Origin of the sequence: Rhizobium fabae, assembly GCF_003985135.1 — a bacterium.
GTDB lineage: Bacteria > Pseudomonadota > Alphaproteobacteria > Rhizobiales > Rhizobiaceae > Rhizobium > Rhizobium pisi.
The window spans coordinates 115,344-343,481 of sequence record NZ_ML133647.1 but is presented as its reverse complement, the minus strand read 5'-3'; the positions used below and the strand labels follow the sequence as shown (position 1 = coordinate 343,481).

Here is a 228,138-nt window from a genome sequence, read left to right as displayed (position 1 = left end):
TCCCCTTAATCTCGTTTTCGGGGTCGCCGCCGCCTGGGCGATCGCCAAGTTCGAGTTCAAGGGCAAGGCGTTCCTGACGACGCTGATCGACCTGCCCTTCTCGGTTTCGCCCGTCATATCGGGCCTGGTCTTCGTGCTGCTGTTCGGCGCCAATGCATCGCTCGGCCAGTGGTTCAACGCTCACGACATCAAGATCCTGTTCGCCGTGCCGGGATTGGTGCTCGCCACGATGTTCGTCACCTTTCCCTTCGTCGCCCGCGAACTGATCCCGCTGATGCAGGAGCAGGGAACGGCAGACGAAGAGGCAGCCCTTTCGCTCGGCGCTTCCGGCTGGCAGACCTTCTGGTACGTGACGCTGCCGAACATCAAGTGGGGGCTGCTCTACGGCGTGCTGCTCTGCAACGCCCGCGCCATGGGCGAATTCGGCGCGGTCTCGGTGGTGTCAGGCCATATTCGCGGCCAGACGAACACGATGCCGCTGCAGGTGGAGATTCTCTACAACGAGTATAATTTCACCGGCGCATTTGCCGTCGCCACGCTTTTGGCCTTGCTCGCGCTCGTGACTCTTGTTTTGAAGACGCTGCTGGAAATGCGCTATAGCGCGGAGATCGCCGCCAGCCGGCGGCACTGAAGGATTTGGAATGGAAGTACGCGTTCAAAACATCCGCAAGGAATTCGATCGTTTTCCGGCGCTGCACGATGTCTCGCTCGACATCCGCTCCGGCGAATTGATCGCACTGCTCGGCCCGTCGGGTTCCGGCAAGACGACATTGCTGCGCCTGATCGCCGGCCTCGAAAGTCCGACCGAGGGGAAGATCTTCTTCGGTGAGGAGGATGCCTCGAAGAAATCAGTGCAGCAGCGCAATATCGGCTTCGTCTTCCAGCATTATGCCCTCTTCCGTTACATGACGGTGCTCGAAAACGTCTCGTTCGGCCTGAAGGTCAGAAACGGCGCGCGGCGCCCCCCGAAGGCCGACATCCGCAGGCGGGCCTTGGAATTGCTCGACCTCGTTCAGCTTTCCGGTCTCGAAAAACGCTACCCGGCACAGCTTTCCGGCGGCCAGCGCCAGCGCGTGGCGCTCGCCCGCGCCATGGCCGTCGAACCGAACGTGCTGCTGCTCGACGAGCCCTTCGGCGCGCTCGATGCCCAGGTGCGCAAGGACCTGCGCAAATGGCTGCGCGAAATTCACGACCGTACCGGCCACACCACCGTCTTCGTGACCCACGACCAGGATGAGGCTCTTGAGCTTGCCGACCGCGTCGTCGTCATGAGCCAGGGCGCGATCGAACAGATCGGAACGCCCGACGAGGTCTACGACAATCCGAATTCTCCCTTCGTCTTTGGCTTCATCGGCCAGTCGAACTGCCTGCAGGTCGAGATATCAGATGGCGACATCCGTTTCGACGGCCGCTCGCTCGGCCTCAATGCCAGTGGCGAATCGGACGGCACGGCCCAGCTCTACTTCCGCCCCCATGACGTGCGGCTCTGCGAATCAGCTGAAAACTGCATCGCCGGCCAATCGGTTTCCAGCCGCCGTGTGGCCGGCACCCGCCATATCGAACTCGATATCGGCAACGACCGCCCGCATATCGAAATCGAACTGCCGCCGAGCGAGGCCGACAGGCTGGACCGCAACCGGGTCGCTTTCAAGCCGACACGCTGGAAGCTATTCCGCGGCTGACGGAAATGGAGCCACAATCGGGATGATCGCCGGAATCGTATTTGGCGAGAGTCCCTCAGGCTTTTTGTGATCCCAGGTTGTTTGTATTTTTGTCACATGCCGGGTAAAACGTTTTCGCGTTAATCATGAGGGGCTGGACTTATCCAAACGGAGGCACCTGGCGTTGAGGGCGGAGATTTCCTTTGGAAAATCCCTGATCGGGATTTTGCTCGTGGGGCTGGCAGCGGCAAGCTGCACAACGACATCGACACCGGCGGCAACGGCGGCGAAGACCAAGACGAAGCAGGTTCAACCGGCGAAAGTCACCTTCAATTATACGGCCAAGGATCGCGACTGTCTGAAGCGCGCGATGTATTTCGAATCACAGCATTCGGATGAGGACGGCTATCTGGCCGTCGGCACCGTCGTTATGAACAGGCTCACATCAGGCGCCTATCCTCCTTCCATCTGCGGCGTCGTCGCTCAGGAGAGACAGTTTGCACCGGGCGTGATGACGCGCGAGGTGAAGCCGCAGGCCGAAACGGAGCTTGCGACCGCCGCCGATGCGATCCTCGTGAAGGGCGCACGTCATCCGGCGGTGAAGGATGCGATGTTCTTCCACACCGAAGGGCTGAAATTCCCTTACGACAACATGCATTATGTGACGGTCGCCGGCGGTAACGCCTTCTATGAGAAGCGCGATTCCAACGGCACGCTCGAAACGCCGCCTCCGCTGCCCTCCTATGAGGTGGCGATGAATTATGTGCCCGGCGAAAGCATGCTGCCGCCGCAATTCGAGGCCCTGATTCCCTCGGCCGTTCCCGTGCCTCTACCGGCTCCCGATTCCCTGGCCACGGCGAGCACGGCGTCGATGCAGATAACTGCACCGGTGACCGCACCAGCACCTTCGCCGGTTCCGGTGACCACGCCTGCACCCTTGCCGACAACCTCAATCGAGCCCGAACCGGGAATGCCGATCGCAATCCCTACTCCCCGCCCCGCCTATGACAGCGTGATGCTGCGCGGAAGCATGCCCGCGAATGGCGGCTGACGCGGCCAACCCCGCACCCCGGACAAGGAAAAGCGTCTAAGCACGCTCTTCCCAAACCTTGGCAAGTTCCACGATCGTCTGGACGGCCTTTTCCATATCCTGGCGGCTGACCCATTCGAGCGGCGAGTGGAAAGCATGACCGCCGGCGAAGATGTTCGGGCATGGCAGCCCCATGAAGGAGAGGCGCGAGCCGTCCGTGCCGCCACGGATGCTGCCGCGCACCGGCGTCATGCCGGCACGACGCACCGCCTCGATGGCGTTCTCGACGATCTCAGGGTGGCGGTCGAGTACGACCTTCATGTTGCGATACTGCTCCTTCACCTCAAAACGATATGTCGAGCCGGGATAGGCTGATATCACGTCCTTGACGATGGCTTCGAGCATGGTCTCCTTTTCCACGAGACCTTCGTCGGTGAAGTCGCGAATGATCAAGCTCAGCGAAGCCTTTTCCATCGAGCCGGTCAGATCGACCGGATGGATGAAGCCTTGCCTGCCCTCTGTGGTCTCGGGCGCAATATTCCTCGGCAGCCGATCGATGATCGCGCCGGCGATCTTGATGGCGTTTTCCATGCGGTCCTTGGCAAAGCCCGGATGGATCGCCACGCCCGATATGGCGATCTCCACACCATCGGCCGAAAAGGTCTCGTCCTCGACATGGCCTGCCGTCTCTCCGTCCATCGTATAGGCGAAATCCGCTCCGAGTTTCTTGAGGTCGACCTTGTTGACCCCGCGCCCGACCTCCTCGTCTGGCGTGAACAGGATCTTGATCGTCCCATGCTTGATATCGGGATTATCGACGAGGATCTGGGCTGCGGTCATGATCTCCGCCAAACCAGCTTTGTCGTCGGCGCCAAGCAATGTCGTGCCATCGGTCGTGACGATGTCGTTGCCGATCTGGTTCTTCAGCTCGGGATGCTCGCTGACGCGGATCACCCGGCTCTGATCGCCGACAAGCGCGATATCCCCGCCCGCATAGTTCCTGACGAGCTGCGGCTTGACATCGGTGCCGCTGAAATCGGGCGCCGTATCCATATGCGAGCAGAAACAAATGACCGGAACTGTCTTGTGGCTATTGGCCGGAATGGTCGCGTAGACATAGCCGTGCTCATCGAGATGCGCGTCCGCAAGGCCGATCTTCAGCAGTTCATCGACCAGAACCCGTCCAAGATCCTTCTGCTTTTCGGTGGTCGGCTGCGCCGACGAGGAGGGATCGGATTGCGTGTCTATCACAACATAACGGAGAAAGCGGTCGAGGACAGTATCGGTCATAGTTTCATCCCAGCGAGATCACGCGGAGGATATAGGCCTTGCGGATCGTACGGCAAAAGCTTTTTCCATTCGCGACGTATCAGTATTCACCGTTCAATCGGTCGTGCGCTCGCGGGGTGCCGGGATCGATACCACATGCGAAAGCAGCCCGGCGTCGGTAACGTCATGAACGAGAAAGGAGGGAGCGTCGGCCACCGGAAGATCGGCCCGGCCATCAAGCAGCAGCGGATTGGGCGGACACAGAGAACCGCAGGTCTGTACCGGAATCGATCCCAGCCTGCCGGATAGGGGTCGGTGAACATGGCCGCAGGCAATCGCCAGCGGCTGTCTGTCCATTGCCTCCAGGGCGCCGAGAAGCGCACCGTCATTCCTGCATCTGACCTGATCCAACGACTCTATGCCGACCTTGAATGGTGGCTGATGCATGAACAGAAGGACGGGGGTCTTCACATCCGCAAGCGCGCTCGTCAGCCAGTGCAGATGGGGAAGGACGTCGCCGTAGCTCTGACCGGCTACCGTAACATCGAGACCACAGAGGATCAGCCCATTGACGGCTCCGCGGAAATGCATCGGTCCCGCCGCAGCGGCCCATGTGCCGACAGCGGCAAGTTCGGATCGCATCAAGAACGCATCATCGCCGTTGCCCGGCAATAGATGAACTGGACAGTCCAACGACCGCAGGCACTCGGCGATCAAGCGATAACCTTGCCGCCACCCGTCATCCACCAGATCTCCTGTCACCACGAGCGCATCCGGCCGAAACGTCTTCAGCCAGTCTATCGCCCGCTCCAGCGTCTGAAGCGAAGAAAGATCCGGCGTTACATGAATATCGGATATCTGCGCAATAAGCATATCGTGCCTTTCAGCTCCTGCCGGAGGCAGTATGCCGAAATCGGCAGCGACGGGCTACAGGCCCTCACGGTTCAATCGACGCGTTTTCCCTCGCCGTCGAACACATGCAGATACTGGGCCGGGAAGGCCACATTGACTTTGGGACCTGCCTTCAGCGCGCCGCGATCCAGCGTGAAGATCTTGAACGGCAGGCCGTGCAGGGCAAGGTGCACAATGATGCCGAAGCCTGTGGGTTCGACGAGTTCTACATCCGTGGCAAGCCCCGCCCCGTTGTCGCTCATCACCACATGCTCCGGCCGGATGCCGAGCGTCACCTTCGCGCCATCGGCAAGCGGCAGCGGCTTGGCGAGCGGCACGATCGTTCCATCCTTCAGCCGCACGCCGCCAGCGTCATATGTGGCGTCGAGGAAATTCATGCCCGGCGAGCCGATAAAACCGGCAACAAAGAGGTTGGCGGGGTGGTCATAGAGTTCCAGGGGGCTGCCGACCTGCTGGACCACCCCGCCATGCATGGCGACGATCCGGTCCGCCAGCGTCATTGCCTCGATCTGGTCGTGAGTCACGTAGATCGAGGTCGCCTTCAGGTCGCCATGCAGTTTCTTGATTTCGGCGCGCATCTGCTCGCGCAGCCGCGCATCGAGGTTGGAAAGCGGTTCGTCGAACAGAAAAGCCTTCGGCTGGCGCACGATGGCGCGGCCCATGGCGACGCGCTGGCGCTGGCCGCCGGAAAGCGCCTTCGGCCGTCGTTCGAGCAGCGGATCGAGGCCGAGCTTACCAGCGGCGGCGGCCACCGCGCTTGCGATCTTCTCCTTCGCCGTCTTCCGAAGTCTCAGGCTGTAGCTCATATTGCCCGCGACATTCATATGCGGGTAGAGCGCATAGGACTGGAACACCATGGCGATGTCGCGATCCTTGGGATGCAGCTCGTTCACCCTGGCGCCGGCGATGCGGATCTCGCCCGATGTGACATCCTCCAGCCCGGCGATCATACGCAGCAGCGTAGATTTTCCGCAGCCGGACGGGCCGACGAGCACGACGAATTCACCGTCCTGGATTTCAAGGTCGACACCGTGCAGCACCTGCACGTGACCATACGCTTTGCGGATATTCCGGATATCGATCGATGCCATTTGTTTAACCCTTGACCGCGCCGGCCGTCAGGCCCTGGACGAGATAACGCTGGATGAGCAGGAAGAAGAGGCCGGCCGGAATGAGCGCCATGACGCCAGCCGCCATCATCTGCCCGAAATCCACGGAGAATTTCGAAACGAAGGTGAGAAGCCCGACAGGGAAAGTCGCCGCATCGTTGCCGTTGATCAGCATCAGCGCGAAAAGCAGCTCGCTCCAGGCGGCGGTGAAGACGAAGCCGAGCGTGGCGGCGATGCCCGGCAATGTCAGCGGCAGGATGATCTGGCGGAAGGCGGTAAACTGCGTCGCTCCGTCGATCATCGCCGCCTCTTCGAGATCTCTGGGGATGCCGTCGAAGAAGGACTGCATCAGGAAGGTGGCGAAGGGAACGTTGAAGGCGGTGTAGACGATGACGAGCCCGGTCAGGCTGTTCGTCAGATGTAAGGGCGACAGGATCTTGAAGATCGGAGCGACCAGCATGACGAGCGGGAACATCTGGGTCAGCAGCATCAGCGCGACGATCCAATATTTCGCCCGGAAATTGAAGCGCGACAGCGCATAGCCGGAGAGCGAGGCGCAGATCGTCACCGTCACGGCCGTCGAGGTCGAGACGATCAGGCTGTTCTTGAAGAAGGTCGGAAAGGCGCTGTGCTGCAGCACGAAGGCATAGTGATCCCATGTCGTGCGCGAGGGCCACATGCGCACGCCCTCGGTATAGAGCAGATCGTTCGGCGTCACCGAGACCTTGAGCAGCCAAAACAGCGGGAAGAGCGCGAAGGTGATGTAGCAGAGGATCGCCAGACGGTGCGCGATCGTGGGGATGACGGATCGTCTCATGGTCTCAATCCTTGTTCAGCAGCGTTTGCCGCAGCAGGATGATCAGCATCGAATAGGCAAGTAGCAGCGCGAGCAGCACCAGAGCGATCGCCGAGGCGTAACCGAAATCGAGCCGCTTGAAGGCCGTCGTGAAAATATAGCTCGCGACGATCTGCGTGCGGTCGGCCGGCCCGCCATTGGTCATGACGACGATGAGATCGGCGAAATTGGAAATCCAGACGGTGCGCAGCAGCACGGTGATGGCGATCGTCGGCGCCAGAAACGGCAGGGTGATCGAGCGGAAACGCTGGAACCAGCCGGCACCGTCGATCGACGCGGCTTCGTAAAGATCGCGCGGGATCGCCTGCAGGGCCGCCAGCAGCGTGATGGCGAAAAAGGGAATGCCCCACCAGACATTGGCGATGATCGGCCCCCACATGGCATAATTGGGATCGGAAAGGATATTGCCCGGCTCATGCATCAGCCCGAGCGCGAAGAGCCAGTGGGGGATCGGCCCGATCACCGGATTGAACAGCCAGGCCCAGTTGAGGCCGGCGAGGAAGGACGGCACCGCCCAGGGCAGAAAGACCAGCGCCTGCGCAATCGCCCGGCCTGGGAATGGCTTGTCGAGCAGCAGCGCCAGTGTCAGCCCGAAAACGAACTGCAGGACGACGGAGGTCCCGGTCCACCAGAGGGTATTCCGAAGCGCGCCGTAGAAGGCCGCATCCCCGGAAAGCTCGCGGAAATGATCGAGCCCGATGAAGCCGCCGGAAAAGGGATTGAGCAGTTGGATATCACGGAAGGCGTAGGAAACGCCGAGCGTCAGCGGCACCAGCATCACCGCGATGATCAGGATCAGGGACGGTGCGCTATAGAGATAGGGCTCCGAAGCGTCAGCAAGGCGATGCAGCCATGGCCTGCGGTCGCGACGCATGTCGAGCGTATCGGCGGAAATGGTCATCGGGTTGCAGTTTCCATCATAGGTGTATCACTGGAGTTCCTGGCCGACCCGCGAATTCGAGCGGGTGTGCCCCCTCATCCGCCTGCCGGCACCTTCTCCCCGCAGGGGAGAAGGGGATATGCCGCAACCTCTCCGTTCCCTGTCCCTCGGGGGTCCGAAGGACGGGTCGAGACCGGTGGCTCGACCCCGGTTGGTGGCCCGAAGGGTCGGATGAGGGGCTCCGCACTCGGAGCCCACCCCTTACTTCTTGGTGAGGAACTTCTGCTGCGCCTTGGTCAGATATTCCGCCCACTGGTCGGCCAGATCCTTCGCCGAGATATCGCCGAGCAAGGCCTGCTGCGAGGTCTTGATCGCCAGCGAATCCTTGAAGAAGGCGAATTCCTCGAGATAGGTCGGCATGACGGTTGGCACCGTATTCGGGTCAGCCAGTTCCTCGAACCAGCCCTTGAACTGGTCACCGGCATAGAAGGGATCCTTCTCGGCCGCCGTATAGGCCGGCAGGGCGCCGATGCGCTTGTTCCACTCGATATTGCCTTCCGGCCCTTCGAGGGTGGCGATCAGCTTCCAGGAGAGATCCTTGTTGCCGCTGGTCGTGAACATCGACCAGCCGCCATAACCGATCGTCGGGAAGGACTTGCCGTCGGGACCCTTCGGCAGCGGCATGACGCCGAAGTCATCCTTTTTCATGCGCTCGGCGATGGCGATCAGCGCATCCGGGTCCTGGTCGAGGAAGGCGCAGGTACCGGAATAGAAGCCGGCGACGACCTCGTTGAAGCCCCAGTTGACGCTATCCTTCGGCGCATAACCCTTCTTGTAGAGATCGACCATCCATTCGATGCCCTTGGCCCAGCCGGGGCTGTTCATCGTCGAAGTGCCGTCGTCATTGAAGTACTTGTTCGAGCCGGCCATGGAGGCTGCAAAGATCATCCAGCCATTGAGACCGCCCGGTCCACCGCGCATGCAGTAGCCGTATTTGCCGGAGAGCTTGGAGACCTTTTCCGAAGCGGCGGTGAATTCATCAAGGGTCTTCGGCGGCGCGGCGACGCCGGCTTCCGAGAGCAGCTTTTTATTGTAGAACATCGCCCGGAGATAGAAGCCGTAGGGCAGCATGTAGGCGGTGTTCTTGACATCGCGGCCGAGTTCGAGCGCACGCGGCGTCAGCTCCTTGGTGTGCTCCCACTTTTCGAGATAGGGCTCCAGGCTCTCGAGCATGCCGTTATTCGCATAGAGCGACAGCCAGGTGTCGGGCATCTCCATCACATCAGGCACGTCGCCGGCGGACACCATGGTCGCAAACTTCTGGAAGGCCTCGTTCCAGGGCAGCGAGATGATATCGACCTTGGTGCCGGGATTGGCGGCTTCGAACTTGCCGACGATCGACTTCAGCGTTTCGGTACGCTCCGGGCTGGTGATGACTTCGACTAGCTTGAGCGTCGTATCAGCAAAGGCCGTACCCGCCATCATCGAAGCAAAGAGCGTTGAGATTATTAGTTTTTTCATGCTCAGTTCCCCCTTGTTAGGTTTCTCTCTGGTTTCAGGATTGTGAGGCGGCGGCGAGCGCCTCCTCGATGTCCCTCCACAGCGCCTCGGTTCCTTCGAGGCCGACATGGAGGCGTACGGATCGCGCATGGATACCGAAGGCATGCGCGGAATTCGGCTGTGCCTTCTGCTGAAGCACCACCTCGCCCGGTACGATCAGGCTTTCATGTCCACCCCAGCTTACACCCAGTTTGAAGAGCTTGAGGTGATCGGCGAAAGCGCGGATATCGACGCCCTCGCGGAAGATGAAGGAAAACAGGCCAGAGGTGCCGTTGAGGCCGGCGGGCAGACGGTTGGCGAGGCCGGGATGGCAGACAGTCTCCACCACCTCGAGCTTCTGCAGGCGTCTGGCGATTTCGAGGGCGGAGGCCTCGTGAGCTTTCATACGCAGCGGCAGCGTGCGCAGGCCGCGGATCAGAAGCCAGGCATCAAAGGGCGAAAGCTTGCCGCCGAGATAGGGATAGGCCTCGGCCTTGATGCGCGCGATCATCTCCTTCGCGCCGGCAACGACGCCGGCCACCACATCGCTGTGGCCGCCCAGATATTTCGAGGCCGAATGGATGACGAGATCGACGCCGAGCGTCAGCGGCCGCTGGAAGAACGGGCTCGCCCAGCTGTTGTCGATCATGGAGACGACGCCGTGCCGCCTGGCGAGCGCTGCGAGCGCGCCGACGTCGTGCGCCTCCATCACCCAGCTCGTCGGGCTTTCCATGTAGAAGACCTTGGCGCCAGGCAGCACTCTCGCGACCGCTTCCTCGTCGCGCCCGTCGACATAGGTCACCTCGATCTTCATTCGTTTCAGAATGGTGCCGAACAGGCGGAAGGCATCGGGATAGACATGCTTGACCGCGACGATGCGGTCGCCCGGCTCGACGAAACTCAGAACGGCCGACGAAATCGCCGCCATGCCACTCGCAAAACCCAGCGCATCCTCCGCGCCTTCGAGCTTTGTCAGCATTTCCTCAAAGGCGCGCACCGTCGGGTTCAGCCCGCGTGTATAGATCGGCCGCAGCTTCTCGCCGCGATAGCAGGCGATCATCTCGTCATAATCGGAAAAAGTGAAAAGCGAGGTCTGGAAAATCGGCGGAACGACGGCCTCGGCGAAGTTGCCTTCATCGTGAGCCGTGATCAGGGAAGCGAGATCGAACGGTTCTGCGCCGCTGCTCATTTGGACATTTCCTTGATGTCTTCCTCGACGATGTCGAGAATTTTCAATGTTTCGGCGCGCGCGGCCTCCGGATCGCCTGCGGCGATCGCGTCGAAAAGGGTGCGATGAAAGGGAAATGACCGGCGGGCGAAATCCTGCCGGTCGAAAGGGTGTTCCCAGAAACGTTCGAAGGTCCCGCGCATCTGCTCGAGAAGCTGGCGAAACAGCGGATTGTGGGTGGCGTCGTAAACGGCGAGATGGAAGGCAAGATCCTCTGGCCCGGAGGTGCCTTTCTCCAAGTGCACCCGCTCCATCTCCTCCAGTTTTTCCTCGATGACGACAAGATCCTTTGCGGTGCGCCGGCGCGCCGCGACCATGCCCGCCTCGCATTCGATGCCGCGGCGAACCTCCAGCGTCTGCAAGAGCGCGTCACGCAGGTGCGCCGTGTCGAACGACAGCGGCATATGGATCGTTGCCCTGGAAACCGGCTTCAAGAGATAGGTGCCGCTGCCCTTGCGCGTCTCGATGACGCCGAGCGCCTGGAAATGGCGGATCGCTTCGCGGATGGTCGAGCGCCCGACGGCAAGTGCCGCCATCAGCTCACGCTCGGCCGGCAGGCGGTCCCCCGCCTTCAACCTGGCTTCCTCGACATAATCCGCCAACGCATCAGTCACCTGACGCGCCCGGTCCATGACGGGAAGCGGCCGGATCACCGGCCTGTCGCCGCTATTTGCCTTCATGGTTCCCCATTTTCTGTTCAGGCAACCGACCTTAAAATTGGTCTGACATCTTAGCATTTAGCAAAGATGGGAAGGCGTCAAGCGGTGTTTGTGTATAAGGAACTCTCACGTGGCCCAGACCGCGGGGTTGGTGTCCCAAAAGGAGGTCTGGCGTGGCCAAGAGGGTTTTCGGCAACTTGAAAGGGTGATTGGACGCGCTTGAATTCGGCGGGAGCGTTGTGAGGATTTTGCCGTTTCGTCTCTTGCAAGCTCGTGGAGCATTGTCTGTGAAACGAGGAAACCACGCGATGAAACATGGCAGGCCAGACTATCACTCAGAACGATTCCGCGAACTTTCGATCAAGATGAGGCTGCGGATGCACAAAGCATCTCACGAGATAATGCGAGCGAAGTCACAAGCTGAGGCGGATCAGATCGGTTATGGTGAGTATGGAACACTCGATCTGTCGCTTCTGTCTGAGCGAATGGAGCGTGCGGAAGAAGTCGCCAAGACTGTGGCCAGATGGCAGCAGAGCGGCAGCAAACTCCACGATGTCTCCCGGCTGCTGTCCGCGGTGGCGGAAGGTTTGACCCCCGCCATCCCAGAAATGCCGTCAGCCCGCGTAGACGACAACTTTTACCTGCATTTCGGCCGGGGCGCGAACCTGCTGATTCCTGGTCTTTCCGACGCATGGGTGGACGGCGCGTACGTCGAGTTCTTGTGTCAGTCTGAGGGCGGCGGCGGCCCTGGGTATCGGTTTATGATCGTGGGGACTATTGACGATTGTCAAAGCTCGATAGGTGACCTGCTTCTTAACCAATCTGTTGTCGCTTCCTTTTTCGTCGCTGCGACCTCGACCCTGAGCGATGCCGTCCCAAGACAGCCGGGTGATCAACACATTGATCGTCCGGTATTCGAGGCGGTCATTGATCGGCTGGCGATCGCCCTTAGATGCGTCGCCAAAGCCGACTTGCCCTATGACATCGAACGCGAGATCAACCTCGTTTCCCCTGCCCTAGCTTGTGTAGTCCTCAGGCACTGACCGGCGTCAGCGAGAGAAAAGGCCTTCTTGCCTGAGGTTCCGGGCGAGAAGCATGAATTCCTCAAACTCGGCTCTGAAATTAGCCTGGACGCCCATGCGGGCGACGAGAAGATGCTTGCGGATTTTCGAGAGAAATTCCTCTGAGGGCGTTTCCTGAGCTACGCGCTCGCGTTCATAAGCCAGCGCCTTCATCAATGATCGCTTGATAGCGGGGTGATGTGGTCCAACGAAAAAGAGCCGATGAAGAGTCTCGCAGGTAGCTCGGTCAAAACGCCCTTCGGTAATCTCCGCGATATTGATGGCCACTGTCACCGCCGGCACAAACTCCATGTGCGAGAAATCCTTATCGTCCCACTCGATCTGATCAGCATTGCAGCCAAAGTGTAGCTCGGCCAGAGAAGCGCCGTTGTCGTTCCACAAGCCGTCCGCGAATTGGCCGATGATTTCCTCCCGGTCCATCTCGTCCGCAGTGCGATCTAGTACATTCAAGTCTGTGATCATCGTAAATCGTATCATGATAACCCCTTAAAATTGCGGGCCCACCGCATTAAAATTCGCTCGTCGTAATTGTCACTACGCGACACCCGGTTAACGGGAGTTGTGGACGACTGCGGCGGATGAACCTTCTTCGAATCGAGGTAAACGAAAATGGAAATGGGCCCATCGCCGCAGGGGAACTGCCTCGCGCGAGTTGATCGCTGTTGTCAATCGATGCGAGAGCGGTGGCTCACGCTTGATCTTTTCGCGACTCGACATTTTCGATTGCGATCGCACTCGCCGGCTTCCCGCCAGGTTGCAACATCTGTTAGCCTACGCTGTGGAGTCGGGGGGAGAGATTTTGACGGAAAGACACGGAGTAGCGCAGTCCTCCACGGAAATAGGTGACGCGCTTCGCGATCAGGTGATCGATCTTCTTGAGGCGGAAGGCCACAAGGTCTCGCGTGAAATTCGCATCGGCACTAAGAAGGTCGATATCCTTCTGGAGACGGATGATGAGTTCCGTCCGCAAAAGATTGCTGTCGAGTGTAAGAACCTCGCCAAAAACATGTCGCAGGGAGAGCTGAACGCGATCTGGGCCGACTACATGGCATTGTACGAAAAAGGCGAAGTTACTGGTGTCTTCGTCATTTCACGACTTGATTTCTCACCGGAGGCAAAAGCCTACGCTCAAGACAGGCGCGGTCGCCTTGATATTTTCTCCATCAAAGAATTCGAAGACAATCTCCTTGGCTTCCGCAAGTACTGCCGGGACGTTCGCGATCTATTCAACGAAGGCGGCCTTGAAAAGTATTACATCAAGTCCTCGATGGAAGGTGGCGGCGAACTCCATGAACGCATTCTTGCATGGGTGGCGGATCCGTCGAAGATCCCAGTTGCAATCCTTGGCGGTTATGGGATGGGAAAGACTTCATACTGCAAGTTCCTTACGAAGGAACTGGCGGACCGATATCTCGAAGACCCCTCCTTCAGGGTGCCGATTTACGTTCGGCTGTCTGATATCGCCACCCAGACGGATGTGGACGGCCTTATCGCCAAGACATTGGCCGGCCGTTACAATACGAAAAACTACTCGTTCGCCAAATTTAAGAAGCTGAACCGAGCGGGGAAGTTCGTGGTCATCTTCGATGGCTTCGACGAAATGAAGCACGCGCTTTCCTGGGCGGACTTCAAGTACAACTTTTCCCAGATACACTCGCTTCTGGAAGGCAGAGCCAAGATTATCGTAGCAGGAAGACCCAACGCGTTTCTCTCCGACAGCGAACACGCGTGGATACTGCGGGGGCAGAGGATCGCCGGCGAAAACGTTATTCGGATACCGGGCGCACCCGAGTATTCCGAACTCTCCCTAGCCCAGTTTTCGGGCGAGGAAGTCACCAATTTCCTCGAGAGGTATCTTCGTCAACATCACCCCGTCGATCTGACCGAGCTACCCGACATCGAGAAGTGGGTATCAGATCGCGTGATGGACTTCGACAAAATCCGGTCGAATGGCGATCTTCACCGACCCGTGCACCTCAAAATCTATGCAGACATCGCGGCTGATCCGCACGTGAAGCTCGAGAGCTTCACCACATACGGTCTCTATTCGATCGCGGCGACCAGAATTAGCGAGCGCGAAGGGGAGAAGATAGTTCGAAAGCAGATCGACGCCGAAAAAAGGGAACGCATCATCGAGAGAATCGCATGGTGGCTGTGGGACACGTACGACGGGCGGCGTCTCTATTTCACGGCCGATTCAGTGCCGGAATCGATCATCGGGCGCAACCTTCTCGACGACCCTGCTTACGAGCGAGAGACGCTTTACCGTGAGATTTTCACTGGGTCGTTTCTCGAACGGAAGTTCGGGCAAAACTATTACTTTTCCCATCGATCCTTCTTGGAGTTTTTTGTCGCGCGCAGGCTCGAGAGCGCCGAAAAGCACGACATTCCCGTCCAGTCGATCTTCAAGAACCTAAACCCGGAGATATTGGCATTCCTTCGACAAAGCCCAGGATATCAAGAGTTCCTAGAGTATGTTGACAGGGGGATGCAGCGGTTCAGCGGGGAGATTCCCCAACTCCTGCTGGAGGAGATATTCAAATATCGCGAGGAAAAAGGGTTGGCCGACGCTCAAGTTCCGATCCAAGTACTACTTCGCTACTACGGGCTTTTCCGATCCGACGAAATGGACGTCCCCGCACTCGTGCGCATGATCACGATGGACTTGAGCGCGAAAAATCAGGAGCATCGGGAGACCGCGATCTATTTCGCGCTTTTCCTCCTCCGAGTGCGATTCGACAGAGAGGTGTTAGTTGGCCTCCTCCAAGCACTGGTGAAAACCGTGCAATGGCCGAGCCGCGCAAGCTCCGCGTCGGGGATGAGCATGACGAAGTACTCATACTCCCGCCAGAACATCGGAGAATACGTCTTTGTGCGGTTTGCGAGGATTGCTGCAGAGATGGCGAGAGACGGCCATCCAGTCGTCAGTTTTGACTATTCGCGGGCCTTCGATGAGGTTCGGGACAAGAGGTCGCCCAAGATTGTGATTGCCGCCTCAAGCTTTGAAAAGCTCACCGAGCCCGCTCTCCCGGCGCGGTTAGAGTTCAACGAAATCTTCGAAGGCATTAGCGTAAAGGACCAGAAGGCCGCGCGCGACGTCTTAACTGTAGGTGTGACGTGACGGTCTAAGACGGGATACTCTGGCGTCTAAAATGGCTAACATTTACGCAGGATGGACCGGGCGACGCGAATCCTACTGTATCCGAGTGAAAGTCGATAAGCCGTTCCTGTCATCGGACTTTCAGGTGAGCCCCGCCTTCCTCCCCTCATTCCTCGACTATAGCGGCATTAGGTAGCAAAAACCCGGAGTTTGCTACCTGATGCCCGAAGTACCTGCGTGGTGCGAATCGCAGCTAGCTGATATCTGGCGGGCATCGATTATGGTGGGAACAAATGCAGCACGATATTCTGGACTTCGTAGCGAAGATTGCTTGGCCGACGGTGGCCCTTATCGCCATCATATTCCTCGGCCCTTTGGGTGTACTCCGTGAGACGATCGGCGAACTGGCGGACAAGCTCTTCAAGATGACCCAGGCAGTCAACGACTTCAAGCAGACCGCCACGGAATTCAACAAGACGCAGGAGCTGCTAAGAAACTCGAGCGGCTGGGTCGGGGAAATGCAGTCGCAGCTCGCTTCGATCGCAGACCAGCTCGACAAGGTCCGCCAGACCACCCAGGAAATCGATCTCACAATCCAGGAGACTGCGATCATCGAAGGTAGCCGCTCACTTGGTCAACCTATTGAAGTAGCCGAGGATGTGCAGGGTGCTTCGGAGGCGGCTCCCTCGCTCAGCGCGGACGAAATGTACTACGACATCCGTGATCGATGGCACGCCTTCTCGGAAAAGCTCAAGCAACGGGTCGGCGCAGAGAATTTTGACGCCCGCATGATCGGCGCTATCGCACGAAGCCACGTCGATCGCAGACGTGCCCGCCCTCTGACTTCGACCGAAGCGGACCGGATCGAACGGCTCCACTCGCAGATGAAGCGCTTCAACCGGCTGCAAAGTTCCCGCGAAGACTGGCTCTCTCACGAGGTATACAGCGCTTTCGTCAAAAGCCTCGACCAGGCAATCGCCTCGCTGCAGGCGGCCGGGTCATCGGCCTCAACTTAGGTCCCCTCGTCACGACGGCCGATCACGCGCGCCTGCCCACGTTCGATGGCCTGGCGCTTGGGCCAGCTTAATCGCGCGGATGGAGAAGGGTGGCCCTCCGCGGAAACTCTGAAATGACTGCATTGACGAGCCCGAGAGGAGGTGCAGGAGCTTGGAAATCGAGCCGTATGACATCGATTTTTTGTGATCTGCCGATGTCGGTTTCTATGTTTGTCGTCGCTCCCGCTATCAAACCGAATATCCCCAATCCCAGAATGGATTTCACGGAGACAGTGTAAACAGGAAAGTCGCGGCTCTCATTACGTACCACATAGGCCGTCCTTGCAGCGCCTTCATTGACGCAGAACGTCACGCGACTTCCAATCGTCACGGCATCATCGGGCATATTTCTGGGGGCGCAGACTGAAGCCTCCAGCGCCGATTCAGGCGTGGTTTCTGCCTTGCACCGCATAACGAAAAAGCGCCCACCTAATCTTGGCAGGCGCTTCCCCGAGATCGACCCCCGCGAGCCTTGACAGCCTTCGCGATGGGACCGCCACTCCCGAGCAAATACGCGACGACAACAGTAGGATAGACGTTTTCGTCGTATTGTAGGGTACCGACCTTGGCGTCTCCAGTCAGTCCGGGATGGGGTTACCGGACCCTCACCATTAGGCGTTGTTCTTCTTCCACTCTTCGTAGCGCGCCTTGTTTTCGGCATTCGCGGGGTATAGCCCCGGCAACGCCGCACCCTTGTTGACTTCCTGCATAATCCAGCCTTCGAGACGCTCTTGCTCTGTAGCGGCGTCGAGAATGTCGTCGATCATGGCAGCCGGGATGACAACGGCACCGTCGTTGTCGATGACGATGACGTCGTTAGGGAACACAGCTACACCGCCGCAGCCAACGGGCTGGTCCCAGTCGACGAACGTCAGACCAGCCACGGACGGAGGAGCGGCCGCGCCAGAGCACCAAACAGGAAGGTTCGTGCCGAGTACACCGTCGAGATCTCGTACCACGCCGTCCGTAACGAGCGCCGCTACGTTCCGCTTAGCCATACGCGCGCAGAGGATGTCGCCGAAAATGCCGGCGTCCTTGATGCCCATGGCGTCGACTACCGCGATGCATCCTTCCGGCATCGCTTCGATGGCGGCGCGGGTGGACTTCGGGGAAGACCAGGATTCCGGGGTGGCGAGGTCTTCGCGGGCCGGGACAAAGCGAAGAGTGAACGCACGACCGACGATGCGGCCCTGACCCGGCTTGATGGGTATGGCTCCACGCATCCAGACATTGCGCAAGCCTTTCTTCAAAAGGATGGTCGTTAGGGTAGCGGTGGTGACTGTTGCGAGCGTGGACTTGATCTCTGCGTCGGTGGCCATAGGCTTTATCTCTCGTTCTTTCTGTTCTCAGATACTGGCAATCATGCCGCCGTCGATGCGGACGATGCTTCCGGTGATGAAAGAGGCGCGGTCGCTTGCCAGGAAGGCTACCGTGTCTCCGTATTCTTTCGGCTTGCCGTAGCGTCCCACCGGGATGGTCGCGGTGCTTTCGGCAGCAACGTCCTCGACTGAACGTCCTTCCCGCTTCGCCTTCTGCTCATCGAGGAAGGTGATCCGTGGAGTTGCTATGCGGCCCGGCAATACGATATTGGCCGTAATGCCTGCGCCGCCGACTTCCTTAGCCAGCGTCTTTGACCAGCCGACGAGCGTGCTGCGCAACGCATTGGAAAGCCCAAGGTTCGGGATCGGCGACACGACCCCCGAAGATGTCGACGTGATGACGCGCCCCCAGCCCGATGACTTCATTCCGGGGAGAACGCGGTCCGTCAGCGCGATTACCGAGAGGACCATGGACTGGAAGAATTTCGACCACTGCTCAGCTGCCTGACCCGAAACCGGGGTCGGCGGCGGGCCACCCGTGTTGTTGATCAAGATTGACACGTTGCCGAAGCGACTCTCGATGAGAGAGACGTTCTGGTCGATCACGGAGAGATCGCTGATGTCCCACTTGATCGAAAAGGCTTCGCCACCCTTGGAGGTGATCGACTTAGCCGTCTGTTCGGCGGCATCCAGATCGATGTCCGCGACAACGACCTTCGCGCCCTCACCAGCCAACGCTTCGGCGATCGCGCCGCCCAGGCCTCCGCCAGCGCCCAGGACCAGTGCGCACTTACCTGCAATTCCCAAATCCATTGCTCATTCCTCGCTATTTACTTGAGCGACGCGCATGCGTCTGCGATCCTCTCGCAGGCATCACGAAGTCGATCCGTCGATGTCGCAAAGGAAATTCGAAAATACGGCCCGAGGCCAAAAGCCGAACCCGGCACGACGGCTACGCCGACGGACTCCAGGAGGTACGTCGCGAAATCGACGTCGGTCACAAGCACCTTTCCATTCGGCACCTGCTTGCCGATAACGCCAGCGCACGATGGAAAAAGGTAAAAGGCACCATCGGGCGTCTTGCAGCTTAAACCATCGATGCCGTTGAAAGCGGCGAGGCAGAGATCGCGACGTTCTTGAAAGACGGCGTTGCGTTCGGCCAGGAAGTCGAGCGGACCTGTGAGTGCCGCCACAGCCGCCGCTTGTGACACCGAACTCGGGTTTGTCGTGCTTTGGGACTGGATGGTCCCCATGGCCCTGATCAAGTCAACTGGACCGCCTGCGTAGCCGATGCGCCATCCGGTCATCGCGTAAGCCTTGGACACGCCGTTACAGGTTAGCACCCGTTCGCGCAGCCGGGGCTCGACGGCCGCAATCGTATGGAATTCCCAGCCATCGTAACGGATATGCTCGTACATATCATCGGTCATCACCAAAACCCGAGGATGACGAAGCAGAACCTCGGCGATAGCCTTCAGCTCCGCGGCGGAGTAACCCGCTCCCGTCGGGTTGCTGGGCGAATTGAGAACCAGCCATTTTGTGCGCGGCGTGATCGCGCCCTCTAGCACCTCCGCCGTAAGTTTGAATCCGGATTTTTCGCCGCACGAGACCGTCACCGGAACACCGCCCGTGAGCAACACCATATCGGGATACGATACCCAATACGGGGCCGGAATGATAACCTCGTCACCCTGGTCGAGAGTTGCCGAGAAAGCGTTGAAAATGACCTGCTTGCCTCCCGTGCCGACCGAAATGTTGGCCACCTCGTAATCAAGCTCGTTTTCGTTCTTGAACTTGTCGACGATCGCGCGCTTGAGAGCGGGTGTACCATCGACGTCGGTGTATTTCGTTTCGCCGTTGTCGATGGCGTTTTTGGCAGCGGCCTTGATATGATCAGGAGTATCGAAGTCGGGCTCACCCTGTGAAAGCGCAACGATGTTCTTTCCGTTTCGACGCAGCTCTGCGGCAAGTCTGGTGATCGCGATCGTTGGCGAGGGCTTTACCGTCTTCAGCCTTGCGGAAAGGCTTTCACGGTTGAATTGGAGAGTCATCGTATTCCTCTAGGTCGAAAGATCGAGGAGAGATTGACATTAACTCCGACATTAGAAAATATGTGTTTTCGTGATTTTGAAACACAGGAATACTTAATTTGGAGACCCGGTTCCTAAAGACGTTCCTCAATGTCGTCGAGCTGACGTCGGTTGCTGCCGCCGCTCGATTGGAGTCGTTAACCCCGTCGGCAGTAGTTCAGCGGATCAGGGCTTTGGAGGCTGATGTCGGGGCGGTGCTCCTTCGACGATCCGGACACTCGACGCGGCCGACCGAGGCGGGGGTAGCGATACTCGAAATGGCCCGCACGCTGATCGAAGGAACGGAGAGCCTAAAGGCGATCGCCACCCGCAACGAGGAGGTGGGAACGATACGGGTGGGCGTCATTCATTCGATGATCACGGGGCTTCTGCCGGAAATACTGACCGCAATGAAGGAGACGCGCCCCGGAATCCTGGTCGACGTCCAACCTGGTCAGTCTGTTGATCTCTATCAGAAAGTGCTGGACGGTACGCTCGACGCGGCAATCCTGGTGGAACCCCCTTTCGCGATTTCCAAAGAGCACGTCTGGCGGGAACTTCGGCGCGACCGGTTGATCGTTCTCACGAGTTCGACGGAACAGGAGACGGATGTCCAAACCATCTTGCGGCAGGCTCCGTTCATTCGCTACGATCGCAAGCATTGGGGCGGACGCACCGCCGAAAGCTATCTCCGGAAGGAGAAACTTTCTCCCCTGGATCGCTACGAGCTCGATTCCCTGGAGGCGATTGTGGTCCTTGTGGGCCGCGGGCTCGGGGTATCGCTGATCCCGGATTGGCTGCCACCCTGGCCTGAGGGACTTCGGTTACGGAAGATCGCCGTCGACGGGGCCCCGACTCGAAATGTCGGGGTTATCTACAGGCAGCTTTCATCGAAGGACAGGCTGGTCGAGGCCTTTTCGCAGGAAGCCTGCAAGGCCGCAAAGGCGAAAGAGCTCACGTTGCGGCTTTGAGACGACGGAGTGGGTTCAGACGACGAGTTTCGTTGCAGAGACAAGGTTGTCGTAGAGGCGTTCGCTTGTCGTGTTGATTTCGCTCATGGCGGAGTATGCCTGCCGGAGGAATTTCTTGTAGGAGCCCTTTCCTTTGTGGGCCTCGAAGAGGTCGATGTAGCCGGGGGTTTGCGTCCACGCCATTAGCGATTGCGCGCCGCACTCCGAATGAAACTGCGTCGACAATGCGTGTTCGCCGACGGCGAGGACCTGTATGGGCGAAACTTCCGAACTGCCGAGAACTTGTGCGCCGGGCGGCGCGTCGGAGACTTCGGCCGTATGCCATTGGACGACCTTGTGACATTCGGAGAGCCCCGCCACCAACGGGTTGGGATTGTGCGGGATATTGATGTTGAAGACCCCGTGCTCGCCGACATCCGAAAGGCCGACCTTCCCACCTAGCGAGTCTGCCAGGAGTTGGTGACCGAGGCAAACGCCGAAGTATGGTTTCGCCCGTTCTGCGACCCATTCCTTGATCGCCTGTTTTTCCATGCGCAGCCACGGATATTTATCCTCTTCCCACACATCCTGCGGCCCCCCAAGCACGAACATGAGATCATGGGACGCAAGGTGGGGAACCTCTTCGCCCGCCCACAGCCGAACGGTGGTTGGCACGAAGCCGTCCCTCGCGAAGGACTCGAGATACTTGCCGGGAGAGTCCCGGTCCACATGCTGAAGGATGAGAACGCTTTTCATGGAAACTGGCCTACAGTATCTGCTTCAAAAAGAGCCGGGTGCGTTCGTGCTGCGGATTGTCGAAGAACTCGGCCGGCGAATTCTGCTCGACGATCTGGCCCTGGTCCATGAAGATGACGCGGTGCGCTACCTGGCGGGCAAATCCCATTTCGTGGGTGACGCAGAGCATGGTCATGCCTTCCTCGGCAAGGCCTACCATGGTGTCGAGCACTTCCTTGATCATTTCGGGATCGAGCGCCGAGGTCGGCTCGTCGAACAGCATGATCTTGGGGTTCATGCACAGCGACCGGGCGATCGCCACACGCTGCTGCTGGCCGCCGGAAAGCTGGCCCGGATATTTGTTGGCCTGCTCGGGGATCTTGACCCGCTTCAGAAAGTGCATGGCGACCTCTTCCGCCTGCTTCTTCGGCATTTTGCGCACCCAGACCGGTGCTAATGTGCAGTTTTCGAGGATCGTCAGGTGCGGGAAGAGGTTGAAGTGCTGGAACACCATGCCGACTTCGCGCCTGACCTCGTCGATCTTCTCCAGATCGTTGGTCAGCTCGGTGCCGTCGACGATGATCTGGCCCTTCTGATGTTCTTCCAGGCGGTTGATGCAGCGGATCATCGTCGATTTGCCCGAGCCCGAGGGGCCGGCGATAACGATGCGCTCGCCGCGCATGACCTTCAGGTTGATGTCGCGCAGCACGTGGAAATCGCCGTACCACTTGTTCATGTTGACGATATCCACTGCGACATCGGATGCGCCGTGGAGCGCCGCTTGTTTTGGTTCCGCCATAGTCACCGCTTGTGCCCCCTGTGTAGTCTTCTTTCGGTATATTTCGCATAGCGGGACATGCCGAAGCAGAATACCCAATACATTAACGCCACCGCGAGATAGCCTGTCGCAGCGGATGTCGGCGTGGCCCATTTCGGATCCCGCAACGTGGTCTGTACGATCCCAAGCAGGTCGAAGACCCCGATAATCAGCACCAGCGTCGTGTCTTTGAAGAGACTGATGAAGTTGCTGACGATGTTTGGGATGGAGATTTTGAGGGCCTGAGGCAGAACTATTTTTATCATCATGGGCCAGTACCGAAGACCAAGGGCGGTTGCGCCCTCGTACTGTCCTCGATCGATCGCCTGGATGCCACCGCGAACGACCTCCGCCATGTAGGCCGACGAGAAAAGCGCTACTCCGATCAGCGCGCGGAGGAGCTTGTCAAACGACATGCCCGGCGGGAGGAAAAGCGGCAGCATCACGCTCGACATGAACAGCACGGTTATCAGTGGAACTCCGCGCACGATTTCGATGAAGCCGACCGAAAGCGTCCTCACCAAAGGCATGCTTGACTGCCTGCCGAGCGCCAACACAATCCCCAACGGCAGCGACGTTATGATCCCAACCACGGCGACGATGAGCGTAACGAGAAGTCCGCCCCACTGGGCAGTGTCTACGGTCGAAAGCCCGAAATCGTAATCCAATGCCGCCATGCCCGCGAACACCGACGCCGACACCGCAAGCAGGACGAACCCCTGCCCCGAACTCATCTGGCGTCGCATCGCCAACGCCCCGACGGCAACCGTCACGCACACCGCAATCAGGCCCGAAACGGAACCGAGTACAGCCATCGTCGAACCTGTTGCCGCCAATACGGCGAAACACAGGCCAGCAGCCAGCGCGATCCCGGTGGCAAGTACACAGAGCCGATTTGTTCTCAGGACTTCTTCTATCCCGGTTGACGCGAATGGCACAGCCACGGTCATCAACAAAAGGCAAACCGCGACGGTGATATATGACCCCGGTCCGAACGCGAGGTTGCCTCCGGAAAGTAGGATCACCACACTCAGCGGGAGGGCCGTCACCAAAAGCAAAGCGTTTACGCGCTTGAATGGCAACGCCGGGACGAGCATGGGTATGCCCACCGCGACGAGGAGCGCGAAACAGACGTTTGCCCGCCAGCGCTGATCGATCGGGTAAAATCCGTATATCCACTGGCCGATTTTTTCCCTCACCAAAGGCCAGCAAGCACCCGTCGGGCTGGCAAGACAAGCGTTACGATCAGCGCCGTCCCAGATGCCCGCGAGGACCGCGAACTTCAGCACGGTCCAGGCGAACCACAGCACAGTCGCTCCGAACAACAGCGTCAGGACGGTCTGGCCAGGTCCTGCGAAGAGATTGAGCCGAAGCCAGCCCCAGATACCGGAAGCGCTGGGCGGAGGCGGCAAACGTGGACTATCTTCGGTTCTGACAAAGGCGGCCATCAGCGTTCCACCAGTTTGGAGTTTGCGTTAAACCAGTTCATCAGCAGCGAGGTTGCGAGGCTCAACGACAGATAGACAACCATCCAGATTGTAACGATTTCAATGGCTTTTCCCGTCTGGTTGAGGATCGTGCCCCCGGTGGCAACGAGGTCCGGATAACCTATGGCGACCGCGAGCGAGGAATTCTTGATAAGACCGAGGTAGGTGGTGCTCAACGGTGGAATGATGATGCGCATTGCCTGTGGGACGACGATAAGCCTCGTCGTCCTGAGGGGGCCAAGCCCGAGTGCGGCCGCCGCCTCTACCTGTCCCCGGTTGACGGCCATTACGCCTGCGCGCACCGCTTCGGCGATGTAGGTCGCCATGTATACCGAGAGAGCGAGCAGCAAAGCGATTAGCTCGGGAATGATCGTAATGCCGCCGGAGAAGCTGAATGCCGTTTTCGTCGGCGCTTCCAGTTCGAATGGTCGACCCATGACCAAGACCAGCAGCGCTCCGATTGCGAGAAAGAGTAGGGACAGGCGCAATCCCGTTTTCGTTTTCGCCCCCTCCTCCGGGTGAACCAGTCCCGAGATGATCAGGATCGCGACCCACGCCAGGGCGATTGCCCCCAGGAGCCAAATGACAGCGCCTTTGTCGGGTGCTCCCGAAAGCGACGGGATCATCAGCCCGCGGTTGGAGATGTAGGCATAGCCGAAGACCGTCCAAGCCTCGCGCGGGGACGGAAGCGTCTGGACAATGACGACCGAGTACCAAACGAAAACCTGAAGGAGCAACGGAATATTTCGAAAGAACTCGATGTAGGCAGCCGCCATACGTGACACGATCCAGTTCTTCGAGAGCCCCATGATCCCGACTGTAAAGCCAAGGACGGTCGCCGCGACGATACCAAGGACGGAGACCAACACCGTATTCGCCAGACCCACCACCAATGCACGCCCGTAGGTGGAAACGCTTTTGTACGGAATCAGGGTCTGGGAAATCTCGAACCCCGCGGATCTGCCGAGAAACCCGAAGGAGAGCTGTTGGTTCAGCTTTCCCAGGTTCGCGGCGGTATTGGCCGAGATGCCACAGAGGAAAAGAAACAAGGCCAACCCGAGCGTGATCTGGAAGGCCTGGGCACGGCGCTTGGGATTGCGCCAAAACCCGCCGTCGCTGCCGCGGCTAATTGTTTTTACGGACGTCACTGGATTCACCTGTGCGTAGTGGAACCTGGCAGGCCCGATGCGGCGGCCCCAGAGGGCCGCCGCACTGGCAGTTACCGGATCGGCGGCGCGTACTGCAGCCCGCCGTCCTTCCAGAGCGCGTTCTTGCCACGTGCGATTTTGAGTTCCGACTTGTCGCCCAGGTTCCGGTCAAACATCTCTCCGTAGTTCCCCACGCCCTTTACGATGTGCACAACCCAGTCTTCGTCGAGGCCGATACCGCTACCGAAGCCCGCGGCGGTGCCGTCGGCGTTTTTGACGCCGAGCAAGCGCTGAATTTCCGGGTTCGTGGACTTCAGCATCTCGTCCACGTTCGAACTTGTGATGCCGTCTTCTTCAGCGGTCAGGAGGGCGAAGTAGGTCCACTTGACGATGTTGAACCACTGGTCATCACCCTGACGGGTCGCCGGACCAAGCGGCTCCTTCGAAATGATTTCGGGAAGGACAACGTGATCGTCCGGCGCTTTGAGCTGTAGGCGCTCGCTGTACAGCACGGACTGGTCGCTCGTCAGCACGTCGCAACGGCCCTCCTCGTACGCTTGGCGCAGTTGGTTGGAGTCGTCGATCGCAACGCTCGTGAACTTCAGGCCTTTGGCATTAAAATAGTCGGAGACGTTCAATTCGGTGGTCGTGCCCGTACCAGCGCAAACCGCCGCGCCGTCAAGCTTCAACGCCGAGTCGATTCCAAGGGACTTCTTCACCATGAAGCCTTGCCCGTCGTAGTAAAGCACACCCGCAAACAACAGGCCCATCGAGGTATCGCGGCTCATCGTCCACGTAGAGGTGCGCGAAAGTATGTCGACCTCTCCCGACTGAAGGGCGGTAAAGCGCTCTTTCGCGGAGAGAGGTGTGAACTTGACCTTTTTCGGATCGTTGAATACCGCGGCGGCCACGGCGCGGCAAAAATCGACGTCCATTCCGGTCCAGTTGTTCTGCGCATCCGGCAGCGAGAAACCGGGGCTGCCTTGGCTTACGCCGCACTGGACAAAGCCCTTCTGCTTGACGCTCTCCAGCGTTGTGGCGTTGGCTGGCATCGCGCCCAGCATTGCCGAAAGCGCACCGACCAATAGTCCGGTATTTCCGATGATCTTCATCTTCTGTTCCCTCTGGTTTTTCTGTTCGATGTCCAATCCATACGATTGTGCGAGAACCGCGGGTACGCGTTCGGTCGCCAAAAAACGTACGACTTCTCACTGTCAAGGAGAGGGCACCGCCTGCTTGAACACCCACTGTCAAAGACCCAGTGCCTCTCGAAGACGAAATGTGACACAGGAGTGAAAAACGATAAACATATCCTTCCTCGGCTTCGAAGAGCGAGAAAACTTAACTTCGAGAGAATTTTGCGGGTTCTGACACGCTCGTCGCTTCATGTTCTCGCCGATAACCCCCGGGTGGCCTATGACCGGTCCCGCAGGCGAACACGCGCAGACCTGACCAGTATGGCCAAGTACCTCGGCAACACCACGAAGGGTGTCGGAGTCCTCCTTTCCAAGGATGGCGAGCCCTTTCACCTGGACTGGTGCCGGATTGGATACGCGAGGGAGCAGGAAGCCGATATCGACGCTCACCTGGAGAAGGGCAACCTTTTCGGTGCCGTTAAGAAGAAGGAGGCCGACGGGCATTACTTCGTGAACGAGTAGTTACTCCTGGCAGTTTCTGCGAACGATCAGGGACCATAGGGTTTTTCGGTATTAGACGAGCGTAACAGCCTTCCCCGCCTCAGGGTTAGTCTGGAGCGAAATGTGGCCACCACCCTGCCCAAACGGTGGACTTCGATCGAGATGTCGTAACCCAGCGCTCAACGTAATCATCAAACGCCAGACGGAATATTCCTTCACATTGTGATTGATGTACGAGTCGAACAGTCCAGGATTTATGGGGCTAGTCCACGCGTATGTGGCGCTGCATACCTCCCGGGCGCGATCCCGCACTACGCCGCGAGGCTAAGTGCGGGACCTGTTTAATCGCGCCTTAGGCCACTTGGCGCATTGGCGCATTTTCCGGAATAATCCCGGCGACCTTCAGATCCGTCCACAGTTCAACCGGGATAGCGGTACCCGACGACGCGAGGTTTTGCTTCACCTCAGAAACGTTCTGCGCGCCGAGCACGACCGTCGCAACGGCGGGGTGCATCAAGACGAACTCGATTGCTACCGAGCTCAAGGGCACCCGATGTTTCTCGCAGATTTCCTCGATGGTTCTGACTTTGCGCACGACCTCTTCAGGCACGGAACCATAGTCGTAGGTCGCCCCCGCGCCCTTGACGCCGGTTGCGAGAATGCCGGAATTGAAAACGCCACCCGCGATAACCGAAACGTTGCGCTGCTGAAGCTCGGCGAAATCGCCAGCAAGTGGACCCTGGTTCAACAGTGTGTAGCGACCCGCAATGAGCGCGCAGTCGATGTTGAACTCCCGTGCCACAGTTACCACGGCCTCCGTTTCGTTAACGCCTAGGCCGAGCGCGGATACCGCACCGCCGCTCCGAAGTTCGTCGAGCGCCTTGTACCCGCTTTCCCTTATCTGTTTCCAATAAACATCAGCCTCGTCGCCATGCCACGCCCGGCCGAGATCGTGAACGAGGAGCACGTCGATATAGTCCAGGGCCAACCGGACCTGGCTGTCCTCGAACGACCGCATGATACCGTCGTAGGTGTAGTCGTAAGTGTCCAGGAAAGGCAGGGGATCGACCCACTCGATTCCGTAAACGGTATCGAGTTTCTTGACCCTGCTGGCGGCCTTCATGACGCGTCCGACCTTCGTGCTGACGACTACGTCGTTGCGAATGCCGAGTTCCCGCAATGCATGGCCGAGGTAATATTCGGCTTTACCGAATCCATACATTGGCGCGCAGTCAAAATATCGCACGCCACCGTCATAGGCGGCTTTGATAACGGCCTCGAAATCCGCATAGGATGCCTTGGCCTTGAACCCAGCCAACGGCACGGTGCCGAAGCCTACCGACGTAACTGCGACTTTTGACTTCCCCAGTTGCCGGGTCGGATATTTGCCTTCTGAATTACCGGTCACTCTCAAAACCTCCCTGTTGGTCATGCTTGATTGATATGGGCGAACGCCAGCCAAGCGTGCTTAGGCGAACGCCGCCATCCAGCCGCCTGCAGATTGTCAGATTCACTGCTAATCTACTGTAGCGATCGATACACTTATTGGAAATGTTCGGTTCGGGCAAGGTCACACGACCGATAAAATCCGACCAACCGCGAGCTCTTTAAAGATCGATACAGATGGATTATGTACGTTACCTAGAGCACGGTTCGTGAGAGTATTCGGAGAATTCGATGATCCCTCAGCATCAGAGCAAAGGGAAGCCAAGGACGTTTGACCGCGAGGCGGTCCTGAAGAAGGCCCTCGGGGTGTTCTGGAAGCGTGGCTATGAGCCTGCATCGATTGCCGAACTGTGCGAGGCAATGGAAATCAACCCACCCAGCGTTTACGCAGCCTTTGGCAACAAGGCCCAGCTTTTCATGGAAGCTGTCAATCACTATGAAAACGTCTACTGGAACGACGCGTGGGAACGGCTGGAAGATGAACCGGATGTCCGAAAGGCGATGGCGGGCTTCTTTCGGGACGCCGCCGTCATTCTAACGTCCCAAGACGCCCCTTGCGGCTGCATGGTCGTCCTCGGAGCCGCCAACGTTTCCAAGGACTCGCAAGACGTCAACGACGCCCTCAAAGCATTGCGCGAAGAAGGGAAGGAATGCTTCCTCGTTCGCCTCAAAAGGGGCGTGGCCGATGGCGAGTTTTCCGAGGGAATCGATGTCGACACGCTGGCGTCGACCCTCAACACGATGTTCCACGGTATGTCGATCCAAGCCCGGGACGGTGTCTCGCATGAAGAGCTGGAGCGCGTGGCCGCAGTCGCGATGACGTTGATTCCGCCGGCTCCCGCCCGTGCAAAGCGACACAGCGCGTAAACAGCTAGAACCCCCCCAACATTTTCCCCCTGCCTGCGCTCGATGTTCCGCTGCGTCGACCCGGGAAGGAGCGGTCGTGCGAAATGCCCGCAACGCGCGTGTTTCCCTGTCGACCGTGGATTCTTATCGTTGAAATTGCATCATTGTCAGATTGTCTGTTAAAAATGCGACGGACATCAAAAAATGGTTGACGGTCTGTATCACTCGCTATTAACGTCTATAGCAACCACTACAGAAAAATAGAACTCGCCGAAAAAGGTAGAGGGGAATTTAGCATGCAACAAGTGAAGGCAGGCGGGCTTCCCGCCGTGTCAACGAACCTTGACGCCCCCAAGACCCGCTTGTGGGGTGAACGCCGGTTCCGCAAAGCCGCCGGATCTGCACTTCTTCTGTGCGCCCTCCTGCTTTTGGTCTCCTTGCCATTCGCCCTAATCGGTCCGTCGGTCGAGCGCCTCGTAGTCCTCGTGCTGATCAATGTCGCGGCTGTTGTCGGGTTGAACATCTATACAGGAAACTCGGGCATTCTGACGGTCGGCCACGTCGGTTTCTTCGCGGTCGGTGCATATACAACGGCACTTCTCACCACACCGCCGGAAATCAAGGCTGATTCACTACGGCACCTTCCCGCGTTCCTCGCCAACTCAAATATGGGGCTTGGTGAATCTCTTCTGATCGTAGCCGTTATTTCCTTGGTTTTCGGTGTTCTGACGGGGTTACCCCTCTCGCGACTGCGGGAAACATCGGCGATCGTTTCGACATTCGGGCTGCTGGTGATCGTCAATTTCGTGCTCAAGGGCGCAACGAACATCACCAACGGGACGAAAGGCATCTATGGAGTGCCCGAACTCGTCAATCTGCCTACGGCTTACATTTTCGTGTTTGCCACAATCGCTGTTGCCTTCGCCTACAAGGTTTCCCGGTTGGGTTTGCAGCTCCGCGCCTTTCAAGACAACGAGGTGGCGGCGACGTCGAGCGCCATCAATCCGAACCGCAGACTGCTGGAAGCGTGGGCACTCAGTGCTGTGGTGCTGGGTCTCTGCGGCGCGCTGTTCGCCCATGTAATCGGCGCGTTCCAACCCCATGACTTTTACCTCACGCTTACATTCGAGCTAATCGCCATGCTGGTCGTCGGCGGCAAGCGGTCAATATCCGGCGCGGTTATCGGCACCCTTCTCATCACCGCCCTGGTCGAGATTGTTAAACCCATCGAAAGCGGCGGTGGCATTGCCGGAATCAGCTTTCCGCCGATTTGGGGCCTTACCCAAATCCTGCTCAGCTTGATGATCCTCGTTGTGATGTATAAAGCCCCGGCCGGAATCATGGGGAGTCGTGAGCTGTCGCTCTCCATGTTCAAACGTCCCAGGCTGTCCGAGTCGACCATCGACGTTGCGTCCCTTCGTGCGGTGGAAAGCCGTTCGGAAAGACCCGCTGCCACGCTCGCAACGAATGCCATCGGAATCGATTTCGGCGGGGTCCGCGCACTGAACGATGTGTCGATCAAGGTCGAAACGGGGAAGATCGTTGGCCTCATCGGGCCGAATGGCGCGGGCAAGACGACGCTCATCAACAATCTGACCGGTGTCCACCAGCCGACCCGCGGACAGGTCATTCTGGACGGGCAGGAAATAGTCGGATGGCCCTCGAGCCGGATCGCCCGTGCAGGCCTCGGCAGAACCTTTCAGAACATCCGCCTCTTCAGCGAAATGACCGTTCTGGAAAACGTGGTATCTTCCGCGCTCGCGCGTGGCCACCTAGCGACGGGAGTGGAAAGCTACGCCTTGTCCCTCCTCGAGCATTTCGATCTGGCAAAGCTCGCCGACACGAAATCCTCCGCCCTGCCCTACGGCGCACAACGCAGACTCGAGATCACGCGAGCGCTGGCTCTGGAGCCGCGTTTCCTCCTCCTCGACGAGCCCGCTGCGGGAATGAACCCGAAAGAGACCGCCAGCCTGATCGAGGCAATTCTGTCCATCCGCGAGAAATTCGCGCTCGGCATCCTTATCGTGGAGCATGATTTGCATCTGATCATGCGCCTCTGCGACGAGGTCTACGTCCTCAACAAGGGCGAGATGATCGCTTCGGGTTCGGCCGAGAAGGTCCAAAACGACCCGAAGGTGATCGAAGCATATCTTGGCAGCCAGGAGGTCCGCGCCGCCAGGAGAAAGAAAACGACCTGAGGGAGTTCCCGCAGGCCGAATGGATCACGAACAACCAAAAAGAGGGTTTCAAATGACTGGGTCAGATCACAGGATTGCTTCGCACGTCAGCCGCAGAACCGTCCTCGCCACAATGCTCGGCGGTGTCGCCGCAGTCGGTATTGCCGGCGTTTCGCCCGCGTTCGCCGAGGACAAGATAGTGCGCGTCGGCTTCTCGCTGGCACACACGGGCTGGGCTGCCGCTTATGACGTCGGCTATGCCCTCGGCCTTCGCATGGCCTTCGACGAAGCAAACGCGAAAGGCGGCGCTGGCGGCAAGTACAAGATCGAAGTCACCGAGGGAACGGATACCGCGTCGAGCTCCGTGGAGGCGATCAAGTCGGTCGACGCTCTGCTTGAAAAGGGTGTCGACGTGCTCTTCACGAGCTGTGATGCAACCAGTTCCGTCGCGGCGGGTCGGTCCGGCCAGAAGAAGGGCGTGTTGATGTTCGCAGGAACATCCACCCAGGTCGACGTCCCTGCGAAAGTCGGCGACTGGATGTACCTCGCCAACTTCAGCGACAACGTCAGTGGCGGCTCCACGGGCGTCTTCGCAGCAAAGGACCTCGGCATCAAGACCGCCTACCTTCTCAAGTCGTCGGATAATACATATACGGAATATGTCCCGGAATACTTCGCCAAGACGTTCGAACAGTACGGCGGCAAGGTCGTCGGCAAAGGAAACTTCACTTTCGAACAAGCCGATTTCGGGGGTATCATTGCCGAGATCAAGGCGCTCCCTGCGGAACCCGACGCAATCATGACCGCAGCGTTCGAACCGGACCTGCCGGCTTTCCTGCGCCAGGCGAGAGCAGCCGGGATCAAGTCGCGCATCGTAGGTGCCGACGGTATCGACTCCCCGTCGTTCTACGCTCTCGGCGATCTGGTCGAGAATACGATCGTCCTCTCCAACCGCATGCCGGTCGAAGGCAGCAAATACCAGGAAATCGCCAAAGTCTTCGGCAAGTCGCATCCTGACCAGGTGGACAACTCGGCCTGGATCGTGGGCTATGACGCCGGACTGGTCCTTATCGAAGCGATCAAGAACGCTGACGCCACGGATTCCGCATCGATCCGCGCCGCCCTGGACAAGATCAAGGACTTCGATGTTCCCAACGGCAAGGTCTCCTACACGGGCTTCGAACGCCGTCCCATGGTGCCGATCTCGTTCCTCGAGATCAAAAGTGGCAAGGGCGTCTTCATGAAAGCCGCCACGATCGACACTGCCGATATCCCTGCTCCGATTATGTAAGGTCACGTCATGCTCCGCGTTGAAAATCTGGTCGTTCGATATGGACCGATCGAAGCCGTCAAGGGGATCAGCTTCGAAGTGGGCCAAGGCGAGATCGTATCTCTCCTGGGTCCCAACGGTGCCGGCAAGACCTCCACTCTTGCTGCGCTGATGAAGCTGATCGTACCGCAAGCGGGTACGATCACCTTGGCGGGTGAAGACATATCGGCAGTGGGAGCGGCTCAGATCGTTCGGCGGGGCATGACTCTTTCTCCAGAAGGGAGGCGCGTTTTTCCGAGATTGAGCGTTGAGAAAAACCTCCTTCTAGGCGGCATGGTCCTCAAGGACTGGCGCAACCCAGAGGTCCTGAACCGGATGTACGCCCGGTTTCCGATCCTTCATGAGCGTCGCAACCAACTCGCTGGAACCCTTTCGGGTGGAGAGCAGCAGATGCTCGCTATCGCGAGAGCGTTGATGTCTTCTCCCAAGGTCCTTCTTCTCGATGAACCTTCTCTTGGAATCGCGCCGAAGATCGTGGCCGAAAACTTCGATCTGATCTGCGAATTGCGCGATGAGGGATTCACGATCTTGCTCGTGGAGCAGAACGTCTTCCAATCCCTCTCGATCTCCGACCGGGCATACGTGCTCGAGAACGGCCGTATCGTGGCAAGTGGGGATTCGGACGACATCCTTAAAAGCGATCTTGTCCGGCATTCATATCTCGGGGTCGCCGACCCGATCGAAGCGGCATAGGTGCGACCATGGAAATCTTCATTCAATATCTCATCAATGCCCTGAGCCTCGGCGGTGTCTACGCGCTGATCGCCCTTGGGCTGGCAATCGTATTCAGTATTTTCGGCTTCATCAACTTCGCCCACGGGGAGCTTCTCACGCTCTTTGGCTATGCGTTGTTCTATTCACTGGGTGCGGGCATACCGTTTCCGCTGGCCGTAATCCTCTCCCTGATCGCGTGCATGATCGCAGCGGTCGCAATGGAGCGTATCGCGTTTCGACCATTGCGCGGGGCTAACCCCATGACCCTTCTGGTCACGAGCTTCGCTATATCCGGAGCTCTCCAGGTGATCTTCCAGGTGGCGTTTGGCGCGCTGCCCAAGCCCCTTAACATGCCGGGCTTCCTGACGGGCGCTTTCAATGTGGGGGGCGTTTACATCGGCGCTGCGCAGTTGATCTCAATCGTCACCGTTGCGCTTCTGGCCATCGCACTCAACCTTTTCCTGAACCGCACGCGGTTCGGTCTATCGCTCGTCGCATCGGCCCAGGACTTCGACGTAGCGAGATTGATGGGCATCAAGGTGAACACGGTCTACGCCATAGCGTTCGCGCTGTCCGGCTTGCTGGCTGGCGTCGCCGCCCTGCTGTGGGTTTCAATGCGCGGGTCGGTAACCCCGGACATGGGCTTCACACCGCTGGTAAAGGCATTCGTCGCGACGATCGTCGGCGGTATGGGCAGTTTGACGGGCGCGGTGGCCGGAGGGTTTTTCCTCGGAGTAATGGAGGTTGCCCTCCAGATCGTGCTTCCGTCCGATTACCTGGTTTTCCGCGATCCGCTGATCCTATCGATCCTGATTGGGTTTTTGTTGTTTCGGCCCCGCGGCCTGCTTCCTGCCGCGGCGATGCCGGTCAAGTAATGAAGTATCCGCGCCTTCTTCCGGCGCGGAACTGGTAATGACCAGACCGAGGTCGCTCGATCGCAGCGAGGGGCCTCCTCCTCACAGCTATCACGTGCATCACGTCGAGCCATGACGGACACATGTCCACCTCACGTTGGCGATTGGGAAACAAGGTTCAACGGAGATGTTCTCGCAACGTCCCGACCACCGCATCCAAATCGTACGCCTCCAGCCCGGCCAGAATCTTCCGGTGCTGCGCGTGGTTCGTGGCGAGCCAGCTTTCGGACCGAAGCATCTGGCCTCGATTGATGGCTGCACCCGAATTGTTTCTCCACAAAGATTCGAAGAACTCAAAAATCGGGCGATTGTTAAGGGTCTGCACCATCGCCGCATGGAATTCGCGGTCCGCGTTTATGTAGACCAGCATGGCGTCGGTGGTGGAAAAATCGCAGACCCCGTTCATTACTTCGAGGTTGGTACGCATCGCGTCGGGGATTGCCTTCCGTTCGACGCAGAATTCCGTCGCGGCGAACTGCTCGATCATCAAGCGAGCATGAAACGCGTCAAGGAGATCGGTGGAACTAATCGATCGGACCTGCGCGCCTTTCCGCGGCACCAGCGTAATGAAGCGCTCCCCTTCCAAGCGATTGAAGGCCTCCCGCGCGGGCGTTCGGGACACGCCAGTTGCCTGGCAGACGGTAGCCTCGTCGATGTAGCTCCCGCCGGGAAGGGTGCCATCAAGAATCCGCTCCCTTACCCAGGTATAGGCTCGATCCAAGGCCGACGATTTCTTCACCTTATAGTCTCCTTTCGCCGCGTCCTGCCGCGGCTCCGGCCGTTCAACCGGATCAACGCACAAATAGCAAGATACTTGTTGCATGCCTCGGGGATGCGTGCAATATTTCTAACACATGCACGATGCATGCGTGATGTATACATTAATTGAGAATTTCGCTAGGCAAGGAGCTTTGGTGATGAAAGTCAGCATCGGACAACTCGCAGCGACCGTCGATAAGGCGTCGAACATCGAGGCGATCGAGAAGGCCGTCGCCGAGGCGGCGAAAGCGGGGGCATCCCTCATCGTTTTCCCGGAGATGGCGATGTGGTTCAAACATGGCCTCGACGAGAACTTCATCGCCAACGCCGAGCCCCTGCCCGGCCCGTTCTCCAGCACGCTGGACTCATTGGCTTCCCAGCATTCCATCGCGATCGCAGCGGGCATGATGGAAAAAGTGGACGGCGAAGTCCGGGTTTTCAACACGATCTACGTGACGTCGGCAACGGGCGCGACTATCGGCAAATACCGCAAGATGCACCTTTACGACGCCTTCGGTCTCCGTGAATCGAATATCATCGCCCCGTCGAACACGTCCGCACCGATGATTTTCAATATCGAAGGCACGGTATTCGGCCTCATGACCTGCTATGACGTCCGGTTTCCGGAAAGCGCGAGGCTGCTTGTCGACGCGGGAGCGGAAATCCTTCTTCTGCCATCAGCCTGGACGCCCGGGGTACGAAAAGAGGACCACTGGGAGACGCTGGTGCGTGCTCGGGCTATCGAAAACACGAGTTATGTCATCGCGTCGAACCAGGCCGCGCCCCTCTCGACGGGATCGAGCATGATCGTCGATCCTATGGGTATTGTCGTCGCGCAATTAATGGAAGGTGCCGAAACCCGGACAGCTGAAATCTCTCCCTCCCGTGTTGCTTCGGTTCGCGCCGCAAACCCGTGCGTTGCAAACAGGCGCTTCAAGGTCAATCCGACCGCCCGAGTCATAGCCTGAGAGAGAGCAAATATGTTTCGCATTGCACCGACGCCGAAAGTCCTGCCATCCGAACTACTCGACCGAGCGGCGAAAATAGAGCCGGCGACCGTGGGTCACCTGCAGAACCATGGCTTCCCGCTTGGCCTCCGGCCGGTAACCAAAGCCAATCGTTTTGTCGGCACCGCGTTGACGGTACGCCTGTCGGCGATGGACGGAAGCGCATTACATTATGCGGCCGACCTGGTTGAACCCGGCCACGTTGTCGTCGTCGAGATGGGCCACGATCGCGAGCGCGCCTGCGTGGGGGCAATGGTATGTTTCGCGCTTTCCCTTCGTGGCGCAGCGGGAGTGGTAATCGACGGAATGGCGACCGATATCGCCGAGCTCGAAGATACGGGGGTACCGATCTTCGCCCGCGGCCTTAGCCCAGTGACGACGCGGCTTCTGGGCAATGACGGCGACGTCAACCTTCCGGTCAACGTCGCCGGCGCAATCGTGCGCCCGGGCGACCTCGTCATAGCCGATCCGAACGGCGTCGTGTTCGTCCATCCCTCCGCTTTCGATGAAATGTACGATCACCTCTTCGAATTTCAGGACGCCGAGCCCCAGGCGCGGATCGACCTTCGTTCGGGAGTAAAGCTCACCGACAAGTTCGGCGCGGGCGAACTCGTTCGACGCTCGGCAATCTACCTCGACCAGTAACCCGAATTTCCAAATCATCATTCAAAAAAGGGAACGAAGATGAACAGGGCAATTAGGAAAGTAATCGCAACGGCCGTCGCGACTGTATTCGCTTGCTGCGCCCCGGGCGCATATGCTGCCGAGCAAAACGAAATGCAGCGCATCATGGCAGCTGTGAAATACAAGTGCGACGCGCCAAACCAAGACCAAATCACCGACCTCAGCGTTGCGGCTCTTCCGATCGTCAGCAACGGAGCGATGTTTGCCGCCTTCAATCAGGGAATATTCAAGAAGCACGGCCTCAACGTCACTTTCCAGACGGTCGCCGGGCTTCCCGCGACGATTTCGGCTGTACAGGGCGGCGCGGTCGATATCGCCTTTACAGGCACGCTGGCAACTTTCCAGGCGATGGACAGGGGCATTTCCCTGACCTTTGTCGCGCCGTTTGCCGGCATCGCTCCCGGTTACTGGAAAAAGATGCAAGCTGGCGAGAAGGGCTTCACACGCGAAATCAACGCCCTGATGGTCGCTCCGGATTCGCCGATCAAAACGCCCGGGGACCTCTCCGGCAAGACCGTTGTCGTCGGCGACGTGAAAGGCCAGTCGGAACTCACAACCCGTTTCGTCATCAAAAAGCATGGTGGCGACCCCGACAGCGTGAAGTTCGTGGTCATGGGTTTCGCCGATGCCGTAAACGCGTTGATGGCAGGTCAGGTCGATGCGGCTTATTCGGCAGAGCCAGCAATCGTCAAAGCCGAGCAGGCAGGGTACCGCATCATCTCTTGGCCGGGCGTAGAGACGTTTGAAGAAGGTCCGACTTCGGGCTTCGTTGCTTCCACGACCTGGGTTCTCGAGAATCCGGAAGTCGCAGCGCGGTTCAATTGCGCTATCCGCGAGGCGACCGCGCTCGGGAGGGCAGACCCCGATCTCGTACGCAAGACGACCGCCGAGAAGCAGGGGGTCGATCCCAAATCCCTCGCGAACGCCGTTGTGCCCTACTACTTCACCTCGATGGACATGAAGGGTCTCGAACGCTTCTATTCGATCGAGAAGCAGGCGAAATTCATCACTGCCGACATCGACCTGAACGCAGTCGTCATCCCCCAGGCGATCGCAAACTGAGCTCGCGACCGGATCGGAGGTAAAGACCATGAACAACATCGTGTCTGTGCCGTTCATCCGTCCTTTGATGGCCGTCGCGGGCTTCGCGATATGGCTCGCGGTCTGGCAGTGGTTCACCACTGCCGGTCCGTTGGCCGGGATTTCCGGCATTCCGACAATGAGCGCCGCCGTCGGCGAAGCCTATCATCTCATCGGCAACGGCTCGTTCTGGCAGTCAGTCGGCGAGACATTCGTCATGGCATTGTCTGGATTGGGTATCGCCCTTGTCGTTGGCATCGCTCTCGGGTTGCTGACCGCAGTGTGGGAGCCCGCCAACGAGGCGCTGGATCCGGTCATTCAGTTCCTGCGCCCCATTCCGGCCGTCGTCATTCTGCCGCTTCTGCTTCTCATCCTCGGCCCTACACGTCAGCTCGGAATATTCCTCGCCGCCTATGGAGCGATCTGGCCGATCCTTGTTCAGGTGCAGGTCGGCATCCGGGACGTTGACCCGGTCGCGATCGATACGGCGCGGGCGATGACACTGCCCTGGCGGCGGGTCCAAACCGCCGTCGTCCTTCCAAGCGCAGCTCCGTACATCCTGACTGGCGTGCGGATTGGAGCAACGGCTGCGCTTCTCCTTTCGATAGGAGCGGGACTGTTGGGCGGATCGCCTGGCCTCGGGAGACGCATTCTCATAGCCCAGGAAGCCGCCCAATCCGATCTCGCTTTTGGCCTGATCCTCTGGAGCGGCCTGATCGGCATAACGTTCGCTTTCACGGTGAACGTCATCGAGCGAGCCATCCTGCATGGTCGCCGCCCGCTGGAGGAAGCCGCATGAAAAGCGCACGCAAAGTTGTCCTCGGGATCACCCTGCCCCTGCTGTTGCTCGCAGCGTACGGGTTATGGACTGCAAACTACCGCAACCCCTACTTTCCGACCCTCCTGGCGATTGCCGAACGGTTCCAGGAACTCTGGCTGTTCGACAGGTTCGTTTCCGACGTTCTACCCAGCCTCCGGAATCTGCTGACCGGATACGCAATAGCCGTGGCTCTCGGCATTTCGATAGGGCTGGGCCTGGGACGCATTAGGGTATTGAGGCTTCTTTTCACACCGCTCCTCGATTTCGCTCGATCAATCCCCGTGATCATGCTGATACCGCCGTTTGTACTCACGCTCGGTATTGGCGATGCTTCCAAGCTTGCGATCATTGCGCTTGGTGCGTTCTTTCCGATCGTGCTTGCCACGATCGACGGACTAAGGAGGACGGATCCGGCTTTGATCGACGTGACCCGCGCCCTGCGTCTACCGATCTGGAAGGAAATCACCGTGGCGTGGCTCCCGTCGGCTGCCCCGTCGATCGCCGGTGGAATGCAGACGGCCCTCCAGTTCGCCTTCATCCTGATGGTAGCCAGCGAAATGCTCGCCGCCATCCGAGGCCTCGGATACGTCACGATGCAAGCGCAGCTGACGTTCGACTCAACGAGTGTCTGGGCGGGTATCGTGTTGCTGGCCATTCTCGGCTTCCTGTTGAATCTGCTTTTCGTATCGATCCGCGACCACGTCCTTCGATGGTACGTCCAATCGCGCGCCTCTGCCCGTTCACGGTAAGAAACCCGGAGAGAGTTTTCATGAACACGAGTTCCAATCCCCGAATGGATATCCAAGGCCTGTCCAAGAGTTATGGTCACGGAAACGCGGCCATTCAGGTGCTCAAGGACATCACCTTTAGCGTCTATCCCGGCGAGTTCGTTTGCGTCGTTGGCCCATCCGGTGCGGGAAAGACCACGCTCCTAAGATGTCTTACCAGCCTCATGCCCGCTTCGTCCGGGCAGGTCATGCTTGACGGCGCTGCGCAAACGGGGCCTAACCCGAAAATCTCGATCGTCTTCCAGGAATATACACGCTCGTTGATGCCCTGGATGACGGCGGAAAAGAACGTCGGATTGGCGCTCTACAATCGCCACCTCCCGCGCTCGGAGGTGAAACGACTTGCCCGAGAGGCCTTGGTGAATGTCGGCCTTCAGGGGAGCGAGGATCGCTATCCCTGGCAATTGTCGGGGGGCATGCAGCAGCGCGTCGCCATCGCCCGGGCGCTCGTCACCGAGCCCGAAGTACTGGTGATGGATGAGCCGTTCGCGTCGATCGACGCACAGACGAAATTGGAGCTCGAGGACTTGACGCTTTCGTTGCAACGTTCCCGCGACATGACGGTCATGCTTGTCACCCACGATATCGATGAAGCGGTCTATCTTTCCGATCGTATCGTCGTTCTATCGAAAAATCCGGCCAGCGTGCAGGAGATCGTTACGGTCGATCTCGGAAAGGACCGCGACCAGTTTACGACGCGCGAGAGTCACATGTTCGGCGAACTGCGTTCGCACGTGCTCAACCTCATACGCCACTCGCAGGCTGTCGCGAAAGCACGCGCAGCCTAACCGCCCCAACGTAACTCGCGTCAGACAGTGTGGTGATCGCTTTTCACCGCAGCCGGGCAACCGTCTTCAAGAACCAAGTGAAAGTAGCAGGGATCGATGACCAAGTTTAAAATGGCAGAATTGACCGGAGGCGAAGCGCGCGCTCTTTACGCCGAAAACCCGGTGATCTTGCTCCCTTTGGGGAGCTACGAAGATCAGGGCGTGCACGCTCCAATGGGCGACTTCCTACACGCCGAGCGGATTTCGGAACTGATCGCTCAACAGGCGACGGAAAACGGCGTCCGGACGGTTGTCGCACCCGTTCTTCCTTTTGGGGGAAACGATTTTTTCGGCTCGATGCCAGGCGGCATAGCGCTATCGCCCGCGACATTCGCCACCGTTACCAGGGACATGCTCAACTGCCTCCTCCGGCATAATCTGACACGATTGGTCATCATGAATGGCCACAGCGGAAATGTTCAGTCGATCCAGGCGGTCACGCAGGAGATATACAGGGACAAAGGCATCCTTGTTCCGAGCCTCTACCTGTGGCACGCCGCCCATCGCCTGCTTCCACAGGTTCTCGGCCCCGACCGCGCCCGTTTGTCGGCGGGTCACGGAGCAGACCCGCTGACAAGCATTGCTCTTAATCTATTTCCCCACCTTGTCCGCACGGACATGATCCCCTCGCCTTCCGCCGCGCCGGAGGTGATTGGGCTTCCCGTGTCGGGGTTCGCTTCGGTGAGCTTCGAAGGAATAGACATCGCCATCCCCGTGGAAAGCGACGAGATCGCGCCTGAAGGTATTTTCGGAGGGGATGCACGCCTCTCGTCGGCGGAAACCGGAGCTGCCCTCGTTGGACAACTTGTCGACATCGGGGCGTCTTTCGTCCAGCACTTCGCATCGCAGAGACAAAGCCGCGCCAAGTCCTGAGCGTTAGCGGTCAACCCAACGAAAGGAGGTCGTCAGCATTTCGCTGACGACCTCCAGACAAGGGCTGTCTCGGGAGGGATTAGCCCTCGTACATGTGGTAGACCTTGGCGATGATCTGCCACTTGCCGTCCATTTTGATGAGGGTGTGGAGGTCGGTGTAGTCAGCGCCAATAGCGTCCTTCTCCATGTCGACGCGAACTACGGCGGTCGTCGGCGTGATGCCGAGGACATCGAGACGCACCTTGATTTCCGGAGCCGTGCCGTTTTCGTCGACGAAGTCGTACAGATTCTTAATCGGACCGCCCAGCAGCTTTCCATTGGTGAAGCCGTACATCACGGCGTCCTTGTTGAAGGCCTTTGCGACGTCGCCGGATTTGCCGACTCTCAGACCGTCAACGTAATGCTGAACAGTCGCGATGATCTCCTCGTAGTCCGACGTCGGGATGGTCTTGATATTCTTGGTCATAGAATTTCTCCGGTGGATTGAACGGGTGTTCCCGCGAACGAAATCGCTCGCATGAAGCGAACCTCGCGCGCCCGGTCGTCCGTCTGTAGTGGTCGTTACAGACCGTAATCTGAACAATTTAGCGGTAGTAGTCAAGCCGAATTTGAGCTTGAGCGGCATGGGTCTGAGGGGGTCGGAAGCCGCGGCGAAGTTTCTGAAAATGTACTCTTGACCATCTGTAGCAAAGATTACACAAAGTGTCTGTAGGGATCACTACTAATCAGTGGCGGCTTGCTTGCCATCACGCGCGCAGTGTTATCGGGAGGTTCAAAAATGCCATCGGTCGAATTCAACGACGTAATCGACAGCGACGCCGATCATGCATGGAACGTGCTTAAAAAATTCGGTGAGATTTCCAAGTGGCATTCCGACATCGCGGAAAGCCGTATCGACAACGAGCTGCCGGACGGCATGGTTGGGTGCGTTCGCAAACTCATCCTCGGCGACGGCGGCATAATCGTAGAACGCCTGCTCGCCACGGACGATGTGAGACGCAGTCTGACGTATCGTTTCGAGGAGGCTCCCTTGCCGCTCGACAACTACACCCTCACGGTCGCGGTCACGCCGCTGACCCGGGAGCGCGGTTCCTTCATACGTTGGTCTGCAACGTTCGACCTCAGGGAGCCCGATCCGGAGGGCAAGTACGAGAAGCTGATGCAGGGACTTATCATCGGCGGCAGCGATAGCCTGCAGGCCTACCTGCGCCAGTCACGCTGACATCATGGCGCTTGCTGGTCATACTTCCGGAGCGGTACCGAGAGACGGCTGGCTATCAGCAGGCTCGCACATCGCTCCGGTCGAGCTTGAAAAGGCTGTCCGGTTGATAAATCACGGCCCTACCGTCCTCATATCCGCACGCAGCGGAGGCGTTGACGATGTCATGGCCGCCGCCTGGGCGTGCCCCCTGGACTTTTCACCGCCGAAATTGACGGTGGTTCTGGATGCTAAGACGGCGACAAGGGAATTGATCGACAAGAGCGGTCAATTCGTCGTTCAGGTGCCGACGGCTCGCCAAGCAGCACTTACATTCACGCTTGGAAGCAATTCCCTGAAGACGGCCCCAGACAAACTCGTCCGGTCGGGCGTGGAACTGCTCCAGATGGACGGTTTTGACTTGCCATTCGTATCAGGCTGTTCCGCCTGGCTTGCTTGTAAGGTGATACCCGCCAAGGGTATTCAAGATTGGTTCGATCTCTTCATTGCGGAAATCGTCGGCGCTTGGGCCGATCGCCGGATATTTCGGGATGGGCACTGGCAGTTCGAAAACGCCGACTCGGAATGGCGAAGCCTCCACTATGTTGCAGGCGGCCACTTTTATGCGGTCGGCGAAGCCGTGGACGTTTCGGTCTAGGGCTGTACCTCGCGCGGTGACGCGAGCATTAGTTTCCCCGCGGAGTTCCATCACAGCTCCGCACCTCCTGGCCCGGCTTTACGCCGGGCCTTTTTCCTCGAATTACCAGCCGTGGAAGGCTCTGGAGTTGTGGGATATAACGTGCTGCACCAGCGCCGCTGCACTCCGAGGAGTTACTTCCTGAACATCGACTATTCCGAGCTCAACCGCGTCGACCTCAATCTCCTTATTGCCTTCGACGTCCTTCACGCCGAATGCAACGTCACGCGCGCGGCCGAGCGCCTGGGCATCGGTCAATCTTCCATGAGCCATTCACTAAATCGGCTTCGTAGACTGTTCGGCGACGAGCTTTTTACACGCTGCCCCGATGGCGTCCGGCCGACGCCCAGAGCGATGGCGCTCGCGCCCGCCATCAGAAGCGCACTGGGGATCATCCAGCAGAACCTGCTGCACGATGGCGTATTCGATGCCTCGCGGGCTGACAGGACATTCATCCTGGGAATGCCGGACAGCATAGAGGTGCCGCTCCTGCCCCGCCTTCTAGCGTTGTTGGCTCGGGATGCGCCGGAGATCAAAATACGCATCCGGGCGATCGACCGTTTCGACGTCCTCGAACAACTCAACCAGGATCGCCTGCATTTGGGCATCGCGGGGTTGTTGACGGAGGGTGGAACGCAACACAAGCGTCGAAAACTCTACGCGACCGGGTATCTTTGCCTGTTCGACCCGTTCCACCTTAATATCGACACGCCGGTTATGCTCGAGGATTACGTTGCTGTTCCCCATGTCCTCGGATCGCCCCGGGGTGATGCCCACGGGGTCGTCGATGACGCGTTGGCCATAAAGGGCCTAAAGCGAAACATCGCGGTCGTGACCCCGCATTTTGCAGCGGTTCCTTTCGTCCTGAAGAGTGCGCGGTTGATCTCCACCGTGCCCGAGCGTCCCGCCCGGATATTTGCACGCCAGTTCGATCTGGCGACAAGCCCCGTGCCCCTGCCCCTGCCGGAATCGGATGTTTCGATGATCTGGCACTCGTCGTATGACAAGGACCCTGCGCATCACTGGCTGCGCGAGGTTATCGTCAAGCTGACTGCGACGTTATGACGGTCCGCGCCTAGCCGAGCGAGCCAGGTGCCTCGACGAGAGCGATAAAAAGACCGACCCCCGTACCAGGGCGCTTCCGATAACGATCGGATCGATCGACAGCTGAGGTCGGGCCTCCCCTATCAGTCCACAAGCTCAAAAATCGCTTCGATCTCGACGCTAATGCCGAAAGGCAGGCTGCCCATGCCGACGGCCGACCGGGCATGCTTCACGCCGAAGACCGACTCGAACAGGTCGGAGCAACCGTTGATGACTTTCGAATGCTCGTCGAAATCCGGCGTGGCGTTGACCATGCCCAGAATCTTGACCACTCGTTTGACCCGATCGAGATTTCCAACCTCTTCCTTGAGAATCGAAAGGAGGTGCAGGCCCACGTATCGAGCATGCTCGGCACCCTGTTCGGTCGTGAGATCGCGCCCAACCTTGCCCTTGGGGATCTCGCCTTCGGGGGTGACCGGGACCGTTCCCGAGCAGTAGACATAGCTTCCCGAGCGAACGGCGTTGGCATAGTTGGCGGCGGGTGCCTTGACGATGGGCAACTCAAGTTTGAGTTCGGCGATGCGGTTTGAGATCGACATCAGCTAGCCTTCCATTTGGTGTTTTCGGGACGTCTCCAAGGACCGTCAAAGCTTGAGCCTGCTTCCCCCATCTGTCCAATCGATGGACAGCATAGCGGATATCGATTTGATCGATAGTGACGGCGTGAGGAGGCAGGCGGCATTCACTGTCGGGCTCCTGCGTTCCGAACTTATCGCTAAATGTCCCTGCCAAGCGACGGGGCGTCAAACCAGTTTGTCAGCGAAGCGCCTCCATCCACCACCAACGACGCCCCAGTCACGTAGCCCGATAGCCTATCGGACAGCACGACCAAAGCAGTTGGCACGAGGTCGTCGCTGCTACCGATCCGGCCAACCGGAATGAAGCGGACCATAGAGGGGTCGGCGACGAAACCGCCCGCATCGATGATACCGGGCACTAGGGCGTTCACCCTTATCTGAAACTGACCGAGGGTCTTTGCAAGTTCCTTGACCAACATGGCGAGTGCAGCTTTAGAGGTGCTGTAGTGCGGCAGGTTGCGAGGGGTGCCGGCATGGAGCGACGTGAGAAACAGAAACGACCCGGGACGCCCGGCACGTATCAAAGGTTTGGCCAGTTCCCGAGAAAGGTGGAAACCGGCGTCGACATTGACCGAGCGCATGGTTTCCCAGGTTTCGTCTGTCACGGCCAGCGAATGATCGCTCTCTTTCCTCGGCGGGGCGGCGCTGTGAACGAAGTGGGTTGTCACTCCGATTTCGTTTGCAGCGAAAGACAGGAGAGCGTCGCATTGCTCCCGCTTGGCTAGATCGCCGACCCATGGCACGGCGAGTTCAGGGCGGGGAGCTCCCGCAACAGCTGCCTCAACGCGCTCGGCACTTACATCCGCGAAAAGAGTTCTGACACCTTCTCCTGTCAGTGCCTGGGCGATCGATCGACCGATGCCGTTGCCGGCTCCCGTCACAAGGGCCCGGTGGTTTGCGTCATCGAATGGTTTGTCGAAAATGCTCATGCTTTTTGATTCCCGTATCTCGTCACCCAACGGGCGGATGGTTGGATTTTGGGCTGGGATGGCTCACGCCGTCATAGCCTCCGCCACTTTGGTATGATTGTCTGATAATACGCAACGGACATTGGATGCCACCATTTCATCCCCAGAATGCCATTTTCATGAGTTTCTCGCGTTATTAGAAGCATTCTTGATCCGACTTTGCTAGGTGCACAACCAGAAAAAGTATTTCCCCGCGTATTGACTCAAACTGATTTTCAGACAATCTGACAGAAGCGGCGGGTTTGAGTGGAGGACTTGGAGCCCGACGCCGCTGTTGGAGGATTATAATAATGCCTGTGAACGTTTCGGGAGTTTCCGGCCAAGGGCGGCCAACGGCTCTACCACTGATGAGCGCGGCCGGAATAGCGAAGTCCTTCAACGGCGTCCCTGCGCTCAAACACGGGAAACTTGAGGTACGCCCCGGTAGCGTCCACGCCCTGTGCGGCGGGAACGGCGCGGGAAAGTCAACCTTCCTGAACATTCTCATGGGTTCTCTTGCGCGCGATGGCGGGGAAATATTCGTCAAGGGCCACCGCGTCGAGTTCCACACGCCTTCGGAGGCCATGGCAAAGGGCGTCGTGATGATCTCGCAGGAATTGAACCCAGTTCCTGCCATGACCGTAGCCGAAAACCTCTTCCTGGGGCATGAGCCGAGGAAACTCGGAATTTTCGTGGACCACAAGACGATGCAACGGGATGCACGACGGCTCCTATCGGACCTGGAGTTCGACGTCCCAGCGAACGCGCGAATGGACGAACTTACGCTGGCCCAGACCCAACTGGTCGAGATCGCGAAGGCCCTCAGCCGCGACGCAGATATCATCATCATGGACGAACCGACATCCGCGATCGGCGAGCACGAAGCCCACATTCTCTTCAAGGCGATCCGCCGCCTTCAGGCGAAGGGTAGCGGCATAATCTATGTCTCCCACAAACTTACCGAGATTTTCGAGATCGCAGACGAATACACGATCTTCCGGGATGGCGAGTTTATCGAAGCTGGCCGAATAGCCGATATCGATCGCAGACATCTGGTGACGCAGATCGTTGGCCGTGAAGTCGAGACGCAGCGCAATTTCGACACCCGGATTACCGAGAAAAAGGTGCTTGAAGTTCGAAACCTGAGCGAGCCGGGAACATTCGACAACATTTCGATTGATGTTCGCGCTGGCGAAATTGTGGGGATCTACGGTCTTCTGGGATCGGGCCGCACCGAGTTTCTCGAAGCGGTCTACGGCGTTCGCAAGCCGAGCAGCGGTGAGGTCAAGTTAGACGGTAAAGCCGTCCGTCCCGGCAACCCCAGAGCATCCATCAAAGCTGGGATGACAATGATCCCGGAGGATCGGAAAATGACCGGCCTCGTGCTCCAAGCTTCGATCGCACACAACATCACCCTTTCGGTCATCCGGAAACTCACCCGGTTTTTCTGGATTAGGCGACGTAGCGAAATCAATATCGTCGACGCCATGATCGCGTCCCAACGCGTCAAATGCGCTTCTTCCAACCTCGCGGTCGAGAGCCTTAGTGGGGGTAACCAGCAGAAAGTCATCGTCGCCCGGTGCCTTACCAGCGATCCGAAGCTTCTCATATGCGATGAGCCGACCAGAGGCATCGACGAAGGCGCTAAGCAGGAAATATATTGTTTTCTGCGCGAGTTTGCCTCACGAGGCAACGCGGTACTGATGGTATCCTCGGAAGCACCCGAAGTGCTCCACGTGAGTGATCGGATAGCGATCTTCCGTCGGGGCAAGCTCTCGCACACCCTCGATGCATCCGTTGCTACGCAAAAGCACATAATGGACCTCGCAGCCTAAGCGACGGTCTCCAAACCATAACCTTCGTCAACCACCACACAGCAGCTCAGCGATCGCTTTGAGCAGCGATCCAATGTGCCCGTCGAAAGGAAATGCAATGTCCAACGAAGCGATTTTGGATGCGCGCGGAAAGAGCCACAATCCGACAGTTCATCTGAAGACTGCCCTTCAGACGTTCGGAATAGGCATCGTCTTTCTGCTGCTGTGCATGTTCTTCTCCGTGTCCAACGAGTTCTTCCTGACCTGGAACAACCTGTCCAACGTTCTCAGGCAGTCCTCCATTAACGGGATACTCGCGGTCGGAGTGACCTTTGTCGTCCTGACGGGTGGCATAGATCTATCGGTCGGCTCGGTGATGGCCCTGGCTGGGGCGGTCGCGGGTAGCCTTCTGACCCTCGCCTCTCCCTATCCCTTGCCGATCGGATTGGTGACCGGATTTCTGGTGGGAGGAGCTTGCGGCCTGCTGAGCGGGTCACTGGTCGCGTACCTACGCCTCCCGTCATTCGTTGCGACCCTCGGCATGCTCAGCATGGCCCGCGGTCTCACCCTCATCTATACGGACGGACGTCCCATTCCCAATCTGATGCCGTCCTTCAAATGGATCGGGGGCGGAAGTGTCGCGGGCGTTCCCGTTCCAGCACTTATCCTTTTCGCAGTCTTCGCTATCGCCTGGATATGCCTGAAGCACACGCCATTCGGCCGGTATGTCCATGCAGTCGGCGGGAACGAGCGCGCGGCGCGCGCGAGTGGCGTTTCCACCAATGTCATTAAATCCGCAGCGTACGTCGTCTCCGGCGTTCTGGCCGGGCTGGGCGGATTGCTCCTGACTGCCAGGACGACGGCCGCCCTGCCCCAGGCGGGCGTAGGCTACGAGCTTGACGCCATAGCCGCCGTCGTAATCGGCGGAACCAGCCTTGCGGGCGGCCGCGGCACGCTCGTGGGGTCGCTGTTCGGGGCATTGATCATAGGCACACTGAATAACGGAATGGACCTGCTGGGAATTTCTTCGAACTACCAGCAGTTTCTCAAGGGAGCGATCATCATTTTGGCGGTTGTCGTCGATCGGTCCCGTAAGGCGTAATCCAGCTCAACAACGGAGGAGTATTTTGAGCATGTTGCAGAAACTGACATTTGCCGCGGTCGTCGCCGCCCTGGCTGCATCGCCGGCGATCGGGAAAGACAAGCAGTTCGTCATCGGTGTCAATTCTTTCGGCGAGTCGGCCGAATACGCGCACACACTCACGGAAGAAATCCAGCAGCACCCCTGGGTGCTCAACGGGAAAGTCAAGATCGTCGTATTCGACGGAAAATTCGATCCACTTGTGCAATCGAATGCGATCGACACCATGATCACCCAGAAGTTCGATGCAATCATCATGGAATCGTTTGACCGCGAAGCGTCGTCCGCGCCGATCGAGAAGGCCATTGACGCAGGCATTCCGGTCATCGGTTCGGCGCTCGAATCGAGTTCCGACAAGATCACCTCCCAGATCATCGTAGATGATCCGCTGGGCGGCAAAATGATCGGAGACTTTCTTGCCGAGCGGCTCAAAGGCAAGGGCAACATCGTGGTGCTTGAAGGGCCGATTGGCCAGTCGGCGCAGATATCACGTAGGAAGGGGATCGACGCATCCCTGGCCGCGCATCCGGGGTTAAAGCTTATTGCTTCCAAGTCCGGAAATTGGAGCCGCGCCGAGGGCCAGGCCGTCATGGAGAACTGGCTGTCCGCATATTCGGGTCAGATTAACGGCGTGCTTTCCGAGAACGACGAAATGGCACTCGGCGCGATCGAGGCGATCAAGAGTGCTGGTCTTAATCCGGCGGATGTCCCTGTCATCGGTATCGACGGTATTCCCGATGGAAAGCGGGCGATCGCCGACGGAGAGATGTACATGTCCCTCTACAAGTATGCGAAAGCCGAGGGACAGGGTGCATTGGATCTTGCTCTGCGACAGCTCGTCGGCGAGAGCTATGAGCCTCAATCTGAGATCTGGAAGAGCCTCAACATCGATTGGGCGGGCGGGACGAGCAAGCACTACACCGTACCCTGGCTTACGCTCAACAAGGAAAATATCGCGAAATACATGAACTAAATGGTAAAGGGGCGGCTCGTCGGCCGCCCTAATCGCCTTCCGAGTGTCTTGCACCGACGAAAGCCTGCTTCGAGAATTCCTGTCGTGCTTTTGCAGGTAAGCGTGATCGGGATCAGTCCAAGACTAGATGATATACCCCATCCAGAAATACGGTGCGGACGCTCGCGTGCCAAAACCAGCCGTCACTCGCCTTGATTCAGGTGATCCATCAAATGGAACAAGGTCAGCGCACTCCAGGTGACAGCAACTCGATTGAAGTGATGTACGCCTAGCCCCAAGAGCTTGCCGAGACTGTGAGCGTTCCGATCCTCACCGCCAACCAAGCTAACGAAGCGAGAATATCGGTGCTGCCGAAGCGCAACCGCCTCTCATCCGAGGGGACCCGCTGAGATCTTGGCGCTCCACACCGAGACAACGTTTTCTGTCTCCTGGCCCGGAAGCTGGTCGTTCTGTAACAGGTGCCCGAACCGATCACGCTTTGTGCGAAGATAGGATATGTTGGTTGCGTTAGTAGCCGCGATAAGGCTTTGGCGGGATGTCACCGTCACGCCAGCGGCGCGCAACGCTTCCAATTTACCCGGATTATTCGTCAACAACCTCACGCTTTGGACGCCCAGATCAGCAAGGATATCCGCCGCTGCGCCGAACTGCCGAGCATCCGACGGGAAGCCCAACGCGTGATTTGCGTCCAAAGTATCCAATCCAGCATCCTGCAGTCCATACGCGGCGATTTTGTTACCTAAACCGATGCCACGACCTTCCTGACCACGAAGATAGACAATGCATCCTACTCCCGCCTGCCGAATGGCTCGCATCGACATCTCGAGTTGCTCGCCGCAGTCGCACCGCAGAGACCGGAAGACCTCCCCGGTGAGGCATTCAGAATGGACACGAGTCGGAACGTCGTGCCCGCCGGAAACATCTCCGTAAGTGAGTGCAATGTGTTCGAAGCCAGAGGCCTGGTCGCGGTACGTGATGGCGGAAAACTCGGCAAACCGCGTGGGCATCTTGGAGCTGGAGTAACGCTTGACCGCCGGCTCGACCGCCCTGCAGTGTTCGATGAGGGCTTCGATCGTCACGATATGCAGGCCGTGCAAAGCGGCGAATTCCATCAACTCAGGAAGGCGCGACATGCTGCCGTCATCGTTGGCAATCTCGCAGATAACGCCAGCTGGCGACAACCCAGCAAGCCGCGAAAAATCGATCGCGGCCTCCGTGTGACCCGGTCTGCCCAGCACTCCGCGCGGATTTGCGCGAAGGGGAAAGATGTGGCCAGGGCGTGAAAGTTCGGAAGGTTTGGTTTTGCTGTCAACGAGCGCGCGAATCGTGGCCGCACGGTCCTCGGCGGAAATCCCGGTGGTAGTTCCGATATTATAGTCCACCGATACGGTAAAGGCCGTCTGCAGGGAGTCGGAATTTCGGATGACCATTAGCGGTACATCGAGCTCGTCCAGCCTTTCGCCAGGCAGCGGTACGCAAATCAGGCCGCGCGCATGCCTCATCATGAAGGCAACGTGCTCGGGCGTGATTTTGTCTGCGGCAACGAGAATATCGCCCTCGTTCTCCCGATTTTCATCGTCCACGACGACGATCATCTCACCCTTCGCTATCGCTTCGATGGCTTGGCTTACGGTTGAAAAGGGCATGTTCTTCTCCCTGACGAGCCTATGCAACCAAGTCCGTCCGGACTTGTTGAACTACTTGGTGAACGACCGCTTTCAAACTGGAGCCCGGCAATCCGGCTTCGAAGTCATGATCACGAGCGTAGATGAAACGAGCTGGCATCCGGGCTTCAAAGAACCCGAAGAGCGAACGCATGTGAGCCTCGACGTGTTCGCCGTGGGCGGGAGCTTTCCCGGTAGCAAATGCGACCACCGGCTTGGAAGCAAGAGCCTTGGCATCCACCAAGTCGAACAGGTGTTTAAGCATTCCCGTGTACGAGGCCTTATAGACCGGGGAACCGACCACAAGGATATCCGCTTGTTCGATTGCCGCTAACACGGCCTCGACTTCACCCGGTGCCTCACTACGCCATACCGTGCCGCCCAACCCGGGCAGCGCGTCGATCAGGTCGAAGCAGTGCCCGCTTGAGCCCTCCGACAATTGATCCACCAAGTACTCGCAAAGCGAGCGGGTCTTGGAAGGCCGCGTGAGATTTCCGGTAACACCTACGATTTTCACCGAACTCCAACTCCTCCGTGTCTACCGCACACATTAGCAGACAATCCGACAATCTGCAAACGTTGATGCGGTGAGAGCGTTTTGGACCGGCGGGCCTTCGACCTGTTTCAGGCCAGTCCACCCATGCAGACGTATTTGATCGACAGGAAATCATCCATTCCGTATTTGGATCCTTCACGACCGAAGCCCGATTGCTTGACGCCGCCGAACGGCGCAACCTCGGTGGAAATTAGTCCGGTGTTGACGCCCACCATCCCGTATTCCAGGGCTTCTGTGATCTTCCAGACGTTCCTCAGATCGTTGGCATAGAAGTACGCGGCGAGACCGAATTCCGTGTCGTTGGCCAACTCGATGACTTCATCGGCGGTCTTGAACCGGAAAACGGGCGCAAGTGGAGCGAAGGTTTCTTCACGCGCGACTATCATGTCTGCGTTTACATCGGCGAGAACCGTGGGCTGAACAAAAGTGCCTCCGTTCGCGTGGCCGTGCCCACCGGTCACCAATCGAGCACCCTTTATGAGGGCATCCTCAATGTGAGCATTCAGTTTTGCCACGGCTGCCTGGTTGATCAGGGGACCGATGGCGGTGCCTTCTTCGAAGCCGTCGGCGATTTTCAGGCCTTCAACACGAGCGGCAAGCTTCGCAATGAACGCGTCGTAGACCCCGTCCTGCACATAAAGGCGATTAGCGCATACACAAGTCTGGCCCGCGTTCCTGAATTTGGAAATCATCGCGCCCTCGACGGCGGCGTCGAGGTCGGCATCATCGAATACTATGAACGGCGCGTTGCCGCCGAGCTCCAGGCTAAGCTTCATGATTTTCTGAGCGCCTTGGGCCATCAGCACCCGTCCGACCTCCGTCGATCCCGTGAAAGTCAACTTCTTGACGGCGGGGTTCGCACAGACTTCCTCGCCGAAAACGCGCGACTGGGTTGTTGGGAGCACGCTGAAAAGTCCTGCAGGAACTCCCGCGCGTTCTGCGAGCACCGCCAGAGCGATAGTGGAAAGCGGCGTTTCCGCGGCGGGCTTGAACACAATCGCGCAGCCCGCTGCGAGGGCTGGAGCGACCTTGCGAGTCACCATCGCATTCGGAAAATTCCACGGAGAAATGCCTGCCACGACACCGACGGGCTGTTTCAGGACGAGGATCCGTTTGTCTTCCTGGTGCGCGGGTATCGTGTCGCCATACACCCGCTTCGCCTCTTCCGCGAACCATTCGATATAGCTTGCCCCATATGCGATTTCACCGCGGGCTTCGGCGAGCGGTTTTCCCATCTCCGAGGTCAGGATAACCGCAAGGTCTTCCGCATTCGCGACGACCAGTTCGTGAAGCTTCTTGAGAATGCCCGCCCGATCTTTGCCCGTGCGCTTTGCCCAGCGCTTCTGCGCGACGCTTGCCACTTTGATGGCATGCCTGATGTCGCCGAGGTCCGTGTTGGGGATCTTCGCAAGCAGGTCTCCGTTGGAAGGGTTATAGACGTCTACTGTCGCACCCGTGCCGTCATAGTCGTGCCACTCACCACCGACATAGCTTGCCTCGCGCACGAGAGTTGCGTCCGTGAGCTTCGACCTCAGGGTTGACGAAATCGACATCAAGCATTCCTTTCAATGTATTGAAGCAGCGAACTTCCGTTCAGATCTGATTTCTGATGTGCGGTGACCGCGCATAGATCGCTACCATTGGGATGATAAGGAGGCCGACGATCGCTTGCTGAGCGGCAAAGCTAAGGCCAAGGCCAACGAGAAGAGAGGTGAGGACTGTCAAAACGAGGACGCCGAGCACGGACGCGCCATATCCTCCTGCCCCGCCCAGCAATGACGTGCCTCCGATGACGACAGCGGCCACCGTGGTGAAAAGGTAGGGATCGCCGACGCCGACATATCCGCCGCCGGAAAAACCGAGGAGAAGCACCCCCGTGAGAGCCGACATGCCCCCGCTTAACGCGTGGATCACCGTCCAGACCCGGAACTCCGAGATACCGAGGCGTGCCGCGGCGACCCGGCTTCCGCCAATTGCGTAAATGGAGCGCCCGAACCAGGTATTGTACAGTGCCCAGATCGTACTGCCCGTAATCACAAGCCAGAGTATAACCACCGGCGGCATCGCGAACCCGAACGTCTTTCCATTGAATGCCGCGAAATTTCGGAGCCAGTTGGGAACGGGCGCGAAGACCGTTCCGCTGAATGCAGAGCCGAGGGACGTATAGAGCTGAACCGCTCCCACAACCGCGAAGCCTACTCCCAGAGACATGATCAGGGCTTGCCCTTGCAGCTTGAAACTTAGGAGCCCGTTGCCAAAACCCACGGCCGCGCCCAGTGCCACGACGACGATCACTGCAAGCCACGCAGGCACGCCGGCGACCAGCAGCGTTGGATAGAGAATGTTCGCCGCGCCGATCAAATACGGTATCGAAAGGTCGAGAGCGCCCACCAACGCACACAGCGTCTGGCCCAGCGAGGCAAGGCCGAGGAACGCGGCCAGCAACAGGATCGAGCGCATGTTACGGGGTGATACGAAGCCCGGCACGAGCACCGCGCCAAGCACAATCAACACCGCCAGCAGTGCGAAGCCTATGGCTATGCCGCGCTGGACACGGATGCCGCGGGCACGGGACGTGGAGGGTGTGTCGATGTGTGTGAGTGTTGTCATGACTTTGGATTTCCTATCAAGCGACGCGGCGGCTGGTCATAACGACGTTGATGAGCAGCGATGTCATCAGAACCAAGCCAAAGGCCATCTGCGTTACATAACCCGTCACGCTCCCAAAGCTGAAAACGGAGAGCAGGTAGGAGATTAGAAACATGTTGAGCGCGCCCAACGTTGATCCGAGAGCGCCACCACGGCCACCAGCGAGATTGGCACCGCCCAAAACCAGAGCGGTCACCGCCTGGAGGGTATAATTGCTTCCCTGCGTGGGATCGCCGGAAGAAACCAGCGCGGTGTAACTCAGCGCGGCCAGTCCGACGAAAACCCCGCCGAGCATGTGGGCGGCGATCCGCACAAGATTAACCCTCACTCCACTCGTGTAAGCCATACGTTCGTCAGCGCCGGTCATCCGGAGATGGGTGAAAAACGAGGTCCTGCGAATGATGGCCCAGATGGCGAAAGCCGCGATCAATAGACCGAGCACGGGCGAGAAAATGCTTGTCCCTGCCCCCCAGCTCATCATCCAATCCGGTGCGACGCCCCCCGAGCTTGACATAACCATGAGGTTCACGCCCGAAAGAACGAGAAATCCCGAGAGAGTGACGATGATCGGGGCCACTCGGACATAAATGATGATCAAAGCTTGGATGAGCTGATAGGCAGCACCTACCCCAACCACCCACGATATCACGGCGACCGGGTTGGTGATTCCGTTTCCAACGAGCCACGCGATCAGCGTGACGTTGATAAAGCTCAGGAGCGGTCCCACCGCGAGGTCCACAGACGCCCGCCCCGCTATAACGATCGGGGTTATCGCCAACGTGGTAAGAACGAGCGGTGTCACCACCAATATCGCACCGCCTATGCCGTCAACTGTGAACAACCGCGGGGACAGGATAGCGGCCAGCAAAATCTGGACCACAAACAGAAGGCATGGAACGACGAGCGAGCGGTCCTGGAACAAGGCGGGCATTTTCAGTTGCGCAGACATCAGTGCACCTTCCTTTCAGATGTAAACTCGACGACGTCGGCTTCCGACCGCCCGAACATTGCTGCGAGGATTGTCTCTTCATTGATCTGGTCCCCCTCGAGCGAACGGTAAATTCTGCCGTGGTGGAAGACATCTACCCGGTCCGCGAAACCGAGAAATTCCTCGATTTCGCTCGAGAGGTAGATCACGGCTCCGCCCTGTTCCGCGAATATCTCGAGCTCGCGATACAGATCGCGCTTCGTGCCCAGATCGACGCCGCGCGCCGGGTCGTTGAGAATGATGACCTTAGGATTATTGGCGAAAGCCCGGCCGATGAGTATCTTCTGCTGATTTCCACCCGATAGGGACGTGATCCTATTGTCTGGGCGGCCGATTTTAACCCGAAGGCGATCGACTTCCCTGGAGAACATCTGTTTGAGCTTGCCTCGTCTGATGATTCCGAGCGAGCCCAGATTCTTCTTGTAGATGCCGATAGCGAGATTCTCGAAGATGCTCTGCTGGGGGAAAATACCTTCACGCTTCCGGTCGCCGGAAACATACACAACGCCAAGGCGCGCGGCGTCCTCGAGTCCGCCCATCAAAACAAGTTCGTTTCTCCCGGAATCCAGCGCTTTCGCATCCCCGCCGAACGGCGCGACGATTCTCGCTAGTGCACGAACGAACGCGTCTTGGCCCTGGCCGTCCAGACCTGCCACGCCCACGATGGAGCCTTCTTTGATTGCGAAGTCAAAGGGGGCGGAGCCGCGTTGCGCAATGGTTTTGGTGACCTCCAGAACGACCCGGCGGTTTTCGGCGGTTTTCCGTTTGCCATCTTTCGCGGCACCGCTGAGTTTGCGATCGGCAGGCGTCATCATGGCCAGCAGATTGTTCTCGTTGATGTCCGCCTTTTCCAGAACACCGACCGTAACACCGTCGCGTAAAATCGTAGCGCGGTCCGCGATCCGAACCAGTTCGGCAATCCTGTGAGTGACGATGATAACCGTAGCCCCTGCCTTGCGCAGCCTGTCGATCTCATCGTGCAACCTAACGGTCGCATCGAGATCGAGCGCTGCCGAGGATTCGTCGAGAATGAGTACTTTCGGGGATTTCAAGATTGCACGCGCAATGACAACCCATTGCTTAACGCTGAGCGGAAAGTCGCCGACGTTCCTCGACAGGTCTACATGCTGGCCCACAAGCCGATCGAGCAAAGCTTGCGCTTCGGCTCTGCGTTTGCCGGAAGATTTGCGCCATTCAAAGAAACCATCGCGGCCGACGTAAAGATTGTCGAGAACGCTTGCTTCCTCGGCGACAAGAACCTCCTGAAATATCGTGGCGAGTCCGACGGTCTTGGCGTCGATCGGCGTTTTGATTGTCGTGCCGAGGATCGTCGCTTCCCCCGTGTCGGGACGCAGCACGCCAGACATGATCTTCGCCATCGTGCTCTTGCCGCTTCCGTTCTCGCCGACGATGGCGTGAACTTCACCCGCGCAGGCTTCGAAATCGCACTTCTTCAAGGCCTTCGTCTCTCCGAATGCCTTGGCAATACCTACTAGGCGTACTGTCACTTCGCTCGCCATGTCTCTCCTCCCATCGAGCGGCAAAACCCGCCCGCCGGCGCACCAAGCGCGCCGAACGTAGAATTCGCGAATTTTCTCAATTTTCGTGTCCGGCGACCCGCTTATGCGAAATCGCCCTCCTCACTCCGCGGGCAGAATGACAGATTGTCTGATAATCTGTCAATAGGGAGGATGCTATTTCGCGCCGTCCTGACGGTGGCCGGCCAGATATTTAACGATTTCGGTGTGGTCGACTCCGCTTCCGAGGTCGTTCGCCGCCCGTTCCCAGACACCCGCGATATGTATCAGATTCTCGAAGTTCAATCCCAGTTCAGACGCGAGGCCGTTTGCAATGCCGATGTCCTTTGCCATCAGCCCGAGTGCGAACCCGCTGTTGAAGGTCCCCGACAGGATGAACTGCTTCATTTTGATTTCGGACGTGTTGCTTTTGCCGGACGAGGCATTGAGGATGTCCACGACGACCGTCGGCTCCAGACCGAACTCCTTACCCAGCAGCACGCCTTCGATTGTCGCAACGACCCCTGCTCCGGAAACATAGTTGTTGATGGCCTTCATAGCGTGGCCGGAACCGACTGCACCGGTCCGGAAGATGTTGGCTCCAAGCATACGGAGCAGAGGTTCTGCCTCGTCGACGTCTCGAGCCTCTCCGCCAACCATGACAGCCAGGGTTCCCGAAATCGCCCGCCGAGTACCGCCGGACACGGGAGCGTCGACCAGCCGGATCCCTTTCGACTGAAGCTGCTCCGACAGCCTCCTGGTGTCGCCGGGAGCAGAAGAGCTCATGTCGATTACAAGCGCTCCTTGCTTCAGGCTGCGCCAGTTTTCTCCCCCGAGAAGTGCCTCGCGCACGATTTTGCCGTTCGGCAGCATCGTTATGATGACGTCGGCGTTCCAGACCGCTGCAGCAATGTCTGCGCAGGACGTCCCTCCAGCTTCGGAGAAACGTCTCTTTGCCTCGTCCGACAAATCGAATCCCGCCACTTCGCGGCCTGGCCCGATGAGATGGCCCGCCATGGGCAATCCCATCGCGCCGAGTCCGATGAACGCAATCTTCAAACGAGGAGTTTCTTCATTCATAGCCTGATCCTGAAATGCTAGGTGCGTGGTGATCCAACGTTCTGGATGAGATACTCGAGCGCAACTTTCGCAGCCTTCTCGATGTGGAGCTTGCATGCGGCCTGCGCTCGCAGGGCATCCCGAGCTTCGATAGCGGCGGCGATTTCCTTTATTTCCGAAAGACTGTGAAGCAGCCTTCCAGGCTGGTTCATCGACGTCATCCGCAAGAGGTTTATGCGGTTGTGAAGGCTCGTCAGCATCTGCCGAGCGAAGATATTTCCGCTGCCGGACATCAGGCAGTCGTAAAAAGCGTTTTTCGCCGTTGCGAGGATCGCGCTGTTGCCTGCGTTCACGGCCCTCTCGAATTCCTCCACCGCTTTCGCGAGCGCGCGTATTTCGACCTCGCTGCCACGCTCGGCAAATTGCTGTCCGGCGAAGCCCTCCAGAATGGCCCTGACCTTATAAAGCTGGTCGGCTTCCTCGTAGGTTATCAGCGTCACCACTGGCCCACGATGCGGATAGCTCGTGACAAGCCCTTCGGCTTCGAGCTGGCGCAGGGCCTCCCTGATCGAAGTACGCCCTACCCCGATCAAGGCACAGAGTTCGCGCTCGATGAGACGGTCGCCCGGCCGAAACCGACCTTCGGCGATCGCCTGCCGAAGCTTTTCCTCGACCTGTATTCTCAACGAAGCGTTTTGCCTCTCTACCTGGAGAGTACCGTCGTTCATCGCTTCTCACCCCGCAGTAGGACGAACACCAAAAGCGCGCAACGCTGGACGCAGCGCGGATACGGTCGCAACCTTCTCAGGGAAACTCTTCGAAGCTCGGCTTCGAGGCATCGTGATTCAGCCACGGGCGGGCGTGCGACATCCATACGTTCGACTCGGCCACCGAACCCGGATCCGTGTCGAAGGTACCAGCCCGGAGGACCTTTAGGTCCGGGTTGGACGGGCGTTCGGCGTAAACGTGAGAGCCACACGTCGAGCAGAACCAGCGTAGCTTTCCTGGGGTGGATTCGAAGCTTTTCAGCACGTCTACGCCGGCGAGCAGTGTGAAGTGCTCGCTCTTCACCTTTGCCGCGGTATTGTGGTCGGCCGCGTGTGACTTTCGGCAGGTCTGGCAGAAGCAGTTCCACATCGGGCCATCGATCTCAGAGACCTCGTACCGAACTGCCTTACACTGGCATGATCCCAAAATTGGCATCGTCTGTCCTTTCATCCAAAGTTTCGTCCTTGAAGCGGGTTTCGTCCTGCTGGCCCAGCCAACGCTTGATATTCTTGGCCGCCTGACGGATGCGGTGCTCGTTCTCGACGAGCGCCAGACGCACATGGTCATCCCCCATCTCGCCAAACCCAATGCCCGGGGAAACGGCCACGTCGGCCTTTTCGACCAGCAGCTTGGCAAACTCCAGCGAACCCAAATGACGGTATTTCTCCGGTATCTTTGCCCAAGCAAACATCGTCGCGGCAGGCTGCGGGACTTCGAAGCCAGCCTTGCCAAAACTCTCGACCATGACGTCACGGCGGCGCTTGTAAACGCTCCGGATTTCCGCGATGTCGGAACCATCGCCGTTCAGGGCGTGTAGGGCCGCCACCTGGATCGGCGTGAAGGCACCGTAGTCCAGATAGGATTTGACCCGGGTGAGCGCCGCTATAAGCCGCTCGTTGCCGACAGCAAAACCGATGCGCCACCCCGGCATCGAGAACGACTTCGACATGGAAGTGAATTCGACGCAGACGTCCATAGCACCCGGCACCTCCAGCACGGAGGGCGGCGGGGCATTGTCGTCAAAGTAGATTTCCGAATAGGCAAGGTCGGACAGCACGATGAGCTCGTGCTTTTTCGCGAACGCGATGACATCCTTGTAGAAGTCCAAGGTTGCCACGTACGCCGTCGGGTTCGACGGATAGTTCAGAATGAGTGCCAGCGGTTTCGGTATCGAGTGGCGAACAGCCCGTTCGAGCGGCGCGAAGAAATTAACGTCCGGTTCGACCGGTATCGACCGGATAACGCCGCCCGCGATCAGAAAGCCGAAAGCATGTATAGGATAGGTGGGATTAGGACACAGGATGACATCGCCCGGTGCGGTGATGGCCTGCGCCATATTGGCAAATCCTTCCTTGGAACCCAAGGTGGCTACGATCTGACTGTCGGGATTGAGCTTCACGCCAAAACGCCGTGCGTAATAGGTGGCCTGGGCTCGGCGAAGGGCGGGAATGCCCCTGGACGAGGAGTAACGGTGCGTCCGCGTGTCCTGCACCACTTCACAGAGTTTGTCGACGATGGCCTTCGGAGTCGGGAGATCGGGATTTCCCATGCCGAGGTCGATTATGTCGGCTCCACCCGCTCGCGCGCCCGCTTTCAAACGGTTGACCTGTTCGAAAACATAGGGCGGCAGGCGCTGAATTCTGTGAAACTCCGACAAAATGTTTCCTTCCTTGAATTGCCATTCGCGCCGATCGGGAAGAGTCGGCGCGAAGTTGGGCGGTCAATCGGCGGTGTTATTTTTTCGGACGCCAAGCGAGCGGGTCTTCAGCCCGTTCGAAGTAGCTTACCGCGACGGAGGCCGGCCACCACGCGTCACCCTTCGGCTCGAGCCAAGCGGTGGAATTCGGATCGCAGTCCTCGTTGAGAACCTCCTTCACGTCGTCGATCGTATAGGGGAGCGCGGGGCGAAGAATGGACTGGATCTTCGGACCCTGACCTTCGAGCGTACGCATCATGACGTCCCAAACCAGCCGGGCGTCGGATTTCGGCGGCCAGAAATGGAAGCTCTTGCTGATGAAGTCCGGATTCTTGCGCCAGTAGCAAGCGGCCGATGCTTCTCCACCGAGAACGATCGGCATCATATCGCGTCCCGACTGTTCGACGGCATTGAGAACGCCGTTTTCAGAAGCCGATTGAACCAGAATGCCGTTGACGTCGGCAGGATTGGTGGCGAGGAACTTCTGGACTTCGACCTGGGCGACCTGATCGGTCCACTTGCCCGCGACGTCACCGACGACCTTGATGTCCGGAAATTCGGAGAAAGCCTTCTTAGCGCCGACGTTGAAGCTATCCGACGAGGCGAAACCGGGAATGCCGGACACCATCAGAACATTGCCCTTGCCGCCGATTTCCTGGGCCAGCCACTTCGCCGACGAGTATCCGCCATGCGTGTTGTTCTCCGTGGCATTTATGGCATAGGGCGAAGTCACGTAGCCGGAGACCGAGAAGACAGGAACGCCCTTGGAGTGTGCGTACTCGATCGTCTGGTTGAGCGCGGTGATGTTCGAGGCGCAGATGATAATTGCGTCGACACCGTCGTCGATCATCTGCCGCATCTGCTGGATCTGCACAGAGTCCTTCAGATCGGACTGCGTCACCACAAGTTCCGAGACCAGGCCCGCTTCCTTGTATTTCGGCAGCAACACGTCGGTCATTTCGCTGAGGATCGACGCGCGCCAGGTATTTCCGGCATAGGTCGATGCATAACCGATTTTCCACGGCGGCGGTCGCTTTGCGACGAAATCCTTGAACACGGTCGGTCCCAACGGGATCGCCGGATCGACGAGTTCGTAGAGTTTCAGCTGATCGGCGGGAAGCGAATCCAGCCCATCTGCCATTACGGCACTCGTTGTCGAATATAAGCCTGCCAACAGGGTGACTGTGGTAACCACCTTCTTCAGCATATAGGGTCTCCTCCCCTCCAATTATCCGCTCAAGCCAGTACCTGATCGATATCGAGCCGCGGATATACCAGCCGATTTTCATCGGCGTTGAGAACCGGGCGGCAGCCGTGGCCGCCCAGGTAGCTTAGTTGCGCAGGCCAGCCTGCTTGAGCAGCGGCATGACGCGTTCGTTGAAGAATGGTAGTTCCTCGTTGTAGTCCACCATCGTCAGCAGAGCGCCATCGACACCCGTGCTGCTGAGCGTGACGAGCTTGTCGGCGACCTGTTCTGGCGTACCGACGATCGGGAAGCCGCCCCAACCTGCAATGAAACGTTCCTTGAACTTCTGGTACATCTCGGGCGAGTGGTTCTGCGACTGAACCTGGAGAACCTCGCAGATGTTTTCGCAAGCTTCCCAATCGCCCTTTTCGTTGACGTAGTAGTTGTAGTAGTCCTTGGCTTCCTTTTCGGTCTCCCGGACGACGACGGGGCACGCCGTAAAGGTGCCAAGCTCGCGGTTGTATTCCGTCCGCGCCAGGTCCTTGACCTTCTTTACCCAAGCGGTGCCGGCTTCCATGTCCTGCATGAAGCCGAAGTTGAAATCGCAGAACTTGGCGGTGAAGTGCATACCCTTGCCGGAAGCGCCTGCGCAGATCATAACGGGTCGATTGGTTTGCTTATTGTAAGGCTTCGGCTCGCTGAACGCGTCCTTTACGCGGAGGAATTCGCCTTCGAAGGTGACGCCGTTCTCTTTCCAGAGGCGCTCGACGATTTCCATCCACTCAGTCGCGTATTCGTAGCGGGTATCGTGTTCCATCATCGGAACGCCGAACATTTCCATCTCGGGCGTGAACCAACCCGTGACGAGGTTCAGGCCGTAACGACCCTTGGAGATGTGGTCGATCGTCGTAGCCATCTTGGTGGCGACAATCGGATTGAGGGTGGGGATATGGGTCGTCGAGAAGAACTGGAGCTTCTTGGTGACGGCCGCGAGCGCAGCCGCCCAGGTGAAGGTATCCATGTTGACGCCGTTGAAGTTCGACGGTCCGCCAAAACCGCGCCAACGCGCGATCGGCACCATGCACTCCCAACCAGCGTCTTCGAGCTGACGGGCGATTTTGACATTGTGATCGAAGGTCGGTTCGAACGTGCTCTCTGCCAGGGTAATGGCACAGGCGTTCGAGCAATTGGTCCCGAAAACGCCGAGCTTGAGCTTGTTGTCGTTGAACATCGGGTTTCCGGCTGCGCGGAAATCATCCTTGGTAGTCACGTTGGATCTCCTCCATCTGGGATTCTAAAGGGCGAGCCGTAGTCGCGGCCCGCGCCATGTCTAGGGCTCAGATGCCCATGTCTTCGAATACTTCCTGCGCGATGCGGAAACTGTCGATTGCAGCCGGAACGCCGCAGTAAATTGCGACCTGCATGAAAATCTCGCGAAGCTCTTCCTTGGTCAGGCCGTTGTTGATAGCGCCGCGAACGTGCAGCCTGAGCTCGTGAGGCCGGTTGAGAGCCGAAATCATGCCGAGGTTCAGAATGCTTCGCGAACGGCGATCGAGGCCCGGACGGTTCCAGATTTCGTCCCAGCAGTACTCGGTGACGAGTTCCTGCATCGGCCAGTTATACTCGGTTGCCTTGTTGACCGCTGCGTCAACGTAGGGCCCGCCCAGAACTTCACGCCGCGTCTTGAGACCACGTTCGAAACGCGCGCTAACTTCGCGTCCGTTGACTTCACTCTTTGCGTTTGCAGCACCGCTCACTTTTTTCTCCTTCGTTGCTCTCAGGCTCAGGTTAATGGAAACCAGGCTCGAAAAACGAACCGGATTGATTAGGCGGCCGTCTCGATAATCGCAGACGACCGGACAAGTTTGCCGTCCTCGTATAGGAGCGGCGCAATGGATTCGATAAAACGCGCCTCCAGCACATGGCCGAGGACAACATCGTGAGTGGCTACGTTCACCGCATCCTGCAGCTCGCACACGAACGCGGCTTGCGCATCGGCAAGTACGGGCATTCCGTCGAGGGAAATCCACTCTCCGTGGTGAAACCGTTCCTCGCCTTTCAGCTTGCCGCTAAACAGCGGCACCAACGGCGCGTGAGAGAGGTGGAGCATGTTGACCGCAAACCGCCCGGCGTCCTTGAGAGGCTTGCTGATTGACGCCGACTGATTGATACACACGAGGATCGTCGGCGGATCGGCCGTTACGGACTGTACCGCGGTCGCTGCCATGCCGTGGCGAACGCCATTGTGCTCGGTAGTTATCAAGCAGATGGTAGACGTGAACCGGCGCATAGCGGACCGGAACGCCGCTTGCGCAGCGCTGTTGGCATCGCCCATTTCTTCCTCCCTCGCATTTCCGTCTGATGGAGGCAATATTCAGATTATCAGACAATCTGTCAACTCAATTTTGTGATATTGACAGATTGTCTGCCAAATGTTTGGTGTGGCGATCAACGAGAGGAGTTTCGAAAATGGATCTGGAGAACAAGGTCTGCATCGTAACTGGCGCGGGCAGCGGCATCGGGCGGGCAACCGCGGAGCTGTTTGCCCGACATGGCGCGAGCGTCGTTGTGGTGGACGTGAACGCCGATGCAGCAGAGGCTGTGGCCGAGGCGATCGGCGCATCCGCGATCGGGTTACGCGCCGATGTCTCTTCGGCATCGGAAGTTGAGTCGATGGTTTCGGCAACGGTCGAGCGCTTCGGAAAGATCGACGTCCTGGTAAACAACGCGGGATTCGGCATGACCGGCAACGTCGTAACGATCCAGGAGGCGGACTGGGATCGGATAATGGCGGTAAACGTCAAAGGGATATTCCTGTGCTCGAAATACGCAATCCCCGTGATGGCCAAGAACGGGGGCGGCTCGATCGTCAATACGACGTCTTACACCGCGGTTTCGGCGATCGCTGACCGCACCGCCTATGTTGCCTCGAAGGGCGCTATCTCTTCGCTGACACGGGCCATGGCCCTCGACCACGCGAAGGATGGCGTCAGAGTTAACGCCGTTGCGCCCGGCACCATCGACTCCCCTTACTTCACGAAGATATTCGCTCAGTCCGACGATCCCGAAAAACTGCGCAGCGACTTCAACGCGCGCGCAGCCATGAATCGTATGGGGCTGCCCGAGGAGATCGCAGAAGCGATGCTGTTCCTTGCTTCGGACCGCTCCCGCTTCGCGACGGGAAGCGTGCTGACAGTCGACGGCGGCTCGTCGATCGGCAATCACCTCGTGAAGTGAAACGGCGGCGGCTTGAGCCGCCGCCACGACTACCTCGCCGCGCGGATGAACTCGAGCGCCCGCATCAGGTACGGACGGAAATAATCCGGATGCTCGCACATTGGGAAGTGGCCCAGGCCGGGCATGGTCAGGTGCAGGCTACCAGGTATCAGGTCGGCGAGTTTGGCCCCGTCCGCGGGCGTTGCCGAATAATCGTAATCCCCCGAGAGCAGGACGGTCGGGGTACGGCTGGCGTCGATCTTCGGCGCGGTTACCGCGCCGTCGAATTCATCGCTGTAGAAGGCGAGGTCGCCGGGATAAATGCCCGGTGCCCCCTGAGAATAAATCCAGCTTGCGCGTCTGCGCTCCGAACCCGGGCTCATCGGACTCATTATCCCACGCACATACGCCGAGTTGTGCAGCGAGCCGTGTACGTTTACGTTATGCTGGTAAGGGTTACGACGACCCTTCGATCTGAACGGCGGCTCGATACCGATTATACCGAGCAGGTGCTCCGGGCTTTCCGCAGCGAGGACCAGCGCCATGGCAGCTCCCATAGAGCCCCCTGCGACGATGGCCTTCTCTCCGACAACCCGTTCCAGGATCGCACGGCACCAGGCTTGATAAAGGTCGGCCGTCAGCTTGTACGGTGCTCCGTCCCAAGATGCCGGCGGCATGGAGCGCCCGTGAAACGGAAGATCTACGGCCATCAGCCGGTAGCTTTCCGCAAGACCCGTATCGGCAAGTTGAGCAAGGAACTGACGGCTGTCGGCACCTGCCGTATGAAGAAAGAGAACCGGCACGCCCGTTCCCGTTTCCTCGAAGTAGATATCGTAAACGGTTCCCTCGATGCTGACGGGTTGGTATCGGCCCAATACGGTCGTGATGTCACGACGGACGATAGCCGCCTCTTTCGTCGGAGCGCGGACGACGAGTTCGAAGAGCCGTTCCAGTGCTGGCCTTGCCCTGGCGATTTCGAGAGGAAGACCCGAAATCTCGAATTCCTCGTTCGCCATTTGAAGGGCAGTGAAGGAGTGATATGTGGCGGGCGGCGGCGTCTGCAGGACCCTGGACCAAGCCTCCGGCGAGGCGCTGACAGTCACATCGGCCTGGGCGGCGTCACCGTCCAGCGCTACTTCGCCGTTCCTGATTGAAAGCGTCGCTTTCTGATCTCCAACCGTCAATCGAACCCTGCAGTCGAGGCTGGGAATGAGCCTCGGCAACTCCCCGTCCTTGATAGCCTCGACGACGCGAGCCATTAATTCGTTGTAGTGGTCCAAAATTTCCTCCCGTCGCGACCCTTTTAAAAATGCGGCCGACGCATGCCATGAACGACCGATGAGACGCGGCGAGCAAGCTTGGCCCCCTCATCGGAAGCCAAATAAACAGATTATCAGACAATCTGTCAATGACGGTAATTTGCTACGGGAGCTATTTGCGGACGTGCCCGCGTCTATTCCGAAGGGCTGACATCATTCTTGCGAAGGTAGTCCAGCGCGACCTTAGCGGCCATATCGATATGATATTTGCAGGCCGCCGCCGCCTTCGGCCCGTTGCGGTCCCTGATTGCCGCCGCGATATCCCGGATTTCAGCGACGCTGTGCTTCAACCGTCCTGGCTGGGTCATGGAAGTCATTCGCAGGAGGGTCACACGGTTGTGAAGCGACGTCAGCATTTGCTTGACAAAAACGTTGCCGCTTCCCTCCATCAAGCACTCATAAAAAGCAGTCTTTGATGCGATGAGTCTGCTGCCCGCTCCGGATTCGGCGGCATCCGCAAACTCCTCGACGAGGCGTTCAAGGTTGGCGATGTTCTCCGGGCTGCCATTTTCTGCAAACTCCTGCCCCGCGAAGCTCTCCAGCAATGCCCGCACACTGTAAAGCTGCGCGGCTTCCTCGTAGCTGATTGTGCTCACCACGGGTCCACGATGCGGATAGCTTGTAATCAGACCTTCGGCCTCAAGTTGCCGAAGAGCCTCGCGGATTGACGTCCGGCCCACGCCGATAAGTTCACAGAGTTCTCGCTCGACGAGGCGCTGGCCGGGCTTGAAACGGCCGCTGGCGATTGCCTGCCGCAGCTTCTCTTCCACCTGAATTCTGAGAGTCGCGCTTTGCCGCGAAATTTGAAGACCTATTTCACCCATCGAGACTCGTTGCCCACCGTTCTGCGAGATACTTCGAGCCCATTATATTGTCGGTTTGCCGCGTAAGACAACCCGATTGTCTGATAGGAGGGAGAAATTTCAAACGTTTTAAGCTGCGCTCTTCAAAGTGGTCCGTTAGAACAATACCCGGCTAAATGGCTGCTCAGGGTTAAGTGGTTGAAAATCGCTGAGAACTTTGGGATCGTGGCCCGCAATCAACAATCCGTTCGGACCTGCCAATTCGAGCAGTCTTCGGTATCCTTCGACAACCTCCAGATAGTCCGCGTAGAGCGGGAAGGCATTCTGGTCGTCGAGATAGTGTTCGAAATGCAATGCATCTGACGCGACAACCACCGTTTTGCCATCTGCGACGAGTCTGACCACCTGAAGCCCTTTGGAGTGGCCACCGATCAAATGCAGGCTCAGACCGGGCGAGAGTTCGGCATCCCCCTCATGAAAACACATGCGGTCTTTGAAGACGAGGCGAACGGCATCGACAACTGCCTCGGCTGCGAAAGGCTTCCGCATATGCCGATGGCACATGCATCGTCCGGTTCCGTAAGCCATTTCCCTGTCCTGAATGTGAAATTTAGCGTTCGGAAAATCGCCGAGATTTCCGGCATGATCGTAATGAAGGTGGGTGATCACGACGTCTGTTATGTCAGAGGTTCCGATTCCCAGCCGAGCAAGGGCATCGACGGGATGAATCAACATGGTGCGTCCCCGCGCACGCCCCTCTTCAGCGCTGAAGCCGGTATCGACCAAGATCAGGCGACCCTGATGCCTCAGTAGCCACACGAAGTATTCGATGCGCCCGAACTGATCGTGGATATCGGGGACCTCGAGCTGGAGGTCGGACAGCGGTCTTTCGGCCGTCCCGTAATGCAGCGCCAGTGCTTTCCAATCACTCAATTTCCCGTGCTCCGGTTCGAGGACCATTCGCGATACTCATGGAAGGATCAGATGACGGATGACCTCTGCACGGTCGAGCCGGTCGAACGCTTCGTTGATCTCATCGAGTGAGCCCGTACTAGACAACAGCTTGTCGACGGGTAGCTTACCTTGCAGGAAGAGATCGATGTACCGAGGGATATCGCGGGACGGCACGCAGGAGCCCATGTAGCTTCCCTTGATCGTCCTCTCTTCCCCGACCAGCGGAAGAGGCGAAATCTCGAACTTCGAATTCACGTTTGCAAGGCCAGCTGTCGCCGTGGTCCCGCCGCGTTTTGTGATGTTGTAAGCAAGATCGAAGGCCTTTGCCGATCCCGCCATTTCAATGGCGTAGTCGACACCCCCGCCGGTTGCCGCTTTGATTGCGGCGGCGACGTCCGGATCGCTTGCAAGGAAGGTTCGTGTCGCTCCGAGTTCCTTGGCGAGCTCCAGCTTTGCGGGGACTAGATCGACAGCGACGATTTGGCCAGCTCCGCTTGCCACCGCTCCGAGAATCGCCGCCAGGCCGACCCCACCGAGACCAATAACCGCCACGGAATCGCCTGGCTTGACCCCGCAAGTGTTCATCACGGCCCCTACCCCCGTAACGACGGCGCACCCGAAAAGGGCAGCCTTGGCGAGGTCGATTTCCTTGGTGATTTTGACCACGGAATTCGCGGAAACCACCGCATACTCGGAGAATGCAGATACCCCGCTGTGATGGTTGACCTCGTAACCCTTGAGCCTGACATGACGGCTTCCGGACAGCAGGGTTCCAGCGGCGTTCGCCTTGTAGCCGGGTTCGCAGAGGCTTGCCCGTCCCTCTGCGCAATAGCTGCAATGACCGCAGATAGGCAAGAAGGACATGACGACATGATCGCCTTCCTTGACGTTGTCGACCCCTGGACCGACCTCGACGACGACACCGGACGCCTCGTGCCCCAGGGCCACAGGAAGCGGACGCGGACGATCCCCGTTGATAGCGGACAGGTCCGAATGACACACGCCGGCGGCTTTGATTTTGACCAGAACTTCCAACGAGCCGGGGGGAGTCAATTCGACTGTCTCGATAATGAGCGGTTTCGACTGGGCGTACGGCTTCGACAAGCCCGATTCCCGAAGAATAACGGAACGCATTTGCATTGGAGTATCCTCGATTATCAGTGAGCCAATAGCCGCATCGGCGACTGGAAGTAGCGGAAACCGTCGCCTTCGCGCGCCACATGTCCGGTTCCTGGCCAGGCAAAATGATATGACATCACCTGAATGCGGTCGGTCGCGAGCATGTCCAGTACCCTGGTGCGCGATCTGGCGGACAAAGTCGGGTCTGTATCGTACTTGAACTCCATCCATGGCCGCTCCATCAGAAGGACGTGATGGTGGGTGAGGTCGCCAAGGAAGCACAGCCTGTCGTTGCCGGACTCAATCATGAAGCAATGATGGCCGAGCGTGTGGCCCGGCGCGTGCAACGCCTGGACGCCGGGAAGAATCTCCTGTCCATCGCGGAAGAAAAAGGTCCGATCTTTGTGAGGGAGGAGATTCTGTCTGGCGTTCTCAACCTGGAATTTGAACACTGAATCGAGCGTGGAACCGTCGGTCCAATCGTTGAAATCGCTTTCGCTTATGTAAATTTCCGCGTTCGGAAAGTTCAATTCTCCCGCTTCGTTGCATAGGCCGCCCGTATGGTCGATGTGAGCGTGGGAAAGCACGACCGCGTCTACCTCGTCCGGGCTGCGACCAGCCTCGTGCATGCTGGTCAGCAAGCGGCCCGTGGTCGGGCCGAAAGCCTTCGACGTGCCCATTCCGGTATCAAAGAGGATGGTCTTGCCGTTGATTTCGACGAGAGGCACGTTCTGCTCAAGCACCACGTTATCCAGTGGCAAAAAGCTGCGCTCAAGCATTTCCCCGACCGTCTTAGGCGTGACACCGAGGAAATTTTCGCTCGGATCACCCAGTTCCAGCGGTCCGTCTGATAGGACCGTTATCTGGCCGTCCCCGAACTTGAATGGATAGAAATACGGCAGTTTCGTGCGGTGTGCTTCGTCGAATGACATCGTCGGCTCCTCCCAAAGCGTTGCGCGCTTTGTTTGACAGATTGTATGTTAATCTGTCAATGAGCATTGTCGTCGCAGCGCGGGGATGCACATCTTGGGGGTTGAAGTTTCAGGTCTGAGACAACACATTTCGGCCTGTAACGCTCGCTACAGACAATTTGCATCTCAAAAGGATTCTCGGTTCAGATGTCATCCCTCTTCCAACCTCTCGCCATTCGACAAGTCTCGCTGAAGAACAGGCTGGCTCTCTCCCCCATGTGCCAGTACGAGGCCATTGACGGGTTCGTGACGCCGTATCATCTCGTTCACTACGGCAAATTTGCACTTGGCGGCTTCGGCCTCATCATGATCGAAGCGACCGCCGTTTCACCGGAAGGACGGATTACCCATGGGGACGTCGGACTTTGGGACGATCGGCAGGTTTCCGGTTTGGCTGAAATCGCCGCATTCGTGAAGAAGCAGGGCGCAACCCCGGGCATTCAGATTGCGCATGCCGGGCCGAAAGCCGCCATGCAGCGACCTTATTACGGGGACGGACCCCTTACGCCGGCCGACCATGCCAGGGGCGATCATCCATGGCCCATTGTATCGGCTAGCGCCGTTCCAGTTGACACCGGCTGGCTGGTGCCCGCCGAGCTGGATCTAAAGGGCATTCAGAAAGTGAAGGACGATTTCGATGCCGCGGCGCGGCGTGCCCTTAAATCTGGCTTCGAAGTTCTCGAACTTCATGCCGCGCACGGATACCTGCTCAACTCGTTCCTTTCTCCGCTGACAAACGAACGTACTGATGAATACGGTGGCACCCTCGAAGGACGCATGCGCCTCCCGCTCGAGATAGCGAAAAGCTTCCGGGGAATCTGGCCGCAGGACAAACCCCTTTTTGTAAGGATATCGGCCGTTGATGGTAGCCGGAACGGTGTCACCCTCGAAGACAGCGCGGCCTTCGCGAAAGAACTCGCGGCAATCGGGGTGGATGCGATTGACTGCTCTTCGGGTGGCATCGGGCGTCCTTATGAGCATCCGAGCGGCTACGGACATCAGGTACCTTACGCTGCACGGATCAAGGCCGAAAGCGAACTTTCGACAATGGCTGTCGGACTCATTGTGGACCCTTTCCAAGCTGAAGAGATCGTTGCCTCTGGCCAGGCGGACCTCGTCGCGATCGGCCGGGAGGCACTTCGTGAGCCAAACTTCGCTTTGCATGCAGAGCAAGCTCTCGACGCGGTCGACCCGGCCTCGCCCTTTGCAAATTGGCCACGCCAGATCGGCTGGTGGTTGAACCACCGCGAGCGGAAACTGCATCAGCTTGGAGCGTATACTCCGCGGTCCAGCGTGGCCGCCTAACGTTAAGGGGCCTTCGGGCCCCACAGCTTTTGAGAGACCACGAAGGGGACTATCATGACGAACGTTTTCGTTATCGGCGCTGCAGGGAAAGTCGGAATCCGCCTTGTCCGTAAACTGGCGGTGCGCGGTCACCGGGTCGGTGCATTGCACCGAAAGCGCGAGCAGGAAAGCACGCTTGCTGCAGCAGGCGCGACCCCGATTTTCGGCAGCATCCAGATCATCGATGCACGGAGTCTCGCAAACATTATTGACGGATGTGACGTCGTCGTGTTCACGGCTGGCGCAGGCGGGGCGGGCATCGAACAAACTAATGCAATCGATGGCCGAGGTCTTGAAACAGCCGTCGATGCGGCGAAACTGGCGGGCGTGCGTCGTTTCATTTTGGTTTCCGCCTTTCCCGAGGCGTGGCGGGAAAAGGAAAACAGCGAAGGCTTCGAGAACTACATCGCGGTCAAGAAACTTGCGGACGCCTACCTTGCTGACACCGAGATCGATTGGGTCATCCTTAGGCCGGGAACCTTGTCGGACGAACCTGGCACCGGGATGATCAAGGCCAACGCCGCCCTTCCCTATGGTACCGTGACGCGCGATGATGTCGCCGAAACGATCGTTGCACTCATCGAAGAACCTACCGTCCGGCGATCCATTGTCGAGTTGACGAACGGGGACGATGCTGTCGCCGACGCGGTGGCTAAACTGGGACGCTGAATGCACTTATAAGATTGGCCGCGCTCCGTGCGGCCAATAGCTACGCTATTCCACGAAACCTTCAGACAGCAAGATAGCCGCCGCCGTCCACCGGAAGCGCGACGCCCGTCACAAAGCTTGCCTCGTCACTTGCCAGGAAAACAGCGTTGTCGAGCATCGCATCCGCCAGAAGCCGCTTCAGTTTCGTGTTCTAGTCCTCCAGCGTCTTCAGCCGCTTGGCTTCGGACACGTCCATGCCGCCGAATTGGCTTTCCGTTTATAGATGCTGGCATCGCTGACGCCGTGCTTGCGGCAAAGCTCTGAGACCGGCGCGCCCGCCTCTAGCTCGGACCATTAAATCCGGCCGCCCGTCGGCCTTCCGGCTTGGATAGTGGCCCGCGGAAGACAGCAGAGAATGGATGATTAGGGGTGAGTGCCGGCGCGGCTAGGGGCAGACCTAAACGGGTTTCAGTAGGCTCAAAAGCCACTCAACGCGATCCCGCCCCCTCACATCTCAGCAAGTGCCAAATCCAATCGGTAATAAGCCTCGCCTAAAGCTTCGTATACTCGTGCCTCTTCGCCTTCGTCGGAAAGCTCCAATGCGTCTGTCAACTCGAAAACCCGCTGTTGTGCGAGCTGTAATGCCGATCGGCTTTCGGGATAGTCCTCCCCTGCCCGATTAGGAATTGCGGTGAATAATGCCGCCAGGTCAGCAAGATGTTGCACGTCTTCCTGTAGTAGCGACATTGAGCTGTCCATTTTGCTCGAGACACGCTCAAGAAGGCCAACAACGGCAGCATTTATACGTGAACTGAAATCTCGGTCGGAGGTACTAAACTCAACCGTTGCGCTTAGAGCTTCGAACGCCTCCTGCCCCTTCTTGGCATCCAGCTCCTGTGGCGTGCTTCGCTTATAAAGATAATTGGCTTCAAGCTCACTCGCGATGTCGTGCCGCCCGTAGAAAGTCAATTCTGGACAGACGCCGGCTCCGGCCTCCATAAGGACGTAAGTGAACCCGCTATTTCTGGCATATTCCAGAACATCAAAGAGGTCCCTCGGAACGAAGTCGGGGCCAACGCCATTCTCGTCAACGACATGAAAAAAGAACCCCATGTCGCTGTATTGCCCTCCGGGTACGGGCCAATCGACGGCTTTGGTGCGCGACAGAAAGCGCGATGTTCGTACCGATAGATGGCTTGCACTGAGGACGAGAGTTTTTCTGGCTTTCATTCCGCTTTTACTTCTTCGTGAATGGAAATTCCGCGCGTTTTGCGCTGTCGATTTAACAATGATTGTCCGGAAACAATGGCCCGACAACCAAAAAATGGCGCAGGAAAGCATCAGCCGTCGTTGTTGCGCGGCTTCCGACCGCGTGTCCAGACCCTAGGCGGACCGAATCCCAAGCAGGTACTTTGGGGTTTCTCCGAGTACAATTTACTTTGGAGACGGCGAAGACGCGGCTGGATGAATGTTCAGTGGCTGCAGGTCAGGAAGAAAACGGAATTGATCGTAAGCGCACTCAGGCGACGCATACCGGCACCGAGTTCTTTAATTTTGTAACAGCTGGATGTTATTCGGACGTTCGACGAACGTCATTCGTCGATGGGTCCGCCTCTGGCAAGGTAATCCTGGGCTCTGATCTTTCGTCTGGACGACACAAACCGGACCTCGAAGGTGCCGTCACCATCGCTGACCCGTTGCACTCCGAGTTCCTTAGCCGCGTCGAGAACCTGGCTGATGCCTTTCTCGGCTTCAACCCGCGTCCACTCATTCTGGTGTTCGCCCACGCCACAATCCTTTGCGCACGCTTAATTCGGCACTCGGCAAAGAGCTTCCCGAGACCGCTGCCTTAACTTAGCACGTTCGTAGGTATCATTTAAACCGGCCTAGGTCGCAAGATTTCATAGCGGTTCGGACTCATCCCGTAGTTAGCCATCTCGTTAAATACGCTTTAACTAAAACAGAAGAATCTGCTTCGAGCTGCGCGGTGCAGCGGAAGGATCGTGCGACATGTCATGCCATACCTTCTTGGTAGATACGAACATCCTCAGCGACTCCCAGAAAAGACGACCAAATCCTCGGCTCGCCCACTGGCTTTCTCAGCAAGATCAGATCGCGATTCCCTATCCTGTCATCGTTGAGATCGAGCAAGGCATACATAGTTTGCGCCAGAGAAACCCGGTCCGGGCGCAGCTCCTCAGATCGTGGGTGGATGGTCTCCTCGAGACTGAATTCCTTTACCCCGCCATGAACAGCCAGGTAGCGAGGCTACAAGCCGCGATGTACAGCTGCCGTGCACTCAAACAACTTTGGTTTGTTGGCCCTGAAAGCGATAAACGACCTGGCAACGACCTAACGATCGCCGCGATTGCGATCGCACACCATCTCCCCATCGCTACTATCGACATATGGGATTTTGAGAAGATCTCTACATTCTTTCCCCTCCCGGGCGTTTACAATCCTGTCTCCAACGCCTGGATTATAAGGCCGGCTGCCCAGCATCAGCAATCACTCGACAGCGCAAGCAGCTCGCCCATGAGCAATGGTCGGGTTCAGGCATCGTGACGATTGTTTCGGTGCCCCAGCTGCAGAGACCCCCGAGCTGGGAACGGGTCAAGGAAATCGCGGCCAAAGCGGCAAAGGGAGCGTTAATCTTTATTAGCTATACATAATATAGCAACCCCTTGACTTTCACGTTTTGTTCTGAGATCTTCCCGTCATGCAAAGCTCGCTTGTCCATCTCTCGATACGAATAGGTTGATCGCCGCCGCGCCCTTCGGCGCATGCGCAACCTGTTTGCAATGAGAGTTCGTGATGAGTGTCTCGCAGTCTGCACCCGAAACGGGGCTGCCAAACCAGCCGATCATCGATAAAGTCTACTTTCCCAAACTAGCCGTTAAATGCGTTGGTCGCTTGGTCTTCCGATCGCAGGTCGCTCGCGATGTGGCCTGCCTTCTCGACGTTGATCCCGACATCGCCTCCTGGTCGTGCATGGCTACGACCCTTTCCGTGGGCATTGAGGCCCACGTGCCCGATTTTACCGTCACCACGGCCAGCGGGTCCACTGTGCTGATCGACGCCCCCGATCGCAGACCTGGAGTATCCCCGGCTGCGATTGCGGAAGCTGCTCTTTTCGATAACCGCACATTTCGCATTTTCGACGTGGCCGAGCTAGAGCACGGACACCGGTTGGCGAACGCCAAAGACCTGCTTCGCTACGGCAATCACCGCGCGCCCCTCGGTGATCGCGTCAGGCTACTGGCAGCGCTCGAGGAATATGGGTCGTTAACTGTTTCAGAATGTCTGACGGTGTTCAAGGAGACCGCTCCGATGGCTGGTCTCGCCGCGTTGGCGCTCCATGGATACATAGAAATCGAGCTGGATGAAGGCCCCATCGGCCCCGAGACCACCGTGCGCCGTGTGCGCCGCTAACAGCTCTTTCTATTCAGGACCAGCTCCATGAGAAACAAAATTCCCGCGGCCGTCGCACGACGGTCTTTGCCCAACGTTATTGCTTTCTGCGCCATCCGGAACGCCCTTAGGCATATCCTGGACGTCGAAGGGGTCTCCTTTGTTGCCGCACTCATCGTCCCTCGGTCAGAAGATTTCCGTGTCTATGCTGTCACCACCAACGCGCTATGCCGCGGAGATGGAGAACCCTGGGCTTCCCCCGGCCACGGGACCGATATCATCCTCGTCGAGAACGAAGACGATTGCTCTAAGCTCGATGATCGCCTGGACGCGCTCTATCGGCATCGGAGAGCGGTCTTCCTGTTCGCATCGGACAAATTCGTCAACGAACGTGTCCGTACTGCTTCAGACGTGGTGGCCCATCTCCCCACGCCGACCGTTGGGCACGTCAAGGGAGCAGTCCGAAAGCTCACCGGCGAGACCCCCAGCGATCGGGAAGCGGAATTCCTTCTCACTCAACCCTGGGAGCGGCTCCGGGATGCATTTCGTCCACAGCGCGGACTTGGCCGTAGCCTGAGCATCCTGCGGCGCTTGCCGGTCGTGCCAGAGACAACTCCAGACTCCTCGGCGCAAGCCCCTCCCTCCTCATCCCCGGCAACAACTCGTGACGGCCCCAGCCTTTCCGACCTTTACGGATACGGTGCGGCCAAGGAATGGGGCTTTGAGCTGGCAAGAGACTTTGCCGATTTCCGCGCAGGCAAGATCGATTGGCGGGACTTGGACTGCGGAGCCTTGCTCTCCGGGCCACCCGGGACCGGGAAGACTATTTTCGCGACGGCGCTGGCGAAAACCTGCGGCGTGCCCCTCATCCTAGGTTCGGGAGCCCGTTGGCAGGCGGGAACACACCTGGGCGACATGCTCAAGCAAATGCGGAAGTGCTTTGCCGAGGCAGCGTTAGCCGCTCCCTCAATCTTGTTCATCGATGAGATGGATAGCTTTGGGGATCGCGACAAGGATGATAGCGGGGGCAAATACTGGATCCAAGTTGTCAATGCGCTTCTCGAGTGCATGGACGGAACCGACCGAGGCCAGGGCGTGGTTGTAGTCGGCGCTTGCAACAATCCCAACCGCGTCGACCCGGCAATCTTGAGACCTGGCCGTCTCGACCGGCACTTCCAGATCGGCCTACCAAACGCCGACGCCCGCCTGCAGATCCTGCAATGGCACCTTGAAGCGGCTATGGACTTCGATGTTCGGAACTTCGTCCGGATGTCCGTTGGGATGACCGGTGCCCAGATCGAAAAAATCGCGAAGGATGCCCGCCGCCGATCCCGCCGTGCAGACCGAGCAATTGCGGGCGAGGACGTCGAAGCGAGCCTGCCAAGGAGATTGCCGGTCTCGAAGGCGTATCAATGGGCTATCGCAGTTCACGAAGTCGGCCATGCGGTCGTGGGCTCAATCTTGGGGAGCGATGCCCTCACTTCACTGGTTATCGAAGACAGTATCTCGCTTGAGACCAATGTCCAGGCGCTTGGAGGAGCTTTATTCGAAATCGCCCCGGCACGTAGGCAAACCAGATCATACCACCTTGGGCGCATTGCTACGCTATTAGGAGGCATTGCAGCGGAGCTTGTTGTGTTCGGCGACTTTGCCGACGGGGCGGGCTCGTCAATCCACTCGGACCTCCAGCTGGCAACGCATCATGCAACCATGGTTGAAGGTCCGTTGGCAATGGGAGCGTCGTGGCTATCGGACGGTGATACGACTCCAAGAGGTCTCGTCGAAGCCAGGTACCGCAATCCCCTTCTTGAACACCGCGTCGAGGCGTTGCTTGCGCAACAGGTGGAGGTTGCCGTCGAGGTGATTAGACAGAGGGAACGGGAGGTAAGAGCTTTGGCCGCGGCGCTTGTGGAGCGGAAGCAGTTGTCGGGCGATGAGGTGCGAGCGGTGATTGGACTGGGTGGTGTCAGATCTGGTTGAGGAAGAGCACAGTCTGTGGGCCGAATACCATCTCGGCGGTGATCGGTGCCCCATCGCTTTCGCTCCTGAAGTCATACAACTGGCTTATGCGTGCACCGTCCCATCGGAATTTGAAGTGCTGCGTCTGCATGGCGGAGCCTAGTGCATCTTGATCAAACACGGATGCTATAGTTCCGGTGGATCGCACCGGACATACATAAATCGCGGCGTGCCCACCTTTATCAAGGAGTTTATCACCGAGTGACCATCTGGCGTCTTTCGGCAGATCCAAAGCCATGTTTCGAAGATCGAAAGCGTGCCCATTCACCTCATGTTTTAGAACGCGCATTTCCAAATCCAAAGGCGGCGCATCGGTCGCGGCTAGGAATTGTTCTCGCTTGCGGATGGCCACTGCAAGCGCAGTTTGCACGGTGTCGGCCAACTCCAACGCGTTGACGTGGCTGCCAAACAACCAGGTGCCGTCTGGGTTGGGGTAGGCGAACGGAGCATGGTTCCAGTTCTGGAACTTATTCGGGTTGGTCTTTTCAAGCCCTCGCCCAAATTTATCCCTTAGGCGCACCCGCGGGTTTGTCATCGTTTCGATCTCGGCCGCCAATGGCCACTTTTCAGGAACGGCGACACGTCGGTAGATGTCAATCGTGGGGAAACGCGATGGTATGAGTCGGTACCAACTGCCGGTTAGCGGTGTGGTTGCAAAATCGAGCTTATCAGCCACGCTGGGCATCCAAATACCGCCTGACCTCGTAGACGCCCGAAAGGCCCGTCAACGCCCTCTCCAGGGCCGACTCGCCTGCAAACGCCCGATTGCTTCTCTTCATCCAGCCGTCAGCGACGGACGTGTCGGGAAGGAGAATCTCGAGAGCCTTATAAATACTGTAGATATGGGAAAGTCGTTCCTGCGTGTCGGCCGGAAGCGTCCCACCTTCCTTTTTCCATTTGAAAAAGGTCGATCGCGCGGGCGAACCGAGAAGGTTTATCTGCTGGTCGGTTGACAGACCCCAGTGTTCAGCGATTTCGGAAAAGATTTCGAGGGCATCGCGCGTCTGCGCAGTGTCAATGCTACCGGATACCGCTGCCGCGACGGATTTTGCAGCTGACATATGAAAACATCTCCGTAGTCTCGATTTGGACTTGATTTAGAAAATAGTCCGTATATAGATCAGTCCAGATACGGACTATTCTGATGTTTTGATCTGATTTGGTCCGGCCGTCAAGTTTGTTGAACGCCGGCACGGCCTGAGATCACCGGCTTTTTAGGAGATGGAAAATGGTTGATATTGCTGTCGCCTCCGTCGCAGATCAAGGTAAGGGCAAGGGCCCAAAACCCGTTACGATCCACGTCAAGCATCTCGCCGAGCATGAGAAGGCGAACTTTAAGGTGGATCTGACTGATACGCTTCAGCAGATCTGGGATCAGTCTTATCTGAAACTCGAAATTGAGCGCCAGGAACGCGATGTGTTTCAAGCTCCGCGCAAGAACGACAATCCGGTAGATCTGACGCCTTACCTGGCCCTCACGCTCGATCAGGCGCAGAGCCAAGGCATTTGCGAAGACGACTTCGAGATAGCCGCCCGTACAGGGGGTGCGTAATGGCAAACCACAGCGAGCGTCCTACTCTCGACCTCGCTGCAGGTCGCGCGGTGCTCTCGGAAGATCTTCCGAAAGCACTGGAATATCTCGGGGTATCGTCCGAAGCTGAACTTGGATGGCGCAAGACCAATAACCGCACACTGATCGTACCCATTCGCGGACAGATCAACGGACATGTCGAGGAATATACTCTGCGATTACAGTTTCTCACAGGCAGGGACTGGCCCCCAAGTGCTCAATTCGTGAACCCGATCACATTGCAGTATAGCTTTCCGGACGACGTACCTCATCTTCCGATCCTCCAATCTCCGGAAGTGCACGTCCATCCGCAATACCAGAGCGCATCCGAAACGCTTCAGCTTATCTGCTGCTCAGCCACTTTCGAGTACTATTCCGTTCTCCATGGAGGAGACAACAATATCCTCTGGCAGTCGAAGGACACTTTCCTGACGACAATCGCCGCAATTGAACGCGCGATGAACTCTTTTCATACGGGAAGGCAGCCGCGACATGGAGGATGATTTGCTTCGGCGCGAACGGCCGCCCCATCCTTACTCTGAAACGAGCGAGCTTTTGTCCGTTTCCGTCAACGCGCTGGCCGCGACACTACAGTCGTTACAACGAACCGGGCCTCGGGAATCTGCCGTATTCTGGTATGGCGATCGTCATGAGGGGCATGCGCTTGTTCGAGCCGTAATTACCCCGGCTCAGACATCCGCGCGCGGGAATTACCAGGTATCCGCCGCAGCGATGAGTGCCATGGTTGGAGTATTGGACGACGATATGAAGCCGCTCGCGCAAATCCATAGCCATCCCGGCAGATGGGTAGAACACTCTCGGTACGATGACTTAATGGCGAGTTCAAAGAAGGCGCTCTCGATCGTATTTCCATTCTATGGTCATTGGTCGCAGCGCTGGCCCGTCGGAGTCGGCGTGCACGAGTGGCAGCGCGGCTATTGGCACCTGCTTGGCGATGCCACTGCCGGACGCCGCATCCGTCTCGATCAGCCGTCGACTATTCTCGAAATGGATTTCCGCTAATGGGTACAGAAGCGATTGGCGATCGTCACCGGAGATCGGTTTCAGGACTACATGATTCAACAGGGGCCAGATCGCTCAGCGTCCGTATCGTAGGACGGGGTTTTTTGATGACCCCATCGGGACAACACCTTATCTGTTGTCTGGTAAACCTTCTCTGCCGTATGGTGGATACTGTCGACCGGATTGAATTGGATATACCTGATGTTCAGCTCACGGTGCCGATACCTGTTCCACAGCACCCCGGCGATTTGCACGGCTCATTGATCGCTCTGTCGGAATGGGCTGTGGGGGACGCCGTTTCAATTACAGAAGCCGAAACGGCCCCAGACCTGGTCATCTCGCTGGGGGGCGGAGACGAAGCTTATGGCGAAGCGGAACATATCTATGCAGTCTCCGACGGTTGGTATGCGTGGGTGGGGACAAAGGGGAACTACCCGGGCGCTTTTGCGCTTTCGGTCGATAGAAACCCATTGGGCGCGTTCCTTGCGGCGTCCCTCGTGGCCGGTGAGGTCTTCAAGCGATCGCGCGGTTTGATCCGCGGTAAGTGGATCACCGACCTCGGTTATTGCCTTTGGGAAAACAAGCCGCTGCCCTACAGCGCGCGTCTGCAGGGCCCCACTTTGGATAATGCGAGTTTGCCACCATTCTACATCATCGGGGCCGGCGCTGTGGGCCAAGGCCTCCATTATCTGCTTGGCGCGGCCCTAATCCGAGACTCCTACGTCGTAACGATTGACGATGACCGACATGACGAGACGAACCTCAACCGGTGTTTCCTTGCCGGACGTTCGGATATTGATCATCCCAAAGTCGAGGCGATCACACGCTTTCGTAAAGCCTACGATCTGGACGGCCTTGAGTTTGACGGGTCGCTCGCAGACTACATCACCAGCAATATTCCCGATCTCCGTTCCGACCTGAAACGTCTCGAAGCGGACGATCGCATGGACTACGTCGTATCCTGCGTGGACAAGGGGACATCGCGCCAAGACGTTCAAGGGTTGTGGCCCAGGCTGATCTTTGGAGGAAGTACGCTCGGTCTAACTGCGATGGCCAGCATTTACGACCTTGGCGAGGGTACCCCTTGCCTCGGCTGTCACAATCCGCCCGAAAAGGACGGCGATACGCTTCGTAAGGTCGAACAGCTTGTCAGAGCGATGCAGCCTGATGAACTTCGCCGTTATTTAGCGCATTCGAAAGACGCCACCGAAATTGAGAACTACATTCTTGCTGGCGAAAAATGCGGTTCTCTTGGTGCGGCCCAGTTTCGTGCTTTTGCAACCGAGGTATCGAAGGAGTTTTCCGTCAGCTTTGTCTCGATGGCCGCCGCCGTTCTGTTGGCGAGCCGGTTGCTTTCGCGGCTGATTGACCGGTCTCAAGAAAGCCTGCCTTTACCCCCGATGACATCAGTCGCCTTCCTCAACGGAACTCTCGAGAACCAAAAGCTGTCGATCGATCCCCAATGCTCGAAATGCCATGGCGACCCAATATCCGCGTTTAGAAAAAACGTGGCCGCATTGAGAGATGTCGTGGAATCAACGGCTCCAAATAATCTCCGCTGATTTACACCTCGATCGTTAAGCGCGGATTGAAGGCCACGACTTGCTTTTCGTCCGGATATCCCATTGGATTGCAGGCGACCCTCGTTCCATTGATCATGTAGTCGCATAGATGGTGCACATGGCCGTGAACCCAGAGTGCCGGCTCATATTCGAGGATGAGGGCCTCCATGTCCGACGCGTAGGCCGCGGACAGCAGGTCCTGCTTGCTCTCCGCCGATATCGACCGAGCGGAAGGCGCGTGGTGGCTTACAACAACGGTTTTGCCGTTATAGTTTTCGGATAGCGCCCTCGAAAGAAATAGCCTTGCTTCCTGATGCTTCCGGTAAGCATGAAGCGGCTTGAAAGCCTGGTAGGGCGTCTTGGAGAACTTGATCTTCTTGTAGTCTTTCATGCCGGCCTTTGCCGCGTACATTGCCGGAGCGGTATCGTCGCCCATAAGCCGAAAGTCCGTCCAGAGCGTAGTCCCTAGAAAGCGGAGGCCGTCGATGACGACAGCATCGTTCTCCAGAAAGTGGACGTTAGGGTATCTGAGAGCAGCTTCCTTGGCGGCTCGGATGCTCTCCACCATGGAGGCCCTATAAAACTCGTGATTACCGGCGACGCACACGACCTGCATCGTCGGGGCGATGGTTTCGGCCAGCCATTCGAGGCTTGGAACGATGCCTTTATCCAGCACGTCGCCGGCGCAGACGAACACGTCGGCATCAGGGAGTTCGAAGGTGGCCTTTGCGCCATAGAATTCCAGATGCAGGTCTGACGCGATCCATAAGCGCATTGTGCCGTCCTTGCAGCGATCGATGATGCTATCGAAGCCTGCGAACTGTGTGACGTCAATGGCGATGGTCTGGAACGCACTGACAAGTCGCCGATGCTCGGCCTGGGCTACCAGCTGAGCCGCGGCACGTCGCCAAACGCCATGTAGCGCATCGCCAATCCGTCTCGGCCGACCGGTAGCCACCCTGTTGAATAGCGGCAATTGTGCACGGCATCGGAGGCGGCCTCTATCGGGTAGAGGAGCGCGTCCGGATTGCGGTGTTGCCCGAGCCGGTGCATATCGGCGAAGCGCGAGTACAGTGGGTCCAAAGCAACGCCATCACTCCCGCGCACCTGCATCCAGAAACCATCGACGTCTGTGCTGTTTGCCATGCCCGACAGCGTAATCGGCATGGTTGGTGGGCCTCGTTCGATGATCTTGTGCTGGTGCACACCCAAGGAAGTCGATGCGAGTTGCGCAAGCGCCCAACGGCCATCAGCATCCCCAGTATCTATAAATCCCTGCTTCGACAGATATCGAAGATGATCATATGAGAATTGCAGTTCTTCGGTCACAGCCCCCCGTGCCGATGCGTCCGCAAGTGCCGCCTGGAAGCAAGCTTTGGCAGCCCGAACGAATGCCTCCGGCGATCCGGGCGGATCGCTTGGCCGATTCGACAGCTCGGCAAGATAGGCTTTCGACCCCGTGGCCCGTACAACGACGATCGGGGCGCATTGAGGCTCATCTCCAGCCGGATACCAGATAACACCTTGAAGTGCTTTGAAGCCACTCGATTGGGGTGAACGATCATCCAGCTTCGTCAACGCCTCCGCGTGGTAGCGGAGTTCGCCAAGCGTTTCCTCGACTGTGAGCGTCTTGAAAAGAGGATACTCATAAAAACCCTCGCCTGGGCTGTCTGAGTCAAACATCTTGAGAGCGTAACGCGACGACGAGGTGACATCGCCAGCCGCTGAGACAACGTGAATGACGTAGGGCTCAAAGCGGGGCCGCTCGTTGAAATCCACATGGTACCAGACGCCAGTGAACACCACTGTGTCGGACCGAGATGTCCGCAGCTCTGCAGCGTGCTTCAAAATCGACCGCTTATACTTGTCGATCAACGCGGCAAAATGGGAATTCTCAGTCAGCACCCCATTCATGAACGCACGAATGCTTCTGCCGTTGACCTCGATAGAGGCGTCGGGTCCAAAAAACATCAGCTGTCCGTGGTACGCAACGCCCCCGTCCTTCTTGGCGTTTTCCTCGAAGTCCGTGGGAAAGCGGCCACTCTTGAGCGTGTAGACCTCTGATGCTTCGAACATAGATACTCCAATTTCTGAGCAAGCGAGCCCGATCGTTAAACTGGCGCTCAACGAGTGACCGGATTGCCGGTGGCGAGAAAGATTTCGCTAATATCTGCAGACGCTAGATCCTAGCGGATGAATAATGGTTGTCCGGATTTTTGGACTGCGCAAGCCCCTGTTCGCGCAATTTTTGGCAGGCTGCGGCCTCAATGCATCGGGGATGCGGCGGCACCACCTGAACGCCTCAAGCGCTCCATCTTGCCGATTGCATTCTCGACGAGACAAGGATAGCCGGAACCATGTGGCGGATACCAGACAATACCACACGGCATGAAGCCCACGACGCTTTTGGGCAGTTCATCAAAGTGAATGCGCAACTCGGTGATATTTTCTAACACCGCCTTCACCCGCGACCCCGGATCGTCGGAAGCAAAGTCGATCCGGCACCGGGATGCAGAATTCAAGCTATCGAGCGGGAGGATTTTGAAGCGATATGGCTCCGTCGTAACCACTCCATCGGCGTTCCGAGAGCGAACGAAGTAAGGTTCGAAGGCGCAATCCTCATCACCGTCTGGATGCCAACGCCCGACTATCGCGGCTTCCAGAATATTACGTCGCAGTTTTCGCGAGAGAGCCTTTCGAATATTGCCCATACTGTCCTCGAGAACTTTCGTAACTGGGTGCTCCTCAGCAAGCAGCGTACCATCCAGGCGAAGTTCGATCCTCCGCTGTTTGAGACATATGGCAACATCGTGGCCAGGAAGAAGAAGGCTGCCACGATATCGAACTCGTCGCCCGGGGATATCCTGAATGCGCGCCTTATCATAGGCTGCAACGAAGTCGGGGAAGTCCATCTTATACACGTGGGCACCGTGGCTCGATCCATAGATTGAGAATGGTCTGGAAAACCACCGGCGGGAAGGCGCTCAAACCTTCTCAAGCATTATTTAAGCAGGGGTGCTCATCAGGCATTCTATTGTTAGCGCACCCGTAGCCACGACAAAGACGTCGGCAAGATCGCTCAAATTGTCGCTAAATTCTTAATGAAAATTAACCACGTTAATTTGTTTCTGGCATGCAACTGCACTTAGCGATTGATCGCCCCCGGCTGGAATAGTAATTGATCCGTCGTGGGACACGGTGTCCCAAAAGAGGATCGCGTAGATGAACTACGGCTTTATACGAACACGGGACTTCTCCGAGTCCACAGTATAAGCGCCGGCAGTCCGGGGCTTAGGTGACCTCGGGAAAGACCCTTGAGACTAGAAACCAGTTTTCAGATCTGAAAGGGCAAGTTCATGCGTCGCAATCCTGCAACCCCTCCCACTAAAGTACCGACCTCGGTGGTTCGCCACCAAAACCCGAGCCTTGTGCTCGGTCCCAAGGCCATGTCTGGCCCGCTGCCGCGGCTTATCACCGTGCGCGAGGACATGGAGAGCATTTTCGTACCCCGTCCCTTCCCCGCTAACGCAGGGATACGTCACTACCGCGCGTGACGTTTCGAGCCCCTCAAGGCCCGAAAAATGCGGCGTCGACGGCCATCCTGGCCTGAGGCGGAATGCTGTGTAAGGAGAAGGTACGAAATGAACCAACTTATCCCTAAGGGCGACTCCGCCTTCACTCCACTCCTCCATGTGCACGTCCGTGCCTTGGACAACGCCCGCGCATGCGCTGTACGGACGGTGTCCATGGTGGCGGGACTTTCGGCTGCCTAGCAGCCGATCGTCTTCGACAGCCAAGCGCGCAGATCGGTCTGACCGGTCAGCGATAACGCGTTTTGCCTTGGAGGGCACAGTGATCTTCGTACGCCGTTATCTCTCGTCGACCAATGTCAGCGGAACCGTGTCTTTGCCTTTCTCGGTGACGCTCGTGACTTCGCTGGTCGACGACAACCCTGTCGCGTCGACATCGCGCACACACACAACCTTCCCGCCCCGAATACGCCGCTGGGCGTAGCGGTTTCGCCTGCCTCGCAGGTGATCCGTTTGGGTAAACGTCGTCGGGCTCCGGTCCGCGTTGGATCGCGCATGCGCGCGGGAAAGGGGTAAGTGCATGAACCAGAAGGCCGTATTGCGCTACATGAAAGAGCAGCACTTCGGGCTCTTTCGAGATCGCGATTGGGGAGCCGTCCAGGTTCTCGATCCCGATGAAAACTGCCGTGGAACCTACGAAACGATCACGGTCGTCTCGGATGACGGTGAGGTCGTCGAGGACAAGCTCTACGTACCGATTGCCCACTCGACCGGAACCCGGCAGCCAACGCCGCGAACCAAGGCGCACAGCCGAGGCTATCTTCCCGATCCCGGCACGCGCCGGTCGGTTGGCTTCTCGAGCACGCTCGAACTGCATTGTGCCCTCATGTTGATGGCAAACCGGTTCGTGGAGGACGTCGAGGACCAGCCTCCTGCCGTCACCTACTACGATGACGACGGGAAATCTCACGAGCACACCTTCGACTATCGCGCGCGCTTTCGCTCGGGAACCCACCTAGCATTCGCTGTGAAGCCGTGGGAGCAACTCGAGAAGACGGGCCTGCGCGATCAGATCAAGCGCATTCGCCCGGTACTCGGCGAGTTTGCAAGCGATGCCATCATCATCACCGATCTCGAGCTGACCCCTGCTCGTGCTTGGAATGCCAAAAGCGTTCTTCGCGCGCGCCGGTTTCATAACGCCGCGAAATGCGAGGAAATGCGCGCGTTCGTGAAGACGCTGACCGGAGCTGTGAGCGCATTCGACGTCGCGATGCGCTTCAATGACTTCGGCGAGGCAATGAATGCCATCTGGTACCTCCTCTACGAGGGCGTCCTGGAGCAGCTCAACCCGGCGAAAAAGCTGTTCGACGAACCCTACGTAAAGCTGGCAGCTGGAGGAGAGGCCCGCAAATGGCTTGTCTAAATTCACGGCCGCCGACGACCGACACGTCCTAACGGTGCTGGGCCCGTAGCGCCGCCTTCCGGCACTCCCACACATCACTGTCGAATTTCAAATCTCATGGAGAGATAACGATGGACTATATCCACGGATACGAGCCTTCCAAATACCACTTCAACCGGAACGACGGCTTCGAGCGCCTGAGCATCCAGTATCGCTGGCACTCGACGGACTCGGCGGGCCATCGTCTCGAGCGGACTGACAACAACCTCATCGAGTTCTTCACGCACCGCCAGGTCGCGAACATGCTTGAAGACCGCAACGCGCCGCTGATCTTTAAGCGTAACCGTTACGGCGGCGACGATGCGGTCCTCGCTGAAGGCGTGCGCAAGTTCGCCGAGCAGCTGAGCGATGAAGAACAGGAGTTGACGCTGTTCAAGGAGGACTTCTGCAAGCGCTTCCTAAAGAAGGAGAAGGAGGAGCCGAACGTCTCCCGCTCGGACGCCAAGATGGAGAAGACGATTGGGGAGATCGTCGGTGACATCAAGGAGGACGCGAGGAAGGCCAGGGCCCCTGCTTCTCAAGGCGAAAAGAAGAAGAAGGACTACCGCAAGCAGAAAAAGGAGGACGTACAGGAAGCGGTGGCTGCCATCATCTTCATCCCGAGCCCGCGTTCCCTTCGCCGCTGGCTAGCGAAGTACGAAACGGTAAAAGATCGGATGGCTTTCGTCAGCAAGAATGGCCGTTGCCGGATCGGAACCTACTACTCACTCGAAGAAGAAGCCGTCCTCATGAAGCATGTCATGGGCTATGCTTCCGAGGACAAGCCTAGCATGATTGCTTGCTGGGACGCGATGGTCGAGGAAATCGAGGCCGCGAATAAGGAGCGCGAGGCCTCAGGTATTGGACGTAAGCTCCGAGTTCCGTCGCTCAAGACTCTCCAGAAGCGCATTCGTCAGCTTCCGCAAGCTCTCAAGGATCGCGCGCGCCTCGGCGAAGATGCCGCGACAGCTCTCTACCGCCCCGTCTACGAAGGCATCGAAGCACTTCGCCCACTTGAGCGTGTTGAGTTCGACGAGTGGAAAGTCGATCTGCAGACGCTGCTCGTATTGAGCGGCGTCACCAAAGGTTGGACGCAGAAGCAGCTCCGGGCGATCCCACGTGTTCGTATGGTGCTGACGGCGGCAATCGACGTCGCGACCCGCTGCCTCATTGCCTTTCGCGTACATCGGGAAGCGCCCTCGGTTTCGACGGCAATCGCTACCCTCGAACTGACGACCTTCGACAAAACCGAGTTCGCGAAGGCTTTCGGATGCATCACCCCTTGGTATATGCATGGCCACATTGAGCAGGTGGTTTTTGACTCGGCTACCTGGTTCACCGCTCAGGCTTTCCGCGTAACCCTGTCCGATTTGGGTACGAGCGTTTTCTTTCCACCCACCGGCGCTGCATCGGCACGAGGCACCATCGAGCGGTTCTTCAAGACCGCTAGCGCAAAAGCTTTAAGCTATTTCTCTGGCCGAACCTGGGGCTCGCCCGATGAACTGGGCGGCACAGATGCTCAGACTAACGCAAGCGTCACCTTCGACGACACGGTGAAGATCCTCTACCGGTTTTTCGTTGACGTATACCACAACACTCCACACGACGGTCTCGGTCACGAAAGCCCGCGCGACGCTTGGGATCGTCTAGCCCGTATGTACCGCGTGGGCCCGCCGGTCTTCGGTGACGAGCGTCGCCATATCTTTGGTGTCAACGTTCAACGCAAGGTACAGAAGACCGGCGTGACGTTCATGGGCATTGCTTACCAGTCTGCGGCGCTCCAGCAGTTTCGCCGTGGCAAGCGCGAACTTGAACTCTTGATCCGGGTTTCTCGCCACGATCTCGGAAAGATTTCGGTCTGGCTGGCGCGCGGCTGGGTTTCTGTGCCTGCGGTATTCCATGAAGAATTTTCCGGCATGAGCCTCTACGCTTGGTCGGCTGCGTGCAACGCCCTGCGCAGCGAAGACCAAGAGAAGAAGCGCTTGAGCCGTGAGGCCGTTCGAAAGGCCAAGGCCGACCTCAAGGCAAACGCTGCTGTGGCCCGTATGGAAGCCGGCCTCGGAAGCGCCTGCCTCAATGAGGAGGACTTCCTCGAGTGGGAGAAGAAGATCGACTTCCGCCTGGGTACGCAGGGTCCCGGCGAGGCAGTCCCCGAGGACTTCGCCAAGAACCTGGATCTGCCGATGCAGTTCTTCCTCGACATGGGCTTCACGGCTTCGACTGAAGCCGCAAACTACCTGGAAGATCCCCGCTACTCCAACAAAAAGGCGGAGGAGTCCCGTGCTCCCTCCAAGAACCCGGAAGACACCACGCGTCCTGCATCCAAGGTCGCGCCGATCCACGCTCGCGGCACCAAAACCGCGAATAAGTTCGACAATTAGGAGAAAAGCAAATGAACGACCGCGAATTTCTCGAAGCTTCGATCGCACATGCCCGCGCATCGATGGACCCCGACGAACTGGTGCTGCACGACCGCGTCGCCAAATTCCGGGCACGCTACATCGGGCTAGCGCGCGATGAAGAGCTGGTAAACGCCCTGACGGCGATGAAGGCCAGTATTGCTTCGCACTTCCACTACGGAAGCTCGGCACCCGATAAGCGCCGTATCGTCGCGGTCACGGGTCTCTCAGGCGCTGGAAAATCGCGCGCTCTCGAAGAGCATATGCGACGGATGTCGTTCGACGCATATGTGGACGGCGACAAGATGGGCGGTCGGCCTCTGCTCGTCTTCGATGCTCCCTCCCCTTGCACTCCTCGAAGCCTAGCCCTTGAAGGCCTTCGCGCGCTGGGAGTCCCGATCAAACCCAGTCGAAAGGAAAACGAAGCGTGGGCCGATTTTCGGATGTCGCTCAAGAGCCACCGGGTACACTACGTGCACATCGACGAGGCCCAGCACACGATTGAGACCGCGAACGCTCTCGAGAAAGCTAAGATCGCCGACGCTCTGAAACAACTGGTCCAGATGCCGGATTGGCCGGTGCGGCTGATCCTCTCGGGCGTTCCCCCCTTGGCTTACTTCCTCAGCAATTACCAATTGGCCAACCGTCGGACATCAGTCCCCTTTGAAGGCCTTGTGGGTGCTGCGGGGCTCGAGACCGTCAAGGAGGTTGTCCAGAAGGTAGTCGAGGTCCACGCGAAGCTGGTCACCGGCGACGACTTTCCGGGCGACTTCCACGAACGTGCACTGCACGCCGCTAGCGGCCAACTAGGTTCCCTTGTTCAGTTGGTACGCGGAGCCTGTGAGCGGGTCATCTTCGACCGTCGCGGCGTCGTGAGCTACACGGACTTTGCGGCCTTCTACGGGGAGTGGTCAGGATGCCGGACGCACGAGAACGTCTTCACGAGCGAAGATTGGACAGACCTCAAGCCAGAGGAAGCTTTGATGCGCGAGGAAGACTTTGCCTGGCGCGATGCCAAGGAGGAAAAGAAGGCGAAGAAGTTAAAGTTTGGACAGCGCCCATGACACGTTTGTCCCTTGTCCCCCCTCTCAACGCGTGGGAGACCCTCGCCAGCTATTGCTCCCGGGTCGCCGCCATGCATGGCTACTCGGCGTCAGAGTTCGGCAGAATGCTGGGATTCAACTTCGCCCGGGTGTGCGATGAGAAAGGGGACGACCTCGCCTACTTCGCCTATCTCGCAAACATTGACGCCCAAAATCTGGAGCTACGACGCCTGCCCTGGCTTGGAAAAATGTCGCGCCGTCTACTTGAGGAACCGGTCGCGGCGCGTTCACTTGCATGGGGAAAAATTTGTCCCCATTGCCTCGCGCAGGATGAGGCAACCGGGTCAGGACGACGCGGCTGTCGGGCATTTGCGCGGCTTCACTGGTTGCCCGATTTCGTTCTGAGCTGCGCTGAACACGAAACGGTGCTTGTTGAGTTGCCCAGTGAGCGATCGCCGCGGCAAGGCGATTTCATTGGAAGGCTGAACTCGTTTCCCGGCGGTATCGACGCCCTTCGTCAGGCGTCAGCCTTCGCCAGCCCATCGAAGTTTCAGCAGTATTGTTTGGCTAGGTTGAATGGTCACTTTCCGGGGGAAACTTGGGTGAACCGTCTTTCTCTGCAAGAGGCGTCGTTACTGGCGTACGGGGTTGGCCTGGCAGTCACCGGCGATCTCGACTCCTTTCGAAGTATCGAGAGCAAATTTCGTGTGTACGATGTCGGCTTCACTCGGATCGTCGAAAATGAAGATGAGTGCAATCAGCTACTCAGGACGATGGTGACAAAAAGAGCCGCTACGTCGCAAATCTTTGGCCCGCGTACCCACCTGGGTCCCTTCAATATCTGTCATGGGGACCTGTTCAATCGTGCGGGGTTTGAGAACGTCATCGAAATGGTATGGAAGGCTGCCATTGATGCGACTGGCCTCGAGCTGTTTCCACGGGCTCACTCTATGCTTAGTGAGACGACTTTGACGTCCCTGAGTAGGGCGTATCAAATGCCATTTTCGGTTGTGCGGCAGTCGTTGGAAAAGGCCGGTTTGATCCCTGAGGGAACAGAACGTTGGCGCGCGGGTACTGTACCTGTCGATAAGGACCTCGCTGCGGCGGCCCTCTGCTCCGTCAGTCAGTCCGACTGCGGAGGACGAATCTCGGGTTGGAAGTACCGTGCAATTCCTTACTACGATGACTTGAACGTCATGGACGCAATGGAGTTAGCCGAAAAGCTCGATGTTTCTCTCCCCGTAATCTCAGCCCTCATTTCTGATGGATATCTATCCGCTCTCGAAGTCCTCCGTGGTCGAAAGATTCTCGTGAGCAAAGTAGACGCAGAAAACTTCGTCAGCCGGCACAGTACCCATCCCCGGCATGAGGGCGATCTTCCCGTTATCACCGAGTACGAAGTCGGCGCGAATTTCTACCTTCTGTAGCAGCTTAATTCATTCTTTCGCCATCAGTTGCAGGCCGGGTCTTCCCGGCCTTTTTTTGTCCTCGCCGCGTTGGACACACCAGGGTTCCTTTTGAGGCGACCAGGGTTACTTTCCGGGTCGGGAAACACTGTGTTTTCACGATCTTTGGGCCAAGGGACAGTTCCTTCTCACAGTTTGCGACAGGGCGAAAAATGATTCCGAATGGCGGCATGTTGGCCGGAGTTAGGGACTGTCGATAAACAACTGAATCGTGTCTTTAGATCCTCCTATAGTCATAAATGACATAGCGCAGCTTATAGAACACGCATGCGTGCGAGGATCGCGTTACGCTTTTCCAATAAATTAGAGATCTATTAAAACTAGACTGCTATTCCTCGCACCCAGGCAAAGCCTGCATGCACTGTGTGGAGAAAAACATTGAAGGCCTCATATAACGCGCTACGCGCATTACTTATCGTTGCTAACATCGCATCACCTTTGGCTGGGCACGCCGCGGCGCCGCCGACGCATGAACTTCCCTCGCCTCAGATTTCCAAGGCGCTCGATGCATTGCTGTTGCCCGTCAACAAGGCCGTCATAAAGAAGTTCAAACTTGCCAAGGGCGAGCACGGCGTACTGGTGCTCTCGGTCAAGAAGGGCGGGGTCGCCGACAAGCAGGGGATCAAGCCGGGCGATGTGCTGTCGGAGGTTCACGGACACAAGGTTCACAAAGCTGTCGACGTCGACATCGCTGTCAGCCGCGACTTGAAAGCGGGCAAATCCGATATAGCTTTTGCCGTCCTTCGGGATAGTGCGCCGGTGGCTATCGCCGCCGTCATCACGCTTGAGGAGTACAACGAGGCCATCTCGGTCACGGAAGTTTCGAGCTGGGAGAGCGACACATCGGAGACGTCTTTCTCCTACTCCGAATATGTGTCCGAGGAAACGCAGACGATTGAGTCCTCCTATGAAAGCGAAGAGACAACCGTCGAAGAAGCAATGACGCAGGAAGAATCTTCCAGCGACGAGGAAACAAGCGAAGAGGCGAGCGACGATAGTTCCGAGGATGACGGCGGCGACGACGCTGGTGACGATGACGGCGGCGGCGATGACTCGGACGGCGATTCCGACGGATAATCATAGCCTGCCAAGGCGCTACCGCGTCTAACCCACCTGCCGCAACGGATCGGCCACCACGTCGTGGCCGATGCGATAATCGGGCGCGTCAGACGCGCCGCGCGAGGGAAGCCGCAATCAAACTCTGGGGTCTTTCCCGGTCAGACTGCGGCATTCTGACCAGGCAAGGCCCTAGCGGCGGCGCCGGATCACCCGGCCGCCGGGGTGAGCAATACCGGGATGACCAAGCCAAACCAATGCGAGCCGCTCGCCCGTCTGCTTGGCAAGATACATATAGCCGTCGGCGCGCTTCATGAATGAGGTCACGTCGTCGTCCGGTTGCAGCATCGTGACGCCGACTGCGGCGCCGAGTTCGACCACGGCACCTTCGATCGCCATTGGTTTGAAAATGCGGTCCATCGCGTCGGTGAGCGTCGGTTCGACATCGCTCAAATGAGCCGGGTCGACCTCAAGCAGAACGACAAATTCGTCGCCGCCAATGCGTGCAATGAAGTCGTTGGTTCGGAAACTTTCGCGAAAGCGGCTGGCAATCGTTCTCAGCACTTCATCGCCGGCGGCGTGTCCCATCGTGTCGTTGACGGCCTTGAACCCGTTGAAATCGACAAATGCCAGCACCAGGAGCTTTTCGCTCTCGTGCATCCGCTCCACATGCTGGGCGAGCACTTCGTCGAAACAGGCCCTGTTGGGAAGTCCCGAGAGTGCATCGGTTCGTGCCGACGCGCGCAACGCAAGTTCGATTTCATGCTGGTGTCGAACACGCGCGGAGACGTCGAGAATAACTTCAACGTCGAAGGAGACATCATCCACGATCGTGCGCTGCGCGGAAATCAACGTCGGAATGATCGTGCCGTCGGCATGCCGGATATCGACCTCCTCCAGCACATAGCCGCCATCTTCCTCGAGCATGCGATGTCTGCGATCACGCGCCGGGCTACTGATGGCAGCCCCCTCCGATGTCAGCGTCCTGCCGCGAATATCATCCCACTTCAGGCCCGTCAGACGCAGATAGGCATCGTTTACCTTGAGGTAGCTTGATGTCTCCGTATCGCTGGTCGAAATCGCCATCGCTATCGGCGCAAACTCGAACATTCGCATCAATATCGAGGTCAGAACCTGTGAAGGAAGTATTTCTTCGTCGGCCATACGTTTATCACCAAAAGGACGTCGGGCACCTTAGCGGACGAAAGTTAAGCTCTCCCTGACGACGGCGGCCAATGTAGAGCATTAATTTCCCATAACCCAAGCGAGCCGCGTTGCAGCGCCACCGCCGACCCCAATCGCACTGATATGCGGCCGCCGTCTCGAAACGCCGCCCTTGGGGCGACCTGAAGGATCCTTCTTGTCCAAACTTCAATCCGCTCGAGCATGTGATAATAATTCGCCGTGGCTCATGGACCGGGGATCAGCATGCGAGGTGCGTTTCTGACATTCGTCATTGCTCTTTCCGGCGGTGCCGCCTGCGCAGCAGGGCTCAAGGATAGCTTCGATTCAGACAGGCTGAATACGAAAAATTGGACGACGCAGCAGATACTGTCGCGTCAATACCAGTTCCAGAAACCCGGACGTTGCGGAAGCGCTGCCATCGACATCGTCACGACGGACGGCGACAACGGCCTCGAATGCGAAGACGACTGCCAGCGCGCCGAGTTGAGAACAACCAAAAAGACATGGCCGATTTTTGGTGACGAGGTTTGGTACCGTTTCAGCTTCAAGATAACCGGCGACATACCATCGACAGGAAGCGCCCGTTCGGTGATTGGTCAGTGGAAGGGTCCGGGCGATGGCAGCCCGATGATTGCTCAGCGGTTTGACAATGGAGTCTTCCACATCACCGTGCAGGACAACAACGTCCGACGCGTGGTCGCTAGGGCAGAAGGCGACCCAGATGCCTCGCTCTCGGCTCAGGCCTTGCTCGGAAATCTCCATCGCGACGAGCAGACGGTCAACGCGATCAATTCGCTGCAGTCTCTCGACCTCTTCACAAAAACGCAGCCGGACCTTTCGCAGCAGTTCTTCAAGAAGAACCTGATGGACAGCCTTGGCCCCGAGGCACAACCATCGGACTCCCAGCAGCTGTCGCAGGCGCTCGGACTGGGCGACCCCGCCCTGATCGGGCAATTCAACGCCCTTTCCTTCGTGGCGGAACCGGGAAAATACATCGGCAGGGCTGATATCGACATAGAGACGGAAGACAACCGCTCGCTTCCGGACCCACGCAAGGGCTGGGTCGACATGGTCTATCGCATCAAGCCGGGACGCACTGACAACGAGTATGGACCGCGACGTCCCGGCGAGATCGACATCTGGGCGAATGGTCAGAAGATCGTGTCTGTCAGAGGCAATATCGGCGCCACGCTGAAGAAGAACGATCCCCGGCCACTGGTAGGTCCGTATTTCAAGTTTGGAACCTACAGGCTACGCACACCCGGCACGTTCCATTTCCAACTCGACGAGTTCGCTCAGGCTTCGACGCAAGCGGGTCTGGGTCAAATCTGCGCCGCTCGCTGACATCACGCGCGCTTCCACAATCCTGAATTCACTGTCGCTCGGCCCATCGTGCGTCTAGATGAGCGCGTAACAGACGGAGGCGGGGCGAAGAAGTCTCGGCTCAGCTCGACATTTTTAAGTGCTTGTCGATCCTGGGCATGCATTTAGATCTTCACGTCGCAGCGAACCAATGGAGTAAACCATTCTCTCGTCATCCTTTGCCAATCCTGAGCCGGTGCAAATCGAGACCGGCTCTTTCGGCAAACTCGTGGAGCAGGTGCGTACGCTCGCCACATGCGCAGGGCAGACCGTCACCCCATCGCCCGATATATGGGTTTTCCGGTCGGACTCGCCCATCTCCTATGTCCGCAGCTACTCCTCGATGATGAATATCGCAGTCGCAGTGTCCGGGCAAAAGACTGTTCGGATAGGCAATCATATCAAGGTCAATGATCCGAAGAACTACCTTTTGATGCATGGAAGCACGCATTATCAGGCAAGCGTCGATGCCAGTCCTGATACCCCTTACATAGCCCTGAAACTGCAACTTTCCCCCGGCATTCTCGGTCCCACCCTGCTCGAGCTTGCGGATCTGGGAGGACTTCGAGACGGCGCCCTTGAACCACCGCCGCCGGTGTTCGTGGGTCCGGTTGAAGACACCTTCGCCGAGCCGCTCTGCAGGTTGCTGACATGTCTCGATCATCCGCTGGAGCGGCGCATGCTCGTGCCCTTATACCTGCGGGAAATTGCATTCCGGCTGCTGCGTTCGGATGCTGCCAGCCTCCTGCGGGCGTCTATCACGCGTGAACATACACGCGTCCTGCGAGCCATCCGCTTCATCGAAGAAAACGCCGATGCCGGAATAACGGTCCAGGCGATGGCCGAGTCAGTTGCGATGAGCGGATCACATTTCGCGCATCGCTTTCGTGAGATTACCGGTGTTTCGCCCATTCAATACCTGAAGAGAATTCGCCTGGAAAAAGCTCGGCTCCTGCTGCTCGAAGGCGATCTGTCGGTGAGCGTTGCCGCGGAAGAGACGGGCTATGCCAGCACGTCCCATTTCTCACGTGATTTCCGGAGGCAATTCGGCCTCAGCCCAACAGGCTACGTCCAGTCATTCAAGGAGCACGTCGCGGTTATCCCATGAAGGCGGCTATATAGCAGGATTGAGCAGCTCTTTCGCTGCTCTCGGCATGGCTTCATCGTCGTTGGTTTGAGAAAACCGCTCCAGACGACAAACCCACTGGAGAAACGACATGAGCATCTTACTGACTATCGCATTCGAGGCGAAACCCGATAGGCTGACGGCATTTTTGGAGCTTCTTGCAACCGTGAAGGCAGAGCTTCCGGGAACCGCTGGCTGCGAGAATATTCGCATCCTTCAGAAGATCGACGAGCCAACGTCCGTCTCGCTGATAGAGACGTGGGGCTCGAGGGTCGAACATCAAGCGCATGTCGAGGCCATCGTGGCGAACGGCGGATGGAATCACGTCATGTCCCACCTCGCGAGCCCGCCGGTGAGTTTCTATTTTCAGGAGGCGTAGCGCCGTCATACGACGGCGGCCGGGAAACGAGCTCCCGGACTTTCCAGTCGCACCACAGGGATAGCCGAGCTTCGGCGATAGCGCCCGTTTTCAAAGCTCTTCGATCCGGGACCTGATCCAGCGAACGAAGAGCGAGGCGGCCGGGCTGAGCCGGGCGAAACTGCGCGCGACCAGCCAGTAAGCGCCGAGAGGAATGGCGAGATCGAAGAGGCGAAGCAGCCGGCCCGCTTTGATCTCCTCCTCGGCGAAGATCTCGTTCATCAGCGCTATGCCCTGCCCGCGCAGAACGGCCTGCATCACCAGGCCGCCGTCAGCATAGACCGGCCCGCGCGCCGTTTCCGGCATCGCAACACCGGCTGCCTCGAACCAGCGCGACCACACGTCCCTGTTTTCCTCGTGCAGCAGCGTGTGGCGCAGAATATCCTCCGGCCGCTCGATCGCAGGCCCGGCCTCGAGCAGTGCAGGTGCTGCCACCGCTATCATGCTGACACCGGCAAAATGCTCGCTCTCGGTCCTTGGCCACGTGGTCGCGACAGCGCCGTGGCGGATGGCGATCTCCGCCTGCCCGCTCCGGAATTCGACCAACCGCGGATCGGAGTCGATCGTCACGTCGATATCGGGATGCCGCTGGCGAAACTCCGGCAGGCGAGAAACGAGCCAGCATGCCGCGAAGGAAGGTTCCGCGCTGACCGTCGCCGCCGCCGCCCTCGGCCGGCCGCGGATCTCTTCCAGGCATTCATCGATCCGGTCGAAGGATTGCGTCAGGATGGCGAGCAGCCTGGCTCCGGAGGGGGTGAGATGGACGCTGCGATGGCGCCGCTCGAAAAGCGCTCCGCCCAGCAGCGCTTCCAGCTCGCGGATCTGCCGGCTGACCGCCGCCTGCGAAATGAACAGTTCCTGCGCAGCCAGCGTGAAGCTTTCGAGACGGCCGGCGACCTCGAATGTGCGCAAGGCCGTCAATGGCAAGCGTCCGCGCTTCATCCATAACCTCAAGTCATTCGAAAGCGACGATAAACTCGTTTGAACGCGCCAGGCAAGAGGGGCCAAATGATCGCGAAGGAGAGATGTCGATGTGCAAGCGAATATTCGAGATCCTGCTCGACGTCATCACGCTCGCGACCTTTCAGTCGCGGCCGATCGAGGGGCGCAGACGTCATCCCTTTCGACAGGGTTCTAAATCCGGTATCACAACATGATTTTCAGATACCCACGCCGATGGACGCTTGCTGCCACGCAAGCGTCCATTGTGCCTTCGAGCATGCCATGGGATGCTCTGAGGAAGGGTATAGCCCAGGGATAGGCTGAAGAATGCGCGACTATGTGAAAAGTCGAGACTTTCATCGACATATGCGTTCGCTGCTGGCTTCGAGATTTCAGGAACTCGGCTGGAAACCGCAAACGGGCAAGTGCAGCTTTGCCCGTGGCAGAAGGATTTGTTGGCTACAAATATCCCAGCATTCGAACCGCATTTTAGGCAGCAAATTTACGATCAACATGACGGAAGGCTCTGGCCGCTCTGGCGACACGAGAATACTTCACCGCCTGAACGAGGCGGATCGAGCCATTGGCAAAGCTTTGGAAGAGCGCATCATCGCGCGCCTTCCCAGGCCCGATCCTGACCCGGAGGTTGAAGTTGTCGGAGAGGACGGCGGAACCCTACTGGTAAAACTGGGCGATCTCGTTCGAGCAAATCCAAAACAATGGGACGCTCCCTCCGACGTCTGGCTGCCTTATTTCAGCAAAAATGATCTCGACGATTGGGCTGCATTTCTCCTGCCTCGCCTTGACCGGCTGATCGCGTCTTCCTCCTCCGAAATGACCGACCCGTTGTTGTGGTTCCAGCGGCTTCGCCATCTCACGGGCTTGTTTCGCTCAAAGTGAGAGATACCCGACAAACTCGCTGACCCCAGCGGATTTTAACCGCCCGCCGGCTTCAGATCGACAAGCGCCTTGATCGGCAGGTGGTCCGAGGCAATGCGCGCCAGCGGCGTGTCGTGCGCTTCTACCTCCGAAATGATACCCCTGCGATTGGCGATGATGCGGTCGAGCGCCAGCAGTGGCAGGCCGGCGGGAAAGCTCGGGATGGCGGGCGGCAGCTCTCCGAAGGCGGATTGGAAAGTGTTGAGCGAAGACCGATCGCCGAGCCGCCATTCGTTGAGGTCACCGAGCAGGATGGTCGGCATCTCATGCCTGTCGTTGATGAGGTCGACGAGGGTGCGGGCCTGCTGGGCTCTGCTATGGCGCAACAGGCCGAAATGCGCGGCGATGATGCGCAGCACCCCGCCCTCTTCGAGTTCGATTTCGGCGACCAGCGCGCCGCGCGGCTCCAGTCCCGGCAGCTTGACCTGGTGCACGTCATGCACCAGTCCCTTCTTGAAGAGCACGACATTGCCGTGCCAGCCATGCGCCTTCGCCATGCCGGCGACCGGCACCGGGATCAGTCCCGTCTCCCGCTCCAGCCGGCCGAGATCGAGAATGCCCGTGCGCTCGCCGAAGCGCGTATCGGCCTCCTGCAGCGCAATCACGTCGGCGCCGATTTCATGGATCACCCGGCTGGTGCGCTCCGGATCGAAGCGCCTGTCGGTGCCGACGCATTTGTGCACATTGTAGGAGGCGATCAGCGTTCCCGCACTGCGCGGCCTTGCCTCGGTGTAGGCTGGATCAAGCCGCTTTTTCCTGCTCCTGATCGAGGCGAGAATACTGGAGGGAAGACTATCTCTTTTGGCGTGCATCGGACGGCGCACTTGTTCCGTTGATCAAAAAAGCTTCTCTCCGAGTATAGGCATGGCGGCGGAACTTGCCATGTCCGATCACAGAAAAATCCGCTCAGAGATAGGGTGAACCCAACCATAGCACCTTCTCGAGCAGCCGCACCGGGAAAGGCCGCGCGCGCAGTCCCTCCAGCGTCACCGGCGTTGCCGATTTCAGGGTTTCCTCGATATGCTCGTCGATCTCGGCGGCAAAACCCTCGTTCAGCACTTCGAGATCGACCTCGAAGTTCAGCCTGAGCGAGCGTGGGTCGAGATTGGAGGAGCCGACATAGGCCCAGGTGCCGTCGATCGTCAGCAGCTTCGAATGGCTGAAGCTGCCGGTCGAGCGCCAGATGCGGCAGTAATTGTTGAGAATCTGGTCGAATTGCGCCGTCATCGCCCGGTCGACCAGCATGAGATTGTTGACATCAGGCACGACGATATCGACTTCGACGCCGCGCCGTGCCGCCGTCACCAGGGAACTGATGAGCTCCCGATCCGGCAGGAAATAGGGCGACATGATGCGGATCGATTGGCGCGCCACGGAAAAGGCGCCCATCAGCATCTTGTGGTTGGTCTCCACACTCCGGTCCGGCCCGGAGGCGACGACACGCATCAGAATGGGATCGCCGGGGCTGCGCTGCGGCGGTTCGATGCGCCAGGCCTCACCGTTCAACAGTTCCTGGGTGGAGAAGCGCCAGTCTTCGGCGGCAAGGTCGAAAAGGTCGGCGACGACAGGGCCGGTGACGCTGAAATGCGTGTCGTGGGCAAAGCTCTCGCCCGTCGCCTCTTCGCTGAAGCCTGCCCTGATGTTCATTCCGCCCGTCAGCCCGATTTTACCGTCTGCGATCAGGATCTTGCGGTGGGTGCGCAGATTGGCATAGGGCAGCCGCAAGCCCATGATGACGTTGCCGTTGAAGACCGCGACGGTGACGCCGCCTTCCTTGAGATGGCCGAGAATGCTCGGCACCGAATAGCGCGCGCCGACCGCGTCGATCAGCACTCGGACCTCCACACCGCGCCGCGCCGCCGCAATCAGCGCATCGGCGATGCGAAGACCGATCTGGTCTCGGTCGAAAATATAGGTTTCGAGCAGGATGCTGCGCGTTGCCTCGTCGATGATCGACTTCATCGCCGCATAGGCCTCGTCACCGGTCTCCAGCATGTCGATGGTGTTGCCCGATGTCAGCGGATTGCGCGTCACCCGGTCGCCCAGCGTCTGCAGCGCCGCGAAACGGCGGCCGAACTGGCTGATCACCGTCTCGGTCTCGGCATCGAAAGTCTCCAGCTCGTCGATCTCGGCCGCGCGCAGCAGCGCGTCGCGGCGGATGCTCAGCGATTTGCGGCGAATGCGATTGATGCCGGCAATCGCGTAGACCAACGCCCCGATAATCGGAGACAGGATGATGACGCCGACCCAGCCGGTCGCGGCACGCACCTCCTCCTTGGTCATGGCGGCATGGATCGCCGCCGTGGTCCCCATGGCGATTGAAACGACAAAGAGGATATGCGGCCAGTAGGTCGACAGGAGATAGAACATCGCTGGCAAATATAGCCGCGAAACGGCGGCGTTCAATCGCGCCGCCGTTCTCCCATGACGCGAAATTTTTCGCCGTGATTATTTTGCGCACCCGCGACGAGGCGGGCCAGCGCCGACAACGCCGAGATTTCGTCTCAGATCTGCACAAGGCGGTCGAGTTTTTGGGCTGAATGAACGCCTATTCTCAACCCTGATATGCTGCAATGCGAAAATATTTACGGTTGTAGCGCGATTTCGCTTGAAAGAGCCCCGTTCCTCTGGAACCATCTCGGCAGTATCGCGTTCGAACGACGGCATCATGTGACTGGAGATCAGCGATGACAGAAACTCGGGATGAGTGGATCAAAAAACGTGCATACGCCCTCTGGGAAGAAGAGGGTTACCCGACAGGGCGAGATTCCATCCATTGGGAACAGGCACGACACGAGCGCGACACGCTCGAGGGTTCGGCAGCAAATTCCAACGGCAAGGAAGTCAAGGCCAAGGCAAAACGCACTGTGACGGGCAGCAAGACGACCAACGGTGTCGTTAAACCGGCGCCGAAGCGGACCGCGAGCCGCAAGACGGTGTCCTGAGCACAGGCATATCGAGCAAGTCGACTAAAAAAGGGCGCCGTCACGACGCCCTTCGATTTCGTTTGTCATATGTCTGAATTAGTTGTGCTTTATTGAATTGTGAGGGCGGCTTTTTATGCGGGGGTGAACAGAGGCCGGATGATATTGCATGCTTTGAGGCTTCCCCAAAAATTTGAGCCCGCGCGACAATCCCGAACAGAACACAGCCTGTTCCGGGAACAGGAAGATGCACCGATTGTTTATGGCGAAACAGGGGAAGTTGCCATGAACGACGGCCACGCCAATATTCATTTCCTTCCGCCCTCTAGAGTCAGCGGCCGCGTTCCGGCCGGGATCGTGTGAGGAATGGAGATGTCGCTTCTGCTCATCGCCGCCCTGCTCTACCTCGGTCTCGCACTCGGGTTCATCCTTATCGTCGACAATCTCGTCGGCCTGGTTTTCCGCGATCCGCGCGCGCCGCTGCAACTGCCCTCCTTCGACATCAGCCGCGCCTTCGCTGCATCGCAAAAACTCTATCGAAAATAGAGGTCACGGGCGCGCCCGCAGACCGGCGATCCCTTGCCGTTGATGTCGATCGCGCCTTTTCCATCGGCTTTGACGATGTGTTTTCCGATGCTCTCGCGGCCCTTCTCCGAATCCACACCTTGCGATCGACGACCATATGGCCGGAACTTTTGGGCTCCTGACTGGTTCGATCTCTTTGCAAGCTGGAAGAGGTGACGGTGACTGACCGCCGGCCGCATCAGTAAAGGGATTTCGACATGGCCAAATCGAAGAAGAAACGGTCGCAGGACATCACCGAACACAGCGACGCGCTGGACCTGAAGGAAGGCGTGTTCACATCGAACGATCCGAAGAAGATTGCCCGCTCCGTCAAGCATTCCGCGGAGGAAAGCCATCGCCGCAAATCGAGCCCCTTTCGTGCCGCGATGTCGATGCTCACCTTCTATATCAACCGCGCCGGCGACCAGCTGACAAAAAAGCGGCGAGGCACCCTTGAAAAAGCCAAGGACGAACTGCGAAAAGACTTCGGTCGGGAACCAAAGGGTTAGGTGCGGATGGCATACGAGCTTTACTACTGGGACGGCATCCAGGGCCGCGGTGAATTCGTCCGGCTGGCGCTGGAAGAAGCCGGCGCCGATTACATCGACGTCGCCCGCCAGCCTACGCGCGGGACGGGTGCCATGTTCGCCATCATGGAGAGTGAAAGCGAGCCGCACATACCCTTTGCGCCGCCCTTCCTGAAAGACGGCGACCTCATCATCCCGCACGTCGCCAATATCCTGTTCTATCTCGGGCCGAAGCTCGGTCTGGCGCCTGAGGACGAAGGGCTCCGCTATGTCGTCAACGGGCTGCAGCTCACGGTCACCGATTTCGTTGCCGAGGTGCATGATACGCACCATCCGATCGACATTTCGCTCTATTACGAGGACCAGATGCCGGAGGCAAAAGCCCGCTCGGCCGCTTTCATCCGCGAACGCATCCCCAAATTCCTCGGTTATTTCGAGCGCGTGTTACGCCAGAATCCTGAAGGTCCCGACCATATGGTAGGGAATGCGCTCACCTATGTCGACCTCTCGCTCTTTCAGGTGATCGAGGGCCTGGCCTATGCCTTCCCGAAAGCCATGGCGAACCGCAAGGCGGAATATCCCGCCCTGCTGGCCCTGCATGATGCTGTGGCGAAGCGTCCGAATATCGCCCGCTATCTCGCCTCCCCCCGCCGCCTCGCCTTCAACGAGGAAGGGGTTTTTCGGCACTATCCCGAGCTCGACAGCACGGGATGAGGCAAGAGCTGTTTATGCGAGCGGCACGGCCGCATCGAAGAAATCGCCCCAGGGGTGCTTCGCCCGGGTCTCCAGTCGCGGCGCCACATTGGCGAGCGTGAAGGCGGCCGGGCCGGCTAACCCCTGCAATTCCTGCCAATCCAGCGGCATCGAAACCGGTGCACCGGCTCGTGCCCGCGTCGAATAGGCCGCGACCGCTGTGTTGCCGCGGCCGTTGCGGAGATAATCGATGTAGATATGCCCGCTGCGTTTTGCCTTCGTCGCGGTTGCCAGATATTTCTGTGGCGCGTCGGCCGACATGCTTTCGGCAAGCGAATGGGCGAAGTCCTTGACCTCGGTCCAGCCGGCCTTCGGCGCAAGCGGCGTCACCACATGCAGTCCCTTGCCACCCGACGTCTTGACGAAGGCAGCCAGGCCACGCGCTTCCAGCCGCGCCTTCACGTCAAATGCGGCGGCGATCACCGCGGACCAGGCGACGTCCTCGCCGGGATCGAGGTCCATGGTGATCATATCGGGCCTTTCCCAATCGTCGGTCGTCGTCCCCCAGGGATGGATTTCCAGCACGGCCGATTGCACCAGCGCCACCAGGCCATTGAAATCGGCGATGCGCAGCAGCTTTTCGCCGTCCGGATCCTGCGGGTCGGCGATCTCCTCGATATGCGCATTCATGCCTTTCCAGGCATGTTTCTGGAAAAACCGCTGTTGGGCCTTTATCCCGTCCGGCAGACGCAGCAGCGCCAGTGGCCGGTTGACGACATAAGGCGCCATGAACGGCCAGACCGCGGCATAGTAGTCCGCGAGTGCCTGCTTGGTCACGCCCTCATCAGGCCAGTAGAGCCGGTCGGGATGGGTCAGCGATACATCAGATGCCGGTGGAGTTCTGGGGCTCATTCTTCGATCTCGCGTGTGAGGAAATCAAGTAGCCTGTTTTCTTCGGTCCGCAAGCCCCGCAGCGGCTCGCTGCCGCTTTCGATCAGCGGATGATCGTTGCCGGCAAGCGCGATGATCGCGGGATGGATATAACTCGAGCGCGAGATCGCCGGCGTGTTGTGCAGTGCCTCGGCCGCGGCCTCCGACATGTCCTTCACCGTCGGCCGGCTACCGCTTGCGATCCTCTCGCGCGCCGCGCCGAAGGCTGCCAGCGATCCCGCCCAAGTGCGGAAGGTCTTCGCCGAAATGGGGATGCCCGAAATCTCGGCGAGATAAGCGTTCAACCGGCCGGAATCGACCGGCTTCAACGCCCCGCTTTCATCCTTCCAGACGAACAGCTGGCGCCCGGGCAGATCGGCTATCTCCTCCAGGATTTTCTGCAGCCTGGGATGTTTGAGGCTGCGCTGGACGCGCTTGCCGCCCTTGGCGCGAAATTTCAGCTCTATCTGCCCGTCGACGATCTTCAGGTGGCGTTTCAGCAGCGTCGTGGCGCCATAGGTGTCGTTTTCCCTAACATAGGCCTGGTTGCCGACGCGCAAATGCGCCTCGTCGAGCAGCGTCGTCAAAGCCGCAAGCACGCCGTTGATATCTTCCGCACCGGTGTCGAGGTGACGCAGCACCGTCCGGCGTATCTTCGGTAGCGCCCGGCCGAACTCGATCAGCTGATGGAATTTTCCGGCACTTCGGAAGGATTGCCATTCCTTGTGGTAGCGGTATTGCTTGCGCCCGCGCGCATCGAAGCCGGTCGCCTGCAGATGGCCGTTGTCGTAAAGGCAGATCCAGACATTCTCATAGGCCGGCGGCAGACCCAGCGCGCCGATGCGCGCCCGCTGCGATTGGTCGGCCAGCGTCTTGCCGTCAGGCATCACATAGCTGAAGCCCTTGCCCTTCCTGCGTCTGCGGATGCCTGGTTCGGCATCGCTGACATAGACGAGACCAAGTTCGGTGATGGCTTCGGCATTCATGTTTTCCGCGACCTGCTACTTACTCCTGCGGCCGAACTGGAACCAGCGCCGGCGCTCGGCTTTTGTCGCGCCCTTCGGGGGTTCGGTCTGTCCTTTCGGTGCGAAAACCGCCACGCTCTGGGCATAGACGATGACCGGATTGTCCTGCTCGTGCACCTCGAAGGCTTCCGTCTCCGTCCCCGTGTCGAGAACCCTCGACCATTGTTTCAGCCCGTTCACCACAGGCAAGTGAACCTCGCAGTCACCGCCGGCGTTGAAGACGACGAAGAGGTCGTCCATCGTTTCGGTGGCCGGTGCATACACGCTCCTCGAGAGATAGACGCCGAGCACGTGCAATCCGTCGTCGTTCCAGGCCCCGTCGTCCATGAAACTGCCGTCCGGCTTGTACCAGGCGATCTCGATGCGCCCATCCTCGCTGACCTCTCCCGTCAGGAACCGCTCTTGCCGCAGGACGGGATGCGCCTTGCGGAAAGCGACGGCCTGCCGGCAGAAATCGAGGAAGGGATCGTCGAGCCCTGTCCAGTCGGTCCAGCCGATTTCATTGTCCTGGCAATAGGCGTTGTTGTTGCCGTCCTGGCTGTTGCCAAGCTCGTCGCCGGCCAGGATCATCGGCACGCCCTGGGAGAGCATCAGGGTCGCCATCATGTTGCGCCGGCGCCGGGCCCGCGCCGCGTTGATATCGGCATTATCCGCCGCGCCCTCGGCGCCCATATTGTCGGAATGATTGTCCGAATGGCCGTCCCGGTTATCCTCGCCGTTCGCCTCATTGTGCTTGCCGTCGAAGGACACCGTATCCATCAGCGTGAAACCGTCATGGGCCGACAGAAGATTGACCGAGGAGGTCGCCCCTCGGTCGGAATGGTTGAACTGCGGCGCCGAGCCGGTGACGCGCGCCGCCACCTCCGACACCATGCCGCCATCGCCCTTCCAGAAGCGGCGGACGTCATCGCGGAATTTGTCGTTCCATTCGCGGAAAGGGTGGGGGAAGCCGCCGACCTGATAACCGCCCTCGCCGATATCCCAGGGTTCGGCGATCAGCTTGACGCCTGAAAGCATCGGATCCTGCCGGATGGCGCCGAAAAAGCCGCCTTGCCGGTCGAATTCCAGATCCTGCCGACCGAGCGTGCTGGCGAGATCAAAGCGGAAGCCGTCGATATGCATGACGCCCACCCAGTAGCGCAGACTGTCGAGCACCATGCGCATCACCATCGGATGGGCGACGTTCAGCGTATTGCCGGTGCCCGTCGTATCGAAGGTGTGGCGCGGATCATCGGGGGAGAGGATGTAATAGCTCGCATTGTCGAGCCCGCGGAAAGACAGCGTCGGCCCTTTCTCGCTGCCCTCGGCGGTGTGATTGTAGACCACGTCCATGATGACTTCGATACCGGCGGCATGGAACTTCTTCACCATGGTCTTGATCTCGGTGATCTTGTCGCCGGACATGTAGCGCGATTGCGGCGCGAAGAAGCCGAGGGTCTGGTAGCCCCAATAATTGCGCAGGTTGTTTTCCAGGAGATAACGATCGTCGAGGAAATATTGGATCGGTAGAAGCTCGATCGCCGAGATGCCGAGCTTGACGAGATGGTCGATGATCGGATCGCTGCACATGCCGAGAAAGGTGCCGCGCAGCCGGTCTGGCACCTTCGGATGTGTCATCGTCAGGCCGCGCACATGCGCCTCGTAGATGATCGTGTCGGGCCAGGGACGGCGGATCGCCTCTTCACCCGCCCAATCGAAGTCCGGATCCTGCACCACGCCCTTGACCGTGAAGGGCGCGCTGTCACGCTCGTCGAAGGAAAGGTCGTCTTCGCCGATCTGATAACCGAACAGCGCGTCGTCCCATGTCAACTCGCCCGTGACCTGTTTGGCATACGGGTCGAGCAGGAGCTTGTTCGAGTTGAAGCGATGGCCGGCTTGCGGGTCATAGGGACCGTGGGCTCGATAGCCGTAGACCGTGCCCGGCCCGATGCCGGCGATATAGCCTGACCAAATATCGCCTTCGCGCTTCGGCAGCGGCAGCCGGGCGATCTCATCCTTTCCGTCGGGAGAGAAGAGGCAGAGCTCCATTTGTTCCGCATGAGCGGAGAATACCGCGAAATGGGTGCCAGAACCCGTATACTCCGCTCCCAGCTCCGGCTTGAGGAAGTCGAGTTCCGAAAATGAAAAGCTCATGATGCCCCGCTTGCTGAAAAGACCAAGCGGGAAACGCCACGGCGGTTCGAAAGTTCCCTTATGAAAGGGAAAGGGAACGCTGGTGCTCGCTGACGGATGCCTTTACGGCATCAGCTGGCCGCCATTGACCTCGATGATCTGGCCGGTGATGTAGCCCGACAGCGTTGGCGAGGCGAGAAAGAGATAGGCTCCGACGCAGTCCTCTGATGTGCCGACGAAGCCCATCGGGATCGATCTGCGCTGCAGCTCCATCTGCTCGTCATCGGTATAACGCTCATGGAAGGGCGTGGCGATGACGCCAGGCGCCACCGCATTGACGCGGATCCTGTCGGCGACGAATTCCTTCGCATGGCCGCGCGTGATGGTCGAGACGAAGCCTTTGGACGCCGCATAAAGGATCGCGCCGTTGCCGCCGCCGTTGCGCGCGGCGATCGAGGTGGTGTTGATGATGAAGCCACCCTGCTTCTTCAACCAAGGATGCGCGGCGCGCGTCGCCGCCAGCACCGAGCGGGCGTTGAGGTCCATGACCGCGGCATAATGGGCGTCAGTATATTCGAAGGTCGGCTTGCGCCCGAGCATGCCGCCGGCATTGTTGATGAGCCCGTCGAGATGGCCGAAGGTCTTGGCCGTCTCTTCGACGACGCGCTCGGTCTCGCCTTCCCGCGAGACGTCGCCCTGGATCAGATGCACGGTGCCGCCGGCAGCGCGGATCTCCTCGCCGAGCTTCTCGGCCGGTTCGCGGCTGGCATTGTAATGCACGCCGACCTTGGCCCCTTGAGCCGCAAAGGCGCGGGCGACGGCCGCACCGATCCCGGTCGAGGCGCCGGTTATCAGCACGGCCTTGCCGGAGAGATCCGGCAGTTTGATGGATGCGAGCGATTGCGCAAGTTCTACCATGGCGACGATGGCCTCCCGAAAAACCAAAGACATAGGTGATGAAACAGATTGGGGAAGTCTATCAGCCGAAATCGATGATGGGCAATGCACGAAAGCGGGAGATTTGCGTCGTGGGGGATGCCACGGCTATCTCGTTCGCACAAACAGCTGCCCCTCACCCTAACCCTCTCCCCGTAAAAAACGGGGAGAGGGAACGTGCCCTGCGAGATGTTGGCGTGGAATCGAGAGGTCGCTACATGTCCCTTCTCCCCGCAAGCGGGGGTCCGATGGACGGGGCGAGACACGTGGCTCGCCCCCGACAAAGGTGGCGGCAGCCGGATGAAGGGCTGCTCGCCGATCTCGTCGGCCGGATCTCGCTACGGCGCCATTCCCAAGACCGCCTCCTGCTCCCGGCGGGCGAGAGGCGGGAAAGCGAGCGCGATCGCCGCAGCCCCTAGCCCAACCATCGCCGAGCCGATGAACAGCCAGGAATAATTGCCGAAAGTGTCGAATATCCAACCGCCGACGAGAGGCCCGAAGGCCATGCCGAGGCTGGAGAGCATCGTCGCCGCGCCGAAGACAGTCCCGAGGATGCGCGGCCCAAAATATTCACGCGCCAGCACCGCATAAAGCGGCATCACACCGCCATAGGCGCTGCCGAAGATAATGGCGAGCGCATAGAATTCGCCGAGCCGGCTGACGAAGAGATAGGTCGCGAGCGCGGCCGCCTGCACCAGCAGGCCGGCGATGAGAACCGGCTTCACCCCGATCCTGTCGGCAAGGCTGCCATAAAGCAGCCGGCCGCCCAGCCCCGCAAGACCTTCGACGCTGTAGATGCTGACGGCGGCCATCGGCGCCACACCGCAGATCGTCGCATAGCTCACCATATGGAAAATCGGCCCGGAATGCGCCGCGCAACAGGCAAAGAAGGTCAGCCCGAGCACGATGAATTGCGGCGATAGGAAAACCTGCGACAGCCGCGGCTTAGCTCCTTCCGCCACGAAATCCGCACTCGTCTCGACAGCCTCCGCAGGCGGACGCCTGACCAGAAAGGCGGCCGGTATGAGCAGCACCCAGACCGCAACACCGATGATCAGCATGGCGGGACGCCATTCATAGGTCGAGATGAGCCAGCGCGCGAAAGGCGAGATGGTCATCGGCGCGACCCCCATGCCGGCAGAGACGAGCGACACGGCAAGCCCACGATTTTCGTCGAACCATCCGATGGTCGTCGCGATCATCGGCGCAAAGAAGGTGCTGGCGGCCAGCCCGACGAAGATGCCGTAGGTCAGCTGGAACTGCAGCAGCGTCTGGGCGCGGCTCGCCAGGACCAGTGCCAGCCCGAGCAGCACCGCTCCGATCAGCACGACGATGCGCGGGCCGAAGCGATCGCTCGCCGCGCCCCAAAAGAATCCACCGAAGCCCATGACGATGAAATTGAGCGTCATCGCGCTTGCGATGCCGACATGCGACCAGCCCGTCGCCGTTGCGACAGGCTCCTGGAAAATCGCCAGCGAAAACATCGCGCCGATTGCAACGCAGCTCATCAATGCGCCGGTGGCGACAATGACCCATCGATAGGAAACACTCATGGCTCCATAAACCTCCATGCCGACAGAGTGATCGCGACGCCAGCGGCTCTCTCCGCTGCGCCTGCGATCTAAAGACGCTCGAGCCGCTACGTTTTCGACATCGCGCTCGCATCTTTTTTAACTCGCCGCATAGCTAGAGGGCGTCGCGATCTTTCAGGTTCGCTTGCCACTTTAGGCCTTTGATTTCCCGCATGTCGTTGCCGCAAAACAACTGCACACTTTTGCCCGACCTGTTTTAGAGATTACGAAACATCACCAAAGCGTCGACATAACCCTCGGTGGGATGAAGGAAGACGCCGGGAAGACGGCCGACGATCTCGAAGCCGAGGGACTGCCAGAGCTGAACCGCGCGTTTATTGCTGCTGACGACGAAGTTGAACTGCATGGCTCGAAAGCCCCTCAAGCGGGCATGTTCCAGGGAATGTTCATGCATCCGGCGAGCGACGCCGCGGCCGCCTGCTGCGGGGTCGGTCATGTAGCCGCAGTTGCAGACATGCCGTCCGCCGCCTGCCTGATTGGCCTTAATGTAATATGTGCCGAGGATAACGCCGTTCTCTTCGGCGATGAAGGTCTCGCGGTCCGGCCCCATCCAGTAGGCCAGCGCATCGGCCTCACTGAGATCGCGGTCGAGCGCATAGGTCTCGCCGGCGCGGATCGTCGGACCGACGATCCTCCAGATCGCGCTTTTATCGTCCTTGCTTGCGGGTCTGATCAGCATGCCCGACTTCTATCGAAGCCGGGCATTGCGTGCAATGGATTGACCGACCTCAAACCCTTTCGAGTGCGATGGCGATCCCTTGCCCGACGCCGATGCACATCGTCGACAGCGAATATTTTCCGCGGGCTTCGGCAAGCTCCAGCGCTGCCGTGCCGGTGATGCGGGCGCCCGACATGCCTAAGGGATGACCGAGGGCGATCGCGCCACCATTGCGGTTGACCCGCTCGTCGTCATCGGCAATGCCGAGCGCGCGCAGCACCGCCAGCCCCTGGCTGGCGAAGGCCTCATTGAGTTCGATCACGTCGAACTGTTCCTGGGTCAGGCCGAGCCGGGCCATCAGCTTGCGCGAGGCCGGGATCGGCCCGACACCCATCACCCTTGGCGGAACGGCTGCAGCCGCGCCGCCGAGAACGCGGGCAATCGGCGTCAGGCCGTATTTCCTCGCGGCTGCTTCGGAAGCGACGATCAGTGCCGCCGCCCCGTCATTGACGCCGGAGGCATTGCCTGCCGTCACCGTGCCGCCCTCCTTTTTGAAAGGCGTTGCGAGTTTCGCCAGCGCCTCGATCGTCGTCGCGCGCGGATGCTCGTCCTTCTCGACCACGACAGGATCGCCCTTGCGCTGCGGGATGGTGACAGGGGTGATCTCCTTCGCCAGCCGTCCGTTCGCCTGGGCGGCCGCCGCCTTCGCCTGGCTTCGCACCGCGAAGGTATCCTGATCCTCGCGATTGACATGATAATCCTCGGCAACGTTCTCGCCGGTCTCCGGCATGGAATCGACGCCATATTGCTTCTTCATCAGCGGGTTGACGAAGCGCCAGCCGATCGTCGTGTCGTGAATTTCGGCCGCGCGCGAAAAGGCCGTCTCGGCCTTCGGCATGACGAAGGGCGCGCGCGACATGCTCTCGACGCCGCCCGCGACCATCAACTCGGCCTCGCCGGAGCGGATGGCGCGCGCCGCGGTGATGACCGCATCCATTCCGGAGCCGCAGAGCCGGTTGATCGTCGTGCCCGGAACCGTGATCGGCAGGCCGGCCAATAGGGCCGACATACGCGCAACATTGCGGTTGTCCTCGCCCGCCTGGTTGGCGCAGCCGAAGATCACGTCATCGACAGCTTCCCAATCGACGGTACCGTTTCTTTGCATCAGCGCCTTCAGCGGGATTGCGCCGAGATCATCGGCGCGCACCTGGGAGAGCGAGCCGGCGAAGCGGCCGATCGGCGTCCTGATATAGTCGCAGATAAAGGCTTCGGTCATGGCTTTTCCTCAGAGTTTGGGGACCACGAGATCGGCAACCGGCCCCTCCACATGGAGCGGTGCGCCGGTCATGGCCTGCAATTCCTGCAGCGACATCGCGGCCAACTTCTCCCGCAGGACGAAGTGTCCATCGACGATGTCGATGACGGCATGGCTCGTATAGACGCGGGTGATGCAGGCGACGCCGGTCAGCGGAAAGGTGCATTTCTCCACCAGCTTCGGTTCGCCTGTTTTGGTGACATGCTCGGTGATGACGCAGACCTGCTTGGCGCCGTGCACGAGGTCCATGGCGCCGCCGACGGCCGGCACACCTTTGCTGCCCACCCGCCAGTTGGCGAGGTCGCCATTCTCTGCGACCTGATAGGCGCCGAGGATCGCAACGTCGAGATGGCCGCCGCGCACCATGGCGAAGCTGTCGGCGTGGTGGAAGAAGGCAGCACCCGGCTTCAGCGTCACCGCCTTCTTGCCGGCATTGATCAGGTTCCAGTCTTCTTCGCCTTCAGCTGGCGGCTCGCCGAAATTCAGGATGCCGTTTTCCGTGTGGAAGATCGCTTCGCGACCGGGCGGCTGGTAGCGGGCGACCATTTCGGGAAAGCCGATGCCGAGATTGACATAGGCGCCGTCGGCGATGTCCTGCGCGGCGCGCCAGGCGATCTGCGCGTTGGAAAGCTTGATGTCTTCCCTGATATCGATGGTCATACGTAGGCCACTCCGGCTCGAATGAGCTCTTCTTCCTGCTGGGGATCGGGGACGGCGACGACATGGTCGACGAAAATACCAGGCGTCACCACGTCCTCGGGATCGATGCCGCCGGCCGGCACGATCGATGAGACCTGGGCGATCGTCTTGGCTGCCGCCATGCACATCAGCGGATTGAAGTTTCGGCCAGCCTTGTTGTAGGTGAGGTTGCCGTGGACATCACCGATCTCAGCCTTCACGATCGCGAAGTCGGCCTTCAGCCAGCGCTCCTGCACGTAATGGCGGCCATCGAATTCGGCGATGACCTTGCCTTCCGCAAGTTCGGTGCCATAGGCCGTGGGCGTGTAGAAAGCCGGAATGCCGGCCCCGCCGGCGCGGATGCGCTCGGCAAGCGTTCCCTGCGGCACCAGTTCGAGTTCGATTTCGCCTGCCAGATATTTATCCGTGAACGCGCGTGGATCCGACGATCGCGGGAACGAGCAGATCATCTTCCGAACCATGCCGGCATCGATCATTGCGGCGATGCCGATGCGCCCGTTGCCGGCATTGTTGTTGATGACCGTGAGGTTCCTGGGGCCTTTGTCGATCAGGGCATGGATCAACTCGATCGGCGCGCCCGACCCACCAAAACCACCGATCATGACCGTCGCGCCATCACCGATCTCAGAGACGGCCTCCGCCGTGCTCCCGACTGTCTTGTCCATGCGGGATCTCTCCTTGGCTATATCGTGGGGAACTGCTCATCCCTTCCTCGGGGTCAGACATAAGCCGCGGCGGGCTATGCGGCAAGAATTTTGTGCGGTATTTGACATTTGTTCACATATCGCACAAAATGGCCAGGACAGAGTGGAGATCGGACCATGCGCGAAACGGATTTCGTCAGCGGCTTCGCCCGCGGCCTGAAAGTCATCGAAGCTTTCGGCGAAACGCGGCAGCGGCTTTCCATCGCCGAGGCCTCGAAGCTGACCGAGCTCGACCGCGCCACCGTGCGCCGCTCGCTGCTGACGCTCGCAGAACTCGGTTATGCCGATTACGATGGCAAGTTCTTTACGCTGACGCCGAAGATCCTGCGGCTTGGCCATGCCTATCTCGCCGCCACGCCGCTGCCGGCGCTACTGCAGCCGCATCTCGATCTTCTCTCGGAGAAAGCCGGCCAGAGCGCCTCGGCCTCAGTGCTCGACGGCACCGAAATCGTCTATATCGCCCGCGCTTCGCAGCGCCGCGTCATGTCGATCAATCTTACCCCCGGCAGCCGCCTGCCCGCCTACTGCGCCTCGATGGGCCGCGTGCTGCTTGCGGCTCTCGCCGAGAACGAAGCGCGCGCCATCCTCGCCCGCAGCGAGCTGAAACAAAACACCCCGAAGACAAGGACCGACCCGGACGAGCTGATCGCCGAATTCCGCCGCGTCCGCGCCGAAGGTTATGCCGTCATCGACCAGGAGCTGGAGATCGGCCTCTGCTCCATCGCCGTGCCTGTCGATAACGACCGCGGCGAAACGGTCGCGGCGATCAATATCGGCGCGCCGGCCGCCCTCGTCCCGGCCGCGGAGATGAAGGAGCGGTACCTGCCGCTGCTGAAGGAAACGCAAGCCGCATTGCGGCCGCTGCTGCGCCGGTGACGACGGACTCAAGATGGAGCACTCCGGTCAGTGACAGGAGTGCTCCCAATCGTCAGTGAGTCAGGTCGAGCGAGGCCGTCAGGTCGCCCATCGGCGGCTGGCCGTTGTTGCGCAGCGCCTCGTCGCGGGCGACGATACCGGGCAAAACAGGCAGATCATAGCGCGCGGTGATCAGGCGGATGATCGAGGTCGTGTCGTATTGGGTATGATCGATCGCGCCGCCCTTGGCGAAGGGCGAGATGATGAAGGCCGGAATGCGGTTGCCCGGGCCCCAGCGGTCGGCCTTCGGCGGCGCGACGTGATCCCAGAAGCCACCATTCTCGTCATAGGTGACGATGACGAGCATATGGCCCCATTGCGGGCTCTTTTCGAGGTGGGAGACGATATCGGTAAGATGCTGGTCGCCGCTCGAAATATCGGCGTAACCGCCGTGCTCGTTGAGATTGCCCTGCGGCTTGTAGAAGGAAACGGCCGGCAGCTTACCGTCGTCGATGTCCCTCAGGAAAGCTTCGCCGGCAAGGCCGCCATCCCTGAGATGTTCGGCGCGCGCAGGCGTGCCGGGTGCGAAATTGGCGAAATAGTTGAACGGCTGGTGGTGGAACTGGAAGTTCGGCACCGGCGTGGCATTCTTGCCGTCGAGCGCCGCCTGCCAGGCGCCGCCGTACCACGCCCAGCTGACACCCTTCAGCGACAAGAGGTCGCCGATCGTGACGGCATGCTGCGGCGGCAGCGTCGTTGCGGCAGCGGGATCGGCATAGGCCGGATCGCCGTCCTTGGCCGGCGGGTTGGCGCTCGGCTCGTAGGGCGGCTGCATGGTGTTGACGGCGTAGAAGTCGGGCGTCAGCGTGCCGTCGGAGACGAATTTCGGTGCTCCTTCCAGCGCCGACTTCGGTGCGTTCTCCGCCACAACAAGCGACGTGCCATCCGCATCGACCTTGGCGATCACAGGCTTGGCCGGGCTCTTGTCGGCATCGGGATAATAGGGCGCGCAGGCGCAGACCAGCGCGAAGTGATTGAGGAACGAGCCGCCGAAGGCGCCCTGGAAGAAGTTGTCGGCAAGGACGTACTTCTTCGCGACCTGCCACATCGGCAGGATGGAGCCGTCGTAATGGCCCATGACGAGGCTGCCGGAATCGGCCCAGGCGACGAACTTGTCGTTCCTGCCGCCGTCGATCTGCATCTGCTCCTGGTAGAAACGATGCCAGAGGTCGCGGGTGATGACCGAAGGCGCCTGCGCAAAGCCCTTCGGATCATCGATCGCGAAGGCGGCGTTGGCAAGATGGGCCGATTGCGCCTCGGTGACGGCAGGCGTCACGCCCTTGGCGGTCAGGCCGCCCCAGGCCGGCGGCAGTTCGGAGAGCGGCTGGCCGTTCCGGTCGAGCTGGCGGGCCTGCTCGGCGCTGACATTGGCGAGGCCGTTGGCGCCGGGGAAACCGCCGTAGAGATTATCGAAACTGCGGTTTTCGGCATAGATGACGACGATATTGTCGATCTTGTCGTAACCGGCGGGCGCCGCATGGGCAGCCGTCGCCATGGCGAGCGGCACGATGGCCGATCCGGCGAGGCAGATGGAGTTGAGGAGTTTCAATCTTTTCACGGCTAGTAACCTCATGGCTGGGGGCGTTGGCTAGAGGGAGCGGGGAACGCTCGGGGGCGAGCCGACGCTATTCCCGCCGTCTATCAACTTTGTGACATCGCAGTTGCCGCGAGACGGCAGCGGAATAGCCGTCATCAATTTGTTGCATCGAGGTTCGATCATGGCGCAAAGCATTGCTAAGCTATTGGAATCCTTATTATGACGACAAAGATATTCTGGCTTGCGCGGTCCGGTCTGGGGATCGGCACGGCCACGGCGGCGCTCTGCCTGGCCATTCTTCCCCTGCGGCATAGCAGCGCGGCGGCCGCTGCCGGCGTGCATCCCGGGCCGATGTCGCGCACTGACGCCTTCGCTCGGGCAGAAACGCTGACCGCGCTCGGCCGCAAGATCTTCTTCGATCCCTCGCTGTCGGCCTCGGGACTCCAGGCCTGCGCCTCCTGCCATGATCCCAGTCATGCCTTCGGCCCGGCATCGGCCAAGCCGGTCGAAGTGGGCGGCGAACACATGGACCGGCCTGGTCTGCGCGCCGTTCCGACGCTGCGCTATCTGCAGGCGGTGCCATCCTTCACCGAGCATTATTATGATTCCGAGGACGAGGGTGACGAGAGCGTCGACAACGGTCCGACGGGCGGCCTGACCTGGGACGGCCGGGTCGATCACGGCGCCGATCAGGCAAAGCTCCCGCTGCTCTCGCCTTTCGAGATGGGCAACAAGGATGCCGCGGAGGTCGCAGCGAAATTGCGCAGGGCTCCCTACGCTCGGGATATCGAGGCGGCCTTCGGCGCAACCGTGTTCGACAATCCGCAGGAGGCCTTCGACGCCGCCGTCGAGGCGCTCGGTACCTTCGAACAGAGTGGTCCCGATTTCTATCCCTATTCCAGCCGCTACGACGCCTTCCTCGTCGGCAAGGCGACGCTGACCGCTCGGGAATTGCACGGACGGCAATTGTTCGAGGATCCCGCCAAGGGAAACTGTTCGAGCTGTCACCTGAGCGAACCCGCCAATGACGGAGAACCGCCGCAATTTTCCGATTTCGGTTTTCTCGGGCTCGCCGCACCACGCAACATGGCGATACCGGCCAACACCGACCCCGGCTATCATGATCTCGGCCTCTGCGGCCCTCAGCGGACTGATCTCGCCGGACACAGCGACTATTGCGGCCTGTTCCGCACGCCGACGCTGCGCAATGTCGCGCTGAAGAAGAGTTTCTTCCACAACGGCTATTTCCACTCGCTGCGCGACGTCGTCTCGTTCTACGCGACACGCGACAGCGATCCCGGCCGCTGGTATCCGAAAAATTCAGACGGCAAGGTCCGCAAATATGACGACCTGCCGCAAGCCTATTGGGACAATCTCAACCAGGATCCGCCCTTCGGCAGGAAGCCCGGCGATGCATCCGCCCTCACCGATCCCGAAATCGACGACATCGTAGCTTTCCTCGGGACGCTGACGGATGCCGACCTGCTGCTGGAGGCGAGCGGGCACTGACGCAATCGCCGAATGGGCCGAAATTTACAACGATCCCTTGCTACGCTCAGCAGTCATAGCGTCGTCTGTAGGAAGCCACCGCGACGGCTTCCTTGGCTGATCTCAACCGCGCATCACGTGATGAGTCATTTAACCTATAGTGATGGAGCCTCAATTTCCCACGGTTGGAAATGGTCTTCCACCCTAACGAAATTCTCTTGTGAGAATAATAGGTTAAACTTAATCCCTGCAGCTGAGGCCCGAAGTAAGGGCGGCAACTTTTGCATTAGAACAGGGTTGGTGGGCGCGGCCACCTTTTCATATTTCCTCGTATAGTCACGTTCAACTCTATGAACATCAGGCCAGTCGTAAACGAAGAGGCCCTTCTGTGCGAGCGCGATAAAATCATCCGGACGGGGATAGGAGATTAGAAGGTTCGCGTCAGAAATAGAGGGGAGTTCAGCTAACGACAGTTCTATATTTTCTATTGGCAAGACGGCATCCTTTAGGGCTCCCCAAGGAATGCAGCCAAATCCCGCAGTTACAAAAGCAGCAACAAATCCGTTGCTGTCACTGCCAACCCAGATACAGTCTATTTCATCCGGATATCCGATCATTGATCGTTCGCCCACCCTTCATTGTTAGCACAGACTCGCTCAGCCCAAAGGTGACGTATGTGGTAATTTCCTGTGCAGGCTGATCCGCAAAACACGCTACCTGGATGGCACGTGAATTTGAGCTGTCAGACCAACCATTCGTAGTTTCTCCTAGATACCGCTCTAGGTGTTCCGGCAAAGAATTTTTTCAAAATCAACCACTAGCAGACCCATTACAACTTATGCAGCGAAGCTCCTGCGACCGTTATATTCACGCAAGATGAAAGCTTCGCGCTTGCGCCGTTGCTCACACCGCGCCACTTGGCGTATTCAAAATTGCCGGGGCGCTGATCGCTGCGGCGAAATTCGGCGGCAGGTCACCTTCCGCACCCAAACGAAGTTAAACTAGGCCAATGAACTTTATTCCTGAGCGTCAAATTCGAGCCCTCTACGACGAACAAACGATCCGTGTATACCAGGCCTATAGCGACGAAATCGCTGACGCTGCCCTACGTCAGGGCACCTTCGTTTCGCCGCCCTTCAAGATGGATCGCATGACGTGGATAAAGCCTTCATTCCTGTGGATGATGTATCGCGCCGGATGGGGCCGAAAAGATGCCGGCCAAGCCCGCATTTTGGCAATCGATATTTCGCGCGAAGGCTTTGAATGGGCCTTAAGTCATAGCTGCCCGAGCCACCCTAGTGACTCAATGAGCAAGGAAGAATGGTTGCGCGTCAAAGAGGCTGCCCCTGTGCGCATCCAGTGGGACCCTGAAAGGGACTTGCAACTACAGCCGCAAACGCATCGCGCAATTCAAATCGGCTTGAGCAAGCAGGCCGTGGAGCTCTACGTCGGACAATGGATCAAACGCGTTACCGACATCACCTCCGAAGCCCATGCCATTCATACCCTTGTTCTCCATGGGAAGTTTGACACAGCACGAAAGAGTTTGCCCCTGGAGCACCCCTATGTCTCAAAGACGTTGTGAACAGGTAGTCTTGGCTGCGCGATCTTATCGGACTGCCCGCCTCACCTTCCTTCTGCATCTGCCACTTGATGTATCATAATTTCCGATATACATCATTTCATCGGAAATGATGGGGAAATGATGGAACGCTCGTTTTTGACGATTGCCGCCGGCGAGAATAATGATGCATTGCGCGCGCTTTCGGCACCGGCACGGGTTGAGATACTCAGGCTGCTCTGCGCCAAAGGACCGATGAATATCAACGATATCGCGCGGACTCTTTCCCTCCCCCAATCCACCGTCGCAACCGGCATCCAGATTTTGGAAGACGCACGGCTTGTCGACTCCCAACTGGCAAAGGCCCGGAAGGGAAATCAGAAGATCTGCTCTGCGATCTACAGCGAAATTCTGATCAGCTTCGAGGAAAGCGCGGCTCAGAGGGCCAACAACATCATCGAAGTCGAGATGCCGGTCGGGCTTTACACCAGCTGTGACGTCCATGCGCCATGTGGTCTTTGCTCCACCGAAAGCGTCATCGGTCCGCTCGATGTTCCCGACTATTTCCTTGATCCGCAGCGCATGCAGGCCGGACTCGTCTGGTTCGGCAGGGGATATGTGGAATATAAATTCCCCAACAACGCCAAGGTGTTGAACAAGGATATCCGCGCCATCGAGTTTTCGCTGGAGCTGTCGTCCGAGGTGCCGGGCACCAATCCTGACTGGCCCTCCGACATAACGCTCTGGGTCAATGGCATGGCCATCGGAACCTGGACGTCCCCCGGCGACTACGGCGACAAGCGCGGCGCCTTCACGCCGGCATGGTGGAAGCTTGAGGGCTCGCAATACGGGATGATGAAGACCTGGCGCATCTCCACGCGCGGAACCTTCATAGACGGCGTCGCCGCATCGAATGTCACGCTCAGCGATCTGGCACTTGCCCAGCACTCTTCCATTCGGCTCCGGGTCGGCATCGCGGAGAATGCCGGCCATACCGGTGGCGTGAATATTTTCGGCCGCGGCTTCGGAAATCATGGCCGCGACATCATCATGCGACTGCATGTCTGATCAATAAATATCGGATATCATGATTTAAATAAGGCATTTCTTTTGAGAATTAGAGATGCCTTAATAAAATTATCTATTTGTAATTAAACTATTTTCTTAAAAATCGCCTCGCCTCAACTCAAGGCGCAACGTAGTTGACAGAACGACATTCCTGATATCAAGTTAGAGGCAAGAAAACAAAAATTCTGATATATAAACGGGAGGATCCGTTGAAGACGAATGTCGTTGCCCACCGCGATTTTCGCATCGCGACCATTGACGCCAGGCTCTACAGCTCATTTCTCGAGCATCTCGGCAGAGCAATCTACGGCGGCATCTATGAGCCCGGACATCCCAGTGCCGATGAAGACGGATTTCGCCGCGACGTCCTCGATCTGGTCCGTGAGCTCGACACGCCATACTGCCGCTATCCCGGCGGCAACTTTGTATCGGCCTATAATTGGGAAGACGGCGTCGGCCCGCGTTCGGAGCGCCCGGTTCGTCTCGACCTTGCCTGGCGCACCCGCGAAGCCAACCAGATCGGCGTGAACGAATTCGTCGACTGGTGCAAGAAGGCGAACACCAAGCCGATGCTCGCCGTCAATCTGGGATCACGCGGCCTGGACGCCGCCCGCAATTTCCTGGAATACTGCAATCATCCCGGTGGCACCTACTGGTCGGATCTGCGCCGCAAGCACGGTTGGGCCAATCCGCACGATGTCAAATTGTGGTGCCTCGGCAACGAGATGGATGGCCCTTGGCAGGTCGGTCACAAATCGGCCTATGAATATGGCCGGGTGGCGGATGAGACGGCGAAAGCTATGCGCGGCTTCGACAAGTCGCTCGAACTCGTGGTCTGCGGCTCGTCCAATTCCGATATGAAGACCTATCCCGATTGGGAGGCTGAGGTTCTCGATCAGTGCTACGACAGCGCCGACCATATCTCGCTGCATATGTATTTTGCCAACCGCGAGAAAAACACCCTCAACTATCTCGCCCGCGCCACCAAGCTCGACCGCTACATCACCACGATCGGCGGCGTGATCGACTACATCAAGGCGAAGAAACGCTCGAAGAAGACGATCGGCATTTCTTTCGACGAATGGAACGTCTGGTATCATTCCAACCAGCAGGACAAGGAGATCCTGGCGCGCGACGAGTGGCCGGATGCGCCGCATCTCTTGGAAGATGTCTATAATTTCGAGGACGTGCTGCAGGTCGGCGGTATTTTGAACACCTTCATCCGCCGGTCCGACCGCGTGCGCATCGCCTGCATCGCCCAGCTCGTCAACGTCATCGCCCCTATTATGACCGAGGACGGCGGCGCGGCCTGGCGCCAGACGATTTATTACCCCTTCTACTACGCCTCCAGATATGGCCGTGGAACGGCACTCCAGCTGGTCGTCGATGGCCCGACCTATGACAGCGACGAGGAGAACGACGTTCCCTATCTCGACGTATCAGCGGTGCATTCCGAAGACGGTAGGTCGCTGACCTTCTTTGCCGTCAACCGTCATCCGAACACGGCGCTCGATCTCGATGTGCGGCTGGAAGGGTTTGGAAATGCACGGGTAATCGAGCAGGTGGAGATGACCCACGGCGATCTGGAAGCCGTCAACACGGCGGCGCGGCCGGGGACGGTCGCTCCCGTCAACGTCGACAGTGCGAAGATCGAGGACGGACGGTTGCGGACAGGGTTGAAACCGCTGTCCTACAGCGTCATCCGGCTGTCGGTGTGACAGCCGCTGCCGGGTAAGCCTTATTGGCCCCGGCCAGGAGTATTCGGCTCACTGCGAGGAGGCAGGCGAGCCGGAGGGATGGTTCACCGAAGCCTTGGCTTTAGCGAACCGACAACCGCGACGTGCCCATGCGTGCCTTTGCGGCCGCCGTATCGTCGCTTTCTAGGGAGGAGTTCATGCAACAGTGGAAGAGGCTCGCATTTGGCGTCGCGCTGGCCGCACTCGGCCTGACGGCGGCGGCCAAGGCCGATGACTACACCTCCTTGCCGCGCAAGGAGACGCTCATCGTCGAAAATCCGGAAGGGACGATCAAGAATCCCGGCTGGTTCAACATCTGGGTCAATGGCGGCGGCGGCGTATCGACCGGCCTGCAGCAGCTGACCATGGATACGCTCTGGTATATCGACCCTGAACAGGGGCTTGGCGGGGCGAGCTGGGACAATTCGCTCGCCGCCGACAAGCCTCAATATAATGCTGACTTCACCGAGATGACCGTGAAACTGCGCAAGGGGCTCTACTGGAGCGACGGCGTCGAGTTCACGGCCGACGACGTGGTCTATACCGTCAAGACGCAGATGGATCACCCAGGCATGGTCTGGAGCGCGGCCTTCTCGGTGCAGGTGGCAAGTGTGGAGGCGACCGATCCCCAGACGGTGGTGTTCAAGCTGAAGAAGCCGAATTCGCGCTTCCACGCCATCTTCACCGTCCGCTGGAACGGCGCCTGGATCATGCCGAAGCACGTCTTCGAGAAGGTGGCCGATCCGCTTCGCTATGATTTCGCCAATCCCGTCTCGCTCGGCGCCTACAAGCTCAAGGCCTATGATCCGCAGGGCAAATGGTATACCTGGGAGAAACGCGACGACTGGCAGCGGACCTCGCTTGCCCGCTTCGGCGAGCCGGCCCCGAAATATGTGACCTATACCGATCCCGGCCCGCCGGATAAGCGGACGATCGCCCAGCTCGAGCACAATCTCGATATCATCCACGACAATACGCCGGAGGGCATGTTCACCCTCAAGGAGAAATCGAAGACGATCGATACCTGGTTCCCGGGTTTCCCCTTCGCCCATCCGGATCCGACGCTGCCGGCGGTGATCTTCAACACCCAAGATCCGCCGTTCGACAATGCCGATGTGCGCTGGGCGCTTGCCCTGCTGATCGACATCAAGGCCGTTGATATGGCGAGCTACCGCGGGGCGGCGACGCTTTCGGCGCTCGGCGTGCCGCCGACGGCGGCCACGATGAAAGACTATCAGGCGCCGATGCAGGATTGGCTGAAGAATTTCGAGATCGATACCGGCAAGAGCAAGATCAAGCCTTATGACCCGACGGTCGGGCAACAGATCGCCGATATCCTGCGCAAGCAGCCGAAGTTCAAGGACCAGATTCCGACCGACCCGCAGGCGATCAGCGGTGCCTTCGGCTATGGCTGGTGGAAACCGGATCCGAAGGCTGCCGGCGAACTGCTGGAGAAGGCAGGCTTCAAGAAATCCGGCGGCAAATGGCTGACCCCGGACGGCCAGCCGTTCAAGATCCGGATTACGGTCGAGAGCGACACGCGCTCCGTCTTCACCCGGGCAGGTACCCTGATCGCACAGCAATGGGCCTCTTTCGGCATCGACGCGAAAGCCATGCCCGCCGAGAAACTGTGGCAGGTTGCGCTGCAGCCCGGAGATTTCCAGGTGGCGATTGCCTGGAGCGTCGAGACCTGGGGCGGCGATCCTGATCTCTCCTTCTTCCTCGACAGCTGGCACTCACAATTCGTGGCAAAGAAGGGTGACAATCAGCCGCCACGCAACTGGCAACGCTGGTCCAATCCGGAGCTCGACAAGATCATCGAGAGCATCCGCGGCATCAGCGCCGACGATCCGAAGGGCATGGAGCTCGGCAACGATTACCTGAAGCTGGTCGCCCGCGAAATGCCGACGATCCCGCTGATGTCCTATAACGTCTTCACCTCGATGGATACGACCTATTGGACCGGCTACCCGACGATATCAGACCCCTATACCGATCCGGTGCCGAATTGGGCGAATTCCAGGCTCATGATGGTCAAACTGAAGCCGGCACAACCGAAATAATCCTCCCAACGCCGGCGCGAGTGTTGCGCGCCGGCCCCCTATCGACGGGCATGTGGCATGTCCGTCGATCCTTTCCACTTGATGAAGGGAACCAGAGAGGAACCACTGCTCTATGACGTCCTACCTGCTCTTTGTGTTGAAGCGGTTCGGTCAGTTTCTGCTCGTCGTCTTTCTCGGCGTGACCATCACATTCTTCGTCACCCACCTGACCCCGATCGACCCGGTCGAAGAAAGCATAGGCGCCATCACCCAGATGGGGCAGTCCGATCCGAACGCAATCGAACTGATGCGTCAGTCGCTCCGCGAGCTGTACGGAATGCAGGGCTCGATCTGGCAGCAATATCTGCACTTCTGGCTGCGGCTGGCGACCGGCGATCTCGGCCCCTCGCTCTCGGCCTTTCCCACGCCCGTTTCCACCATCATTCTGCGGTCCCTGCCCTGGACCATCGGGCTGATGACGGTGTCGACGCTGATCACCTTCGTGCTCGGCAATGCGATCGGCGCGCTCGCCGGCTATTACCGCAAGGACATGGTGCTGAAGGCCGTCAGCCTCGTCTTTATTGCGCTGCTGCCCATTCCCTATTACATCCTCGCCTTCGTGCTGCTCATCGTCTTCGGCTATCTCTGGCCGGTGCTGCCGATCAATGGCGGCTATGAGATGAACGCCAATCTGGACCTCTCCTTTGCCCTCGTCTTCGATATCCTCAAACACTCCATCCTGCCGGCGCTGTCGCTGATCCTTGTCGGCGCCGGCAGCTGGCTGATCGGCATGCGGGCGCTAGTTTCCAACATCATCACCGACGACTACGTCGTTTTCGCCGAACTCGGCGGCGTTCCGAAGCGGAAAATTCTCCGCTCCTACATCGCCCGCAATGCCATGGTGCCGCAATTCACTGGGCTCGCCATGTCGCTCGGGGGGATCTTCAACGGCACCGTCATCACGGAAATTGTCTTCGGCTATCCCGGCATCGGAAACCTGCTGATCTCGGCAGTACATGCCGGCGACTACAGCCTGGTGCTCGGCCTCAGCGCCTTGTCGATCGTCGGCGTCGCCGCCGCCGTCTTCATCATCGACATTCTGAGCCCGCTGATCGATCCGCGCATAAGGGTGGAATAGGCCATGTTTACCATCATCCGCGACCTCGCACGCCAGAACATGGAATTCCTCTGCGGCCTGCTGCTCTTTGCCGTCATCGTCGGCTTCGTCATCTTGTCGTATTTCTCGCCCTATGGCGCGACCGACATCTATCTCCTGCCGCCCGACATGCCGCCGGACGGCGAGTATTGGCTCGGCACGACATCACGTGGCCAGGATGTTTTCTGGCAGTTGACGACGGCCCTTCGCAACACCTTGTTTTTCGGGATCGGCGTCGCCTTCCTGTCGCGCATTATCTCGCTGGTCGTCGGTCTCGTCGCCGGTTATGCCGGCGGCACGGTCGACCGGGTTCTGATGGCCATCAACGACAGCGTCATGGTCATCCCGCAGTTTCCGCTGCTGATCCTTTTCTATTTCGTTCTGAAGGACAACATGACCTGGACCGTGCTGATCGTCATCATGGCCTCGCTCGGCTGGTCCTATGATGCGCGGCTGATCCGCTCGGTGGCGATCGGACTGAAGAGTCGGCCGTTCACCACCCAGAGCGTCTATTCCGGCATGACGATGCGCAAGATCCTCGTCGAGGAGCACCTGCCCTATGTGCTGCCGATCGTCTTCGCCACGACGATGAACAATATGATCTGGTCGATCGGCATGGAGATCACCCTTTCGGTGCTCGGCTTCACCGATATCGAGACGCCGACCATGGGCATGATGATCTACTGGGCCAATGCGCATTCGGCGCTGATATCAGGCATATGGTGGTGGGTGGCCGCCCCCGTCGCCGTCATCGTCATTCTCTTCCTGGCGCTCTTCCTGCTGTCCATGTCGATGAACGAATACAATGATCCGCGCAGCCGGCTCAACCGGATGGGAAGTTAGCATGGAGAATTTGGTCGAAATCCAGAATCTGAAAGCCTATTACCGCGCCTTCCTCTATGGCGTCGATCGCGAGGTGCGGGCTGTCGACGATATCAGCCTGACCATCGGCCGCGGCGAGGTCTATGGCGTCGCCGGCGAATCGAGCAGCGGCAAGACGACGCTGATCAAGACCATTGCCGGCGCCATCCGGCCGCCGCTCCGGGTCGTCTCCGGCAACGTCAAATTCCATTTCGGCGGCGGCACCCAGGATATCTACGCGATGAAGCCGGATGAGCGCATGGCGCTGCGCTGGCGGCATCTCTCCTATATCATGCAGGGCTCGATGAATGTGCTCAATCCGGTGCGCCGGATCCGCCACTCCTTCACCGATTTCGCCTTTCGCCACATGAAGGTCAGCAAAGAGGTGTTTTTCGAGAAGGTCGCCGCCCATCTGCAACGGCTGAAACTCGATCCGCAGCTGCTCGATGCCTATCCCCATGAGCTCTCCGGCGGCATGCGCCAGCGCATGACCATTGCGCTTGCCACGATCCTGACGCCTGAGTTCATCATCGCCGACGAACCGACCACTGCGCTCGACGTGATCGTTCAGCGCGACGTCCTGTCGATGATCCGCGAAATCCAGCGCGAAATGGGCTCGTCCTTCCTGTTCGTCACCCATGACATGGGGGTGCATGCGACGGTCTCCGACCGCATCGGCATCGTCTATGCCGGGCGTCTCGTCGAGGAGGCCCCGACCGCCAAGCTCTTCAGCATGCCGCTCCACCCCTATACGCAGCACCTGGTCGGCAGTCTGCCGCGCATCGGCGATCCCAGAACCAGGCCTTCGCTGGAGGGCCGCCCGCCGAACCTTGCCATGCCGCCGGAAGGTTGCCGCTTTCACCCGCGCTGTCCCAAACGGATGGACATCTGCTCCCAGAAGGTTCCGCCGCTGGTCACCGTCGAGCCTGGGCGGCGCGTCGCGTGTTTTGCTGTCACGGGAGATCCGGTTTGAGTGCTCTGCTTCGCCTCTCGCATGTCACCAAGGTCTACCGCCAGGGCGGCCTGCTCGGCCGGCGCCTGATCACCGCGGTCAAGGATGTCAGCTTCGAGCTCGGCGAGGAGCCGGAGATCCTCTCGATCGTCGGCGAATCCGGCTCCGGCAAATCGACGGTCGCGGCGATGATCCTCGGCCAGACCGTGCCGACGGAAGGCGAGCTGCAATTTGCCGGCAAGACCGTCGCGATCCACAACCGAGCGGAACGCACGGCCTTCATGAAGGAGGTCCAGCCGGTTCTGCAGAACCCCTTCGAAGCCTTCAATCCGCTGAAGCGGGTGGACCGCTATCTCTTCGAGACCGCCCGCAATTTCTCGGCGGGAAAACGGCCGGACCGGCAGCAGGCGGAGCGGATGGCGGATGCCGCACTGGTGCATGTCGGCCTGACGCTTGAAGAAGTGAAAGGCCGGTTTCCCCACGAATTGTCGGGCGGCCAGCTTCAACGCGTCGCGATTGCACGCGCGCTGATCCCGCAACCCCGCCTGCTGGTGGCTGACGAACCGGTCTCCATGGTCGACGCCTCGCTGCGAATGGCGATCGTCAACCTCTTCGGCCGGCTGAAAAACGAGCTCGGGCTTTCGATCATCTATATCACGCATGACCTCGCCACCGCCTATTATGTCAGCGACAACATCATCATCATGCGCAAAGGCGAAATCGTCGAGCGCGGACGGGCGCGGGCGGTGTTGGACGATCCGCAGCATCCCTATTCGCGGGCGCTGAAGGATGCGGTGTTGGCCGCCGATTTCAGCCCGGCAACATAGTGCTAAGGCAGATGCGGCAAATTGCCTGCATCTGCGTCTGTCGCCATCTCTTCGAATTTAGCGTTGCCTTAAAGAAGCTGTGCAAGGGTAGTGGCCTGTCTTCCACGCCGGCGACCCGATGAAGTTTCGAAGAAATATAGCTCGCTCAGCAATGAGCCATACCAGCGCATTCGCTCCGGCAATATTTGCGGCAACGATTGCTTTAATCGTTGTCTGGGTAGCGACGAACTGGCGGCTGGAGAAATCGCTCGCCGATGAGCGCTCGATCGTCGCCGGCGAACTTGCCACTATATCGTCCCGGCTCCAGACGAACCTCAATAGCAATGTGAAGCTGTTGCAAGGGCTGGCGGCTGGTATCGCCGTCAATCCGACGATGGACCAAAGCGGATTTTCCAAACTTGCCGCGCAGATCCTGCAGCCCGATTCACAATTGCGAAGCTTCGCCGCCGCGCCCGGCATGGTCGTCAGATGGGTTTACCCGGAGAAGGGAAACGAAAAGGCCATCGGGCTCGACTACCGAACGAATGAGAAGCAGCGACCTGCCGCGATGCTGGCGCGCAACACCCACAATATCGTTCTGACAGGCCCGGTGGAGCTTGTCCAAGGTGGAACCGCTTTTGTCGTCCGGTGCCCGATTTATATCACCGAGGGAACAAGCCAGATTTTTTGGGGACTGCTTTCTGGAATCGTAGACATACCAAAGCTCTACCAGGAAAGTGGCCTTGGCTCGACCGAGCTTGAAATTGCCATCAGCACCGTGCCGGAGCCGAACGCGGCCAATCAGGTTTTCTTCGGTAGCCTGGAAACCTTTTCAAAGAAACCGGTCCAGACATCCGTCGATATGGTTTATGGCCGATGGACGCTTGCCGCACGGCCAAAGCAAGGATGGGGTCAAAATAACGGGATCGGCACTTTTGAGTTCTATGCGATCCTGTTGTCGTTGTGTGTCGTTGCGCCGATCATCTGGGTCGGCTTTCTCACAAAATCACGCCAAGGAACCATTGAAAAGCTTCGCCTTCACAAGAAAAAGCTCGTTCGCGCGCAGCAAAGGCTGGAGTACCTGTCCTTGCATGATGCCCTGACGGGGCTTCCCAATCGACGCTTTGTCGACCGGATGATCTCGCAGCCGCCGAGACCCAGCCCGGACGATTGCCTGATACTCCTTCATATCGACCTCGATCGGTTCAAAGAGATCAACGACACGAAAGGCCATGCCGGAGGCGACACGGTCTTGCAGGCAACGGCCTCGCGCCTTGCCGATCTGGCTGGTCCGAACGACGTAGCGGCTCGAATCGGCGGAGATGAGTTCATCTTCGCCAGCTGGAGTACCGATCCCGAGCCGAAGGCCAACGCATTGGCCCAACAAATCGTCGATACGCTCGAGCAGACCCTTTTCGTTGACGGTGCGGAGTGCATGGTCGGCGCAAGCGTCGGCGTCGCCTGGGAGACCGAACGCGCTGGTGAGCGGGACCTCGGTCAACTGCTTCTCAATGCCGATCTGGCTCTGTACGAGGCGAAGAAGACGGGCCGCGGCCGCGCGGCCATCTTTACGGAGGAGCTTCGCAGCGCCGCGATCCATTCGAAAGAATTGGCGGACGAATTCAATCAGGCGCTCGATGGCGATGAACTCGTTGCTTTCTTCCAACCGCAGTTCAATGCCAAGACGTTGGATATTGTCGGCGTGGAGACCCTTGCCCGCTGGAATCACCCGCGAAAAGGTCTGCTCGCCCCGGACAAATTTCTGGATGTCGCGGACAGGCTGGGGCGTACCGGCGACATGGACAGGCAGATCCTGCAAAAGGCCCTGTTCGAGCTGAGAAGATGGGACAGCCTGGGAATGCAGATTCCACGTGTCTCCGTCAATATTTCAGCGCGTCGACTGGCGCAGCCAAATCTGCTCGCCGAGCTGTCCGAGCTTCCGCTCGCGAGCGGGCGCGTGTGTTTCGAGCTGCTTGAAACAATCTCCTTCGACGATCTTCAACCTGTTCTCAATGAGATCATTCCAGCCGTCAAAGAGCTTGGTATTGAAATCGAGATCGATGATTTCGGCACCGGACATGCCAGCATCGTTAGTCTGCTTCGATTTGAGCCAAGGCGGCTCAAGATCGATCGCGAAATCATCAAGCCGATTATCGCGTCTCCATCCCAGCGCCGTCTGGTCACCTCAATCATTGAAATCGGCCGATCGCAGAACATCGACATCGTTGCCGAGGGCGTCGAGACAATGGAGCATGCGAAGATCCTGAAGGATCTCGGGTGCCATATACTGCAAGGCTACGCCCTGGCGCGACCCATGACCTCGGAGCAGTTGATCGAATTTTGCCGTGTCAAGCACAAAGGAATTGCAGGGGCAGGCCGCTAGTCTAGCGCATCAGCGCGCTGTTGAGATCATGCAGGCCGACCATCAGCATCATAGGATCGGATGGCGAGGGCAGAAAGCCAACCGCCTCATAGAAAGCTCGCGCGCTATCCGAAATCGCATGCACCAGCACGCCGCGGATTCCGAGGATTTCTGCAGCATTGAGCAGGCGCAGGCCTGCATCGCGCACCAAGGCCCTGCCAATACCGCGCCCCTGGTAGGACTGATCAATAGCGAGGCGGCCAAGTACGGCAACCGGAATCGGATCAGGCATGTTGCGCCGAAAACGGCCAGGCGCTTCCGGCTGCTTCACTGCGCCGGAGGCGAGCGCGTAGTAGGCGATGACCCGGTTTCCCTCGCATGCAACGAAGGTGCGCGATGCGCCGCCTGCCTGATTAGCGCGGGCGCGGCGACGCAGCCAGTCGTCCAATTCAAGCACACCGGAACTGAACTCGGCCAGTTCGTGATGATCGGCCAGTGGTGCCGGTGCGCTAAGGGTCACGCCTTATCCCATGGCGCTTTGGTCAACATGGTGCGTTTCAGGCGCTCATTGGGTCGCGCGGGCGCATCGAGGCGGGCAAGGTATTCGGCATAGATGTCTGGGTTGACCGTGAATATGGCACGATCGAGCAGCACTTCTTCAGCGCGGCGCTCGGAAGCTTCAAGCATAAAATCCGTGCGCGTCTTCCCAAGCAACTCGGCGGCGCGGTCGATCAAGTTGCGGGTCGCAGGCTTGATGCGCATATTGAGCGGCACGCTTGCCTCCGAGCTTTTAGTCCTGTGCGAGGTGGACATCGGAAACTCCTGTCTGCACTCCAATATAGCGTAACGACATCATCTTTACAACAGGCGTAAAGATACTGTCGTTACATATTCATGCCCCGCGATCGCAAAGCAGCGCGTACTGTTGCGCCGGTCGGGTGTGGCTATTTCCCGTCCGCGCTTGTCTATTGTTTCGTGACTGCCTTCAGCACGTCTCCCTGCAAAGCCGCCTCGTCGGCAAGAATGGCGGCGGCCTCGTTCAGCAGGACATCCTTTGCCTTCTTACGCGCATTTTCGAGGGCAATATCAGCGCTCAGGCTGCGCTCGTCTGCCTCCAGGCCATCATCGCTGCCAGAATCGTCGCCATCGCCCGCCTCCGCGCGAGCCTTGAGCCGGCTTTCCCGAGCCGCCGCTTCTTTGCGGCGTTCGGCTTCGTTGAGGGAGATAACCCCCTTCTCGCGCTGCGCTTTCAGTTCGGCAACATCTTTCAACAGGTTCTGGAAGTCCGGATCGCTGCCAACGCGCGCATCATGGCGGCTTTGCAATGTCGGCAGCAACTTCGCGACCGTATCGGAGGGCGCGTAGTTTGCGGGCTTGATCTCAGCCCACGGCAGGGCATTGTCATAACTGGTTTCGCCGAAAGCAGTCGGATCGGACAGCCCCGGCAAGCTGATATCAGGTGTCACGCCGCGCAGCTGCGTCGTACCGCCGTTGACCCGGAAAAACTGGGCAATCGTGACTTTCAGCTCGCCGAATTCGGGTTTGCTGTTGTGCACCATCTCGTCGAGATCGACGACGGTTTGAACGGTGCCCTTGCCAAAACTGGGTTCGCCGACGATCACGCCTCGACCGTAGTCCTGGATTGCCGCGGCAAAGATCTCCGAAGCCGAGGCCGAGCCGCGATTGATCAGGACACCCATCGGGCCTGCCCATACGGGCTCTGCCAGCTCGGCGCTCTTGACCTCGACCTTGCCGTTGCTGCCGCGTTGCTGAACGACCGGGCCATTGCCGATGAAGAGACCGGTCAAATCAATCGCCTCGTCCAATGAGCCGCCGCCATTGTTGCGCAGGTCCATGAGAACGCTGTCGACCTTTTCTTCCTTCAGCTCGTCGAGGAGCTTGGTGACATCGCGGCTTGCGCTTTTGTAATCCTTGTCGCCTTTGCCCTTGGCTTCAAAATCCTCATAGAAGACCGGCAGCGTGATGATGCCGATTTTACGCGTGGCGTCGCCCACCTTCACAGACAGCACAGTCTTCCTGGCAGCCTGCTTATCGAGACTGATTTTATCGCGCACCAGGCTGATGACGCGATGCGTGGCATCTGCTCCGGCGTCTGCCGGCAGAATGTCCAACCGCACGATGGAGTCTTTTTTCCCGCGGATCATCTGCACGACTTCATCAAGGCGCGTGCCCACCACTTCCTTGATCGGCCCGTCCTTGCCTTGACCGACGCCGGTAATGCGGTCCCCGACCGCAAGCTTGCCGGAGAGCTGCGCCGGCCCGCCAGGCACGAGCTCACGGATCGTCGTGTAGTCGTCGCGTTCCTGCAGCACAGCACCGATACCAAACAGCGAAAGTTTCATCGAGACATTGAAATCGGCTGAGGCGGCCGCGCCGAAATAGTCCGTGTGCGGATCGATCGAGGTTGAATAGGCATCCATGAACGACTGGAAAACGTCGTCGCTTTTAAACTTGCCGACGCGCTCGAGCGTGTTTTCATAACGTTTGTCGAGCGTTTCGCGAATGGCCGCGTCCGTTTTGCCGCCGAGCTTTAGCCGCAACCAGTCGCTTTTGACGCGCTTGCGCCAAAGCTCATTGCTCTCGGCTTCCGACTGCGCCCAAGGCGCTTTATCGCGCAGCACCGAAAAATTTTCCTGCGCACTGAAATCGAAGCCCTGCTTCAGCAGGCTGCGCGCATAGGTCATGCGGTCGACAACGCGCTGTTCATAGGCGTTGAAAATCGCAAACGGGATCTTCAAGTCCTTCTGTTCGATGGCATCGTCGATCTCGCTGCGGTCAGCCATGAACTTGTCGACGTCCGCTTGCAGGAAGAGCATGCGGTCCGGATCAAGCGACTTGACGAACCGATCCATGATCTTGGCCGACAAGGCGTCGTCGAGCGGAACGGGCTTATAGGTATACCGCGACAGAAATTGCGCGCTCAACTGAGCGGCCTGCGCCTGGCGCTTCAGCGGCGCCAAAACGGGCGATGATGCGACTTCAGCATAGGCGGACTGTGCGATTGCAAGAAATGCACCAAGGAAAACATAGGGTATGCGCATTCAGCGTTGATCCAATTCTTTAGGCTGAGCGTGGATATGTGATCTATGTGAGGCAATCATGGTTTTTTGGCAACCAGGCGGCAAACGGGATGAGCTGAAAGGTCGCGGAAAAGTATCTAGTGCGATCGGCCGGGAAAAATGTCCATTGCGCTTGTCAGACGACATAGCCGCTGACCCGATTTTGATGCGCCTTTAGTTGGACTGATGCAGGTATTTAAGAAAATGGCGACGCAATGTCGACGCTCCCGTCCTCGCCATCCCTTAATTGCAAGTGACCCGTCCTCAGGAAGTGTCGCCGAACATGGTTCTCACAAAGTTTGAGTTGACCGCTTCCGATGCCGAGGCGACACTCAACCCCGCGGCAAGGGAGGAGAAAGAACAATGGACGAGCCCGATCGCTGGCGCCTTATGGCAAGCGCTCCGAAAGACGGTAGTCGGATCCTCGTCACGATCCGCCAGTCCGAACAGGGGCCGGCAGAAGTTGACCTCGCCTATTGGTCGCATGGCGATCAGTTCGGGGGAGAAGGCTGGCGCGCCTCCGATTCCTCGCCCGGGCACATCATCGAATATGCCGAACCGGAATTGAAGTGCTGGATGCCGATGCCCTCGGCCAACCTCGCTAGCACCTCCATGCCCTCCCCCTGGGAAGGCGACGATGACCAGGAGCTCCACGGATCAGGGATCTGAGAAATCGCGCCGCACACCAAATTGAGGTTCAACCGTATAGCCTGAACCCCTATGCCGCGCGCACCCTGTCCCGGCCGCTCAGCTTGGCGGCATAGAGTGCTTGATCGGCGCGTCGATAAAGCTCCGACGCGCTGTCGGACGGGACACACGCGGCGATGCCGGCAGAGCAGGTGTAGCTGAAGTCGGGAGATTCAGGCAGAGGCCGGGAGAACCGGATCACCGTCAGCATGCGTTCGACCATGGCAACGGCGTCTTCCGGCCCGGTTGCCGGCATCACGAGAAGGAACTCTTCTCCGCCGACCCGCCCGAAACAATCGTTGCGGCGAACATTCTGATGAATGCGATGAGCAAAATCGCGCAGGACGAGATCGCCGGCGTGGTGGCCGAGCCGATCATTGATATGTTTGAAATTGTCGATGTCGAATACGGCAAGGCACCCGTCGTTTCCTTGCCGGGCGGCTGCCAGCATGTCGTCGACGCGTGCCATCACAAAGCGGCGGTTGGCGACACCTGTGAGTTCATCGGTGTAAGACGCCTTGATCGCCTGATCGCGATCCTGCCGGACAGTCCTGCCATGCGCTCGCAAACTGGTGATATCGCTCGCAATGCACAACATCCAACCGTTCTTCTGGACCGCCTCGGTCATCCAAAACCATCGGCCATCCCACAGGTCCGTCTCGAAGGCGCGATAGCCGATCTTGCCACGGCGCGACTGCGTCGACCGCAGCCACTCCTCGAAATTGCTCGTCCGAATGACGGTGCCTTGCCGCAGCTGGAAATTGCGCCGCATGAGATCCGGCCAGAGGGGAGTTTCATCCGGCTCGATGAAATAAACCGAACGAAAAGCGCTGTTGGCATATTGCAGCCGGTCATTACTATCGTAGACCGCGATGAGCGTATCGGTATGTGCGGAAAGGTGCAGAAGCTGTTCGAATATCTCGTCCATACCGAACCTTGTCTGGTTGCCTTGGCATGACATGGCGCAGAAATCCTATGAGAAAAGAGCCAGTCAGCAAGTAAAGGCGCCTCCAGTGATTACGGAAACGTCAACGAGACGCTGAGCCCAATCGTGATTGGACATCGGCGGCCACCTGAGCCACGCTGTTTTTGGGAGCGGACCATCTATTTTTCCGGAGATAGGAGGCCGAGATGGAACAGTACGCACTCGATCAGTTGAAAAACATTGCAAAGGTCAGCACGACCTGCAAGCGCCTCGAATTGACGCGGCGCGAACGGCTTGAACGGTGGGCCGAAAGTCTTGAACACAGTCCCAGGCCGTTTCTGACGACGCTTCACGAAACCGAATATAAGCCGATTGCAGATCGGCTTGCTCTGCGGGATGACGGCACCCCGATCTCCGTTGCATTCGCTGATCCCATTCTGCGGGCGGCAGGAATGGAAAATGACAGCTATGGAGAGGCCAAACGCTTCTTCGAACTCAGCGACGAGCAACTGCATGATCTGGTCTGCTTCTGCCATTTCGGTGAACAGGTCAGCGCGGCAGTCATCGCTCGCCGTCTGCGAAAGATGGCAAATTACAATCCAGGCGGGTTCTTCGCTCAGCTTCGTGCGTTCTTTGGCTGATCGGGGCTAAAGGCCATCTGGCACTGCAAGGCCGGCGCTCGCCGCGGTGGTGAAAGAGCCGCCACGGCGATCGGCCGGTCGCCCATTGCCAGGTCAGGCGGCTGGATGCCGAATAGTATAGTTCACTATCAAGCGGCGCACGATATAGCTGGCTTATATTAGCATCACTGCACGAAAAGCTTGCATCAACGCTATAAATCGGATGTCCTGAACAAGGCTTCTATGGTGTTGGGCGACCCATTATGAAAACCCTCGACGCGCGATTTCGATTTACGGGTGAGCGGCGACAGGTCACTGCCCTTTTCTATGACATCGTGGGCTCCACCGAGATCTTGCTGCGCAGTGAGCCGGAACAATTCTTCCGATCCGTGTCAGCGCTGCATCAGAGTGCCGAAGCTATCATAAAAGAGCACGGAGGGTTTCTTCATCAGCGGCTCGGAGACGGCGGATGCTGTTTCTTCGGGTATCCCGATCAGTCTGAAGATGCAGCTGAAAGTGCGGTGCAGGCTTCCTTGGAACTCGTGCGCATTGCCGCCAGGACCAAAGCCAAAGCTCGCACACCTTTCAAGCTGCGGATCGGGGTTGCCACCGGTCTTGTCGTATTCTCCACGGAAGGTGATGAGATTGTCGGCACGGCACCCGTTCTGGCGGCTCGCTTGCAGGCGGAGGCCGAGCCTAATTCCGTTCTTGTCGCAGATTCGACCGTTCAGCTCACCCGCCACAAATTCGACTACAGCCTGCTTCGAGAGGCCAGGCTCAAAGGGTTTGAAGAGCCGATTGCGCTCTGGCGCCCACAAGAGCGTGAGCGATCAACGTTGGAGCCATCGCCATCCCATGAATGGGACAGGCCAATCAGAGGCAGAGAAAGAGAACTTGCCGCGCTTTCGAGTGCCTGGAATTCAGCTCTCGATGGCAAGGGGAGTTCGATCGCCCTGGTCGGAGAGGCCGGCATCGGCAAATCCAGACTGTTTGGCGAATTCGCCCGAAACCTAAGGGAAACTGCGCACGAGACCTTGGTCTTCCAGTGCGGCCGGCGCTTGGAGAGCCAGCCTCTTCATCCGTTTGTTGCATTTCTCGAGAGGCTCGTCGCCGAACCTTCGGTTCTGAAGGATGGCGACAACGGAGCTTTTGTTGAGGCTCTTCAAGCATCCGGCCGAGACGTAGAGGCCGATACAGTCGACACAATTCTCTCCTTTACTGCCGACCGGTCCTCGGCCACGTCGCGTAATATCCGGGTGCCCGATTTGTCCGGGGGCGCGTTCAGGCGGAAGGTCATCGAAGCCGCGGCTCACATCCTGACATGCAAAGCAACAGCCGTTCCGACGCTCCTTGTCTTCGAGGATGTTCACTGGGCTGACGGCATGACTTTGGAGTTGATGGATCGATTGGGATTGCTGGCCGAGAAGCTTCCGATCCTTGTGATTCAGACATCGAGAATCAGGCGATCCCTGGCAGTTGCAACCGAGATAGAATTGTCCGGATTAGCCTCTGCTGCGGTTCGGGATCTCGTCGCCTCGATTTGGGGTGAGCATCCTCCGCCCGGCCTGTCGGATTTCATACTGGATCAATGCGATGGCATGCCGCTCTATGCGGAAGAACTGGCCAACTTCTTCCTGGGGAGGCAACCCTTGGGCAAGGCGTTGTCCGAATGGAAGGGGCTGCTGCTGGAAGGTGGCGTCACTTCGCTGAATGATCTGCTTTCCGCCAGACTCGCTGAGACCGGTCCGGCCCGACGGGTGGCGCAATTTGCGAGCGTTATCGGCCGCGAATTCAGCATCTCGCTGCTCATCTACCTTCTCGAAGGGGTCAGCCGGCAGACTGTCGACGTTGCCATCGAGCGGCTTCTTTCCCAAGGCATCATCGAGCGTTCCTCCCTTCGTGGTTCCTTCCAGTTCCGGCATGTGCTCACTCAGGAAGCTGCCTATAGCAGCCTTCTCAAGAGCGACAGACGTCGCATACACAGGCGGATCGCGGATCTCTTGATCGGAGAAGGAGAGCCCAGCCTGCCGGCTGCGATCGCTGCCTGGCAGTGTGCCGAAGCGGGCCTGCATGACGCCGCCGCCAGGTTTGCGTTGGCGGCGGCGGAAGCAAGCGTTCTTCGCTCCGCCATGCACGAGGCAAACGTGTCACTCGAACTCTGCGCGCGGGAGGTCGACAGCGTTTCCCAGCGCCATCCCGATCGCACCGAACTCGCACTCGGCCTGTTCGAACTTCAAGGCGTCGTGGCGACCGCACTTGAGGGAGAGGGCTCGGAGAGCGCGCGGCGGGTCTATTCCCGCGCAATGCAGCTTCTGAGGAAGCAATCGTCTGTCGTTCGGGTGAAACATTTCCCGGTCTATTGGGGATGGTGGTTCACAGCGCCCAACATTCTGACACAACAGTCTCGCGCGCGAATTCTGGTAGGCGACATGCAAGCCGTCGAGGATCAGGAGACGAGACTTCAGTCCTATCACTGCGGATGGGCCACGAGCTTCCATGCCGGCGAGCACGACTTCTGTCTCGATTGTGTCGCCAAAGGCCTTGATCTCTACGACCCCGAAAGAGCCGTAAGAAATCGAGCCTTCTTCGGTGGACATGATGCCAAGGTATGCGGGTTGGGTGAGAGCGCCCTTTCCTACCTGCTTCTGAACGATCTCGACGCCAGTGAAAACGCGATCAAACAGTGCCTGGAATGGGCAACCTCGACTGATCATGCAGGCAGCATGGTTCATGCACTTTATTACGCAATAGTCCTTCGTCGCTGCCAAGGCAGATATGACGATGTCCATGCTCTCGGCGAACAAATGCTATCGCTTGCAGAGCGGCACGATCTCGCCGCAAGCCAGGCGCGTGCCAACATGTACTGCGGCTGGGCGGAACTGATGACGTCATCCGCAGAACGCGGCGAAGAGCGCTTCCAGGGCGGCCTCCTGCTCCAGCAGCAATTGGGCACAGACGACAACTTTTCCATACACAGCGACATGCATGCGCAAGTGCTGCAGCGGCTCGGCAAGCCTGCCGAAGCTCTCGCAACCGTTCACAATGCGATTAACGTTGGCCGCAATAGCGGCCAGTGGTTCTGGCTCGCCGAACTGTATCACCTCAGCGCAAAACTGAGACGCGATCTGAACGACGCTCCCTCATTGATAAAGAGAGACCTGACGAAAGCCATCCAGATTGCCGAAAGACAAAAAGCGGCCTGGCTGGCAGAAAGAGCAAAGCGCGCCCTGGACGGACTGCCAAGATTGTAGCCCCAGGGGCAGGAGGATGCGGTGGCCGAAGGGATGCTCGATAATATCTTCGATACCCCTCTCCCCTCGCCCCCTGACCCCTGGCCGACGGTGCGGCGCATCCTCGCGCGTAGACACGAATACGGGATCACTAGGCTCGGTTCGGTCACGCAACTCGACTGGATCGGAGTTCCCGTTGTCCAGGTCGTGCGGCCGCGGTCGCTTTCCGTCACGGTCAGCCAAGGGAAAGGTTTGACGTTTCCGGTTGCGGCGATTTCGGGCCTGATGGAATCCCTGGAGGGATGGGCCTCGGAGCGAATTGCCCCGGACCGTGTCTTCACGGCGACCCTCCGCGAAATGAACGAACAGAAATACTGGTCGCATCTTGGCGGCGGCCGAGGCGATGAGACGCTTTCCTGGATTGACGGGTTGGATCTCTTTTCGGGTCGAAAAACCTCCGTTCCGCTTGCCCTTGTCGACACCGCCTACACCATCCCGTCGTCTCATCCACATTGGATCCCCAGAGACACAACCGGCCTGGCTGCTGGCACGAGCCTTCAAAGCGCCCTAGTCCATGCCTGCCTGGAGATTTTGGAGCGGCAGGCTCGATGCACGGCAATGAAAACACCTCATTTCTTTGACCGCTTTCAGATCGATAGCCGGTCAGTTCACTCGGGAAGCGCTGGGGAAATCATGCGACGACTATCCAAGGCGGGGTTTGTCGTGGGCATCTGGCAGATCCCGGCACCGCACGCGCTGCCAATCTACTGGTGCCATGTCATGGAAGATGCAAGCAGAGCGCCATTCGCGCCTTTGCCAGCTGAAGGCTTCGGGTGCGACTTCAGCCACAATCGCGCTCTGACGAGTGCACTGCTTGAAGCTTGCCAATCTCGACTGGGAGTCATTTCAGCGGCGCGGGAAGATATCAGGACCGACCTTTATGGATACCCGGATGCTGCGGAACTGGCCGCATGGCGCGGTCAACTCGCAAAGGGGGGCAGTTCATATGGCGAGAAGGAGTGTCCTCCTGCCAACGACCGATCCATCCGGCCGATAATCGAGGCGCTAAAGCTGGCGGGCGCGACTGCGGCTATTCTTGTGGTTCTTCATTCGGATGATCGCGTACCCCTTCATGTCGTCCGAGTGGTTGCTCCTCCACTGGAAACAAATCCGGAGGCAGACCTTGCGCGATGATATCGTGGTTTTTCTCGGCCCAACCCTCTCCGAGACGGAAGCGCGGAGGCACCTGGACGCGATCTATCTTCCTCCCATCGGATGCGGAGATGTCGTGCGGGCCGTGGGGCAATACGCTCCCTCGGCGATCGTGCTGATTGACGGCGTCTTCGCGCAGTTTCCGGCTGTTCGCCACCAGGAAATTCTGTGGGCCATGGCCCGAGGAGTCCGCATGTACGGTGCATCAAGCATAGGCGCGCTACGAGCCGCGGAACTAGCTCCCCAAGGAATGATTGGGCATGGGCTGATCTACCGGTGGTACCGAAGGCAACCGCTCGCCGATGATGCCGACGTCACAGTGCCAATGGCGCCCGTTGAACTGGGATCAAGCGCATTGGGTGATGCTCTCATAGACATCCGGCTCTCTCTGAGAAACGCGGAACGCGCTGGGGTCATCGAAAAATGGCTCAGGCATGACCTTGAGTCACTGGCACGCTCGCTTCACTTCAGCCAAAGGTCGTTTCCCAAGCTCTTTGCGGCGGCTGAAAACAGTCGCAGCCCTATCGACCAGCTCGAAGCACTAAAGGCGTGGCTGAAAGCTGGAGTTGTAAACCAGAAGCGAACCGATGCGGTAAATCTTCTGAAATATCTGGACAATCAAAATATCAACAATCTAAACGAGAGCTTTCCGTTTGAGTTTGAACTTACAGAATCGTTTGCCAACGACATGGAGTACTACAATCTGCTCGATACACTATTGTCGAAAGGCGCGTAGTACTGGTATATTAGAAAATTCGCTTGGCGTGGGGCAATGAGCGGTGGGGGCAGCATTGGATGCCATCACACATCCGGAGGGCGCAGGCAGCGGGGCGGCTTCAGGGCAGCCCCTGGGGGTACGTTTCCTTGTCTTTCCCCAGCCCCCCTTCATCCCCGGCTATGAAAAGCCCGAAGTGGTATGGATCGGAGCTTCAGCGGGGCCGATCCTGGCGGGGCCATCGGACAGCCGAATGTATGTGGCAAACCCCGTTGAACCGAAGTCTCCCTATGCCGCGCCATATATCCCTCCTTATACCGGCCTTTTGCAGTCCCCTGTAGAGCCCGGTCCCGATGGTCATTTCGATCACATCGGGCCTGGTTCGCCAGCATTCCTTTCGACGCACAGCTTTGCCTGCGCCCACCGGGTTCTCGATATCTGTGAGAGCTATGTCGGTCGCTCGATCCCCTGGTTCTTCGAACCAACGCTGGAACGATTGGAAATTGTTCCCCGCATTCCCGATTGGGAGAATGCACAATCCGGCTTTGGCTTTCTGGAACTGGGTGAGAGCGAGCCGGGAAACTCGGCATCAAGTTTCGCGCTGAATTTCGACGCCGTTGCTCACGAAATGGGACATCTCATTCTGTTGAACGAACTCGGAGTCCTCCAGGGCGACGGACGTGACACCGATTTCTTTTCCTACCACGAAGCGATAGCCGATTTCATATCGCTGCTGGGATTGCTGCAATTCGATACCGCTGTCGATCGACTCCTTCGCCGCACCAGCGGAAATCTGCTCTTGCACAATGAACTCGATAAATTTTCGGAACTCAGCGACGAGAAGCAATTGCGATCGTTCAATAACTCGCTTCGTATCGGCGATGTCGGCAGCGATGTTCACGACCAGTCAAAGCCGTTCGCGGCGGGCCTTTTTGATTGCCTGATCGAGGTCTTCCAGTCGCTGCAGTTCGAACGCGGAACATCGGACATCAATCCCAGAAAGTTCAGCGATCTTCGTCGGCAAATGGTGCCGGCGCTTATCGAAGAAGGGTTACGAGCGCCAAAGGCATCCTATGAATTGAAGCATTTCGCCACGAAGGCTGCGCTGCAGGACGCACGGGACATCGTCGGCGAAGCCGTGGTGCGTTCCTGGAGGTACCTCGAACCGGACAGTCTGACTTTTGAAGCCGCAGCACTAGCCTTCCTCGAAGCTGCCAGCCGAGGGAGGGGTGTCGCTTACATTGACCAGCTTGAAGATTGCATGAGGTGGCGTGGAATTCTTTAACCAGACGACGGGAGGTATCGATGATAAATGACAGCGTCCCCGCTCCGGCGACCGAGCGCTACGAAGCTGATGCCCTAATCCTTTACGGCGTCAAGCTCAACGACAGAAACGATTATGCTCGCTTCGATATCGGAGAGGGATCCCTAACCGATCTTCGAATGCAATTGTTCCATGGCGATGTCGGAAGTGCGTCCGGAGAATATTCAGTCGTTCTAGCCTATGGTTATGCTTTTGAAGGGCATTGCTACAGGTTCGATTCAAACCGGGTATTTCTCGTTACAGGCGACACTCCCCGGGACGCCGTCGGATGTGGATTTGATGATCTTGGCTATAAGATGTGGAGGATCCGCGCATCCGATATGTTGCTTGAGATATGCACAAACTTCGGCGACGCAAAGACACTCATACTAGACGCCAATCTACCGGGAAAACGATCCCCAAGCTCTTACGCAATCACCCTTAGGATGGCACATCGGGACGGCCGTCTTACCCGCGACTAATCACGCATTGATGGAGAGCATCATGGCATTCGTGGTCTACGTAAAAATACCGGACGAATACGAGCAGCTATCGATCTTTGACGAGTATGCTTCAAGTCTGTGTGAGGACGGGGACGGGCAAATCAGCGGCCGAGCCGGTAAAAATGATGAATACAAGTTCTCCGTCAAGGAAGACAAGAGGAGCACACCACCCGGCTTGATCGCGGTAACAGCAACAATCATTACTACCACAGACTCGGGACGAACGGTGAAGGATACCCTGACGGTGAAATACCCGATCCTAAAAAGCGGTCAGCATTTTGAATTTCCGAAGCCACCAGCATAACGCCGCCGAAGCAATTCTCGGGCATGAAACGTGGTGGGCTCCGCCATGAGAAGACCGGTGGTCGGTCGTCCCAGAATTAGGCTTCACCCACGAAAAACCCCGCGGTTGTTGCGACCGCGGGGCTCTTTGACGCCCGACCCGGGAGAGGGGATCAGGCGGCCTGTACCTTACGGCTGGTGCGCGCCCATTCGGGCAACCAGTCGCCGTGGGTGGCGAGCAGATCGTCGACCAGCGACCAGATCTGGTCGAGGTCGAGTTCGGCTGCCGTATGCGGGTCCATCATCGCGGCGTGATAGATGTGCTCGCGATTTTCAGTCATCAGCGCCTGCACCGTCAGTTCCTGCACGTTGATATTGGTGCGGATCAGCGCGGTCAGCTGCGGCGGCAGGTCGCCGATGAAGGTCGGCTGGATGCCGGAGGCGTCGACGAGGCAGGGCACTTCGGCGGCGCAATTATAGGGCAGCGAAGTGATGCAGCCGTTGTTGCGGACGTTGCCGTAGATCACCGAGGGCTCGCCGGTCCAGACCGAATTGATAATCGAGGAGGCATATTCCTTCGACGGCTCGACCTCGATCTTGTCTGCCGAGCGGTAGGCCTCCGCCTGGCCCTTCCAGCGCTCGATCTGCTCGATGCAGCGTTTGGGATATTCGTCGAGCGGAATGCCGAATTTCTCGATCAGGTCCTCGCGGCCCTCCTTGATGAAATAGGGCGTGTATTCGGCGAAATGCTCCGAGCTTTCGGTGACGAAATAGCCGAGCCGCGTCAGCATCTCGTAGCGCACCTTGTTCGGGCAGCGCGGGTTCCAGCCGGGCTTCGGCGCCCTGCCCTCGCGATAGCCGCGCACGAGATCGGGATAGAGGTTGCGGTAGGAGCCATCTGGCTGGCGATGCTCGAATTTGAGATAGAAGGCCATGTGGTTGATGCCGGCCGAACGGTATCGGATTTCCTCGTAGGGAATGTCGAGATCGTGAGCCAGTTCCATCGCCGTGCCCTGCACCGAATGGCAGAGGCCGACCTGGCGAATGGTGGGATATTTCTCCGATATCGCCCAGGTGTTGATCGCCATCGGGTTGACATATTGCAGCATGATCGCCTCGGGGCAGACGGCGAGCATGTCCTCGCAGATCTTCCAGAGATGCGGCACGGTACGCAGCCCGCGCATGATGCCGCCGACGCCGAGTGTATCGGCGATCGTCTGGCGCAGCCCGTATTTCTTCGGCACTTCGAAATCGGTGACCGTGCAGGGCTCATAGCCGCCGATCTGGAAGGCGACGACGACGAAATCGGCGCCCGCAAGCGCCTTGCGCTGATCGGAATAGGTCTCGGCCTTCGCCTTGACGCCGAGCGTCGAGATCAGCTTGTTGACGACGACGGCGCTTTCCTCCAGCCGCTGCGGATTGACGTCCATCAAGGCGATCGTCGCGCCCGACAGGGCCGGACGCTGCAATACGTCGCCGACGATGTTCTTCATGAAGACGGTGGAGCCTGCTCCGATGAAAGTGATCTTGGGATTTACTGCCATTATAACCTCCGGCATTCGGTGTTCACGCTACCTCGAAAGCGGCCTTGACGAGCCGTTCGGTGTAGGCGGTCTTGGGATGGGATAAAACTTCGTTGACGGGGCCTTCTTCGACAATCTTGCCATGCTGCATGACGATGACGCGATGGCAGAGCGCCCTGACGACCTTGAGGTCGTGGGAAATGAAGAGGTAGCTCAGGCCCCGCTCGTCCTGCAGCTTGCGCAGCAGTTCGATGATCTGCGCCTGGACGGAAAGGTCGAGCGCCGATGTCGGCTCATCGAGCAGGATGAATTCCGGTTCCAGCGCGATGGCGCGGGCAATCGCGATGCGCTGGCGCTGGCCGCCGGAAAATTCGTGCGGGAAGCGCGACAGGATATTGCCGGGCATGCCGGCGGCAATCAGCGCCTCTCGCACCCGGTCCTGCCGCTCGCCCCTGGTCGCGCCCAGCCGGTTGACGACAAGGCCTTCCTCGATGATCTGGCCGATCGTCATGCGCGGGTTGAGCGATGAGAACGGATCCTGGAACACCACCTGCATGCGGGCGCGCAAGGGCCGCATCTCGGCGCGTGAGAGGCCATGGATCGGCTGATGATCGAAATGGATCTCGCCGCTGTCGGGCGTGTTCAACCGCAAGATCGCCTGGCCGAACGTCGTCTTGCCGGAACCGGATTCACCGACGAGGCCGAGCGTCTCGTGACGGCGTAGCGTCAGGTTGAGGCTGTCGACGGCGACGAGCTCACGCATCGCCGGCTTGAGAAAAGTACCGTGACGCATCATGAAGGAGACACGCACGCCCTTGGCATCGAGGATGACATCCGATCCCTCCGGCAGCGGATTGGCCTGGCCGCGCGGTTCGGAGGCGAGCAGATGCCTTGTATAGGCGTGCTGCGGATTGGCAAACAGCGCTTCGGTGGTGTTGTGCTCGCGCACTTCGCCGTGCTGCATCACATAGACGTAATCCGAGAACTGCCGCACGACGGTCAGATCGTGGGTGATGAGGATGACGGCCATCCCCAGCTCTTTCTGAAGGTTGCGGATCAGGTTGAGGATCTGCGCCTGCACCGTGACGTCGAGCGCCGTCGTCGGCTCGTCGGCGATCAGCACGTCCGGATCGTTGGCGAGCGCCATGGCGATCATCACGCGCTGGCGCTGGCCGCCGGAAAGCTGATGCGGATATTGCATGAGCCGCGCGGCGGGATCGGGGATCTGCACATGTTCGAGCAGTTCGAGCGCGCGCTTTTGCGCATCCCTCTTGCTGATCCGGCGATGGACGCGGATCGCCTCGACGATCTGGCTGCCGATCGTATAGATCGGGTTCAGCGAACTCATCGGCTCCTGGAAGATCATCGAGATACGGTCGCCGCGCAGCTTGCGACGCGCCCGCTCGGAGAATTTGAGGATGTTGTTGCCGTCATAGGCGACCGTCGATTTGTCGGAAACCACCGCGCGCTTCGACAGAAGCCCCATCACCGTTCGCGCCGTCACCGATTTGCCGGAGCCGGATTCGCCAACGATTGCGATCGTCTCGCCGCGATAGAGCTGGAACGAGACGTCCTTGACGGCTTCGACCATGCCGTCCTCGACCTTGAAGTTCACCGCCACATTGCGGGCGTCGATAATCGGCGTGTCCGAACGGCCATCATGATCGTGACGGACGGGCGGGGCGAAGGAATTGACCAGTGCGAGAGCCATATCAATCACCTCAATAAGGATCGACCGCGTCGCGCAGTCCGTCGCCGAGCGCATTGAAAGCGAACACGGTGACGAGCACGAAGCCGACGGGGGAGAGAATCCAGGGATAGGAGCCGATGACCGAATAGGTCGCCGTATCCTGCAGCATCAGCCCCCAGGAAATCAGCGGCGGCTTGACCGCGAAGCCCAAGAAACCCAGGAAGGATTCGAGCAACACGACGCTCGGTATGGCGAGCGTCACCGCAACGATGACGTGGCTCATCACGTTCGGGAAGATATGCTGCATGATGATGCGCGTGTCGGTGGCGCCGACGGCCATGGCAGCGCGGACATAGTCGATGCGAGCGAGCGCCAGGGTCTTGCCGCGCACTTCGCGCGACATCTGCGCCCAGCCGAGCGCCGACATCACGGCGATGACGAAGGCGAGGAAGACGTTGGTCGGCGCCGTCACCGGGATGAGCGAGGTCAGCGCCAGATAGAGAGGCAGCTGCGGGAAGGCGAGCACCAGTTCAACGAAGCGCTGGAGCCACACATCGAAGGTGCCGCCGAAATAACCCGACACCATGCCGACCGTCGTGCCGATAATGGTGACGATGAAGACTACAGTCAGGGCGATCGTCAGCGAGATACGCGAGCCAATGATGGCGCGCGACAGCACATCACGGCCGAACTTGTCGGTGCCGAGGAAATGCACCGGCTGGCCGTCGGTCGAGCCGAAGAAGTGCCGGTTGGCCGGGATCAGGCCGAAAAGCTGGTATTCAGCGCCCCTGACGAAGAAGCTGAGCAGCCGCGGATTGTCATAATCCATACCGACGATCGGCTGGAAGGTCACCGGGTCGAGCTCTTCGGAATCGGAGAGCGCATAGACGCGCGGCTGGAAGACGAAATTACCGTCCTTGTCGTGGAAGCTCATCACCTGCGGCGGCGCGAAGCCGACATCGGTCGCCTTCGGGTCCATCGGCGCGAAGAAATCGGCAAAGATCGCCATGAAGATCAAGAGCCCGACGAGCACGAGCCCGGCCATACCGGTCCAGGAACGCCTCAACCGGCGCCAGACGAGCGCCAGATAGCTCTCGCTGCCATGCGAAGGCTTCTTGATCGCGAGTTCGGTTGTCGGGGGCGTGGCGGAAGAGTCAAAAGCAAGCATTTCAGGCTCCTCCAAACTGGCGCACACGCGGATCGAGCAGGGCCAGCAGCATGTCGGCGATGATATTGCCGACGATCAGCGTCGCCGAGAGCACCATCATAAAGGTGGCAGTGACATAGACGTCGCCGACCGCCATCGAGCCGACGATCGCCGGACCGACGGTCGGCAGTGCGAAGATGATCGCGGTTTCGATCTCGCCGGTCAGCATGTAAGGCAGCACGACGCCCTGATACATCACCAGCGGGTGCAGCGCGTTGGGCACCGCATGGCGCATCACCACCGCCGCGCCGGAAAGCCCCTTGGCCTTCGCCGTCTCGACATATTGGGCGTTCAGCGTGTCTAGCAGATTGCCGCGCATCACGCGCATGTTGTAGGCGAGCCCGCCGAAGGTGGCGATCGCGACGACCGGCCAGACATGGTGGACGAGATCTGCGAATTTCGCCCAGGACCAGGGCGCCCCGCCATATTGCGGCGAGAAGAAGCTGCCGATTTCGGAAACGTTGAACTGGAAGACCAGGAGATAGACGATGATCAGCGCCATCAGGAAGCGCGGCACCGTCATGCCGAGGAAGGAAATCCCCGAAAGCAGGCTGTCGATCCAGCTGTACTGTCGCGTCGCCGCCCAGATGCCGAAACCGATGCCGAGCACCGAAGCGAAGATGTGGCAGACGAGCGCCAGAAGCAAAGTGCGCGGCAGCCGCTCTGCGACCACGTCGGCCACCGGCTTGTTGTAAAACATGCTGTAGCCGAAATCGCCGCGCGTCACGATTCCGCCGATCCAGTTGACGTATTGGACGATCATCGGCTTATCGAGGCCGTGTTCGACCCGGTAGGCTTGGGCCTGCGCGTCGGCCTGGGCATAGGACGCGCCGCCCTGGTTGATCAGCTGGGATCTTATATAATCGGCATAGTCACCGGGCGGAGCCTGGATGATCGCAAAGGTGACCACGCTCAGGATGAAGAGAACGGGGATCGCAGAGGCTATGCGCGTGAGCAGGAATCGTAACATCGGACGGTTCGCTTCTCCTTGCCGCCAGTCGCTCCTTATCAGCGCGGCCGGCTTGTTGGTCATATCAGGCCGCGCGCGGCACGCGCGGCCTGAGGCTCACTTCGGGCTGGGAGGAAACTCTCCAGCGCGTCGCATCGAATGCGACGCGCTTTAGCTCTTTGTTTCATGCAGGTCATTGGGAAGCGCGGAACACTTCCGGGCGACATGCATCAGTTGATCGGACCCTTGTCGCCGGGCTTGCCGGGCAGCTGTTCGGGGAACAGCTCGTATTTGCCCTGCTTGTCGGCGGCCACCCACAGGCGTTCGCGGATCACGGAATCTTCAGCCCAGTTGAACATGAAGATCGGCGTGCCCTGCGGGACGTTCGAGAACCGCTTGTTGATGATCAGCGCACCGGGATATTCCGTCAGACCGACAGTGTTGACGTGCTCCGTCGAGATCTTCTGATACTGCTTCATCAGATTGACGCGCTCGTCATTGCTCTGGCTCGTCGTGAACTTGTTGACGACGTCGACAAGTTCCGTCTCGAAGGGCATCAGATCAAGCTTGTCGTCCTTGCCGGCACGATGGTTCCAGCTCGTGCGTGGGCCGACCGGAGCAAGCTGTTCGGTATTCTGCACCACCGACGACAGTTCCGTCGTGTTGCGCTGGATCAGCCAGTCGAAGCGGCCGGAATAATGGGCATCGTCACGCTTCGTACCGTCGAGCCCATTGATGACGATCTTCAGACCGAGCTTCTCCATCTGGGCGACGACACCTTCGGCAAGGCTCTTGTCGGTCGTGTACTGATTGGTGATCAGCATGACGATTTCGACATCCTTGCCGCCGAGCGTGCCGGCCGGGAAGTTCACGATGCCGTTGCCATCCGTATCCTTGAGGCCGGCTTTGGCGAGTTCTGCCTTGGCGCCAGCGAGATCAAAGGGATAGTAGACGGTCGAGTTGCGGTCGTAGAAGCTGGTGCCCGAGGAGAGCCCGCCCGGATAGATCGCGGTGAACGGTCCCTTGACCAGCGAGTCGCCGATCGCCTTGCGATCGAGCGCCATGGTCACGGCCTTGCGGAAGTCCTCATTGCGGTTCAACTCGCGGATCGCCTGACCGCGCTCGTCCGGGTTGCCCCAGCCATTGGCGGAGAAGTTCATGCGAAGATTGTAGCCGATGAGGCGAGGACCGAAGGCAAGACGGGCGGGCGCCGTCTTCTCAGCGGCACGCTTCAGCGACGCGACGAAGTTTTCCGGCTGCTCGAGGTTCGAGATGTCGGCGGATCCTGCCACGGCCTGAACGTCACGGTCGGCCCAGGTCGAAAGCTTGTAGTGCAGCTCGTTGAGATAAGGCAGCTGGTTGCCCTTCTCGTCGACCTTCCAGTAATAAGGGTTGCGCCGCATCACGATGATGTCGTCGGAACGATATTCCACCGGCACCCAGGCGCCCATGACCGGCATGTTCATGAATTCCGGCGGGAAGGCGTTCTTGAACTGGTCGTAGGTGTTCTTCGAATATTTCGGATGCTGCGGTTTCAGGATATGCGACGGACCCGGGCAGAAATTCGGGTAGGACATCGTGTAGAGATATTGTTTCGGGAAGGCCTCCTTGAAGGTCCATTCCACAGTGTAATCGTCGATCTTCTTCAGCGTCGTGCCCGCGCCGAAGGCTTCCGGCGATGCGCCGCCGCCAAGCGGCGAGACGTTCGGGTCGATGACTTCGTCGTCCCAGTAGAACATGATGTCGTCGGCGTTGAACGGCGCGCCATCGGACCATTTGGCGCCTTCGATCAGGTGCATGGTCAGCTTATGTCCGTCTGGAGACCAATCCCAGCTCTTGGCGAGGTTCGGCAGCGGCTCGGTGTCCTTGGCTTCCACCTGGAACAGCGGCGCTGTGCGCGTCAGGCATTCGGAGAGGCCGATATCGATGCCGCCCCAGCCCTGCGTCTGGCCGGCGCCGTAGTTCCAGCCTTCCGGCCGGCCGCCGATGACATGGCGCATCGTATCGCCGTAGACACCGACACCATCGGGCATATTGCCGGTCTTGAAGACCAGCGGCTCCTTCGGCAGCCGGTCCTTGACCGGCGGCAGCTTGCCGGCGGCGACGAAATTCTTCGTGACCCAGTCCGGCTCGTGATATTCGGGCAGCGCCTTGAACTCCAGGATGGAGTCGCGCGCCACATATTTGATCTTGCCTTCAGCGGGGAATTCCGCCGGCACCGGCGGAATGGTTGCCTCGGAGGCATATGCATTCAGCGCCAAAACCGAGACGCCGAGCGCCAGGCCGGCAAGAATGCCTGCTTTGCGGAAATTCATCATCGTTTCTCCCTCTGTTCCGGAGCGCGATCACGCGGCTCCTTTTCCTCGCACGACATGAAAGCGGGGCCTGATGTCATGGAATTCCCTCCCGGAAATCCATGACGACCCATCCTTCACAAGATTCACACGGCCTGTTTCACAGCCGCCTTTTCGGCGCGCAGCTCTTCGATCGAGCGGACATTGCGGCGCGCAGCGCCCGCCCAGTCGCGAGTCTGCACCTTCGATTTCGACAACCGCTCCTTGGCGGCCGGCACCGCATCAGCATATTGCGGCAGCCAGCGGGCCTGGGCAACAACCATCTCGTCGACCATCTGCCAGACCTCTTCCGGTGTCGATACGGCGCCGACCAGCGGATCGTGCAGCACCGCGAGCTTCAGAAGATCGATGTCGCCCGATATTGCGGCATGCACCGACATGCGCTGGACGTTGATCGAAGCAATGCAGGTGGCCGCACAGGCTTCCGGCAGGGTGACACCGGAGACCATGTTGATGCCGAAGCGATCGACGAAACCGGGCGATTCAATGATCGCATCGGACGGCAGGTTGGTGATGACGCCATTGTTCTTGACGTTGAAATGACCGCGATAGACCCGGTTCGTCTCCAGCGCCTCCAGGATGTGGCTGGCATGTTCGTTCGAGCGCTTGGCAGGGTCAATCGGCTTGGCGGCGGATTCCAGGAATTGCGGAAATTCCGTCTCGAACCAATTGCGCGTTTCGGTGGAATAGCGGAGATAACCGCCGGTCTCGCCGTGGATCCAGTCGGACATGTCGATCCAGCGGGTGATTTCGTCCGGCCGCTTGCGATACCAGGGCAGGTATTCCGAGAGATGGCCGTTGCTTTCCGTCGAATAGACGCCGAAACGCTTCAGCACGTCGATGCGCAGTTTCTCCTGTTGGGAAAAGACCGGATGTGCCTCGAAGGCGGCAACCAACTCGTCCTTGCCGATCTTGCGGCCGTTGAGACGCAGGTCGATGAACCAGGTCTGGTGGTTGATGCCGGAGCAGATATAGTCGAGCTCGCTGCGCGACTTGGCGCCGAGCACATCGGCGATCTGTTCGGCGCCGTGCTGGACGCCATGGCAGAGGCCGACCGTGTCGACCTTGCCGTATTCGATCGCCGCCCAGGTGTTCATCGCCATCGGATTGGCATAGTTCAGGAACTTCGCGCCTGGCTCGGCGACCTCTCTTATATCCTTGCAGAAGTCGAGGATAACAGGGATGTTGCGCTGGCCATAGAGGATGCCGCCGGCGCAGATCGTATCGCCGACACATTGATCGATGCCGTATTTCAACGGGATGCGGATATCATCCGCATAGGCTTCGAGGCCGCCGACCCGGACGCAGCTGATGATATAACGCGCGCCTTCCAGCGCCTTGCGCCGATCGGTTGTCGCTGTCACTTTTGTCGGCAGCCCGTTCGCCTCGACGACGCGGTCGAGGATCGCCTTGATCATTTCGAGATTGTGCTCGCTGAGATCGGTCAGCGCGAATTCGATGTCGCGAAACTCGGGAACGCACAAAATGTCGGTGAACAGCTTCTTGGTGAACCCAACGCTGCCCGCACCGATGATAGCGATTTTGAAACTCATGATCTTCACCTCGACCTAATCGAATGCTAGAGAAAAGATGGTTATGGAGGATCAGGCCGCATGCCGGCGCATGTGGTTGAAAAAGCCGTAAAACTGCCTGTTTTCCTCCCGGCCGCTCTCGTCGGCCGTGGTCTCTTCCTTCTTGTCGAGCGGGATTATGCCCGAAATCGGCAGGGCCACCAGAGAAGGATTATGCTTTCAGGGGTAATTTTGTGCTGCAGGATTTGATCGCCAACGGACAGTCGATGAGGACGGTTTCCCTGCCGCGCGGGCGCCAGCGATTGCATGCGATGCCGACCAGCGCCGGCTATGAAGTACGCGAGAACGAAACCTACGACTGGGATGGCCGCCGGCGCGGCCAGACGCCCTTCACCGTGCTGCAGCATACGATCAGCGGCAGCGGCCGGCTGCGCTACCAGAACCGCAATTATCGTCTCCAAGGTGGCGACACATTGCTGGTGCTCGTGCCGCACAATCACCGCTACTGGTTGGAGAAGGGCGAGCGCTGGGAATATTTCTGGATTTCAATGAACGGCGAGGAGACGCTGCGCATTCACAAGCTGGTGCTTTCGACAGCCGGCCCTGTGCTGAAACTGCAGCCCTCGACCATCGACCATCTCGCCGACTGCAGCCTGCGTCTCGTCAGAGGCGCGACGTCGGCGGGTGCCGCCTCGGCAATCGCCTATGAGGCGGCAATGGCGCTCTATGACGACGTCTTCGGCTCGCCGGCCTTTGCCGCCGAGCTCAGCCTCATGCAGCCGGTGATCGACCATATCAACGCCAATCTCGAAAAGCCGCTGCCGGTCAGCGAGCTTGCCGGTATCGTCGGCCTCAGCCGCGCGCATTTCTCGCGCAGCTTCGCCGAGAGCGAGGGCATGCCGCCCGCCGAATTCGTGCTGCAACAGCGCCTGCAGCGCGCCGTCAAACTGCTGACCAAGGCGGACTTCCTGCCCGTCAAGGAAGTCGCCATCATGTGCGGCTTCGAGGACGCCAACTATTTCTCCAAGGTCTTCCGCCGCGTCTACGGCACCAACCCCACGGAATTCCGCACGACGGGCATGTATGCCAGCATCGGCAAGCTGAAATAGCGGGTCACCCCGAAGCAGGCTTCTCTACGCCCGCACCTCGAACACCATGTTGAACGGCGTTTCCGTCGCACGACGGAAATGCGTGAAGCCGGCGTCGAGTGCGACCTTTCGAAGTTTCATTTCTCCCGCCTGGGCGCCAAGCCCGAGCCCCACCTCCTGGGAGAGTGACGCGGGCGTACAGATCATCGTCGACGCACCGTAATAGACGCGGCCGACCGGGTTGAGATTGTCCTTGAGATGGTCATGGGCAAAGGGCTCGACGATCAGCCAGGTGCCGTTCGGGGCAAGCGTCTCCTTGACGTGCCGTCCGGCGCCGACCGGATCGCCCATGTCGTGAAGGCAGTCGAACATGGCGACCATATCATAGCCGCGCCCCGGAAATTCGGACGCCCGGCCCTGCTCGAAGGTGACACGGTCCGCGACGCCAGCCTCTTTCGCGGCTGCCTTGGCTCTTTCGATCGAGGGGCCGTGATAGTCGAAGCCGGTAAAATGCGAGGCGGGATAGGCCTGCGCCATCAGGATGGTCGATGCGCCGTGACCGCAGCCGACGTCAGCAACATTGGCGCCGGCCTTCAGCTTGTCGTCCATCCCGGCAAGAGCCGGAATCCATTCGTTGATAAGATGGCTGTTATAGCCCGGGCGAAAGAACCGCTCGGTTCCCCGGAAGAGGCAGGCGCTGTGCTCATGCCAGCCGAGACCCTTGCCGGTGCGGAAGGCTTCGGTGACCTTGGGTTCGTCCATCCACATGGATTGGACGACCTCGAAGGCGCCGACGAAGAAGGCGGGGCTGTTTTCCTCGGCGAACACCATCGCCTGTTCCGGCGTCAGGCTGAAACGATCGGTCTTTTCATCATAGGTGATATAGTCGGCCGCCGCCTGGGCACTCAGCCATTCCCTGAGGTAACGCTCCTTCACCCCGGTTTTCGTCGCAAGTTGCTCGACGCTCAACGGTGTCCCATCGGCCATTGCCTTGAAAATTCCCACCTTGTCGCCAAGCACGACCAAGGCACCTGACATGGCGGCGCCGACGTCGCCAACAAGACGACCGACAAGCGCATCGAGTTTCTGCATATCTGGCTCACGCATTGTTACCTCCCGGCGCGTGACAAGGAGCCGTTAGATTAGCCCTTAATAATATTCAGTCAATCAACCTCCCTTATTGCCGGATGGCAGTGGTCACTGGAGAGAACCGCCTTCGGTGCGCCATCACAGAAACGCGAACGTCGAATATCTGACGATCGTCCCCGTTCCGGCCCAGCAAGACACGCGCTTGTTTTCTTCATCCAGTGCCGCGCTGCGCGTGCTCTCATCGGATGGTCTCAGGATGACTTGTCTTCGGCCTCGAAAATCGTCAAAGAGACGATAGCCGATTTCGAGGCCGGGACGCTTTCCCCGTCCGAACGAATCCTGCAGGATATGAAGCATAGTTTGGAGGACGCAGGCGTGCTCTTCATCGCGGAGAATGGTGGCGGTGCCGGCGTTCGCCTTGCGAAACGCGCGAACGCCTCGATCGACACGAACGAAACCGAGACGGTTCAATACGAAGAACATCTCAAAAACGACGCCCCTCCCGGGGCCGGCGGCTGAATGATGACAAAGAAGCAGAAGTTTGAGCATTCCGAACTGGCGGGCGAATTCACTGATGACGGGATTACCGTGCTCGTCGATATTTTTCGAACCGCCGGCAGCAATGAGGACTGGACGATGGAAGTCGTCACGCAGTCGGAGGATCTGATCCAATGGGAAGAGCCCTTCGCGACCGACCGGGATGCCTTCGATGAATTCCTGGCCGTCGTGGCAAAGGATGGCATTCGATCCTTTCTGGAAGACGAAGAACCTTCCACGCATTGAGGGATATTTGTGAAAAGCATCAATGATCTCGTCGCGTCGGCGAAAACCGTCTGCGATCGATACCGCGCCGGGCGGATGGAGCGGGAGACCGTGCGGGAATGGGTTCTCGGACTGGGCGCCTATCCATCGCCTCACGGAGACCGCGTGCGCGAAGCGGCCGAATGGTTCCGCCTGCACAATCGCGAGCCGGTTTCGGAAGACATCGTGCTTGTGGATATCGACCGGCTCAAGGCGATTTCAGCGCCGTGATCCCGGGACGAGCAAGCGGACAGGCCAGCTGCGAGAGCGCGCCCATATCCGATCTTGGCCGGTCATTGCCTGACCAGCGTCAATCCGGGCTGACGCAATCACGCCGGTACTCGGCGGCGTAGGACCAATGACGTTCATAAGCCTGATGCATAATGCCGTCATCGCGAAGCGCAGGTCGAGCGCGGCTGGCAAGTTTTAATTCGTCCGATATGTAGAAGGAACACCACGTGGCAACATTTCCGGAAAAGGCAAAGGTCGTCATCATCGGGCTCGGCGGTATCGTCGGCGCCTCTATCGCGCATCACCTCGTCGAGCGCGGATGGGACGATATCGTCGGCATCGATAAGTCGGGCATACCGACCGATATCGGCTCGACAGCCCATGCCTCGGACTTCTGTTACACCACGAGCCACGACTATCTGTCAGTCTGGACCACGCAATATTCGATCGATTTCTACGAGAAGATGGGCCATTACGCCCGCATCGGCGGCCTCGAAGTGGCGCGTACCGGCGACCATGCCTGGATGGAGGAAATCAAGCGCAAGCTTTCCTCGGCACGCGCTTTCGGCACGCGCGCCCATTATGTCAGCCCTTCCGAGATCAAGGAGAAGTTCCCGCTGATCGAGGAAGATCAGGTGATGGGCGGCCTTTTCGATCCGGATGCTGGCCTCGTCATTCCGCGCTCGCAGACCGTTGCCGGCAAGCTGGTCGACGCCGCCGAAAAGGCAGGCAAGCTGCAGGTGTTCGGCAACACGCCCGCGAAGTCGCTGATCGTCGAAGGCGGCCGCATCAAGGGTGTCGTCACCCATCGCGGCACGATTATGGCCGACCACGTCATCGTCTGTGCCGGTCTCTGGGGGCGCCTGATCGCGGAGATGGTCGGCGAAGACCTGCCGGTCATGCCGGTCGACCACCCGCTCACTTTCTTCGGCCCGTATAACGAGTTTGAAGGCACCGGCAAGGAAATCGGCTTCCCGCTGCTGCGCGACCAGGGCAACTCCGCCTATATGCGCGACACCGGCGACCCGGCGACGACGGAGGGCGGTCAGATCGAGTGGGGCTATTACGAAGCCACCAATCCGCGCATGTGCCATCCGCGCGATATTCTTGAAAAACACGAAGCACGCCTTTCGCCCTCGCAGCGCGACCTCGAGATGGAACAGATCATCGAGCCGCTCGAGCGCGCCATGGAACTGACGCCGATCCTTGGCGAACTCGGCTATAACGAGGGTCATTCCTTCAACGGCCTGCTGCAAGTTTCCGCCGGCGGCGGCGCATCGTGCGGCGAGAGCCAGAAGGTGCGCGGTCTCTGGTATTGCGTTGCCATCTGGGTCAAGGACGGCCCGGGCTATGGCAAGCTGATCGCCGACTGGATGACCGATGGCCGTACTGAAATCGATCACAACAGCATCGACTACGCCCGCTTCTATCCGCATCAGTTGACGGAAGAGTTCATTGAGGGCCGCTGCTACGAAGCCGCCCAGAAGATCTATTTCCCGGCTGTTCACACCCGCGAACCCTATGTATCCGGCCGCAATGCCAAGCGCTCGCCCTTCTACGAGCGCGAAAAGGAGCTTGGCGGCTACTTCATGGAACTTGGCGGCTGGGAGCGTGCGCACGGCTACGCCGCCAACGAGCACCTTCTGGAAAAATACGCCGACCGCGTCCCGGTTCGCGAGAACGAATGGGACAGCCGCCATTTCTGGCGCGTGTCGAATGCCGAGCACCTGGCGATGAGCGAGGATTGCGGCATCGTCAATCTCAGCCACTTCCACATGGTCGATATCGAGGGACCTGATCATGTCGAGCTGATGGAATGGCTGTGCGCCGCCAAGATCGGCGGCGATGCGAACATCGGCAAGGGCGTTTACACCCACTTCCTCGACGACGAAGGCATGGTGCGCGCTGACTTCACCGTCTTCCGCATGGCCGACCGATGCCGTCTCGTCAACGGCGCCGATGCCGGCCCGCGCGACCTGCACTATATGAAGCGCGTCGCCCAAGACCGTGGCCTCGACGTGATCATCACGGACGTCTCGGAAAAATTCGTGACGATCGGCATCTGGGGTCCGAACGCGCGCGACACGCTGAAGAAGGCTGTGGCCGATCCGGCCGGGCTCGATCAAGAAAACTTCGCCTTTGCGGCGATCAAACCGATCGAAATCGCAGGCAAGCCTGTCACCGCCTTCCGCATCTCGTATGTCGGCGAGCAGGGCTGGGAATTGCACATGAAGTACGAAGACGGCCTCGCCGTCTGGGATGCGCTGCGCGCGACCGGTGTGATGGCCTTCGGCGTAGAGACCTATGCAAACTCGCGCCGCATGGAAAAAAGCCTGCGCCTGCAGAACGCCGACCTGCTGACCCAGTACAACCTGATCGAAAGCGATCTCGCCCGTCCGAAGGTCAAGGAAGCCGATTTCCGCGGCAAGGCAAAGCATCTGGAATACAAGGCGCGTGAGCACCAGCCGGCCATGCTCTGCACGCTTGTGATGACCGAGAATACCGACAAATCGGGCGTGAAGCGTTATCCCCTCGGCAACCTGCCGGTTGTCGATCCCGCCACGGGAGAAGTTCTGGTCGACGAGCTTGGCCGCCGGTCCTACACGACCTCGATCGCCTACGGCCCGACGGTCGGAAAGAACATCGCCTTGGCCTATTTGCCCTGGTCGCATTGCCAGGTCGGACGCAAGCTGAATGTCGAGTATTTCGCCGAGACTTATCCGGTGGAGGTTGTCGGCGTCGGGTACAAGCCGATCTATGACCCAGAAAATCTGAAGCCGCGCACCTAGCGCATCGGCCGGAAAATCGGAATTTGAAAGTGTTAGAGCGCCGTGCGTCCGAAAGGAGGCACGGCGCTCTCAGCATTCAAGCACTTGTGGCGCCGCAAGCACGGGCACCACAAACATGAGATTGAGCCGCTTGGCCGAAAACAACGAGAAATCTCGGAGTTAGTGCCACTCCGTTGTGTACGAGCGTGCACGTCGTCCGCGATTTCCAGCAAGACAAAGCCGCACGGGCGAGGCCCACGCTCTCCCGCGGGTAAAAGTTGCGAGACTCTCACCGAGCGGACCGGTTGTCACATAGAAACAGTCATTTGACATCTCTGTAGTGACCGGCAATGCTGACCCACCAGTCTTCCAAATGCATGCAGGCGACGTCATTCGGCAAGGGAAAGTGGGTCATGACAGCTTCCAGAATTCTTCGGCCGGCGATCGCCTTGGCGGTTCTGGCAGCACTCGGCATCCTGCTCTGGTTTGCAACACGCCCGCCGCCGCTGATCGTCCAAGGCGAGGTCTCTGCCAATCGGGTCGATATCAGCCCGCGTGTCTCCGGCCGCATCGCCAAGCTCAATGTCGATGTCGGCGATAATGTCGAGGCCGGCACCGTCATCGCCGCACTCGAAAGCCCCGAGCTGACGGCGGCACTTCATATGTCGGAAGCCGCCCTTTCCGTTTCGCAAGCCGATCTTGCCCGCGTCAACAGCACGCGCCCGGAGACGATCGATGCTGCGAACGCCGAGCTTGCCGCGGCCGCTGCGGATGTGACCCTCTACCAGGAAGAGTCTACGCGTCAGGCCAGGCTGATCACCACCGGCGCATCGACCCAGGCTCAGGCGGACCAGGCGGCCCGCAATCTCGAAGCGGCGATCCGCAAGCGCGAATCCGCCGCGGCCAATGTGCGGCTTGTTGTCGCCGGCTCCAGCAAGGAAGAGAAGGCGCTTGCCGCCGCGCAGGTGGAACAGACCCGCGCCTCGCTCAATCAGCAGCAGGTCAACGTTTCCGAACTGACGATCCACGCGCCGATCTCCGGGCAGGTCACGACCAGGGTCGCCGAACTCGGCGAGAATTTCAGCGCCGGCGCGCCGCTCTTTTCGATCATCGATCTCCAGAATCCCTGGTTCACCTTCAACCTGCGCGAGGATCTACTGAAGGGCTTGAAGGTCGGGGACAATTTCGATGTCGTCGTGCCGGCAATCGGCCCCGACAAGATCGCGGTCAAGGTGGCCATGATCAACGCGCAGGGACAGTACGCGACCTGGCGGGCGACACGGGCGACCGGCGATTTCGATCTCAGGACGTTCGAGGTGCGCGCCGTTCCGGTAAAACCCATGAACGGCCTGCGGCCCGGCATGAGCGTCATCGCCGCCTGGTCGGAGCGTTGAAATGACGCCGCGCGGGCGCGTACACCCGGGTTTCCTTCTCGTCTTCGCACGGGAGTTTCACTGGTTTCGCCGCCGGCCGTTTCTGCTGTTCCTGACGGCCATCCTTCCGCTGTTGTTGATGGGTCTTCTGGCCGCCGTTTTCAGCGCGGGTCTGGCGACCCGCCTGCCGATCGCCGTACTCGATCAGGACGGCACCGATCTGTCGCGCCAGATCATACGCATGGTCGATGCCACCCAGGATACATCGGTCGCGCTCGCGGTCAGCGACCTCGCCGAAGGGCGGCAGCTCATCCTCTCCGGCGAGGTCCACGGGCTGCTCCTGCTGCCGCGCAATCTTGAGCGCGATGTCTTGTCCGCCCGGCGGCCCGAGGTGGTGTTCTTCTACAACACTCAGACGATGACGACGGGCAATCTCGTGGTGCGCGGCATAAACTCCGCAATCCCGAGCGTCGCCGCGGGCATCAGATTGTCGTTGCGCACCGCCCAGGGAGAGCCCGTCGCTGTCGCACAGGCCGCGCTTGCACCCGTTCCGGTACAGGTGAATCCGCTCTTCAACCCTACCCTCAACTATGCCCATTTCCTCCTTGCCGCCCTGATGCCCAGCGTGCTGCAGGTGGTGATCATCACGACGATGGCCTATTCGCTCGGCCTCGACGTCGAGAGCCGCCACCGGCTGCGTATCCTCCGGCGGCTCGGCGGCGGGTTGTGGCCGGCGCTTGCAGGCAAGATCCTACCCTATACGCTGATCTTTCTCGCCGTGCTCGGCGTCGCGGATCTGGTCCTCTTCGATCTTCTCGACATGCCGCTGCGCGGCGATCGCTGGCTGCTGCTGATGGCCGGCACTCTCTTCATCCTGGCAAGCCAGTTCATCGGGGTGCTGCTCGCGCTGTTCCTGCGGCCGATGGCGAGCGCCATCAGCATCGGCTCGCTGCTCGCTGCGCCCGCCTTCGGCTTCATGGGCATCGGTTTCCCCAGAATCGGCATGAACGGCTTCGCCTATTATTACGGCCAGATGATCCCCGGCACATGGTACCTGATGGCAAGGATCGACCAGACGATCCGCGGCACGCCGCTCGATCTGTCGTGGAAGCCGATCCTGGTGCTGCTTTTCCTGGTTATCCTGCTCGCATCCGTCACCGTGCTGCAGCTGGAAACGATGCGATCGAGGAACCAGCGCCAGGCATCGGCATTGCGGGAGGCGGCGCGATGAATGGACTTTTTGCCGCCTGCCGCATCGAGCTCATGCGCATCCTGTCACTTCGGCCGGCATTCTCCGTGCTCATTCTGGCGGCCGGCATCTACGCAGCCCTCTATCCCCAGCCCTATAGAAACGAGGCCCTGCGCGACGTGCCGATTGCCCTCGTCGACCTTGATGGTACCGACAGCAGCCGCCAGTTCGCCCGGCGCGTCGATGCCTCGGCCGACGTGGCTATCGGCGCCGAACTGCCCGATGAGCCGAGCGCCGAACGGGAGGTCTTCGCCCGACAGCTCTACGGCATCCTCGTCATCCCGAAATATTTCGAACGCGACCTGCTGCACGGACGCCAGTCGCCCGTGGCGATCTATGCCGATGCCAGCTACTTCCTGATCTATTCGCGCATCTCCGGCGGCGTTTCGGCTGTCGCCAAGACCTTCGGCGCCGAGATCGAGACCGCACGGCTGATCGCCGCTCATGTCGATCCCGCCATCGCCGCCGCCGCCTCCGACCCAATGCCGCTGACGACGGTGCCGCTCTTCAACCCTCAAGGGGGCTACGCCACCTATCTCCTGCCTGCCGCCTTCGTTCTTCTTCTGCAGCAGATGCTACTGATCGGCGTCGGACTGCTCGGAACGCTGCGAAACGATAATCTCGCCGGCTCCTCGGCCGGCGCTCTCGCAACCGTACTCGGCAAGCTGCTCGCCTACCTCATCCTCGAAGCGGTGGTGTTGCCCTTCTATCTGATCGTGCTGCCTTATCTCTACGACATTCCAAGGCTCGGAAACCCGCTCATCGTCTTCGCGGTTTCGCTGCCCTTCGTGCTCTCCGTCAGCGCGCTCGGCATGGTCGTCGCGGCATTGTTCCGCAACCCCCTCACCGTCCAGCTGGTATTCGCGGCCATCGGCATCCCCTTCCTGTTTCTCGCGGGCTTTTCCTGGCCGACCGAGGCGATGCCGAAAGCGCTGCATTATCTGGCGTTTCTGGTTCCCAGCAGCTCGGCCATCAACGGCATCGTGTCCGTGTCACAGCTCGGAGCGCCGCTGAGCGACATCCGCACTTCGTTTCTGACGCTCTGGGCGCTGGCGCTATTCTACGGTTGCCTTGCGGTCGGATTGGAAGTCAGGATACGGCGAAGCCTTCGCTAGCAAATGAGTATTTCGATGCTTGACGATCTCACATGGTCCGGAATGCTTGCCGATCCCGGCGTCCAGGCCGGCACGGTGGCCGTGGTCGGCGCGGTCGTCACCCGAATAGCGCTTCGTCCCTTCCCGAGCTGGAAACTCGCAGGACAGGTGTTCTTCTTCACGGCGCTGACCATCCTGCTGATCTCTCATGACATCGTGCCCTATGAGGTTGGACCGCCCACGGGCTCGACCTTCGAACGTGTCTTCGTCGCCCTTGCCAAGGTGGTCTGGTGGATCAACGCCGCCTGGGCGCTGATCGGCTTCGTCCGCGTCTTCCTGATCTTCGAACGTCAGCCGCGGGAGGGCCGCCTCGTCCAGGATCTGGTCATCGGCCTGATCTATCTCGGCGCGATTCTTTCGGTGGTCGCCTATGTCTTCAGCTTTCCCGTCGGAACGCTGATCGCCACCTCAGGCGTCTTCGCCATCATTCTCGGCCTGGCGCTGCAGAGCACGCTGAACGACGTCTTTTCCGGCATCGCGCTTAATCTCGGCCGACCCTATACGATCGGCGACTGGATCGTCCTGAACGACGGCGTCGAAGGGCGTGTCGTCGAAACAAATTGGCGCTCCACGCATCTCCTGAACGGCACGAACGACCTCGTCATCCTGCCCAACAGCTTCCTTGCCAAGGTGGGGCTGACCAATCTCAGCAGCCCCGACCGCAGCCACGGTGTGACGCTGACGGTCCGCGTCGTGCCGACGAGCGGGCCGTCGGCGATCGTCGACGTCATGCGCACCGTGCTGCTGAGCAGCGGCTCGATCCTGACCGAACCGAAGCCCGGGGTGCAGGTCAAATCGCTGAATGCCGACGCGGTGGAAGTGGAACTCTCCTTCCGTGTGAAGGATATCGGCCACGCGGGGCCGGCGAAGAACGAGATCTTCGACCTCGTTTACCGCCATATCAAGGCCGCAGGCCTCACTCTGGCGCGGCCGATCGATGCCGGCGGCCCGCCTGACAAGGTGCAGTCGGAAGACATCGTGAAACCGCACCGTCCGACGCCGCTCAAGCTTCTCGACGCCATCCCGCTGTTTTCCTCGCTGACCGAGGACGAGAAAGAAACGCTGGCCGCCTCGATGACCCGGCGGACCTACAAGAAGGATGCCATTCTCCTTGAGCAGGGCGATACGGTGGCATCGTTGATGATCGTGCGCAGCGGCGCCCTCATCGCAACAAGGAAGGAAGGCCACAAGGAAATCGAACTCGGACGGCTGGCGCCGGGCGACTATTTCGGTGAGAGCGGACTGCTGATCGGCGTCGGCGAAGCGGCGAGCCTGCGCGCGCTCACCTTCGTCGTCGTCTACGAAATCGCCCAGGCCAGCCTGACGCCGTTGCTGCACGACAGGCCCGGTATCGCCGAGGAACTTGCCGCCACGCTGTCGCGCCGCATCGAGACCGGCCAGCATTCCTTCGCAGCCGAAGGCGCCACGCTGAACAACGGCTCGATGACCTCGCTGGTGATGCGGATTCGCCATCTCTTCCAGGTGCCGCAATAGCATGATGTCGTCCGAAAACCGCTTCACACTTTTCGGCATCATGCTCGAGACTATTTCCGCTGAAACTTCTTTCGCGCCGCGCGCGCCACACTCTCGGCGAGGATCAGCAGACAGCCGAGGAGAAGCAGAGCGGCGGCGAGTAGCGCATCGGCATGGGCGAATTTCACCAGCACGCCGACGACGGCGATCAATAGCAGCGCCGCCAGCGCTAGCGCGCCGTCGTCGATGAACATGCCGAAGAATTCCCTGAACGCGACCTTCAGAATATTCGTCATGCGGTGACCTCGGCATGGGCGTTGAAATACTGGCGCAGCATCCGGACTGCGGCGAAGGAAAAGATGGCGAGCACGGCAAGGATCGCCAGAAGCGAAAGGTCGGCGCCCGGCCAGTCGGCGCCGATGCCCTCACCGATCCAGAATATGCCAAAGGCGCTGAGTAACAGCCCGACGACGAATTTGAGGCTGTTCTCCGGAACCGCCGAAAGCGGTTTGCGCACGAAGATGCCGATGATCAACACCAACAGGCAAGCCGCGGCGGCTCCAAGGCTCGCATAGCCGATCATGCCATGTCCGGCACCGGTGGCGATGACGATGAACACCACTTCAATCCCCTCGAGCAGCACCGCCTTGAAGGCCACAATGCCCGCCAGGAAATTCGCGCGGCGCTCGGCGGACTGGCGCCGCAGGCTGTCCGTCTCCGCCGCGAAGGCTTTATCCTCGTCGTGCAGTGCGATGAAACCCGAAGCCCTAAGGATCGCCTTGCGCAGCCAGCGCAGGCCGAAGAGAACGAGCAGCGTGCCGATTGTGAATTGCATCAGTTCGACCGGGATAAGGCCGAGCAGCGGGCCGAGCGCCAGCACGAGGATGGCGAGAACGCCGAGCGCAAGACCAGTGCCGATGAAGGCCGGTCGCCAGCTCTGCGTGACGCCGACGGCGAGGATGATGGTGAAGGCTTCGACGACCTCGACGAAGGAGCCGAGAAACGCGGCCGTCACCGTCGAGGCGATCGTTGTCAGAGTTGTCATGGTTCTGGTCCGTTGTACCGGCGGAGATCAAAGTGTCGTTGATACCGGCATCACTGTGCAGCAATTTCGAGAAGGGAAAAAGGCGGGCGCCGGGAAAGACCCCGGCTCAGATGGATGTCACAGTGGTTTTTCGCATCTTTTGCGATTTCGTCACCCCCCTACGCCATGGATGAGACCTGGGAGAATATCGAGAAAGCTTTCGGCGTGTCGGGCTGAACAGCTATTTCTTCTCGTCGTTTCCGGCTTCGGCTAAAACATCAGGGGCGCGGCTTGGAATGAAGCGCTTCGAGATCAGCCAGCAGCCGAGCGCCCAGAGCGCGCCGGCGCACCATCCAGCGAAGACGTCGGTGGGGTAATGGACGCCGAGGTAGATCCGGCTTAAACCGATGATGACGGCAAGGAAGACGCCAGCGCCCATGACGAAGATCCGTGTCGAGCTGTAACGCTGCGTGCGCGCCACGAGCGCCCCGAGCGTCAGATAGGTCACCGCCGAAACCATGGCGTGCCCGCTCGGGAAGCTGAGATCGCTCACCTCGACGAGATGCGGCACGATATCGGGACGCGGCCGTGCGACAAGAATCTTCAGGAGCGTGCTCGCCAGCCAGCCTGACAGCACCGAGGAAACCACGAAGATCGCGATCTGCCAGCGCCGGTCGAGCAGAAGATAGACGGCGATAAGAGCCGTCAGCAACGTGAGAACGGTGATACCGCCGAGGCTGGTGATATCGCTGACGGCATGCGTCAGCCAGGCGGGGCCGATCGGCACGGCAAGATCCCCCGGCTGTCGCAGCGCCAGCAGGATTGCCTCGTCGAAACGAAAGGTCTCACCCTCAAGAACCTCGCTCGTCAGCCGCTGCAGCACGAACAGCCCGCCGGCGATCGATGCCAGCGCGATCAGCGTCAACGGCTCGTATGCGGTGAGCCTCGCCAGGAATCCGCGTGATTGAACCTCAGTCATGCCTGTCGTCGAGCTCCCTTTACCCAATGTCGATCCTCGCCAGATTGGCAATGCGAGCCCAGGATTCAAGACCTTGCGGCATTCGGGGACAGGTCGGAGGCAGCCGCCGGCCGATTTCGGCACGCCCGGTAGCAAAAACTCAACCTTCTTTTGCTATGGCTGGAGCCGATTGTCCTGGAGATGGTTTCGGCGATGAAAATTCTGACGGCGATGGTTCTGATGTCGGCCGTCCTGCAGCCGGTCTCTGCGCTCGGCGAGACCGAATGGATGGGCGGAGCGAGACAGTGGTCGGTCGGTTATGCGGCCGAGAGCCCTCATCCCTATTGCCGGCTGGTGTGGGACAGCGAGATCGGCAAGACCACGGAATTCCGCCAGAGCATGAGCGAGACATTCTGGCTGGTGACAAAAAATACATGGGACATTCCCGCCGGCACCACGACCGAGGTCACGCTGACGGATCGCAACGTGACGAAAGTGGTCGCCGCCCAATTCTTCGACAAGAACACGCTTCGCCTCTGGCCCCCGGCCAGCAAGGGGAGCGGCGGCCTGAAGAAGATCATCAAGAATTCCTTTGCCGGAACCCCCGATGTGCAACTGACCTTTGCCGGCGACGAAGGCGACTGGACGCTTCCGCTCTCGCGGGTGGACCAGCTCTACCCGACCTTCGCCCAGTGTCTCAAGCGGCTGGAGGCCGGCGAAAAGGCCAAGCAGGATTCGGCGACCAGCAAACCCTTCTGAAGGCTTCCTCCGGTTCAGCCCGGCGGCGCGGCATCGCGGATCAGGCCGCGCACGGCCTCGATATCGCCATTGAGCGGCCGCTCGTCGCCGTAGTGGGAAACATGCTCTCGGACGGCTTTATAGAGGCGGTCGGTACCTGCCGCGCGTGGCGCCGTCGCCGCCAGGAAATCATGCGCCTGGGCGGCGGCCATCAGCTCGATCGCCAGGATATATTCGGCATTGTCGATGACGGCGAGCAGCTTGCCGGCCGCCGCCGTGGGATGCGCCAGGAAATCCTCCTGCAGGCCGGAGGTCAGGCCGCCGTCCATCGCGGCGGGGGCGGCAAGGCGGCGGTTCTCGTTGCTGAGCGCGGCTGCGGTGTATTGGGCGATCATGAAGCCGGAATGGCTGCCGGCATCGCTCGCCAGGAAGGGCGGCAGGCCGCTCACCAGCGGATTGACCAGCCGATCCATGCGCCGTTCGCTGATCGCGCCGATCTGCGCCAGCGCAATGGCAAGGCTATCGGCCGCCTGTCCGAGTGCCGGGGCAACCGCATGTGCCTCGGAGGAGACGATCGGCTGCTCCGGCGTGCCTGAGACGGCCGGATTGTCGGTTACCGAAGCCAGCTCCTGATCGGCGATGCGGGCGGAATTGTCGAAGACGTCGCGTGCGGCGCCGTGCGCATGCGGCACCGAACGAAGGCTGAGCGCGTCCTGGGTGCGCCGGCCGCGCGCGGCGACGACAAGGCCGCTGCCGCGTAGGCGCTCGCGAAGTGTGGCTCCCACCTTCTCGATCCCGGCCGAGGGGCGCAGCGCGAGCACCGCATCGTCGAAAGCGGCGATCTGGCAGCCTGCCGCTTCCAGCGTCAGCGCCGCGGTTGCATCGGCCCAATCGAGCAGCCGTTCCGCGCGGGAGAGCGCGACTGTAGTAAGCCCGGTGGCGCAGGCCGTGCCGTTGACGAGGCTCAGCCCCTCCTTGGCGCCGAGCACCAGCGGCTCCAGGCCGATCGTAGCAAGCGCCTCGCGACCGCCGAGACGCCGCCCGGCAAGCGTGGCGCTGCCTTCACCGATCAGCACAAGCGCGGTATGGGCGTTGTGAGTGAGATAACCAGCCGAGCCTTTCGACGGCACGTCGGGAATGCAATCATGCTCCAGCAAGGCCGCAAGATGCTGGACGATCTCGCGCCGCACACCGGAATGGCCGTGGGCGAAATTGGCGATCTGGGCGGCGATGATGGCGCGCACCTCGCGAGGGGCAAGCAGCGGGCCGACGCCGCAGGCATGGCTGAGCACGATGCTGCGCGACAATAGGCTTTGCGAGGCGCGGTCGACCACCGTATCCGCCAGTGCCCCGACGCCGGTGTTGACGCCATAGGCACGCACGCCGGTTTCGACGATGCGCGCGACGATGCGGCTTGCCTGCTCGACCCGCTCCCAGGCGGCCGGCGAAAGCGCAAGCGCTTCCCCTGCCCCGACGCGCGCGACGTCGCGCCAGGTCAGTACTTTATCGATGACGATCGTCATTGACCCGTTCCGAAATGGCCGATGAACTGGCGGAAGGCGGGTGTGGCCCCGGTGGTAAACATCTCGTCCGGCTTGCCGCTGCTTTCGATCAGCCCTTCGCGCATAAAGACGACCCGGTTCGAGACGTTGCGGGCAAAGCTCATCTCATGGGTAACGACGAGCATGGTCATGCCTTCCTCGGCAAGCGCGCGCATGACGCGCAGCACTTCGCCGACGAGCTCCGGATCGAGCGCCGAGGTCGGCTCGTCGAACAGCATGACCTTCGGCTTCATGGCAAGCGCGCGGGCGATTGCGGCACGCTGCTGCTGGCCGCCGGAGAGATGAGCGGGATAGGCGTGGCGCTTGTCGGCGATACCGACCTTTTCGAGCAGCGCCTCGGCCTCGGCGATACAGTCGGCGCGCGGCCGCTTCAGCACATGGACCGGCCCTTCGATGACGTTCTGCAGGATCGTCATGTGGGACCAGAGATTGAAGGACTGGAAGACCATGCCGAGTTCGGAGCGGATATGATCCACCTGCTTCTGGCTGGCCGGCTTGCTCCGACCACCCTTGTGCACCATGCGGATCTCCTCGCCGTCAACCCAGATCTCGCCGTCGCTTGCGGTTTCCAGCAGGTTGATACAGCGAAGGAAGGTCGATTTTCCGGAGCCGGAGGCGCCGAGCAGCGAGATTACATCGCCGTCTTCCGCATCGAGGGAAATGCCGCGCAACACCTCGTGCGTACCGAAGCTCTTGCGGATATTGCGGACCGAAAGTCGGGTAACGCCTGGCATGGTTGCTCCAATCAGATCAAAGGTCGCTTACGCCTTCAGCGCCGCCGGAATCGCGCGGCGGTGTCGGGAAAGCGAATATTCGAGCAAGGCCATGCCCTGCAGGATGATGAAATTCAGGGCGAGATAGATGATGGCCGCGCAGAGGAAGACTTCCATCGTGCGGTAGGTCTGCGAGATCAGCCGCTGGGCTACACCGGTGACCTCCCAGACGGTGACGAGGCTTGCGAGCGCCGTCGACTTCATCATCAGCACGATCTCGGTGGAATAGGCCGGCAGCGCGTGGCGGAAGGCGATCGGCGCCAGGATGCGGCGCACCAGCAGGAAGCCGGACATGCCGATCGAGCGCGCCGCCTCGATCTCCTTCGGAGACACGGCGCGGATGCCGCCGCGGAAGATCTCCGCGGTATAGCCGGCCGTGCAGAGCGCCAGCGACAGGATGGCGCAGACCATCGGCTCGCGCAGGAACGGCCAGAGGAAGGAGTAGCGGATGACGCCGAACTGGCCGAGGCCGTAGAAGACCAGGAACATCTGGATCAGAAGCGGCGAGCCGCGGAAGACGAAGATATAGCCCTTGGCGAAGCCCATAAGCGCGCGGTTGCCGCTGACCCGCATCCAGACGATGACGAGCGCCAGCAGGCCGCCGAAGAAGATCGACAGCGAAAACAGGATCAGCGTCGTCGGCACAGCCTTGAGCAGGGTGACCATCGTCGAAGCGAGGAAGGTGAAATCCATCGTCGTCTCCCTACGCCTGGCCCATGGCCGATGCCGGCATGCTGCGGTTGGCGCGGCGTTCCGCGCCGTTGAAAATGCGATCCGAAAGGCTGGTCAGGATCAGATAGAGACAGCCGCCGGCGATGAAGAAGAGGAAATATTGCCGTGTCGAGCCCGCCGCCACCTGGCTGGTGCGCATCAGTTCGGCAAGACCGGTGACGGAGATCAGCGCCGAATCCTTGAGGCTGAGCTGCCAGACGTTGCCGAGGCCGGGAATGGCGAAGCGAAGCACCTGCGGCATGATGATGCGGCGAAGGCGCATGCCGCGATGCATGCCGATTGCGGACGCCGCCTCGAGCTCACCCTTGGAGATGGCGAGGAAAGCGCCGCGGAACACTTCCGCCTGGTAGGCGCCGGAGATGATGCCGACGGCAAGCGCGCCGGCGGCAAAGGAGGGCAGGCCGAGGAAGCCTTCGTAACCCATCGCCGTGCCGATCGACGTGATGGCCGAGGAGCCGCCGAAATAGATCAGATAGATGATCAGCAGTTCCGGCACGCCGCGAAACACGGTCGTATAGACGTTACCGAGCGTGGCGAGGAAAGGATTACCGGAGAGTTTCGCGAACGCGACGAGCGCGCCCAGGACAGCACCGATCGCCAGCGCCGTCGCAGTGACGGCGAGCGTCATCAAGGTGGCGAGAATGAGCAACGCGCCCCATCCCGTCGAGCCGAAGCCAAGCAGTTCCAAACTTGCCATATCGTCCGTTCCCCGTCCGCGGCAGTGTTTTGTGGATTTGAGAATAACACGCGGTCTCCGGCATTAAAGCCGGAGACCGACGCTTACGGCCAAAAGGCCGAAACGCTTTACTGCTGCGGGCTGACGTCGACCTTGAACCACTTCATCGAAAGGGTCTTGACGGTGCCGTCGGCGAGCGCGGATTTGATCGCCTCGTTGAACTTGTCGCGGAGATCCGTATCGGCCTTGCGGATGCCGAGGCCTTCGCCCTCGCCCCAGATCGAGCCGACGATTTCAGGACCGGTGAAGTCGAGCGCGCCGTTGGCGCTTTGGAAGGCGTTGGCGAAATAGACGGCGTCGTCGAAACCGAGGTCGATGCGGCCGTTCTGCAGGTCGAGGTCGCGATCGGCGCCGGTCTTGTATTCGCGGATCTCGGCAATGTCGCCGAAGTTGTCATAGACGAACTTGGCGTAAACTGTTGCCGCCTGGATACCGATCGTCTTGCCCTTGAAGGCGGCCTTCAGCGCGTCGATCTCCTTCACGCCGGTCTGGCCGGGCGTCATCTTGATCGTCGCGCCGGTGCCGGCGGCTTTCGCCAGCGGGCTGTCCTTGGCGGTGGCGAAGGCGGCAGGCGTCGCAGCATAGGGAATGGTGAAGCCGATGACCTGCTTGCGCTCCTCGGTGATCGACAGTGCGTCCATGATGACGTCGAACTTGCCGGCGTTGAGCGCCGGGATCATGCCGTCCCAGTCGGAAGCGACAAGCGTGCATTCGATCTTGGCGCGTTCGCAGAGCACTTTGGCAAGCTCCGGCTCGAAGCCGCCGAGCGTGCCGTCGGCATTGGTCAGGTTCCAGGGCGCGTAGGCGCCTTCGAGCGTGATCGTAGCCTTGGTCCAGTCCTTGGCGAAGGCGGGTGCGGCGAAAGCGGAAAAGGCGGCGACGCCGCAAAACAGGATGGCGCTGAATTTCATAGATGAATTCTCCTCTGAGATTGAAACTGACCTTGCGGCACCGGGGCCGATCTTCGCCGGCTTGCCCTTTCCGCCCTATTTTTGCTTCGAGGACGGATCAGGAGGTTGTATAGGGTACCATATGAGATATTTTGTGATATGCAAGAGGAAAGTCGATTAAAATGGCGAATTCCATTCGTGCAAAAGGAATAGGCAATGAAGCGTTCCGGCGAAATGAAGCGCGAACTGGCGGGAAATGATAGCACGCCGCTCTACGCCGGCGTGAAGCAGGTGATCCTCGACCGCATCCACAGCGGCGAGTGGCCGCCGAAATACCGCGTGCCGTCGGAAAACGAACTGGTGGTCGAACTCGGCGTCAGCAAGATGACCGCCAACCGGGCGCTACGCGAACTCGCCAGCGAAGGCGAACTCGTCCGCATCCAGGGCGTCGGCTCCTTCGTCGCCGAGCGCAAGGGTTATTCGGCCTTGTTCGAGGTGCGCAACATCGCCGAAGAAATCGCCGAGCGCGGCCATGCTCACGAGGCGACCGTCATCGTTCTGGCGCAGGAGACGGCGTCTCCCGAGATCGCCGATGCGCTGGAACTCGAGATCGGCGCGCCCGTGTTCCACTCGCTGATCGTGCACAGCGAAAACGGCGTTCCGGTGCAGATCGAAGACCGTTTCGTCCATCCGGAGGCCGCTCCCGAATATCTCGATCAGGACTTTGCGACACTGACGCCGAACGCCTATCTCACGGCCGCAGCCCCGCTCAGCGGCTCGGAGCACGTTGTCGAGGCGGCGATGCCGCAGGCCTGGGAATGCAAGCTGCTCACCATCCTGAAGACCGAACCGTGCCTGACCATCCGCCGGCGTACCTGGTCGGCAAGGCAGATCGTTTCGACCGCCCGCCTCGTCTATCCCGGCTATCGCTACCGGCTGGAGGCGCGCAGCGGCAAGTTGTTCGAGGAGTGAAAACACCAGCTATCTTGTATATGGAACCTCGCGACTATTGTGATGCCGGTGTGAAGCGCGCCACCAGCGCGTGACGATCTCCCGGATAGGTGAAGCGCACATGCGTCACCGGGCCGGCGCCGCTCCAGGTACGGCGTTCGACGACGAGGCAGGCGGTGTTCCGCGCTATATCGAGAGCCGCAGCCACCTCAGAACCCGCGGAAATCGCATGGATCCGGTGTTCGGCCGTGCTCCACGGTACCTGGTTGAGCAGCCACGGCCCCGGCGCCATCGCCAGGAAATCGGCGTCAGCGGCTTCCGGGACGGTCTCAAGGCTGATCAGCCGTTCCTCCAGGCAGAAGGGCCGCACGCCAGCCTTGTGGATGCAGACGACCTCGACGACCGAGGAAGCAACCGGCAATTCCAGCCGGCGGCTGTCCTCCGCCCTGGCCTTGCGGCTCGTCTTCTTCGAAACCGCATAGGAATAGGGCAGGTTCAGCGACTGGACCTCAGCCTTGATGTCGTGGATTTCGAGGATGGCCGCTTGCGCCTGCGGCTGGGTGACGAAGCTGCCGGATTTCTTGCGCCGCTCAATGAGACCGGCCTTGGCGAGCTGGGTCAGCACCTTGTTGACCGTCATGCGCGAGCAATCATATTGCGTTGCGAGATCGACCTCGAAGGGAATGCGGTATCCCGGCGGCCATTCGCCCGAGACGATACGGCCCTCGATCTCGCTCAGGATGCGCTGATGCAAGGTGGGGTCCCTGCTCTGATTCATCGCCATGTTCCGATTGGTCTCGCCATAGGGCATCTCCGCTTCTCTTCAGAATGCCCTATCTCTTTGTTTTTATGCAACTCCGGCCGCAATACAGCGACGCGCCTTTGCTGGAATTGCTCTAGTTCGAATATCCGGACAGGGAAAGCTCTTTTTCAGGCGGCGAGCAACTCCCCCATGGCGGCGAGGAAACGCCGGTCGATGGCATCGCGCTCGACGTGGCGCCCGCCCGCCACCTGCTTGCGGCCCCGCGCCCAGACGCAATCGACGGAAATGCCGCCTGCAAACAGCCAGTGATCGAGGATCTGGTCGCCTGCGAGATAGGGAACAGCCGTAGCATCGAGCGAAACGAGATCGGCGTAATTGCCTTTGGCGAGGCCCGCCGGAGCTTTCAGCGCGGCACCGCCGCCGGCAAGCGCGTGCGTGAACAGCGAAAGTGCCGTCGAACCGCCGGACGCCGCGACGACATTGCGGGCGCGAAGCGCCAGGCGCTGCGAATATTCGAGCTGGCGCAGCTCTTCCGGCACGGAGATCAGCACGTTGGAATCCGAGCCGATCCCATAACGCCCGCCCTCTTCCAGGAACAGCGGCGCGGCAAAGGCGCCGTCGCCGAGATTGGCTTCGGTGATCGGGCAAAGGCCGGCGATCGCGCCGCTCTTTGCCATCCGCTGCGTCTCGTCCTCGGTCATGTGCGTTGCATGGATCAAGCACCAGCGCTCGTCGACCGGCGCGTGATCGAGCAGCCATTCCACAGGCCGTGCGCCGGACCAGGCGATGCAGTCCTCGACCTCCTTCACCTGCTCGGCGACATGGATATGGATCGGGCCGTCGCCCGCCATCGGTAGGAGCTTGGCCAATTCCTCGGGCGTTGCCGCGCGCAGGCTGTGCGGCGCAAGTCCAAGCTCGGCGCCGTCGAGCCGACCGGTCACTGCCCGGCAGCCCTCCATCAGCCTTTCGAAGCTCGCGAGCGAATTGATGAAGCGCCGCTGGCCGTCGATCGGCGCTGCGCCGCCGAAGCCGGAATGGGCATAGAAGACCGGCAGCAGCGTCAGACCGATGCCTGTCTCTGCACTCGCCGCGCCGATGCGTTCGGCAAGCTCGGCAATATTGGCGTAAGTCGCGCCATCCCTGTCATGATGGAGATAGTGGAATTCGCCGACGCGGGAAAAACCTGCCTCCAACATTTCCGCATAAAGCTTGGCGGCGACCGCCTCGATATGCTCTGGTGTCATCGCCAAGGCAAACTTGTACATAACAGTGCGCCAGCTCCAGAAGCTGTCGTTGGCGGGGCCGCGCACTTCTGCAAGACCAGCCATCGCCCGCTGGAAAGCATGGCTGTGCAGGTTTCCCATGGCGGGAACGAGGAGAGCGTGGCGCTCATCGCCGGGCTCGGGAGAAACGCCGGCTTCAATCCGGGCGATACGTCCGGATTCCGACGTCAGCCGCACGTCCTTCTGCCAGCCTTGCGGCGTCAGTGCCGCCTTTGCGTGAAGTGTGGTCATGACCTTCCCTCTCCTCTTACTGCGTCGCCGATCTTTCTTTTCCAGAAAAGCGCGCAAAATTTCTCTTGTCACCTGTCGATTATGTATATACATGTTTTGGCATAAGGAAAGGCGCAAAGCTGATGACCGGGAACAATTTTTCAGAGGAAACCCCATCCGCCGATGTCAGGCCGGTGCTTTGGCGCAATGCGCGCCTGGCAACGCTTGCGCCTGATAAAGCGGGACTGGGCATTGTCGAAAAGGGCGCCTTGCTCACTGAAAACGGGCACATTGTCTTTGCCGGCGCCGAAGGCGACCTGCCGGCATCCGCCATCGAACGATCCGAGATCGTCGACCTCGAAGGCCGATGGGTGACCCCCGGTCTCGTCGACTGCCACACCCATATCGTTCATGGCGGCAATCGCGCCCGCGAATTCGAGATGCGCCTTGAAGGCGCGACCTATGAAGAGATCGCGCGCGCCGGCGGCGGCATCGTCTCCTCGGTGAAGGCGACCAATGCGCTTTCGGTCGAGGAGCTTGTCGCCGGGGCTCTGCCGCGCCTCGATACGCTGCTTGCCGAAGGCGTGACCACGATCGAGATCAAATCCGGCTACGGGCTGAACCGGACCGGTGAAGTGAAGATGCTCCAGAGTGCACGCCTCCTCGGCCATATCAGACCGGTCCGCGTCGCCACCAGCTATCTCGGCGCGCATGCGACACCGGTCGAATATAAAGGCCGCAACAGCGACTATCTCGATGACGTCGTCCTGCCCGGCCTTGACGACATGCACAGTCTCGGCCTTGCCGATGCAGTCGACGGCTTCTGCGAGGGCATTGCCTTTTCGACGACCGAGATCGCTCGCGTCTTCGACAAGGCAAAGGCGCTCGGCCTGCCGGTCAAGCTGCATGCCGAGCAGCTCTCCAATCTCGGCGGTGCCAAACTCGCCGCATCATATGGCGCGCTTTCGGCCGATCACCTCGAATATCTCGACGAGGAAGGCGTTGCCGCGATGGCGGCTGCCGGCACCGTGGCCGTGCTCCTGCCCGGCGCCTTTTACGCCATCCATGAGAAGCAGAAGCCGCCAGTTGAGGCGTTGCGCCAGGCGGGTGTGCCGATCGCGATCGCCACCGACTGCAATCCCGGCACCTCGCCGCTCACCTCGATGCTGCTAACCATGAACATGTCGGCCACGCTGTTCGGCCTCACCGTCGAGGAGTGCATCGCCGGCGCGACCCGCGAAGGCGCGCGCGCGCTCGGCCTGCTCGGCAAGACGGGAACGCTCGAAGCCGGCAAGTCCGCCGACCTCGCCATCTGGAATATCGAAAGCCTCGCCGAGCTCGTCTACCGCATCGGCTTCAACCCGCTTCACGCACGCGTCTTCAAAGGCGAAAGGAACGGCCGATGACCATCACGCTCCACCCGGGCTCCGTCTCGCTCAGAGATCTCGAAACCATCTATTGGACGGGCGAACCGGCGAGGCTCGATCCCTCCTTCGATGCCGGCATTGCCAAGGCTGCCGCCCGCATCGCCGAGATCGCCGCCGGCAATGCGCCCGTTTACGGCATCAACACCGGCTTCGGCAAACTCGCCTCGATCAAGATCGACAGCGCCGATGTCGCCACGCTGCAGCGCAATCTCATCCTGTCGCATTGCTGCGGCGTCGGCGCGCCGCTGCCGGAGAATATCGTGCGGCTGATCATGGCGCTGAAGCTCGTCTCGCTCGGACGCGGTGCCTCCGGCGTGCGGCTGGAACTGGTGCGGCTGATCGAAGGCATGCTGGAGAAAGGCGTCATTCCGCTGATCCCGGAAAAAGGCTCGGTCGGCGCTTCCGGCGATCTGGCCCCGCTCGCCCATATGGCCGCCGTAATGATGGGCGAGGCCGAAGCCTTCTTCGCCGGTGAACGCCTTTCGGGTGCCGCAGCCCTTGCCAAAGCCGGCCTCGAACCGGTCGTACTCGCTGCCAAGGAGGGCCTGGCGCTCATCAACGGCACACAGACCTCGACGGCGCTGGCGCTTGCCGGTCTCTTCCGCGCCCATCGCGCCGCGCAATCGGCCCTGATCACCGGCGCTATGTCGACCGACGCGGCCATGGGTTCCTCTGCACCCTTCCACGCCGACATCCACACATTGCGCGGCCATAAGGGACAGATTGACACCGCAGCGGCACTTCGCGCCCTGCTCGAAAAATCGGTCATCCGCCAGAGCCATATCGAGGGCGACGAGCGCGTGCAGGATCCCTATTGCATCCGTTGCCAGCCGCAGGTCGACGGCGCCTGCCTCGATCTGCTGCGCTCTGTCGCCCGCACGCTCGAAATTGAGGCCAATGCGGTCACCGACAATCCGCTGGTGCTCTCCGACAATTCGGTCGTCTCCGGCGGGAATTTCCACGCCGAACCCGTCGCCTTCGCAGCCGACCAGATCGCGCTTGCCATCTGCGAGATCGGCGCGATCTCGCAGCGCCGCATCGCGCTGCTGGTCGATCCGGCTCTCTCCTACGGGCTTCCGGCCTTCCTCGCCAAGAAGCCGGGCTTGAACTCCGGCCTGATGATCGCCGAAGTCACCTCGGCGGCGCTGATGTCCGAGAACAAGCAGATGTCGCACCCTGCCTCGGTCGATTCGACGCCGACATCGGCCAATCAGGAAGACCATGTCTCCATGGCCTGCCACGGCGCCCGCCGTCTCCTGCAGATGACCGAAAACCTTTTCGCCATCATCGGCATCGAGGCGTTGACCGCCGCTCAAGGGATCGAACTGCGCGCGCCGCTTGCGACAAGCCCGGAGCTCGTCAACGCGATCGCCGCTATCCGCAGCAAGGTGCCGACGCTTGAAGTCGACCGCTATATGGCGAACGACCTCGCGGCTGCAAGCGAACTGGTGGCGACGGGCGCGCTGAACGCCTCGGTTTCGACTGGCATTCTGCCGGTTCTGGAGGGCTGATCGTGATGTATGTGCACTTGGTACCCCCCTCTGCCCTGCCGGGCATCTCCCCCCTTGTGGGAGGTAATGCCTCAAACGCCGGAGCACTTTGCCCATGAGCGCCCCCGTCTTCGAAACAAGACAGGGCACCTCGCCCATCATCCTCGGCTTCCCCCACACCGGAACCGAGGTACCACCGGCGATTTACGACCGCCTCAACGACAACGGCAGAATTCTCGCCGACACCGACTGGCACATCCACCAGCTCTATGACGGCCTGCTCGCCGACGTCACGACCGTTCGGGCCACCTTCCATCGCTACGTGATCGACGCCAACCGCGATCCGGCGGGTGTAAGCCTCTATCCCGGCCAGAACACCACAGGCCTCGTTCCCCAGACGGATTTCGACGGCAAGGCAATCTGGAAGGACGGGCAGGCGCCCGACGAGGCCGATATTGCGGCGCGGCTGCGGGACTTTCATGCGCCCTATCATGCCGCACTTGCCGCCGAGATCGAGCGCGTCAGAGCAATCCATGGCGTTGCAATCCTCTATGATTGCCACTCGATCCGCTCTCACATTCCCTTCCTCTTCGACGGCAAGCTGCCGGATTTCAATATCGGCACCGATATGGGCAAGACGTGCGACAGCGCGATCGAGCAGGCGACGCTCACCGTCGTCGAAGCCGCCGAAGGTTATGACAGCGTGCTCAACGGCCGCTTCAAGGGCGGCTGGACGACCCGCCACTATGGCCGGCCCGAAACCGGTGTGCATGCGATCCAGATGGAGCTTGCGCAATCCACGCATCTGCAGACCGAGGCAGTGCCCTTCGCCTACGACGCCGCCAAGGCGGACAGGCTTCGCGTCCATCTCAAAGACATTCTGGTGCGCATCGAACAGATCGCGCCAGGCCTGAAACGATAACGATCACTCGACAGGGGAACCGTCATGAACAATCCACGCCACAATATCCGCGAAATCCGCGCACCCCGCGGCAACGAGCTCAATGCCAAGAGCTGGATGACCGAAGCGCCGCTGCGCATGTTGATGAACAATCTCGACCCCGACGTTGCCGAGAATCCGAACGAACTCGTCGTCTACGGCGGCATCGGCCGCGCCGCCCGCACCTGGGAGGATTTCGACCGCATCGTCGCGACGCTGAAGACGCTGACGGAAGAAGAAACTCTGCTCGTGCAGTCCGGCAAGCCGGTCGGCGTTTTCCGCACCCATAAGGATGCGCCGCGCGTGCTGATCGCCAACTCCAACCTCGTGCCGCATTGGGCGACCTGGGACCATTTCAACGAGCTGGATAAGAAGGGCCTTGCCATGTACGGCCAGATGACGGCCGGCTCGTGGATCTATATCGGCACGCAGGGCATCGTGCAGGGTACCTACGAGACCTTCGTCGAGGCCGGCCGCCAGCATTATGGCGGCAATCTCAAGGGCAAATGGATCCTGACCGGCGGCCTCGGCGGCATGGGCGGCGCCCAGCCGCTCGCCGCCGTCATGGCCGGCGCCTGCTGCCTCGCCGTCGAATGCAATCCCGATTCGATCGATTTCCGCCTGCGCACCCGCTATCTCGACGCCAAGGCCGAGACGCTCGACGAAGCGCTTGATATGATCGACCGCTGGACCAAGGCCGGCGAAGCCAAATCCGTCGGCCTGCTCGGCAATGCCGCCGAAATCCTGCCGGAAATGGTTCGCCGCGGCATCCGCCCCGATATGGTCACCGACCAGACCTCAGCGCACGACCCGATCAACGGCTACCTGCCGAAGGGCTGGACGATGGCCGAATGGAAGGCCAAGCGCGAGAGCGACCCGAAGGCTGTGGAAAAAGCCGCACGCGCTTCGATGCGCGAACATGTCGAAGCGATGATCGCCTTCTGGAACGCCGGTATTCCGACGCTCGACTACGGCAACAACATCCGCCAGGTCGCCAAGGAAGAAGGCCTCGAAAACGCCTTTGCTTTCCCGGGCTTCGTGCCGGCCTATATCCGCCCGCTGTTCTGCCGCGGCATCGGCCCCTTCCGCTGGGCTGCCCTGTCAGGCGATCCGGAGGATATCTACAAGACCGACGCCAAGGTACGGGAGCTGACTCCTGGGAATACCCACCTGCACAACTGGCTCGACATGGCCAGGGAGCGCATCGCCTTCCAGGGTCTACCGGCACGCATCTGCTGGGTAGGCCTCGGCGACCGCCATCGCCTGGCACTGGCCTTCAATGAAATGGTCAAGAACGGCGAGCTTTCCGCGCCGATCGTCATCGGTCGCGACCACCTCGACTCGGGCTCCGTTGCCTCGCCGAACCGCGAAACCGAAGCGATGAAGGATGGGTCCGATGCCGTCTCCGACTGGCCGCTGCTGAACGCCCTGCTCAACACGGCGTCGGGCGCCACCTGGGTGTCGCTGCATCACGGCGGTGGCGTCGGCATGGGCTTCTCCCAGCACTCCGGCGTCGTCATCTGCGCCGACGGCACGGACGATGCGGCAAAGCGTCTCGAACGCGTGCTCTGGAACGACCCGGCGACCGGCGTCATGCGCCACGCCGATGCCGGCTACGAGATCGCCCTCGACTGCGCCCGGGAAAAGGGCCTGCGCCTGCCCGGCATTCTCGGGAACTGAGCCTCGTGAGGATCCTGCGCGCCGGCGATCACAAACGCATGCCGTGGAAAAACGGCGGCGGCGAAACGGTGGAGATCGCCGTTTCGCCGGAAGGCGCCGGCCTTGCCGGCTTCGACTGGCGCGTCAGTATGGCAACGGTCGCGACGGATGGTCCGTTTTCGATCTTTCCCGGCATCGATCGCACGCTGGCGATCCTCGACGGCAACGGCATGGTGCTCGATATCGAAGGCAGCACACCGGTGCTGCTGACGATGGCAAGCGATCCCTTGGCTTTCCCGGCGGATATCCCCGTCGGGGCCAGGCTCCAGGACGGCGCGATCACCGATCTCAACGTCATGACGCGCCGCGCGGGGCTCGGTCACACGCTCAGCCGGGTCGACGTTGACGGCAACAGAATCGTGGCCCTCCCGTCGTCGACGTGCCTGTTCCTCTGCCACCTTGGCACGCTGTCGTTCCGGTGGGATGATGATACGCACGCGCTTACCGCCGGCGATGCACTGCTGATCGAAGATTCGGTCGGAAAGGTGCTGGAAATCGACGGCGAAGCTCAATGTTACCTCGCCTCGATCACCGCAGGCTGATCTTTCGACAACAATTTGAAAATATTAAACAATCCAAGAATGGTCGGGGCATTTCCCCGACCATTCCAATATCGGACCATGGACGCCATTCCTGCTTTCGGTCTAAACTTTGCCCTTCTGATGCAGAAGAAGACCTAGACTGCCCGCGACATTGAGGGCAGCAAGGGAGAAGGCGTGACGGATCCTTACGAAATTCTCGGCGTTGAACGCGATGCGAACGAGGCGCAGCTGAAGGCCGCCTATCGGCGCCTGGCCAAAGTCGCCCATCCCGATTCGGGCGGTGATACCGAAGCCTTCGACAATTTGCAGAAAGCCTATGGGCTGCTTCTCGATCCTGTCCGCCGCAAGGTTTACGACGATACCGGCTACGACGTCGAACTCGCCGACGCCGCCGAGTTGCAGGCGCTCGTCATGATCGAGAAGCTCGTCACCGACGCGGTGCTCGACGAGCGCGCGCCCGGAAGTTTCGATCCCGTCGCCGTCATGCAGGACAGTCTCTCCGAAGAACTGCGCAAGGCGCGGTTCAGCAAGAGCGAGCTGGAGCGCCACGCCTCGCGCATCGGCCTGCATCTGGAGCGGCTCGAAAAACAGTCCGGCCGCGATGTGCTCGCCCACATGTTCCGCGCCCGCATCGAGGCGATCGCCAAGGCGGTCGCGGAAACCGAAGCGAAGATCAAGGCGACGGAACGCGCCGCCGACATGCTCACCGGCTATGTCTATGACATCGATCCGCCGCCGCTGCCGGAGACAGCGGTCACCAACATCGAATGGGTGGAAGGCGCGAGGAGCCGCTCCACCGGCTGACGGCAGTTGGCTTCAATAAGACAGCTTGGGATACCAGTCCGCCGCCCGGCCCTCCGGCGTCGTATCGAGCACGGTCCAGAGCGGCATCAGGTCAGGCGCACCGCGCGGGTCCTCGCCGGGATCGGCCGTCGCCTGGCCCATCTCCTCGCTCCAGAAATGGCGGATAGTGCCGTCGCGCCGCGTGAAGACATTGAAGGCGGGGTCATCGCTGCCACCTTTGCCGATCGCGCGATAGTCACGGCTATAGTCGTCCGTCAGATCGGAATAGAGCGGCAGGTGATGCCAGCCGCGCTCCTTCTTGAAGTCAAGCAATTTTTCGATCGGCGAGCGGGCGACGACGGCAAGGGCGACACGCTGCTGGATGTCGGGCACTTCGCCGTCCCAGGCCGACAGCAGCGAGGTGCACATTGGGCATGGGCGCTCGCGCTCTGGGCCGAACATGTAGCTGTAGATGATCAGCGTGTCTTTGTCGGCGAAGAGCTCGGTGAGGGACACGGGCCTATTGCTGCCTTCGAAGCGGTATTCTTTCTTCACCTCGCCGCCCGGCGGCAGCGCCCGGCGCTGTCTCGCCACGCGCTCGATATGGCGGCGCAATTCGATCTCTTCGGCCAGCAGTGCATCGCGGGCGCTGCGATACGCCTCGCTCTCATTGGGGAAGCGGGCGCCGTTCTTCGCCGCAAGCACGGCGGCGGGTACCAGATGTCGATTATCCATGACGATATCCTCTTTCTGTTTTGCCAGACGCGCGGAAGCCGCAGGTGGAATTCCAGCACATCGTGAGAATGACGAACGACGGATGCGAAAATCGACTGTGCCGATGCGAAAAAACCGCTTTCACAAAGCCGGAAAGCAAAAAGGGCGCTCGACCCTTTCGGGGAGCGCCCTTATCCTGTCGGACAGCGGACCGTTCGACGACGTCGATACCGTACGCATCCATTTTTCAGGCAGGGCCGGTATATGTACCTTCTGCTTCACTGTTTCAAGGGCGATTCTGCATCATGGCCATCTTCTTCGAGAAAAGTCATGGCCACTGATATGGTTCCCGCGGTGAAATATAGGATTTCCGATGCTTGACAGATTTCTGCTGCAGGGGCCTCAGGACGCACGCTTCACGATCCTTCTTGCCCACGGCGCCGGCGCGCCCATGGATTCGGCATCGATGACATCGGCGGCAGACGCGCTTGCCGGCGTCGGTTTCCGTGTCGCCCGTTTCGAATTCGCCTATATGGCGGCCCGCCGCACCGAGGAAGGACGCAAGCCGCCGCCGCGCGCAGAAACGCTCAATCCGGAATATGAGGCGGCCGTTGCCGAACTTAGCGCCAGCGGCCCTCTGATCATCGGCGGCAAATCGATGGGCGGACGGGTTGCCAGCATGATCGCCGACGATTTGCATGACAGGGGAAAGATCGCCGGCCTGCTCTGCCTCGGTTATCCCTTCCATCCGCCCGGCCAGCCGGAGAAGCTGCGCACCGGTCATCTCGCGGGGCTGACGACTCCCGCGCTGATCTGCCAGGGCACGCGCGACGAATTCGGCACGCGGGACGAAGTGCCAGGCTACGATCTGTCCGACAGGATCGAGATCCTCTGGCTCGAGGACGGCGACCACGATCTCAAGCCGCGCAAGAAGATCTCAGGCTTCTCCAGCGCCGATCACCTCGCCACAATGGCGAAGGCGGCAAAAGCATGGGCCGAACGCCTGCCGGTTTAGAGCCTCGCGGCTGTCGACATCAGGCCGCGAGCTTTCTGATGTCGATGCGGCGGTCGGTGGCGGAAACAGTGATTTCGAAGTGATCGGCCTGCACCACATCTTGAATGTTGCGCGGCCGGTGGGCGACGACGTTCACGCCGCCTCGAAGCCGGACACTGTCATAGAGGATGCCGGCCCGGCCTTTCGAACGCACCTGCTCGCCAAGCACCTGCGACGCCGCGTAGCTGGTGCCGTCATAGATATCGGGCCGCAGCGTCTGTTCTCCGCGAATGTCGAGGTAATCGCCAAGCAGGGTGGCCGCGTAACTTCTGTAGGTGCGCGCCATCGTCGCCATCCCGCGCGCGACAGCCTCGCGCCGGAGATGGTGGCCAACCTCGGCGGCCGCTGTCTTGAGATCGTCGGCGGCGTACCAGGCGCCGAGATCGGGACCGTTGAACCGCATGCCACCCGGCGCGACATGCAGGAAGGACGCCATGACGATACTGGCATTCGGCGTGCCATAAACCCATTCCTTCTCCGGCAGCCGCTGGATGCGGTCAGTAACGAGACGGTCATTGGTCCATCCGACGAGTTCCATCACCGCTTCGAGATCGGCTGCCCTCGCCACCGTCTCGAAAAGTCCGATCGGCGGAAATTGCGACGGGATCAGCCGGTACGATGGGCGCGGCGCCTGGGCAAAACGCTCGCTCACCGGAAGACGATGTCCGCATCTTCGTAAGGCGTGAAAGCTTCGTCGAGCACGTTCGGCTGCATGTAGACGCCGCCTCGAGCGCCGTCGAGAAACCGCCTTACCGTCATCAATCCGTCCTGGGTTCCGTTGGTCACGACATCGAGCGGCGGATGCCCGCCGAAAACGGGCGCCTGATGTGGCATGCGCAGCCACTCGACGCCGGCGCGTTCATCGGCAAAAAGCACCCCGAGTGCCTGATGAATGCCGAGTACGGCCGAGATGCGGGTCAGCGTATCGACATCGAGGGTAAAAGCGCCGTGCTCGCGCGCCTGTTTGGCCCAATTATGGTAGGTCGAACGTGAGGGATAGCCGAGGACGAGCAGACGCTGTTCCTCTCTCAACCCCCAGAGGTCGGCGATCGCCAGGAAGGTTCGCAAGGCCGGCGCACTCAGCCTCCTGCGGTTTGCCGGGGCGAAGCGTTCGGCATCCAGCCGTTGCGGCCCCTGACCTTCCCGTTGCTGCTGATGTCGCGCATGCTGCATGAAAGCAACTCCTGTCCTGAATTAGACTTAGTCCAAATATGGGCAAACATCAAGCAAATTTAAAGATTGGGTTCTGCCGACGCTGCCACGATATCCCGCGAAAAGTAGGCCAGACGAGTGCACTGGCCCGGTCACGGTTTCCCGGAAACCTCGCCTGCCGCCTCGCGTATGGTCTGCATCAGGATCGATTGCGGCGCCGACGGCACGGCGTCGGCGCGCATCGTCAACCCGACCGGCCCCTTGGTCTCACCGGTATCGACCGGCAGAAGCGCCAGCCGCCCATCGGCGACATCGTCGGCGATGACGCCGTTGGAAATGATCCAGATCGCATCGCTTGTCCTGAGGAAAGCGCGGCCGAAGGAGTCCGACACCGTCTCGATTTGGTTCGGCAGGCTGGAGACGCCGTTGGCGATGAGGAAATTTTCGACCACCGGCCGGATGATCGAACCCCGCGTCGGCATCAGCACCGTGTAGTTGGCAAAACCGGCAAAGGGCGATTGCCGGCCATCGAGCAGCGGATGACCGGCGCGCACGGCAAACACCACCTGCTCGGAATAGAGATGCTCGAAGGAAAAACCCGCCATCTTCTCCGCCCCCGCCAGGCGCCCAACGACAAGGTCGAGATCGCCGACGCGAAGCTGCTCCAAGAGCACGGCGTTCTCGCCGGTGACGATCTTCACCCGGCTCCATGTCCTCTCCTTGAGGAAGAGTTCCATGGCCCGCGGCATGATCCGCGAGGAAACCGTCGGCAGCGCGCCGACGCGGATCGGCGGCGCATCGGCGAACTGCTCCTGGGAGACGGAATCGAGCCCCTGGCGCAGCGCCGTCAACGCGGCGCCAGCGTGGCGCAGGAAAACCTCGCCGTAGCGGGTGATCTTGATGCCCCGGCCGTCGCGCTCGAAGACGCCGACACCCAGCACCTGTTCCAGCTCGCGGATCGTCTTCGTCACCGCCGGCTGGCTGACATGCAAGAGCTCAGCTGCCTTCATGACGCTCTTCTGCCGCGCCACCTCGACAAAGGTCTGCAGATGGCGAAACTTGACGCGGCTGTCGATCATCGCTCACATAACTCCGGGGTTATTGGAAGGCCCAAAAATATCATTTTACTTAACCGGACCAAACATTCAATTTGCCGTTCAGGAGGAAGTGACGTGCAATTCGCCCGCATAAACGACGTAACGATCCACTATCAGGTCATCGGTGCACCCGCCGACAGGCCAGTGATCGTCTTCATCAATTCGCTCGGAACGGATTTCCGCATCTGGCGCGACGTCGTGGTGCGGCTTGCCGGCGAATTCGCCATCGTGCTTTACGACAAGCGTGGCCACGGCCTTTCCGATGTCGGCCAGCTCCCCTCATCGATCGAGGACCATGCAACGGATCTCGCCGGCCTGTTGGATCTTCTGTCGGTGAAGAATGCCGTCATCTCAGGGCTCTCGGTCGGCGGCCTCATCACCCAGTCACTCTATCAGCGCCGGCCGGACCTGGTGAGCGCGCTGATCCTCTGCGACACCGCCCACAAGATCGGCACAGCAGAGAGCTGGAACGCCCGTATCGCCGCCGTCGAGAAGAACGGCATCGGCAGCATCGTCGACGCCGTCATGGAGCGCTGGTTCACGCCCGCTTTCCGCCGACCGGAGAACACCGCCTATTCAGGTTATTGCAACATGCTGGTGCGCCAGCCGGTCGAGGGATACCTGGCCGCCTGCGCGGCGATCCGCGATGCTGATTTCACCGAGGCGGCCAAAACGATCACCGTCCCGACGATCTGCGTCGTCGGCGACCAGGACGGCTCGACGCCGCCCGATCTCGTGCTCTCGACCGCGCGCCTGATATCAGGCGCTCGTTACGAGGTCATCCGCGATTGCGCCCACATTCCCTGCGTCGAGCAGCCGGAAGCGCTGACGACGATCATCCGTGCCTTTCTCGCATCCATTCCACCTGGAGAAGTCAGTCCATGAACGAAACCGCGCCCTCATCCGAGCGCTATAGGCAGGGCATGGCGACCCGCCGCGCCGTGCTCGGCGACGCCCATGTCGACCGTGCCGCAGCATCTACGACGGAGTTCGACCGCCCCTTCCAGGAACTGATCACCGAAGCCGCCTGGGGCCATGTCTGGTCGCGACCGGGGCTGACAAAGCGCGAGCGCTCGATCGTCACCATCGCCCTGCTTGCAGCCCTCGGCCAGGATGACGAAGTCGCCATGCATGTGCGCGCCACCGCCAATACGGGCGCCTCTCGCGAGGATATCTGCGAGGCACTGCTGCATGTTGCGATCTATGCCGGCGTTCCCGCCGCCAACCACGCGATCAAGATCGCAAAGCAGGCCTTTGAACAAATGGACGCCGAACAGGCGGCCTGAGGGGGAGAGATGTCCGAATTACCGAACCGCAAGCCCGAAACCGGCGCCTTCTTCGCCAGGGATCGCGCCTGGCATGCGCCGGCGCTGACCCCGGGCTACAAGACCTCCCTACTGCGTTCGCCGCAGCGCGCGCTGCTTTCGCTCGACGGCACGATCTCCGAAATCACCGGCCCCGTCTTCGGCCATTCGATGATCGGCGAACTCGACAACGACCTAATCCTGAACTATGCGCGGCCCGGCGAAAGCGCCATCGGCGAGCGCATCATCGTCCATGGCCGCGTGCTCGATGAGCGCGGCAAGCCCGTCGTCGGCGCCCTGGTCGAGTTTTGGCAGGCCAATGCAGGCGGTCGCTATCGCCACAAGAAGGAAACCTATCTCGCGGCGATCGACCCGAATTTCGGTGGCTGCGGCCGCGCCATCACCGACGAGGAAGGCCGTTATCATTTCCGCACTGTCCGCCCCGGCGCCTATCCCTGGCCGAACGGCGTCAACGACTGGCGCCCCGCCCATATCCATTTCTCGATTTTCGGCCACGGCTTTGCCCAGCGCCTCATCACTCAGATGTATTTCGAGGGCGATCCGATGATCTGGAAATGTCCGATCGTCGGCACGATCCCAGACAAGGCGGCGATCGAGCAGCTGATCGCGCCGCTCGACTGGGGAAATACCATTCCGATGGATTCACGCGCCTATAAATTCGATATCGTGCTGCGCGGCCGCCGCTCGACGATGTTCGAAAACAGGCCGGAGGGCAACTGACCATGCAGCAGCTCGGCTATCTCAAGGAAACACCGTCGCAGACGGCAGGTCCCTACGTCCATATCGGCCTGACGCCGAATTTCTGCGACATATCGGGCGTCTACGACACCGATCTCGGCACCGCGATGATCAACGAGAAGACATCAGGCGAACGCATCACCGTCACCGGCCGCATCTTCGATGGCGCCGGTGCATTGGTGCGCGATGCCGTCGTCGAGATCTGGCAGGCCGACAGCGCCGGCCTCTACAACAGTCCCTCGGAAATGCGCGGCACCGCCGACCCGAATTTCAGCGGCTGGGGTCGCTGCCCGACCCGCGCCGAGGACGGCGTCTACAGTTTCGAGACCATCAAGCCCGGCCACGTTCCCTTCAAGGACGGCCGCAATATGGCCCCGCACATCACTTTCTGGATCGTCGCCCGCGGCATCAATATCGGCCTGCACACGCGCATGTATTTCCCTGAGGAGACCGAGGCCAACGCCGCCGATCCGCTGCTGTCCCGCATCGAACATCGCGACCGCGTCGCAACGATGGTCGCTACCCGCGACGGCGCGACCTGTCATTTCGACATCCATCTGCAGGGTTCGAAGGAGACGGTGTTTCTGGATATTTGAAGGCAGGGCTCGCAAGTCGCTTGTTCACGGGGCTCTGCGCAAGTAGCGTCCCCCTCACCCTACCCTCTCCCCGAGGGGAGAGGGGATGTGCCACACGAGATCACTTGCCCAGAAGGCGCCGGCGCCGCTTCGAGTCTCTTCTCCCCAGCGGGGAGAAGGTGGCGGCAGCCGGATGAGGGGGCCGCCACCACAAACCGAGACCATCATGACCATATCGCCCTTCGACCATCCTTTCCTTTCCGGCCTGCTCGGCGACGATGAGATCGCGTCCTATTTTTCCATCGAAGCCGATATCCGCGCGATGCTTTCCTTCGAGGCCGCGCTCGCAAGAGCCGAAGCCGCGCATGAGCTAATCCCTGCCGACGCGGCAAGGCGCATAGCTGACACCTGCGCCGTCTTCTCACCTGATGTGCCCTCTCTTCGCTCGGCAACGGCGAGGGACGGTGTCGTCGTCCCCGATTTCATCAAGCAGCTCCGCACTGCCGTCAGCGAGGAGGCGGCAAAAAGCCTGCATCTGGGGGCCACCAGCCAGGATGTCATCGACACAAGCCTGATGATCCGCCTGAAGGCCGTCGCTTTCCTGTTTGCCGGCCGGCTTTCCACAATTACCGCAGGGCTCGATGCGCTGGACCGCCAGTTCGGCCGCAACCGCCTGATGGGTCATACCCGCATGCAGGCGGCGATCCCGATCACCGTTTCCGACCGCCTCAACGCATGGCGCGCGCCGCTAACAACCTATCGCGACCGGCTGACGGAGCTAAGTTTTCCAGTCCAGTTCGGGGGCGCGGCCGGCACGCTGGACAAACTCGGACCACAGGCCGCCACCATCCGCGCCTCGCTCGCCCAGGAACTCGGCCTCGCCGACGCACCGCAATGGCAGAGCGGTCGTCTGCCGATCGCCGATATTGCCGGCCTGTTCGCGTCGATATCGGGCAGCCTCGGAAAAATGGGGCAGGATATCGCATTGCTCGCCCAAGCCGGCGATGAGATCGAAATCTCGGGCGGCGGCACCTCTTCGGCCATGGCGCATAAGCAGAATCCGGTTTCCGCCGAAGTCCTGGTCTCGCTCGCCCGTTTCAATGCCACAGCGCTTTCGGGCATCCACCAGTCGCTCGTCCATGAACAAGAACGTTCGGGCGCTGCCTGGACGCTCGAATGGCTGCTCCTGCCGCAGATGACGATGGCGACTGCGGCTAGCCTTCGCCTCGCCGGCGAACTTGCAGGAAATATCAAAAGGCTAGGAACCGCGTGACGCAAGACCTTCATGCATGGTCGGAAACCGGCTATGCATGATGTGATAAAATCAGGAGCAGTCCCCCGTGACCTTTCCCCTCTTCGATCTTTCCGGCCGCCGCGCCCTCGTCACCGGTTCCAGCCAGGGTATCGGCCATGCCATGGCACTCGGGCTTGCCGAGCATGGCGCTTCCGTCATCATCAACGGCCGAAACGCGCAAAAGGCTGAAGCCGCTGCCAAGGCGATCCGCGAACACAAGGGCCATGCGGTCAGCGCCGCCTTCGATGTGACCGATGCCGGGGCCTGCCGTTCGGCGATTGACTATATCGAGGCGGAAATCGGCCCGATCGACATCCTGATCAACAATGCCGGCATGCAGTTTCGCATGCCGCTCGAAACTTTCCCGGTCGAAAAATGGGACGAGCTTTTCCGCACCAATGTCTCCAGCATCTTCTATGTCAGCCAGCCAGTCGCACAGGCAATGATCGGCCGCGGCCGCGGCAAGATCATCAACATCGCCTCGGTTCAGGCCGAGCTCGCCCGTCCTAACATTGCTCCCTACACCGCGACCAAGGGCGCTGTGCGCAATCTTACCCGCGGGATGGCGACAGACTGGGCGAAACACGGATTGCAGGTCAATGCCATCGCGCCGGGCTATTTCAAGACACCGCTCAATCAGGCGCTCGTCGACGATCCGAAATTTTCCGCCTGGCTTGAGAACCGCACGCCGGCCGGCCGCTGGGGTGATGTGAAGGAATTGGTGGGGGCTGTCGTCTTCCTGGCGTCAGACGCGTCGTCCTTCGTCAACGGCCACATGCTGATGGTGGATGGCGGCATCACCGCCTCGCTTTAGGCCAGCCGATCGGCATCGGTTCGGCTGCGTGCCCGATTTTTGGTAGAAGAAGCTCTCTATCGCAAATGTCGTGCTTGCCGGTGGGATCCAAGGTCAAGATGGCGGCAATTTGCTTTTTCGATCGCGCGCAACCATCTAATAGGCATGACTTGCGGGAAAATGTCCTCACCCCCAGCAGCCCATTTACCGAAAACCAACCATACTGGGTTGCTTTCCGAGGCGAAAGCCGATTGCTTAGGAAAATCTACTTCTTCTTCCGCTAGCGGTTAGGAGAATGAAAGGGGGCATAGGCAAACCCGTGGATTTCTGCTGCTTCGCATCGGGATAAACTACGATTACGATGGCGATGCGGGAAGGCCGGTTTGAAGAACGATGACGACAGAACTGTTTCAAGTTAAATTTTGGGGTGTCCGCGGCAGTATTCCCGTATCAGGCCCCGAGTTCGACCGCTACGGCGGTAACACTTCCTGCATCGAAATCCGCTGTGGAAACCGCCGGATGATCTTTGATGCGGGTTCGGGCCTGCGCGAGGCCGGACTGTCGCTGATCGCCGAAGGCGTCAGTGACGTCGACCTTTTCTTCAGCCACTGCCATTACGACCACATCATCGGCCTGCCCTTCTTCAAGGCGATCTACTATCCCTCGATCAACGTCAACATCTGGTCCGGCCATCTCGACGGCAAGATGAGCACGCGGGAAATGGTCGAACAGTTCATCAGCCCGCCCTGGTTTCCGGTCAAGACCGACATCTGCCAGGCGACGATGAACTTTCGCGATTTCCATCCCGGTCAGGTGCTCAATCCCCACGAGGGCGTCGTCATCAAGACCTTCATGCTGAACCATCCGGGCGGCGCCATCGGCTACCGCATCGAATGGCAGGGCCGATCGATAGCTCTCATTTATGATATCGAGCATATTCCCGGCGCTTACGATCCGGTCTCGCTAGAGATGATGCAGGACGCCGATCTCGTCGTTTACGACTGCACCTACAATGAAGACGAGATGCAGCGCTTCAAGGGTTTCGGCCATTCGACCTGGCAGCACGGCACCGAGCTTGCGAAGATGGCAGGCGCCAAGCGCTTCGCCCTGTTCCACCACGCGCCCTCCCGCACCGACGAACAGCTGGCCCAGATGGAAGCACAGGCGCAAGCCGCCTTCCCCGAATCCTTTGCCGCCCGCGACAATCAGATCGTGGTGATCTAAAGCTTCAGAAGCGCCGACGACGGCGACCACAGGACGGCGGGATGCCGGCCTGTCATGGCGAACAATGCCGACAGGAAATTCCACGCAGCCGCGTCATGCACCAGATGGTGGGCAAGCACGCCGATAGGCTCGTCGCTGCCGGCAAACCGGTCACGGAGCTCCGCCACCAGTTCGGCCACCAATTCCGCTTCTCCCCGTCCGCCGCGTGTGCCGTGCCAGTCGATGATGTCGACATGGGTGTTGAGAAGTGGCACCGGGCTCTCCTGTTTTGCCCGCCCGTAGACCGAAAGGGCTGCAAATCCCAGCCCTGGCAGTGCCGGGATGAGGGCGGCATCGATGCGATTCCACGGCGGCACCAGCATCGGCAGGAAGCCGGCCGGATGCAGCCGCTGCAGCAAGCGGAACCCTTCATGCAATTCGCCGAGCACGGTTTCCGCCGGCCGCTCGCCGCCGAGTTCCTGTTTTTTTCCCCCCGGTCCTCCATAATTCGTATGCGACCAGCCATGCACGGCGACGGCAACGGCGGTTTCCCTTGCGAGTCGCGCGGCTAACTCCTCCCCGGTCAAGCCGGGAATGACGGCGAGCGTCAGCGGAATCTCGTGCTCGCCGGCTAATCCAATCAGCGTCTCCAGCGCTTGCGTCGGCTCGACGGCATCGTCGTCCCGCAGCCAGAACCGCGCGACGCGGCCGGCGGCCTGCCAGCGGTCGAGTTCTCGCCGCAGGGGCTCCCATGCCATGCTGTCGGTCATCACATCACTCCCTTCCCGCATTGTCTTGCAATATCCCGTCCAGGATGCGTGCCGCCATCGCAAGTGAACGCTCCTCGAGCACGAAGCGCCGCGCCGCCTGCCCCATTGCGTCGCGCCTTTCCCTGTCGTCGAGCAAGGCAGCCACGGCACTGGCATAGGCGGCCACGTTGCCATCCGGCGTCAATAGCCCGGTGACCTCGGCCTCGACCACCGCCGGCACTCCCGCCGTTTCCTGCGCGACGACGGGCAGGCCGGCGGCCTGGGCCTCCAGATAGGCAAGGCCGTAAGCCTCGCCGCAGCCCGGCCAGACATAGATGCCGCCGCGCCCGAGCAGTTCGGCAATCTCGACGGCATTCCGCTCGCCAAGCCACTCGACGCGGTTGGAAAGGCCGGCAAACAGCGCCTGCACCTCTTGTCGCATCGGACCATCGCCGATGACCGCGAGCGTCCAGGGCCGATCTTCGATCAGCCGCAATGCCTTTGCGAGCATCACGTAGCTCTCCATCTTGTCTCCGGCCCGCATCATCGCGACCGTCATCAGCCGGTGCGGATCGGGCGTCGGCGACACAGCTTCGAACAATGCCGTGTCGATGAAGGGTTTCAGATGGGCAAGTCGCGCCTCTGGAAAGGCGGCTGCAAGACCTGCCTGATCGCGCTCCGTGAAACTGATGTTAACCGCCGCCCGCATGATCGCCTCGCCGACCGGCTTTTGGACAGCCGCCCAGCCGGTCCTGTCGCGCTTTGCCGCATAGGAGGCTTCGGCGGTGACATAAGGAATGGCGAATTCGGCGGATATCGCCGGCCCGAAAGGGTCGGGTGATTTGTAATAGGGGTGGTAGCAGAACCAGAGCTCGGGTTGCGGCGCGGATTTCCATTTCCACCGCAGCCGCTCCAGTTCGGCACGAATGGCGGGTTCGAGCGCCGCGGCCGCCTCCGGCGTCGCCGTATAGGTGCGGAATTCGGAGGCCACGTCGACCTCATGCCCGGCAAGCTCCAGCGCCCGGATCAGCAGCCGCGCCATCAGCCGGTCGCCTGACGGCACCGGGTGGTTCGGCGATTTCATCGGTGCGTAGAAAGCCACCCGCATTGACACCTCTCACAAGACACACTGTTTACCTCAGGCACTCGCGCCTGCGGCGAAAATTTCCGCTATTGTCCCTTTCCCTAAAACTTGCGCATAAGCATATGGAATGTGATCGCGATCGAAGCAATTCCGCCTCTTTCTCAATCTCTATGGGCCTGCGGTTACATCGACAAGAACGGGAATGAATGACGACGGTCTCGGCCACAGGGATTTTTTCGGAACGCACGATCAGAAGGGCAAGGCTCGGTTCCGGCCTCGTCATTTTCATCTTCGTCCTGCTGCATTTGTCAAACCATGCAATTGGCCTGATTTCTGTCGCCGCCGCCGATAAAGGCGCCCATCTCTTCCTCATGATCTGGCGCAATCCTGTCGGGACCGCCATCTTCTATTCGTCGGTCCTCATCCATATCGCGCTGGTGCTGCGCGCCATCTACATGCGCCGCAGCCTCGTCATGCCGAAGGGGGAAATGGCGCAGATCGTGCTCGGCTTGATGATCCCGCTGCTTCTGATCGATCATGTCATCGGCACGCGTATCGCCCACGCGTTCTACGGCTACATCGATGACTACGACGCGGTCGTCAGCATGCTCTGGATCAGGAATCCGACAAACGGTATGCGGCAGGCGCTCGGTGTCGTCGCCGTCTGGATCCACGGCTGCATCGGCATCCATTTCTGGCTGCGCTACCGCCCCTGGTACCCGAACTACGCGCCCCTCCTGCTGGCGCTTGCGATCCTCGTGCCGGTGCTCTCGCTGCTCGGCTTCGTCGAGATGGGCCGCACGCTCGCCGACCCCTCCTACCGGCAGGCAATGACGATCAGCGCCTACAAGGAGGGCGTCAACACCCACTACACCTCGAATCCGGAGGTTCACCGCCAGGTCGCCATGATCCGCGCTGGGCTCTACGGCGCCTTTTCGGCCTCGCTGCTCATCGTCGTCGTCGCCCGCGCCCGGCGCAAGCTGAAGGAGCGGCTCAACCAGGTTGCTGTGCATTATCCGGGCGGCGAGGTGATCCGCGTGCCGCGCGGCTTCTCGGTGCTGGAAGCAAGCCGGCTCGGCGGCCTGCCGCATTATTCCGTCTGTGGTGGCAAGGGCCAGTGCTCGACATGCCGGGTACAGATCCTCGGCGACTACGAAAATCTACCGCCCCCCGACAAGATGGAGCAGACGACGCTGAGGCGCATCAATGCCGGCCCGGATGTCCGGCTCGCCTGCCAGCTTCGCCCGAACAGCGACGTTGCGGTCGCGCCGCTTCTGGTGCCGGCGGTCGAAGCGGCGCTGCCTGCCAACAGCCAGGAGACGAGCCCGGGCCGCGAGCGCGAGATCGCCGTGCTCTTCGTTGATATCCGCCATTTCACCACGCTGACGGAAACCCGCCTGCCCTTCGACGTCGTCTTCCTGCTGAACCGCTATTTCGCCATCATCGGCAAGGCTGTGGAGCAGGCGGGCGGGCGGCTCGACAAGTTCATCGGCGACGGCGCCATGGCGCTTTTCGGCCTCGGCACCACGCCGGAGGAGGCGTGTCGCCAGGCGCTCAGCGCAGCAGCTACGATCGTCGCCGAAATCGAGAAACTCGCCGCGGAACTCGCTGATGAACTGGCGCTGCCGCTGCGCATCGCCATCGGCATTCACACCGGCCCCGCCGTCGTCGGCACGATGGGATATGGCCGGGTGCGCAGCATGACGGCCATCGGCGATACCGTCAACGTTGCGAGCCGGCTCGAGAGTGCCGCCAAGGAATTCGAAGCGGCGATCGTGATTTCCGAACCGGTGGCAAGTCTTTCCGGCGCCGATCTTTCCGGCATCGAAAGCCGTGAAATCAGCGTGCGCGGCCGGGCCCTGCCCTTGAAAGTCTATGTCATTCCGAGAGAGAAAGCGGCAGAACCGCTCGAAGGAAAAGGCTGATGTCCGGCAGGCCCTGGCTGACCACCAAATACTGGAAGCGCCGCCTACGCAAGGCGCGCAATGCCGCCGCTTCGCGCTTCTTCAACACCCGCTTTGGCCGCCGCCTGCTGATCGAGAATATCGGCCCCCGCGTCATCTCCATGACGGTTGACGCCGGCGACCATCTGATGACCTTCTCGCCCTCGGACTATATCGGCCGCAAGGTCTTCCGGAAGGGGCATTTCGAGCGTGAGGCCGTCGACCGGCTGATTATCATCCTGCGCGAGCGCGGCCTGCTCAGAAAGGATGCGACGCTGCTCGAGATCGGCGGCAATATCGGCACCCAGACCGTCTATTTTGCCCTCAGCGACACCTATACCAAGATCGTTAGCATCGAGCCCGACCCGCGCAATTTCCCGCTGCTTCAGCTCAACATCCGCCAGAACCGGCTGGAGGAAAAGGTCCGGCTCGTCAATTGCGCCGCCGGCGAGAGCGAAGGCGAGATCGACTTTTTCCTCAACCTCGACAATCACGGCAAGAGCAGCGCCATCCGCCAGGGCCCGAGAGACAAGAAGATCAGCGTGCCGGTGAAACCGGTTTCCGAGATCCTCGCCGCGCTTTCGGTCGATCCGGCGTCCATCGGCCTCGTCTGGATGGATATCGAGGGCTATGAGCCGGTCGCCTGCCGGTCGATGCAGTTGCTGCTTGAGCGCCGCGTACCGCTCTACATGGAGTTCACGCCGCTCTTTTACGGACCAGAAGGAACGAAAGCCTTCAAGAGCATGCTTTCCGGGTTCTACGAGGATTGTCTCATCATCTTCGAGGACCGCGAAGAGGAAATAAAGGTTCGCGACCTGCCGGGCGATTTCGATCAATACAACGTGCTCTTCCTACCCTAAGGCGCGTCGCGATCTTTCAGATTCGATAGCCATTGCCCCGTTTGTGCCGATCGCCCCTCTCTCCTGTCTACGCGACCTCTGCCGAACTCCCGTCATAGCTCTTGTTCGCCGCATTCTGCACCAAGGCGATGGCGATCGGTGGGAAGAGAAAGCTCCAGAAGGCGAGCCAGGGGATAGAGATCAGGCGCCCCTTGCCGCTTTCGCTCCCGCGATCGTTGAGGAGATCGGCGAGCGTCACCAGCAGAACCGGCAGGCCGAGCGGCACGAGGATCGCGACCAGCATGGCGGCAAGTGGTGTGAGCAGGCGCTGCGAGGGTGCAGCTCCCGCAAGTTCGCCATGGATGCGGTAGGACCAATAGGCAAAATAGATGAAGGCGGCGATCGTGATGACGAGCACCAGGAAGGCCAGAAGCAGCGTGATCTCGAAGTAGCCGCTCGCCTCGAGATCATCGACCTGAAAGCCATAGACGCCAAGAGTGAGGAGGAAGATCAGCACGAGTGGCGTGGTCAGGATCGCGGCGACGATTAGCGGCGATCGCTTTTGCGGCGCGATCGGCCTGTGGCGCCTGCGCGGCGTGTCGTCGAAAGCCAGATGCTGTGCCGGCAGCAGCAGGATGATGGCAATCACCAGACAGGAAAGAAAACCCAGGATGACAGGCAGACCGCGTTGGTCTGCCTGATATAACCAGGAGGCGCCGCCGGGAGCGAAGGCCGAGCTCAGGATCGTTGTCGACAGCAGCGTGAGCGCGCAGCCGAAATCGATCTTACCAGGCCGCCCGCCGACCAAGAATATGGCGATCGCAAGCGGAAAAACAGCCCGGACTGTGCCGAACAACAGTCCGAACAGAAAGAGAAAGACCGGCGACGCCCAGAGCGCCGGCGCCGGCACGACGCTGACGGCGACAAGGGCGCAGACGATAAGCGGTACTATCAGCGCCGGCCGTCCATAGCGGCTGGCAACGACGAAGGCCAGGAAGGCGCCGAGGATCCAGCCGGCATTGGAGCCGAGATAGAAGATTGCGACAGTCTGATAGTCGCTCCTGGTCTCCCGCGCAATCACCGGAAAAACCGTGGTTAGCCCCTGCCCGCCGACGGCCAGAAGCAGCGAGGCAAGGAACAGCGCCCAACAACGATAAGTGCTGAGGAAATCGGCCAGCGTCCATTCGACCTTGCTGGAAGGCAGAGGGGTGTTATCCATCAATGAAACGGCTCCATTCGAAATCATCGCTCTTCGCTCTCGATGGCGACCGGTGAAATACCGGCCTTGACGCAAATAGAAAGACGCCCACGATTTTCGAGAGGATTGGAGGCCATTTAATCGCGGACTCCTCATTCGCGCCCAACAAGGTGAACGCCGGCGGGAGATGGGCCACGAACCGACATCTTCAGCAGCTGCAGCCAAGCTGTCTGTGCCGGGCGGAAGGCTCACATCAACGCCTTGTGCAAGTCCGCAAAAAGCGGTTAGCTGCCATCGCTGGGGACGCTCATTTCTGCACAGTTAGACAAGCACTGAGACGTGTCCGCATTTCGAGGTGAAATCTCGTGCGTTGGTCTAAACCGCTTAGAGTGCATCTCGGTGTCCTGGTCGTCGCATCGCTGCTCTGCACGTCGATGCCGATCATCTGGATGGCGTTCAGGCAGGGAAGCGATGCCGCGGTGAATGCCGGCGCGCAGCAGATGCGCGGGATGAGCCTGCGGCTGATCGAGGGATACCGCAACACGCTGCAAGGAGGCACCGAGGCGGTCGCGCTGGCATCGACCCTGCCGCAGCTCGTTTCTGCGCCGCCTCACGATATCGAGGCAAAAGAGGAATTCTTTCTCGAAGCTCTGCGAAACGTCCCAGAGGCAACGAGCATCTACACCGGATACCCTGATGGCTCGTACCTGCAGGTCATCAATATCGCAAGGGAGGATGTTCGCCAGACCCTTGCAGCGCCTGACGACGCGGCTTACGCGATCAGAACGATCGCAGAGAGGCAAAGCGCGGACGTCATATCGACGCTTCGCTTTCTCGACAGCCGGGCAAGACCGATCGGCGAGCGGAACGTCGAATACGCATCCTTCGATCCGCGACAACGCCCCTGGTACCAATCCGTCGTTCAGGATGGCGTCCCGGTCTCTGTCGGACCCTATGTGACCGGAACGCTCAATGTTCCTACGCTGACCATTGCAGGTCCGATGAAGGCTGATCGCCAGGTGGTCGTCGGCATCAACATTCACCTGCAGACGATCGGCCGCCTGCTGGACGCGCAGGGGATTTCGCCGCATGCCCGCGCCTACATCATCGATGAAGACGGCAATCTCGTCGCCCATTCCGACCCTCAGATCATGAGCAGGATCATCGGATTATGGGCGAGAACATCAGGCGCATTCGCCGCGACGGCAAACAGTTTCGACAAGAGTCTTGAAACCGTGGCTAGGCTGCGGCGGGATCGCGCATTCGCAAGCGGTGGCGCCGCACGGTTCGATCTCGATGGCGCAAGTTATCTGGTGCAGATGGCCCCTATCAGCGTGTCTGGCCTGTTCCGGGGAAGCACGGCCGCAATCGTCGTGCCGCTCGAGGACCTCGTGGCCGAAGCCAATCGGCTGCTCGTGCGCAATCTCCTGATCGCCAGCGCCCTGTTGATCGCGGGTGTCGGTGCATCCGTGGTGCTTTCCCGCATGGTCAGCCGCTCTCTCTATCGGCTCGCCGACGAGGCGCGCAGGATCGGCGATCTCGACGTCGGCGAGAAGGCCCCGTCGCATTCCTGGATAACGGAGATCAACACGCTGGCGAGCGCGCTCTCGGCAAGCCGTCATGCGATTGGCCAGTTTGCCCTTTACGTTCCGCGTGAGGTGGTGCGGCGGATCGTCAGCCCCGAAGGGCGAGCGGTCGTCAAGGCGAAGCGGCAGGATGTGACGGTGCTGTTCACCGATATCAGAGACTTCACGACCATATCCGAGCTCAATTCGCCCGAGGACGTGGTCGATACGCTGTCGGCCTATTTCGAACGGCTGAACACCATCGCCGAGCAGAATGGCGGCACGGTCGTGCAATATCTCGGCGACTCCATTTTCGTCATGTGGAACGCTCCCGTCCCGGATATCCAGCATGTCGAACACGGCTGCCGATGTGCGCTTGCCATGAAAGCGGCAATCGACAACCTCAACGAAGAAAACAGAGGGAATGGCCGTCCGGAGCTCGTCACGCGATTTGGCCTGCACACCGGCCCGGCGGTCGTCGGCAGTTTCGGAGCGATTTCGCGCCAGCAGTACACGGCCATGGGCGATACCATCAATGTCGCGTCACGGCTGGAAGGGTTGAACAAGGAGTTTGGGACGTCGATCCTGGTGAGTGCGGCCATTTACGACGCGGTGGGAGATTGCTTCAACCTTCGCTCGCTGGGCCTCGTACAGGTCAAGGGGCGCGCCGAGAAGGTCGATATATGGGAGTTGGTTGGGGAGAGTGGTGGCTAGGCTGCCAAGCCTCCCTCATCATTCTTGCCACCACTTGGCTTTTTCAAGTGTGACCTTGCGCAGCACATTGTGGCTGTCGCGAATCCGGATCTCGATGACCTTGCCTTTGTTTCCTTTTTTCACCTCAGTACACACTGCGGACACCGCCGGAAACAATGGGTCATGAAGATCACTCATTCCAAGAGCGGCCGCAGCTCTTTCTGCCGATTCTGCGGTCATGTTGAAGCCGCATGTCGATTTCGTAAAAATATGAAAGTACCTTGCCGCTGAGGCTGTGCGATCGTCAGCCTCGACGTGGCTCGCGGCGGAAAGAACAAGCGCAAAAGCGCCTAAAATACGCAGATTCATTACAACATCCTCCAATATAATTTCTGAGCGCAAGACAGCCGGTGAGGCTCCCTCACCCGCCTCAAACCAGCTTCTTCGCCTCTGTTTTCGTATGCTCATGATACTTGTTCTCGCGCAGCGTTCCGAAAAGCTTCAGGCTCTCCAGATGCTCGCGCTGGGCGCGGTAGAACTCGTTGAGGAATAGCCGCTCCTGGCCTGATTTCACCGTGTCTGGATAGCGGATCCTTCGGGTGATGGTTTTGACGATCTGGACGATTTCCTGATGGTTGGATGTCTTGCTGGAATCGCGGAGCACGTCTTCCAGCGTCTGCAGCTCATATTTGCCGTAGACGTCGAGATGCTCTGCCAAGAATTCGAAGGCCTGCTGTGAGGATGCGGCGGCGGGGGCAGACAAAACGAGGTCGGACAGCAGCACGGAGCGCGGATTGTCGACGACAAGCGTGCCAGCGATGATGTCGCCGATCCTTTGCCGCCGTCGGTTGGCAAAGGGAACGACTACGACCACAAGAAACCAGAGGGTCGTCAGACCGTTTTCCCATGCCGATTGAGTGCCAACCGAGGCCAGAAGGCCCATCGGGGCGAAGATCTCGACCTCCTTCATCAGGTTGCGCGCGGTGACCTGGTGCGGGGTCAGCCGGCGTCCGTCCACGTTGATGACGCGGATGCCGGTTATTCTCTTTCCGAGCGTGCGTCCGTTCCAGATGAGCTCGGAGAGAATGTAATAGGGGGTCTGCACCAGAAAACCGAGCAACACCATCAGCATTCCCTGGGCGCTCGCAGGCAAAACGCCTGTGAAGACGATCGCAAAAGCACAGATGAAGATGACGATCGTGGTGAAGAGGATGTCGAGGAATTGCGCCCCGAAACGCGTTCCGAGCGAGGCAATGGCGAAAGTGATCGGGACGCCCTCCGGCGGGATGAACTGTCCGGCGCGCTTGCCGTCCTTGACCGACTGGTTCATCGCGCGGCCTCGCGCGAAGCTTTGCTTTCCCGGCCGCCAAGCAGCAGCCAGCCGATCCAGAAGAGACCCATCCCCCAGCCGATGACGAGGCGCAAGGTCGGATCCTGTATCAGCTGGCGCAGAAATCCTTCGATGAAGGCTGCCACGACGAGCATGAGTGCGGCAAGGATCGCGAGTTTGACGGCATCATGGGCCTGGTGGCGCAACTCTTCCTTTCGCGTTCTCGCACCCGGAAGGAGAACGGCAAGTCCAAGTCTTGCACCGCCCGCACAGGCAATGGCGATTGCCGCGAGTTCGGTTACGCCGTGGATCGAGAGCCAGGCAAACACGTCGTAGCCGAGCCCCTTCCGCGCAAACATCGCGAAAAAAGCGCCAAGGATCAGGCCATTGTAAAAGGTCAGGACAAAGCTTGGCACCGAAACGAAAACGCCGAGCGTGAAGATCAGGACGACGATGCTCGTATTGTGGGAAAACAGGAACGCGGAAAATGCGGCCAGCCGGTCGCTGTCGTGCTGCCCTTCGTCGCCATAGATCGTCGATCTGAGATAATCGCCCGATGCATCGGGCGTGCGCTGATCGGCCATCTCGGGGGGCACGAAGGTGTAGAACCAGCTCGGGTCGTTTTCGTAGAGCCTGTATCCGGCCAGCGCGCCGAGAATGAGCGCCAGGAAGCCGATGAACAGAGGCAGGGCCGAGCGACGCACCGCCTGCGGAATACCCTGCGTCAGCAGGCGAGTGATCAGCCCGCCGAGGCTTTCCTGCGGAGCGTAGACGACGAGATAGGCCCGGGCGCAGAGGCTTTCCAGGTACGCGATCAGGGCGCGGTCGAGGGAGATGTCGCGCGCCACGCTTAGCGAGTTCATTGCCTGCCTGTAGCCGCTAGCGAGATTGCGGACCTCGTCATAGCCGAGCGCAGCTGCACCGCCTTGCTCGGCACGCTTCACAAGATCGTCCAGCTGACGCCAGTGCGCCTCGCGTTCCACCCGAAAACGCGCCGAGCGCAGCATATCGTTCTGGACAGCGCCGGCGTTGACCGTCGCGCCCTGATCTATCCTGCCGTCGATACCGATATCCATCATATCATCTCACGGGATTTGATTTCGATGTAGCGTGCAATGAGATCCGAGGTCAGTGCTTCCGGTGTGCTATCAAGACAAAGTACGCCGAGACGCACGAGCTTTTCCATGACGGCGCGCCTCTCGTGAAGGATCTGGCGCGCTGCGACGGAGCGGGCTACGGCGTCCAGGGTCGTCTCTTCGGGTTCCACAAACTTTGCCAGCATGGGATCGCGCAAGGCGACGTAGACGATGAAATGATGCCGGGCGAGCACCTGTATGTTCTCGATCATCAACTCCGCCGTGATGGTGTCGACAAAATCGGAGAATATCACGATTAGCGAGCGTCGCTTCAGACGTCCTGACAGATGCGTCAGTCCCAGCGTATGGTTGGTCTCCTGGGTTTCATAGCGCAACCCGGCGCACACCGTCTGCAATCGCGGAAAGGCCGATCTGCCGGGCAGGGCCGGCACGAACAGGCGCGGGCGGCTGTCGAAGCTGTAGAAGCCCACGAGATCGCCGGCGAGCCCTGCGCCCCAGCACATGGCGAGCGCCGCATTGATGGCGCGATCGAGCTTGGTGAATCCGGCGAGCTGCTCGGCCATCAGCCTTCCGGAATCGATGCACAAGATGACCTGATGGTTTCGTTCGGCCCTCATCTCGCGCACGACGAGACTACGCATTCGGGCGGAGCGTTTCCAGTCGATGCTGCGCGGATCCATGCCGCTTGCAAATTCCCGCAGCTGATGGAATTCCGATCCCTCGCCGCGCAGCCGCAGATCCTTCTGGCCGCCTTCGAGCGGCAGGATCTGGGTTTTTATCGCTCCTGAAAGGACCGGCGATATGTCGGGCAGAACGGCAATCTCTTTTCCCACAGGCATCCGCGCGATGATGTCGAGCAGCTTCAATCGCGATGGCCATTTCAGCCACAGTTCTTTGACCGCAAATTGTCCCCGTCGCGTCAGCTGAAGATCCAGAGAGGCCTTAACCTCTCCTTCTCCAGCACCCGATGCAGGGTTGAGCCATCTGATTTCGGAGACGACGAGCTCGGGAGCGAGATCAAGCCGGATTTCGATTTTACGAGACAGCGCTTTCTTCTGCGGCCTGATGCCGACAATGAATTCGGCGGTGTGGCCGACAAAGCCTTGCGGCGGCAGATCGAAATCGATCGTCATCCTGCCCGACAGGTTTGAGATAACAAGATCGGCGACCGTCACTACCGCGAGCACAAGCCACATGACAAGCAAGAGGTAGCCGACGTCGCGCCACCACACGCTGGCGAAGACCGTCACCGCAGCAGAAATCAGAACGAGCGCGATCAGATATGACGATGGCCGCATTTAACGGGGTGCATCCACGCGGTTCTTGATGTTGCGAAGCACCTCGTCCGGCGTGCGGCCATCGATTTCGGCCGAAGGCGAAAGAATGATGCGATGGCGCAGGGCGGGTACCAGCAAAACCTGGACATCGTCAGGCAAGCCGTAATCCCGGCCCTCGAACGCCGCACGCACGCGTACTGCCGAGGCAAGAGCATCGGCCGCGCGCGTGGATGCCCCATAGAGAATGTCGGGATCGGAGCGTGTGGCGCGCACAAGGTCGACGATGTATGTCAGTATCGTTTCGTCCAGATGGATTGCGTCTATCAAGGCGCGTCCCGCAGCAAGCGCGGCGCTGGTGACGAGCGGACGGATGCCGGCATTGCGCGCATCCGATTTCAGCGCCTGGCTGGCGTGTCTGGATAGAATGGCGATTTCCGTATCCCAGTCGGGAAAATCGACGACGAGCTTGAACAGAAAACGATCGAGCTGTGCTTCCGGCAGAGGATAGGTGCCCTGCTGCTCGATCGGGTTCTGCGTGGCGAGCACGAAGAAATTGGACCCGAGGGAATAATCGGTCCCGTCAAGCGTGACCATCCGCTCGTTCATGGCCTGAAGCAGGGCGGACTGCGTCTTTGGCGGCGCTCGGTTGATCTCGTCGGCAAGAAGAATGTCGGTAAAGACCGGGCCCTTGGTCAGGTGGAACTGGTTTGTCTGAAAATTGAAAAGATTGACACCCAGAACATCGCCCGGCATCAAGTCGGGCGTGAACTGGATGCGACGATAGTCCAGCGCCATGGCAGCGGAAACGGAACGGGCGAGCAAGGTTTTTGCCGTGCCGGGAGGACCTTCCACAAGGCAGTGCCCGCCGGCAAAGATCGAGATCAGGACGAGGTCGATAATCGCATCCTGCCCCTGTACCACTTTGCCGATCTCGCCACGAACCGTGGCAATAAGATTGCGAAATTCACCTAGATCCAAGGTCTATGCTCCCCAGCGACTTTCTGAATATTTCGAGATTGCGGTGCAAATCTGCCCGCGTCATTACATGTCCACGATCGATCAGCGCCTGCGCTGACGAATGCAATGCCTTCGCCGTCGCCTGATCGCGGCGCGCCAGGCGCTGAAACAGCCGCTCTATACCAGCCTCGTTTCCGGCTCCGGGGCCGAAAAAAAGTTGCGCTTTGTCGGCGAGCAGATGGAGCACGAACTGCCCCGTCATCCGGCCATCATTGCCCGACAGGCGCAGCAGACGCGCCGTGGCTTCGATCGCAGCGGTCTTCGACATTTCGATGTTTGCGGATGCCTCGCGCAAAGGCGGGCCGAAGCGATAGGCGCCGCGCCAGAAGCATATCGCCGCGACAAGGATGAGCGTTCCCCAGATGACGGACAAGGGATAGGCGAAGAACCGCTTCAGGTCGCTCGCTGAGCGCTCATAGGTACGGCCCTCATCAACCGGTTTCTTGCTGTCCAGCGGTTGGCCTGATGTATCCAGATAGACCGGCCGGGTTTCGCCCGCCTTACGCAACAGCGTGACGAGCGACACGGCAAAAGAGGCATTATCGGCCAGAGCCAACCCATGATTGTTCAACAGATCGGGATCCGACAGCAGATAGACGCGGGGGTAGTTCTCGCATCGGACGAGAAGCGCACCCGTCAGCGTGCCCGCGAGCTCCTTACAATTGGACGGCAGACTCGCCAGATCGAAGGTTTGTGCATGATACAAGGCGATCCGGATTGGCTGGTCCGGTTTCAGGTAAGGATGCGCCTCTTCAAATCCGTTCTCGCTTCGATTGAGACCCAGATCCGAATAACCGATCCTGTCGAGTTCACTGCGAATATCGGTGAGATCAATCAGTCCCGATTCGCTGGCAACACCGTCGATCGACACGTTGCCGCGCCATTTCGGCATGATGATCAGTGTCGGCAGCGCGTAGTGGCTCGCCTCCTCGGCCGGGTTTTCCGGACCCAAATCATTCGTTTTCTCGTCGGCCTGAGGTGCGGCAACCCCGTTTTGGCGTATCGACAAGGGAACGATGCGCAGCGAAATTTCTGAACGCGCTCGGGCGATATGAGAGTCAGATCGGAGGACAGGTATTCCCTTGGCTTGCAGCCACAACTCCAACCCCTTGTTGCCGAGGGGCGAGCGGTCGTAATCGCTGCCGCGTGACAGCGCAAAGACTGCCAACGCCGCCAGCGCAAGCAACAGCCCCAGAAACAGAAGCGGCGCCGAATTACGCATTGGCCAATCTGCCTATCGACAGCACGCTGCGCGCCGCCCCGAGAATGACGCCGAAATGGCTCTCCGTCAGCGGGCGGCCGCCGTAGTGAACAAGTTCTACCGCCGTGAGCAGATTTTCGAGGCGATCGCGGTCGGGCATATTTTCCGGCAGACGGGCGAAAACGGCCCGTTCCGTATCCGAGCGGAAAAGACGCGTTCCCGTGATGTCAGCGGCGTGAAGCAGGCAATGCCTGAGCAGGAGGACAAGCGCCTGCCGTCGATCCGCCATAGCCGCAATGCGCTGCAGGAAATCACCAGGCCTTTCCTCGGCCTCCGCTGCTGACGTCCGCCAGCTTTGCGGCGCCTCTCCCTGCCGCTTGATGTCGCGTGGAGCAGACGAGAGCAGGACACCGCCGTTTCCGAAGCAGATCCACAAGCCGATGACTGCGACGAGACCGACAAGCACGACCGCAACCGCTAGAGGACCAGCGACAACCGGCTCCCGCGGGATCATCAACGGCGGCCTGCTTTGCGGTGACGAAGATGTGGTATTCGATGCCGGCTCGGTGTTTACAGAGGCATCGCCATAGACGAGCGTGCACCGAAGGCCATTCTGCGAGCACTGCGCGGCATATTCTGCTCCCGCGGCGCTCCTTTGATGATCGCCACCCTCAACCTGCTGACCGGTACTATCCTGCGCCCGCGCAGGCGAAAACTGAGCCGAGGCGGCGAGCAACAGAGCCACCAACAGACCGAGGTTGCGGATGGTCATGCTCTAGGCAAAGACCTCTGCTCTCGCTTCGGGACGCAGCGGATCCTGCCCGAACTTGTTCGGACCTTCGGTGCCCGGAAGTACGCTGATCACGAAAATCACAAGAACCGAAATGAAGATAACAAACGGAATGAAGCACGCGACGATGAGTCCGAGATACCACCAACCGGAAATGTTGCGATCATGAAAGCGGCGAACCTGAAGGGCTATCTGCGGCAGGATCAATGCGAGTGAAATCAATCCCCCGATTACCGAGAAAGGGTTGGACAATGACGAAGCACTATTCGGCGTAAGCAAGAAGCTCACAAACCAGAGTGCGACGCCCAGTCCCCAATTGAACAACTGAAACCACCAATATTCCGAGCGAGATGCCCTGCCGGAGAAGGTGACGTATTTCTGCGTTAGAACTGTCCGTACAGCTTCAGTAAACCCCATTTCCATGCCCCCATTTATGCTTGCTGTAAACACGGCGACGACTCACCATCGTCTTGCCACGACAGTCGTCTCGGATGAAAAACAGCTACAATTCAAGCGCAGAAATTGCAATAAGCGGTTATCGAAGCTCAGAATTTAAAAGCAGTGCTTGTGCGTCGAGACTTTTCGCCATTACGCCCCGGCATCCAGTCGAGATTATAGTGCGCCCGCAAGGGCTAAAAACGACCGACGTGGAAGTTGCCTGCAATACTGATCATTTCCTCTGATAGAGGAAATAACGCCCTTCCTTGATCCCTTCAGGCAGCGGCAGCGCCACCAGCTCGGCATGCTCCAGCGGCAGGCCGCAGACGGCGATGCCGTTGCGGGCAAGCACGCCGGCCATCAGCTGCGGCAGCCAGGTCAGCGTCACCGCGTCGATCTCGTCATGGCCGGTGCCGATATCGGCATGGGCCAGTGCTGCGCCGATGCCGACGAAGGCCTGGCCGGATTCGCGGATATTGCCGGTCACCATGTCTTGCGCCTCTGGCGTCGAGGCCGAATAGGAGCGGACTTCCCAGTCGAAGGCGACGATGCGCCGGCCGGGAAAAATTTCGCGCAGATGATCATAGGTGCGGCCGTTGCCGAGGCCGAACTCCAGCACCGGGCCTTCGATTTCTGCAACCAGATCGGTGATCGAGTTCAGAATGTCGCGTTGGGCCGTCAACCGGCGAATGAAGCTGTCGAGGCGGCTCATCTAATCCGTATCCGTCATGAAAATCGTGAGGCGTGCTAACACATGAAACCTTGCCAAGTCGATTGCCGTAAATGGGAAATGGCGTTGCAGTAGCAACATGGGTCTGTGCTAAGCTGGGTGACATGGAAACCGTGACCGACGAAGACTTCTTTGCCGACGTGCCGCTCTTCAGCGAATTCGAAGGCGTGACCGATGCCGCCAACTACCGGCCGCTACCAGACGGGTGGGTGCTGGCGCTCGCCGACATCGTCGGCTCGACGCAGGCAATCGCCGGCGGCCGCTACAAGGACGTCAACATGGCGGGCGCCAGCGTCATATCAGCGGTCTTGAATTCCGTCGGCAAGGGCGACTATCCCTTCGTCTTCGGCGGCGACGGCGCGCTGATCGCGCTTCCCGGTTCGCTGGAGAAGGCAGCGCGTGACGCGCTTGCGGCCGTCCAGGTCTGGGTCGAGGAAGATCTGAAGCTGATGCTGCGCATCGCAATCGTTCCGGTCGCCGACACGCGGGCTGAAGGCCTCGACGTCCGCGTCGCGCGCTACTCCGCAAGTCCTTACGTCACCTATGCGATGTTCTGGGGCGGCGGCACCAGCTGGGCCGAAAGACAGATGAAGCTCGGCCGCTACGGCGTTGCGCACGCGCCTAAGGGAACGCGCCCTGATCTCACGGGCCTCTCCTGCCGCTGGAGCCCGATCGGGGCGCGCAACGGCGAGATCGTCTCGATTATCGCCGTACCCGGCGAAGGCCGGCCGGGCCAGGAATTCCGCGATCTCGTCAACGGCATCGTCGCCATCACCACCGAGCAGAACCGCGACAGCCATCCCGTGCCGGCTGATGGTCCGGACCTTGCCTTCTCGCTACACGGCATCAACCGAGAAGCGAAAGCCACGGCGCCGGCAGGCCGGCGATTGCGGCAGAAGTTCATCATCTTCCTGCAGCTCGGCATTACGGTCCTGCTCCACAAGCTCGGCATTCCGCTCGGCAAGTTCGACGCCCGCCGCTACAAACGCGACGTCGCCGGCAATTCGGATTTCCGCAAGTTCGACGACGGGCTGAAAATGACGGTCGACGTCGATGCCGATCACCTGAAACGGATCGAAACACTGCTGGAAGAGGCGCGGACCAAGGGTATTGCCCGCTACGGCCTGCACCGGCAGGCCTCGGCGCTGATGACCTGCTTCGTGCCGACGCCGATTTCGCGCGACCACATGCATTTCATCGACGGTGCAGCCGGCGGTTACGCGGTGGCCGCAAGCCACATGACCGGCAAGTCCCTTTCGGCTGTTTCCATTACGCCTTGATGACATGATCGGCCGAAAGGCCGAGCCGGTTGAAAACGTTGCGGGTGTCGACGATTAGCGAGGCGCTTTTTACGAGCGCCGCATAATCCACACTGTCGTGGTCGGTCGCGACCAACACCGCATCGTAGCCGGCGACGGTCTCCGGCGTCGGCGTCACCGATCTGCGGCCCTTCAACGCCTGGTATTCGCGTGTCGGCGGGATCTCGGCGACGAAGGGATCATGGTAGTCCGCCCGCCCGCCTCGTTCCTCGATGATCTCGATCAGCCGCAGCGACGGGCTCTCGCGGATATCGGCGACATTCTTCTTATAGGCGAGCCCGAGCACGAGCACCCTGCTGCGGCTAAGCGCCTTGCCGGCGCGAATGTCGAGTGCTTCGGCAAGTTTGCCGACGACGTAACGCGGCATCGCCGAATTGATCTCGCCCGCAAGCTCGATGAAGCGGGTGGGCAGTTCGTATTCGCGCGATTTCCAGGTGAGGTAGAAAGGATCGATCGGGATGCAGTGGCCGCCGAGGCCGGGGCCGGGATAAAAGGGCATATAGCCGAAGGGCTTGGTCTTGGCCGCATCGATCACTTCCCAGACGTCGATGCCCATAGCCGCATAGACGGTCTTCAGCTCGTTGACGAGGGCGATATTGACCGAACGGAAGATATTTTCGGTAAGCTTCACCGCTTCGGCCGTCGCATTGGAGGAGACCGGAACGACCGATGACACCGCCGCGCCGTAGAAGGCCTTCATCAGCGACAGCGCCTCGGCGCCGTCGCCGGCGACGACCTTCGGGATGGTGGCGGTATGATAATGCTGGTTGCCGGGATCCTCGCGCTCCGGCGAGAAGCCGACGAAGAAATCCGAGCCGGACTTCAGCCCGGTGCCTTCGAGAATGACCTTGACCACGTCGTCGGTCGTGCCGGGATAGGTGGTCGATTCCAGCACGACGAGCTGGCCGGGGCGCAGATGCGCGGCGATTGAGCGCGATGTCGCCTCGACGAAGGAAAGGTCGGGATCGCGGTGCTTGGTGAGCGGCGTCGGCACGCAGATGATAATGACGTCGCAATCGGCAAGGCCGGCGAAATCGGTCGTCGCCTTGAAGCGGCCGGCATCGATCTCGGCGGCAAGCGCTTCGTCGCTCACCGCGTCGATATAGGAGCGGCGCGCGTCGAGCGCCACCATCTTGCCGGGATCGATATCGAAGCCGGTGACCGCAAAGCCGCTGCGCGCCACCGCCATCGCCAGCGGCAGGCCAACATAGCCGAGCCCGATGATGCCGGCGCGCGCCGTGCGGGTTTCGATCTTCCTAGAGAGCGTATCGAAGGAGGGGCTGGCCAAGACGGGATCTTTCAAAAGATGGAAATTTCAGGAAGCTGATCTAGTGCATGATCGCGACAAATTAAACCCGGGCTCGGTCCTCTGCGCGCGGAAGAGCCGAAGGCGTCGCGAACAGCAGTCTTATGATGTTTAGCCGGGTGTGGCGGAAATGACTCGGTGACGGCCTTCGCTGCAACTTCGGGCCACAAAAAAATGCCGATCCCATTGTTTCGCAATTGCAGCATCCCTATTTTGACTTTTGATAATAAACCACCATGGAAGGACTGCCCGTCCGATCTCCGACCGGAGAGCTGAGGGGTGCCCCTGCCGGGCTTTCGGCAGATCGTTGACACAATAATACCGCTCGTACATCCTGATTTCCTTGTGTCCTGCGCATGAAAATGTGCCGGCGGAAGGATTTTTGGTTCTTGGGGATGGCGTGCTTTATGAGGATCATACCGAGAATGAGCACGATCGAATCCAGCGTGTCCTCTATCCTTTTGGACCGGGTCGCCGAATGGCTGACGAACTCTTCGCTGGCAGGTGACGATCTTGAAAACATCGTGCGCGGTTTCTGTGAAAGAATTGCCGCAGCAGGCCTGCCGATCGCGCGCGTGCATCTTAGTTTTTCGATGCTGCATCCGCTCTATGATGCGCTGAGCTTCACCTGGCGGCGCGCCAGCGGCGTCACCATCGAAGGCTTTCGCATGCCCGCTGGACAGAAGCCGGACCGCTTCTTGCAGAGCCCTTATTATTATCTGCTCGACAACAACCTCCAGCACATCCGCCGCCGGCTGATGCAGGAGGGCCCGAATGAATTCCCGATCTTCGAGGACCTGCGCAAGGACAGTATCACCGATTATCTCGCCTTCGTGCAGCCCTTCGGCGACGGCTCCGTGCAGGGCATGATGGGCTCCTGGTCGACGGACCATCACAACGGCTTTTCCGACGACATGATCGATGCGTTGCTCAGGATGCAGGACCATCTGGCGGTCGCCGCCAAGATGGCGGTGCTCGGCAAGCTCGCCAACAACATGCTGACCACCTATCTCGGCGGCGATGCCGGCAAGCGGGTCTTGAACGGCCAGATCCGCCGTGGCGACGGCGAAACGATCCGCGCAGCGCTCGTCATGGGCGACATGCGCGAATCCACCATGTATGCCGAAAAGGAAGGCCGGCAGGCCTATATCGACACGCTGAACGAGTTCTTCGACGCGATCGCCGCGCCTTTCAACCGCAATGGCGGCGAGATCCTGAGCTTCCTCGGCGACGGCTTCCTCGCGGTCTATCCCTGCGGGCGCCACAAGGACCCGTCGAAAATCGCCTGCGAAGCCGCTCTTTCGGCGGTCCATCAGGCGCAGGCGCGGGTTGCTGAGCTCAACAACGACCGCGAGCAGAAGCGCCTCAGCAAGATCGGCTACGGCATCGGCCTGCATGTCGGCAACGTCATGTTCGGCAATGTCGGCCTCAAGGACCGCCTGACCTTCTCCGCCTTCGGATCGGCGGTCAACGAGGTGCAGCGACTGCAGATCCTCACCAAGAAATACGGTCGCGAGGTCGTCGCCAGCCAGGCCTTCGCCGGTTATTGCGGCGGCGAATGGACGAGGCTCGGCGAGGAGAAGCTGCGCGGCATCCGCCAGAAGGTGACGGTGCTGCAGCCGCGCGCGCCAACGCCTGAGATCCATGTCGACGAAAGCTTCCGCGACGCCGCGCAGAACGGGATCTCCGAGGCCGAGCAGGTTATTCTCCTGCATCGCGACGCCAAGAAACAGGTCAAGCAGACGAGCATGGAGAAATTCATCCAGTAAATCCCAAGCTTCCGCCATCAATCTGCGTGTTTCGCCCGGGAAATTTCGGGCGGGACGCGGGGATTTCCCCTGCGATTGTCATCAACTGGACACCCCGTTTGCGGTACGATAGTGTGCCTTAACGGGAACATAGAAGACTGGGGAATTTCATTGGTATGGCGTCTGCGGCCGATTTGTTGCGTATTGAGAATCTCGACGTCTCCTTCTCGGTTTTCGGCGACCGGCTGCGCGTCGTAAAGGAAGCCAATCTCCGTATTCTTCCCGGCAAAGTCACCGCTCTCGTCGGTGAATCCGGCTCCGGCAAATCGGTGATCAGCCAGGCCGTCATGGGCATCCTGCCCAATCCCGCCAAGGCCTCCGGCCGTATTCTCTTCACCGATCCGCTCGACGGCAGCGCGACCGATATCCTGTCGCTGCCCCGCGACAGCGAGGAGATGCGCGATCTGCGCGGCCGGCGCATGGCGACAATCTTCCAGGAGCCGATGACCTCGCTCTCGCCGCTGCATACGATCGGCAACCAGATCAGCGAAGTGCTGCTGATCCATACCGACGCCGACAAGCAGCAGGCACGTGATAAAACCGAGGAGATGCTCGGTCTGGTCGGCTTTTCCAATCCGCGCCGCACCTACGACATGTACCCGTTCGAACTGTCAGGCGGCATGCGCCAGCGTGCGATGATCGCCATGGCGCTGATCTGCAAGCCGGCGCTTTTGATCGCCGACGAGCCGACGACGGCGCTCGACGTGACGATCCAAGCGCAGATCCTGGAATTGCTCCGTGACCTGCAGGCCAAGCTCGGCATGGCGATGCTGCTCATCACCCACGATCTCGGCATCGTCGCCAACATGGCCGACGAGGTTGTCGTTATCTATCACGGCGAGATCATGGAGGCGGGTCCGGTCGAGGCGATCTTCCGCAATCCGCAGCATCCCTATCTCAAGGGCCTCATGGCCGCCGTCCCGCATTTCGACATGAAGCCCGGCGAACGGCTGAAGGCCTTGCGCGACGTACCGGTCAATCTCGAAGCCCTCGTCGGCAAGAAGAAACCGGTACAGGCGGAAGCGCCGGGCGTGCTGCTTTCCGTCACCAACCTCTCGAAGACCTACAAGACGCGAAGGCGCGGCTTCTTCGGAAAGCAGGAAGCCGGCGTTGTGCGCGCCGTCGACGACGTCAGCTTCGACATTCGCCGCGGCGAGTGTCTCGGCCTCGTCGGGGAGTCCGGCTGCGGCAAGACCACGGTCAGCAAGATCCTGATGCGCGCCATCACGCCGGATAGCGGCGCGGTGGTGTTCAACGACGGCAAGGATGTGATCGACGTGCTCTCCGTGCGCGGCGACGCGTTGCAGGACATGCGCACCAAGATCCAGATGGTGTTCCAGGATCCTGTCTCCTCGCTTTCGCCGCGCATGACGGTGCGCAACATCCTGAGCGAGCCTCTGGAGATTCACGACCGCGGCGACAGCGCCGAGCGCAAGCGCAAGGTCGAGGGGCTGATGGGTGCCATCGGCCTCGACAAGCGATACCTCAGCCGCTACCCGCACAGCTTCTCCGGCGGCCAGCGCCAGCGCATCGGCATTGCACGCGCACTCGCCCTCGGCCCGAAGCTCGTCATCCTCGACGAGCCGGTCTCGGCCCTCGACGTCTCCGTCCAGGCGCAAATTCTCAACCTGTTGAAAGACCTGCAGAAGGAGCTGGGGCTCACCTATCTCTTCATCTCGCACAATCTCGCCGTCGTCGATTACGTGGCCGATCGTATCGCGGTGATGTGCAAGGGCCGCATCGTCGAGATCGCACCGCGCGAGATCATCCTGCGCGATCCGGTGCACCCCTATACGAAATCGCTGCTCGCCGCCGTTCCCTTCCCCGATCTCGACCGACCGCTCGACTTCAAGGCGCTCAGGGAAAACGGCGCCGCCGACAAGCAGAACTGGGGCGCGACCTTCACCGCCGAGCATGACGACGCCTCCGAGCTTGCCTATGCCGACCTCGGCGACGGCCATCTGGTGCGCGCCCGCAAGGGCGCCGATGCCAAGGAGTTACGCGGATGGTGACGCGTCGCATCTTCCTCGGCGGCCTCGTCGGCGCGGCGATCGCGCCCGCGGTGCTGCGGGCCGACCCACTCGGCGAACCGGAATTCCTCAAGGAGCGGCTCGCCGCCGGCAGCCTGCCGCCGATGGCCGAGCGCATTCCCGCTCGCCCGCGCATCGTTAACCTGAAAGAGATGGGGCTCGAACCCGGCGCCTATGGCGGCACGGTGCGCACCATCATCGGCGGCCAGCGCGACATCCGCTTCATGACGATCTACGGCTATGCCCGCTTGGTCGGCTATAACAAGCACCTGCAGTTCCAGCCGGATATCCTGGCCAATTTCCAGTCCGAGGACGACACGGTCTTCACCTTCACGCTGCGCGAGGGCCATAAATGGTCCGACGGTGAGCCGTTCACGGCCGACGATTTCCGCTATTGGTGGGAAGACGTCATCCTGAACGACAAGCTCACGCCTGGCGGCGGCGCGCTGGAGCTCCGCCCGCACGGCAACCTGCCGCATTTCGAGATGCTCGATCCGTTGACCGTGCGCTACACCTGGGAAAAACCCAACCCGATGTTCCTGCCGACCTTGGCAGGTCCTATACCGCTCATCATCTTCGGGCCGGCGCATTACCTCAAGCAGTTCCACAAGAAGTTCCAGCCGGACCAGGCGAAGATGGAACAGATGATGCAGGCCAACCGCGTCAAGAAGTGGCAAGACCTGCATATCAAGATGGCGCGTTCCTACCGCCCGGAAAACCCGAACCTGCCGACGCTCGATCCCTGGCGCAATACGACGGCGCTGCCGGCCGAGCAGTTCGTCTTCGATCGAAACCCGTTCTTCCACCGCGTCGACGAGACCGGCAGGCAGCTTCCCTATCTCGACCGCTTCATCCTCAATGTCTCCTCCTCGTCGATCATTGCCGCCAAGGCGGGTGCCGGCGAAGCCGACCTGCAGGCGACCGGCATCGATTTCAACGACTACACCTTCCTGAAGGAGGCCGAGAAGCGCTTCCCCGTAAAGGTCGATCTCTGGAAGGTCGCGCGCGGCTCGCGCATCACGCTGCTGCCCAACCTCAACTGCGCCGACGAGCTGTGGCGCGGCCTCTTCCGCGATGTGCGCCTGCGCCGGGCACTCTCCTTGGCGATCGACCGGCACGAGGTCAACATGGTCGCCTTCTACGGCCTCGGCACGCCAAGCGCCGATACCGTCCTGCCCGACAGCCCGCTCTTCAAGCAGGAATATGCCGACGCCTATGTGAAATTCGATCCCGACGAGGCCAACCGCCTTCTCGACGAGCTTGGGCTCGCCAAACGCGGCGATGACGGCATCCGGCTGCTGCCGGACGGACGACGCGCCGAGATCACCGTCGAGACCGCCGGCGAGAGCAACCTCGACACCGACGTGCTGGAGCTGGTGCACGACCACTGGGCCAATATCGGCCTCGCGCTCTATACCCGCACCTCGCAGCGCGACGTGTTCCGAAACCGTGCCATGAGCGGCACGATCATGATGTCGATCTGGTACGGCCTCGACAACGGCGTGCCGACGGCCGACATGTCGCCCTCCGGTCTTGCGCCGACGCTCGACGATCAGCTGCAATGGCCACTCTGGGGCATGCACTATCTCTCGGCCGGCCAGGAAGGCACCGCGCCCGACCTGCCGGAGGCGGCCGAACTGGTCGACCTGCTCGGCCAATGGGGCTCGACGGCGAAATTCGAGGAGCGTGAGGTGATCTGGCACAAGATGCTGTCGCTCTATACGCAACAGGTCTTCTCGATCGGCCTCATCAACAGCACGCTGCAACCGATCCTTCGAGCCGCCAAGCTGCAGAACCTGCCTGAGCGCGCGCTCTACGGCTTCGATCCCACCTCCTATCTCGGCGTCTACATGCCGGATACATTCTGGTACAAGGAGGCCTGAGGCGTGCTCAGATACATTCTCTGGCGCATCGCCGCCATGGTCCCGACGCTCTTCGTCATATCGGCGCTGGTGTTCACCATCATCGAACTGCCGCCGGGCGATTTCTTCGAGAGCCAGATCGCCGAGTTGCGCGCCTCGGGCGAGACCGCCAATCTCCAGGAAATCGAGGAGATGCGCCAGCAATACGGCTTCGACAAGCCGGAGATCGTGCGCTATTTCTACTGGGTCGGCGGCATGCTGCACGGCGATTTCGGCTATTCCTTCGAATATCAGCTGCCGGTCTCCGACGTGGTCGGCGACCGCCTGTGGCTGACGATCCTCGTCTCCTTCACCACGATCCTGCTGACCTGGCTGATCGCCTTTCCGATCGGCATCTATTCGGCCACCCATCAATATAGCTGGGGCGACTATGGGCTGACCTTCTTCGGCCTGCTCGGCATCGCCATCCCGAACTTCATGCTGGCGCTGATCCTGATGTATTTTGCCAATGTCTGGTTCGGGCTGTCGATCGGCCATCTGATGGACCAGCAATATCTCAACGCGCCAATGAGCTGGGAAAAGGCAAAGTCGATCCTCGCCCACCTCTGGATTCCGGTCATCATTGTCGGCACGGCAGGAACGGCCGGCATGATCCGGCGGTTGCGCGCCAATCTGCTCGACGAGATGCAGAAGCAATATGTCATGACCGCCCGCGCCAAGGGCATGCAGCCGCTCAAGGCGCTGGTCAAATATCCGCTGCGCATGGCGCTCAACTTCTTCATTGCCGATATCGGCTCGATCCTGCCGTCGATCATCTCGGGCGCCGAGATCGTCGCGATCGTGCTGTCGCTGGAAACGACAGGACCGATGCTCATCAAGGCGCTGCAGAGCCAGGACATGTATCTCGCCGGTTCCTTCCTGATGTTCCTGGCCTTCCTCAACGTCATCGGCGTGCTGATCTCGGACATCGCGCTGGGCTTCCTCGATCCCCGCATCCGTCTGCAAGGCAGGAGCACCAAATAATGTCGCCCCTTCCCGCACCCGGCGCACCGCTTCCCCATTACGTCTCGACCGCGCCTTTCGATCCGCACGCGACCGAGACGATGACGGCGGCGCAATCGCGCATCCATCTCGCCTCGCAAAAGCAGCTGATGTGGTGGAAGTTCAAGCAGCACAAGCTGGCCTTGATCTCCGGCATCTTTCTCGCCGTCACCTACCTGATGATCCTGATCGTCGAGTTCCTGGCGCCCTACGGTCTGCACACGCGCAATGTCGATTTCATCCATGCGCCGCCGCAGAGCATCCACTTCTTCGACAAGGGCAGCTTCGTCGGACCCTTCGTCTACGGCCGCAGCATGACGCTCGACATCGACACGCTGCACCGCGTCTACACCGACAAGCCGAATGACGTGCAGCCGATCCGTTTCTTCTGCCGCGGCGATTACTACAAGTTCTGGGGCTTTGCCGCGTCGGACTATCATCTCGTCTGCCCGGCGATCGGCGGCCAGATGTTCCTGCTCGGCACCGACAGGCTCGGCCGCGACGTTCTCTCGCGCATCCTCTACGGCGCGCGGATTTCGCTCACGATCGGCCTGATCGGCATTTCGATCAGCTTCGTGCTCGGCATCGTCATCGGCGGTCTTGCCGGTTATTGGGGCGGCTTTTTCGATCTCATCGTCCAGCGCCTGATCGAGGTGCTGCAATCGCTGCCGAGCCTGCCGCTATGGATGGCGCTGGCGGCCATCATGCCGGTGACGTGGAGCCCGATCGTCATCTATTTCGGCATAACGGTGATCCTCGGCATTATCGACTGGACCGGGCTTGCGCGCGCCGTGCGCTCCAAGCTGCTCGCGCTGCGCGAGGAGGATTACGTGCAGGCCGCACAGCTGATGGGCGCCAGCACGCCGCGCGTCATCGGCCGGCATCTGGTGCCTGGTTTCATGTCGCATCTCATTGCCTCGGCGACGATTTCGATCCCCGGTATGATCCTCGGCGAAACCGCGCTCTCCTTCCTGGGCCTAGGTCTTCGTCCGCCGATCACCAGCTGGGGCATATTGCTGACCGAGGCCAAAAGCGTCAGCGTCATCGCATTCTATCCCTGGCTGCTCTATCCGATCATTCCTGTTGTTCTTGTCATTTTGGCGTTCAACTTTCTGGGAGACGGCTTGCGTGACGCGGCAGATCCCTACAAATAGCAGCAAGCACGGTGGAGCTTCCCGGCACCGCCGCCTCGTGGCATCCGGACGGTGGGGGTGCTAAGTATGTCGTTCACCCCAGAGGGAATGCCCATGTCCAGACGTCTCGAAGATGCGCGCATCCTCATGTACAGCCACGACACCTTCGGTCTCGGCCACCTGCGCCGCTGTCGCGCCATCGCCCATGCGCTGGTCGAGGATTATCGCGGCCTCAACATCCTGATCATTTCGGGTGCGACGATCGCCGGCGCCTTCGACTACCGCGCCCGCGTCGACTTCGTGAAGATCCCGAGCGTCATCAAGCTTCGCAACGGCGAATATACGTCGCTCGCCAGCCACATCGACCTGCACGAGACGCTGAAGATGCGCGAATCGAGCATTCGCCACACGGCCGAGACCTTCCAGCCCGATATTTTCATCGTCGACAAGGAGCCGATGGGACTGAAGGGCGAGGTCGAGGATACGCTCGCCTATCTCAAGGCCCGCGGCACTGTCCTGGTGCTCGGCCTGCGCGAGATCATGGACGCGCCGCATCTGCTCGAGGCCGAGTGGAAAAAGAACGGCATCATGCAGAAGATCGACCAATATTACGACAGCGTCTGGGTCTATGGGCCGCCTGACTTTTACGACCCGCTTGTCGGTCTCGACGTGCCAGCGAGCCTGCGCCGGAAGATGGATTTCGTCGGTTTCCTGCAGCGCAGCGTCTCCAAGGGCAAGACTTCGATCAACGCCCGCAAGGACAATTACCTGCTGGTCACGACAGGCGGCGGCGGCGACGGCTCCGATCTCGTCCACGACGTGATGAACGCCTACGAGGCCGATCCGACGCTGACGCAGAAGGCGCTCGTGGTGCTCGGGCCTTATATGCCGGCCGCCGAGCGCGCCAAGCTGGTGCAGAAAGGGGAAGCCATCTCCTATATCGAGGTGATCGAGTTCGACAACCACATGGAAGAGCTGATCGATGGTGCCACCGGCGTCGTCGCCATGGGCGGCTACAACACCTATTGCGAGATCCTCTCCTTCGACAAGCCGGCCCTCATCGTGCCGCGCGTCAAGCCGCGCGAGGAACAGCTGCTGCGCGCCCAGCGCGCGAGCGAACTCGGCCTCGTCGACATGCTGCTGCCGGAACAATCGGTCGATCCGACGATCATGGCCGAGGCTCTGAAGCGCCTACCCTCCCGGCTGCCGCCGTCGAAGAGCGGCAGCAATATGCATCTCGAAGGGCTGGACCATATCTCGCAGACCGTCGGCCGATGGATCGACGGCCGCGGCAGCCATCTTTCCCTCGTCGGCGCAGAATAGGGCAAGGCCTTGCCGCCACGCCGCAAGATCCTCGTCGTGCTGAAAGGCTACCCCCGCCTTTCGGAAACCTTCATCGCCCAGGAGCTGCTCGGCCTCGAAAAGGCCGGCTTCGACCTGACTCTGATTTCGATGCGCCGGCCGACCGACAAGAAGCGCCATCCCGTGCATGACGAGATCAGGGCGCGCGTCGTCTACCTCCCGGAATATCTGCACGAGGAGCCGATCCGCGTGCTGAAAGGCCTGTTCGCCGGCTTTTCGAAACCCGGCTTCAAGGCGCTGATGAAGCGTTTTCTCACCGACCTCAAGCGCGACATCTCCCGCAACCGCTTCCGCCGCCTTGGCCAGGCGCTGGTGCTCGCGCGCGAATGGCCTGATGGAGGTGAATGGCTGCATGCCCATTTCATCCACACACCGGCCTCGGTGACGGAATATGCGAGCATCCTGACCGGAACGCCCTGGACCTGTTCGGCCCACGCCAAGGATATCTGGACGTCGCCCGACTGGGAGCTGCACGAAAAGCTCGGCAGTGCCCGCTGGACCGTGACCTGCACCAGGACCGGCTACGAGCATATGCGGACGCTGACACCACGCAAGGAGGCCGTGCACCTGAGTTATCACGGCCTCGATCTTGCCCGTTTCGGCCATTTTGCCGGAGAGCGCTCGGACCGGACCGGTGGCAATCCCGACGATCCCGCCTTCATCCTCAGTGTCGGCCGCGCAGTCGAGAAAAAAGGCTATGACGTGCTGCTGCGTGCGCTGGCACTTCTGCCCGCGGAACTCCACTGGCGCATGGACCATATCGGCGGCGGCGAGGAGCTTGCAAAACTGAAGGCGCTTGCCGCCGAACTCGGCCTTTCCCATCGCATCGTCTGGAAGGGCGCCATGGCGCAGGAAGACGTGCTCGATCACTACCGCCGTGCCGACCTCTTCGCGCTTGCCTGCCGGATCGCCGCCAATGGCGACCGCGACGGCCTGCCGAACGTGCTGGTCGAAGCGTCAAGCCAGCGGCTCGTCTGCCTTTCCACCGAGGTATCCGGCGTGCCGGAACTGCTGAAAAACGGCGAAAACGGCCTTGTCGTGCCGCCGGAGGACCCGGTGCTGCTTGCCCGGGCGCTGGAGGCTGCAATCCGCGATCCGGCACTGCGCAAGCGCCTCGGCGATGCCGCCGAAAGCCAGGTGCGCGAACATTTCGACTATCATTCCAGCATCAGACAGCTCGCCGGCCTGTTCGAGGCCGAATGGCAGAAAGCCTCATGACGGCACCGCGTATCTTTTTCTATGTCCAGCACCTGCTCGGCATCGGTCACATCGCCCGCGCCAGCCGCATCGCCAATGCACTTGTCAAGGACGGTTTCGACGTGACCGTCGTGACCGGCGGCCTGCCGGTGCCGGGTTTTCCCGCCGAGGGCATAAAGACCGTGGCCTTGCCGGCGGTCGTTGCCAACGATGCCGGCTTCTCCGGCCTCGCCGATGCCGATGGCCGGCCGGCGGACGAAGCTTTCCTCAATGCCCGCCGCCAGCTGCTGCTTGACGCCTTCCATGCCGCAAGGCCGGATGTCGTCATCATCGAAGCCTTCCCCTTCGGCCGGCGGCAGATGCGCTTCGAACTGCTGCCGCTGCTCGAAGCGATCGGCAAGGCCGAGCCGCGGCCGAAACTCTTGAGTTCGGTGCGCGACATCCTGCAGGAAAACCGCAAGGCCGGCCGCGACGCGGAGACCGTCGCGCTGGTCAGGGATCATTTCGATGCCGTGCTCGTCCACGGCGATCCCGGTTTCATCAGGCTCGAAGATACTTTCCCGCTGGCACCCGGGATTGCCGACAGGCTGCGTTATACTGGCCTCGTCGCAGCTCCGCCGGCGCCGGAACCGACCGAGACATTCGATATCATCGCCTCGGCGGGTGGCGGCGCTGTCGGCGCCGAACTGATTGGCGCGGCAAAGGCGGCGGCGGCGATGCTGCCCGCCGATCTTCGCTGGCTGCTGATATCGGGACCGAACCTGCCGGAGGCCGATTTTGCCGCGCTGTCGCGCGATGTCGCCCGGAACGTGACTCTGGTGCGCTTTCGCAAGGATTTTCCCTCGCTGCTGCGCGGTGCAAAAGTTTCGATCTCGCAGGCGGGCTACAACACGGTCGGCGACCTGCTGCGCACAGAATGCCGGGCAATCCTCATCCCCTTCGTCGCCGGCGGCGAGACAGAGCAGACAGTGCGCGCCGAACGGCTGCAGGCGCTCGGCCTCGCCGACATCCTGCCGGAAAAAGGGCTGACGCCTGACCATGTGAAAGAAGCTGTCGAAACGGCGCTCGCAGCGCCGCGACGGGGGCCGGTATTGCTCGATCTCGACGGGGCGGAGAAAACGGCCGCCATCATTCGCTCCATGATTGCCGAATCGCTCGCCTAATCCAAAATTCCTGTGATATAAGCAATGTTCCGGCGAGAATCGGCATTTTTGCAGCCGGTCGTTTCGCCTTGTTTTCATTGCGATATCGGCGGTTCGCTGCATGGTCCAGTTCCCAGAACTCCTCCCACCCCGGCGCCCGGATCGCACCCCCGGAATTTCCCAGCAAGCTGACGGTTAGCCATGGAAAAAAGCCTCGCCCGCTACATCTGGAAGAACACGCGGCTGCAGCAGCTGTGGATACTGGCCGTCGTAGCCGCCTCGATGATCCCCTATTTCCTGTCCTTCGACCTGCCGAAGCAGATCGTCAACGGACCGATTCAAGGCGACGGCTTCGAAGGTCCCGGCGCAACGCAGACGTTCATGCACATCCGCTATGACATACCGCTGATCGGCCATGTCGAATTCTTTCAAGGCCTGCAGCTCAACCGCTTCCAGATGCTGATGGCCCTCAGCCTGGTGTTTCTGACGCTTGTGGTGCTGAATGGTCTCTTCAAATTCTATATCAACACCTATAAGGGGCGGCTCGGCGAACGCATGCTGCGGCGCATCCGCTTCGAGCTCATCGACCGGGTGCTGCGGTTCCCGCCCGCTCATTTCAAGCGGGTGAAATCGGCCGAGATTGCCACCATGATCAAGGATGAGGTGGAGCCGATGGGCGGCTTCACAGGCGACGCTTTCGTCTCGCCTGCCCTTCTCGGCGGCCAGGCGATCACGGCGCTCGCCTTCATCATCATCCAGAATTTCTGGCTCGGCATGATCGCCGCCGGCATCGTCGGCGTGCAGGCTGTCGTCATTCCCCGCATGCGCAAGCGCCTGCTCGACCTCGGCCGCCAGCGGCAGCTGACGGCGCGCGAGCTTTCCGGCCGCGTCGGCGAAATCGTCGACGGCATCGGCACGATCCACGGCAACGACACATCAAACCTCGAACGCGCCGACATCGCCTCGCGGCTCGGCCGCATCTTCTCGATCCGCTACGACCTGTACCAGTGGAAGTTCCTGGTAAAGTTCATCAACAACTTCCTCGCCCAGGTCACGCCTTTCCTGTTCTACGCGATCGGCGGCTACCTCGCGCTGCAAGGCAGGCTCGACATCGGCCAGCTCGTCGCCGTCATATCTGCCTACAAGGACCTGCCCGGTCCGCTGAAGGAACTGATCGACTGGGACCAGATGCGCCAGGACGTGCAGGTGAAGTACCAGCAGGTCTACGAGCAGTTCAACGTCGAGCCGCTGATCGACAGCCGCATCCAGGAATTGGCGATCGCCCCGGTCGGTGCGCTGACGAGCGCCCTAGTCGTCACCAACCTGACGCTGTCCGACGACAGCGGCGCCCGCCTCGTCGACCACGTCTCCGTCGAAATCAAGCCGAACGAGACGGTGGCGATCGTCGGTCCGAACGGCAGCGGCGCCGAAGCCTTCGCCGAGGCGCTTGGACGCATGATCTGGCCGGATTCCGGCCGCATCACCATCGACGGTCGCGATCTCCTGGATCTGCCGGAATCGATCACCGGCCGGCGCATTTCCTATGCCTCTGCCGACACTTTCTTCTTCCATGGCACGCTGGCGAGCAACCTGCTCTACGGCCTCAAGCACGCGCCGATGACCGACCCCGTCTACGACGAGAGGGAAGCGCTGGAATATAAGTGGCATTCCGTCGAGGCGACGAAGGCCGGCAATCCGACGCTCGACCTCAACAGCGACTGGGTGGACTACAAGGCCGCCGGCGCCAACGGGCCCGAGGACCTGCTGAAGGCGATCCGGCCGGTGCTCGACGCCGTGCTGATCTCGCAGGATATTCTCGATCTGGCGCTGCGCTCGACCGTCAACACCGACGTGCATGTGGCCGTCAGCGACCATGTCGTCGCATTGCGCTCCGCGCTCAGGAACCGGCTGCGCGACGAAGGGCTCGACACGATCGTCGTGCCTTTCGATTTCGACGCCTACAACGCTCAGGCGACGGTTGGCGAAAACCTGCTCTTCGGCACGATGAAGCGGCCTTTGATGACCAATCGCAGGCTTGCCGCCCACCCCTACTTCCAGCAGCTCTTCCGCCAGACCGGCCTCAGCACGGACCTCTATGCCATGGGCCTCGAGATCGCCGAGAACGCGGTGGAACTCTTCCACGACCTGCCGCCGGACCATCCCTTCTTCCAGCAGCTGACCTTCATGACGGCGGACGACATTCCGACCTACCAGGCGCTGCTGCAGAAGCTGCAAAGCCGCCGCTTCGAGGATGCCACGCCGGAGGAACGCTCGGCCATCATCCGGCTGAGCTTCGCCTATATCGAACCCCGCCACCGCTTCGGCTTGCTGACGAACGAGTTGATGGACAAGATCGTCAGCGCCCGCAAGCAATTCCATGAGCATATTCCGGCCGACCTCGCCGAGTTGATCGAGCGCTACGACGCCGAGCGTTTCACCCCTTCGGCAAGCCTGATGGACAACGTGCTCTTCGGCCGCATCGCCTATCAACAGGCCGACGCCTCCGACCGCATCCGCGCCATCATGGGCGAGCTCTTCGATGCGCTCGACCTTTATGACGACGTGCTGTCGATCGGCCTGGAATTCGACGTCGGTTCCGGCGGCAAGCGGCTGACCATGGTGCAGCGCCAGAAGCTGAGTCTTGCCCGGGCGCTCCTGAAGCGCTCGGACTATTTCATCTTCAACCGGCCGCTGTCGGCGCTCGACCAGCGTGTTCAGGATCAGATCACCCGCAACATCATCGAGGACCTGCACGAGGAGGGCCACCGGCCGGCCATCGTCTGGGTGCTCACCAACGCCCGGCTGGCCGAAGTGTTCGACCGAATCCTGCTCTTCGACCGCGGCGGATTGGCGGAGGCAGGAAACTATCCGGAACTTTCCGAGAAAAACGGTATGTTCAAGGAACTGTTATCGTAATATTCTATTGGGGCGGCAAAGGAGGCGTTCCCGGTGGGACGCCCCGGAGTTTTGAAGACGCCTGGTCCCAGGGACCATGCGGCAGGGGGTTAAAGCGCTCATGCTGTTGAGAGACGAAGTCGAAATGCTGCGACGGGTGCCGATCTTTTCGAGGATTGCACCAGCAAAGCTCAAGCTTTTGGCCTTCACCTCCGATCGTATGACCTACAAGGCCGGGCAGAACCTTTTCCATCAGGGTGATGTCGGCGACGCCGCCTATGTCATTCTTTCAGGCACTGCCGATATCATCGTCTCCTCGCCGGCGGGCGAGATCAAGGTCGCCGATGTCGAGCTCAATTCCATCGTCGGCGAGATCGCCATTCTCTGCGATGTCTCGCGCACGGCAACCGTGCGCGCCACCTCACCGCTCGAGGTCCTGCGCATCAGCAAGGAGCACTTCCTGAAGCTGCTCAGCGACTTTCCGGAGATGGCCGTGGAAATCATGCGGGTGCTCGCCGACCGCCTGAACCACACGACGGCGGAACTGACCGCAGCCCGCGCGGCGAAACAGCCGCAGATGGCGCAGTAGGACTTTACTTCAGGATTTTGGCGGCCATTTCTGCGCACCGTGGACGAGGCGCAAAATTTCCACCTGTTTGATTTCTTGGCGAACACGATAGATCACGATAAAAGATGTGCGTGAAATGACCAGTTCGCGCGTTCCATCAATTCGTCCCGGCCGGCCGATCTCCGGCTGATCGATGAGCAAATCGGTCTGACGCTCGATCTCATCCAACTGGCTTATCGCGGCGCCGACATTCTGGTCGGCGATAAACTGAATTGCTTTCTTGCGATCTGCTTCAGCTTTCGCACGCCAGACGAGCTTCACTTGGCCTCGCCCTTAAGCCGCGCCAGAAGCTCTGTCCGTTCGCGCGCCATCTCCTCCTTGACGACTTCGTGCGGGATCCAGACCGTTTTCGGATCGTCTGCTTCCCGGATCGCTTCCTCGACCTGTTCACGGAACCACTTGTCGTATTCCGCCGCCTCATGGGTCCGCCGCAGAGCCTCGGCTCGATCGGGCCGTGATGCCGTTTCAGGAACGTAATCGGCGGCATCGACATCGAACTGCAAGATGCCGACATCCTTCAGATAGGAAACCAGGGTATCCATGCGCTTGAATACGCGCACCTGCCGGCTGCGTTGGGCGGCGAGCGGGCGCTCGGCCTTGCCGTAACGGATGACGACGGACCAGCCGCCGGTTTTGCCGACGACATGAGCGGCGTTGACCGCTCCTGCTTCGACAAGGCGGGAAAGGGTCGAATGATCGATGGTTTCCGCGGTCAAGGCATATCCTCGTTCAGGCCGACAATCATATGCATTTAATTATAGATCGCAATGCATTCAATAATTAGAATCGCAATCTGGAAACAAAAAAAGCCTGCATGGTTTCCCATGCAGGCCCGTGTGTTCAGGTTCGCCTACTCGCGCTGTTCCAATGCCCTGCTGAAAGCGAGTGCTGCCAGCGTGCAGATCGCGCCGGACAGCAGATAGTAGCCGACGAAGGTCAGGCCGAATCGGCTGGAGAGGCTGAGCGCCACCAGCGGCGCAAAGCCGGCGCCGACGAGCCAGGCAAGATCCGAGGTGAAGGCAGCGCCAGTGTAGCGATAGCCACGGCCGAAACGCGACGAGATCGAGCCCGTCGCCTGGCCGAAGGAAAGACCGAGCACGCCGAAGCCGATGATGACAAAGGCGTCATGCCCGCTGTTGCCCGACGCGATCAGGATCGGTCCAACGAAGCTGAAGACGGCGATAATGACGGCGCAGATGGCGAGCTGAGCGCGTCGGCCGATGCGGTCGGCGATCAAGCCCGAGGCGATGATGGTGACGACACCGACCATGGCGCCGACCACCTGCACCACCATGAAGGCGCCGATCGGCTGATTGCCGTAAAGGCTCATCCAGCCGAGCGGGAAGATGGTGACGAGGTGGAACATGGCAAAGCTCGCGAGCGGCACGAAGGCGCCGATCAGGATGTCGCGGCCGTGAACGCGCAGCACGTCGAGGATGGGCGCTGCTTCCAGTTCGTGCTGCTCCAGCAGCGTCCCGAATTCCTTGGTCATGACGAGGCGCAAACGCGCAAACAGCGCCACGACGTTGATCGCGAAGGCGACGAAGAAGGGATAGCGCCAGCCCCAGGAGAGGAAATCCTCACTGGAAAGATTGGCGACGAAATACCCGAACAGGATGCTTGCCAGCGCAAAGCCGATCGGCGCGCCGAGCTGCGGGATCATCGCGTACCAGCCGCGATGCTTGGCCGGTGCGTTGAGCGCGAGCAGCGAAGCAAGACCGTCCCAGGCTCCGCCGAGCGCAAAGCCTTGGCCGAGACGGAAGAGCGCCAGCAACGCGATCGACCAGACGCCGATCTCCTCGTAACCCGGCAGGAAGGCGATCGAAGCTGTGGAGCCGCCGAGCAGGAAGAGCGCGATCGTCAGCTTGGTGCCGCGGCCGTACATCCGGTCGATCGTCATGAAGACGACGGAGCCGACCGGGCGGGCCAGGAAGGCGAGTGAAAAGATGGCGAAGGAATAGAGCGTCGCCGTCAGCCTGTCAGGCGCGAAGGGAAAGATCAGCTGTGGAAAGACCAGGACCGAGGCGAGGCCATAGACGAAGAAATCGAAGAATTCCGACATGCGGCCGATTACCACGCCGACAGCGATGCTGCCCGGCGAAACCGGCTTATCGTCGTGAATACGTCGTGCGTCGCGTTCCAGCGATGACGACGACGGTCCATAATGCGATGCTGTTGCCATAAAACGCCTCCCTCGTTGAAGCGCTTTCGGCAAGGCGCCTCAGCTTGATCTTGATCAAACCTGCAGGCTTATCAAGTCCGTAAGACGTAAATAGTTCATCATCCCGGCTCAAAATGAGGCGTGGACGGGAAAATAGCGTGATCGGGATCGCAATTTTCCCGTGGGAATGCTGGCCTGCCCGGGTCTTACGGATATATTGGTTGAAACTTGCACTCGCAAAGGAATCCTTCTTGATTTCATCAGGATTTCATAGCTGTAGCGCAACACGATTTGTGCCGCAGTGCGGCACACTTGCTGCACTGCGACCAAACACCTCATGTCGCTATCAGGTTCAGTGCTTTAGTCGCGGAACGAACGAAACAACAAGAGCTTAGAGACGTGCCAAAACTCGTGAAGTTTTCCCGCCTTCTATCCGTCTTGCCGCTGCTTTTCCTGGCAGGATGCAACATGGTGGTCATGGCGCCTTCCGGCGACATCGCCATGCAACAGCGCGATCTCATCGTCGTCTCGACGGTGCTGATGCTGCTGATCATCATTCCGGTAATCTTCCTGACGCTGTTTTTTGCCTGGCGTTACCGCCGCTCCAACACGGCCGCGACCTACGACCCGGAATGGCACCATTCGACCCGCCTTGAAATCGTGATCTGGGCAGCCCCCCTTGCGATCATCATCGCGCTCGGCGCCGTCACCTGGATTTCCACGCATAAGCTCGATCCCTATCGTCCGCTCGACCGTCTCGATGCGGAGCGCGCCATTCCCGCAGATACCAAGCCGCTGACCGTCGAGGTCGTGGCGCTCGACTGGAAGTGGCTGTTCTTCTATCCCGAGCTCGGTATTGCCACAGTCAACGAACTGGCAGCACCGGTCGACATGCCGATCAATTTCAAGATCACCGCCTCCTCGGTGATGAACTCCTTCTACATCCCCGCCCTTGCCGGCCAGATCTACGCCATGCCAGGTATGGAAACGAAGCTGCATGCCGTCATCAACCGGGAGGGCGAGTATGAGGGCTTCTCCGCCAATTACAGCGGCGCAGGCTTCTCGCACATGCGCTTCAAGTTCCACGGCCTGAATCAGCAGGGATTTGACGCCTGGGTGGCGCAGGTCAAGCAGCAGGGCACGATGCTCAACCGCGACGCCTATCTGAAGCTCGAGAAGCCGAGCGAGAAGGAACCGGTGCGCTACTATGCCGGCGCCGATGCCGATCTTTACAACGCCATCCTCAACATGTGCGCCACGCCGGGCAAGATGTGCATGAACGAGATGATGCACATCGACATGATGGGCGGCGGCGGCAAGGAAAGCGCTGAGAACCGCGAGAAGCTGCAATACGACAACCGCCATGTCGGCGAAGGCGAGACGGCGCCTGCGGCCACCGGCAGCATGCAGCATGATATGCCCGGCATGCCTAGCACGGCTGGAATGGACATGCAGCATGAGGGCCATTCCATGCCCGGCATGAGCAATGGCGCCGATCCCGCGCCGGCGCAGCTCAACAACAACAATTAACCTGGCGCTTTGCGTCGCAAGACATAATGAACGGGTTGTTCCATGTTTTCCAATCCTGACCTCCTGAAGTTGATCTTCGGCCGGTTGAACCTCGATGCCATCCCCTATCACGAGCCGATCCTGGTCGTGACTTTCATCGGCGTCGTCATTGGCGGCCTCGCCGTGCTTGGCGCCATCACCTATTTCAAGTTCTGGGGTCCGCTCTGGCACGACTGGATCTGCAGCGTCGATCACAAGAAGATCGGCATCATGTATGTGATCCTGGCCGTTATCATGCTGTTGCGCGGCTTTTCCGACGCGATCCTGATGCGCATCCAGCAGGCGATCGCCTTCAACGGTTCGGAGGGCTACCTGCCGCCGCACCATTACGACCAGGTCTTCACCGCCCACGGCGTCATCATGATCTTCTTCGTGGCGATGCCCTTCGTCACCGGCTTGATGAACTTCGTGGTGCCGCTGCAGATCGGCGCGCGCGACGTCTCCTTCCCCTTCCTCAACAACTTCTCTTTCTGGATGACGACCGCCGGCGCGATCATCATCATGCTGTCGCTCTTCATCGGCGAATTCGCCCAGACCGGCTGGCTTGCCTACCCGCCATTGTCGGGCGCTGCCTACAGTCCTGGTGTCGGCGTCGACTATTATATCTGGGGCCTGCAGGTGGCCGGCGTCGGAACGACGCTTTCGGGCATCAACCTGATCGCCACAATCGTCAAGATGCGCGCTCCGGGCATGACCTTCATGAAGATGCCGGTCTTTACCTGGACGGCACTCTGCACCAACGTGCTGATCGTCGCCTCCTTCCCGATCCTGACGGCTACGCTCGCGTTGCTGTCGCTCGACCGTTATGCGGGAACGAACTTCTTCACCAACGACCTCGGCGGCAATCCGATGATGTACA

General features: G+C 59.8%; 217 protein-coding genes and 3 pseudogenes (2 of these 220 running past the window's edge). 113 read left to right on the top strand and 107 right to left on the bottom strand.

Translation table 11 applies throughout. The annotated features are described in order from the left end of the window. The 3 genes from cysW to EFB14_RS07515 all read left to right on the top strand — a co-directional run. Positions 1-631: the 3' portion of a sulfate ABC transporter permease subunit CysW gene (cysW, locus tag EFB14_RS07525; RefSeq protein ID WP_126824046.1), read on the top strand. It extends 242 nt beyond the left edge of the window; 631 of the gene's 873 nt are visible here — the last part of the coding sequence; its start codon lies beyond the left edge, outside the window; the stop codon is at positions 629-631. Positions 632-641: 10 nt separating this feature from the next. Next, the gene (locus EFB14_RS07520; protein ID WP_126824043.1) at positions 642-1,682 is read left to right on the top strand and encodes a sulfate/molybdate ABC transporter ATP-binding protein; all 1,041 of its coding nucleotides are present in this window, start codon (positions 642-644) and stop codon (positions 1,680-1,682) included. 163 nt (positions 1,683-1,845) lie between these two features. Next, positions 1,846-2,712, top strand: coding sequence for a cell wall hydrolase (locus EFB14_RS07515; protein WP_126824040.1), 867 nt, complete (start codon positions 1,846-1,848; stop codon positions 2,710-2,712). 36 nt (positions 2,713-2,748) lie between these two features. Here EFB14_RS07515 and pepT read toward each other — a convergent pair whose 3' ends face one another. The 8 genes from pepT to EFB14_RS07475 form a co-directional block, all read right to left on the bottom strand. Continuing rightward, positions 2,749-3,981: a peptidase T gene (gene pepT / locus EFB14_RS07510; protein ID WP_126824037.1), complete on the bottom strand. Its 1,233-nt coding sequence runs from the start codon at positions 3,979-3,981 to the stop codon at positions 2,749-2,751. Positions 3,982-4,074: 93 nt separating this feature from the next. After that, positions 4,075-4,833 (bottom strand): metallophosphoesterase, encoded by a 759-nt coding sequence (locus tag EFB14_RS07505; RefSeq protein WP_126824033.1) that lies wholly within the window; start codon positions 4,831-4,833, stop codon positions 4,075-4,077. Between the two features lie 71 nt (positions 4,834-4,904). After that, positions 4,905-5,963: an ABC transporter ATP-binding protein gene (locus EFB14_RS07500; RefSeq protein ID WP_126824028.1), complete on the bottom strand. Its 1,059-nt coding sequence runs from the start codon at positions 5,961-5,963 to the stop codon at positions 4,905-4,907. Positions 5,964-5,967: 4 nt separating this feature from the next. After that, a complete protein-coding gene (locus tag EFB14_RS07495; protein WP_126824025.1) occupies positions 5,968-6,798 on the bottom strand; it encodes a carbohydrate ABC transporter permease in 831 nt (276 codons plus the stop codon). A 4-nt stretch (positions 6,799-6,802) separates the two neighbouring features. Continuing rightward, complete coding sequence (locus tag EFB14_RS07490; RefSeq protein ID WP_126824022.1) at positions 6,803-7,738, bottom strand: carbohydrate ABC transporter permease; 936 nt, start codon at positions 7,736-7,738, stop codon at positions 6,803-6,805. Positions 7,739-7,978: 240 nt separating this feature from the next. Next, the gene (locus EFB14_RS07485; protein WP_126824019.1) at positions 7,979-9,238 is read right to left on the bottom strand and encodes an ABC transporter substrate-binding protein; all 1,260 of its coding nucleotides are present in this window, start codon (positions 9,236-9,238) and stop codon (positions 7,979-7,981) included. Between the two features lie 34 nt (positions 9,239-9,272). Then, a complete protein-coding gene (locus tag EFB14_RS07480) occupies positions 9,273-10,445 on the bottom strand; it encodes a PLP-dependent transferase (protein ID WP_126824017.1) in 1,173 nt (390 codons plus the stop codon). Then, entirely contained in the window at positions 10,442-11,164 is a 723-nt protein-coding gene (locus tag EFB14_RS07475) for a FadR/GntR family transcriptional regulator (RefSeq protein WP_126824015.1), read from the bottom strand. Before EFB14_RS07475 ends, EFB14_RS07480 begins: the two co-directional genes overlap by 4 nt. Before the next feature lie 188 nt (positions 11,165-11,352). Between EFB14_RS07475 and EFB14_RS07470 the strand changes: the two genes are divergently transcribed. Further along, positions 11,353-12,186: a hypothetical protein gene (locus EFB14_RS07470; RefSeq protein ID WP_126824013.1), complete on the top strand. Its 834-nt coding sequence runs from the start codon at positions 11,353-11,355 to the stop codon at positions 12,184-12,186. A 6-nt stretch (positions 12,187-12,192) separates the two neighbouring features. On the opposite strand, the gene EFB14_RS07465 is transcribed toward EFB14_RS07470, so the two are convergent. Continuing rightward, on the bottom strand, positions 12,193-12,687 hold the full coding sequence (locus EFB14_RS07465) for a hypothetical protein (RefSeq protein WP_126824011.1): 495 nt from the start codon (positions 12,685-12,687) through the stop codon (positions 12,193-12,195). Positions 12,688-13,024: 337 nt separating this feature from the next. Here EFB14_RS07465 and EFB14_RS07460 point away from each other — a divergent pair, with 337 nt between their 5' ends. Both EFB14_RS07460 and EFB14_RS07455 read left to right on the top strand, forming a co-directional pair. Next, positions 13,025-15,346 (top strand): NACHT domain-containing protein, encoded by a 2,322-nt coding sequence (locus EFB14_RS07460; protein ID WP_164737500.1) that lies wholly within the window; start codon positions 13,025-13,027, stop codon positions 15,344-15,346. A gap of 272 nt (positions 15,347-15,618) precedes the next feature. Further along, the gene (locus EFB14_RS07455) at positions 15,619-16,341 is read left to right on the top strand and encodes a hypothetical protein (RefSeq protein ID WP_097594840.1); all 723 of its coding nucleotides are present in this window, start codon (positions 15,619-15,621) and stop codon (positions 16,339-16,341) included. A 650-nt stretch (positions 16,342-16,991) separates the two neighbouring features. Here EFB14_RS07455 and EFB14_RS07450 read toward each other — a convergent pair. Genes EFB14_RS07450 through EFB14_RS07440 form a run of 3 tightly spaced genes read right to left on the bottom strand, consistent with a single transcriptional unit; the run spans position 16,992 to position 19,750 of the window. Continuing rightward, the gene (locus tag EFB14_RS07450) at positions 16,992-17,699 is read right to left on the bottom strand and encodes a ribonuclease activity regulator RraA (RefSeq protein ID WP_097594841.1); all 708 of its coding nucleotides are present in this window, start codon (positions 17,697-17,699) and stop codon (positions 16,992-16,994) included. A 27-nt stretch (positions 17,700-17,726) separates the two neighbouring features. Continuing rightward, on the bottom strand, positions 17,727-18,512 hold the full coding sequence (locus tag EFB14_RS07445) for an SDR family oxidoreductase (RefSeq protein ID WP_097594842.1): 786 nt from the start codon (positions 18,510-18,512) through the stop codon (positions 17,727-17,729). Positions 18,513-18,529: 17 nt separating this feature from the next. Then, positions 18,530-19,750: a pyridoxal phosphate-dependent aminotransferase gene (locus tag EFB14_RS07440; RefSeq protein ID WP_097594843.1), complete on the bottom strand. Its 1,221-nt coding sequence runs from the start codon at positions 19,748-19,750 to the stop codon at positions 18,530-18,532. A gap of 98 nt (positions 19,751-19,848) precedes the next feature. Here EFB14_RS07440 and EFB14_RS07435 point away from each other — a divergent pair, with 98 nt between their 5' ends. Next, positions 19,849-20,739: a LysR family transcriptional regulator gene (locus tag EFB14_RS07435; RefSeq protein WP_097594844.1), complete on the top strand. Its 891-nt coding sequence runs from the start codon at positions 19,849-19,851 to the stop codon at positions 20,737-20,739. A gap of 15 nt (positions 20,740-20,754) precedes the next feature. On the opposite strand, the gene EFB14_RS07430 is transcribed toward EFB14_RS07435, so the two are convergent. From EFB14_RS07430 to EFB14_RS07410, 5 genes are all read right to left on the bottom strand, one after another. Further along, entirely contained in the window at positions 20,755-21,474 is a 720-nt protein-coding gene (locus EFB14_RS07430; RefSeq protein ID WP_097594845.1) for a type 1 glutamine amidotransferase, read from the bottom strand. 10 nt (positions 21,475-21,484) lie between these two features. Further along, positions 21,485-22,252 carry an amino acid ABC transporter ATP-binding protein gene (locus tag EFB14_RS07425; protein WP_097594846.1) on the bottom strand — a complete coding sequence of 256 codons (768 nt, stop codon included), beginning with the start codon at positions 22,250-22,252 and terminating at the stop codon, positions 21,485-21,487. Positions 22,253-22,254: 2 nt separating this feature from the next. Then, on the bottom strand, positions 22,255-23,718 hold the full coding sequence (locus tag EFB14_RS07420) for an amino acid ABC transporter permease (RefSeq protein ID WP_097594847.1): 1,464 nt from the start codon (positions 23,716-23,718) through the stop codon (positions 22,255-22,257). Next, a complete protein-coding gene (locus EFB14_RS07415) occupies positions 23,718-24,905 on the bottom strand; it encodes an amino acid ABC transporter permease (RefSeq protein WP_245434816.1) in 1,188 nt (395 codons plus the stop codon). Before EFB14_RS07415 ends, EFB14_RS07420 begins: the two co-directional genes overlap by 1 nt. 71 nt (positions 24,906-24,976) lie before the next feature. Beyond that, on the bottom strand, positions 24,977-26,017 hold the full coding sequence (locus EFB14_RS07410) for an amino acid ABC transporter substrate-binding protein (protein WP_097594905.1): 1,041 nt from the start codon (positions 26,015-26,017) through the stop codon (positions 24,977-24,979). 345 nt (positions 26,018-26,362) lie between these two features. Between EFB14_RS07410 and EFB14_RS07405 the strand changes: the two genes are divergently transcribed. Beyond that, positions 26,363-26,563, top strand: coding sequence for a hypothetical protein (locus EFB14_RS07405; protein WP_097594848.1), 201 nt, complete (start codon positions 26,363-26,365; stop codon positions 26,561-26,563). Between the two features lie 331 nt (positions 26,564-26,894). Here EFB14_RS07405 and EFB14_RS07400 read toward each other — a convergent pair whose 3' ends face one another. Then, positions 26,895-27,950, bottom strand: coding sequence for an aldo/keto reductase (locus EFB14_RS07400; protein WP_245434818.1), 1,056 nt, complete (start codon positions 27,948-27,950; stop codon positions 26,895-26,897). Positions 27,951-28,219: 269 nt separating this feature from the next. Between EFB14_RS07400 and EFB14_RS07395 the strand changes: the two genes are divergently transcribed. From EFB14_RS07395 to EFB14_RS07375, 5 genes are all read left to right on the top strand, one after another. Then, positions 28,220-28,855 (top strand): TetR/AcrR family transcriptional regulator, encoded by a 636-nt coding sequence (locus EFB14_RS07395; RefSeq protein WP_126824007.1) that lies wholly within the window; start codon positions 28,220-28,222, stop codon positions 28,853-28,855. A 275-nt stretch (positions 28,856-29,130) separates the two neighbouring features. Continuing rightward, on the top strand, positions 29,131-31,032 hold the full coding sequence (locus tag EFB14_RS07390) for a branched-chain amino acid ABC transporter ATP-binding protein/permease (protein WP_097594851.1): 1,902 nt from the start codon (positions 29,131-29,133) through the stop codon (positions 31,030-31,032). A 52-nt stretch (positions 31,033-31,084) separates the two neighbouring features. Further along, positions 31,085-32,302, top strand: coding sequence for an ABC transporter substrate-binding protein (locus tag EFB14_RS07385; protein ID WP_164737499.1), 1,218 nt, complete (start codon positions 31,085-31,087; stop codon positions 32,300-32,302). Positions 32,303-32,311: 9 nt separating this feature from the next. Beyond that, complete coding sequence (locus tag EFB14_RS07380; protein WP_126824005.1) at positions 32,312-33,034, top strand: ABC transporter ATP-binding protein; 723 nt, start codon at positions 32,312-32,314, stop codon at positions 33,032-33,034. 8 nt (positions 33,035-33,042) lie between these two features. Next, positions 33,043-33,930, top strand: coding sequence for a branched-chain amino acid ABC transporter permease (locus EFB14_RS07375; protein ID WP_183604845.1), 888 nt, complete (start codon positions 33,043-33,045; stop codon positions 33,928-33,930). Between the two features lie 157 nt (positions 33,931-34,087). Here the strand turns inward: EFB14_RS07375 and EFB14_RS07370 are convergent, their stop codons facing one another. Beyond that, positions 34,088-34,708 (bottom strand): GntR family transcriptional regulator, encoded by a 621-nt coding sequence (locus EFB14_RS07370; protein WP_164737498.1) that lies wholly within the window; start codon positions 34,706-34,708, stop codon positions 34,088-34,090. Positions 34,709-34,886: 178 nt separating this feature from the next. Here EFB14_RS07370 and EFB14_RS07365 point away from each other — a divergent pair, with 178 nt between their 5' ends. From EFB14_RS07365 to EFB14_RS07335, 7 genes are all read left to right on the top strand, one after another. Then, positions 34,887-35,696 (top strand): carbon-nitrogen hydrolase family protein, encoded by an 810-nt coding sequence (locus EFB14_RS07365; RefSeq protein ID WP_165932284.1) that lies wholly within the window; start codon positions 34,887-34,889, stop codon positions 35,694-35,696. Between the two features lie 12 nt (positions 35,697-35,708). Then, positions 35,709-36,380: an RraA family protein gene (locus tag EFB14_RS07360; protein WP_126824001.1), complete on the top strand. Its 672-nt coding sequence runs from the start codon at positions 35,709-35,711 to the stop codon at positions 36,378-36,380. A gap of 144 nt (positions 36,381-36,524) precedes the next feature. Next, complete coding sequence (locus EFB14_RS07355) at positions 36,525-37,481, top strand: ABC transporter substrate-binding protein (protein WP_164737496.1); 957 nt, start codon at positions 36,525-36,527, stop codon at positions 37,479-37,481. A 28-nt stretch (positions 37,482-37,509) separates the two neighbouring features. After that, positions 37,510-38,298, top strand: coding sequence for an ABC transporter permease (locus EFB14_RS07350; RefSeq protein ID WP_126824000.1), 789 nt, complete (start codon positions 37,510-37,512; stop codon positions 38,296-38,298). Next, complete coding sequence (locus EFB14_RS07345; RefSeq protein WP_097594859.1) at positions 38,295-39,068, top strand: ABC transporter permease; 774 nt, start codon at positions 38,295-38,297, stop codon at positions 39,066-39,068. The genes EFB14_RS07350 and EFB14_RS07345 overlap by 4 nt, the downstream gene beginning before the upstream one ends. 20 nt (positions 39,069-39,088) lie before the next feature. Then, entirely contained in the window at positions 39,089-39,895 is an 807-nt protein-coding gene (locus EFB14_RS07340) for an ABC transporter ATP-binding protein (RefSeq protein ID WP_097594860.1), read from the top strand. 96 nt (positions 39,896-39,991) lie between these two features. Continuing rightward, positions 39,992-40,807 carry a creatininase family protein gene (locus tag EFB14_RS07335; protein WP_208661844.1) on the top strand — a complete coding sequence of 272 codons (816 nt, stop codon included), beginning with the start codon at positions 39,992-39,994 and terminating at the stop codon, positions 40,805-40,807. 79 nt (positions 40,808-40,886) lie between these two features. Here the strand turns inward: EFB14_RS07335 and EFB14_RS07330 are convergent, their stop codons facing one another. Continuing rightward, positions 40,887-41,273 (bottom strand): nuclear transport factor 2 family protein, encoded by a 387-nt coding sequence (locus tag EFB14_RS07330; protein WP_097594861.1) that lies wholly within the window; start codon positions 41,271-41,273, stop codon positions 40,887-40,889. A 312-nt stretch (positions 41,274-41,585) separates the two neighbouring features. Between EFB14_RS07330 and EFB14_RS07325 the strand changes: the two genes are divergently transcribed. From EFB14_RS07325 to EFB14_RS07315, 3 genes are all read left to right on the top strand, one after another. Continuing rightward, positions 41,586-42,029: an SRPBCC family protein gene (locus EFB14_RS07325; protein ID WP_097594862.1), complete on the top strand. Its 444-nt coding sequence runs from the start codon at positions 41,586-41,588 to the stop codon at positions 42,027-42,029. Positions 42,030-42,033: 4 nt separating this feature from the next. Beyond that, entirely contained in the window at positions 42,034-42,663 is a 630-nt protein-coding gene (locus tag EFB14_RS07320) for a flavin reductase family protein (protein ID WP_097594863.1), read from the top strand. 141 nt (positions 42,664-42,804) lie between these two features. Next, on the top strand, positions 42,805-43,767 hold the full coding sequence (locus tag EFB14_RS07315) for a LysR family transcriptional regulator (RefSeq protein WP_245434834.1): 963 nt from the start codon (positions 42,805-42,807) through the stop codon (positions 43,765-43,767). 122 nt (positions 43,768-43,889) lie between these two features. Here EFB14_RS07315 and EFB14_RS07310 read toward each other — a convergent pair whose 3' ends face one another. Together EFB14_RS07310 and EFB14_RS07305 are read right to left on the bottom strand one after the other, a co-directional pair. Then, positions 43,890-44,345, bottom strand: coding sequence for a RidA family protein (locus EFB14_RS07310; protein ID WP_126823998.1), 456 nt, complete (start codon positions 44,343-44,345; stop codon positions 43,890-43,892). 176 nt (positions 44,346-44,521) lie between these two features. Next, positions 44,522-45,313, bottom strand: coding sequence for an SDR family NAD(P)-dependent oxidoreductase (locus tag EFB14_RS07305; protein WP_126823996.1), 792 nt, complete (start codon positions 45,311-45,313; stop codon positions 44,522-44,524). A gap of 329 nt (positions 45,314-45,642) precedes the next feature. Here EFB14_RS07305 and EFB14_RS07300 point away from each other — a divergent pair, with 329 nt between their 5' ends. From EFB14_RS07300 to EFB14_RS07290, 3 genes are all read left to right on the top strand, one after another. Next, the gene (locus EFB14_RS07300; protein WP_097594866.1) at positions 45,643-47,166 is read left to right on the top strand and encodes a sugar ABC transporter ATP-binding protein; all 1,524 of its coding nucleotides are present in this window, start codon (positions 45,643-45,645) and stop codon (positions 47,164-47,166) included. A 97-nt stretch (positions 47,167-47,263) separates the two neighbouring features. Then, a complete protein-coding gene (locus EFB14_RS07295; protein WP_126823994.1) occupies positions 47,264-48,247 on the top strand; it encodes an ABC transporter permease in 984 nt (327 codons plus the stop codon). A 31-nt stretch (positions 48,248-48,278) separates the two neighbouring features. Continuing rightward, on the top strand, positions 48,279-49,259 hold the full coding sequence (locus tag EFB14_RS07290) for a substrate-binding domain-containing protein (protein ID WP_097594868.1): 981 nt from the start codon (positions 48,279-48,281) through the stop codon (positions 49,257-49,259). A 368-nt stretch (positions 49,260-49,627) separates the two neighbouring features. Here EFB14_RS07290 and EFB14_RS07285 read toward each other — a convergent pair whose 3' ends face one another. The 14 genes from EFB14_RS07285 to EFB14_RS07220 form a co-directional block, all read right to left on the bottom strand. Beyond that, positions 49,628-50,905 (bottom strand): bifunctional 3,4-dihydroxy-2-butanone-4-phosphate synthase/GTP cyclohydrolase II, encoded by a 1,278-nt coding sequence (locus EFB14_RS07285; protein ID WP_097594869.1) that lies wholly within the window; start codon positions 50,903-50,905, stop codon positions 49,628-49,630. 19 nt (positions 50,906-50,924) lie between these two features. Then, entirely contained in the window at positions 50,925-51,440 is a 516-nt protein-coding gene (locus EFB14_RS07280; protein ID WP_097594870.1) for an NAD(P)H-dependent oxidoreductase, read from the bottom strand. Between the two features lie 107 nt (positions 51,441-51,547). Continuing rightward, complete coding sequence (locus EFB14_RS07275) at positions 51,548-53,032, bottom strand: NAD-dependent succinate-semialdehyde dehydrogenase (RefSeq protein ID WP_126823992.1); 1,485 nt, start codon at positions 53,030-53,032, stop codon at positions 51,548-51,550. 40 nt (positions 53,033-53,072) lie between these two features. Next, entirely contained in the window at positions 53,073-54,089 is a 1,017-nt protein-coding gene (locus EFB14_RS07270) for an ABC transporter permease (RefSeq protein ID WP_126823990.1), read from the bottom strand. 16 nt (positions 54,090-54,105) lie between these two features. Then, positions 54,106-55,077 carry an ABC transporter permease gene (locus EFB14_RS07265; protein ID WP_126823988.1) on the bottom strand — a complete coding sequence of 324 codons (972 nt, stop codon included), beginning with the start codon at positions 55,075-55,077 and terminating at the stop codon, positions 54,106-54,108. Beyond that, the gene (locus EFB14_RS07260; RefSeq protein ID WP_126823986.1) at positions 55,077-56,636 is read right to left on the bottom strand and encodes a sugar ABC transporter ATP-binding protein; all 1,560 of its coding nucleotides are present in this window, start codon (positions 56,634-56,636) and stop codon (positions 55,077-55,079) included. The genes EFB14_RS07265 and EFB14_RS07260 overlap by 1 nt, the downstream gene beginning before the upstream one ends. A gap of 174 nt (positions 56,637-56,810) precedes the next feature. After that, on the bottom strand, positions 56,811-57,713 hold the full coding sequence (locus EFB14_RS07255) for an NAD(P)-dependent oxidoreductase (protein ID WP_245438217.1): 903 nt from the start codon (positions 57,711-57,713) through the stop codon (positions 56,811-56,813). 17 nt (positions 57,714-57,730) lie between these two features. Then, positions 57,731-58,420 (bottom strand): GntR family transcriptional regulator, encoded by a 690-nt coding sequence (locus EFB14_RS07250; RefSeq protein WP_126823982.1) that lies wholly within the window; start codon positions 58,418-58,420, stop codon positions 57,731-57,733. Between the two features lie 76 nt (positions 58,421-58,496). Continuing rightward, complete coding sequence (locus EFB14_RS07245) at positions 58,497-58,829, bottom strand: GFA family protein (protein WP_245438216.1); 333 nt, start codon at positions 58,827-58,829, stop codon at positions 58,497-58,499. 37 nt (positions 58,830-58,866) lie between these two features. Continuing rightward, complete coding sequence (locus EFB14_RS07240; RefSeq protein ID WP_312894100.1) at positions 58,867-60,120, bottom strand: LL-diaminopimelate aminotransferase; 1,254 nt, start codon at positions 60,118-60,120, stop codon at positions 58,867-58,869. Between the two features lie 73 nt (positions 60,121-60,193). Further along, positions 60,194-61,363: an ABC transporter substrate-binding protein gene (locus EFB14_RS07235; protein ID WP_126823980.1), complete on the bottom strand. Its 1,170-nt coding sequence runs from the start codon at positions 61,361-61,363 to the stop codon at positions 60,194-60,196. A 124-nt stretch (positions 61,364-61,487) separates the two neighbouring features. Continuing rightward, entirely contained in the window at positions 61,488-62,612 is a 1,125-nt protein-coding gene (locus EFB14_RS07230) for an LLM class flavin-dependent oxidoreductase (protein WP_097594879.1), read from the bottom strand. A gap of 67 nt (positions 62,613-62,679) precedes the next feature. Beyond that, entirely contained in the window at positions 62,680-63,099 is a 420-nt protein-coding gene (locus EFB14_RS07225) for a carboxymuconolactone decarboxylase family protein (protein WP_097594880.1), read from the bottom strand. Positions 63,100-63,167: 68 nt separating this feature from the next. Beyond that, the gene (locus tag EFB14_RS07220) at positions 63,168-63,677 is read right to left on the bottom strand and encodes a flavin reductase family protein (RefSeq protein ID WP_097594881.1); all 510 of its coding nucleotides are present in this window, start codon (positions 63,675-63,677) and stop codon (positions 63,168-63,170) included. Positions 63,678-63,811: 134 nt separating this feature from the next. On the opposite strand from EFB14_RS07220, the gene EFB14_RS07215 reads away from it, so the two are divergent. Beyond that, on the top strand, positions 63,812-64,579 hold the full coding sequence (locus EFB14_RS07215; RefSeq protein WP_126823978.1) for an SDR family oxidoreductase: 768 nt from the start codon (positions 63,812-63,814) through the stop codon (positions 64,577-64,579). Positions 64,580-64,608: 29 nt separating this feature from the next. On the opposite strand, the gene EFB14_RS07210 is transcribed toward EFB14_RS07215, so the two are convergent. The 5 genes from EFB14_RS07210 to EFB14_RS07190 form a co-directional block, all read right to left on the bottom strand. Further along, the gene (locus tag EFB14_RS07210; protein ID WP_097594883.1) at positions 64,609-65,838 is read right to left on the bottom strand and encodes an alpha/beta fold hydrolase; all 1,230 of its coding nucleotides are present in this window, start codon (positions 65,836-65,838) and stop codon (positions 64,609-64,611) included. 173 nt (positions 65,839-66,011) lie between these two features. After that, the gene (locus EFB14_RS07205) at positions 66,012-66,701 is read right to left on the bottom strand and encodes a GntR family transcriptional regulator (RefSeq protein WP_097594884.1); all 690 of its coding nucleotides are present in this window, start codon (positions 66,699-66,701) and stop codon (positions 66,012-66,014) included. A 135-nt stretch (positions 66,702-66,836) separates the two neighbouring features. Continuing rightward, positions 66,837-67,640, bottom strand: coding sequence for an N-acyl homoserine lactonase family protein (locus EFB14_RS07200; protein ID WP_245438214.1), 804 nt, complete (start codon positions 67,638-67,640; stop codon positions 66,837-66,839). A gap of 9 nt (positions 67,641-67,649) precedes the next feature. Then, entirely contained in the window at positions 67,650-68,774 is a 1,125-nt protein-coding gene (locus EFB14_RS07195) for a zinc-dependent alcohol dehydrogenase family protein (RefSeq protein ID WP_126823976.1), read from the bottom strand. A 17-nt stretch (positions 68,775-68,791) separates the two neighbouring features. Further along, positions 68,792-69,685: an MBL fold metallo-hydrolase gene (locus EFB14_RS07190; RefSeq protein ID WP_126823974.1), complete on the bottom strand. Its 894-nt coding sequence runs from the start codon at positions 69,683-69,685 to the stop codon at positions 68,792-68,794. A gap of 186 nt (positions 69,686-69,871) precedes the next feature. Here EFB14_RS07190 and EFB14_RS07185 point away from each other — a divergent pair, with 186 nt between their 5' ends. Then, positions 69,872-71,029, top strand: coding sequence for an NADH:flavin oxidoreductase/NADH oxidase (locus EFB14_RS07185; RefSeq protein WP_097594887.1), 1,158 nt, complete (start codon positions 69,872-69,874; stop codon positions 71,027-71,029). Between the two features lie 54 nt (positions 71,030-71,083). Continuing rightward, positions 71,084-71,737, top strand: coding sequence for an SDR family oxidoreductase (locus EFB14_RS07180; protein ID WP_126823972.1), 654 nt, complete (start codon positions 71,084-71,086; stop codon positions 71,735-71,737). A gap of 61 nt (positions 71,738-71,798) precedes the next feature. Here EFB14_RS07180 and EFB14_RS33865 read toward each other — a convergent pair. The 4 genes and pseudogenes from EFB14_RS33865 to EFB14_RS07160 form a co-directional block, all read right to left on the bottom strand. After that, positions 71,799-71,882, bottom strand: a pseudogene (locus EFB14_RS33865) (3-oxoacyl-ACP reductase); the annotation flags it as partial. Between the two features lie 48 nt (positions 71,883-71,930). Continuing rightward, positions 71,931-72,064, bottom strand: a pseudogene (locus tag EFB14_RS07170) (transposase); the annotation flags it as partial. Between the two features lie 159 nt (positions 72,065-72,223). After that, positions 72,224-72,946, bottom strand: coding sequence for a DUF5983 family protein (locus EFB14_RS07165; RefSeq protein WP_126823970.1), 723 nt, complete (start codon positions 72,944-72,946; stop codon positions 72,224-72,226). A gap of 362 nt (positions 72,947-73,308) precedes the next feature. After that, complete coding sequence (locus tag EFB14_RS07160; protein ID WP_126823968.1) at positions 73,309-73,503, bottom strand: hypothetical protein; 195 nt, start codon at positions 73,501-73,503, stop codon at positions 73,309-73,311. Between the two features lie 223 nt (positions 73,504-73,726). Between EFB14_RS07160 and EFB14_RS07155 the strand changes: the two genes are divergently transcribed. From EFB14_RS07155 to EFB14_RS07145, 3 genes are all read left to right on the top strand, one after another. After that, positions 73,727-74,281, top strand: a complete 555-nt coding sequence (locus EFB14_RS07155) for a PIN domain-containing protein (RefSeq protein ID WP_126823966.1) — start codon at positions 73,727-73,729, stop codon at positions 74,279-74,281. 249 nt (positions 74,282-74,530) lie between these two features. After that, positions 74,531-75,148: a hypothetical protein gene (locus EFB14_RS07150; protein ID WP_126823964.1), complete on the top strand. Its 618-nt coding sequence runs from the start codon at positions 74,531-74,533 to the stop codon at positions 75,146-75,148. Between the two features lie 27 nt (positions 75,149-75,175). Beyond that, complete coding sequence (locus EFB14_RS07145; protein ID WP_126823962.1) at positions 75,176-77,107, top strand: AAA family ATPase; 1,932 nt, start codon at positions 75,176-75,178, stop codon at positions 77,105-77,107. On the opposite strand, the gene EFB14_RS07140 is transcribed toward EFB14_RS07145, so the two are convergent. Then, on the bottom strand, positions 77,094-77,822 hold the full coding sequence (locus tag EFB14_RS07140) for an RES family NAD+ phosphorylase (protein ID WP_126823960.1): 729 nt from the start codon (positions 77,820-77,822) through the stop codon (positions 77,094-77,096). The genes EFB14_RS07145 and EFB14_RS07140 overlap by 14 nt on opposite strands. Further along, a complete protein-coding gene (locus EFB14_RS07135; protein ID WP_126823958.1) occupies positions 77,815-78,207 on the bottom strand; it encodes an MbcA/ParS/Xre antitoxin family protein in 393 nt (130 codons plus the stop codon). The genes EFB14_RS07140 and EFB14_RS07135 overlap by 8 nt, the downstream gene beginning before the upstream one ends. A 167-nt stretch (positions 78,208-78,374) precedes the next feature. Here EFB14_RS07135 and EFB14_RS07130 point away from each other — a divergent pair, with 167 nt between their 5' ends. From EFB14_RS07130 to EFB14_RS07115, 4 genes are all read left to right on the top strand, one after another. Continuing rightward, positions 78,375-78,698, top strand: a complete 324-nt coding sequence (locus EFB14_RS07130; protein WP_126823956.1) for a hypothetical protein — start codon at positions 78,375-78,377, stop codon at positions 78,696-78,698. Beyond that, complete coding sequence (locus tag EFB14_RS07125; protein ID WP_126823954.1) at positions 78,698-79,219, top strand: hypothetical protein; 522 nt, start codon at positions 78,698-78,700, stop codon at positions 79,217-79,219. The genes EFB14_RS07130 and EFB14_RS07125 overlap by 1 nt, the downstream gene beginning before the upstream one ends. Beyond that, the gene (locus EFB14_RS33735) at positions 79,209-79,739 is read left to right on the top strand and encodes a Mov34/MPN/PAD-1 family protein (RefSeq protein ID WP_126823952.1); all 531 of its coding nucleotides are present in this window, start codon (positions 79,209-79,211) and stop codon (positions 79,737-79,739) included. Before EFB14_RS07125 ends, EFB14_RS33735 begins: the two co-directional genes overlap by 11 nt. Before the next feature lie 161 nt (positions 79,740-79,900). Next, on the top strand, positions 79,901-81,301 hold the full coding sequence (locus EFB14_RS07115) for a ThiF family adenylyltransferase (protein ID WP_164737495.1): 1,401 nt from the start codon (positions 79,901-79,903) through the stop codon (positions 81,299-81,301). Between the two features lies 1 nt (position 81,302). On the opposite strand, the gene EFB14_RS07110 is transcribed toward EFB14_RS07115, so the two are convergent. The 3 genes from EFB14_RS07110 to EFB14_RS07100 form a co-directional block, all read right to left on the bottom strand. Beyond that, a complete protein-coding gene (locus EFB14_RS07110) occupies positions 81,303-82,076 on the bottom strand; it encodes a metallophosphoesterase (RefSeq protein WP_126823948.1) in 774 nt (257 codons plus the stop codon). 107 nt (positions 82,077-82,183) lie between these two features. Beyond that, a complete protein-coding gene (locus EFB14_RS07105; protein ID WP_126823946.1) occupies positions 82,184-83,377 on the bottom strand; it encodes a hypothetical protein in 1,194 nt (397 codons plus the stop codon). 188 nt (positions 83,378-83,565) lie between these two features. Further along, the gene (locus EFB14_RS07100; protein ID WP_126823944.1) at positions 83,566-84,213 is read right to left on the bottom strand and encodes a hypothetical protein; all 648 of its coding nucleotides are present in this window, start codon (positions 84,211-84,213) and stop codon (positions 83,566-83,568) included. A gap of 940 nt (positions 84,214-85,153) precedes the next feature. On the opposite strand from EFB14_RS07100, the gene EFB14_RS32820 reads away from it, so the two are divergent. The 6 genes from EFB14_RS32820 to EFB14_RS07075 all read left to right on the top strand — a co-directional run bounded on the left by EFB14_RS32820 (position 85,154) and on the right by EFB14_RS07075 (position 92,257). Next, the gene (locus EFB14_RS32820; protein WP_164737494.1) at positions 85,154-85,315 is read left to right on the top strand and encodes a hypothetical protein; all 162 of its coding nucleotides are present in this window, start codon (positions 85,154-85,156) and stop codon (positions 85,313-85,315) included. Positions 85,316-85,411: 96 nt separating this feature from the next. Next, entirely contained in the window at positions 85,412-86,254 is an 843-nt protein-coding gene (locus EFB14_RS07095) for a PDDEXK family nuclease (RefSeq protein ID WP_126823942.1), read from the top strand. 110 nt (positions 86,255-86,364) lie between these two features. Beyond that, positions 86,365-88,653 carry a Mu transposase C-terminal domain-containing protein gene (locus EFB14_RS07090; protein ID WP_126823940.1) on the top strand — a complete coding sequence of 763 codons (2,289 nt, stop codon included), beginning with the start codon at positions 86,365-86,367 and terminating at the stop codon, positions 88,651-88,653. 11 nt (positions 88,654-88,664) lie between these two features. Beyond that, positions 88,665-89,735 carry an ATP-binding protein gene (locus EFB14_RS07085; protein ID WP_126823938.1) on the top strand — a complete coding sequence of 357 codons (1,071 nt, stop codon included), beginning with the start codon at positions 88,665-88,667 and terminating at the stop codon, positions 89,733-89,735. Further along, the gene (locus EFB14_RS07080; protein WP_164737493.1) at positions 89,732-91,141 is read left to right on the top strand and encodes a TniQ family protein; all 1,410 of its coding nucleotides are present in this window, start codon (positions 89,732-89,734) and stop codon (positions 91,139-91,141) included. Before EFB14_RS07085 ends, EFB14_RS07080 begins: the two co-directional genes overlap by 4 nt. Positions 91,142-91,618: 477 nt before the next feature. Then, on the top strand, positions 91,619-92,257 hold the full coding sequence (locus EFB14_RS07075; RefSeq protein WP_245438212.1) for a PDZ domain-containing protein: 639 nt from the start codon (positions 91,619-91,621) through the stop codon (positions 92,255-92,257). A 171-nt stretch (positions 92,258-92,428) separates the two neighbouring features. On the opposite strand, the gene EFB14_RS07070 is transcribed toward EFB14_RS07075, so the two are convergent. After that, complete coding sequence (locus EFB14_RS07070) at positions 92,429-93,400, bottom strand: GGDEF domain-containing protein (RefSeq protein WP_245438211.1); 972 nt, start codon at positions 93,398-93,400, stop codon at positions 92,429-92,431. A gap of 264 nt (positions 93,401-93,664) precedes the next feature. Here EFB14_RS07070 and EFB14_RS07065 point away from each other — a divergent pair, with 264 nt between their 5' ends. From EFB14_RS07065 to EFB14_RS07055, 3 genes are all read left to right on the top strand, one after another. Further along, complete coding sequence (locus tag EFB14_RS07065; RefSeq protein ID WP_126823932.1) at positions 93,665-94,765, top strand: heparin lyase I family protein; 1,101 nt, start codon at positions 93,665-93,667, stop codon at positions 94,763-94,765. Positions 94,766-94,979: 214 nt separating this feature from the next. Continuing rightward, positions 94,980-95,891 (top strand): AraC family transcriptional regulator, encoded by a 912-nt coding sequence (locus EFB14_RS07060; protein WP_126823930.1) that lies wholly within the window; start codon positions 94,980-94,982, stop codon positions 95,889-95,891. A 109-nt stretch (positions 95,892-96,000) separates the two neighbouring features. Then, on the top strand, positions 96,001-96,288 hold the full coding sequence (locus EFB14_RS07055; RefSeq protein ID WP_126823928.1) for a putative quinol monooxygenase: 288 nt from the start codon (positions 96,001-96,003) through the stop codon (positions 96,286-96,288). Between the two features lie 90 nt (positions 96,289-96,378). Here the strand turns inward: EFB14_RS07055 and EFB14_RS07050 are convergent, their stop codons facing one another. Next, complete coding sequence (locus EFB14_RS07050; protein ID WP_126823926.1) at positions 96,379-97,269, bottom strand: LysR substrate-binding domain-containing protein; 891 nt, start codon at positions 97,267-97,269, stop codon at positions 96,379-96,381. An 89-nt stretch (positions 97,270-97,358) separates the two neighbouring features. Between EFB14_RS07050 and EFB14_RS33730 the strand changes: the two genes are divergently transcribed. Together EFB14_RS33730 and EFB14_RS07045 are read left to right on the top strand one after the other, a co-directional pair. Continuing rightward, positions 97,359-97,484, top strand: a complete 126-nt coding sequence (locus EFB14_RS33730; RefSeq protein ID WP_281015386.1) for a hypothetical protein — start codon at positions 97,359-97,361, stop codon at positions 97,482-97,484. Between the two features lie 112 nt (positions 97,485-97,596). Then, positions 97,597-98,169 (top strand): hypothetical protein, encoded by a 573-nt coding sequence (locus tag EFB14_RS07045; protein WP_126823924.1) that lies wholly within the window; start codon positions 97,597-97,599, stop codon positions 98,167-98,169. Between the two features lie 35 nt (positions 98,170-98,204). Here EFB14_RS07045 and EFB14_RS07040 read toward each other — a convergent pair whose 3' ends face one another. Both EFB14_RS07040 and EFB14_RS07035 read right to left on the bottom strand, forming a co-directional pair. Beyond that, positions 98,205-99,020, bottom strand: coding sequence for an endonuclease/exonuclease/phosphatase family protein (locus EFB14_RS07040; RefSeq protein WP_126823922.1), 816 nt, complete (start codon positions 99,018-99,020; stop codon positions 98,205-98,207). A gap of 94 nt (positions 99,021-99,114) precedes the next feature. Next, positions 99,115-100,578, bottom strand: coding sequence for a phospholipase D-like domain-containing protein (locus EFB14_RS07035; RefSeq protein ID WP_126823920.1), 1,464 nt, complete (start codon positions 100,576-100,578; stop codon positions 99,115-99,117). Between the two features lie 80 nt (positions 100,579-100,658). Between EFB14_RS07035 and EFB14_RS33335 the strand changes: the two are divergent. The 5 genes and pseudogenes from EFB14_RS33335 to EFB14_RS07010 form a co-directional block, all read left to right on the top strand. Then, positions 100,659-100,748, top strand: a pseudogene (locus EFB14_RS33335) (UdgX family uracil-DNA binding protein); the annotation flags it as partial. Between the two features lie 147 nt (positions 100,749-100,895). After that, positions 100,896-101,153, top strand: coding sequence for a DUF2934 domain-containing protein (locus EFB14_RS07025; protein WP_126823916.1), 258 nt, complete (start codon positions 100,896-100,898; stop codon positions 101,151-101,153). A gap of 351 nt (positions 101,154-101,504) precedes the next feature. Continuing rightward, on the top strand, positions 101,505-101,678 hold the full coding sequence (locus tag EFB14_RS32815) for a hypothetical protein (RefSeq protein ID WP_164737492.1): 174 nt from the start codon (positions 101,505-101,507) through the stop codon (positions 101,676-101,678). A 236-nt stretch (positions 101,679-101,914) separates the two neighbouring features. Next, entirely contained in the window at positions 101,915-102,205 is a 291-nt protein-coding gene (locus EFB14_RS07015) for a DUF3175 domain-containing protein (protein WP_126823912.1), read from the top strand. 6 nt (positions 102,206-102,211) lie between these two features. Next, positions 102,212-102,937 carry a glutathione S-transferase gene (locus EFB14_RS07010; RefSeq protein WP_126823910.1) on the top strand — a complete coding sequence of 242 codons (726 nt, stop codon included), beginning with the start codon at positions 102,212-102,214 and terminating at the stop codon, positions 102,935-102,937. A gap of 12 nt (positions 102,938-102,949) precedes the next feature. On the opposite strand, the gene ligD is transcribed toward EFB14_RS07010, so the two are convergent. The 9 genes from ligD to EFB14_RS06965 form a co-directional block, all read right to left on the bottom strand. After that, positions 102,950-103,828 (bottom strand): non-homologous end-joining DNA ligase, encoded by an 879-nt coding sequence (gene ligD / locus EFB14_RS07005; protein WP_126823908.1) that lies wholly within the window; start codon positions 103,826-103,828, stop codon positions 102,950-102,952. Next, positions 103,825-104,832, bottom strand: coding sequence for a DNA topoisomerase IB (locus EFB14_RS07000; RefSeq protein ID WP_126823907.1), 1,008 nt, complete (start codon positions 104,830-104,832; stop codon positions 103,825-103,827). The genes ligD and EFB14_RS07000 overlap by 4 nt, the downstream gene beginning before the upstream one ends. A 15-nt stretch (positions 104,833-104,847) precedes the next feature. After that, positions 104,848-107,004, bottom strand: a complete 2,157-nt coding sequence (gene glgX / locus EFB14_RS06995; RefSeq protein ID WP_126823905.1) for a glycogen debranching protein GlgX — start codon at positions 107,002-107,004, stop codon at positions 104,848-104,850. Positions 107,005-107,106: 102 nt separating this feature from the next. Then, positions 107,107-107,901 carry an SDR family NAD(P)-dependent oxidoreductase gene (locus EFB14_RS06990; RefSeq protein ID WP_126823903.1) on the bottom strand — a complete coding sequence of 265 codons (795 nt, stop codon included), beginning with the start codon at positions 107,899-107,901 and terminating at the stop codon, positions 107,107-107,109. Positions 107,902-108,257: 356 nt separating this feature from the next. Beyond that, complete coding sequence (locus tag EFB14_RS06985) at positions 108,258-109,472, bottom strand: MFS transporter (protein WP_126823901.1); 1,215 nt, start codon at positions 109,470-109,472, stop codon at positions 108,258-108,260. A gap of 235 nt (positions 109,473-109,707) precedes the next feature. Continuing rightward, positions 109,708-110,190 (bottom strand): GNAT family N-acetyltransferase, encoded by a 483-nt coding sequence (locus EFB14_RS06980; RefSeq protein WP_125848327.1) that lies wholly within the window; start codon positions 110,188-110,190, stop codon positions 109,708-109,710. Between the two features lie 49 nt (positions 110,191-110,239). Next, positions 110,240-111,445, bottom strand: a complete 1,206-nt coding sequence (gene pcaF / locus EFB14_RS06975; protein WP_126823899.1) for a 3-oxoadipyl-CoA thiolase — start codon at positions 111,443-111,445, stop codon at positions 110,240-110,242. Between the two features lie 9 nt (positions 111,446-111,454). Beyond that, positions 111,455-112,144 carry a CoA transferase subunit B gene (locus EFB14_RS06970; RefSeq protein ID WP_125848323.1) on the bottom strand — a complete coding sequence of 230 codons (690 nt, stop codon included), beginning with the start codon at positions 112,142-112,144 and terminating at the stop codon, positions 111,455-111,457. Then, positions 112,141-112,848, bottom strand: a complete 708-nt coding sequence (locus EFB14_RS06965) for a 3-oxoacid CoA-transferase subunit A (RefSeq protein WP_125848321.1) — start codon at positions 112,846-112,848, stop codon at positions 112,141-112,143. The genes EFB14_RS06970 and EFB14_RS06965 overlap by 4 nt, the downstream gene beginning before the upstream one ends. Before the next feature lie 156 nt (positions 112,849-113,004). Here EFB14_RS06965 and EFB14_RS06960 point away from each other — a divergent pair, with 156 nt between their 5' ends. Continuing rightward, on the top strand, positions 113,005-113,763 hold the full coding sequence (locus EFB14_RS06960) for an IclR family transcriptional regulator (RefSeq protein WP_126823897.1): 759 nt from the start codon (positions 113,005-113,007) through the stop codon (positions 113,761-113,763). Between the two features lie 52 nt (positions 113,764-113,815). On the opposite strand, the gene EFB14_RS06955 is transcribed toward EFB14_RS06960, so the two are convergent. Continuing rightward, the gene (locus tag EFB14_RS06955; protein WP_126823895.1) at positions 113,816-115,360 is read right to left on the bottom strand and encodes an acid phosphatase; all 1,545 of its coding nucleotides are present in this window, start codon (positions 115,358-115,360) and stop codon (positions 113,816-113,818) included. A 198-nt stretch (positions 115,361-115,558) separates the two neighbouring features. Here EFB14_RS06955 and EFB14_RS06950 point away from each other — a divergent pair, with 198 nt between their 5' ends. Beyond that, positions 115,559-116,848 carry a cytochrome-c peroxidase gene (locus EFB14_RS06950; RefSeq protein WP_126823893.1) on the top strand — a complete coding sequence of 430 codons (1,290 nt, stop codon included), beginning with the start codon at positions 115,559-115,561 and terminating at the stop codon, positions 116,846-116,848. Between the two features lie 134 nt (positions 116,849-116,982). Here EFB14_RS06950 and EFB14_RS06945 read toward each other — a convergent pair whose 3' ends face one another. Further along, entirely contained in the window at positions 116,983-117,444 is a 462-nt protein-coding gene (locus EFB14_RS06945; RefSeq protein WP_126823891.1) for a hypothetical protein, read from the bottom strand. Between the two features lie 392 nt (positions 117,445-117,836). On the opposite strand from EFB14_RS06945, the gene EFB14_RS06940 reads away from it, so the two are divergent. From EFB14_RS06940 to EFB14_RS06900, 9 genes are all read left to right on the top strand, one after another. Next, a complete protein-coding gene (locus EFB14_RS06940; protein ID WP_126823889.1) occupies positions 117,837-118,412 on the top strand; it encodes a DUF4291 domain-containing protein in 576 nt (191 codons plus the stop codon). Positions 118,413-118,529: 117 nt separating this feature from the next. Beyond that, a complete protein-coding gene (locus EFB14_RS06935; protein WP_183604846.1) occupies positions 118,530-119,456 on the top strand; it encodes an ArsR/SmtB family transcription factor in 927 nt (308 codons plus the stop codon). 209 nt (positions 119,457-119,665) lie between these two features. Beyond that, positions 119,666-121,174 carry an arabinosylfuranosidase ArfA gene (arfA, locus tag EFB14_RS06930; protein ID WP_126823887.1) on the top strand — a complete coding sequence of 503 codons (1,509 nt, stop codon included), beginning with the start codon at positions 119,666-119,668 and terminating at the stop codon, positions 121,172-121,174. A 176-nt stretch (positions 121,175-121,350) separates the two neighbouring features. Continuing rightward, a complete protein-coding gene (locus EFB14_RS06925) occupies positions 121,351-123,255 on the top strand; it encodes an ABC transporter substrate-binding protein (protein ID WP_126823885.1) in 1,905 nt (634 codons plus the stop codon). 112 nt (positions 123,256-123,367) lie between these two features. After that, positions 123,368-124,372, top strand: a complete 1,005-nt coding sequence (locus EFB14_RS06920) for an ABC transporter permease (protein ID WP_126823883.1) — start codon at positions 123,368-123,370, stop codon at positions 124,370-124,372. A 3-nt stretch (positions 124,373-124,375) separates the two neighbouring features. Next, the gene (locus EFB14_RS06915; protein ID WP_126823881.1) at positions 124,376-125,233 is read left to right on the top strand and encodes an ABC transporter permease; all 858 of its coding nucleotides are present in this window, start codon (positions 124,376-124,378) and stop codon (positions 125,231-125,233) included. 1 nt (position 125,234) lies between these two features. Next, complete coding sequence (locus EFB14_RS06910; protein WP_126823879.1) at positions 125,235-126,224, top strand: ABC transporter ATP-binding protein; 990 nt, start codon at positions 125,235-125,237, stop codon at positions 126,222-126,224. Beyond that, entirely contained in the window at positions 126,221-127,030 is an 810-nt protein-coding gene (locus EFB14_RS06905; protein ID WP_126823877.1) for an ABC transporter ATP-binding protein, read from the top strand. The genes EFB14_RS06910 and EFB14_RS06905 overlap by 4 nt, the downstream gene beginning before the upstream one ends. Positions 127,031-127,148: 118 nt before the next feature. Beyond that, positions 127,149-129,392 (top strand): bifunctional diguanylate cyclase/phosphodiesterase, encoded by a 2,244-nt coding sequence (locus tag EFB14_RS06900; protein WP_126823875.1) that lies wholly within the window; start codon positions 127,149-127,151, stop codon positions 129,390-129,392. 1 nt (position 129,393) lies between these two features. On the opposite strand, the gene EFB14_RS06895 is transcribed toward EFB14_RS06900, so the two are convergent. The 3 genes from EFB14_RS06895 to EFB14_RS06885 all read right to left on the bottom strand — a co-directional run bounded on the left by EFB14_RS06895 (position 129,394) and on the right by EFB14_RS06885 (position 132,433). After that, entirely contained in the window at positions 129,394-129,891 is a 498-nt protein-coding gene (locus EFB14_RS06895) for a GNAT family N-acetyltransferase (RefSeq protein ID WP_126823873.1), read from the bottom strand. Continuing rightward, positions 129,888-130,184 carry a type II toxin-antitoxin system TacA family antitoxin gene (locus EFB14_RS06890; RefSeq protein WP_126823871.1) on the bottom strand — a complete coding sequence of 99 codons (297 nt, stop codon included), beginning with the start codon at positions 130,182-130,184 and terminating at the stop codon, positions 129,888-129,890. Before EFB14_RS06890 ends, EFB14_RS06895 begins: the two co-directional genes overlap by 4 nt. Before the next feature lie 152 nt (positions 130,185-130,336). Further along, complete coding sequence (locus EFB14_RS06885) at positions 130,337-132,433, bottom strand: carboxy terminal-processing peptidase (protein WP_126823870.1); 2,097 nt, start codon at positions 132,431-132,433, stop codon at positions 130,337-130,339. Between the two features lie 381 nt (positions 132,434-132,814). Between EFB14_RS06885 and EFB14_RS06880 the strand changes: the two genes are divergently transcribed. Next, entirely contained in the window at positions 132,815-133,120 is a 306-nt protein-coding gene (locus EFB14_RS06880; RefSeq protein WP_126823869.1) for a hypothetical protein, read from the top strand. 49 nt (positions 133,121-133,169) lie between these two features. On the opposite strand, the gene EFB14_RS06875 is transcribed toward EFB14_RS06880, so the two are convergent. Then, positions 133,170-134,066, bottom strand: coding sequence for a GGDEF domain-containing protein (locus tag EFB14_RS06875; RefSeq protein WP_126823868.1), 897 nt, complete (start codon positions 134,064-134,066; stop codon positions 133,170-133,172). Between the two features lie 203 nt (positions 134,067-134,269). Here EFB14_RS06875 and EFB14_RS06870 point away from each other — a divergent pair, with 203 nt between their 5' ends. The 7 genes from EFB14_RS06870 to EFB14_RS06840 all read left to right on the top strand — a co-directional run bounded on the left by EFB14_RS06870 (position 134,270) and on the right by EFB14_RS06840 (position 141,950). Further along, positions 134,270-134,704 (top strand): hypothetical protein, encoded by a 435-nt coding sequence (locus EFB14_RS06870; RefSeq protein WP_126823867.1) that lies wholly within the window; start codon positions 134,270-134,272, stop codon positions 134,702-134,704. A gap of 242 nt (positions 134,705-134,946) precedes the next feature. Next, a complete protein-coding gene (locus EFB14_RS06865) occupies positions 134,947-137,934 on the top strand; it encodes an ATP-binding protein (RefSeq protein ID WP_126823865.1) in 2,988 nt (995 codons plus the stop codon). A gap of 21 nt (positions 137,935-137,955) precedes the next feature. Beyond that, positions 137,956-139,107, top strand: coding sequence for a YcaO-like family protein (locus tag EFB14_RS06860; RefSeq protein WP_126823863.1), 1,152 nt, complete (start codon positions 137,956-137,958; stop codon positions 139,105-139,107). Next, the gene (locus tag EFB14_RS06855; RefSeq protein ID WP_126823861.1) at positions 139,097-139,861 is read left to right on the top strand and encodes a TfuA-like protein; all 765 of its coding nucleotides are present in this window, start codon (positions 139,097-139,099) and stop codon (positions 139,859-139,861) included. The genes EFB14_RS06860 and EFB14_RS06855 overlap by 11 nt, the downstream gene beginning before the upstream one ends. Positions 139,862-139,916: 55 nt before the next feature. Beyond that, the gene (locus EFB14_RS06850) at positions 139,917-141,125 is read left to right on the top strand and encodes a gluzincin family metallopeptidase (protein WP_210302802.1); all 1,209 of its coding nucleotides are present in this window, start codon (positions 139,917-139,919) and stop codon (positions 141,123-141,125) included. A gap of 20 nt (positions 141,126-141,145) precedes the next feature. After that, positions 141,146-141,625: a hypothetical protein gene (locus tag EFB14_RS06845; RefSeq protein WP_126823857.1), complete on the top strand. Its 480-nt coding sequence runs from the start codon at positions 141,146-141,148 to the stop codon at positions 141,623-141,625. Positions 141,626-141,647: 22 nt separating this feature from the next. Continuing rightward, complete coding sequence (locus tag EFB14_RS06840; protein WP_126823855.1) at positions 141,648-141,950, top strand: hypothetical protein; 303 nt, start codon at positions 141,648-141,650, stop codon at positions 141,948-141,950. A 151-nt stretch (positions 141,951-142,101) separates the two neighbouring features. On the opposite strand, the gene melA (EFB14_RS06835) is transcribed toward EFB14_RS06840, so the two are convergent. From melA (EFB14_RS06835) to EFB14_RS33725, 7 genes are all read right to left on the bottom strand, one after another. Continuing rightward, entirely contained in the window at positions 142,102-143,472 is a 1,371-nt protein-coding gene (melA, locus tag EFB14_RS06835; protein ID WP_125845368.1) for an alpha-glucosidase/alpha-galactosidase, read from the bottom strand. Between the two features lie 22 nt (positions 143,473-143,494). Further along, positions 143,495-145,162 (bottom strand): ABC transporter ATP-binding protein, encoded by a 1,668-nt coding sequence (locus tag EFB14_RS06830; RefSeq protein ID WP_125845369.1) that lies wholly within the window; start codon positions 145,160-145,162, stop codon positions 143,495-143,497. A 10-nt stretch (positions 145,163-145,172) separates the two neighbouring features. Next, on the bottom strand, positions 145,173-146,309 hold the full coding sequence (locus EFB14_RS06825; protein WP_126823853.1) for an ABC transporter permease: 1,137 nt from the start codon (positions 146,307-146,309) through the stop codon (positions 145,173-145,175). 1 nt (position 146,310) lies between these two features. Next, positions 146,311-147,318 carry an ABC transporter permease gene (locus EFB14_RS06820; protein ID WP_126823851.1) on the bottom strand — a complete coding sequence of 336 codons (1,008 nt, stop codon included), beginning with the start codon at positions 147,316-147,318 and terminating at the stop codon, positions 146,311-146,313. Between the two features lie 209 nt (positions 147,319-147,527). Then, positions 147,528-149,615: an ABC transporter substrate-binding protein gene (locus EFB14_RS06815; protein WP_126823846.1), complete on the bottom strand. Its 2,088-nt coding sequence runs from the start codon at positions 149,613-149,615 to the stop codon at positions 147,528-147,530. Positions 149,616-149,737: 122 nt separating this feature from the next. After that, on the bottom strand, positions 149,738-151,204 hold the full coding sequence (melA, locus tag EFB14_RS06810) for an alpha-glucosidase/alpha-galactosidase (RefSeq protein ID WP_126823844.1): 1,467 nt from the start codon (positions 151,202-151,204) through the stop codon (positions 149,738-149,740). Positions 151,205-151,255: 51 nt separating this feature from the next. Continuing rightward, a complete protein-coding gene (locus EFB14_RS33725) occupies positions 151,256-151,384 on the bottom strand; it encodes a hypothetical protein (protein ID WP_281015385.1) in 129 nt (42 codons plus the stop codon). 65 nt (positions 151,385-151,449) lie between these two features. Here EFB14_RS33725 and EFB14_RS06805 point away from each other — a divergent pair, with 65 nt between their 5' ends. Continuing rightward, a complete protein-coding gene (locus tag EFB14_RS06805) occupies positions 151,450-152,292 on the top strand; it encodes an AraC family transcriptional regulator (RefSeq protein ID WP_126824450.1) in 843 nt (280 codons plus the stop codon). A gap of 24 nt (positions 152,293-152,316) precedes the next feature. On the opposite strand, the gene EFB14_RS06800 is transcribed toward EFB14_RS06805, so the two are convergent. Next, entirely contained in the window at positions 152,317-153,378 is a 1,062-nt protein-coding gene (locus tag EFB14_RS06800) for a class I SAM-dependent methyltransferase (protein ID WP_126823842.1), read from the bottom strand. A 195-nt stretch (positions 153,379-153,573) separates the two neighbouring features. Between EFB14_RS06800 and EFB14_RS33325 the strand changes: the two genes are divergently transcribed. The 9 genes from EFB14_RS33325 (at position 153,574) to EFB14_RS06755 (ending at position 162,430) form a co-directional block, all read left to right on the top strand. After that, complete coding sequence (locus tag EFB14_RS33325; protein ID WP_126824447.1) at positions 153,574-153,879, top strand: helix-turn-helix domain-containing protein; 306 nt, start codon at positions 153,574-153,576, stop codon at positions 153,877-153,879. A gap of 3 nt (positions 153,880-153,882) precedes the next feature. After that, entirely contained in the window at positions 153,883-154,143 is a 261-nt protein-coding gene (locus tag EFB14_RS06790) for a hypothetical protein (protein ID WP_126824444.1), read from the top strand. A 9-nt stretch (positions 154,144-154,152) separates the two neighbouring features. After that, positions 154,153-154,392 carry a hypothetical protein gene (locus EFB14_RS06785; protein WP_009987796.1) on the top strand — a complete coding sequence of 80 codons (240 nt, stop codon included), beginning with the start codon at positions 154,153-154,155 and terminating at the stop codon, positions 154,390-154,392. Between the two features lie 82 nt (positions 154,393-154,474). Further along, positions 154,475-154,591 carry a hypothetical protein gene (locus tag EFB14_RS06780; protein WP_126824441.1) on the top strand — a complete coding sequence of 39 codons (117 nt, stop codon included), beginning with the start codon at positions 154,475-154,477 and terminating at the stop codon, positions 154,589-154,591. Positions 154,592-154,619: 28 nt separating this feature from the next. Then, the gene (locus EFB14_RS06775) at positions 154,620-157,181 is read left to right on the top strand and encodes a GcvT family protein (RefSeq protein WP_126823840.1); all 2,562 of its coding nucleotides are present in this window, start codon (positions 154,620-154,622) and stop codon (positions 157,179-157,181) included. Positions 157,182-157,573: 392 nt separating this feature from the next. After that, a complete protein-coding gene (locus EFB14_RS06770) occupies positions 157,574-158,554 on the top strand; it encodes an HlyD family secretion protein (protein WP_126823838.1) in 981 nt (326 codons plus the stop codon). A gap of 1 nt (position 158,555) precedes the next feature. Continuing rightward, positions 158,556-159,764, top strand: a complete 1,209-nt coding sequence (locus tag EFB14_RS06765; RefSeq protein WP_126823836.1) for an ABC transporter permease — start codon at positions 158,556-158,558, stop codon at positions 159,762-159,764. Then, positions 159,761-160,897 carry an ABC transporter permease gene (locus tag EFB14_RS06760; RefSeq protein ID WP_126823834.1) on the top strand — a complete coding sequence of 379 codons (1,137 nt, stop codon included), beginning with the start codon at positions 159,761-159,763 and terminating at the stop codon, positions 160,895-160,897. The genes EFB14_RS06765 and EFB14_RS06760 overlap by 4 nt, the downstream gene beginning before the upstream one ends. Before the next feature lie 15 nt (positions 160,898-160,912). Further along, positions 160,913-162,430: a cyclic nucleotide-binding domain-containing protein gene (locus tag EFB14_RS06755; RefSeq protein ID WP_126823832.1), complete on the top strand. Its 1,518-nt coding sequence runs from the start codon at positions 160,913-160,915 to the stop codon at positions 162,428-162,430. A gap of 50 nt (positions 162,431-162,480) precedes the next feature. On the opposite strand, the gene EFB14_RS06750 is transcribed toward EFB14_RS06755, so the two are convergent. The 3 genes from EFB14_RS06750 to EFB14_RS06740 form a co-directional block, all read right to left on the bottom strand. Next, positions 162,481-162,705, bottom strand: coding sequence for a hypothetical protein (locus EFB14_RS06750; protein WP_126823830.1), 225 nt, complete (start codon positions 162,703-162,705; stop codon positions 162,481-162,483). After that, on the bottom strand, positions 162,702-163,454 hold the full coding sequence (locus EFB14_RS06745; RefSeq protein ID WP_126823828.1) for a COG4280 domain-containing protein: 753 nt from the start codon (positions 163,452-163,454) through the stop codon (positions 162,702-162,704). Before EFB14_RS06745 ends, EFB14_RS06750 begins: the two co-directional genes overlap by 4 nt. Before the next feature lie 220 nt (positions 163,455-163,674). Then, positions 163,675-164,412, bottom strand: a complete 738-nt coding sequence (locus EFB14_RS06740; RefSeq protein ID WP_126823826.1) for a phosphatase PAP2 family protein — start codon at positions 164,410-164,412, stop codon at positions 163,675-163,677. A 192-nt stretch (positions 164,413-164,604) separates the two neighbouring features. Between EFB14_RS06740 and EFB14_RS06735 the strand changes: the two genes are divergently transcribed. After that, positions 164,605-165,150: a hypothetical protein gene (locus tag EFB14_RS06735; RefSeq protein WP_126823825.1), complete on the top strand. Its 546-nt coding sequence runs from the start codon at positions 164,605-164,607 to the stop codon at positions 165,148-165,150. A gap of 14 nt (positions 165,151-165,164) precedes the next feature. Here EFB14_RS06735 and EFB14_RS06730 read toward each other — a convergent pair whose 3' ends face one another. The 5 genes from EFB14_RS06730 to EFB14_RS06710 form a co-directional block, all read right to left on the bottom strand. After that, positions 165,165-166,652 carry an HAL/PAL/TAL family ammonia-lyase gene (locus EFB14_RS06730; RefSeq protein WP_126823824.1) on the bottom strand — a complete coding sequence of 496 codons (1,488 nt, stop codon included), beginning with the start codon at positions 166,650-166,652 and terminating at the stop codon, positions 165,165-165,167. Further along, positions 166,649-167,425, bottom strand: coding sequence for an ABC transporter ATP-binding protein (locus tag EFB14_RS06725; protein ID WP_126823823.1), 777 nt, complete (start codon positions 167,423-167,425; stop codon positions 166,649-166,651). Before EFB14_RS06725 ends, EFB14_RS06730 begins: the two co-directional genes overlap by 4 nt. A gap of 27 nt (positions 167,426-167,452) precedes the next feature. Continuing rightward, the gene (locus EFB14_RS06720; RefSeq protein WP_126823822.1) at positions 167,453-168,157 is read right to left on the bottom strand and encodes an ABC transporter permease; all 705 of its coding nucleotides are present in this window, start codon (positions 168,155-168,157) and stop codon (positions 167,453-167,455) included. A gap of 10 nt (positions 168,158-168,167) precedes the next feature. Further along, positions 168,168-168,893, bottom strand: a complete 726-nt coding sequence (locus EFB14_RS06715; RefSeq protein WP_125845386.1) for an ABC transporter permease — start codon at positions 168,891-168,893, stop codon at positions 168,168-168,170. A 107-nt stretch (positions 168,894-169,000) separates the two neighbouring features. After that, positions 169,001-169,843, bottom strand: coding sequence for a transporter substrate-binding domain-containing protein (locus tag EFB14_RS06710; protein WP_125845387.1), 843 nt, complete (start codon positions 169,841-169,843; stop codon positions 169,001-169,003). Positions 169,844-170,038: 195 nt separating this feature from the next. Between EFB14_RS06710 and hutC (EFB14_RS06700) the strand changes: the two genes are divergently transcribed. Next, positions 170,039-170,794 carry a histidine utilization transcriptional repressor HutC gene (gene hutC / locus EFB14_RS06700; protein ID WP_126823818.1) on the top strand — a complete coding sequence of 252 codons (756 nt, stop codon included), beginning with the start codon at positions 170,039-170,041 and terminating at the stop codon, positions 170,792-170,794. 34 nt (positions 170,795-170,828) lie between these two features. On the opposite strand, the gene hutC (EFB14_RS06695) is transcribed toward hutC (EFB14_RS06700), so the two are convergent. Together hutC (EFB14_RS06695) and EFB14_RS06685 are read right to left on the bottom strand one after the other, a co-directional pair. Continuing rightward, positions 170,829-171,551: a histidine utilization transcriptional repressor HutC gene (hutC, locus tag EFB14_RS06695; RefSeq protein ID WP_126823816.1), complete on the bottom strand. Its 723-nt coding sequence runs from the start codon at positions 171,549-171,551 to the stop codon at positions 170,829-170,831. A 152-nt stretch (positions 171,552-171,703) separates the two neighbouring features. After that, positions 171,704-173,050 (bottom strand): formimidoylglutamate deiminase, encoded by a 1,347-nt coding sequence (locus EFB14_RS06685; RefSeq protein WP_126823814.1) that lies wholly within the window; start codon positions 173,048-173,050, stop codon positions 171,704-171,706. Positions 173,051-173,172: 122 nt separating this feature from the next. Between EFB14_RS06685 and hutI the strand changes: the two genes are divergently transcribed. From hutI to EFB14_RS06655, 6 genes are all read left to right on the top strand, one after another. Next, entirely contained in the window at positions 173,173-174,435 is a 1,263-nt protein-coding gene (hutI, locus tag EFB14_RS06680) for an imidazolonepropionase (RefSeq protein ID WP_126823812.1), read from the top strand. Continuing rightward, positions 174,432-175,967: a histidine ammonia-lyase gene (gene hutH / locus EFB14_RS06675; RefSeq protein WP_126823810.1), complete on the top strand. Its 1,536-nt coding sequence runs from the start codon at positions 174,432-174,434 to the stop codon at positions 175,965-175,967. Before hutI ends, hutH begins: the two co-directional genes overlap by 4 nt. A 94-nt stretch (positions 175,968-176,061) precedes the next feature. Next, positions 176,062-176,868: an N-formylglutamate deformylase gene (gene hutG / locus EFB14_RS06670; RefSeq protein WP_126823808.1), complete on the top strand. Its 807-nt coding sequence runs from the start codon at positions 176,062-176,064 to the stop codon at positions 176,866-176,868. Between the two features lie 24 nt (positions 176,869-176,892). Further along, the gene (hutU, locus tag EFB14_RS06665) at positions 176,893-178,566 is read left to right on the top strand and encodes a urocanate hydratase (RefSeq protein ID WP_126823806.1); all 1,674 of its coding nucleotides are present in this window, start codon (positions 176,893-176,895) and stop codon (positions 178,564-178,566) included. Between the two features lie 5 nt (positions 178,567-178,571). Beyond that, entirely contained in the window at positions 178,572-179,147 is a 576-nt protein-coding gene (locus EFB14_RS06660) for a HutD/Ves family protein (RefSeq protein ID WP_126823804.1), read from the top strand. Positions 179,148-179,321: 174 nt separating this feature from the next. After that, on the top strand, positions 179,322-179,951 hold the full coding sequence (locus EFB14_RS06655) for a J domain-containing protein (RefSeq protein ID WP_126823802.1): 630 nt from the start codon (positions 179,322-179,324) through the stop codon (positions 179,949-179,951). Positions 179,952-179,963: 12 nt separating this feature from the next. On the opposite strand, the gene EFB14_RS06650 is transcribed toward EFB14_RS06655, so the two are convergent. Then, positions 179,964-180,665, bottom strand: coding sequence for a DUF899 family protein (locus EFB14_RS06650; protein WP_126823800.1), 702 nt, complete (start codon positions 180,663-180,665; stop codon positions 179,964-179,966). A 352-nt stretch (positions 180,666-181,017) separates the two neighbouring features. On the opposite strand from EFB14_RS06650, the gene EFB14_RS06645 reads away from it, so the two are divergent. Further along, positions 181,018-181,659, top strand: a complete 642-nt coding sequence (locus tag EFB14_RS06645) for an alpha/beta hydrolase family protein (RefSeq protein ID WP_126823798.1) — start codon at positions 181,018-181,020, stop codon at positions 181,657-181,659. 19 nt (positions 181,660-181,678) lie between these two features. Here EFB14_RS06645 and EFB14_RS06640 read toward each other — a convergent pair whose 3' ends face one another. The 3 genes from EFB14_RS06640 to pcaQ form a co-directional block, all read right to left on the bottom strand. Next, positions 181,679-182,350, bottom strand: a complete 672-nt coding sequence (locus EFB14_RS06640; RefSeq protein WP_126823796.1) for an RES family NAD+ phosphorylase — start codon at positions 182,348-182,350, stop codon at positions 181,679-181,681. Continuing rightward, positions 182,347-182,871: an MbcA/ParS/Xre antitoxin family protein gene (locus tag EFB14_RS06635; RefSeq protein ID WP_126823794.1), complete on the bottom strand. Its 525-nt coding sequence runs from the start codon at positions 182,869-182,871 to the stop codon at positions 182,347-182,349. The genes EFB14_RS06640 and EFB14_RS06635 overlap by 4 nt, the downstream gene beginning before the upstream one ends. A gap of 131 nt (positions 182,872-183,002) precedes the next feature. Continuing rightward, positions 183,003-183,929: a pca operon transcription factor PcaQ gene (pcaQ, locus tag EFB14_RS06630; RefSeq protein WP_126823792.1), complete on the bottom strand. Its 927-nt coding sequence runs from the start codon at positions 183,927-183,929 to the stop codon at positions 183,003-183,005. A gap of 93 nt (positions 183,930-184,022) precedes the next feature. Here pcaQ and pcaD point away from each other — a divergent pair, with 93 nt between their 5' ends. From pcaD to EFB14_RS06595, 7 genes are all read left to right on the top strand, one after another. After that, on the top strand, positions 184,023-184,832 hold the full coding sequence (gene pcaD / locus EFB14_RS06625; RefSeq protein ID WP_126823790.1) for a 3-oxoadipate enol-lactonase: 810 nt from the start codon (positions 184,023-184,025) through the stop codon (positions 184,830-184,832). Continuing rightward, a complete protein-coding gene (pcaC, locus tag EFB14_RS06620; RefSeq protein ID WP_126823788.1) occupies positions 184,829-185,233 on the top strand; it encodes a 4-carboxymuconolactone decarboxylase in 405 nt (134 codons plus the stop codon). Before pcaD ends, pcaC begins: the two co-directional genes overlap by 4 nt. A gap of 9 nt (positions 185,234-185,242) precedes the next feature. Then, positions 185,243-185,992 carry a protocatechuate 3,4-dioxygenase subunit beta gene (gene pcaH, locus EFB14_RS06615; RefSeq protein ID WP_126823786.1) on the top strand — a complete coding sequence of 250 codons (750 nt, stop codon included), beginning with the start codon at positions 185,243-185,245 and terminating at the stop codon, positions 185,990-185,992. Positions 185,993-185,994: 2 nt separating this feature from the next. Further along, entirely contained in the window at positions 185,995-186,606 is a 612-nt protein-coding gene (pcaG, locus tag EFB14_RS06610; RefSeq protein ID WP_126823784.1) for a protocatechuate 3,4-dioxygenase subunit alpha, read from the top strand. A 205-nt stretch (positions 186,607-186,811) separates the two neighbouring features. Beyond that, on the top strand, positions 186,812-187,858 hold the full coding sequence (locus EFB14_RS06605) for a 3-carboxy-cis,cis-muconate cycloisomerase (RefSeq protein WP_126823782.1): 1,047 nt from the start codon (positions 186,812-186,814) through the stop codon (positions 187,856-187,858). 67 nt (positions 187,859-187,925) lie between these two features. Then, positions 187,926-188,693, top strand: coding sequence for an SDR family oxidoreductase (locus tag EFB14_RS06600; protein ID WP_126823780.1), 768 nt, complete (start codon positions 187,926-187,928; stop codon positions 188,691-188,693). Positions 188,694-189,065: 372 nt separating this feature from the next. Next, positions 189,066-189,896: an MBL fold metallo-hydrolase gene (locus tag EFB14_RS06595; RefSeq protein WP_126823778.1), complete on the top strand. Its 831-nt coding sequence runs from the start codon at positions 189,066-189,068 to the stop codon at positions 189,894-189,896. Here the strand turns inward: EFB14_RS06595 and EFB14_RS06590 are convergent. Next, positions 189,893-190,645 (bottom strand): polysaccharide deacetylase family protein, encoded by a 753-nt coding sequence (locus tag EFB14_RS06590; protein ID WP_126823776.1) that lies wholly within the window; start codon positions 190,643-190,645, stop codon positions 189,893-189,895. The genes EFB14_RS06595 and EFB14_RS06590 overlap by 4 nt on opposite strands. 4 nt (positions 190,646-190,649) lie before the next feature. After that, complete coding sequence (locus tag EFB14_RS06585; RefSeq protein ID WP_126823774.1) at positions 190,650-191,732, bottom strand: glycosyltransferase family 4 protein; 1,083 nt, start codon at positions 191,730-191,732, stop codon at positions 190,650-190,652. A 182-nt stretch (positions 191,733-191,914) separates the two neighbouring features. Between EFB14_RS06585 and EFB14_RS06580 the strand changes: the two genes are divergently transcribed. Together EFB14_RS06580 and EFB14_RS06575 are read left to right on the top strand one after the other, a co-directional pair. Then, positions 191,915-193,633 (top strand): adenylate/guanylate cyclase domain-containing protein, encoded by a 1,719-nt coding sequence (locus EFB14_RS06580; protein ID WP_126823772.1) that lies wholly within the window; start codon positions 191,915-191,917, stop codon positions 193,631-193,633. Next, the gene (locus tag EFB14_RS06575) at positions 193,633-194,511 is read left to right on the top strand and encodes an FkbM family methyltransferase (RefSeq protein ID WP_126823770.1); all 879 of its coding nucleotides are present in this window, start codon (positions 193,633-193,635) and stop codon (positions 194,509-194,511) included. The genes EFB14_RS06580 and EFB14_RS06575 overlap by 1 nt, the downstream gene beginning before the upstream one ends. A 67-nt stretch (positions 194,512-194,578) precedes the next feature. Here the strand turns inward: EFB14_RS06575 and EFB14_RS06570 are convergent, their stop codons facing one another. Continuing rightward, the gene (locus EFB14_RS06570; RefSeq protein ID WP_126823768.1) at positions 194,579-195,709 is read right to left on the bottom strand and encodes a hypothetical protein; all 1,131 of its coding nucleotides are present in this window, start codon (positions 195,707-195,709) and stop codon (positions 194,579-194,581) included. A 344-nt stretch (positions 195,710-196,053) separates the two neighbouring features. On the opposite strand from EFB14_RS06570, the gene EFB14_RS06565 reads away from it, so the two are divergent. Beyond that, on the top strand, positions 196,054-197,967 hold the full coding sequence (locus tag EFB14_RS06565) for an adenylate/guanylate cyclase domain-containing protein (RefSeq protein ID WP_126823766.1): 1,914 nt from the start codon (positions 196,054-196,056) through the stop codon (positions 197,965-197,967). Between the two features lie 18 nt (positions 197,968-197,985). On the opposite strand, the gene EFB14_RS06560 is transcribed toward EFB14_RS06565, so the two are convergent. The 9 genes from EFB14_RS06560 to EFB14_RS06520 all read right to left on the bottom strand — a co-directional run bounded on the left by EFB14_RS06560 (position 197,986) and on the right by EFB14_RS06520 (position 205,808). Further along, the gene (locus EFB14_RS06560) at positions 197,986-198,315 is read right to left on the bottom strand and encodes a hypothetical protein (RefSeq protein WP_126823764.1); all 330 of its coding nucleotides are present in this window, start codon (positions 198,313-198,315) and stop codon (positions 197,986-197,988) included. Positions 198,316-198,376: 61 nt separating this feature from the next. Continuing rightward, positions 198,377-199,276 carry an RDD family protein gene (locus EFB14_RS06555; RefSeq protein WP_126823762.1) on the bottom strand — a complete coding sequence of 300 codons (900 nt, stop codon included), beginning with the start codon at positions 199,274-199,276 and terminating at the stop codon, positions 198,377-198,379. Beyond that, the gene (locus tag EFB14_RS06550) at positions 199,273-200,352 is read right to left on the bottom strand and encodes a stage II sporulation protein M (RefSeq protein ID WP_126824438.1); all 1,080 of its coding nucleotides are present in this window, start codon (positions 200,350-200,352) and stop codon (positions 199,273-199,275) included. The genes EFB14_RS06555 and EFB14_RS06550 overlap by 4 nt, the downstream gene beginning before the upstream one ends. Then, positions 200,352-201,671, bottom strand: a complete 1,320-nt coding sequence (locus tag EFB14_RS06545) for a DUF58 domain-containing protein (protein ID WP_126823760.1) — start codon at positions 201,669-201,671, stop codon at positions 200,352-200,354. The genes EFB14_RS06550 and EFB14_RS06545 overlap by 1 nt, the downstream gene beginning before the upstream one ends. Further along, positions 201,672-202,628 (bottom strand): AAA family ATPase, encoded by a 957-nt coding sequence (locus EFB14_RS06540; protein ID WP_126823758.1) that lies wholly within the window; start codon positions 202,626-202,628, stop codon positions 201,672-201,674. Then, positions 202,615-203,889 (bottom strand): hypothetical protein, encoded by a 1,275-nt coding sequence (locus EFB14_RS06535; protein WP_126823756.1) that lies wholly within the window; start codon positions 203,887-203,889, stop codon positions 202,615-202,617. The genes EFB14_RS06540 and EFB14_RS06535 overlap by 14 nt, the downstream gene beginning before the upstream one ends. Next, positions 203,882-204,640 (bottom strand): DUF4129 domain-containing protein, encoded by a 759-nt coding sequence (locus EFB14_RS06530; RefSeq protein WP_126823754.1) that lies wholly within the window; start codon positions 204,638-204,640, stop codon positions 203,882-203,884. The genes EFB14_RS06535 and EFB14_RS06530 overlap by 8 nt, the downstream gene beginning before the upstream one ends. 3 nt (positions 204,641-204,643) lie before the next feature. After that, positions 204,644-205,075: a DUF805 domain-containing protein gene (locus EFB14_RS06525; RefSeq protein ID WP_126824435.1), complete on the bottom strand. Its 432-nt coding sequence runs from the start codon at positions 205,073-205,075 to the stop codon at positions 204,644-204,646. A 253-nt stretch (positions 205,076-205,328) separates the two neighbouring features. After that, positions 205,329-205,808 (bottom strand): class I SAM-dependent methyltransferase, encoded by a 480-nt coding sequence (locus EFB14_RS06520; RefSeq protein WP_126823752.1) that lies wholly within the window; start codon positions 205,806-205,808, stop codon positions 205,329-205,331. A 122-nt stretch (positions 205,809-205,930) separates the two neighbouring features. Between EFB14_RS06520 and EFB14_RS06515 the strand changes: the two genes are divergently transcribed. Further along, entirely contained in the window at positions 205,931-207,106 is a 1,176-nt protein-coding gene (locus tag EFB14_RS06515; RefSeq protein ID WP_126823750.1) for a DUF3095 domain-containing protein, read from the top strand. On the opposite strand, the gene EFB14_RS06510 is transcribed toward EFB14_RS06515, so the two are convergent. Further along, on the bottom strand, positions 207,096-208,433 hold the full coding sequence (locus EFB14_RS06510) for a nucleotide sugar dehydrogenase (protein WP_126823748.1): 1,338 nt from the start codon (positions 208,431-208,433) through the stop codon (positions 207,096-207,098). The two genes, EFB14_RS06515 and EFB14_RS06510, sit on opposite strands and share 11 nt — an antisense overlap. A 443-nt stretch (positions 208,434-208,876) precedes the next feature. On the opposite strand from EFB14_RS06510, the gene EFB14_RS06505 reads away from it, so the two are divergent. The 10 genes from EFB14_RS06505 (at position 208,877) to EFB14_RS06460 (ending at position 223,510) form a co-directional block, all read left to right on the top strand. Continuing rightward, on the top strand, positions 208,877-210,220 hold the full coding sequence (locus EFB14_RS06505; protein WP_125845415.1) for an adenylate/guanylate cyclase domain-containing protein: 1,344 nt from the start codon (positions 208,877-208,879) through the stop codon (positions 210,218-210,220). Positions 210,221-210,375: 155 nt separating this feature from the next. Beyond that, positions 210,376-212,271, top strand: coding sequence for an ABC transporter ATP-binding protein (locus tag EFB14_RS06500; protein WP_126823746.1), 1,896 nt, complete (start codon positions 210,376-210,378; stop codon positions 212,269-212,271). After that, a complete protein-coding gene (locus EFB14_RS06495) occupies positions 212,265-214,172 on the top strand; it encodes an ABC transporter substrate-binding protein (protein WP_126823744.1) in 1,908 nt (635 codons plus the stop codon). Before EFB14_RS06500 ends, EFB14_RS06495 begins: the two co-directional genes overlap by 7 nt. Positions 214,173-214,175: 3 nt before the next feature. Further along, positions 214,176-215,174, top strand: coding sequence for an ABC transporter permease (locus EFB14_RS06490; RefSeq protein WP_126823742.1), 999 nt, complete (start codon positions 214,176-214,178; stop codon positions 215,172-215,174). Next, positions 215,174-216,346: an ABC transporter permease gene (locus tag EFB14_RS06485; protein ID WP_164737491.1), complete on the top strand. Its 1,173-nt coding sequence runs from the start codon at positions 215,174-215,176 to the stop codon at positions 216,344-216,346. Before EFB14_RS06490 ends, EFB14_RS06485 begins: the two co-directional genes overlap by 1 nt. Before the next feature lie 93 nt (positions 216,347-216,439). Then, positions 216,440-217,648, top strand: a complete 1,209-nt coding sequence (locus EFB14_RS06480; RefSeq protein ID WP_126823739.1) for a glycosyltransferase family protein — start codon at positions 216,440-216,442, stop codon at positions 217,646-217,648. 9 nt (positions 217,649-217,657) lie between these two features. Beyond that, the gene (locus EFB14_RS06475; RefSeq protein WP_126823737.1) at positions 217,658-218,905 is read left to right on the top strand and encodes a glycosyltransferase; all 1,248 of its coding nucleotides are present in this window, start codon (positions 217,658-217,660) and stop codon (positions 218,903-218,905) included. Then, positions 218,902-220,047, top strand: coding sequence for a glycosyltransferase family protein (locus tag EFB14_RS06470; RefSeq protein ID WP_126824432.1), 1,146 nt, complete (start codon positions 218,902-218,904; stop codon positions 220,045-220,047). The genes EFB14_RS06475 and EFB14_RS06470 overlap by 4 nt, the downstream gene beginning before the upstream one ends. A 180-nt stretch (positions 220,048-220,227) precedes the next feature. Further along, entirely contained in the window at positions 220,228-222,942 is a 2,715-nt protein-coding gene (locus tag EFB14_RS06465) for an ABC transporter ATP-binding protein (protein WP_126823735.1), read from the top strand. A 100-nt stretch (positions 222,943-223,042) separates the two neighbouring features. Continuing rightward, positions 223,043-223,510, top strand: coding sequence for a cyclic nucleotide-binding domain-containing protein (locus EFB14_RS06460; protein ID WP_003563501.1), 468 nt, complete (start codon positions 223,043-223,045; stop codon positions 223,508-223,510). A gap of 9 nt (positions 223,511-223,519) precedes the next feature. Here the strand turns inward: EFB14_RS06460 and EFB14_RS06455 are convergent, their stop codons facing one another. The 3 genes from EFB14_RS06455 to EFB14_RS06445 form a co-directional block, all read right to left on the bottom strand. After that, positions 223,520-223,810: a type II toxin-antitoxin system RelE/ParE family toxin gene (locus tag EFB14_RS06455; RefSeq protein WP_126823733.1), complete on the bottom strand. Its 291-nt coding sequence runs from the start codon at positions 223,808-223,810 to the stop codon at positions 223,520-223,522. After that, on the bottom strand, positions 223,807-224,265 hold the full coding sequence (locus EFB14_RS06450; RefSeq protein WP_126823731.1) for a hypothetical protein: 459 nt from the start codon (positions 224,263-224,265) through the stop codon (positions 223,807-223,809). Before EFB14_RS06450 ends, EFB14_RS06455 begins: the two co-directional genes overlap by 4 nt. A gap of 134 nt (positions 224,266-224,399) precedes the next feature. Next, positions 224,400-225,731 (bottom strand): MFS transporter, encoded by a 1,332-nt coding sequence (locus tag EFB14_RS06445; protein WP_126823729.1) that lies wholly within the window; start codon positions 225,729-225,731, stop codon positions 224,400-224,402. Positions 225,732-226,109: 378 nt separating this feature from the next. On the opposite strand from EFB14_RS06445, the gene cyoA reads away from it, so the two are divergent. Beyond that, entirely contained in the window at positions 226,110-227,240 is a 1,131-nt protein-coding gene (cyoA, locus tag EFB14_RS06440) for a ubiquinol oxidase subunit II (protein ID WP_126823727.1), read from the top strand. 42 nt (positions 227,241-227,282) lie between these two features. After that, on the top strand, positions 227,283-228,138 hold the 5' end (the start) of the coding sequence (gene cyoB / locus EFB14_RS06435; protein ID WP_126823725.1) for a cytochrome o ubiquinol oxidase subunit I. The gene runs 1,148 nt beyond the window's last position; only the first 856 of its 2,004 coding nucleotides appear in the window; its start codon is at positions 227,283-227,285; its stop codon lies off the right edge, out of view.

Coding starts and splice junctions, on each gene's coding strand:
- EFB14_RS32815 (WP_164737492.1), top strand. CDS start 101,505: ATGTCGCTTCTGCTCATCGCCGCCCTGCTCTACCTCGGTCTCGCACTC.
- hutG (WP_126823808.1), top strand. CDS start 176,062: ATGAGCGCCCCCGTCTTCGAAACAAGACAGGGCACCTCGCCCATCATC.
- EFB14_RS06980 (WP_125848327.1), bottom strand. CDS start 110,190: ATGCTGATCAGACCCGCAAGCAAGGACGATAAAAGCGCGATCTGGAGG.
- EFB14_RS07330 (WP_097594861.1), bottom strand. CDS start 41,273: ATGACCAAGAATATCAAGACCATCCCGACGTCGGACTACGAGGAGATC.
- ligD (WP_126823908.1), bottom strand. CDS start 103,828: ATGAGCCCCAGAACTCCACCGGCATCTGATGTATCGCTGACCCATCCC.
- EFB14_RS06580 (WP_126823772.1), top strand. CDS start 191,915: ATGACGACGGTCTCGGCCACAGGGATTTTTTCGGAACGCACGATCAGA.
- EFB14_RS07260 (WP_126823986.1), bottom strand. CDS start 56,636: ATGGCGAGCGAAGTGACAGTACGCCTAGTAGGTATTGCCAAGGCATTC.
- EFB14_RS07265 (WP_126823988.1), bottom strand. CDS start 55,077: ATGTCTGCGCAACTGAAAATGCCCGCCTTGTTCCAGGACCGCTCGCTC.
- EFB14_RS06645 (WP_126823798.1), top strand. CDS start 181,018: ATGCTTGACAGATTTCTGCTGCAGGGGCCTCAGGACGCACGCTTCACG.
- EFB14_RS06530 (WP_126823754.1), bottom strand. CDS start 204,640: ATGACCATCCGCAACCTCGGTCTGTTGGTGGCTCTGTTGCTCGCCGCC.
- EFB14_RS06900 (WP_126823875.1), top strand. CDS start 127,149: ATGAAGTTTCGAAGAAATATAGCTCGCTCAGCAATGAGCCATACCAGC.
- EFB14_RS06985 (WP_126823901.1), bottom strand. CDS start 109,472: ATGAGTGTTTCCTATCGATGGGTCATTGTCGCCACCGGCGCATTGATG.
- EFB14_RS07130 (WP_126823956.1), top strand. CDS start 78,375: ATGGTTGATATTGCTGTCGCCTCCGTCGCAGATCAAGGTAAGGGCAAG.
- pepT (WP_126824037.1), bottom strand. CDS start 3,981: ATGACCGATACTGTCCTCGACCGCTTTCTCCGTTATGTTGTGATAGAC.
- EFB14_RS06875 (WP_126823868.1), bottom strand. CDS start 134,066: ATGGACGAGATATTCGAACAGCTTCTGCACCTTTCCGCACATACCGAT.
- EFB14_RS33735 (WP_126823952.1), top strand. CDS start 79,209: ATGGAGGATGATTTGCTTCGGCGCGAACGGCCGCCCCATCCTTACTCT.
- EFB14_RS07035 (WP_126823920.1), bottom strand. CDS start 100,578: ATGTTCTATCTCCTGTCGACCTACTGGCCGCATATCCTCTTTGTCGTT.
- EFB14_RS06480 (WP_126823739.1), top strand. CDS start 216,440: ATGTCCAGACGTCTCGAAGATGCGCGCATCCTCATGTACAGCCACGAC.
- EFB14_RS06820 (WP_126823851.1), bottom strand. CDS start 147,318: ATGTTACGATTCCTGCTCACGCGCATAGCCTCTGCGATCCCCGTTCTC.
- EFB14_RS07180 (WP_126823972.1), top strand. CDS start 71,084: ATGACGAACGTTTTCGTTATCGGCGCTGCAGGGAAAGTCGGAATCCGC.
- EFB14_RS07185 (WP_097594887.1), top strand. CDS start 69,872: ATGTCATCCCTCTTCCAACCTCTCGCCATTCGACAAGTCTCGCTGAAG.
- EFB14_RS07410 (WP_097594905.1), bottom strand. CDS start 26,017: ATGAAGATCATCGGAAATACCGGACTATTGGTCGGTGCGCTTTCGGCA.
- EFB14_RS07220 (WP_097594881.1), bottom strand. CDS start 63,677: ATGGGCGATGCCAACAGCGCTGCGCAAGCGGCGTTCCGGTCCGCTATG.
- EFB14_RS07205 (WP_097594884.1), bottom strand. CDS start 66,701: ATGGGTGAAATAGGTCTTCAAATTTCGCGGCAAAGCGCGACTCTCAGA.
- EFB14_RS07215 (WP_126823978.1), top strand. CDS start 63,812: ATGGATCTGGAGAACAAGGTCTGCATCGTAACTGGCGCGGGCAGCGGC.
- EFB14_RS07080 (WP_164737493.1), top strand. CDS start 89,732: ATGACACGTTTGTCCCTTGTCCCCCCTCTCAACGCGTGGGAGACCCTC.
- EFB14_RS06485 (WP_164737491.1), top strand. CDS start 215,174: ATGTCGCCCCTTCCCGCACCCGGCGCACCGCTTCCCCATTACGTCTCG.
- EFB14_RS06970 (WP_125848323.1), bottom strand. CDS start 112,144: ATGACCATCGATATCAGGGAAGACATCAAGCTTTCCAACGCGCAGATC.
- EFB14_RS06755 (WP_126823832.1), top strand. CDS start 160,913: ATGCTTGACGATCTCACATGGTCCGGAATGCTTGCCGATCCCGGCGTC.
- EFB14_RS06710 (WP_125845387.1), bottom strand. CDS start 169,843: ATGAAATTCAGCGCCATCCTGTTTTGCGGCGTCGCCGCCTTTTCCGCT.
- EFB14_RS07200 (WP_245438214.1), bottom strand. CDS start 67,640: ATGGTCCTCGAACCGGAGCACGGGAAATTGAGTGATTGGAAAGCACTG.
- EFB14_RS07500 (WP_126824028.1), bottom strand. CDS start 5,963: ATGGCATCGATCGATATCCGGAATATCCGCAAAGCGTATGGTCACGTG.
- EFB14_RS07090 (WP_126823940.1), top strand. CDS start 86,365: ATGGACTATATCCACGGATACGAGCCTTCCAAATACCACTTCAACCGG.
- EFB14_RS07425 (WP_097594846.1), bottom strand. CDS start 22,252: ATGGCGGAACCAAAACAAGCGGCGCTCCACGGCGCATCCGATGTCGCA.
- EFB14_RS07065 (WP_126823932.1), top strand. CDS start 93,665: ATGCGAGGTGCGTTTCTGACATTCGTCATTGCTCTTTCCGGCGGTGCC.
- EFB14_RS07155 (WP_126823966.1), top strand. CDS start 73,727: ATGTCATGCCATACCTTCTTGGTAGATACGAACATCCTCAGCGACTCC.
- EFB14_RS07375 (WP_183604845.1), top strand. CDS start 33,043: ATGGAAATCTTCATTCAATATCTCATCAATGCCCTGAGCCTCGGCGGT.
- hutI (WP_126823812.1), top strand. CDS start 173,173: ATGACCGGGAACAATTTTTCAGAGGAAACCCCATCCGCCGATGTCAGG.
- EFB14_RS06500 (WP_126823746.1), top strand. CDS start 210,376: ATGGCGTCTGCGGCCGATTTGTTGCGTATTGAGAATCTCGACGTCTCC.
- EFB14_RS07105 (WP_126823946.1), bottom strand. CDS start 83,377: ATGTTCGAAGCATCAGAGGTCTACACGCTCAAGAGTGGCCGCTTTCCC.
- EFB14_RS06545 (WP_126823760.1), bottom strand. CDS start 201,671: ATGCGGCCATCGTCATATCTGATCGCGCTCGTTCTGATTTCTGCTGCG.
- EFB14_RS06445 (WP_126823729.1), bottom strand. CDS start 225,731: ATGGCAACAGCATCGCATTATGGACCGTCGTCGTCATCGCTGGAACGC.
- EFB14_RS07480 (WP_126824017.1), bottom strand. CDS start 10,445: ATGAGCAGCGGCGCAGAACCGTTCGATCTCGCTTCCCTGATCACGGCT.
- pcaF (WP_126823899.1), bottom strand. CDS start 111,445: ATGACCGAAGCCTTTATCTGCGACTATATCAGGACGCCGATCGGCCGC.
- EFB14_RS06465 (WP_126823735.1), top strand. CDS start 220,228: ATGGAAAAAAGCCTCGCCCGCTACATCTGGAAGAACACGCGGCTGCAG.
- EFB14_RS07450 (WP_097594841.1), bottom strand. CDS start 17,699: ATGGCCACCGACGCAGAGATCAAGTCCACGCTCGCAACAGTCACCACC.
- EFB14_RS06790 (WP_126824444.1), top strand. CDS start 153,883: ATGACAAAGAAGCAGAAGTTTGAGCATTCCGAACTGGCGGGCGAATTC.
- EFB14_RS07190 (WP_126823974.1), bottom strand. CDS start 69,685: ATGTCATTCGACGAAGCACACCGCACGAAACTGCCGTATTTCTATCCA.
- EFB14_RS07270 (WP_126823990.1), bottom strand. CDS start 54,089: ATGACAACACTCACACACATCGACACACCCTCCACGTCCCGTGCCCGC.
- EFB14_RS07305 (WP_126823996.1), bottom strand. CDS start 45,313: ATGAGCATTTTCGACAAACCATTCGATGACGCAAACCACCGGGCCCTT.
- EFB14_RS07235 (WP_126823980.1), bottom strand. CDS start 61,363: ATGCTGAAGAAGGTGGTTACCACAGTCACCCTGTTGGCAGGCTTATAT.
- EFB14_RS06460 (WP_003563501.1), top strand. CDS start 223,043: ATGCTGTTGAGAGACGAAGTCGAAATGCTGCGACGGGTGCCGATCTTT.
- glgX (WP_126823905.1), bottom strand. CDS start 107,004: ATGAGCTTTTCATTTTCGGAACTCGACTTCCTCAAGCCGGAGCTGGGA.
- EFB14_RS07445 (WP_097594842.1), bottom strand. CDS start 18,512: ATGGATTTGGGAATTGCAGGTAAGTGCGCACTGGTCCTGGGCGCTGGC.
- EFB14_RS06800 (WP_126823842.1), bottom strand. CDS start 153,378: ATGCGTGAGCCAGATATGCAGAAACTCGATGCGCTTGTCGGTCGTCTT.
- pcaC (WP_126823788.1), top strand. CDS start 184,829: ATGAACGAAACCGCGCCCTCATCCGAGCGCTATAGGCAGGGCATGGCG.
- EFB14_RS06650 (WP_126823800.1), bottom strand. CDS start 180,665: ATGGATAATCGACATCTGGTACCCGCCGCCGTGCTTGCGGCGAAGAAC.
- EFB14_RS06945 (WP_126823891.1), bottom strand. CDS start 117,444: ATGATCGGATATCCGGATGAAATAGACTGTATCTGGGTTGGCAGTGAC.
- EFB14_RS07420 (WP_097594847.1), bottom strand. CDS start 23,718: ATGGCCGCCTTTGTCAGAACCGAAGATAGTCCACGTTTGCCGCCTCCG.
- EFB14_RS06965 (WP_125848321.1), bottom strand. CDS start 112,848: ATGGACAAGACAGTCGGGAGCACGGCGGAGGCCGTCTCTGAGATCGGT.
- EFB14_RS06935 (WP_183604846.1), top strand. CDS start 118,530: ATGATGGAACGCTCGTTTTTGACGATTGCCGCCGGCGAGAATAATGAT.
- EFB14_RS07165 (WP_126823970.1), bottom strand. CDS start 72,946: ATGAAAGCCAGAAAAACTCTCGTCCTCAGTGCAAGCCATCTATCGGTA.
- melA (WP_126823844.1), bottom strand. CDS start 151,204: ATGAGTTTCAAAATCGCTATCATCGGTGCGGGCAGCGTTGGGTTCACC.
- EFB14_RS06725 (WP_126823823.1), bottom strand. CDS start 167,425: ATGCCAGGCGTTACCCGACTTTCGGTCCGCAATATCCGCAAGAGCTTC.
- EFB14_RS07310 (WP_126823998.1), bottom strand. CDS start 44,345: ATGTCGATCTCAAACCGCATCGCCGAACTCAAACTTGAGTTGCCCATC.
- EFB14_RS06830 (WP_125845369.1), bottom strand. CDS start 145,162: ATGGCTCTCGCACTGGTCAATTCCTTCGCCCCGCCCGTCCGTCACGAT.
- EFB14_RS07195 (WP_126823976.1), bottom strand. CDS start 68,774: ATGCAAATGCGTTCCGTTATTCTTCGGGAATCGGGCTTGTCGAAGCCG.
- EFB14_RS06865 (WP_126823865.1), top strand. CDS start 134,947: ATGAAAACCCTCGACGCGCGATTTCGATTTACGGGTGAGCGGCGACAG.
- EFB14_RS06685 (WP_126823814.1), bottom strand. CDS start 173,050: ATGACCACACTTCACGCAAAGGCGGCACTGACGCCGCAAGGCTGGCAG.
- EFB14_RS06825 (WP_126823853.1), bottom strand. CDS start 146,309: ATGCTTGCTTTTGACTCTTCCGCCACGCCCCCGACAACCGAACTCGCG.
- EFB14_RS06765 (WP_126823836.1), top strand. CDS start 158,556: ATGACGCCGCGCGGGCGCGTACACCCGGGTTTCCTTCTCGTCTTCGCA.
- EFB14_RS07495 (WP_126824025.1), bottom strand. CDS start 6,798: ATGAGACGATCCGTCATCCCCACGATCGCGCACCGTCTGGCGATCCTC.
- EFB14_RS07085 (WP_126823938.1), top strand. CDS start 88,665: ATGAACGACCGCGAATTTCTCGAAGCTTCGATCGCACATGCCCGCGCA.
- EFB14_RS07285 (WP_097594869.1), bottom strand. CDS start 50,905: ATGCCCTTTTCAACCGTAAGCCAAGCCATCGAAGCGATAGCGAAGGGT.
- EFB14_RS06885 (WP_126823870.1), bottom strand. CDS start 132,433: ATGCGCATACCCTATGTTTTCCTTGGTGCATTTCTTGCAATCGCACAG.
- EFB14_RS06605 (WP_126823782.1), top strand. CDS start 186,812: ATGACCATATCGCCCTTCGACCATCCTTTCCTTTCCGGCCTGCTCGGC.
- EFB14_RS07365 (WP_165932284.1), top strand. CDS start 34,887: ATGAAAGTCAGCATCGGACAACTCGCAGCGACCGTCGATAAGGCGTCG.
- EFB14_RS06495 (WP_126823744.1), top strand. CDS start 212,265: ATGGTGACGCGTCGCATCTTCCTCGGCGGCCTCGTCGGCGCGGCGATC.
- EFB14_RS07145 (WP_126823962.1), top strand. CDS start 75,176: ATGAGAAACAAAATTCCCGCGGCCGTCGCACGACGGTCTTTGCCCAAC.
- EFB14_RS07275 (WP_126823992.1), bottom strand. CDS start 53,032: ATGTCGATTTCGTCAACCCTGAGGTCGAAGCTCACGGACGCAACTCTC.
- EFB14_RS07050 (WP_126823926.1), bottom strand. CDS start 97,269: ATGAAGCGCGGACGCTTGCCATTGACGGCCTTGCGCACATTCGAGGTC.
- EFB14_RS06515 (WP_126823750.1), top strand. CDS start 205,931: ATGGAAACCGTGACCGACGAAGACTTCTTTGCCGACGTGCCGCTCTTC.
- EFB14_RS06770 (WP_126823838.1), top strand. CDS start 157,574: ATGACAGCTTCCAGAATTCTTCGGCCGGCGATCGCCTTGGCGGTTCTG.
- EFB14_RS07345 (WP_097594859.1), top strand. CDS start 38,295: ATGAAAAGCGCACGCAAAGTTGTCCTCGGGATCACCCTGCCCCTGCTG.
- EFB14_RS06520 (WP_126823752.1), bottom strand. CDS start 205,808: ATGAGCCGCCTCGACAGCTTCATTCGCCGGTTGACGGCCCAACGCGAC.
- EFB14_RS06940 (WP_126823889.1), top strand. CDS start 117,837: ATGAACTTTATTCCTGAGCGTCAAATTCGAGCCCTCTACGACGAACAA.
- EFB14_RS07465 (WP_126824011.1), bottom strand. CDS start 12,687: ATGATCACAGACTTGAATGTACTAGATCGCACTGCGGACGAGATGGAC.
- EFB14_RS06635 (WP_126823794.1), bottom strand. CDS start 182,871: ATGCAGCATGCGCGACATCAGCAGCAACGGGAAGGTCAGGGGCCGCAA.
- EFB14_RS07125 (WP_126823954.1), top strand. CDS start 78,698: ATGGCAAACCACAGCGAGCGTCCTACTCTCGACCTCGCTGCAGGTCGC.
- EFB14_RS07055 (WP_126823928.1), top strand. CDS start 96,001: ATGAGCATCTTACTGACTATCGCATTCGAGGCGAAACCCGATAGGCTG.
- EFB14_RS06575 (WP_126823770.1), top strand. CDS start 193,633: ATGTCCGGCAGGCCCTGGCTGACCACCAAATACTGGAAGCGCCGCCTA.
- pcaQ (WP_126823792.1), bottom strand. CDS start 183,929: ATGATCGACAGCCGCGTCAAGTTTCGCCATCTGCAGACCTTTGTCGAG.
- EFB14_RS06805 (WP_126824450.1), top strand. CDS start 151,450: ATGAGGACGGTTTCCCTGCCGCGCGGGCGCCAGCGATTGCATGCGATG.
- EFB14_RS07520 (WP_126824043.1), top strand. CDS start 642: ATGGAAGTACGCGTTCAAAACATCCGCAAGGAATTCGATCGTTTTCCG.
- EFB14_RS07505 (WP_126824033.1), bottom strand. CDS start 4,833: ATGCTTATTGCGCAGATATCCGATATTCATGTAACGCCGGATCTTTCT.
- EFB14_RS07040 (WP_126823922.1), bottom strand. CDS start 99,020: ATGCACGCCAAAAGAGATAGTCTTCCCTCCAGTATTCTCGCCTCGATC.
- EFB14_RS07010 (WP_126823910.1), top strand. CDS start 102,212: ATGGCATACGAGCTTTACTACTGGGACGGCATCCAGGGCCGCGGTGAA.
- EFB14_RS06880 (WP_126823869.1), top strand. CDS start 132,815: ATGGACGAGCCCGATCGCTGGCGCCTTATGGCAAGCGCTCCGAAAGAC.
- EFB14_RS07295 (WP_126823994.1), top strand. CDS start 47,264: ATGTCCAACGAAGCGATTTTGGATGCGCGCGGAAAGAGCCACAATCCG.
- EFB14_RS07150 (WP_126823964.1), top strand. CDS start 74,531: ATGAGTGTCTCGCAGTCTGCACCCGAAACGGGGCTGCCAAACCAGCCG.
- EFB14_RS06535 (WP_126823756.1), bottom strand. CDS start 203,889: ATGCGTAATTCGGCGCCGCTTCTGTTTCTGGGGCTGTTGCTTGCGCTG.
- EFB14_RS06720 (WP_126823822.1), bottom strand. CDS start 168,157: ATGGATTTCACCTTCCTCGCTTCGACGATGGTCACCCTGCTCAAGGCT.
- EFB14_RS06730 (WP_126823824.1), bottom strand. CDS start 166,652: ATGACGATCGTCATCGATAAAGTACTGACCTGGCGCGACGTCGCGCGC.
- EFB14_RS07095 (WP_126823942.1), top strand. CDS start 85,412: ATGAACCAGAAGGCCGTATTGCGCTACATGAAAGAGCAGCACTTCGGG.
- EFB14_RS07360 (WP_126824001.1), top strand. CDS start 35,709: ATGTTTCGCATTGCACCGACGCCGAAAGTCCTGCCATCCGAACTACTC.
- EFB14_RS07430 (WP_097594845.1), bottom strand. CDS start 21,474: ATGAAAAGCGTTCTCATCCTTCAGCATGTGGACCGGGACTCTCCCGGC.
- EFB14_RS06915 (WP_126823881.1), top strand. CDS start 124,376: ATGTTTACCATCATCCGCGACCTCGCACGCCAGAACATGGAATTCCTC.
- EFB14_RS06590 (WP_126823776.1), bottom strand. CDS start 190,645: ATGACCGACAGCATGGCATGGGAGCCCCTGCGGCGAGAACTCGACCGC.
- EFB14_RS06950 (WP_126823893.1), top strand. CDS start 115,559: ATGACGACAAAGATATTCTGGCTTGCGCGGTCCGGTCTGGGGATCGGC.
- EFB14_RS07335 (WP_208661844.1), top strand. CDS start 39,992: ATGACCAAGTTTAAAATGGCAGAATTGACCGGAGGCGAAGCGCGCGCT.
- EFB14_RS07245 (WP_245438216.1), bottom strand. CDS start 58,829: ATGTGGAACTGCTTCTGCCAGACCTGCCGAAAGTCACACGCGGCCGAC.
- EFB14_RS07340 (WP_097594860.1), top strand. CDS start 39,089: ATGAACACGAGTTCCAATCCCCGAATGGATATCCAAGGCCTGTCCAAG.
- EFB14_RS07250 (WP_126823982.1), bottom strand. CDS start 58,420: ATGAACGACGGTACTCTCCAGGTAGAGAGGCAAAACGCTTCGTTGAGA.
- EFB14_RS06570 (WP_126823768.1), bottom strand. CDS start 195,709: ATGGATAACACCCCTCTGCCTTCCAGCAAGGTCGAATGGACGCTGGCC.
- EFB14_RS07320 (WP_097594863.1), top strand. CDS start 42,034: ATGGCGCTTGCTGGTCATACTTCCGGAGCGGTACCGAGAGACGGCTGG.
- EFB14_RS33730 (WP_281015386.1), top strand. CDS start 97,359: ATGTGCAAGCGAATATTCGAGATCCTGCTCGACGTCATCACGCTCGCG.
- EFB14_RS06505 (WP_125845415.1), top strand. CDS start 208,877: ATGAGCACGATCGAATCCAGCGTGTCCTCTATCCTTTTGGACCGGGTC.
- EFB14_RS06470 (WP_126824432.1), top strand. CDS start 218,902: ATGACGGCACCGCGTATCTTTTTCTATGTCCAGCACCTGCTCGGCATC.
- EFB14_RS06990 (WP_126823903.1), bottom strand. CDS start 107,901: ATGGTAGAACTTGCGCAATCGCTCGCATCCATCAAACTGCCGGATCTC.
- EFB14_RS07015 (WP_126823912.1), top strand. CDS start 101,915: ATGGCCAAATCGAAGAAGAAACGGTCGCAGGACATCACCGAACACAGC.
- EFB14_RS06715 (WP_125845386.1), bottom strand. CDS start 168,893: ATGGCAAGTTTGGAACTGCTTGGCTTCGGCTCGACGGGATGGGGCGCG.
- EFB14_RS06555 (WP_126823762.1), bottom strand. CDS start 199,276: ATGAACCAGTCGGTCAAGGACGGCAAGCGCGCCGGACAGTTCATCCCG.
- EFB14_RS07395 (WP_126824007.1), top strand. CDS start 28,220: ATGATCCCTCAGCATCAGAGCAAAGGGAAGCCAAGGACGTTTGACCGC.
- EFB14_RS07025 (WP_126823916.1), top strand. CDS start 100,896: ATGACAGAAACTCGGGATGAGTGGATCAAAAAACGTGCATACGCCCTC.
- hutH (WP_126823810.1), top strand. CDS start 174,432: ATGACCATCACGCTCCACCCGGGCTCCGTCTCGCTCAGAGATCTCGAA.
- EFB14_RS07490 (WP_126824022.1), bottom strand. CDS start 7,738: ATGACCATTTCCGCCGATACGCTCGACATGCGTCGCGACCGCAGGCCA.
- EFB14_RS06815 (WP_126823846.1), bottom strand. CDS start 149,615: ATGATGAATTTCCGCAAAGCAGGCATTCTTGCCGGCCTGGCGCTCGGC.
- EFB14_RS06870 (WP_126823867.1), top strand. CDS start 134,270: ATGGAACAGTACGCACTCGATCAGTTGAAAAACATTGCAAAGGTCAGC.
- EFB14_RS07350 (WP_126824000.1), top strand. CDS start 37,510: ATGAACAACATCGTGTCTGTGCCGTTCATCCGTCCTTTGATGGCCGTC.
- EFB14_RS06735 (WP_126823825.1), top strand. CDS start 164,605: ATGAAAATTCTGACGGCGATGGTTCTGATGTCGGCCGTCCTGCAGCCG.
- EFB14_RS07485 (WP_126824019.1), bottom strand. CDS start 9,238: ATGAAAAAACTAATAATCTCAACGCTCTTTGCTTCGATGATGGCGGGT.
- EFB14_RS06595 (WP_126823778.1), top strand. CDS start 189,066: ATGACGACAGAACTGTTTCAAGTTAAATTTTGGGGTGTCCGCGGCAGT.
- EFB14_RS06525 (WP_126824435.1), bottom strand. CDS start 205,075: ATGGGGTTTACTGAAGCTGTACGGACAGTTCTAACGCAGAAATACGTC.
- EFB14_RS06925 (WP_126823885.1), top strand. CDS start 121,351: ATGCAACAGTGGAAGAGGCTCGCATTTGGCGTCGCGCTGGCCGCACTC.
- EFB14_RS07325 (WP_097594862.1), top strand. CDS start 41,586: ATGCCATCGGTCGAATTCAACGACGTAATCGACAGCGACGCCGATCAT.
- melA (WP_125845368.1), bottom strand. CDS start 143,472: ATGGCAGTAAATCCCAAGATCACTTTCATCGGAGCAGGCTCCACCGTC.
- EFB14_RS06745 (WP_126823828.1), bottom strand. CDS start 163,454: ATGACAACTCTGACAACGATCGCCTCGACGGTGACGGCCGCGTTTCTC.
- EFB14_RS07070 (WP_245438211.1), bottom strand. CDS start 93,400: ATGGCCGACGAAGAAATACTTCCTTCACAGGTTCTGACCTCGATATTG.
- EFB14_RS06760 (WP_126823834.1), top strand. CDS start 159,761: ATGAATGGACTTTTTGCCGCCTGCCGCATCGAGCTCATGCGCATCCTG.
- EFB14_RS06840 (WP_126823855.1), top strand. CDS start 141,648: ATGGCATTCGTGGTCTACGTAAAAATACCGGACGAATACGAGCAGCTA.
- hutC (WP_126823816.1), bottom strand. CDS start 171,551: ATGAATCAGAGCAGGGACCCCACCTTGCATCAGCGCATCCTGAGCGAG.
- EFB14_RS07255 (WP_245438217.1), bottom strand. CDS start 57,713: ATGAATGAAGAAACTCCTCGTTTGAAGATTGCGTTCATCGGACTCGGC.
- EFB14_RS07100 (WP_126823944.1), bottom strand. CDS start 84,213: ATGGACTTCCCCGACTTCGTTGCAGCCTATGATAAGGCGCGCATTCAG.
- EFB14_RS06585 (WP_126823774.1), bottom strand. CDS start 191,732: ATGCGGGTGGCTTTCTACGCACCGATGAAATCGCCGAACCACCCGGTG.
- EFB14_RS07380 (WP_126824005.1), top strand. CDS start 32,312: ATGCTCCGCGTTGAAAATCTGGTCGTTCGATATGGACCGATCGAAGCC.
- EFB14_RS07455 (WP_097594840.1), top strand. CDS start 15,619: ATGCAGCACGATATTCTGGACTTCGTAGCGAAGATTGCTTGGCCGACG.
- EFB14_RS07110 (WP_126823948.1), bottom strand. CDS start 82,076: ATGCGCTTATGGATCGCGTCAGACCTGCATCTGGAATTCTATGGCGCA.
- EFB14_RS07475 (WP_126824015.1), bottom strand. CDS start 11,164: ATGAAGGCAAATAGCGGCGACAGGCCGGTGATCCGGCCGCTTCCCGTC.
- EFB14_RS07300 (WP_097594866.1), top strand. CDS start 45,643: ATGCCTGTGAACGTTTCGGGAGTTTCCGGCCAAGGGCGGCCAACGGCT.
- EFB14_RS06920 (WP_126823883.1), top strand. CDS start 123,368: ATGACGTCCTACCTGCTCTTTGTGTTGAAGCGGTTCGGTCAGTTTCTG.
- EFB14_RS06960 (WP_126823897.1), top strand. CDS start 113,005: ATGCGCGAAACGGATTTCGTCAGCGGCTTCGCCCGCGGCCTGAAAGTC.
- EFB14_RS06910 (WP_126823879.1), top strand. CDS start 125,235: ATGGAGAATTTGGTCGAAATCCAGAATCTGAAAGCCTATTACCGCGCC.
- EFB14_RS07045 (WP_126823924.1), top strand. CDS start 97,597: ATGCGCGACTATGTGAAAAGTCGAGACTTTCATCGACATATGCGTTCG.
- EFB14_RS07355 (WP_164737496.1), top strand. CDS start 36,525: ATGGCAGCTGTGAAATACAAGTGCGACGCGCCAAACCAAGACCAAATC.
- EFB14_RS07000 (WP_126823907.1), bottom strand. CDS start 104,832: ATGAATGCCGAAGCCATCACCGAACTTGGTCTCGTCTATGTCAGCGAT.
- EFB14_RS06560 (WP_126823764.1), bottom strand. CDS start 198,315: ATGAATCTGCGTATTTTAGGCGCTTTTGCGCTTGTTCTTTCCGCCGCG.
- EFB14_RS07405 (WP_097594848.1), top strand. CDS start 26,363: ATGGCCAAGTACCTCGGCAACACCACGAAGGGTGTCGGAGTCCTCCTT.
- EFB14_RS07135 (WP_126823958.1), bottom strand. CDS start 78,207: ATGTCAGCTGCAAAATCCGTCGCGGCAGCGGTATCCGGTAGCATTGAC.
- EFB14_RS07440 (WP_097594843.1), bottom strand. CDS start 19,750: ATGACTCTCCAATTCAACCGTGAAAGCCTTTCCGCAAGGCTGAAGACG.
- EFB14_RS07385 (WP_164737499.1), top strand. CDS start 31,085: ATGACTGGGTCAGATCACAGGATTGCTTCGCACGTCAGCCGCAGAACC.
- EFB14_RS07290 (WP_097594868.1), top strand. CDS start 48,279: ATGTTGCAGAAACTGACATTTGCCGCGGTCGTCGCCGCCCTGGCTGCA.
- hutC (WP_126823818.1), top strand. CDS start 170,039: ATGAAGCGTTCCGGCGAAATGAAGCGCGAACTGGCGGGAAATGATAGC.
- EFB14_RS06550 (WP_126824438.1), bottom strand. CDS start 200,352: ATGGATATCGGTATCGACGGCAGGATAGATCAGGGCGCGACGGTCAAC.
- EFB14_RS07390 (WP_097594851.1), top strand. CDS start 29,131: ATGCAACAAGTGAAGGCAGGCGGGCTTCCCGCCGTGTCAACGAACCTT.
- pcaG (WP_126823784.1), top strand. CDS start 185,995: ATGCAGCAGCTCGGCTATCTCAAGGAAACACCGTCGCAGACGGCAGGT.
- EFB14_RS06740 (WP_126823826.1), bottom strand. CDS start 164,412: ATGACTGAGGTTCAATCACGCGGATTCCTGGCGAGGCTCACCGCATAC.
- EFB14_RS06845 (WP_126823857.1), top strand. CDS start 141,146: ATGATAAATGACAGCGTCCCCGCTCCGGCGACCGAGCGCTACGAAGCT.
- hutU (WP_126823806.1), top strand. CDS start 176,893: ATGAACAATCCACGCCACAATATCCGCGAAATCCGCGCACCCCGCGGC.
- EFB14_RS06890 (WP_126823871.1), bottom strand. CDS start 130,184: ATGTCCACCTCGCACAGGACTAAAAGCTCGGAGGCAAGCGTGCCGCTC.
- EFB14_RS07115 (WP_164737495.1), top strand. CDS start 79,901: ATGGTGGATACTGTCGACCGGATTGAATTGGATATACCTGATGTTCAG.
- EFB14_RS06750 (WP_126823830.1), bottom strand. CDS start 162,705: ATGACGAATATTCTGAAGGTCGCGTTCAGGGAATTCTTCGGCATGTTC.
- pcaH (WP_126823786.1), top strand. CDS start 185,243: ATGTCCGAATTACCGAACCGCAAGCCCGAAACCGGCGCCTTCTTCGCC.